Here is a 227,083-nt window from a genome sequence, read left to right on the forward strand (position 1 = left end):
CGAGCCCGCCGTCCGGCTGGTGGTCAGCGAGACCCGCCGGCTCTCCGACCTGGTCGAGAACCTGATGGAGGTGACCCGCTTCGACGCCGGCACCGCCAAGCTGGTCGCCGACGAGGTGGACATCGCCGACCTGCTGACGTCCTGCATCGACGGCCGCGCCTGGTACGACGCCGTGGAGGTGGACGCCCCGCGCGGCGTCCGGGCCATGGTGGACCCGCGCCGGCTCGACGTGGTGCTGGCCAACCTGATCGGCAACGCGCTCAAGCACGGCGGCTCGCCGGTGCGGGTGCGGGTGCGCGAGCGGGACGGCCAGGTCGTCGTCCAGGTCTCCGACAGCGGGCCCGGCATCCCCGAGGACGTGCTGCCGCACGTGTTCGACCGGTTCTACAAGGCCGACAAGGGCCGGGCCAGGTCGGAGGGGAGCGGGCTGGGGCTGTCCATCGCGATGGCCAACGCCCAGATACACGGCGGCACCATCAGTGCCGCCAACGGCGAGACGGGCGCGGTCTTCACGCTCAGCCTGCCCCTGACCCCGCCCGCCCCGGACGAGCAGGAGGACGCCCGGTGAACGCCCGCAAGACCCTGCCCGCCACGCTGTTCCTGCTGCTCGCCCTCGCCGGCTGCGGCATCCGGCCGACCGCCGTCCCGGTGTTCGCGGGTGCGCCCGCCAGCCGGACGGCCTGCCCCGCCGTCCCCCAGGTGCCGAGCGCGCCCACCTCGCCGACGCCCTCGGCCTCGCCCGTGCCGACCGCGCCCAGGACCGCCCGGCCCCCGGTGACGGCCTCCGCCTCGCCGTCCGCGCCACTGTCGGCACCGCCGTCCGCCGCCCCGTTCGTCTCGCCGTCCGTGTCGCCGTCCGCCGGGCTGTTCAGCGCGCCGCCGTCGCCGACCCCCTCGGCGAGCGGCTCGCCCTGCCCCTGAGCGCCGGTTCCCGGCCCTTCGCGGATCGCCGGGAACCGTGCGCGACCCACCCGGCGTCCTTGGGACCGTGCACCGACATGGCACCACCACCCGCGCCGAGGACAGCGGCGCAGCACCCGAGGACGAGGCCACCGGAGCGGCCGCCCGGCCGGGGGTGTCGCGTCCGCTCCGGACGGTGGTGCGGATCCTCCTCGCGGTCCACCTGGTCGTCCTCGGCTGGCTGACGCTGCGTCCGCTCCCGGTCAGCTGGACCTACCCGGCCAACCTGACCCCGTTCGCCACCGTGCAGCAGGCGCTCTCGCTCGGCGGCTGGGACGGCGCCCGGCAACTCGCCGGCGGCCTGCTGCCGCTGGCGCCGTTCGGCGCCCTGCTGCCGCTGGCCGGCGGGCGGGTGCGGACGGCCTGGCTGCCCTCGCTGTTCCGGACCGTCGGCGGCGCGGCGCTGCTGGCCACCGCCCTGGAGATCATGGAGGGGTGGGCCCCGGGGCACGTCCTGAACGTGGACGACATCCTGCTCGGGACGCTCGGTGCGGCCGTCTGCCACGTGGCGGTGGTGCCCGCCCTGCGGGCCCTGATGCTGCGCGAGCGTCCGGCCCCGGCGGTCGCCGGCCCGGGTCACGGCACCGGCGCCGTGGAAGTCCCTGCGGAAGTCCCTGCGGAGACGGACCAGGACCGCCCCCGGTACGCGCAGGCGTACGAGCGGACGGTCCCGGTCGCGGGGTTCGGCGGGCTCAGCCCTTCAGGTACTTCGACGCATCGATGACCTGCGCGGCCGGCGGGGCCGTCACGGTGACGGGCTTGCCGTAGTCGGCGAAGGTCATGGTGCCGGTGTCCGCGCCGGTGGTGGCCAGCTGCAGCAGGTACGGCTCGCCCTTGGCGGCCACCGCCATCTCGGCCTGGGTGGTCGCGTCCCCGTCCTTGATGACCACGGCGAGGTCCGAACCGATCTGCCTGGTACCGCCCTTGGTGGCGCTCGCGGTGTCGTCCGTGCCGTCCTCGGTCCGGCCGATGGACTTCAGCGCCTCAAGGCCCATGTCGCAGAAGCTCGCCAGCTCCTTCACGCCGGCCGCCTCGGCGCCGCCCTTCATGTACTTGCCGGCCAGCGTCTTCGAGGTGCCCGCCGCGACCGACTTCTCCCAGAACACCGCGTCCGGCTTCAGCCACACCGACCCCGAGGTCCGCAGCACCTCGAAGCTGCCCTTGTCACCCAGGCTGACCTGGCCGACGCAGTTGCCCGAGCTGTCCTCGGCCACCGAGCCGGCTATCTTCGTCCCCTCCGAGGCGATGTCGAAGGTCAGCTTGACCGAGGTCGCCTTGGTGCTGGCCTCCTGGGTCCTCTTCACGATCTCGGCCGCGGACAGGCTCTCCAGCCCGGCGGCGGACGGCGAGGCGGCGGACGGCGAGGCGGCGGCCGCCTTCGCGTCGGTGCTCGTCTTCTTCTCCTCCGCCGGCCCGCAGGCGGTCACGCCGGCGAGGCCGAGGGAGCAGAGCAGGGTGGCGGCAAGCAGCCGGGGTGCGCGCATGTGTGGTGTGTTCCTTGCGAAGAGTTGCCGAATTCCTCAAAAACAAGTCGGCCCGACCTGCCCCCCCGGACGGGCCGACTGTGAGACTACCGGCAACGCGGCCACCCGGAGTTACGGCCCCTGACCGGGCCGCCAGTCCAGGATTTCCACCCCGTCCCATTCCCCGCGCGCCAGCGAAGCACCGTCCGGGCCGTCTCCTCACTTGCAACATCGGCGATGTGGCGGGGCCCCACCTCACGCTCTTCGAGATTCCCGAACATCGGAATCCCGCTCCGGAAGGCCTCGATCGACCACGCGCTCTCGTCGTCACGCACCGACTCGTCCGGGTTCTCATCATCCAATGGCGCGTCGAGCTCTGCGAACAGAAAAGGGATCATCGACTCCTCTCCCCCCCCTTTTCTCCACCCTTGCGGGTCAATGCCGAACGACATCATCGCCTCGCTTCTCGCGCATGCCCCCGGAGTTGTGGACGCCCGGCCGTGGGGCACGGGCTCGACACAGGACACGACGTGTCCTACTGTCAACTCTGTGTCCTGACGGACCGTCGGGCGCCCGCCGCCGGGCCCCGGCCTGTCGCGAGGAGAGAGCACGCCATGGCACGGACATTCGACGCCACCAAGGCCGAGCTGGTGGCACAGGCCCACCGGACGATGCGCACGCACATCCCGGACACCACCTGGACGATCCGCCAGAAGGTCGCCCTCACCTGCCGGATCCTGTTCGACGCCGGCCACGACTCCGGCCTCGCCGGGCAGATCACCGCCCGCGCCGAGGAGCCCGGCACCTACTACACCCAGCGGCTGGGCCTCGGCTTCGACGAGGTGACCGAGTCCAACCTGCTGCTCGTCGACGAGGACCTCACCGTCCTGGAGGGCGACGGCATGGCCAACCCGGCCAACCGGTTCCACAGTTGGGTCTACCGGGCCAGGCCCGACGTCAACTGCATCGTCCACACCCATCCGCTGCACGTCTCCGCGCTCTCCATGCTGGAGAAGCCACTGGTGGTGTCGCACATGGACCTGTGCCCGCTGTACGACGACTGCGCGTTCCTGGAGACCTGGCCCGGCATCCCGGTCGGCAACGAGGAGGGCGAGATCATCACCGCCGCCCTCGGCGACAAGCGCGCCCTGCTGCTCGCCCACCACGGCCAGCTGGTGGCCTGCGGCACCGTCGAGGAGGCCACCACGCTGGCCGTGCTCTTCGAACGGGCCGGCCGGCTGCAGCTGTTGGCGATGGCGGCCGGCACGATCCGGGAGATCCCGGACCTGTTGGCCCGTGAGGCGCACGACTGGACGTCCACCCCCAAGCGCGGCCAGGCCAACTTCGCCTACTACGCACGCCGGGCGCTGCGGACACACACCGACTGCCTGGACCCGCAGCCGCCGGCAGCCGGCCCGCACGGCACCGAGGGCGGTGCCTGAGATGGCCGGCCCGACCCTGGAGGGGATCGTCGCGTACCCCGTCACCCCGTTCGCCGAGAGCGACGGGCGCCTCGACGCCGAGCGGCTCTCCGCCCTGGTGGACCGGCTGGTGCTGGCCGGCTGCCACGCCGTCGCACCGCTCGGCTCCACCGGGGAGAGCGCCTACCTGGACGAGGACGAGTGGCACGCCGCGGTGGAGGTCTCCGTCGCCGCGGTACGGCGCCGGGTACCGACGGTGGTGGGGATCGCCGAACTGACCACCCTCGGCGCCGTCCGGCGCGCCCGGTTCGCCGAACGGGCCGGCGCGGACGTGCTGATGGTGCTCCCGCTCTCGTACTGGAAGCTCGACGAGCGGGAGGTCGTCCGGCACTTCACCCAGGTCGCCGACGCCGTCAGCGTGCCGGTGATGATCTACAACAACCCGGCGACCAGCGGCGTCGACCTGTCCCCCGAGCTGATGGTCGGGCTGGTCGAGCGGGTGGAGAACATCACCATGGTCAAGGAGAGCAGCGGGGACGTACGGCGGATGCACCGGATCGCCCGGCTCTCGGACGGCGGCGTGCCGTTCTTCAACGGCAGCAACCCGCTGGCGCTGGAGGCCTTCGCCGCCGGCGCCGCCGGGTGGTGCACGGCGGCGCCCTGCCTGATCCCGGAACTGACCCTGGAGCTCCACCGCGCCGTCCGGGCCGGCGACCTCGACGCCGCCCGCGCGGCGTTCGACCGGCAGCTGCCGCTCCTGCGGTTCATCCTCGCCGGCGGCCTGCCGACCACCGTCAAGGCCGGGCTCGCCCTCCAGGGGCACCCGGTGGGCGGTCCCCGCCCCCCACTGCTGCCACTGGACGCGGAGCGGACCGGCCAACTGGCCGGCCTGCTCGCCTCGGTGGGCCGCGGGGCCGGCTGAGCGGGGCAGGGGTGCCGGTCGGGGCGGCGGCCTCAGGGCAGCGCGGGGACCGGCTCGGCCGCCTCCGCGGGCTCGTCGTGGATGATCACCAGTACGGCCGCCGGCACCTCGCCGATGCTCCTGGAGCGGTGCGGCAGCGCCGAGTTGAAGTACACGCTGTCCCCGGTCTCCAGGGTGACCGTGCGCTCCGGGAACTCCAGCTCGACCCGGCCCGCGTGGACGAAGAAGAACTCCTCGCCCGCGTGCGACCTGAACGGCGAGTCGGCCGGGTCCGCGGGCGGGTACATCATGAACGGCACCATCTTCTTGCCGCTCAGCCCGGTCGCGATGCCCTCGTAGTGCGGAGCCCCCGGGATCGGCGCACCGCTGACCGGGCTGCGCTCACCGGCCCGGACCACGGTGACCAGCTCCGGTTCGACCTGGTCGGAGAAGAGCCGGCCGACGTCGACCCGCAGCACCTGCGCGAGCCTGAGGGCGGTGGCGATCGACGGGACGCTCATCCCGCGCTCGACCTTGGAGAGATAGCTCTTGGTCACCCCGGCCTGCGCCGCGAGTGCCTCCAGGCTGAGCCGGTTCTGCTTCCTCAGCACCCTCAAACGGCTGGTCATGCGGTACCTCTCGCCCATGGATCCACGGGCCATTCTCCCACCGGCCACCTGCGGAACGGGCAGCGGGCGGCCGCCGGTTCCGGCCCGGGGTCGGGGACCGGCCCTGAGTCTCCCCTGAGACCGGCGCCCGCCGACCCGGGCAGAGTTGAGGGGTTGGGATCCGCACCGGGGCTGACGTCGGGCGGCCCGCCGGAACGGAGGATGGAGTCATGCCCGCCGGAGAGACCGGCACCGGGCCACATCACCTCGGAGACCTCGATGAGCCGCCGCCTTGCCCGCCCCCGCCACAACCGCGTCATCGCCGGCGTCTGCGCCGGGCTCGCCGAGCGGTTCGGCCTCGCCCCCTGGACCGTCCGGACGATCGCCCTGCTCTCCTGCCTGCTGCCCGGCCCGCAGTTCCTGCTCTACCTGGCGCTGTGGCTGGTGCTCCCGCAGGAGGCGTGAGCCGGGCCGGCGAACGGCCGCGCCCGATCACGGCCGCGAACGGCCGAGGGCCGCTCCCCCGTCCTGCGGGGGAGCGGCCCTCGGCCGTCGAGCGCGGGGACTAGCCCAGGCCGGGAACGGCACCGGGCGAACCGCCGAGGCTGCTGATGGTGCCGATGACACCGCCGACCGGGGTCTTCGACAGGCCCTGGCCGCCGGGGACGGACTCCAGGCCGCCGACCCGGTTCGCACCCGCGGTGCGCATGCCGTCGGCGACCGGAGCGTCCTCGGCGAGCGGGGCCGCGGCGGCCGGTGCGGGCGACAGCGGGCTCGCCACGCCCAGGGTGCCGACGGCCTCGGTCACCTCGCCGCCGCCGGGGACCTTGTTGACCGCGCCGGTCGCGGCGGTGGTCGCCGCACCCGCGACCTCGGGGTTGGCCAGCGTGGTCGGGAGTCCGAGGCCGCCGGCGCCGGCGGCGGAGGCGGTACCTGCGGCGACGGCGGCGATCGCGACGCCGAGCACGGCCGTACCGGCAGCCTTGAGAGTGGCCTGCTTCATGTGGTGGTCCTCGTCCTCGTCGGGCGGGCGCGTGCGCAGCGCGGCCTACGGGCCGCCGGCATCACGCCGTGTCAGAAGTGACTGACACACCGTAGTGACAAGGTCCTTCGCAGGCCAAAGACACGTCACCCTCCCGGGTTACCGCTCGAACGGGTGCCGGACGGCGAGGCGTCCGGCACCCGTTCGGGCGTGCGTCAGGCAGGGCCTGCGTCGGTCGCGACGCGCGTCAGGCGGGACGTACGCCGGACGCGACGTGCGTCAGGCGCGGGCCTGGAAGAGCCACTCCGCCTTCAGCTCGGCGTAGCCGGGCTTGATCACGTCGTTGATCATCGCCAGTCGCTCGTCGAAGGGCAGGAAGGCCGACTTCATCGCGTTGACGGTGAACCACTCCATGTCGCCCAGGGTGTAGTTGAAGGCCTCCACGAGGTGGCCGAACTCCTGGCTCATGCTGGTGCCGCTCATCAGCCGGTTGTCGGTGTTGACGGTGACCCGGAACTTCAGCCGGCTGAGCAGCCCGATCGGGTGCTCGGCGTACGAGGCCGCGGCCGCGGTCTGCAGGTTGGAGGTGGGGCACATCTCCAGCGGGACGCGCTTGTCGCGGACGTACGCGGCCAGCCGGCCGAGCTCGACCCGGCCGTCCTCGTGCACGGTGATGTCGTCGACGATCCGCACGCCGTGGCCGAGGCGGTCGGCGCCGCAGCACTGCAGGGCCTCCCAGATCGACGGCAGGCCGAACGCCTCGCCGGCGTGGATGGTGAAGTGGTTGTTCTCGCCCTTGAGGTAGTCGAAGGCGGCCTGGTGACGGGTGGGCGGGTGCCCGGCCTCGGCGCCGGCGATGTCGAAGCCGACGACGCCCTGGTCGCGGTGGCGGTTGGCGAGCTCGGCGATCTCCTGCGAGCGGGCGGCGTGCCGCATCGCGGTGATCAGGGTGCCGACCCGGATCCGGTGGCCGGCGGCGCGGGCGTTGGCCTCGCCGAGGCGGAAGCCCTCGTTCACGGCCTCGACGACCTGGTCGAGGGTGAGGCCGGCCTCCAGGTGCTGCTCGGGGGCGTAGCGGACCTCGGCGTACACGACGCCGTCGGCGGCCAGGTCCTCGGCGCAGTCGGCGGCGACCTTGATCAGGGCCTCGCGGGTCTGCATCACGGCGCAGGTGTGGGCGAAGGTCTCCAGGTAGCGGACCAGCGAGCCGGAGTCGGCGGCCTCGCGGAACCAGACGCCGAGCTTGACCGGGTCGGTGGTCGGCAGGCCCTGGTAGCCGCAGGCGGCGGCCAGCTCGACGATGGTCTCGGGGCGGAGCCCGCCGTCCAGGTGGTCGTGCAGGAGCACCTTCGGGGCGCGGGCGATCTGGTCGGGCGTGGGAATGCGGGGGCCGGTGGTGCCCGCGGCGGCAGGGGTGTGGGTCTCCATTGGAAGATGGTAGGTCCTACGCGCGTAGATTTCTACCTCGGCGCGCCGCACGCCCACCATCGGCCCCACCCCTTCATACGCCCACCACCGGCCCCACCCGTTCAGTCGTGCTCCAGCAACCGCCCCTTCCGGGACAACACGAAGTCGCGGAACGCCTCCACCGGCGGAGTGAGCGGCCGGCCGGCGACCCAGGCCAGTCCGATCGCCCGGCGGGTCCGCGGCGCGGTCACCTCCAGCTCCACCACCCCGGGCCTGGCCACCAGAGCGGGCGGCAGCAGCGCCACCCCGAGGCCGGCCGCCACCAGGCCGCGCAGCGTCTCCGCTTCCTCCCCCTCGAAGGCGATCCGCGGCGTGAAACCGGCCTCCGCGCAGAACCCGTCGGTGATCAGGCGCAGCCCGTACCCCTCCTCCACCGCCACGAACGGCTCCTGCGCCACCTCCGCCAGCCGGATCCGCCGCCGCCCGGCCAGCCGGTGGTCGGCGGGCACCGCCAGGTGCAGCCGCTGCTCGTCCAGCGGCCGGGCCACCAGGTCCGGCGAGTCCGGCAGCGGCGAGACCAGGCAGAGGTCCAGCTCACCGGCGCGCATCCGGTCCAGCATCGCCGCCACGTAGTCCTGCGCCAGCTGGAACCGCACCCGCGGGTGCCCGGCCCGGAAGTCCCGCAGCAGGGCGGGCACCGCGTCCGTCCCCATCGTGTGCAGGAAGCCGAAGGCCACCCGCCCGGCCGTCGGGTCGTCCTCCGCCCGGGCCGCCTCCGCGCCGCGCTCCAGCTCCGCCAGCGCCCGTTCCACCGAGCCGAGCAGCAGCCGTCCGGCCCTGGTCAGCCGTACCGCCCGACCCTGCCGGGCCAGCAGGTCCACCCCCAGCTCCGCCTCCAGCCGGGCCACCGCGCGGGACAGTGTCGGCTGCGGCATGTCCAGCAGCTGCGCGGCCTGGGTGACGTGTTCCAGCCGGGCCACCGCCGCGAACTGGGCCAGCTGCGGGGCCAGTCGGACCACCGCCGAATCCGGGTCGAGCTCGGCGGGGCGTACCGGCGGTGAGCTGTCCTCATGCGTCATGGCATGGATTCTGGCTTGTTCATGCATTGGACGCATCAGGCACGCCGGTCCTACCGTCGAGACATGTCGCCCGCCAGTACGGGGGCATCCGCAGTCACGCTGCCGGGTGCCCTTCCCTCGTCGTCCCCGACCACCGCCTCCGGCGCCCTCGCCCGCTCCGCCGCCGACACCCGGCTGCGCCCCGGCGACCGCGCCTTCCGCCGCGCCAACCTCGCCCTGTTCGCCGCCGGGATCGCCACCTTCGTCCTGCTGTACGCCACCCAGGGCCTGCTGCCGCTCCTCTCCGAGGACCTCGACCTGACGCCCGGCCAGGCCAGTTGGACCGCCTCCGCGGCCACCCTCGGCCTCGCCGTCGCCCTCCTGCCGGCCAGCGCGCTCTCCGACCGGTACGGGCGCACCGCCGTGATGACCGCCTCCGTGCTCGCCGCCACCGCCGTCGCCCTGCTGCTGCCGCTCGCCCCCGACCTCACCACCCTGACCGCGCTGCGGGCCGTCCAGGGCGCGGCCCTCGCCGGACTCCCGGCCACCGCGATGGCGTACCTCGCCGAGGAGATCCACCCGAGCGCCCTCGCCTCCGCGATGGGCCTGTACGTGGCCGGCAACTCGATCGGCGGCATGGGCGGGCGGCTGGTCTCCGGCTGGGCGGGCGCCGCCTGGGGCTGGCGCTGGGGCCTGGCCGCCTCGGCGGTGGTCGCGCTGCTGGCCGCCCTCGCCTTCCGGCTGCTGATCCCCGCCGCCCGCCAGTTCCGCCGCACCCCCGTCGACGCCCGGGCGCTCGGCCGCACGGTCAGCGCCCACCTGCGCGACCCACTGCTGCTGCGGCTGTACGCCCTCGGCGCGCTCTTCATGGCCGTCTTCGGCGCGGTCTACAACACCGTCGGCTACCGGCTCACCTCCGCGCCGTTCCACCTGCCGCAGTCGATCGCCGCCTCGATCTTCGTGGTCTACCTGGTCGGCACCGTCTCCTCCGCCAACGCCGGCCGCCTGACCGGCCGGCTCGGCCGCCGCGGCACCCTCTACGTCGCGATCGGCACCACCGCCACCGGCCTGCTGCTCTCGCTCGGCAACTCCCTGCCGTGCGCGCTGCTCGGCCTGGTCCTGATCACCGCCGGCTTCTTCATCGGCCACGCCACCGCGTCCTCCTCGGTCGGCCGCACCGCCACCCACGGCCGCGCCCAGGCCTCCGCGCTCTACCTGATCGCCTACTACCTGGGCAACAGCCTCGGCGGCACCATCGGCGCCGACGCCTACCACTCCGCCGGCTGGTCCGGCGCGGCCGCGGTCGGCCTCGCGGCGATGGCCCTGGCCGCGGGCGTCACCCTCTACGCCACCCACCGGGCGATCCAGGCCCGGCGCGGGCCCGCGCTGGATACACTCCGGGCATGAGTATCGATCCGGCCGTGTACGCCCGGTTGCGCGAGATCGCCGACCAGCTGCCGCAGGTGCCGGGCATCGGCAAGATCGAAATCGCCAACGGCGAGATCGTCATGATGATGTCACCGGTCCGGCGCCACGAACTGGCCGTCCTGCGGATCGCCCGTCAGCTCAACGCGCAGTTGCCGACGACCCACCCCGGCTTTGTCGCGCATCCGGGCGCCGACTTGGAGGACGCCGGGCTCGGCCGACTCCGGTGCCCGGATCTCATGGTGTTCGCAGAGAGTGCGCTGGAGGGCGAGGCTCCCGCGCTCCTGCCCCACGAGGTCCTGCTGGTCGTCGAGATCGTCTCGAAGTCGAACCCGGAGAACGACTACGAGAACAAGGTCCGCGACTACGCCGCCATGGGCATTCCGCTCTACCTGCTGGTCGACCCCCGCAAGGGGACGGGGATCGTGCACGACATGCCGGGCTACGCGGCGCGTACGCCCTTCGCCTTCGGTGACACCGTCACCGTGGGCCCGTGGACCGTCGACACCGGCGTGCTGCAGACCTACGCCTGACCCGACCCGGGGGCCGCCACCTCGCACCAGAGCGTCCCGCCCGACGAGTGCCCCAGCCGGTCCGCCCAGCCGATGACGGGGAGCAGCGACGCCTGCACCTCGGTGTCGCGAGGTGTGGGCATCGACACCCGGAAACAGCCGGGCAGTCGCAGCAGTTGGACGTCCGCATCGGCGAGCAGCGCCAGCGCCCCCGCGATGAGATACGCCCGAGCCAGCGGGTTCACTCCCCCGCCGCCTGCACGGCCGCCGCACCGGGCGCCACATCCCACTCGATCCCCCCGCCGGGCGGCCGGAGCCACCCTCTGCCGTGGTCGACGCCCCGGAACTCGCCGACCCGGCCGGACTCCTCCTCGACCACCAGCTCACCGAGCCGGGGAACAGGCTGCGCGCTCACCATGAACTACTCCTCCACAAAGGGTGATTACCTTCCGCACCCCCATCGTCACCCTGTGGCGCCACGCTGGGAAGGTACGGCACGTCCGCACCCACGCTGAGGGCACGGGGTCGCACAGATGGCAGCCCAGGAACGCGAGTTGACCCCCGAGCGGTCGGTACGTGACCTCTTCGGCTTCCAGCTCAGGGATCTCCGGAAACGCAACGGCCTCTCCCTGGCGGAGCTGTCGAAGCTGGTGGCGTACAGCAAGACCCACCTCGGCAACGTGGAGACCGCGATCCGCGCCATCCCACCCGACCTGCCGAGGAAGCTCGACGAACTCCTCACCACCGACGGCATCTTCAACCGCCTCTACCCGCTGGTCCTGCGCGAGGCCTTTCCGGACCGGTCCCGCCGCTTCATGGAGCTGGAGGCCCTGGCGGCGAGCATGCGGAAGTACGCGGCAGGGGCGTTCCCAGGCCTGTGGCAGACGCCGGACTACGGACACGCTGCAATCCGCCTCGGCAGGCCCCGGGCCGAGCAGGACGAGATCGAGCAGGTGTGGGCCGCGCGAGCCGCGCGCCAGCGGCGTCTGACCGACGAGTCCCCGCCACTCGTCCGGGTCGTGCTGGACGAGAGCGTCATCCGCAGGCCGGTCGGTAGCCCTGCGGTGATGCGTCGCCAGCTCGACCATGTCCTCACCCTGGCCGAGGGGCCGCACAACATCGTGCAGGTCCTACCGTTCTCGGCCGGGGGCCACGGAGCGATGGGCGGCTCGATCACCCTGCTCGACTTTCTCGACGCCCCGCGGGTCGCCTACGCCGAGGGCAGCGTCTCCGGCCACCTTCTCGAATCACCGGACGCCGTCCTGGAATCAGCCCTGACCTACGATCTCGTCCAGGCGGCGGCCCTGTCGCCTGACGAGTCGACAGCGTGGCTCCGGCGCGCACGGGAGGACTTTCGGCGATGAGCAGCATCCAGTGGTTCAAGAGCAGCTACAGCGACAACGCGGGCAACGGCGACTGCCTCCAGGTCTCCTACACCCACCTGCCCACCACCGGCACCGTCCTCGTCGGCGACACCAAGACCCCCGACACCCACCTCACCGTCCACCCCGCCGCTTGGGTCGCCTTCGTCAGCGCCGCAGCCACCGGCGAGTTCGGCGCCGTCTGACATCGGCCCGGGAGGGCCCGTCAGGCCGCCGGCGAGTGGAAGCGGACCTCGGCCTCGACTCCCGGGACGACGTGGATGTCGAGCTCCGACTCCAGGGCGCCCGCCGGCCGCTCAAGGAGTGGCAGCGTGGGCACCGTGTCCCCGCCCTCGATCCGGGAGATCTGCGGCTGCGTCATGTCCGCCCGGCGTGCCACCTCGGCCTGGGAGATGCCGAGAGTCGTCCGGCGGTCGTACACCGCCTGCCCGAGAGCCATCGCATAGCGGATCTCCCTGCGCGCAGCGGCCACCTCGGGGGCCTCCGAGACCGCCTCCCCCAGAAGGGCGCGCGTGCGGGCGGTCTTCCACCGGGCGTGGTTCATCGCAGCTCTCCTTCGACGGCCGTCCGGCTGCTCGACCCTCTCAGATCGTCGGCGCGTCCGGACGGCACGACCACTTCTGCAGTCTCCCGCATCCTCGTTCTCCCGAGAGCGGTCAGCAGGACGACCCACCACTCACGGGTGAACCGATTCCGACCCCGGACAGCAGCATGCCCGGGCCGCACGGCGAGGGCGGCCCGGGCACGGAGTGTGTCAGCCGCGTCAGGCGATGCGGTCCAGCACGATCGGCTTGGGCGTGAAGGCGGTACCCTCCGGGGAGATGGTGATGCCGCCGGCCAGCGCCTCCATGGCGTAGTCGTAGCGCTCGGGGGTGTCGGTGTGCAGGGTCAGCAGCGGCTGGCCGGCCTTGACGGCCTCGCCGGGCTTGGCGTGGATCTCCACGCCGGCGCCGGCCTGCACCGGGTCCTCCTTGCGGGCGCGGCCGGCGCCGAGGCGCCAGGCGCAGACGCCGACGGCGTACGCGTCGAGGCCGGTGAGCAGGCCGGAGGCGGACGCGGTGACGACGTGCTGCTCGCGGGCGACCGGGAGCGGGGCGTCGACGTCGCCGCCCTGGGCGCTGATCATGCGGCGCCAGTGGTCCATGGCGGAGCCGTCGCGCAGGGCGTCGGCGGGGTCCTTGCCGTGGACGCCGGCGGCGGCGAGCATCTCGCGGGCCAGGGCGAGGGTCAGCTCGACGACGTCGGCGGGGCCGCCGCCGGCCAGCACCTCGACCGACTCGCGGACCTCCAGCGCGTTGCCGGCGGTGAGGCCGAGCGGGGTGGACATGTCGGTGAGCAGGGCGACGGTGTTGACGCCGGCCGCCTTGCCGAGGCCGACCATGGTGCGGGCCAGTTCCTGGGCGTCGGGCAGGTTCTTCATGAAGGCGCCGGAGCCGACCTTGACGTCCAGGACCAGGGCGCCGGTGCCCTCGGCGATCTTCTTGGACATGATCGAGCTGGCGATCAGCGGGATCGCCTCGACGGTGCCGGTGACGTCGCGCAGCGCGTACAGCTTCTTGTCGGCGGGGGCCAGGCCGTCGCCGGCCGCGCAGATCACGGCGCCGGCGCCGCGCAGCACGTCCATCATCTCGTCGTTGGAGAGCAGGGCCCGCCAGCCGGGGATGGACTCCAGCTTGTCGAGGGTGCCGCCGGTGTGGCCGAGGCCGCGGCCGGAGAGCTGCGGGACGGCCGCGCCGCAGGCGGCGACCAGCGGGGCGAGCGGGAGGGTGATCTTGTCGCCGACGCCGCCGGTGGAGTGCTTGTCGGAGGTGGGCACGCCGAGGGCGGAGAAGTCCATCCGGACGCCCGAGCGGATCATCGCGTCGGTCCAGCGGCTGATCTCGCGGAGGTTCATGCCGTTCAGCAGGATCGCCATCGCCAGCGCGGACATCTGCTCGTCGGCGACCTCGCCGCGGGTGTAGGCGTCGATCACCCAGTCGATCTGGGCGTCGGTCAGCTCGCCGCGGTCGCGCTTGGTCCGGATGACGGAGGGGGCGTCCATTGGTTCTCCAAGGGGGTGGGGCACGTACTCAGGTGCGGGAGAAAAGCGAAGAGTGTCGCGGGAGGGCCCGGTCCGGGCCGCTCCCGCGACACTCTACGCGCGTAACAAAGGGGGGTGCTAGAGCCGCTCCGGGCCGAACGCGTCCGGCAGGACCTCGGCCATGGTCTTCACCCCGGAGGGCAGCTCGACCAGCAGCTCGGGCCCGCCGTGCTCGAACAGCAGCTGCCGGCAGCGGCCGCACGGCATCAGGAGCTCTCCCTCGCCGTCGACGCAGGTGAAGGCCACCAGCCGGCCGCCACCGCTGGCGTGCAGCGCGGAGACCAGGCCGCACTCGGCGCACAGGCCGAGTCCGTACGAGGCGTTCTCCACGTTGCAGCCGGTGACGGTCCGCCCGTCGTCCACCAGCGCCGCCGCGCCGACCGGGAACTTGCTGTACGGGGCGTAGGCACGCGACATCGCGTCGCGGGCCGCGTCGCGCAGCGCCTCCCAGTCGGGAGCGGTCGGCGCGGTCACTTGCCCTGGCCCTTGCGGTAGATCTGCCCGTCGGCCTTCGGGGGCCGCAGGCGCTGCGAGGCCGCCGCGAGCACCACCAGGGTGATCACGTACGGGGTGGCCACGATCAGCGGGCGCTGCACCGAGTCGGTCAGCGCGTACCAGACCGCCAGGCCGCCGGCCACCACGATGCTGATCAGCGCCGGGGTGTACTTGCGGCGGTAGGACTGCCACAGCGCCAGCACGGCCATCGCCACGGCGACGATCACCAGCAGGACGTGCACGTTGTCCGCGTCGCGCAGCTGGAGGCTGTCGGTGAAGCCGAACAGGCCGGCGCCCATGGCGAGACCGCCGGGCATCCAGTTGCCGAAGATCATCGCGGCGAGACCGATGAAGCCTCGGCCCTGGGTCTGGCCGTCCTTGTAGAAGTGCGAGGCGACCAGCGAGAGGTACGCACCGGCGAGGCCGGCGAACGCGCCCGAGGCGATGACCGCGATGTACTTGTACTTGTAGACGTTGACGCCCAGCGACTCGGCGGCGGTCGGGTTCTCACCGCAGGAGCGCAGCCGCAGGCCGAAGACCGTGCGCCAGAGCAGGAAGTAGCTCAGCACCAGCAGCGCGGCGGCGATCACGATGACCACCGACAGGTTGGTGACCAGACCGCCCGCGATGCCGGCGATGTCGGAGACCAGGAACCAGTGGTGCGCCTCGATCTTGTCCAGCCAGTCGGACAGCCCGGGGATGGTGATCGCGGGCAGCGACTCGGCCGGCGGGGACTGGTTCGCACCGGCGCCGAAGGCGACGTAGTCCTTGTAGTAGATCTTGTTGATGTAGGCGCAGAGACCCGGGATCAGCAGGTTGATGCCGACGCCGGAGACGATGTGGTCCACGCCGAAGGTGACCGTGACGATGGCGTGCAGCAGACCGCCGAGCGCACCGCCGGCCATGCCGGCCAGCAGGCCGACCCACGGGTTGACCAGGTAACCGGCCCAGGCTCCGCAGAAGGTGCCGGCGACCATCATGCCTTCGAGGCCGATGTTGACCACGCCGGCCCGCTCGGACCACAGACCGCCGAGACCGGCCATCGCGATCGGCACGGCGGCGCCCAGGGCGGCGGTGATCTGACCCGAGGCGGTCAGACCGTGGTTGCCGGTCAGGGTGGCGACCACCGAGACCAGCAGCAGCGCCGCGGCGATCAGCAGCAGCACCACCGGCCAAGTGATCTTGTGCTTCTTGGCGGGGGCACTGCCCGGCGACTTCGGCCGGGTCGAGGTTGCGGTGCTCATGCGGCCACCTCCTTGTTGGCGGCCGCAGCGGCCTGCGCGGCGAGCTCGGCGCCGACCTTCTGCTGCTGGCGCTTGAGGCCGTAACGGCGCACCAGCTCGTAGGCGACGACGACACAGATGACGATGGTGCCCTGCATGACGGCGACGATCTCCTGCGGGAAGTCACCCTGCAGCGGCAGCTGCACGGCGGTGACGTCCATGAACGCGAAGAGCAGTGCCGAGAAGACGATGCCGATCGGGCTGTTGCGCCCGAGCAGCGCGATCGCGATGCCGGTGAAGCCCAGGCCCTGCTGGAAGCTGGTGCCGTAGGTGTACGAGCTCTGCAGCAGGGTCGGCATGCCGATCAGACCCGCCAGCGCGCCGGAGACGGCCATGCTGGTCAGGACCATCCGCTTGACGTTGACGCCGGAGGCCTGGGCGGCGCTCTCGGAGCGGCCGGTGGCGCGCAGGTCGAAGCCGAAGCGGGTGCGGTTCAGGGTGAGCTGGAAGCCCACGCCGACCAGGATCGCGATGACGAAGAAGCCCCAGAGGGTGCCGCCGGCCGTCTCAATCGAGAAGAAGTGGCTGGAGGCGGAGACCGGGGAGGTCTGGATGGAGTTGCTGGAGCTGCCGGTCTTCGGGGCGAAGATGCCGGGCACCAGCAGCAGGCCGACCACCGCGAGCGAGATCGCGTTCAGCATGATGGTCGAGATGACCTCACTGACGCCGCGGTAGACCTTCAGCACACCGGCGATCGAGGCCCAGATGCCACCGGCCAGCATGGCGGTGACCAGCAGCAGCGGGATCTGGATGAACGCCGGCAGGTTGATCTGGCTGCCGATGTACGCCGTGAACAGCGCGGCGATCCGGTACTGGCCCTCGACACCGATGTTGAAGAGGTTCATCCGGAAGCCGAAGGCGGCGGCCACGGCGGCCAGGTAGTAGGTGACGCCCTTGTTGATGATCTGGACCTGGCCGTCCGAGGCCGTGCCGTACGTGAACATCACGTCGAAGGCCTTGAACGGGTCACGGCCCGAGGTCAGCAGCAGCAGCGAGCAGATCACCAGGGACAGCAGCACGGCAAGCACCGGCGCGGCGAGCCCGAGCACGATGCGCTCCAGGTCGAACCGCTGGCCGAGCGGGCGCTTGGCGGGGGTGGGACTGGTCATGTGGGTTACTCCCCCGCCTGCGGGTCGTCGGCGGTCTCGGTGGGCTCGGCCGGGGTGTCCTCGGCCGGGGCCGGGGCGTCCTCGGTCGGGGTCACGGCGTCGGTGCCTTCGGCGGCCACGGCCTGGGCCTCGGCGAGCGCCTCGGCGTCCGACTCGATGTGGCCCTTGGCCGCACCGGTCATCGCGGTGCCCAGGTCCTCGGCGGTGACGGTGGCCGGGTCGGCGTCGGCGACCAGGCGGCCGCGGTAGATCACCCGGATGTTGTCGGACAGGCCGATCAGCTCGTCCAGGTCGGCGGAGATCAGCAGCACCGCGAGGCCCGCGCGCTGGGCGACCCGGATCTGCTCCCAGATCTGCGCCTGCGCGCCGACGTCCACACCGCGGGTCGGGTGGGCTGCGATCAGCAGCTTGGGGTCGTGGCTCATCTCGCGGCCGATGATCAGCTTCTGCTGGTTGCCGCCGGAGAGCGAGGCGGCGGTGACCTCGATGCCGGGGGTGCGGACGTCGTACTCCTCGACGATCCGCAGGGTGTCCTTGCGGGCACCGGCCGGGTCCAGCAGGAAGCCCTTGGAGTTCGGGGTCTCGGTCACGTGGCCGAGCATCCGGTTCTCCCACAGCGGCGCTTCCAGGAGCAGGCCGTGCTTGTGGCGGTCCTCGGGGATGTAGCCGATGCCGGCCTCGCGGCGGGCGCGGGTGAGGGTGCCGGTGAGGTCGGTGCCGTCCAGGGTCACCGTGCCCGCGTCCAGCGGCAGCATGCCCATGATGGCCTCGACGAGCTCGGCCTGGCCGTTGCCCTCGACGCCGGCGATGCCGAGCACCTCGCCCTTGCGGATGCGCAGCGAGATGTCGTCCAGGACCACGCGCTCGATGCCCTCGGCGTCGGCCTTGGCGATCCGCAGGCCTTCGGTGCGGAGCATCTCGACGTCGGTGACGGTGGACTCGCGGCTCTCCGGGGAGGGCAGCTCGGCGCCGACCATCAGTTCGGCGAGCTGGCGGGCGGTGACGCTCTTCGGGTCGGCGTCGCCGACCGTGGTGCCGCGGCGGATGACGCTGATCGCGTCGGCGACCGCCAGCACCTCGTGCAGCTTGTGCGAGATGAAGATGACGGTGACGCCCTCGGCCTTGAGCTCGCGCAGGTTGCCGAAGAGCGCGTCGACCTCCTGGGGCACCAGGACGGCGGTGGGCTCGTCCAGGATCAGGATGCGGGCGCCGCGGTAGAGGACCTTGAGGATCTCGACGCGCTGGCGGTCCGCGACACCGAGGTCCTCGACCAGGACGTCCGGGCGCACCCCCAGCCCGTACTGGTCGGAGATCTCCTTGATCTTCGCCTTGGCCTTGGCTCCTATCCCGTGGAGCTTCTCGCCGCCCAGGACGACGTTCTCCCACACGGTCAGGTTGTCGGCCAGCATGAAGTGCTGGTGGACCATGCCGATGCCGCGGTCGATGGCGTCGCCGGGAGTGCTGAACTCGACCAGGTCGCCGTTGATCCGGATGGTGCCCTCGTCCGGCTTCTGCATGCCGTAGAGGATCTTCATCAGGGTGGACTTGCCGGCGCCGTTCTCACCCATCAGCGCGTGCACGGTGCCGCGCTGGACGGTGATGTCGATGTCGTGGTTGGCCACGACGCCGGGGAAGCGCTTGGTGATGCCGCGCAGTTCGACGGCAGGTGTCGCCGTTCCCGCGCTGGGGCTGCCGCCCGTGCTGGGGGTGGGGTCGGGAGCGCTGATGGCGATCTCCTGGGTGGTCGTCGGGCGCTTCGTTGCGCTGGAGAGATCTGGAGAGATCAGGGGGTGGGACGGGAGGGGCCCGGTGGGTACGCGATGCGTACCTGCCGGGCCCCTCCCCCTGCGATTCGGACGTCCGTCACCCCGCCGCCGGGCAGGCGGTGGCGGGGGACGGGAGCCGGATCAGCTCTGCGGGGCGGTCGGAACCTTGGTGGCGCCGCTGGTGATCGCCTTCTCGGCGTCCGCGAGCTTGGCCTTGATGTCGTCGATGTGGTTGCCGGTGGTGGCCAGCGAGACACCCTGGGCGGCCAGGTCGAAGTTCTTCACGCCGGTGATCGGGTTGCCGTCCTTGACGGACTTGATGTACGCGTACACGGCGGTGTCCACGTTCTTCACCATCGAGGTGAGGATGTGGTCCTTGTACTTCGCCAGCGCGGGCTGGGCGGCCTGGTCGGAGTCGACACCGATGGCCCACTTGCCGGCGGTGGAGACGGCCTCGATCGCACCGGCGCCGGAGGAGCCGGCCGCGGCGTAGATGACGTCCGCGCCCTTGTCCAGCTGGCCCTGGGCGGCTTCCTTGCCCTTGCCCGGGTCGTTGAAGCCGCTGAAGTCCGGCGGGGTGGTGAGGTAGGTGACGTCGACGACGATGTTCGGGTCGACGGACTTGGCGCCCGCGGTGTAACCGGCCTCGAACTTCTTGATCAGCTCGGACTGGACACCACCGATGAAGCCGATCTGGTGGGACTTGCTCTTCGACGCGGCGGCGACGCCGGCGAGGTACGAGCCCTCCTGCTCCGAGAAGGTCAGCGAGGTGACGTTCGACGGCTGGTCGGCCGAGGCGGAGTCGATGATCGCGAACTTGACGTTCGGGTTGTCCTTGGCGACCTTGTTGACCGCGTCCTGGTAGACGAAGCCGACCGCGATGACCGGGTTGTAACCCGCGGTCACCAGGCTCTTGAGGCGAGCCTCCTTGTCGGACTCGGCCTCACCGGTCTTGGCCTCGGCCTCGTTGACCTGGACGCCGAGGTCGGCCTTGGCCTTGTCGAGACCGCGGGCGGCGGAGTCGTTGAACGACTGGTCGCCACGGCCGCCGATGTCGTAGGCCATACCGACCTTGATGCCGGACGAGCCAGAGGCGCCGGCGGAAGCGGAAGTGCTGTCGGTGCTCTTTGCGCCGCAGGCGGCGAGCGAAGCGATGCCCAGGGAACCCGAGAGCATCACCGCGGCGAGCTTGAGTGAACGGCGCAAGGGAGTATCTCCTTCTCACACACCCGTTTGGCGTGGTCGAGCGCCACCGTAACGCGCGTAGAACACGGTTGGGTTACGGCCTGCCAGGGCATTCGGGTTGTTATCAAAATGTGGTCCGACTTCCGGATGAATCCGGACATAGCGCCACAGTTGTTCAACCGAATGTCACTACCGAGTGATACCGGACAACCACCCTACGCCCAAGCCACCCCACCCGTCACAAGCCGCGCCGCACAAGGGAGAGGGGCCCGCAACCGCGGGCCCCTCTCCCTCGAACGGCCGATGCCGCAGGTCAGATCCGGCCGTGCTCCAGCGCGAGCGAGGAGAACAGCTCCACACCGACCGCGATCGCCCGCTCGTCGACGTCGAAGTCACCCTGGTGCAGGTCCCGCACACCCTTCTCCTGCGGCCCGCGGACGCCGAGCCGGGCCAGCGCGCCCGGGGCGTGCTCCAGGTACCAGGAGAAGTCCTCGCCGCCGAGGCTCTGCTCGGTGTCCTCCACCACCGGGCCGCCGGCAGCGTCCGCGAAGCGGGCCGTCATGGCGGCCTCCAGCTGCGCGATCGACTCCTGCTCGTTGACCACCGGGGGCACACCGCGGTGGTAGTCCAGCGCCCACTTGGCCCGGTGCGTCTCGGCGATCCGGCCGACCAGCTCGTCCAGCACCTCGGGCGCCTCGCGCCAGCCGGCCAGGTCCAGGCAGCGGACGGTGCCCTCCAGCTCGGCGTGCTGCGGGATGACGTTGGGTGCGGAGCCGGCGGCGATCCGGCCGAACACCAGACTGACGCCCCAGCGCGGGTCCATCCGGCGGGCCAGCGCGGCGGGCAGCTCGGCGGCCATCCGGGCCACCGCGGTGACCAGGTCGGTGGTCAGGTGCGGCCGCGCCGTGTGCCCGCCCGGGCCGTCCAGCCCGAGCAGCAGCCGGTCGCAGGCCGAGGTGATCGCACCCACCCGCAGCCCGACCCGGCCGACCTGGACCTTCGGGTCGCAGTGCACCGCGAAGATCCGGCCCACCCCGGCCATCCCGGCCGCCTTGATCACGTCCAGCGCACCGCCGGGCATGACCTCCTCCGCCGGCTGGAAGATCAGCCGGACCGGCTGCCGGAGCGTCCCGGACCGGGCCGCGTCGGCCAGCACCAGCCCGGTGCCGAGGACGACGGAGGTGTGCACGTCGTGGCCGCAGGCGTGTGCCCGGCCCGGCAGCGTGGAGCGGTACGGGGTGTCGGTCTTGGCGTCGTCGATCGGCAGCGCGTCGATGTCGGCCCGGAAACCCAGGAACGGGGTGCCCGTCGGCGTCCCGGCCGGAACGATGTCCACGACCATCCCCGTGCCCCCGGGCAGCACCCGGGGCTCCAGCCCCGCCCGCACCAGCCGCTCGCGCAGGAGTCTGGTGGTCCGGAACTCCTGGCGGCCCAGCTCAGGATGGCGGTGCAGGTCCCGGCGAAAGGCGATCAGCTCGGCCTCGTAGGCCCGTACCCGCGCGCGTAGGTCCGGGCCCGGACCGGCCGGAGCGCGGTTGTCGGCGGTGGCGAGGGCGGCCCGACCGGCGGGCTGAGGATCGTTCACCTCAACAAGAGTAGGCCGGTGGAGGGTTTTTGGCCCGACTTCTTCCGAAGTCGTCCCCGGATGGGTGCATACCGAACGCACTACTGGGTATGACATCTCGTTTCAGCCGCCTTCCCCGGATGATCTCCGACCTGTGCAACGAACGCCCGGCCGGACGGACACGGCGGCCCGGCGGCGCGGACCGGCGACCCGCGCGGCGGCCGGCGGCGCGGCCCGGCGGCAGGGCCCGGCGGCAGGGCCCGGCGGCCCGGCGCAGCGGGCAAGGATTCCCCACGGGTTCCCCACCGGGCGGTCATAGCCCGGCAAAGCTTTCGGACGCGCTCTTGAGCTGTGTACATCAGTGCCAATAGACAGCTAGCGCACAGTCAACTTCCGCACCGGCGCCGGGTCGTCCGTCGTCGGGCCGGTCCGTCATGCCCTCACGAAGGGCGGGCGACGGGCCATCAATCCGAGAAGTGGGGACCGACGTGCCAGCAGCACGCAACCGGCTCTCCCGGACCCTCGCCGCGGCACCCGCCGCCGCGCTGATCCTGGGAACCCTCGCGGTGGCCACCCCGGCCACCGCCGCCACCCCGGCCGACACGCCGAACACCGCCCGCCGACTCGCCGGGACGCACCCCGACTGGGCCACCGCCCAGGCCGACCAGGGCGCGGTCGCCGACTCCGCCCCCGCGACGGCCAGGATCTACCTGGCCGGCCGGGACGCCAGCGGCCTCGCCGCACTGGCCCGCGAGGTCTCGGACCCGTCCGCCCGCGGGTACGGGCAGTTCCTGAGCGCCGACCAGGCCGCGCAGCGCTTCGGCGCCTCCCCCGAGCAGGTCCGGGCCGTCACCGACTGGCTCACCTCGGCCGGCCTGACCGTCGGCGAGAGCACCCCGCACTACCTCCAGGTGTCCGGCAGCACCGGCGCCCTGGCCAAGGCCCTGGGCACCCCCTTCCACAGCTACCGCGCCCCGGACGGCGGCACCCGGCAGGCCCCGGCGGCCGACGTCACGCTGCCCGCCGGGGTGGCCGGCTCGGTCCTCGCCGTCGGCGGGATCAGCGGCGCCACCCACAAGGACGTCTCGCACGCCGTCTCGGTCCGCGAGGCCGAGGCGAAGGCCGACGCGCAGGCCGACGCCCGTGCGGCCGCCCAGGGGCTCGCCGCCCCCTCGGCCAAGCCCGCGGCCACCCTGCCGACCGTGCCGACCTGCTCCGAGGACGGCTACGGCTCCAAGACCGCCAAGGGCGCGCCCGAGGGCTACGAGAAGAACGAGCCGTTCGCCCCCTGCTCGTACACCCCGAGCCAGCTGCGCAAGGCCTACGGGGTGAGCGACGCGAAGGTGACCGGCAAGGGCGCCCGGATCGCGATCATCGACGCGTACGGCCTGGCCACCATGGAGCAGGACGCCGACCACTTCTCCACCGCGCACGGCGACCGGCCGTTCGCCGCCGGCCAGTACCGCGAGTTCGTCACGCCGGACAAGTTCGTCCACCAGGCCGAGTGCGGTGACTGGTCCGGCGAGCAGGCCCTCGACGTCGAGATGGCGCACGGCCTCGCGCCCGGCGCCCAGGTCGTCTACGTCGGTGCCAACTCCTGCTACGACGAGGACCTCAACGCCGCCATGGCGAAGGTCGTCGACGAGCACCTGGCCGACGTGGTCTCCAACTCCTGGGGCGAGATCATGCACGGCAAGAGCGGGGACATCGACCCCGCCGTGGTCGCCGCCGACAACCAGATATTCCAGCTCGGCGCCGTCCAGGGGATCGGCTTCACCTTCTCCAGCGGCGACTGCGGCGACAGCTCCCCCGGCGCGGCCGCGACCGGCGTGAACTGCCAGTCCGACACCAGCCAGGCGCAGGCCGACTGGCCGTCCGCCTCGCCCTGGGTGACCTCGGTCGGCGGCACCGCCCTGGAGCTGGACGACAAGGCCGGGCACTACGGCCACGAGGTGTCGATGGGCGACCAGCGCTCGGTGCTCTCGGCCGACCAGAAGTCCTGGGACCCGTACCCGGGCTTCTTCTACTTCGGCGGTGGCGGCGGCGTCTCCAAGGACTTCCCGCAGCCCTGGTACCAGCACGGCGTGGTGCCGGACTCCATCGCGCGGACGGCCGCGGACGGCACCCACTCCGCCACCCCGCTGCGGGCCACCCCCGACGTCGCGATGAGCGGTGACCTGGTCGCCGCCACCCTGGTCGGCTACACCGCCGACGGCGCCTACAGCGAGGGCGGCTACGGCGGCACCTCGGTCTCCTCCCCCGAGTACGCGGCCATGATCGCGGACGCCATCGAGGTGCGCGGCGGCCGGGCGATCGGCTTCGCCAACCCGGCGATCTACGACCGGGCCGGCAGCGGCGCCTTCCGCGACGTGAACGACTCCGCCGTGCACACCAAGTTCGGCAACGTGGTCGACCTCGGCGTGGTCGGCGGCACCCTGCGGGTGCGCCTGTACAAGCTGGCCTCCGACTACGGCCTCAAGGCCACCTGCGGCTACGACACCGCGACCGGCGTCGGCACCCCCGGACGGGACTTCTTCTCGTCCTTCCGGCTGCCCCGCCACTGACCCGTCCCGCGGCACACGACGGCCCCGGGGGCGGTGGTCCGCCCCCGGGGCCGTCGTGTGCCCCGGCGGGCCGCCTTGAGATGATCGGGTCCGGGCATCCGGACATCCGAAGGAGTGGCAATGACCGAGCGCAAGGTGGCCGTGGTCACCGGTGCCAGCAGCGGGATCGGGGCGGCTACCGCCCGGCGGCTGGCCCGGGACGGGTTCGAGGTGGTCGTCACCGCACGCCGTACCGACCGGATCGAGGCGCTGGCCAAGGAGATCGCCGCGGACGGCGGCGCCGCACGGGCGTACCCGCTGGACGTCACCGACCGGGCTGCGGTGGACGCCTTCGCCGCCGCGGTCGGCCCGGTGCACGTGCTGGTGAACAACGCCGGCGGTGCTCTCGGTGCGGAGAGCGTCGAGGCCGGCGACCCGGCCGACTGGCGGACGATGTACGAGGTCAACGTGATCGGCGTGCTGAACGTGACCCAGGCGCTGCTGCCCGCGCTGCGCGCCACCGGGGACGGCACCGTGCTGGTGCTCAGCTCCACGGCCGCGCTGGCCGCGTACGAGGGCGGCGGCGGCTACGTCGCGGCCAAGCACGCCGCCCACACCATCGCCGCGACGCTGCGGCTGGAGCTGGTCGGCGAGCCGATCCGGGTGATCGAGATCGCCCCCGGCATGGTGAGGTCCGAGGGCTTCGCGGTGACCCGGTTCCGCGGCGACGAGGCCAAGGCGGCCGCGGTGTACGCGGGCGTGGCCGAGCCGCTGACCTCGGACGACGTCGCGGACACCGTCTCCTGGGCGGTGACCAGGCCGGCCCACGTCAACATCGACCTGCTGGTGGTCCGCCCGCGGGCCCAGGCGGCCAACCACAAGGTGCACCGCGAGCTGTGACCGCACGGGCCGGACGGCTCGGCGGCGGGCGCGTGGACACGCGTGCGCGCCGTCGAGTCATCCCGGTCGACTGACAGCTTGGTGTCAACGTCACAACTTGATAGCTCGTTCGGGTGAATTCTGCGCGCCCTCTGCCCAACTGATGAGCCCTCAACTACCGTGGTGCCGCTGTCCGGCCCGGCCTCGTTCCGGTCGGCCCGGCCCCTTCCGCCTCGGTAGTCCCATCGCCCTCAGCACCTATCTTTCGTCACTGCCATCACGGTTCACCGGCGCCCCGGGCGTGCCCTCCGCTCGTCCCCGGCCCCGCCACCCCCTTCCCGCCCTCACGAGGAGGACCCGCTGGCCAGCGACATCCCGCCGCAGCGTCTCGACGCGCGGACGGCACCGTCCCTGCTCGGGCTTCACCGCTTCAACGAGGCCGACGCCGGTGCCGCCGAGGAGGCCCTGCTGGCCTGCTGCGGCAGCCACCGCTGGGCGCTCCGGCTCACCGCCCACCGCCCGTACCCCGACATAGAGTCCCTGCTCGCCGCCGCCAGCGAGGCCTCCTACGACCTGCGCCCGGCCGACCTGGCCGAGGCGCTGGCGGACGAGAGCTGGATGCCGCAGCCGCTGCTCGGCATGCGCGCGCCCGGCAGCCAGGCGGCCCACACGGCGCTGCGGGCCGCGCACGCCGCGTACGAGGCGCGGTTCGGCCACGTCTTCGTGGTCTGCCTGGAGGGCGTGGTGCCGGAGGAGATGCTGGACACCGTGCTCACCTCGATCCGCACCCGGCTGGCCCACGACCCCGACGAGGAGCGCCTGACCGCCGCCGACGAACTGCGGCGGATCGCCCTGACCCGGCTGGAACACCTGGTCGCCACGCACTCCGCCCCGGCGGCCCGCTGATCCCGGCGGCCCGCCGGGCCCGGCACCATCGGCCCGGCACCGCCGGGGCTCATCCGCGCTGGGCGGCGCGGAGCTTGGCCAGCTGGGCCCGGACGACCTCGGGATCCGGCTCGGCGGCCGGCTGCCGGCCGGTGCCGACCGTGGAGAAGACCGCCAGCGCCGTACCGACCCGGGCCAGCAGGGCGCGCTGGGAGAGGGTGACGGCCCCCGATTCATTCGTCAGGGTGAACGCGGTGACCGCGTCCGCTCCCTCCGGGGTGGGCGTGTCGGCCCGGGTCAGCCGGTGCCGGGTGGTCACCGCCCGGCCGGGCGCGGCGCCGCCGCCCACCGCGGAGGTGAAGCCGGAGCAGTGCGCCAGCACCTGGTCCAGCTCGCCCTGCAGCCGCTCGGCCCGGCCCGGCCCGAAGGCCAGCAGCCCGGCGTAGACCGCGCCGTCCGGATCGCCCGCCCTGGTCACGCTCAGGTCCGCCTCCGCGGACGGTCCCGAGGCCGCCTTCCGGGGCGCCACGGCGTCCAGCACCGGCTGGCAGGCGGGCACGTCCGCGGTCTCCCGCTCCTGGTCGGGGGCGGTGTCCTGCCCCGGATTCATCAGGACGACGGTGTACCCCGCGCCCAGATCGGCCGCCGCGAGCGCGGCGGCCCGCAGCCCGGGCGCGTCCAGCTCCCGCCCGGCGGCCGGCCCGTCGGCGGCGGGACCGACCGTGGTGCAGCCGGCGGCGAGCACCAGCAGGGCGGAGCAGAGCGGGCGGGGCAGGCGGACGGGCACGGCTGGTCCTCCGGGAGGGCGGGCGGCGGCGAACCGGGGCACCGTAACGCAGTCGTCCGGGCACCCGGAGTGACAATTCGGCGATTCGTTAGCCCGTGCGTGCCTGTTTGATCACACCTGAGGCCCCCGGAGGCGGTTGCCGACACGGCGTCGATAGGATGCTGGCGGCCGGTGGACCGTACCCGGCCGGGCTGACCGACACCGAAGCCGGCCGAGCCCCCAATCCGCTTCCGGAGGGTTTTCCGTGCCGGCTGGAACGCTGTACCGCGGCCGGGAAGGCATGTGGAGTTGGGTGGCTCATCGAGTCACCGGCGTCCTCATCTTCTTCTTCCTGTTCGCCCACGTCCTCGACACCGCACTGGTGCGGGTGTCACCCCAGGCGTACGACACCGTCATCTCGACGTACAAGACGCCGCTCGTGAACCTGATGGAGTACGGCCTCACCGCCGCCATCCTGTTCCACGCGCTGAACGGCCTGCGGGTCGTCGCCGTCGACTTCTGGGCCAAGGGCCCGAAGTACCAGCGGCAGATGCTGTGGACCGTCGTGGGCATCTGGGTCGTCCTGATGGCGGGTGCCTTCTACCCGATCCTGCAGCACACCCTTCGTACCTGGTTCGGGGGCTGATCCGCGATGGCGAACGACATCACCGAGGACCTGGTGGTCCCCTCCGTCCACGCGCACACCGGACGGGGCCTGGGCACCGGCAACCCCGCCGACGCCTTCGTGGTCGAGCCCCCGCGGGCCCGCACGAAGAAGACCCCGCGTCGCACCCGCACCAACTTCGAGATGCTCGCCTGGCTGTTCATGCGCCTGTCGGGTGTCGTGCTGGTCGTGCTGGTGCTCGGTCACCTGCTGATCAACATCGTCCTCGACGGCGGCGTCTCGAAGATCAGCTTCGCGTTCGTGGCCGGTAAGTGGGCCTCGCCGTTCTGGCAGTTCTGGGACCTGCTGATGCTGTGGCTGGCCATGCTGCACGGCTCCAACGGCATGCGCACGGTCATCAACGACTACGCGGAGAAGGACTCCACTCGTCTGTGGCTGAAGACCCTGCTGGGCGTCACGACCGTCTTCACGGTCCTGCTCGGCACCCTGGTGATCTTCACCTTCGACCCCAACATCTAGAACGCGGCTCCTAGCGGCATCTAGTCGGTATCGAGACCGGACGAGGCTTAAGACCCCATGCAGATTCACCAGTACGACACCGTCATCGTCGGCGCGGGCGGCGCCGGCATGCGCGCGGCCATCGAGTCGACCCAGCGCAGCCGTACCGCCGTGCTGACCAAGCTCTACCCGACCCGCTCCCACACCGGCGCGGCCCAGGGCGGCATGTGCGCCGCCCTCGCCAACGTCGAGGAGGACAACTGGGAGTGGCACACCTTCGACACGGTCAAGGGCGGTGACTACCTGGTCGACCAGGACGCCGCCGAGATCATGTGCAAGGAGGCCATCGACGCCGTCCTCGACCTGGAGAAGATGGGCCTGCCCTTCTCCCGCACCGAGGCCGGCCGGATCGACCAGCGCCGCTTCGGCGGCCACTCCCGCAACCACGGTGAGGCGCCCGTCCGCCGCTCCTGCTACGCGGCCGACCGCACCGGTCACATGATCCTCCAGACGCTGTTCCAGAACTGCGTCAAGCACGGGGTCGAGTTCTTCAACGAGTTCTACGTCCTCGACCTGCTGATCAACGACGGCAAGACCGCCGGCGTCGTCGCCTACGAGCTCGCCACCGGCGAGATCCACGTCTTCCAGGCCAAGGCGGTCGTGTTCGCCTCCGGCGGCACCGGCAAGATGTTCAAGGTCACCTCCAACGCCCACACCCTGACCGGTGACGGCCAGGCGGTGGCGCTGCGCCGCGGCCTGCCGCTGGAGGACATGGAGTTCTTCCAGTTCCACCCGACGGGCATCTGGCGGATGGGCATCCTGCTCACCGAGGGCGCCCGCGGCGAGGGCGGCATCCTGCGCAACAAGGACGGCGAGCGCTTCATGGAGCGCTACGCCCCGGTCATGAAGGACCTCGCGTCCCGTGACGTGTGCTCCCGCGCGATCTACTCGGAGATCCGGGCCGGCCGCGGCTGCGGCCCCGACGGCGACCACGTCTACCTGGACCTGACGCACCTCCCGCCGGAGCAGCTGGACGCCAAGCTGCCGGACATCACCGAGTTCGCGCGGACCTACCTCGGCATCGAGCCCTACACGGACCCGATCCCGATCCAGCCCACCGCGCACTACGCCATGGGCGGCATCCCGACCAACGTCGAGGGTGAGGTGCTGGCCAACAACACCGACATCATCCCCGGCCTGTACGCGGCCGGCGAGGTCGCCTGCGTGTCGGTGCACGGCGCCAACCGCCTGGGCACCAACTCGCTGCTGGACATCAACGTGTTCGGCCGCCGCGCGGGCATCGCCGCCGCCGCGTACGCGGACAAGGCCGACTACGTCGACCTGCCGCTGAACCCGGGCGAGAAGGTCGAGGCCATGATCGAGGGCCTCCGCGAGTCGACCGGCACCGAGTCCGTCGCGCAGATCCGCAAGGAGCTGCAGGAGTCCATGGACGCCAACGCCTCGGTGTACCGGACCGGTGACACCCTGAAGCGGGCCGTCACGGACATCGCCGGCCTCAAGGAGCGCTACAAGAACGTCGCGATCCAGGACAAGGGCATGCGCTACAACACGGACCTCCTGGAGGCCGTGGAGCTGGGCAACCTGCTCGACCTGGCCGAGGTGCTGGCCGTCTCCGCGCTGGCCCGTGAGGAGTCCCGCGGCGGCCACTACCGCGAGGACTTCCCGACCCGTGACGACGTGAAGTTCATGCAGCACACCATGGCGTACCAGGAGGTTGCCGAGGACGGCACCACCTCGATCCGCCTCGACTACAAGCCGGTCGTCACGACCCGCTACCAGCCGATGGAGCGTAAGTACTGATGAGCACTCCGACTGTGGAGAAGCACTCGGCCGCTCTGGACGCGGCCGAGGCGGGCGGCACCCAGCTGATCACCGTGACCCTCCGGATCCGCCGGTTCAACCCGGAGGAGCACCCGGACCCGGTGTGGGTCGACTACCAGCTGGAGATGGACCCGAAGGAGCGCGTCCTGGACGCGCTCAACAAGGTCAAGTGGGAGCAGGACGGCACCCTGACGTACCGCCGTTCCTGCGCTCACGGCATCTGCGGCTCGGACGCCATGCGGATCAACGGCCGCAACCGGCTGGCGTGCAAGACCCTGATCAAGGACGTCAACCCGGAGAAGCCGATCACGGTCGAGGCCATCAAGGGCCTCGCGGTCCTCAAGGACCTGATCGTCGACATGGACCCGTTCTTCCAGGCGTACAAGGACGTCATGCCGTTCCTCATCACCAAGGGGAACGAGCCGACCCGCGAGCGCCTGCAGTCCGCCGAGGAGCGCGAGCGCTTCGACGACACCACCAAGTGCATCCTGTGCGCCGCGTGCACGTCGTCCTGCCCGGTCTTCTGGAACGACGGCCAGTACTTCGGCCCGGCCGCGATCGTCAACGCGCACCGCTTCATCTTCGACTCGCGCGACGAGGGCGGCGAGCAGCGCCTGGAGATCCTCAACGACCGCGAGGGCGTCTGGCGCTGCCGCACCACCTTCAACTGCTCGGAGGCCTGCCCGCGTGGCATCGAGGTCACCAAGGCGATCCAGGAGGTGAAGCGCGCGCTCGTCACGCGTCGCTTCTAGCAGCACCCGCACCACGCGCCGAGGGCCCGTCCGGACGTACCGGACGGGCCCTCGGCCGTTGCGTTGCCGCGGCCCGTGGGGCCCGCCCGGGTGTCAGTCGTCGCCCGGGCTGCGGGCGCCGAGCAGGGGCAGCAGCAGCGGCCCGACGAACAGGGCGACCGCCATGTAGCGGAAGTGCGGGGCGGCGTTGGCGACCATCAGGTTGAGCTGCAGCCCGATCAGCACCGCGCCGCCCACCGGGACCACCGCGAGCGTCGTGCGCCGCCGCCGGGCGTACACCGCGAGGGCCGCGTACCCGGCGTAGCACCAGACGGCGCCGCGCCAGAACAGCCAGTCCAACTGGGGGGCCCGGAAGGCGTCGTGCAGCCACACCGCCGCCTTCCGCAGCGACTGCGAGGCCGGGTGCGGGCGCAGGGTGTCGGCGTACCGGCTGTGCTCCAGGTCGCCGCCGGGGGCGGTGAAGCCGAAGAGGTCCGGCGAGGCCTGGAGGTTCTGCACGACGGTGTCCCCGGCCCTGGACGCCGGGCCCGCCCAGACCGCCCAGGCGATGTGGCTGCGGCACAGCCGGGCGCCGATCACGTAGTCGGGGTGGTGCTTGACGACCTTGACCCAGAGCGAGACCAGCTCGTCGCTGTGGACGGCGGACTGGCGGCGGTCCCACCCTTCGCCCCAGTTGGTCAGCGGGTCCGAGGAGAAGCACTGGTCGCCCGCGGTGTCCCAGGTGGTGAGCGGGGCGACGGAGGCCAGCAGGGCCTTGTCCCCGGCGTCGAAGGCGGCCGGGTCCCGGTGGTAGGCCACCGCGAGGTCCGCGTAGTTGAGGGAGTACAGCATGTACGCCGGCGGCCGGTGGATCCCCCAGACCGCCGAGTACGCCCACAGGTTGAGGAAGAGCGGGACGGCCAGCGCGACGGCCGTCAGGAGCGCGGTCCAGCGGCGGACCACGGGTATCAGGACCAGCAGGACGGCCCCGACCACCAGCATCAGGCCGTAGCTGTTGTTGCGGAACAGCCCGAGCCCGAGCATCGCGAGGAAGAGGACCGCGAGGTCGAACCGCAGGGCCCGGCCGCCCTGCCCGAGGGTGCCGTCCAGTCTGCGGGCCAGCAGCCGCAGCCCGGCGGCGAACAGGAACACCGCGCAGACGGTGAACGGGACGTCCTTCCAGAGGAAGACGACGAAGGTGCCGGTCGGGGGCAGCACCGCGAGCCCCACCGCCACGGGAGCGCTCCAGCGGGCGCGGGCGCCCAGCTTGGACAGCGCGGAGACGGCGTAGCCGAGGCCGAGCGACATCCCGACGGTCTGCAGCAGCACCACCGGGGCCACGCTGTCGGTCAGCTTGAGCGACCACAGGATGACGGCGTCGTAGAAGGCGGAGTGGTCGGCCGTCCAGTAGCCGGGGTCGGTGACCTGCCAGACGTACATCACGGAGTCGTAGCTCACGAACGCCGGGTACGCGGCCAGCCACCAGACCAGCCAGACGGCCTGGCAGACCGCGGCGACGGCGAGCGGCATCCGCCGGCTGGGGCGGACCCTGCGGTGGCCGGCCACCGCCCGTTCCCGCAGCCCCGGGCGGGCGGTCCCCGCCGGACGTCCGAGCATGGTGTCGCCGGTCATCGCGAAGCCCCCTTCCCGCTCCGGGCGGCGCCGCCCGGGTGTTCCGCGCAGGTTAGCAGCAGCCCCGGACCGGGCCTCAGGCGGTCGGTGCGCCGCCGCGGGAGGCGGCCCGCAGACCGCGCACGCCGATGGTGCCGACCGCGACGCCGAGCACCAGCGAGGTGACCGCGAGGGCCAGGTGGACCCAGAAGAAGGCGGTGGGCCGGGAGTGGTCGCCGTCGAGGAAGGCCTGGCCGCCCGAGTCCTTCCAGAGGTTCTTGACGAAGGTGGTCCAGATGATCAGGGACCAGACGCCGAAGGCGGCCAGGAACCAGGAGACGGGGCGGCTGAGCTTCATGACGGTCCTTCGGGTGGGGCAGTCGGTCCGGCTCCCCAGTATGCGCAGTCGTCCGGACGGATCATCCACCGGCACTCGATCGGAGGACCTGGGCGGCGCGGCGGGCCGCGGCGGCCGTCCGTGGGTACGGTCACGCAATGCAGAGCGCCCGTCACCTCGCGTACCGCTGCACAGCCGTGGCCCTCGGCCTGCTGTGCCTCGCTCCCGTCGCCGTGGCCGCCCAGCAGGACGCGCCGCCCCCGGACCGGTCTCCGGTCGGCGGTGAGCTCCTGGGCCGGGCCGGCGTGCAGGTCGCGCCGAACGCCGGCGCCCCCGCGCTGCCGGCCGACGTCACCGGCCAGTCCTGGATGGTCGCCGACGCGGCCACCGGCGACGTGCTGGCCGCGTACAACGCCCACCAGCAGCTGCCGCCGGCCAGCACGCTGAAGATGCTCTTCGCCGACACGGTGCTGCCCAAGCTGGACAAGACCGCCGTCCACCGGGTCGGCCCTGAGGAGCTCCAGGGGATGGGGGCGGGCAGCAGCCTGGTGGGCATCAAGGAGGACCTGGACTACCGGGTGGACGACCTGTGGCGGGGGGTCTTCCTGAGCTCGGGCGCCGACGCCGTCCGGGTGCTGGCCATGATGAACGGCGGCGTCGCGCAGACGGTGGCCCAGATGCAGCAGACGGCCGACCGGCTCGGCGCCCGGGACACCCGGGTGATCACCCCCGAGGGGTACGACATGGACGGTCAGCTCTCCTCGGCGTACGACCTGACGCTGTTCGCCCGGGAGGGCCTGCGCAACCCGGACTTCCGGTCGTACTGCGCCACCCGGGAGGCGCAGTTCCCCGGGGCCTTCGACAAGGTGAGCGGGCAGCGCGGCACCTTCGGGATCGCCAACACCGACCGGCTGCTGGGCCACTACGAGGGCCTGATCGGGGTCAAGAACGGCTACACCACCAACGCCGGCGCGACCTTCACCGGTGCCGCCGAGCGGGGCGGGAAGACGCTGCTGGTCACCGTGATGCGCCCGAACAACAGCTCGCGGGTGTACGACGAGACGGCGCTGCTGCTCGACTGGGGCTTCGCGGCGCTCGGCAAGGTCGCCCCGGTCGGCCGGCTGGTGGACCCGTCCTCCCCGGCGCCGTCCTCCCCGGATCCGGCCGCCCCGGACCAGGGTGCCCCGGCGCAGGCCCGGCCGGCCGACGGGACGGCCGGGCAGCCGCTCCGGGCCTCGCACCCGGACCAGGCGCCGAGGGCCACCCCGGCGGGCTCGGCGAACAGCGGGCCCGGTCTGCTCAGCATGCTGGCCGGCGCGCTGTGCGCGGCGGTCGGCGCGGCCGCCGCGCTCAGGTCCCGGGCCACCAGGCGACGTCGGGCCGCGGCGCTCGCCGCGCTGGCCGCGCTGCCGCTCGGCGACGGCATCCGGAACTGGCCGGCGGGCGCGACCGCGGTGAGCGGCCGCTGAGGGTCAGCGGGGCCCGGCCTTGCGCTCCCGGGCGGCGCGCAGCGCCCGCCGGGCCGCCCGGGTGGCGAACGGCGGCAGCACGTCGAGCGCCAGCCGGCGGGGGGCGGAGCGCCGGGGCGGGGCCGGGCGGGCGGGCGCGGGGGGCGCCTGCGGCCAGTCGTAGGCGAGCCGGAGGATGCGGGTGCCGGCGATGACGTCCTCGTCCATCCGGAAGCCCTCACCGCGCCAGTCCCGTTCGAGCAGGTCCCGCTCGATGTCCTGCGGGTCGCCCCAGGTCCCGTAGAACTTCTCCGGGGTGAGCAGGAGCGGTCGCAGGCCGAAGGCGAAGACCGCCTCCCAGACCGCGGCCGAGACACCGGGGGTGTGCTCCGCGCGGTAGTCGTCGAACACCACCACGCCGTCCTTGGCGAGCGCCGCCCGGGCCACCTGGACGTCCCCGGCGACGTGCTCGTACAGGTGGGAGGCGTCGATGTGGATGAAGCGGCAGCTCGCGTCCGGGATGCGGCCCTCGGCGAGGACGGAGGTCGGAGCCTGTATGACGGTGGGCAGGGTGTCGTGGAAGGCGAGGTAGTTGGCCTCGAAGGCCTGCCGGGTCAGGGTCTTGCGGTAGGACATGGCCATCTCGGCCGAGTTCTGCTCGTCGGGGGCGTCGGAGTCGAAGAGGTCGCAGACCGTGAAGGTCTCCCCCTCCTGCAGGTGGCCGCCGAGGGTGATGGCACTGCGGCCGAGGTACGTCCCGAGTTCCAGCAGGTCTCCGCTGATGCCGCGTTCGGCCTGCCGGGTGAGCAGCCAGCCGAAGACTTCCTGGTCTGTTTTGAAGAACCAGCCCGGGACGTCCTCCGGGGTGCGGGGAACCGGGGCGGCGGTGGTGTTCTCGGCACTGGTCACAGGTGTCTCCAGGCGTGCTCCGGGAGTGTGCTCCCACCGGCCGGGATGTGGCGGGGAGAGCCGCTCGACTGTGACCGGGATCATAACCACTGGGGCGGCGTGGCGCAGTGGGTACGGATCACCCGTTCCGGGTGCCGGCCGCCTCGGCACCGCCGTCGGGCCCGGTCCCGGGCCCGGTGCCCGTGCGGGCCGCCTCCAGGGCCGTGGTGGCCTGCTCCTCGGCCCGCCGGCGGGCGGCCTCCGGGTCGGCCAGCGCCGTCCAGGCCGCGCAGTACAGCAGCAGCCGGGTCACGAAGTTGATCCACAGCAGCAGGGCGACCGGGACGCCGAAGGCGCCGTACAGGCTCTTGCCGGCCACCGAGCCCAGGTAGGACGAGAGCAGCAGCTTGAGCAGCTCGAAGCCGACCGCACCGATCAGGGCGCCCTGCACCAGGGCCGTGCGGTGCAGGCCGGTGATGCGCGGGAACGGGGCGAGCAGGTAGGCGAAGAGCAGCAGGTCCGCCCCGACGGCGATCAGCAGGCCCACCACCGTGAGGACGGTGCGCCCGGCGCCACCCTCCAGGCCGATCGCGTCGGCCAGCCGGCGGGCCAGCGAGGTGGCGGCGGCCGAGGCGCCGAGCGACAGCAGGCAGACCACGCCGAGACCGAGCAGGACCAGGCAGTCCTTGGCCTTGAGGAGGACGGCGTTGCCCGGCTCGGCGGGCAGCCGCCAGACGTCCCGGATCGAGCCGCGCATGGTGTCGACCCAGCCGAGGCCCGAGTAGAGCAGCACCACGCCGCTGATCAGGCCGACGGTGGCGGCGTTGGCGACCAGACCGGGCAGGTCGAGCGAGTCGGACAGGCCCGGCACCTGCTTGGCGATGTCGTCCTGGAGGTCCTGGACCCGGGCGTCGGAGAGCACCGCCACGGCGATCGCCAGGGCGACCGTGAGCAGGGGGAAGAGGGCCAGGAAGCCGAAGTAGGTGACCGCACCGGCCAGCCGGTTGCCCTTGAGGTCGGTGACGTGCGCGAAGGTGCGGTAGGCGCGGGTGCGCAGCAGCCGGGCCGCGAGCGGGCCGATCACCGGCAGCTTGGTCAGGAATTCCACGGTGCGCTCCCCGCCCGGCCGGGACTGTGACGGACGGTCCTGTCTACCGGGGCCGGGGTCCGGGCGGCGCAGGACACCCCGGGCCGGGCCGGGGCGTCACCCGCTCAGCGGGGGCGCCGGGCCACCGCGCGGCGGGCTCTGGCCAGGCCGCGGAAGCCCTGGAAGGCCAGGTAGCGGCCGTGGCTGAGCAGCTCGGTCCGGACGCCTTCGGCGCCGGCGGGCGGCCGGTAGCCGGCCGGGCGCAGCGGGGCGCAGTGCTCGGCGGCGCGGCGGAAGAACTCGCGGCGGTCGCCCGGCCGGATCCGGCCGGGCTTGCTGACGATGGTGACCAGGTGGTCGAGCATCCGCCGGTAGATCACCGGCCGCCAGTGGGTGAGGTCGGGGCGGCGGTCGAGGAAGCCGAAGACCAGGCGGTACTGGTCGAAGATGTCGAAGTGCTTGCGGCTCGCGGTGGCGAGGATGTTGCCGCCCTCGCGGCGCTGGCGGTAGTGCAGGCCGACCTCGTCGAGCAGGGTGATGCGGTCGGCGGCGAGCAGCGCCGGGAAGGTCCAGGGGGTGTCCTCGTAGTACCCGGCCGGGAAGGTCAGGCCCTGCTTGGCGATGAAGTCGCGGCGGTAGGCCTTGTTCCAGACCACCATCAGCAGGTCGAGCAGGTCCGGCCGGTCGTCGAGGGCGAAGACGTCCGCGCCCGGGCACCCGAAGACGGCGGCGGAGGCGCTGCGCACGACGCGGCCGTCCCAGTAGGTGCGGGCGTAGTCGTAGACCAGGATGTCCGGGTCGGCGCCGGCCCGGAGCCGGTCGTCGGTGCGGGCCAGCAGGCCGGGGGTGAGGGTGTCGTCGCTGTCCAGGAAGATCACGTAGTCGCCGGTGGCGATCTCCAGGCCGGCGTTCCGGGCCCGGCCGAGCCCGACGTTCTCGGGCAGATGCAGGACGGTGATCCGGGGGTCGCGCTCGGCGGCGCGGTCCAGCATCGCGGGGCAGCCGTCCGGCGAGCGGTCGTCGACGGCGATCAGCTCGAAGTCCGCGCAGGACTGCTCCAGCACCGAGTCGAGGCACTCCTGGAGGTAGTCCTCCACCCGGAAGACCGGGACGATCACGCTGAAGCGGGGCATGGGATCACTCATTCCAGGACGGCGGCCGGGCCCGCGGGCGGGTGCCGGCGCCGGGGGCGGGCCAGCCGCACCCTAGCCCGGACGGCACCGGCGACGCACCTCACGGCCGGGCGCGACGATCCCCCGTAGCCTCCGGAAGGTAGGATCGCTGCCGGTAAGTGCCCGGTTCACCCGAAATCGGGCAGAGCGGTCGCACCACCTGATGAAAGGCTCTGCGCAGCCGATGGCCCCCCGCCTCTCCGTCGTCGTCCCGATCTACAACGTCGAGCGCTATCTGGAAGAGTGCCTGGACTCGATCGCCGCCCAGACCTTCGACGACTTCGAGTGCGTCATGGTCGACGACGGTTCCAAGGACTCCAGTGCCTCCATCGCCGCGGCCTACGCCGCCAAGGACTCCCGTTTCCGGCTGGTCCAGCAGGAGAACAAGGGTCTGGGCGCCGCCCGGAACACCGGGTACCGGCACATCGCCGACGGCACCGAGTTCCTGGCCTTCGTGGACAGTGACGACACCCTCCCGCCCAGCGCGTACGAGCTGATGATCGGCACGCTGGAGCAGACCGGTTCGGACTTCGCCACCGGGAACGTGCTGCGCTTCCGGGCGATCGGCTTCTACCCCTCGGGTGGTCACCGCAAGCCGTTCAAGGAGACCAGGCTCACCACCCACATCACCGACATCCCCACCCTGGTCACCGACCGCACGGCGTGGAACAAGGTGTACCGGCGGTCCTTCTTCGACGCGGCCGGCGTGCTGTACCCCGAGGGCATCCTGTACGAGGACGCCCCGGTCAGCGTGCCGCACCACTACCTCGCCAAGAGCGTGGACGTGCTCTCCGAGCCGATCTACCACTGGCGGGAGCGCGAGGTCGGCGAGATGTCGATCACACAGATGAAGTTCAACCCCAAGGGCGTCATCGACCGGGTCAAGTCGATGGAGCTGGTGCGGGCCTGGCTGCAGGAGCAGCAGGACCCGAAGTACCGCCGCTACCTGCGCTCCTACGACGAGAACAACCTCGTCGAGGAGATCCCGATGTTCTTCTGGTCCGTGCTGGAGGGCGACCAGGCGTACCGGGACGCCTACCAGGAGTCGGTGAGCCGGCTGCTGCGGGCGATCGGCCCGGAGCAGGTCCGCAAACTGCGTGCCCCGCTGCGGCTGAAGTACCACCTGACCGTGCAGAACCGGATGGCCGAGCTGGTCGAGCAGCTGCGGTTCGAGAAGGACAGCAACGGCGCGGCGCCCGCCCGCGGCCTGCTCCGCCCGTACGCCGACTACCCGTTCCTGCGGGGCGGGCGCAAGAGCGTGCCGCCGGAGGTGCTGCGGCTGGACAATGCGTTGGTCATGCGCAGCCGGCTGTACGACGCCCACTGGACGGACGGGCGGCTCCAGCTGACCGGCCACGCCTTCCCCGAGCACCTGGGCGCGGGCAACAGGCACGACATGGTCAAGGGCCTGGTGCTGCGGGAGAGCTCCGGCCGCCGGGTGGTGGCGGTGCCGACCAAGGCGATGTACAGCCCGGAGGCGACGGCCAGTTCGCCGCACTCGCTGTACAGCTGCGACTGGGCCGGTTTCTCCGCGTCCATCGACCCGTCCCGGATGAAGCACCGCGGGCAGTGGAAGGACGGCTCCTGGCGGCTGCTGGTGGCCGGTGTCGGCAAGGGCGGCGTGTACAAGGGCCGGGTCTCCGGCGGCTGGAGCGACACCGCCGAGTACCCGCCGGTGCACTGGGTCGAGCAGGACGTGCGGATCGTCCCGTGGCTCAAGGACGGGCACGTCAACCTGCGGGTCGAGCGGGTCCGGGCCCGGGTGGCCGAGGTGACCGGCGAGCGCGGCACGGTGACCCTGGCCGGTCTGGTCGGCTCCGGTGCCGACCTCGCGGGCGCGCGGCTGCGGCTGCAGCACGTCGAGTCGGACCGCTCGCTGGTCTTCCCGCTCGAACTGGGCGTGCCGACCGGCCGGCAGGTGCCGTTCACCTCCAGCTTCCCGGTGGAGGCGCTGACCGAGGTGCGCGAGGCCTGGGACCTGCTGGACCCGGCCGCCGACGAGCGCCTGCGGGACCGCTGGGACGTGGTGCTGCTGCTGACCGACGGCAGCTCGCTGCCGGTGGTCGTCGACGAGCGCGCCGACCCCAGGCACCTGGACATGCCGATCGGCGACGCCTCCCGGGCGCTCTACTCCAAGCCCTCGCCCAGCGGCTACCTGCAGTTCGCCGACCAGGTCCTGCAGCCGGTGGTGGAGGAGGTCTCCGCCGCCGACGACGGTGAGGGCTTCCTGCTCGCCGGCAGCTTCCCGCTGCCCGGCACGCACCGGTACGAGCTGGTGGTGCGGCACCGCTGGCGCGAGGAGGAGCACTGCTACCCGGTCGAGATCGCGGACGGCCGGTTCCGGACGGCCCTGCCGGCGGTGCCGACGGCGAGCTTCGCGGGCCCGGTGCCGCTGCGCAAGGGCACCTGGGAGGTCTTCTTCCGGCCGTTCGGCTCTCCCGCCGACCGGCTGTGGCCCACCGCGCTGCTCGCACCGTCCTGCCACGGGCAGCTGCCGCTGAGCGTCGACGCCCGCGGCAAGCAGATCACCCTGGAGCGCCGGCTGTACGACGGCCTGTCCCTGGAGTCGCACGACATACTGGCGCCCGAGGAGCGCAGCGGGTACCGGCAGCGGCAGCTGCGGTCCTCCTTCGCCTCCCTCCAGCAGCGCCCGCTGACCGACACGGTCGTGTACCACACGGGTCCGGGCGGCCGGTACGCCGGCTCGCCGCGCTCGGTGCACGAGGAGCTGGTCCGCCGCGGTGCGCCGCTGCGGCACCTGTGGACCTCGGACGACCTGCAGACCGACGCCCCGCAGAGCGCCGAGCCGCTGCGCCGGCTGTCCGCCGAGTGGTACGAGGCGCTGGCCACCGCCAAGTACGTGGTGACCAGCACCCACCTGCCGCCGTTCTTCACCCGGCGCCCCGGCCAGGTGGTCCTGCAGACCTGGCACGGGACGCCGCTCAAGCGGATCGGGCACGACTTCGAGAAGGTCTGGTTCACCGACTCCGAGTACCTGGAGCACCTGACGGCCGAGGTGCCGCAGTGGAGCATGCTGGTGTCGGCCAACCGGTGGTCCACGCCGGTGCTGAAGCGGGCCTTCCGGTACGAGGGCGAGATCCTGGAGACCGGTTACCCCCGCAACGACCTGCTGTTCGCCTCGGACCGGGAGAAGACCGCCGAGCGGGTCCGCGAGCGCCTCGGCCTGCCCGAGGGCAAGAAGGTGGTGCTGTACGCGCCGACCTTCCGCGAGGACCGCCGCCGCCCGCAGGACGGCTACCAGTTCGACCTGCGGCTCGACCTGGACGCGGCCCGCGCCGCGCTCGGCGACGACCAGGTGCTGCTGGTGCGCGGCCACGAGTCGACGTACGGCCAGGTGCCGGGCGCCGGCGACGGCTACGTCTGGGACGTCGGCAGCTACCCCGACACGGCGGAGCTGCTGCTGATCGCGGACGTCCTGGTCACCGACTACTCCTCGGCGATGTTCGACTTCGCGAACACCGGCCGGCCGATGCTGTTCTTCACGTACGACCTGGAGCACTACCGGGACAACCTGCGCGGCTTCAGCTTCGACTTCGAGTCCCAGGCGCCCGGCCCGCTGCTGTCGACGTCCGAGGAGCTGGTCGCGGCACTCGGCCGGGTGGACGAGGCGACGGCCGGCCACCAGGACAAGTACGCGGCGTTCCGCGAGGCCTACTGCGACCTCGACGACGGCCAGGCCTCGGTGCGGGTGGTGGACGCCCTCCTGGGGCACTGACGCGGCAACGACGATCCCCCCGCAGGCCGTCCGGCGGCCTGCGGGGGGATCGGTGTCTCCGGGGGTGCTGCGGGCGGCGTCCCCGGGCGGCTCAGGCCGGCCCGAAGCGGTAGCCGCGCCAGGGCCGCCAGACCTCGTCCGGCCCGAACCGGGAGAGGCTGAACCCGGTGACCTCGAAGGCCGCCCGGAAGCCGCGCGCCTGCTCGAAGGCCTCGTCCAGCACCGGCTCCGGCAGCCCGTGCGCCACCGTGACGTGCGGGTGGTACGGGAACGCGAGCTCCCGGGCCAGCGGGCCGGAGCGGACGTCCGCCTCCAGCGCCCGGCACTCCTGCGCGCCCTCCTCGACCCGGACGAACACCACCGGCGAGACCGGACGGAAGCTCCCGCTGCCCCGGAGCAGCATCCGGAACGGCCGGTGGCCGGCCGCGACCGCCCTCAGGTGGGCCTCGATGCCCGGCAGTGCGGCGGTCGGGACCTCGGTCGGCGGCAGCAGCGTGACGTGGGTCGGTATGGAGCGGGCCAGCGGATCGCCGTGCCCGGCCCTGGCGTCCTGGATCCGCGTGCCGAACGGCTCCGGGACGGATATGGACACCCCGATGGTGACGGCCTCGGGGAGGTCGCCACCGTCGGGAAGGGAGTCCACCGGCATCAGCGCTTCGGCGCGAGGAAGCCGATGCGGTCGTAGACCGTGGCCAGGGTCTCGGACGCCACCGTCCGGGCCTTCTCCGCACCGAGGCCCAGCACCCGGTCCAGCTCGGCCGGGTCGTCCAGGTAGCCCTGGGTGCGGGCCTGGAAGGGCGTCACCCACTCGGTGAACAGCTCCGCCAGCTCGGTCTTGAGGGCGCCGTACATCCGGCCCTCGAAGTGCGCGACCAGCTGCTCCACGGACTGCCCGCTGAGCGCGGAGTGGATCCGCAGCAGGTTGGAGACCCCGGCCTTGTTCTCCTCGTCGTAGGAGACCACCGTGCCGGTGTCGGTCACCGCGCTCTTGATCTTCTTGGCGCTGACCTTGGCCTCGTCCAGCAGGTTGACCAGGCCCTTGGCGGAGGACGCCGACTTGCTCATCTTCGCCGTCGGGTCCTGGAGGTCCAGGATCTTGGCCGTCTCCTTGAGGATGTACGGCTTCGGCAGCGTGAAGGTGGGCGCGTAGCGGCTGTTGAAGCGCTCCGCGAGGTCGCGGGTGAGCTCCAGGTGCTGGCGCTGGTCCTCGCCGACCGGGACGGCGTCCGCCTGGTAGAGCAGGATGTCCGCGATCTGCAGGATCGGGTAGGTGAACAGGCCGACCGAGGTGCGGTCGCTGCCCTGCTTGGCCGACTTGTCCTTGAACTGCGTCATCCGGGCGGCCTCGCCGAAGCCGGTCAGGCAGTTCATCACCCAGGCGAGCTGCGCGTGCTCGGGGACGTGCGACTGGACGAACAGGGTGCAGCGCTCCGGGTCCAGGCCCGCGCCGAGCAGCTGCGCCGCGGAGATCCGGGTGTTCTGCCGGAGGGTGTCCGGGTCCTGCTCGACGGTGATCGCGTGCAGGTCGACCACCATGTAGAAGGCGTCGTTCTCCTCCTGCAGGTCCACCCACTGGCGCACCGCGCCGAGGTAGTTGCCGAGGTGGAAGGAGCCGGAGGTGGGCTGGATACCGGACAGGACCCGTGGACGGTCCTTCACCGGACCGGTGACCGCTGCGTTGACCATGGGGGCCATTGTTCCAGCTTCACCGACCGCTCAGGAAACTTCCGCCCCTGGAGGAATCGACAGTGTGACGGCACTCACCCTGATGCGTTCGATCCGGCGGCCGTCCAGTTTGGCCACCGTCAGCAGCGCACCGCCCTCGATGGTCACCTGGTCCCCCGCCTCGGGCAGCCGGCCCAGCTCGCGCACGACGAATCCGGCCACCGTCTCGTACGGGCCCTCCGGCAGGGTGACGCCGGTCTCCTCGGTGAAGTCGGACAGGTTGAGCAGTCCGTCCAGCTCCACGCCGCCGCCGGCGAGCCGCCGGGTGGCGGTGGTGTCCTGGGCGTCGTACTCGTCGCGGATGTCGCCGATCAGCTCCTCGACCAGGTCCTCCAGGGTGACGATGCCGGCGGTGCCGCCGTACTCGTCCACCACGATCGCCAGGTGGTGGCCCTCCCTGCGCATCTCGCTCATCGCCTCCAGCACCCGTTTGGTGGCCGGCAGCAGCTTCACCGGGCGGGCCAGGTCGCGGACCCGGACGGCCCGTTCGCCGGGCGCGCCGTACAGGTCGCGGATGTGCACGAAGCCGGTCACGGCGTCGTACGAGCCCTCGACGACGGGGTAGCGGGAGTGCGGCGCGGAGTCGGTCTCCGGGCGGACCTCGGCGACCAGGCGCTCGGCGTCCAGGAAGGTGACCTCGGTGCGCGGCACCATCACCTCGCGCAGCTGGCGCTCGCCGGCCGCGAAGACGTCCGCGATCAGGGCCCGTTCGTCGCTGCCCAGCTCGGTGCTGGCGGCCACCAGGCCGCGCAGTTCCTCCGAGCTCATCGAACCGCGGCCGGCCGACGGGTCCCCGCCGAACAGCCGGACCATCAGGTTGGTGGAGTGCCCCAGCAGCCAGATCGCCGGCCTCAGCACCACCGACATCAGGTCGACCACCGGCGCGGCCAGCACCGCGATCGAGTCGGCCCGCTGCAGCCCGATCCGCTTGGGGGTCAGCTCCCCCAGCACCAGCGAGACGTACGAGATCACCAGGGTCAGGCCGACCAGCGCGATGGTGTCCGCCAGGCCCTCGGACAGGCCGAGGTCGACGAAGACCGGGGCGAGCTTGCCGGCCAGGGTGTCCGCCCCGAAGGCGGCGGACAGGAAGCCCATGCAGGTGACGCCGACCTGGACGGCCGCCAGGAAGCGGTTCGGGTCGGCGGCCAGGTGCGCGGCGCGGGCGGCCCGCCGGCTGCCGAGCGACTCCAGGGCCCGGATCTGGCCCTCGCGCAGCGAGATCAGCGAGATCTCGGCGACGTTGAAGAGGCCGCCCAGCATGATGAAGACCAGGACGAGTGCCGCGTCCTGCAGGGTTTCACTCACAGCAGGTCATCCTAGGACGGCCGGCACTTCGCCCGGAGCGCTTCGCTCCGCCAGAATGTCGCGAGACAGATCCGTGCAAAACCGCCCGAGGACATCGATGGACGCTGCGGTCCCCGTTCCTCCCACCGAAGCCGATCGCCCTGCCGGACCGGGACGCTTCCAAAACGCCGCCCAGCGCGCCCACCGGGCCGTCGCCGGACGGACGCCGACAGGTGGGACCTGGCTACTCCCCTTTCTCGCCACGCTGGCCGTGGGGCTCTACCGAGTCGACGGCCCGGTGCTCTGGCACGACGAGCTCGCGACGCTGAACGTCATCAGACGGCCGACCGGCGCGATCCTCGCCATGCTGCACCACGTCGACGCCGTGCACGGCGCCTACTACCTGCTGATGCACTTCTGGACCTCGCTCGCCGGGGACTCCCTCCTGGCGCTGCGGCTGCCGAGCGTCCTGGCGATGGCCGGCGCCGCCGCGTGCGTCGCACTCAGCGGGCAGCGGATGTTCGACCGCCGCGCCGGCCTGATATCGGGTCTCGTCTTCGCCCTGATACCCGCGGTGGCCCGGTACGCCCAGGAGGTCCGCTCGTACGGCCTCGTGGTACTGACCGCGTCACTGGCACTGCTGATGCTGCTGCGCGCGCTGGAGCGGCCGACGGCGGCGCGCTGGCTGGCCTACGCGCCCACGGTGGCGGTGGCCGGCTACCTGCACCTGATCTCGCTGGGGTTCCTGGCCGCGCACCTGCTGGCGGTCGCGATCGCCTGGTGGCGCGACCGGCGCAACCTGCGGATCCCGCTGGGCTTCGCGGCGGCCGTCGGCCTCGGTCTCGCCTCGCTCTACCCGCTGCTTCGGCTGGCTCCGGCCCAGGCGAAGCGCCAGATCAGCTGGGTCGCCGTCCCGACCGCCGACGATCTGGTCGCCATCTGGCCGCAGCTCTTCTGCAGCACCGCGCTGGCCGTCGTGATGTTCCTGCTGGCCCTCTTCGCGTGGCGGGACCGGCGGAAGGCGGCGCTGGCCGTCGCGACCGCGTCGGCCGTGCTGCCGGTGCTCGCGATCTGGGCGCTCTCGCAGCGCGGCGCCGTCTCGTACTTCATGCCGAAGTACCTGTTCTTCGTGCTGCCCGCGTGGGCGCTGCTGGCGGGCGTCGGGGTGGCCCTGCTGCGGGCCAGGTACGCCGTGGCGGCCCTGGTGGTGCTGGCCGCCACCGTCGCGCCCGACCAGGTCGCCGTCCACCGGGACCTCTCCCACGCGGCGTACACGTACCCCAAGCCGGTCACCTGGTTCGCGCCGCTGGACTACCGGGCCGCGGCCCGGATCGTCGCCCAGGGGTACCGGCCGGGTGACGCGGCCGCCTACGGCCAGGACTGGACCCAGGTGTGGTGGGGGGTGGACACCGGCGTGGAGTACTACCTCCCGGCCACCGTCGAGCCGCGCGACGTGCTGCTCGGCGAGACCGGCGAGCAGCGCAACGACCTGTGGTCCAAGCTCACCGACGACCCGGCTGGCGGGGTGGCGGACGCGCCGCGGATCTGGCTGGTCTCGCGGGCCGGCCACCCCGACCCGTTCGACTCGGTCTACCCGGCCGCCCAGCAGGTGCTGCGGGCGAACTACCGGATGGTGAGGGTCGACGAGGTCTCCGGGATCACCGTGGCCCTCCTCGTCCGGAACTGACGGGAACGGCCGGGCGGCCCAGGGCCGCCCGGCCGTTCACCGGGACGTCAGCGGGGAGTCGGCGGACTCAGATCAGACCGAGCTCGGCGACCGCGTCGCGCTCCTCGGCCAGCTCCTGGACCGAGGCGTCGATCCGGGCGCGGGAGAAGTCGGAGATCTCCAGGCCCTGGACGATCTCGAACTTGCCGTCCTTGGTGGTGACGGGGAACGAGGAGATCAGGCCCTCCGGCACGCCGTACGAGCCGTCCGAGACGATGCCCATCGAGGTCCAGTCGCCCGCCGGGGTGCCGTTGACCCAGGTGTACACGTGGTCGATGGCGGCGTTGGCGGCCGAGGCGGCCGAGGACGCGCCGCGGACCTCGATGATCGCCGCGCCGCGCTTGGCGACGGTCGGGATGAAGTCGTTCTCGATCCAGGCCAGGTCGGAGCCGGTGGCCTCGAAGCCGCTCTTGCCGGCGATCTCGGCCTGGAAGAGGTCCGGGTACTGGGTGGCGGAGTGGTTGCCCCAGATGGTGACCTTCTTGACGTCCTCGACGGTGACGCCGGCCTTCTTGGCGAGCTGGGCGACCGCGCGGTTGTGGTCCAGGCGGGTCATCGCGGTGAAGCGCTCGGCCGGCACGTCCGGGGCGTTGCGCTGGGCGATCAGGGCGTTGGTGTTGGCCGGGTTGCCGACCACCAGGACCTTGATGTCGTCCGCGGCGTTGTCGTTGATGGCCTTGCCCTGCGGGCCGAAGATACCGCCGTTGGCGGAGAGCAGGTCACCGCGCTCCATGCCGGCGGTGCGCGGGCGGGCGCCGACCAGCAGGCCCACGTTGGCGCCGTTGAAGGCCTCGGCGGCGCTGTCGGTGATGGTGATGTCGCGCAGCAGCGGGAAGGCGCAGTCGTCCAGCTCCATGGCGACGCCCTCGGCGGCCTTCAGACCCTGCGGGATCTCCAGCAGACGGAGGTTCACCGGCACGTCGGCGCCGAGCAGGTGGCCCGAGGCGATGCGGAAGAGCAGCGCGTAGCCGATCTGGCCGGCCGCTCCGGTGACGGTGACATTGACGGGGGTGCGAGTCATTTCTGCCTACTCCAGCAAATCGCCGACGTGCCCCAGGCACATCGGCGCGCTGGAGCCGAGGATGATCTCTCGACATCGAGAGAACCGGCTCAGGCTATCGCAACGGGCCCGCCGGGGGTGCGTACGGGCGTGGCTGATGCGTCACACGCCCACCCGGACGGTGCCGGGTGGCGCCGGGACCCGGGGGTGTCGGCCCCCGGTGCCCGGCGCCGCCCGGCCCGGTCAGCCGGTCGGTCCGGCCGGCGTGGCGGCGGCGCCGGTCCGCGGGACACCGGACGGCACCACGTGGATGCGGTGCTGGTCGGCGTCCACCCAGACCACGTCGGTGCCGGTACGGTCCACCGCCCAGGCCTTGCGCGGCTGGCGGGGCGTCTTCCAGTAGGCGCCGGAGGCGAGCCGGCGGACCTGGGCGGCGCTCTCCGCGCCGGAGGCCGCGATGCCGTCGTGGAAGTCCACCAGCAGCAGCCGGCCGCCGGCGAGGTCCTGCCGCACCAGGTAGCCGTCGCCCAGCAGGGCCTGGTCGGGGCCGCCGGTGTTCAGGCTCGACTGCACCGGGACGGTCAGCGTACTGCGGGTGACCGTGTCGAAGACGCCGCTGGCGTTGAGGGCACCGTCCCAGGAGTTCTGGCAGCCCCAGTACACCCAGCGGGAGACGGCCTGCAGCCGGGTCGGCGCGCAGGGCGTGGTGAAGGAGTCCCGGACGGTCGCCCCGGTCGGATCGGTGGCGGTGACGGTCGTGCTGTCCTGCTTCGCGCTCCACAGGGTCGTCCCCCGGACGGCCGCGGCGGCCAGCGGCGCGCTCAGCGTCGTCGTCCCGGTGTCGAGGTCGACCACGGCCGTCGGACGGGCGTAGGTCCAGCCGGGCCGGTAGCCGCCGAAGACCGCGTACCGGCCGTCGGCGTCCACCGTGTCGACGGAGCCCTGCGACTCCAGCCCGGTGGTGAAGGTGGCGCCCCACTCCTGGCTGCCGGCCCGCATCACCACCGTCCGGCCGTTGACCGACGGGTGGGCCGGGAGGTAGCGGCCGTCGCCGGTGGCCCACAGGGCCGTGCAGGCGGCCCGGCCGCCGTAGCAGTCGTCGGCCGGGTAGGCGGAGTCGAGGGTCTCGGAGAGCTTCACCGGAGGCGTGCCGTCGGAGATCCGGTAGCTGCGGAAGGAGCCGGTGGAGTCGGCGGGGCTGAAGGAGACGGTGTCGGAGGCGACGGAGAGCGTGCCGCCGCCGATGGCGAGGCCGAAGACGGTCGCCGGACCGGTCGGGACCCGGGTCAGCCTGTGGAGCGTCGGCTCGCCGGCCCGGTTCGGCGTGATCCGGTAGACGAAGGTGTCGCGGTCGCCGTACGCCGGGGGGTGCTCGCTGCCGACGGCGATGAGCGAGCCGTCCGGGGCGGGCAGCAGCTGGGTGTCGGCGCTGTCGAGCACGGAGTGCTGGCTGCCGGGGCCGGCCAGCGGGACCGCGGTGACCGGCCGGCCCCGGTTGTCGCCGGAGGTGTTGACGGCGGACAGGGTGGTGAGCACCCAGTCGCCCAGCCTGCGGTACTCCGCGTCGTACCCGCCGGGCGGCAGGGAGTTCACGTAGCCGCTGCTGCGGACCGTCCAGGGGGCCGTCCGGTCCAGCACGTCCACGGTGCCGTTGCCGTCGAGGCGCAGCAGGCCGTCCTTGGCGAGCCGGAAGCCTCCGCTGTAGCGCTCGGCCTCGTCGGGGAGCGCAGCGGTCGTGCCGGTGGCGAGGTCCAGCAGCAGCCAGTGGTTGCCGTCGTCCAGCCGGTAGCTGAGGAGCGCGGAGGTCCGGTCCCCGTCGACCCAGGCGGACGGCGCCCCGGCGGGGATCCCGGACACCTGGGTCCGGACCACGGCGGCGCCCTGCAGGGTGTTCAGGTACCAGCCGGTGGCCGATCCGTCGGTCCCGGTGTGGCTGACCACCGTGCGGCCGAAGGTGGCGTCGTAGGTCTGGCCGGCCGGGACGTCGACGGCGCCGAGGGAGACCGGCTTGCGGGACGCCAGGTCGTGGAGCTCGACCCGGACGGTACCGTCCGCGGCCGGCGGGCCGGGCACGGCGACGGTGTCGGAGGAGGAGCCGTACCGGTTGTCGGGCCGGCCCGCGTACCGCCGGGACGGCACGCCGTCCTCCAGGTTGGAGCCGAGCGGCGCGGGCAGGCGGAGCCCGGTGTCGGTGGTGGCGCCGGTGTCGTAGCGGGTCCACAGCAGGTGGTCGCTGCCTTCGCGGGCGTGCAGCAGGCCGGTGTCCCCGGCCACGTAGAGCTGGTCACGGCCGGGGATGCCGCGCGGGGCGGCCGGCAGGACGAGCTGGGTCGGCGCGGCGGCGGCCGGTGCGGCTTCGGCGGCCGCGCCGGCGGGCGCGACCGCCAGCGTGGCGGCCCCGGTGGCCAGGGTCACGGCCGCCACGGCGAGCGCGCGTCCGAGCCGACGGCGGTCTTCGGTCACAGGTGTCATTCGGTTCCCCCTCCGATGTCCACGGAACGAGGGCGGGCGTGAACCATCGGGAAGGCGCCCCCGCCGAGCCCTCACGAGCCCCGGCAGCATACTGACGGCCCCTCACCGTACGCACACTCTTTTCCCACCACGTGCACACGCAGGGGAGAGCCCCGCCCGGCGGGCGCCGGGCGGGGCTCGGGCCGCCGCGGATCAGTGCCGCTGGCGGCCGATCAGCTGCCCGATGTTGTCGAGCAGCGGCAGCTGGAGCCACGGGTCGGGCTGGGCCACCAGGGTGAGCAGCACGATCACCGCGCCGAGCACGCTCAGCACCGTGACGTCGGTGAAGCGGCTGCGGACCGCGAGCATCCCGACCTCGGGCAGCACCAGCCGCAGCACCGCGCCCAGCAGCAGCGAGCCGCCGACCGTCAGCAGCCCGACCTTGAAACCGCCCGCGAAGGTGATCGCGAGTCCCAGCACGGCGACGGCCAGGACCAGCGTTATCGGCCACTGCCGGACCGGCAGGGGGTGACCGCCGTCGAGCGCCGCCGCCGAGCCCTCCGGCGGCAGCGTCCCGGTGGTCCGCACCGGACGGCGCCGGGAGCGGCGCGTCGTGCCTTCACCCGCCACGGCGGATCAGCGGCCGGCGCGGCGCTCGGCCGCCTCGACGATGTTGTTGAGCAGCATCGCGCGGGTCATCGGGCCGACCCCGCCGGGGTTCGGCGAGATCCAGCCGGCCACCTCGGCGACGCCCGGCTCGACATCGCCGACGATCTTGCCCTCGCCGTCGCGGCTGACGCCGACGTCCAGCACGGCCGCGCCCGGCTTCACGTCCTGCGCCTTCACCAGGTGCCCGACGCCGGCGGCGGCCACGATGATGTCGGCGCGGCGCAGGTGCTCGGAGAGGTCCCGGGTGCCGGTGTGGCACAGGGTGACCGTCGCGTTCTCGCTCTTGCGGGTGAGCAGCAGGCCGATCGAGCGGCCGACCGTGACCCCGCGGCCGAGCACCACGACGTCGGCGCCGTTGATCTCGACCTTGTGCCGGCGCAGCAGCTCGACGATGCCGAACGGGGTGCACGGCAGCGGGCCCTCGATGCCGAGCGCGAGCCGGCCGAGCGAGGTGGGGTGCAGGCCGTCGGCGTCCTTGTCCGGGTCCATCAGCTCCAGGACCGGGTTCGGGTCCAGGCCCTTGGGCAGCGGGAGCTGGACGATGTAGCCGGTGCAGGACGGGTCGGCGTTGAGCTCGCGGACGACGTCCTCCACCTCCTGCTGGGTGGCGGTGGCGGGCAGTTCGCGCTGGATGGAGGCGATGCCGACCTCGGCGCAGTCCTTGTGCTTGCCGTTGACGTACCAGCGGCTGCCCGGGTCGTCGCCGACCAGGACGGTGCCGAGGCCGGGGACGATGCCCCGTTCCTTGAGGGCCGCCACGCGGACGGCGAGTTCGGACTTGATCGCGGCAGCGGTGGCCTTGCCGTCGAGAATCTGGGCAGTCATGCACCCATTCTCCTGGATCGGCGGCCGTGCCCGTACTGCGGGGAGGCCGCCGCCCACCGGATACGGAACGTGGGGTTCTGGTTGCGGTTGCGCCACAGTTGTGTCCGGTCGACGAACGCCGCTGGACAGCGCGGGGTGCTTCACCAGACGATAGGCCGGGCAATCTCTGCCGCCCGCGGCCTGGTGACAGGCCGTCCGGGCCCGAGCGGAGAACGATCTCGGGGGAAGACGACAGTGAGCAATCCGTACCAGGCGCCGGATCCGTACGGCGGTTACGGGCCGCCGCAGCAGCCGTACGGCACGCCGCCGCCCTCGCCGTACCAGCAGCCGGTCCCGCAACCGGGCTACGGCTACCCCCAGCAGCAGCCGTACCAGCCCCCGCAGCCCTACGCCCCGCAGCCGGTGGCCGAGCCCAACAGCATGGCGACGGCCTCGCTGGCGCTGGGCTTCATCGGCATCGTGATCTGCTTCTACGGCGCGATGCTCGGCCCGATCGGCCTCGGCCTCGGGATCGCCGGGCTCAACCGGGCGCAGCGCACCGGCGTCGGCCGGACGCCGGCGATCGGCGGCATCGCGCTCAGCACGCTGGCGATCCTGATCGGCATCGCCGGCCTGGTCTTCTACGACACCCTCACCAAAAGCCTGCCGTGACGCCCGCCGTCGCGACCGGCCTGGCCGCCCGCTGGGCGAGCACCGCCGGAACTCTCAGGGGAGCCTGGCTGCGCGTGGCCGCGCGCGGCGCCGGCGCGCTGGTCGCCGCCGTGACGGTGGCGCAGCTGCACGACGCCCACGACCCGGGCGTGCTCTGCCCGTTGCGCCGGTTCACCGGCATCCCGTGCCCCGGCTGCGGCAGCACCACCGTGTTCATCGAGGCGGGCCACGGTGACCTGGTCGCCTCACTGGCCGCGAACCCGGTGACGGTCCTCGTGGGCCTCGGCCTGCTGTTCGCGCCGCTCGGCGGCGGCCGTTGGTGGTGGGAGCTGCCGAACGGCCGCCGGAACGCGCTGATCGCCGCGGCGGCGACGCTCTCCTGGGCCTGGCAGTTGCACCGGCTGGGCATCTCCCGTCCCTGAGGACCCCGGCCCCGGCCCTCGTGACGTCCTGACGCCTATTGACCCGCACGCTGTCACTATCTTCCGCTAATGTCCCACCCGGTCGGCAACTCAACTGCCTGTCCGTCACAGGATCTTCCTGTCCCGTCCCGCTGTCCCCTTCCTGCCCGGAGGCAGAGATGAGCTACCCGCCCGACCCGAACAACCCGTACGGCCAGCAGCCCCCGCCGCCGCCCGGCTACGGCTACCCGCAGCAGGCGCCGCCGCCGGCCCCCGGCTACGGCTACCCGCAGCAGGCGCCGCCGCCGGCCCCCGGCTACGGCTACCCGCAGCAGGCGCCGCCGCCGGCCCCCGGCTACGGCATCCCGCAGCAGCAGGCCTACGGCTACCCGCAGCAGCCGGGTGGCGGCTACCCCAACGCCGGCATGGTGCAGAACTTCTACGCGGGCTGGGGCAGCCGCGTGGTGGCGGCCATCATCGACCACCTGCTGATCGGCCTGATCCCGTGGATCGTGGTCTTCGTGGCGCTGAAGCCGTCGGTCACCACGACCTACTCGGCGAGCGGCTACCCGCACACCGAGACCACCGGCGTGGGCGGCTACTACGCCGCCATGCTGCTGGTGAACGTGCTGATCTGGGCCGGTATCGCGGCCATGAAGGCGAGCGGCCAGTCGATCGGCCAGAAGGCCGTCAGCATCCGGATGGTGCGCGAGTCCGACGGCCAGAAGCTGAGCTTCGGCGCGGCCTTCGGCCGTGAGGCGCTGCACATCCTGGACGGCTTCTGCTGCGTCGGCTACCTGTGGCCGCTGTGGGACGCGAAGAAGCAGACCTTCGCCGACAAGATCATGGGCACCGTGGTCGTCAAGGCCAACTGAGCCCGTAACACCGAGGGCCCCGTATCTCCGCTCGCGGAGTACGGGGCCCTCGGTGTTACGCCGGTGATCAGTGGAAGAAGTGCCGGGTGCCGGTCAGGTACATCGTCACCCCGGCCGCCGCGGCGGCCGCCACGACCTCCTCGTCCCGGACCGAACCGCCCGGCTGCACCACGGCCCTGACGCCGCCGTCGAGCAGCACCTGGAGGCCGTCGGGGAACGGGAAGAAGGCGTCGGACGCGGCGAACGAGCCCTGGGCGCGCTCACCGGCCCGGGCGACCGCGAGCTTGGCCGAGTCGACCCGGTTGACCTGGCCCATGCCGACGCCGACCGAAGCGCCGTCCTTGGCCAGCAGGATCGCGTTGGACTTGACGGCGCGGCAGGCCCGCCAGGCGAAGGCCAGCTCGGCCAGCTCCGCCTCGGACAGGGCGTCACCGGTGGCCAGCGTCCAGGTCGACGGGTCGTCGCCGTCCGCGTGGATCCGGTCGGTCTCCTGGAGCAGCACCCCGCCGGAGACCGGGCGGACCTCCAGGCGGCCGGTCGGGGCCTCGGGGGCGCGCAGCACCCGGATGTTCTTCTTGCGGGCCAGCACCTCGACGGCACCGTCCTCGTACGCCGGGGCGACGACGACCTCGGTGAAGATCTCGGCGATCTGCTCGGCCAGCTCGACGGTGACCGCCCGGTTGACCGCGATCACGCCGCCGAAGGCGGACAGCGGGTCGCAGGCGTGCGCCTTGCGGTGCGCCTCGGCGACGTCCGCGCCGGTGGCGATGCCGCACGGGTTGGCGTGCTTGATGATCGCGACGGCCGGCTCGGCGTGGTCGTACGCGGCGCGCCGGGCGGCGTCGGTGTCCACGTAGTTGTTGTAGGACATCTCCTTGCCGTGCAGCTGCTCGGCGCCGGCCAGGCCGCCGGTGCCGTCGCTGTACAGCGCCGCGCCCTGGTGCGGGTTCTCGCCGTAGCGGAGCACGTTCTGGCGCTCCCAGGTGGCGCCGAGGAACTCGGGGAAGCGCTCGTCGCTCGGCGCGTAGCCGGCCTCGAACCAGGAGGCGACGGCCACGTCGTAGGCGGCGGTGTGCGCGAAGGCGGAACCGGCCAGGCGCTTGCGGGTGGCGAGGTCGAAGCCGCCGTCCTTGACCGCGTCCAGCACGTCGGCGTACCGGGCCGGGTCGACCACGACGGCGACCGACGGGTGGTTCTTGGCGGCCGCACGGACCATCGACGGACCGCCGATGTCGATCTGCTCGACGCACTCGTCCGGGGTGGCGCCGGAGGCGACGGTCGCCTTGAACGGGTAGAGGTTCACCACGACCAGGTCGAAGGGCTCGACACCGAGCTCGGCCAGCTGCGCGCGGTGCGACTCCAGGCGCAGGTCGGCGAGGACGCCGGCGTGCACGCGGGGGTGCAGCGTCTTCACGCGCCCGTCCAGGCACTCCGGGAACCCGGTCAGCTCGGAGACCTCGGTGACCGGCACGCCGGCGGCGGCGATCCGGCCGGCCGTCGAGCCGGTGGACACGATGGCGACCCCGGCGGCGTGCAGGCCCTGGGCCAGCTCCTCCAGCCCGGTCTTGTCGTACACGCTGATCAGGGCACGCCGGATCGGGCGTACGTTCTCGGAGACGGGAGTAGTGCTGGAGGCGGCGCTCATGCCGGAATCCATACCTTTCGGTCTTCGATGCGGTGACCTTCGCGGGCCAGTCGGCCCACGACGTCGACGAGCAGATGGCGCTCGACAGTCTTGATGCGCTCGTGCAGCGCTTCGCCGCCGTCCTGGTGGTCGGCGTCGAGGACCTCCACCACGCCCTGCGCGATGATCGGTCCGGTGTCCACCCCCGCATCGACCAGGTGGACGGTGCAGCCGGTGACCTTCACCCCGTACGCGAGGGCGTCGGGGACGCCGTGGGCGCCGGGGAAGGCGGGCAGCAGGGCGGGGTGGGTGTTGACGATCCGCCCGGCGAAGGCCGCGACGAACTCCGGGCCGAGGATCTTCATGAAGCCGGCGGTGACCACCAGGTCGGGGTCGTGGGCGGCGACGGCGTCGGTCAGCGCGCGGTCCCAGCCGGCCCGGTCGGCGTGGTCCTTGATCCGCTCGACGAAGACCGGGATGCCCGCGCGCCCGGCCCGCTCCAGGCCGGCGATGCCGTCCCGGTCGGCGCCCACGGCGAGGATCTCGGCCCCGTAGGCCGGGTCGGCCACCGCGTCGATCAGCGCCTGGAGGTTGGTGCCGGAGCCGGAGACCAGGACCACCAGCCGGGCCGGGCCCGGGGTGCGGGGCGGGAAGACTTGGGCGGAAGCAGCGGCCACTGCGCGATTCTCCGTACGTCGTTGGCGCCCGCTGGTACATCCACCGTCGGTGGGGCCACTACGGGCGGCGCCAGGTCGAGCCGAGTGCCGGGTTCGCGGGGGTGCCCGCGCTGCGCGCAGGCCTCGGGAACCGTTCTGAGCTGCTGACCGTCACCACGATAACGGCTGGTGAGAGGGCTCCCGTAACCACCCCGCAACGCTACGCGCGTAGTTGAGACGGGGATCTCGCCCGGCGTCCACCGGACGACACCGGCCGAAGCGGGTGGGGCGCCGCCCGGCCGCCGCCGGCCTGCGGGATCATTGAACGGCGGGCCCCCGGACGGCGGGCCGCCGGCGGCAGCCGCCGCACCGACGAGAAGGAATGGCTGACACCATGAGCGGAGACAGCACCGGCGAGCGCAACCCGTTCGCGCCGCCGCCTGCGGACGCCCCCGATCAGCCCTGGCAGCCACGCATCCCCCCGGCCGGTCCCGGTCCGCAGGACGGCGAGGACGGCGACGGGCGCCCGCAGGTTCCGCCGCCGCACCCGTGGAGCCCCGGCCACCGCGGCGGCGGCTGGAACCCGCCCCAGCCCGCACCCAAGTTCGACCCCAACGACCCCGCGCAGCGCCGGGCCCGGCACGCGCTCATCGCGGGCATGGGCGGCCTGTTCTGCACGATCGTCGGCATCTACTACGTCGCCCTGCTGCTCGGCGCGCTCGCCGTCTACTGGGCGATCAGCGCCCTGCGCAGCGGCCGCGCGCAGGGCCGTGCCGAGGGTCGCACCGAGGCCCGCACCGAGCCGACCGGCGCCCCGGCGGCGCAGCCGCAGGCACCGGCCGCGATCGGCGGGCTGTTCACCGGCGCCGTGGTGGTGCTCTTCACCCTCGGCTGGCTCGGCGCCCAGCTCTACTACAACGACTACGTGGTCTGCGTGAAGGACGCCCCGACCGCCGCGGCCCGGCACAGCTGCACGGTCACCAACCCGGTGCCCAGGCTGCTGGTCGCGATGGTCGACCCGGAGTCCCTGTGACCCGGGGCTGATCACCCGGGGGCCGCCGGGCTCCCGGCTGCCGGGCGGCCGCCGGACCCGCACCCGGACACCGCCGGCCCGGCCCACCGGGCGGTCGGCGGGAGTGCGGAGACGAACCTCCGGGGCCGGTCGCGCGACTCCGGACGGAGCTGGGCCGGCCGCGCCGCACGGACTCCCCCTCCGCTGTGCCCGGGCCCTCCGGGCCGACGGCGGGAGCCCGACGGCGAACCGCGGGCCCCCTCCGGCGATCTTGGCGGGCCCGCGACTTTGCAAACGCGCCTCAGTCCTTCCCGGAGAACGGCAGCCGCAGGTCGGAGACCCGGGTGAGCGCCCGGTGCAGGGCGGCCCGGAGGCGGGCCGTGCGGCGGACGGCGAGGCGGTCGACGGCCGTCCACCAGCCGGCCCTGCCGGTGCGGATGCGGATGTGGCGGCGGCGGACCAGCAGGGTGCCGGGCAGCGCGGTGGCGGCGAGCCAGGCCGCGGACGCCAGGCCCGCCTGCCAGGCCACCGGGCCGAGCTCGGACATCCGACCCGGCGCGAGCGCGCCGCCCGCCGCCCAGGCCGCGACCGCCGCCGATCCGCCGCCCAGTCCCGCCGCGGCGAGGGTCGCCAGCACGGTGTCCCGTACGGACCACGGCCCACCACCTTCCACCGGCTCCGCACCGTCCGCCGCACCGCCCGCCGGGCCGTCCGCCGGGCCGTCCGCCGGAGCCCCGGCGCCAGCCGCCCGGCCGAGCAGGAGCGCCGGCCAGGCAGCGGCCAGCACCGGCAGCGCGAGCGACGCCAGCCCCCAGCCCGCCCCGCCGGAGGCCGGGACCAGTGCCAGCAGCGGGAACTCCGGCAGTGGCCCGACCACGGTCCCGGCGGGCGCGACGACCGTCCCGGCCCCGACCGCGAAGCCCGTACCCAGCGCGTAGGAGGCGGCCCAGGCAACGGCGTTGGGCATCAGCGCGGCGCAGGTGAGCAGCAGGCCCAGGAAGCCCGCCGCACCGCCGCCCAGGACCTGCGCCGACCGGCCTGCTCCGCCCGGGACGACGGCCGCGGTCAGCAACAGCCCGCCCGCGGCGATCAGGGCGAGCAGCCAGGCGGCGACCGCCCGCCGTACCGCGGCCGCCGCACCGGGCGGCCCGGCGGGCAGCGCCCGTCCGAGGACGGCCAGGCGGCGGGCGGCCGCAGCCGGGAGCGGGGGAAGGCTGCGGCCGGCGCCGGTCCACAGGCCGTGGCCGAGTCCGCCGGCCAGGAGCACGGCGACGGCCGCCAGGTCCGCCGCCGGGCGGGAGCGCAGCACCGCGTCCGGGGCCGCGCACTGGGCGACCACCGCGGCGGCCACCGCCAGGTAACCGGCGGCCAGGGCGATCGGGGCGCGCCAGGTGGCGCGTCCGCGCCGCCCGATCCGGGCTCCGGCGCGGTGGAGCACCACCAGGGTGAGGGCGGTGAGCAGCAGCGGGGTGACGGTCACCGGGCCCGCGTCCTCCCCGCGGACCAGCGGGGCGGTGTGGCCGAGCAGCCAGAGCGAGCCGGCGAGGCGGACGGCGCCGGCCGCGGTGTCGTCCGGGTACGGGGCGATCACCCACAGCCCCAGCACCGGGACGGCGACCAGGGCCAGCGTGAGCAGCGCCGTCCGTACGCCCGTGAGCACGTCGGCGAGGGCCGAGCGGGTGCCCAGGTCGCTCGGCAGGCCCAGGATCGGACGGCCCATCAGCTGCATCATGGGCCTCATGCTCCCAAGATCACCCGTTGTGCCCCGTCAACGCGCGAACCTTCGCCGTGTCCCGGATTATCGGTACATGTGCCTAATTTCGCTCAGCAGTCGGGGCGAGGGACCACGGTGACCGCCCCCTCCACCGCCGGGAAACGGGCCGGCAGGCCCGCCGCCGCGACCGCCGCCGTCCCGAAGGCCCCGAAGGCCCCGGCGCCCGCCCGCCCGGACCCGGCCCGGCTGCTGCGGCTGCTGACCGCCCGTGAGGTCCGGCTGCTCACCCGGTTGGCGGCCGGCGAGGATCCGGCCGCCGTCGCCGCGGACCTGGGTCTGTCCCCCGCCGCCGTGCGCACCCGGCTGCACCGGGCGGTCCGGAAGCTGGGCGTGCGGACGGCGGCCGAGGCCGTCGCGCTCCTCGGCGGACCGGCGGCGGTGCCGGCCCGCGCCCGGCCGGTCGAGACCCCGCTGCCGACCGGCCCGGGCGAATCCGCCGGAGCCGAGGCCCCCGAGCGGGCCGGGGACGCCCCGGGGCCCGCGACGGCTCCCGAGCCCGTGGAACCGCCCGGCTTCCCGGAGTTCTACCGGGCCGTGCACACCCGGCTGGTGCAGCAGACCTTTCTGCTGACGGCCTGTCGCCACCGTGCCGTGCACAGCGCGCACCTGGCCCTGGGCGCGGCCTCCCGGCAGTGGGAGGAGGTCGGCGCCCTGCCGGACCCGGAGGGCTGGGTCCGGACCGTGGCCTTCGAGGCCGCGCTCTCCCCCTGGCACCGGGGCGGGCCCCGGCGGGCGCACCTGTTCACCCTGCCGCACCGCCGGATCCGGGTCGGCGCCCCCGGTGACGAGCGCGACGACCGGCTGTCCCCGCGGGACAAGGCGCTGCTGAAGGCGCTCCGGCGACTCTCCCGCCCGCGCCGGCGGGCGCTGGTGCTGCACGACGCCCTGGGCCTGCCGGCCCGGGCCGTGGCCACCGAGGTCGAGTCGAGCAGTGCGGCCGCGGCCGGAAGGGTACGGGCCGCACGGGCGGCGCTGGCCCGGGAGGTACCGGACCTGGTGGGCCCCGACCCGTCCGCGCCGGAGTTCGGCGACCGGGTCGGCGAGCTGCTCCACCAGGCCGCCGTGCGCGGCTGCCCGGCGCCGCGGATGCCCTCACCCGCGCTGCTGACCGCGGAGAGCCGGCTCCGCTCGGGCTCGCTGACGGCCGGGGCGGCGCTGCTCAGCCTGGCGGCCCTCGCGACGATGACCGCCACCCTGCTGGGGGGCGGACCGTCCGAGGTCTTCCGCCCGGCTCCGCCGGATCCGCTGCCGCGGATGTGCTCCGCGACGGACAGCGGCAGCGCCGGCCCGGTACTGCCGGGCGCGCAGGCGGGGATCCGCACCCAGTGGTGCGAGGTGCCGGGGACGCGCCCGGTGCGGGCGGCCATCCTGCCGCCGCCGGCGGTCGCCGCGGCCTCGGCCGCCGCCCTCGGGGCGATGCCGGTCGGTGTGGGCTGCCCGCCGCTGCGGCCGTGCCCGACCGCGACGCCGGCCGGCGTGCCGCGGCTGGCCGACCGGCTGCACTGAGCGGATCCGGGCGCGCGCCGGGGCCCGGAAACGCCGAGGGCGCCGCGGACGGGAAGTCCCGTCCGCGGCGCCCTCGGGTGGTTACCGGGCTGGTCAGCCGATCAGCTGACGGGCCAGGCGAGCGGTCTCGGACGGCGTCTTGCCGACCTTGACACCGGCGGCCTCCAGGGCCTCCTTCTTCGCCTGCGCGGTGCCCGAGGAGCCGGAGACGATGGCGCCGGCGTGGCCCATGGTCTTGCCCTCGGGGGCGGTGAAGCCCGCGACGTAGCCGACGACCGGCTTGGTGACGTGCTTGGCGATGTAGTCCGCCGCACGCTCCTCGGCGTCGCCGCCGATCTCGCCGATCATGACGATGATCTTGGTCTCCGGGTCCGCCTCGAACGCCGCGAGGGCGTCGATGTGGGTGGTGCCGATGACCGGGTCGCCGCCGATGCCCACGGCCGAGGAGAAGCCGAGGTCGCGCAGCTCGTACATGAGCTGGTAGGTCAGCGTGCCGGACTTGGAGACCAGGCCGATCGGGCCGGACTTGGTGATGTCGGCCGGGATGATGCCGGCGTTCGACTGCTCCGGCGAGATCAGGCCGGGGCAGTTCGGGCCGATGATCCGGGTCTTGCTGCCCTTCGAGCCGGCGTACGCCCAGAAGGCGGCCGAGTCGTGGACCGGGACGCCCTCGGTGATGACGACCGCGAGGCCGATCTCCGCGTCGATCGCCTCGACGACGGCGTCCTTGGTGAACTTCGGCGGCACGAAGATGACGGTGACGTCGGCACCGGTCTTCTCCATGGCCTCGGCGACGGTGCCGAAGACGGGCACCTCGGTGCCGTCGACGTCAACGGTGGTGCCGGCCTTGCGCGGGTTCACACCGCCGACGATCTGGGTGCCGGAGGCGAGCATGCGGCGGGTGTGCTTCATGCCCTCGGAGCCGGTCATGCCCTGGACGATGACCTTGCTGTCCTTGGTAAGGAAGATAGCCATGATTCAGTCCTCTCCCTTACTTGTTGGCCAGCTCGGCGGCGCGGTCGGCCGCACCGTCCATGGTGTCCACCTGCTGCACCAGCGGGTGGTTGGCGTCGGTCAGGATCTGACGACCCAGCTCGGCGTTGTTGCCGTCCAGGCGGACGACGAGGGGCTTGGTGACGGCCTCGCCCTTCTCCTCCAGGAGGGCCAGCGCCTGCACGATGCCGTTGGCGACCGCGTCGCACGCGGTGATGCCACCGAAGACGTTGACGAAGACCGACTTGACGTCGGTGTCGCCCAGGATGATCTCCAGGCCGTTCGCCATCACCTCGGCGGACGCGCCGCCGCCGATGTCGAGGAAGTTGGCGGGCTTGACGCCGCCGTGGTTCTCACCGGCGTAGGCGACCACGTCGAGGGTGCTCATGACGAGACCCGCGCCGTTGCCGATGATGCCGACCTCGCCGTCGAGCTTGACGTAGTTGAGGCCCTTGGCCTTGGCCGCGGCCTCCAGCGGGTTCGCGGCGGCCTTGTCCTCGAGCGCCTCGTGGCCGGGCTGGCGGAACTCGGCGTTCTCGTCCAGGGAGACCTTGCCGTCGAGCGCGATGATCTTGCCGTCGCCGGACTTGATCAGCGGGTTGACCTCGACGAGGAGCGCGTCCTCGGCGATGAAGACCTTCCACAGCTGCTGCAGGACGTCGGCGACCTGGTCGGCCACCTCGGCCGGGAACTTCGCCGCGGCGACGATCTCGGCGGCCTTCTCCGGGGTGCAACCCTCGTTGGCGTCGACCGGGATCTTGGCCAGGGCGTCCGGGTTCTCCTCGGCGACGACCTCGATCTCCACGCCGCCCTCGACGCTGGCCATCGCCAGGAAGGTGCGGTTGGTGCGGTCCAGCAGGAACGAGACGTAGTACTCGTCCTTGATGTCCGCGGTCTGGGCCAGCATCACCTTGTGAACGGTGTGGCCCTTGATGTCCATCCCGAGGATCGCCTCGGCCTTGGCGACGGCGTCGGCCGGGTCGGCGGCGAGCTTGACGCCACCTGCCTTGCCTCGGCCACCGACCTTCACCTGAGCCTTGACGACGGCGCGGCCGCCGAAGCGCTCCGCGATGGCGGCAGCGTCTGCGGCGGTCTCGATGACATCGCCGTCAAGCACGGGTACACCGTGCTTGGCGAAGAGGTCCCTCGCCTGGTACTCGAACAGGTCCACGTGTTTGTCCTTGTTCGTGGTCGCGGATTGTGTCTCTACGAGCGTGCCACGGCAGGATCTTCGCTGCGGGTCGTCGGGGCTGCGCAGGTACGCAGATTTGCGGCCTTGCGGCCCACACAGCGCCGGGCGCACCGTCAATCAACACGCGCGTCACGTCCGTGTGGCAGGTTATCCCCGTACGACGGGCGTGTTTCGCCCGGGACCGGCTCGGCTTTGGTGAGAACCGTCACAACCGGCCGGATCGCGCCTGTTCCGTACCGCTTTCACGGTCGCCCCGCCACTGGTGTGAGCACCGGCGGCGGCCCACACCTTCGGGTGAATCGACTCAGTGCCCGGCCGGCACCGGGAGCGGCCGCTTCTCGATCGCGGCGGCCATGACCTCCGGGAAGGCGTCCGGGGTGCAGGCGAAGGCGGGGGCGCCGAGGGCCGCCAGCGCGGCGGCGTGCGCGTGGTCGTACGCCGGGGCCCCCTCGTCGGAGAGCGCGAGCAGGGCGATGAACTGGACCCCCGAGGCCTTCATCGCCGCGACCCGCTTGAGCATCTCGTTGCGGATGCCGCCCTCGTAGAGGTCGCTGATCAGCACCACGATCGTCTCGGACGGCCGGGTGATCTTCGACTGGCAGTAGGCCAGGGCCCGGTTGATGTCGGTGCCGCCGCCGAGCTGGGTCGCGAACAGCACGTCGACCGGGTCGGTCAGCTGTTCGGTCAGGTCGACCACCGAGGTGTCGAAGACCACCAGCCGGGTGTCCAGGCTGTGCATCGAGGCGAGCACCGCGCCGAACACCGCCGAGTGCACCACCGAGGCGGCCATCGAGCCGGACTGGTCGATGCAGAGGATGACGTCCTTGCGGACCGCCCGCTGGGCGCGCGCGTAGCCGACCAACCGCTCGGGGACGACCGTGCGGTGCTCGGGCAGGTAGTTCTTCAGGTTGGCCCGGATCGTGCGGCCCCAGTCGATGTCGCTGTGCCGGGGGCGGTTGACCTTGGCGCTGCGGTCCAGGGCGCCGCCCAGCGTGGAGCGGGTACGGTCCGCCAGCCGGCGCTCCAGCTCGGCGACCACCTTGCCGACCACCGCGCGGGCGGTCTCCCGGGTGGTCTCGGGCAGGGCGTGCTTGAGCGAGAGGAGGGTGCCGACCAGGTGCACGTCCGGCTCGACCGCCTCCAGCATCTCGGGCTCCAGCAGCAGCCGGTCGAGGCCCAGGCGGGTGATGGCGTCCTGCTGCATCAGCTGGACCACCGAGGTCGGGAAGTACTCGCGGATGTCGCCGAGCCAGCGCGCCACCTGCGGGGCCGAACCGCCCAGGCCCGCGCTGCGGCTCCCCGAACGGCTCTGGCCCCCGCCCGGCTCGGCGCCCCGGTAGAGCGCGGCCAGGGCGCCGTCCATCGCCGCGTCCCGCCCGCTCAGGGCGCAGCCCGTCCCGTCGGCCTCGCCGCCGAGGACGAGCCGCCACCGGCGCAGCCGCTCGGCGGCGGGGTCGGCCGGGGCCTGGACGAGGTTCGGCTGGGTGCTGGTCATCTGACACTCCTTCGGTGCTGACGGGGTCGGCGGTCGGTGCGGCGCCGGGCCGGGCGGTCCCCTCCGCCACCCGGCCCGGCGGCGCGGTTCAGCCGGCCCGGCGGTCGGCCTGCTTCGGGATCCGGACCGTCGCGGGCGGCAGGCCCAGCAGCAGGGCGAGGGCGGGCAGCGCGGCGTCGGCCCGGGCCTGGTCGAGGTCGGCGGCCGCTTCGGCGGCCGGTGCGGCGGGACGGCCCAGCGGGCCGGCCGCGACCCGTTCGCCGACGGTCCGCCGGACGCCCGCCTCCAGGGCGGAGAACGTCCGGCGCAGCACCGGCAGCAGGTCGGTGAAGGTCTCCGGGCGCACCCCGGTCAGCCAGTCGTCGAGCAGCGCCAGCAACCGGGTGTCGTGCAGCAGCAGGGCGCCGCCGCCGGCGAGGAAGCCCTCGATCCAGCCGGCCGCGTCGGCCGGTGTGCCGCCCGGCGAGAGCACCAGGCCGAGCCGGCGGCCGGCCTCCTCGCCGTCCAGCCGGCCGTCGTCCAGCAGCAGCCGGACCGAGCGTCCGCGCAGCAGGCCCGGGGCGCCGGTGGCCGGGCCGGCGGAGGGCTCCCGGATGGCCAGCGAGTGCAGGGCGCCGGCCCAGCGCTCGGCGATCGGGTCGTCGTCCCGGTCGTCCTGGTCGTTCCGACCGTTCTGGGCGGCCAGCAGACCGACGGCCGCGTGCACGGCGTCCAGGTGCGAGCGCATCGCGTTGGCGCCGTCGTCGTCCAGGCCGGTGCAGGCGGCCGGCAGGCCGGTGCAGATCCGCTCGGCGAGACCGCGGGCGACCCCGGCCAGGGCCGCGCCGTCGGTGCCGCGCACGTCGCCGTAGCGCAGCGCCCGCACCAGCGCCGGCAGCGCGGCGGCGAGGTGGGCCACGTCGGTGTCCAGCGCGGCGCGGTCCGCGAGCAGCCGCATCACGGCGGGCAGCGCGGCGGGGAGGGCGGCGAGCAGGCAGCGCTCGGCCAGTGCCGTCAGGGCGGCCAGTTCGGTGGCGGCCGCCGCCTCGCCGACGGCCCTGCCGGTGGCGGCGTCCTCGACCGTGGTGCCCCAGTGCGCGGCCTCCACCACCCGGACGGCGAACTCGGGCTCCCAGCGCAGCCGCCAGGTCTCCCGGAAGGTGCCGGTGGAGTTGACGGCCGACCGGCTCGGGGTGCCCCAGTCGATGCCGAGCAGGCGCAGCCGGTGCAGCAGCGTCGAGCGGTCGGCGTCGAGCTGCCGGCGCAGGTCCAGGACGAGTTCGCGCTCGGTCGGCTCGGGCTTGAGCCGCAGGCTGCGCTGGATCCGGGCCAGGTCCCGCTGGAGCGGGACGGCGGGCGCGGAGTCGGGCACCTCGCCGAGGGCGTCGCCGACCACCAGCCGGTCGTGCACCAGGGCGAGGGCCACGTCGGAGCCGTCGCACATCACGGACCGGACGGCGTCCAGCGTCTCGGTGAGCCCGGCGAGCGGGCGCCCGCGCATCGCGGCGAGCGTGTCCGCCAGCCGGACGGCCTCGATGACGTGCGCGGAGGAGACCGGGTGGTCCTCGGCCCGCAGCAGCTCGGCGACCCGGGTCATCCAGCGGGCGACGGTGTCGCGCTCGGCGGCGAACAGGTGGTGGTACCAGCCGGGCGAGTCGATGCCGGCGCCGTACCCGGTGTGCTGGGAGAGCCTGCGGTGCGTCCAGGGCACCCAGGTGATCTCGGTGCGCACCTTCTTCGGCAGGCCGGCCAGCAGCGCCTTGTCGTGCGCCGCCGTCGGCATGTCCCGCAGCGCGGGGACGTGCCAGGCGCCGCAGACCACCGCGGCCCGGGTGTGCCCGGCGCGGCGGGCGGCCCGCAGCTGCTGGCGCATGTACGCCTCACGCAGCTCGTCCCGGCGGCCGGTCGGGACGCCCTCGCGCAGCGCGGCCATCGCCTCCGCCACCGCCTCGAAGGGGGCGAGCGCGTCGGTGCCCGGGGCGCGGTGCTCCACCACGTCCTCCCACCAGCGCTCGGGGTCGTCGTGGCCGGCGGCCTCGGCGAGGGCGGCGATCGGGTCGGTGGCGGGGCCGTGCACCTCCCCCGGCCCGGCCCCCGGTGCTCCCGGCGCGGGCGCGTCGGCGGCGAGGGTGTGGGCGGCCGGCAGGTCGATGAAACGGACCGGGATGTGGTGCTCGACCGCGTACCGCAGCGCCACCCACTCCGGGGAGAAGACCGCGAACGGCCAGAACGCGGCCCGGCCCGGGTCGTCGACCACGTGCGCGAGCAGGGCGACCGGCGGCACGAGGTCCTTCTCGCCGGCCAGCGCGGCGAGGGCGTCGGCCTCCGGCGGGCCCTCGATCAGCACCGCGTCCGGGCGCAGCTGCGCCAGCGCGGCGGCCACGGCGCGGGCCGAACCGGGCCCGTGGTGCCGGATGCCGAGCAGCGTCGGTCCGTTGGTCATGTCGGTCCACCTCCTCCGGAGTGCTGGGGTCAGTTGGCGTGCTCGCGGGCGGCCCGGTAGAAGTCCTTCCAGCCGTCCCGCTCGCGGACCACGCCCTCGACGTACTCGCGCCACACGGCCCGGTCGGCGACCGGGTCGCGGACGACCGCGCCGAGGATGCCGCCGGCCACGTCGCCGGCGCGCAGCACGCCGTCGCCGAAGTGGGTGGCCAGGGCGAGGCCGTTGGTGACCACCGAGATCGCCTCGGCGGTGGACAGGGTGCCGCTCGGGGTCTTGACCTTGGTGCGGCCGTCGGCGGTGACGCCGGCGCGCAGCTCGCGGAAGACCGTGACGACCCGGCGGATCTCCTCGGCGCCGCCGGGCAGCTCGGGCAGGTCGAGCGAGCGGCCGAGCTGGCCGACCCGGCGGGTGACGATGTCGACCTCCTCGTCCAGGGTGGCGGGCAGCGGCAGGACGACGGTGTTGAAGCGCCGGCGCAGCGCGCTGGACAGCTCGTTGACGCCGCGGTCGCGGTCGTTGGCGGTGGCGATCAGGTTGAAGCCGCGGACGGCCTGGGTCTCGGCGCCCAGCTCGGGGATCGGCAGGGTCTTCTCGGACAGGATGGTGATCAGGCTGTCCTGGACGTCGGCCGGGATGCGGGTGAGCTCCTCGACCCGGGCGATCTTGCCGTCCGCCATCGCCCGCATCAGCGGGGACGGCACCAGGGCGTCACGGCTCGGCCCGTGGGCGAGCAACTGCGCGTAGTTCCAGCCGTAGCGGACGGCCTCCTCCGGGGTCCCGGCGGTGCCCTGGACCAGCAGCGTGGAGTCGCCGCTGATCGCGGCCGCCAGGTGTTCGGAGACCCAGGTCTTGGCGGTGCCGGGCACTCCGAGCAGCAGCAGGGCGCGGTCGGTGGCCAGGGTGGTGACGGCGACCTCCACGATCCGGCGCGGGCCGATGTACTTGGGGGTGATCACGGTGCCGTCGGGCAGCTCGCCGCCGAGCAGGTAGGTGGCGACCGCCCAGGGCGACAGCCGCCAGCGCTCGGGGCGCGGACGGTCGTCCTGGGCGGCGAGCGCGGCCAGTTCGGCGCCGAAGGCGTCCTCGGCGTGCAGCCTGAGGACCTCGCCCGGCGCTGCGGAGGCCGGCTCGGCGGTGGACGGCTCGGCGGTGGACGGCTCGGCGGTCAGGGCCCGTTCGGCGGCGGGGGTCTCGGTGGCGGGGGTCTCGGTGGTCATCATCGGCTCCTGGGTGCGGGCCGCCGGGCACTGCTGTGGCAGGGCACGGGCGGCTCAGGGGGTAGGTGGGACCATCGGCGCGGAGGTCGTACAGGCGTTCGCGGCCCGTGGAACCACCATGCACCGGGCCACTGACAACACCGACCGCACCACCGCGACGGTCCCCTGACGGCCCGTCGGCGGCCACCGGGGCACTGTCAGTGGTGCCGCCTAGCGTCGTGGGCATGGAGGAACGCTGGAGCACCGAACACGTCCTTTCCCTCGCCCCCGACCAGGCCTCGCTGAAGGCCGCCGGCAAGCTGTCCGGGCCGGCCCCCTGGTCCGGTACCGGCTGGGAGCAGGGCGTGCTGTGGGGGCTGTGCAAGGGCAGCGGGAGCACGCCGTACCGGGCCGCCGTGGAGCTGGCCACGCCCGCGTACACGTGCAGCTGCCCGAGCCGGAAGTTCCCGTGCAAGCACGTCCTGGGCCTGCTCGTGCTCTGGAGCGCCGGCACGGTGGAGGCCACCGAGGACGCCGGGCAACCCGACTGGGTGGCCGAGTGGATGACGGGCCGGCAGGCTGCGACCGAGCAGCGGACGGCCCGGCAGCAGGCCCGGGCGGAGGCCGATCCGGCGGCCGCCCGGCGCCGGGCCGAGCGGCGCTCCGCCCGGGTCGCGGCGGGCGCCGGGGAGCTGCGGCTGCGGCTCGCCGACGGCGTCCGCCGCGGCCTGGCCGACCACGGCGCCGCGGCCGACTGGGAGCAGGTGGCGGCCCGGATGGTGGACGCCCAGGCCCCCGGTCTGGCCACCCGGGTACGGGAGTTGGCCCACACCCCGCAGCACGGTCTGCTGGCCGGCTACGCCCTGCTGCACCTGCTGGCCGGCGCGTACGCCCGGGTCGGCGAGCTGCCCGAGGAGCTGGCCGCGACGGTCCGCACCCGGGTCGGTTTCACGGCCGACACCGCCGACCTGCTGGCCGGCCCGACCGTCCGGGACCGGTGGCAGGTGCTCGGCAGCCGGGACACCGCGGACGACCGGCTGACCACCCGCCGGCTGTGGCTGCGCGGCGCCAAGACCGGCCGTCCCGCCCTGCTGCTGGCCTTCGGCCGGCCGGGCCAGGCCCCCGAACTCGCCCTCCCCACCGGGCAGGTGCTGGAGGCCGAGCTGGCGTTCCACCCCGGTGCCCAGCCGCTGCGCGCGGTGCTCGGTCCGCGCTACGGCGCGCCCGAGGCCGGGCCCGTGGAGCCGCCCGCCGGCCTCTCCCCCGCCGAGGCGGTGGCCGCCTACGGCACGGCGGTGGCGGCGGACCCGTGGCTGGAGTCGTGGCCGGTGGTGCTGAGCGGGGTGGTGCCCGTCCTCGGGCCCGAGGGCTGGCAGCTGACCGACGGGCACAGCGCCGTTGCGGTGCGCCGCGGCTCGGTGCCCGAGCAGGCGCTGTGGCGGCTGGCCGCGGTCTCGGCCGGGCATCCGGTCACGCTGTTCGGCGAGTGCGGGCACGCCGGGTTCGCCCCGGTGACGGCCTGGGCGGAGCACGGCCGGCCGGTCGGGGTGGCGCAGTGAACCGCCCACCGGCGTACCGGCCGTGGGAACGCCGCCCCGCCACCCCGTCCCTGTCCTCGGATCCGATCGGAGGCCGGCCCTGATGCGTCCGACCACCCCCACCCCGCCCCACGCCGTCGCGGACGGCTGGGCCGAACTGGAGACCGCCGCCCTGCTGGGCACCGACCGCCGGCCGCTGCCCGGTCCGGCCGGACCGTCCGCCCTGCTGGCGGCGGCCGGCGCCGTCGACCGCACCGACCCGGCGGCCGCCCTGCTGGACCTGGCCGCGCTCACCACCGTCCGCCGCCGGGCGGGTGCCCGGGCCCTGCCGGCCCCCGAACTGCCGGAGGCCGCGCCCCCGGACGGCCGGCGCGAGCTGCCCGCGGCGGCGGCCCGCCGACTGGAGGTGCTGGTCGGCGGGCGGGCGGCCGCCGGGTCGGCCAACCTGGCGGAGCTGCTGCCGCAGTGGCTCGGCGCGGCGCTGGAACGCGGCTACCGGCTGCCGTCCGCGCTCGTCCCGGCGCTGCTGGACGCGGCCCGGGCCCGCAGCGAGCTGCGCTCCGAGGTGGTGGCGCTGGCCGGTCCCCTGGGCCGCTGGCTGGCGGAGCGCAACCCGGACTGGCGGTTCGTCCACCGGACGGCCGCCGAGTCGGTGGCGGGCCCGGCCGGCCCGCAGATCTGGCAGGAGGGCCTGTTCGCGGAGCGGGTGACGCACCTGGCCCGGCTCCGCCGCGAACGCCCCGCGGAGGCGCTGGAGCTGCTGGGCTCGACCTGGGGGACCGAACGCGCCGAGGACCGGGTGCTGTTCCTGGACGTCCTGCAGGACGGCCTCGGCCCGGCCGACGAACCGTTCCTGGAGGCGGCGCTGACGGACCGCAGCAAGAACGTCCGGGCCACCGCCGCCGAACTGCTCTCCACCCTGCCCGGCTCCGCACTTGCCACCCGGATGGCGGAGCGCGCCCGCACCGCCGTACGCCTTGAGGGGCGCCGGCTGGCGGTCAGTCCGCCCGTCGAGTGCGACGCCGGGATGCAGCGCGACGGCATACCGCCCAAGTCACCGACCGGCCGCGGGGAGCGGGCCTGGTGGTTCGGCGAGATCGTCGCGGCCGCCCCGCTCTCCCTCTGGCCCGCCGACACCGGGCTCGGCCCCGAGCAACTGCTGCGGCTGCCGGTCGGCGACGGGGAGAGCGACTGGACGGACGACCTGCGGGAGGCGTGGGCGAGGGCGGCCGTGCGCCAGCAGGACGCCGACTGGGCCCGGGCCCTGCTCGGCCCGGTGCCGCGCCCCGGACACCCCGGCCGGACGGCGGGCTCGCCCGCCCGGCTGCTGTCCGTCCTGCCCGCCCCCGAGCGGGCCGCCTGGGCGGCCGCGTTCGTCCGCGCCCACGGCCTCGGGGACGCGTTCCAGCTGCTCGGCGCCTGCGCCACGCCGTGGACGCCGCCGCTGTCCACCGCCGTGGTGGCCGCGCTGGAACGGGCCGCCGCGTCCGGCGCCTACCCGTGGAGCCACAGCGGGGTGCTGGGCATGACCGAGCGCGCACTGGCGCCCGAGGCCGCCCCGGCGGTGGAGGCACTGGCCGCGGACGCCGCACCCGACACCGCCTGGGCGGAGACCTTCACCCGGCTGGCCGGGACGCTGCGCTTCCGCGCCGCGATGCTGGCCGAGCTGGACGGGTGACGGGAGGTCAGCCGGCGCTGCGGAGGTTGGCCTCGACCCAGGACACCACGTCCTGGGTCGGGGTGCCCGGGGTGAAGATGTCGGCGACGCCGAGCGCCTTGAGCTCGACGATGTCCTCGGGCGGCACGATGCCGCCGCAGAACACCTTGATGTCCTCGGCGTCGCGTTCGCGCAGCAGCTCCAGGACCTTGGCGCAGAGGGTCATGTGCGCACCGGAGAGGATCGACAGGCCGATGCCGTCGGCGTCCTCCTGGATCGCGGTGTCGACGATCTGCTCCGGAGTCTGGTGCAGGCCGGTGTAGATGACCTCCATGCCGGCGTCCCGCAGGGCCCGGGCGATCACCTTGGCGCCGCGGTCGTGACCGTCCAGCCCCGGCTTGGCGACCACCACACGGATCGGGCCTGACACGCCCATGACTGCCTCCTGGACCTCATCGTCCACCACCCGGCCGGCCTGGTCGGGCACGGGCTTGGTGTTAACCACTCTTAACAGATCTGAGGGGAGGGTAGCGCCAACCGCGCCCGGCGTCCGTTTCGCCCGTCGAGAGGAGGGGAAAATCACAGCACCGCACACCCGTCACCCCCGCGCCGTCCGCCGCGGGGGCCCCCGCGCCACCCTGCCCGGGGAGAGCCGCATGCCGTGTTCCCCGCTGCCCGAAGGCCCCCTCACCGACCTCGACACCACCTCGACGACCCCCTCCGCGACCGCCGCCGCGGGCCTGCCGCTGCGCCGGGCCGCCGCCACCGTCCGGGGCGCCGGCGCCGAGGCCGCCGCACTCGCCCACCACCTGGTCCGCTACCCGGCCGGCATCCCGTCCGAGCCCCGGCCGCGGCCCTGCCCGCCCGGCCCCGACGGCGACCGGCCACCGCGCGGACCGGTCCTGCTGCTGCACGGCCTGGCGGACAACCGCGCGGTGTTCCGCCCGCTCCGGCGCGAGCTGCACCGGCACGGCTGGACCCACCTGCACGCCCTCAACTACTCGCCGCTGATCCGGGACGTCCGGGCCGCCGCCGCCCTGCTGGCCCGGCACGTCGCCTGGGCCACCGAGGCCCACCCCGGCGGGCCGGTGACCCTGATCGGCCACAGCCTGGGCGGCCTGATCTGCCGCTACTACGTGCAGCGCCTCGGCGGTGACGACGGCCCGGTCCGCACGGTCGTCACCCTCGGCACGCCGCACGCGGGAACGTCGGCCGCCCTGCTGCCCACCCCGTTCCCGATGACCCGTCAACTCCGTCCGGGCAGCGAACTGCTGACCGAGCTGCGGCTGCCCGCGCCGCGCTGCCCGGTCCGGTTCACCGCGCTGCGCGGCGAGCTGGACGAGGTGGTCCGGCCGGGCCGCAGCGCCTGGCTGGACCACCCGGACCTGCCGTCCGACAACCTGCTGATCCCCGGTGCGGGCCACATCGGCCTGCCCGCCCACCCGCTGGCCGTCGCGGCCGTCCGGCGGGCACTGGAGGCCCAGGACGGCGCGGGCCTGACGGAGCGACAGGCCTCCTGAGATGCACGCTTTGTCCGGAATCGAGATAAGGGGCTACAGTCTCGCCTGGTTTCTCCCCCTTCCAGCGAGGCGGCAGCGTGACCATCAACTCCCGTCGGTCCACCCGCGCCCGGCACCGTGAGGCCACCCGGCGCGGCACCCGCACCGCCGTCCTCACGGTGGCCCTGCCCTCGGTCGCCACGCTGGGGGTGTTCGCCGCCGCCGGGGCGGCCGTCCAGTACGACTGCACCCGCCCGCCCGCGCCGAGCTCCGCCGAGGCCGCGCCGGCCTCCCCGGCAACCGCCGTGCCCGGCACCGCGCCGGCCCCGGCGGATCCCGGGCGGGCCGACCGCACCGGCCCCCGGGACGCGCTGCCGGCCCCGGCCGGGGAACCGGCGCGGCCGCAGTACGTGCTGCCGGTCGCCGCGCCGGGTCTGAGCGCCGGCTTCGGGCGGGCCGGCGCCCACTGGGCCGGCCGGCACACCGGCATCGACTTCCCGGTGCCCGCCGGCACCCCCGTCCGGGCCGCCACCGACGGCACCGTCACCACCCGGTGGAGCCGCGCGTACGGCTACCTGGTCACCGTCACCGACCGGGACGGCACCAGCACCTGGTACGGGCACCTGCACTCGTACCGCATCCGCAGGGGCCCGGTCCGGGCCGGCGACGTGATCGGGTTCTCCGGCAGCACCGGCAACAGCACCGGCCCGCACCTGCACTTCGAGGTCCGCCCCGAGGGCGGGGCGCCGGTCGACCCGCTGCCCTGGCTGCTCGCCCACGGCCTCGACCCGCGCTGACCGGCCCGCCGCGTACAGGCCCGGGCCGCCCTCACGACGGGCGGCCCGGCCCCGCCGTCAGAGCTTCTCGACCGGCGCGTACCGCAGCAGCAGCTGCTTGCGACCGGCGCTCGCCCCGAAGTCGACCGTGGCCTGCGCCTTGTCGCCGACCCCCACGGTGGCCACCACCGTGCCCAGGCCGAAGGTGTCGTGGGTGACCCGGTCGCCGACGGCGAGCGTGGGCACCTCGCGGTCCGCCACCTGGCGGGCCGACTTGCCCCAGCCGGCCTTCGGCGAGGCCGCCCCGCCGCCGCCGGAGGACAGCCGGGAGGATCCGTACGAGCCCGAGGACCCCGCCGAGCGGGACGCCGGGACGGCGGCCGCGCCGGTGCGCTTCCACTCCACCAGCGGCTCCGGGATCTCCTCCAGGAAGCGCGAGGCCGGGTTGTACGAGGGCTGTCCCCAGGCGCTGCGCAGCACCGAGCGGGTCAGGTAGAGCCGCCGGCGGGCCCGGGTGAGGCCGACGTAGGCGAGCCGGCGCTCCTCCTCCAGTTCCTTGACCTGGTTGAGGGCCCGCATGTGCGGGAAGATCCCGTCCTCCATGCCGGTCAGGAAGACCACCGGGAACTCCAGGCCCTTGGCGGTGTGCAGGGTCATCATGGTGATGACGCCGCCGCCCTCCTCGTCGTCCGGGATCTGGTCGGAGTCGGCGACCAGCGCGACCCGCTCCAGGAAGTCGGCAAGCGAGCCGACCGGCGGGGTGCCGTCGTCCTCCTGGGCCTCCGGGCGCTCGCCCGGGTCCTTCTCGTACTCCAACGCGACGGCGGCGAGCTCCTGGAGGTTCTCCACCCGGGTCTCGTCCTGCGGGTCGGTGGAGGCCTGCAGCTCGGCGAGGTAGCCGGTCTCCTCCAGCACCGCCTCCAGCACGGCGGCCGGGCCCGCGCCCGACTCGACGACCTGGCGCAGGCCGGCCAGCAGCTCGTTGAACCTGCGCACCGCGTTGGCGGAGCGCGCGGCCATGCCGTACGCCTCGTCGACCCGCACCAGCGCCTGGGCGAAGCTGATCCGCTCGCGGGCGGCCAGCGCGTCGATCATCGCCTCGGCGCGGTCGCCGATGCCGCGCTTGGGCACGTTGAGGATCCGGCGCAGCGGCACGGTGTCCTCGGGGTTGGAGAGCACCCGCAGGTAGGCCAGGACGTCCCGGACCTCCTTGCGCTCGTAGAAGCGCACCCCGCCGACCACCTTGTACGGCAGGCCGACCCGGATGAACACCTCCTCGAACACCCGGGACTGCGCGTTCGTCCGGTAGAAGATCGCCACCTCGCCGGGGCGGGCCTCGCCCTTGTCGGTGAGCCGGTCGATCTCGTCGGCGATGAACTGGGCCTCGCCGTGCTCGTCGTCGGCGACGTAGCCGACCACCTTCTCGCCCTGGTCGCCGGCCGTCCACAGGTTCTTCTTGCGGCGGTTGGTGTTGCGCTCGATGACCGAGTTGGCGGCGGTGAGGATGGTCTGGGTGGAGCGGTAGTTCTGCTCCAGCAGGATCGTCGTCGCGTTCGGGTAGTCCTCCTCGAACTGGAGGATGTTGCGGATGGTCGCGCCGCGGAAGGCGTAGATCGACTGGTCCGCGTCACCCACCACGCACAGCTCGGCCGGGGCGATCTGGGCGAGCCGCGCGTCGGCCGGGTTGACGAAGTCGCCGTCGACGGTGAGCTTCGGCGCGTGCGCGGCCGCGCCGCCGCTGAGCTCGCGGACCAGCGTGTACTGGGCGTGGTTGGTGTCCTGGTACTCGTCGACCAGGATGTGCCGGAAGCGGCGGCGGTAGTGCTCGGCCACGTCCGGGAAGGCCTGCAGCAGGTTGACCGTGGTCATGATGATGTCGTCGAAGTCCAGCGCGTTGGCCTCGCGCAGGCGCCGCTGGTAGAGGAAGTACGCCTCGGCGAGCTTCTTCTCCGTCGGGTTGGCGGCCTGGTCGGCGTAGGTCTCCTCGTCGATCAGCTCGTTCTTGAGGTTGCTGATCTTCGCGGTGAAGGACTTCGGGGGGAACTGCTTCGGGTCCAGGTCGAGGTCGCGGCAGACCAGGCCCATCAGGCGCTGCGAGTCGGCCGAGTCGTAGATCGAGAAGCTGGAGGTGAAGCCCAGCAGCTTGGACTCGCGGCGCAGGATCCGCACGCACGCGCTGTGGAAGGTGGACACCCACATCGCCCGGGCCCGCGGCCCGACCAGCTGCTCGACCCGCTCGCGCATCTCGCCGGCGGCCTTGTTGGTGAAGGTGATCGCCAGGATCTCGCCGGGCTGCACGCCGCGGGCGCCCAGCAGGTGGGCGATCCGGTGGGTCAGCACCCGGGTCTTGCCGGAGCCCGCGCCGGCCACGATCAGCAGCGGCGAGCCGTGGTGCAGGACCGCCTCGCGCTGCGGGTCGTTCATCCCCTCCAGCAGCTGCGCGGGGTCGATCACGGTACGGGCGGCGCCGTTGCGGTAGTACGCGTCGCGCTCCGCGTCGGCGGCGTGGTCGGTCTGGAACAGCCCGTCCGGGATCGCCTCCTCGTACGGGGCGTCGTCATGGGGAGCCTCCTCGTACGGGGGCTCCTCGTACGGCGGGGGCTCGTCGGCGGCGGGGCGGCTCGACCCGACGGCTGGGTCCTCGAAGCCGGGGAGCGGGAGGTCGTCAAAGAGGCTACTCATGGCCCTCCGAGTCTATGACCCGGCACCGACAGCGCGTGCCGTCCCGCCGGAGCCCGCGGCCCCTCGGGACCGCGGGCCCGGTACGGCGGGCCGTGCCGTGCGCCGGGCGCTCAGACCAGCCGGCGTGCCGTCGCCCACCGGGTGAGCTCGTGCCGGTTGCTCAGCTGGAGCTTGCGCAGCACCGCCGAGACGTGGCTCTCCACGGTCTTCACCGAGATGAAGAGCTGCTTGGCGATCTCCTTGTACGCGTAGCCGCGGGCGATCAGCCGCAGCACCTCGCGCTCGCGCTGGGTGAGCCGGTCCAGGTCCTCGTCGACCGGCGGGGTGTCGGTGGCGGCGAAGGCGTCGAGGACGAAGCCGGCCAGCCGGGGCGAGAAGACCGCGTCGCCGTCGGAGATCCGGAAGATCGCGTTGACCAGGTCGGTCCCGGTGATCGTCTTGGTGACGTAGCCGCGGGCACCGCCGCGGATCACGCCGATCACGTCCTCGGCGGCGTCGGAGACCGACAGCGCCAGGAAGCGCACCCCGGCCGGGTCGGACATCAGCGGGGCGGAACGGCGGAGCACCTCGACCCCGCCGCCGCCCGGCAGGTGCACGTCGAGCAGCACCACGTCGGGGCGGGTCTCGGCGACGACCTGGACGGCGGACTCCACGTCGTCGGCCTCGCCGACCACGTCGATCCCGGTGATCTCGGTCCGGCCGATCTCGGCCCGGACCCCGGTGCGGAACATCCGGTGGTCGTCGACCAGGACCACCCGCGCGGTGCGCTCCGGTCCTTCTGGCACGGCCTCAGACATCTGCTCTCTCCATCTCCAGCTCGACCTCGGTACCGCCGTCCGGCGCCGGTCGCACCCTGGCGGTGCCCCCGTTGCGCCGCATCCGGCCGATGATCGACTCCCGTACGCCCATCCGGTCCTCGGGCACCGCGTCGGGGTCGAAGCCGGGGCCGTGGTCGCGGACGAACACGGACACCGTCCGCCCCTCCACCTCTGCGTACACCTGGACCGGTCCCCCGCCACCGTACTTGGCCGCGTTGACCATCGCCTCCCTCGCGGCCTGGATCTGCGCGGAGATCCTCTCGTCCATCGGGCAGTCGCCGACGCAGACCAGCTCGACCGGCACCCCGTGCCGGTCCTCGACCTCGGCGACCACCTGGCGGACCCGCTCGGCCAGGGTGTCCGGGGCGGCCTCGGCGGCGGCCTCCGGACGGTAGAGCCACAGCCGCAGCTCGCGTTCCTGGGCCCGGGCCAGCCGGAGCACCTCCTTGGCGTCGTCCGCGTTGCGCTGGATCAGCGTCAGGGTGTGCAGCACCGAGTCGTGCACGTGGGCGGCGATCTCGGCGCGTTCCTGGGCCCGGATCCGGGCGGTGCGCTCGGCGCCGAGGTCCTGCCACAGGCGCAGCGCGTACGGCCCGACCAGCACCAGTACCCCGGCGAGCACGGCGATCGAGGCCTCGATCACCGAGCCGAGGGTGGAGCCGCTGCCCTGGAGCACCAGGAACGCGATGATGCCGGCGACCACCAGCAGCACACCGCCGACGACCCTGGTGTAGGCGCCGCGCCGCCGGGTGGCCTCCTCCAGGCCGAACCAGCGCTGCCAGCGGGAGTCGTCGGCCTGCCGCCAGACCAGGGCGACGCCCACGCCGACGATCAGCAGCGGCCAGACGTACGGCTTGGCGGTCTGGATGTGCAGGGCGCTGAGCAGCGCCATGATGCCGACCACCAGCAGCAGCAGCGCGAAGAGCTGTCCGACGCCGCCGCGGCCGGCCGGCTTCTCGGCCTGCGCGCCGGGGACGGCCGCCTCGCCGGGGCCGGCCGGCGAGGGTTCGCCGTGGAAGGTGCGCTGGAGCAGGTCGCGCAGACGTCCGAGGCCGGCCCGGCGGCCCTTGCTCAGCTCGCCGACGCCGGCCTGGCCCGCGGGGACCCGGACGAAGCCGCCGTCCCGGTAGATCCAGCGGGTCGCGCTGCCGGGGGCCGGTTCGCCGATGCCGATCGGCACCACGAACCAGAAGGCGGCGTAGAGCAGCACCCCGATGCCCTGGGCGAAGAACAGCAGGATGAAGGCGACCCGGACCCAGGTGACCGGCAGCCCGAGGTGGACGGCGAGGCCGTGGGCGACGCCGCCGAGCATCCGGCCGTGCGGGCTGCGGTAGAGCCGCCGGTAGGGCGGCCGGGCCTCGCCGGCGGGGGTCGGTTCGGTGCCCGCGGCCGACGGGACGTCAGGGGCGGGGGGCTGGGATTCGGTGCCGGGTGCTGCCACGCCACGAATGGTCACACGCACGCGGGCCCGGGCGCATCAGGGTAGGGCCCTGAGGACCGTCTCAGGGACGGTTCAGGGTCGGCCCGGGGCCGGAACGGGTTGGGCGCGACCCACCGCAGCCCTCAGGATGGTGGCATGACGGACGAGCAGAGCACCGGGGCGGCCGACGCCCCGCCGGAGGGGGCGCAGCGCCCGCCGTTGACCCGCAGCGAGCGGCACCGCGTGGTCGCCGGGGTGTGCGGCGGGCTCGGCCGCCACCTGGACATCGATCCGGTGGTGTTCCGGGTGGTGATCGCGGTGCTCTGCCTGACCGGTGGCCTCGGGCTGTTCCTGTACGGGCTGGCCTGGCTGATCGTGCCGCGCGAGCCGGTGGGCGACCGGCCCGGGCGCACGGAGCTCCAGCGGGTGCTGACCGGCCGGGTCGACGGGCAGTCGATCGGCGCGGTGCTGCTGACGGTGATCGGCACCGGGGTGTTCTTCTCCTCCATGGGCGACGGCGGGCAGCTGTTCCCGCTGATGCTGCTCGGCGGTCTGGTGTTCCTCGCGGTGCGTTACGACCCGGAGCGCCGCCGGCGGGCCAGGGGGCTGGGCGGGCCGCGGCCGGGCGGCCCGTACGACCGGCTCGAGGAGCCGTGCGAGCAGTTGGACTGGCGTGCCTGGCAGCAGCAGTTCGGCGAGGACCTGAAGGCCGGCTGGGAGCAGCGCAAGGAGGCCGTCCAGGAGCAGCTCCGGGCGGTGCACGAGGAGCACGCCCGGGCGCGGGAGGCGGGCACGGTGCCGGCCGACGTCCCGCCGCCGGGGCCGAGCGGCTACCTGTGGGACCCGCGGCACCCGGACCGCAATCCGTACGTGCACACCCCGCCCCCCGGTGCCGCCGCGCGGCCCTGGTGGCAGCGGGCGGACCTGCCGGAGGGGGATCCGCTGCGCAAGGCGCCGCCGGCCGCCCCCGCGCCGGTGCGCACCGCGGTGCCGCAGCGGCGTCCGCGGTCCTTCCTCGGCGCGATCGCCCTGGTGGCGGCGGTCGGGGCGGGCGCCGCGGCGTGGGCGACCGGGACGAACGAGGGCGGCGGGGCGCGGATCACCGCCGTGCTGGCCTCTGCGCTGCTGGCGATCGGGCTGGCCATGGTCGTCGGCGCGAAGTTCGGCCGGGGCAAGGGCCTGGTGGTGCCGGCGCTGCTGTTGACGGTGGCGCTGGCCGGGGTCGGCTCGGCGGACGCCCGGGTGCACACCGCCGTCGGGGACCGCGACTGGGCGCCGGCCGGGGTGTCCGAGCTGCAGGAGCAGTACGACCTGGCGGCCGGTGACGCCTCGCTGGACCTGCGCGGGATCGATCCGGCGGGTGCCACCGTGGCGACCTCGGTCCGGCTCGGCGCGGGCGACCTGCGGGTGACGGTGCCGGCCGACGTCGACGTCCGGTTGCAGGTGCACAGCCTGCTCGGCGACGTCCGGCTGCCGGACGGCGAGCGGATGTCGGGGGCGAACAACCGGCGGGTGGTCGAGCTGCACCCCGTCGGGGGTCAGCCGTCCAAGGGCACGCTGGAACTGAAACTGACGGTCGGTCTGGGTGACATGAAGGTGGTTCGGGGATGAGGAAGCACCGGCTCGATCTGTTCTCGCTGATCTCGGGCGGGTTGTTCACCGTGATCGCGGTGGTCTACCTGACGGCGTCGCTCGACAGCGACTCCGTCGACGGGCGGATCGTCATCCCGGTGACCTTCGTCGTGCTGGGGGTGGCCGGTCTGGTGGGTGCGGTGACGGCGGTGTCCCGCCGGGCCCGGCCGGCGCCGGTCGAGGCGCCCGCCGAGCCCGTGGACGAACCGTAGGGGGCCCGCCCGGCCCGCTCAGCTCTGCGGCGGGCCGAGCTCCAGCTGGTCGCCGTTCCTGGTGACGGCGTACCGGGGCAGCGGCTTGGTGGCGGGCCCGTTGACCACCGCGCCGGTGGCGGCGTTGAAGCGGGAGCCGTGGCAGGGGCAGTACAGCTGCCCGTTCTTGGGGGCGTCCACGGCGCAGCCGGAGTGGGTGCAGACCGAGGACAGCCCGCAGTACTGGCCGGCGGTGGGCTGCACGATGTAGACGGCGTCGCCGCTGGCCGGGTCCTTGACCTGGGCCGAGCCGCCGACCGGGACGGCCGAGGCGGCGACGGTGACGGCGGCCCCGGTCCCGGCGCCCTCGCTCGGCCCGGGGACGGGCGTGGCGGAGGGGACGGACTTGCGGTCGCGGCCGAAGGTGGCGGTGAGCGAGCCGGAGAGCAGGCCGGCGCCGCCGATGGCGACGGCCGCGATGCCGCCGTCGATCAGCGCCCGGCGGCGGACGGCGTCCTCGGCGAGGCCCCGGGCCCGGTCGCGCCGGGCGCGCGAGGCCAGGTAGCCGTCGACGGACAGCAGCGGGGTGCCGGCCAGCAGCAGCGGGGTCCAGGCCATCAGGTAGGCGAGGTCGTTGCCGAGGTAGTACGGCGAGACGTTCCAGCTGACGGTCAGCCAGAGCGTCAGGCTGATCGCCGCGCCGCCGGCGGCGGCGAGCCGCCCCCACAGCCCGAACAGCGTGCCGAGGCCGACGGCCAGCTCACCGAAGGCGATCAGCAGCGCGAAGAGCGTGGGCGAGTGCAGGGCCGGGCCGAGCGCCCAGCCGATCGGGCTGCCGTCCTGGACGGCCTCGGTCTGTGCCACGAAGGAGGCCGGGTCGCCGGCGCCCGCCAGGTAGTGCGAGTCGGAGAGCTTGTCGAAGGCCGCGTAGACGAAGGTCACCCCGAGGAAGAGCCGCAGCGGCAGCGTCGAGCAGCGTGTCGCGGTCTCCTTCCACCGGGCCACGCGGTCCGATCTGCCCGGTCGCTCCTGTCCGCCATGCCCCGCCGTCATGCCGTGCCTCCCGCTCGTCCCCTGTCAACTGCTGACAGGTCCGGTCCGATTCTGCCCGTTGTTGTACGCGTTCCGTCGTAGGCCCCACAACAGACGGCCGCGCCGCCACTCCCATAGGTACGGAAGTGACGGCGCGGCCGTTCAGTTCGGGAGGGACTTCACTCCCACTCGATGGTGCCCGGCGGCTTGCTGGTGCAGTCCAGGACCACCCGGTTGACGTCCTTGACCTCGTTGGTGATCCGGGTCGAGATCTTCGCCAGCACCTCGTACGGCAGGCGCGACCAGTCCGCGGTCATGGCGTCCTCGGAGGAGACCGGGCGCAGCACGATCGGGTGGCCGTAGGTGCGGCCGTCACCCTGGACGCCGACGCTGCGGACGTCCGCGAGCAGGACCACCGGGCACTGCCAGATCTCACGGTCCAGACCGGCCGCGGTCAGCTCCTCGCGGGCGATGGCGTCGGCCTCGCGGAGCAGGTCGAGCCGCTCCTTGGTGACCTCGCCGACGATCCGGATGCCCAGGCCGGGGCCGGGGAACGGCTGGCGCTGGACGATCTCCTCCGGCAGGCCGAGCTCCTGGCCGACCATCCGGACCTCGTCCTTGAACAGCTTGCGCAGCGGCTCGACCAGCTGGAACTGGAGGTCCTCGGGCAGGCCGCCGACGTTGTGGTGGGACTTGATGTTCGCGGTGCCGGTACCGCCGCCGGACTCCACCACGTCCGGGTACAGGGTGCCCTGGACCAGGAAGTCGACCGACTCGCCGCTCGCGCCGGCCTCGGCCACGATCTCGGCCTGGGCCTGCTCGAAGACCCGGATGAACTCCCGGCCGATGATCTTGCGCTTCTCCTCCGGGTCGCTGACACCCTTCAGCGCGTCCAGGAAGCGCTCCTCGGCGTCCACGACCTTGAGCTTGACGCCGGTCGCGGCCACGAAGTCCTTCTCGACCTGCTCGGTCTCGCCCTTGCGCATCAGGCCGTGGTCGACGTACACGCAGGTCAGCCGGTCGCCGATGGCGCGCTGCACCAGGGCCGCGGCGACCGCGGAGTCCACGCCGCCGGACAGGCCGCAGATCGCGCGCTTGTCGCCGACCTGCTCGCGGATGAGCGCGACCTGCTCGTCCACCACGTTCACGGTGGTCCAGCTCGGCGCGATGCCGGCGCCGCGGTAGAGGAAGTGCTCCAGGATCTGCTGGCCGTGCGTGGAGTGCAGCACCTCGGGGTGGTACTGCACGCCGTACAGCCGGCGCTCGTCGTTCTCGAAGGCGGCGACCGGGACCACGTCGGTGGAGGCGGTCACGGTGAAGCCCTCGGGCGCGGCCGAGCAGGCGTCGCCGTGCGACATCCACACCGACTGCTCGGCGGGAGTGCCCTCGAAGAGCGTCGAGCCCGTCCGGCTGACGTGCAGCGGGGTGCGGCCGTACTCGCGGGCGCCGCTGTTGTCGACGGTGCCGCCGAGCGTGATCGCCATCAGCTGGAAGCCGTAGCACATGCCGAAGACCGGGACCCCGGCCTCGAAGATCGCGCGGTCGAGCCGCGGGGCACCCTCCTCGTAGACCGACGAGGGGCCACCGGAGAGGATGATCGCCTTCGGGTTCTTGGCGAGCATCTCGGCGACCGGCATGGTGCTCGGCACGATCTCGCTGTAGACCCGGGCCTCACGCACCCGACGGGCGATGAGCTGGGCGTACTGGGCGCCGAAGTCGACCACCAGGACGGTGTCGTTCTCGGCTACGGACTGGTCGGGAAGAGCAGAGGACACGGACGGCCTTCCGGCATGGGTATCAGAAGGTGTCGCGCGCCACACGCCCTTGACAGGGGGCGACGGGCGACGGGCGGGGGTATGGCTCCGAGTCTACCGGGCACGCGGCAGGCCCCCGGTTCACCCGCTTGCCACCCGCCCGGGCCGTGACCGCGCCCGGCGCCGGATCGTTGCTCCACACGACCGTCCGGCCCCGGCGCACCCCCCAGGTGCGGCGGTGACCGCGCGGTCGGCAGGACCACGCGTGGAAGTCATCCCAGTCCACCGGCGCGCGTGGCGGGCCAGGCCCGCCGTGGGACCGCGCCCCGGTGCCGTGGCCGGACAGCAGGGGACAGCGATCCGGCCACGACTGACCGGCAAGGGGGCGGCGGAACGGTACCCGGGGACGCCCGGCGCCGCCCGCCGCTCTCTCGGCGGACCGGTCCGCTCCGGTGCACTCCCCCGTGCGCCCCTGCTTGCAACTACTACGCAGAGTAGTCGATCGCGGGGCCGACGAACCGTCCCGCCGAGCGTCCCGAACCGTCCCCCGGCAGCCACCGTGCTCGGAGCTGCTCGAAATTGGACTGTGCCGAACTGTGTCGAATCGGTTGCACAGTAAGGCCTCCGTCCAGCACGATGCTGGTTGTGGGGGTTGGCCTGAGCACCGTTGACGACGGTCCCGGGCCGGCGGTCCGCAGCCGTCGTCCGGCGTGCGACGACACCGGCCGCGGATCACGCTCCGTGAGGACGGGCCGTACCCCGCATCCGCGCGGCGCACACCTGCCCACCCGAGCAGGTGCCGTCGCCCTCCCCGAACCGCCCGACCCGACGGCGCTCCTCCCCCGGCGCCGTCACCCCAGCACCGGTGCCGCCCTGACGCCGCGTGCTGAACGACAAAGGGCCCCGTTCCCCCGCGGGGCCCTTTGCCTCGTCCGGACTCGGACCCGGGGCCGGTGCGGCGCCCGTGCCGTGCCGGTGCCGGTCAGGAGCCGGCGGGCCGCCGGAACTCCTCGTGCGAGTCGATCACCTCGGGGGCGTACTGCGGCGGGATCGCCGGCGGCGCGGCCGGGGTCTCGGGCACGGCCGGGGTCTCGGGCACCGGCTCCACCGCCGCCGCGACCGGTGCGACCGACGGCGGCGGCGGGAACGGCGGCCGCACCGGCGCACCCGCGCCCGCACCCGCGCGCCGGCCGCGGACCGCCGACAGCAGCGGCGGCAGCGCCAGCGCCCCCAGCGCCGTCCACAGCAGGTTGGCCACCAGCACGCTGACCAGCGCCAGGCCGATCGTGGTGTGTGCCTCGGAGTGCAGCTCCGGACGGTCGGCGGACAGCTTCGGGCCGCCACCCACCGGCCGCGTCCGGAAGCCCAGCCCCATCCCGGCCACCAGCATCGGCACGGTGAGCACCACGGTGTGCACCACGGCCAGCCGGATCCGGTCCACGGCGTCGAGCCGGCGCCGGTACGCGGACCAGCCGAGCAGGCAGGCCGAGCCGACCGCGAGCAGCACCGCCCAGCGCCAGTGCCCGCTGTAGTCCTGGAGGTCGAACAGCGAGGCCTTGAACTGGCTCAGCCCGTCGGAGGGGAGCGAGGAGGTCGCCGTGCCCTCCAGGCTCGCCCCCGAGCCGAAGCCGAGCAGCAGCAGCCCGCCGTTGGGGATCAGCAGCAGCCACAGCGGGTCCGCCGGCAGGCCGTCCTGGGCGAGCACCACCACCGTCGCAGCCAGCGAGGCCGCGCCGACCGAGGCCGCCGCCACCCGGCCCGAGACCAGGGCGCCGACCAGCCAGCCGCGCGCTCCGGGCCGCTGCCAGGCCGCCCGGCGCAGCACGTCCGTGCCGAACACCAGGAAGGCGGTCAGCGCCGCCAGGAGCACCGTCCAGCCCGCCGACTGGGCCCAGCCCGCCTCCAGCGTCTCCCGCGGGCTGAGCGACAGGCCGAACCGGCCGGGGGCCGCCCCGGGGTCGTCCAGGTAGCGGGCGGACGGCTCGCCGGTCCTGGTGCCGGCCGCCGCCCCGACCAGCACGGCCACCAGCCCGGCCAGGCCCGCCACCCGGGCGGTCTCCAGCAGCGCCCGCCGCGTGGTCACCTCACCGCCGGAGCGGACCCGCCAGCTCCGCAGCGCGGGCCGCAGCCCGAGCCACAGGGCCCCCAGCCACAGCACCAGCACGGTCAGCGGCAGCAGCCGCATGTCGGTCTCGTAGCCGACCACCGAGAACCCGCGCGCCGCACTGTGCAGCGGCGCCCCGAACGCGGCCGTGGTCAGCACCGCCGCGGCCCCGAACCGGTTGCTGAACGGGTACCCGCCGCCGATCACGTCCTCGGGCATCGCCAGCAGCAGCGGCACCAGCAGCAGGACGGCGGTCGGCGGCACCAGCGCCCGCAGGGCGGGCACCCAGTCGGGGCTGAGCAGCCTGCGCAGCAGTTCCGGCCGGCCCGCCGAGGGGTCGTACGGGACGCCGCGGCCCCACCGGCCCAGCGGCGGCGGGCCGCTCGGCGCCGGTCCGGCGGTGAACCCGGGCGCGGCGGCCAGCCCGGCGTACGCGCCGGAACCGCCGACCTCGATCACCTCGCTGATCGCGGACCCGGCCGCCGGTTCGCCGAACGGCCGGCCGCAGGCGGCGCAGCGCCGCGCCCCGTCCGCGGACCCCGCTCCACAGGACGTGCAGATCGCCGCCACGCCATTCCCCCTGGTGTCTCGCCCGAAGCCCGTTTATCCCATCGGCCTTCGAACGGTGTCAACCGGCTTCCCGGGGCCCTCAGTCCTGCCCCTGCGCTTGGTCCCGGGCCTCCTCCGGTGCCTGGTCCTGCGCCTGGTCCCGGGCCTCCTCCGGCGCGGTCGCGCCGGCCGGTGCGGGGCGCCGGGCGGGCACCTCGGGGACCGGCAGCAGCAGCGCGCCGAAGGCCCCGGAGGGGACGGCCGGCCGGTGCGGGGCGACCGCCGGGACCCGCCGGTAGGGCTCCTGCTGGCCGGGGCGCCGGTCCGGCTCGCCCTTGTTGGGCCACATCGACAGGGCCCGCTCCGCCTGCGCGGTGATGGTCAGCGAGGGGTTGACGCCCAGGTTGGCGGAGATGGTCGAGCCGTCCACCACGCTGATCCCCGGGTGGCCGAAGAGCCGGTGGTAGGGGTCGACCACGCCGGTGTCCGGGCTGTCGGCGATCGCGCAGCCGCCGATGAAGTGGGCGGTCAGCGGGATGTCGAAGATCTCGCCGGCGGAGCTGCCGGCATAGCCGTTGATCGAGGCGGCGAGCGCCTTGGCGGCTTCCTCGGCGGCCGGGATCCAGGTCGGGTTGGGCGCGCCGTGGCCCTGCCGCGAGGTCAGCTTCCCCTTGCCGATGCCGGACTTCTTCAGCGAGACGGTCAGCGAGTTGTCCAGCGACTGCATCACCAGGCCGATGATGGTCTTCTCCGACCAGCGGTGCTGGTTCATCGACTGGGCGAAGATCACCGGGTGCCGCGCCGCCGTGACCAGGTACCGCAGCCAGCGCGGGCCGCGGCCGGCGCCGGGCACCTGCTGGATGCTCAGCGCGCCCATCGCGTTGGAGCCCTTGCCGTAGCGGACGGGCTCGATGTGGGTGTTCTCGTCCGGGTGGATCGAGGAGGTGATGGCGACGCCCCGGGTGAAGTCGACCCGCTCGCCGTAGCGCCGGTCCGTGGTCGAAGCACCCACCAGCGCCTCGGAGTTGGTCCGGGTGAGCTCGCCGAGCCGCGGCGAGATGCCGGGCAGGTGCCCGCCGTCCCGCATCCGGTGCAGCAGCGTCTGGGTGCCGTAGGTCCCGGCCGCGACGACCACCCGGGCGGCGGTGATCGTCCGGGCGCCGGCCCGGACCGGGTCCTTGGAACGGGAGTCGGTGCGGCGCACGTCCACGGCGAAGCCGTCGCCCAGCGGTCGGATCCGGGCGACGGTGGTCAGCGGGTGGATCTCGGCGCCGTTGCGCTCGGCGAGGTGGAGGTAGTTCTCCACCAGGGTGTTCTTGGCGCCGTGCCGGCAGCCGGTCATGCACTCGCCGCACTCGGTGCAGGCCCGGCGGCTCGGCCCGGCCCCGCCGAAGTACGGGTCGGGCACCTCGCCGCCCGGTGCGGTCTTGGCGGAGCCGTCGCCGTCCTCGCCGTCGCCGAAGAAGACCCCGACCGGGGCGAGGTGGAAGGTGTCACCGACCCCCATCGTCTCGGCGGCGGCCTTCAGGTGGACGTCGGACGGCGTCACGGTCGGGTTGGTGCGCACCCCGAGCATCCGCTGCGCCTGGTCGTAGTGGGGTGCGAGCTCCTGCTGCCAGTCGGTGATGTGCTTCCACTGCCGGTCCTCGAAGAACGCCTTCGGCGGCACGTACAGGGTGTTGGCGTAGTTCAGCGAACCGCCGCCGACGCCCGCACCGCCGAGCACCAGGACGTTGGCCAGCAGGTGGATCCGCTGGATCCCGTACAGGCCGAGGGCGGGCGCCCAGAGGTAGTTCCGGGTGTCCCAGGAGTTCTTCGGCAGCTCGTCGCGGCCGAACCGGCGGCCGGCCTCCAGGACGGCGACCCGGTAGCCCTTCTCGGTCAGCCGGAGTGCGGCGACCGAGCCGCCGAAGCCCGAGCCCACCACGACCACGTCGTAGTCGAGACCGTCGCTGTCCGCCATCTGCCGTTGCTCCTTCGAGGATCGTGGGGGGTGCGTGGAGCGGGCCGCCTACTTCAGGCCCAGGGCCTTCATCGTCTTCAGGCCGGCGGTGAACAGCGCGGCGAACCTCTCGTCGTCCATGCCCAGCGACGGCCCGATCGGCAGCACCGTCTGGGTGGCGATGGTCTGCGCCTCGGTGTAGCGCAGGATGCCCTCCGCACCGTGCCGGCGGCCGAGGCCGGACTCGCCCATGCCGCCCATCGGGGAGGACACCGAGCCGTACGCCGCGGCGTAGGCCTCGTTGACGTTGACCGTGCCGGTGTGCAGGCGGGCGGCGACCGCCCGGCCGCGCCGCAGGTCCTTGGTCCAGACGCTGGAGTTGAGGCCGTACGGGGTGGCGTTGGCGGCCTCGACGGCCTCGTCCTCGCTGTCGAAGCGGTAGATCGAGACGACCGGGCCGAAGGTCTCCTCGGCGCAGACGGCCATCGCGTCGGTGACGCCGTCCAGGATGGTCGGCTCGTGGAAGAGCGGGCCGAGGTCCGGGCGGGCCCGGCCGCCGGCGACCACCGTGGCGCCGGCCTTGACCGCCTCCTCGATGTGCCGGGTGACGGTCTCCAGCTGGCGGTCGGACACCAGCGAGCCCATGTCCGCCCCGTACGCCAGCGCCCCGCCGAGCCGCAGCGCGGAGGTGCGCTCGGCGAACCGGGCCAGGAAGCGGTCCGCGATCGAGCGGTGCACGAAGAGCCGCTCGATCGAGATGCAGAGCTGCCCGGCGGAGGAGAAGCAGGCCCGGACAGCGCCCTCGGCGGCCTTCTCGACGTCCGCGTCGGCCAGCACCAGCATGGCGTTCTTGCCGCCGAGCTCCAGCGAGGCGCCGACCAGGCGGCCGGCGGCCTGCTGGGCGACCTGCCGTCCGGTGCGGGTGGAGCCGGTGAAGGAGACGTAGTCGGCGTGCTCCACGACGGCGGGGCCGATCACCGGGCCGTCGCCGATCACGATCTGCCAGCAGTCGGCCGGCAGCCCGGCCTCGACCAGCAGTTCGCGGGCCCACAGCGCGGTCAGCGCGGTCTGGGTGTCGGGCTTGTTGACGACCGCGTTGCCGGCCACGAAGGCGGGCAGGGCGTCCCCGACGGAGAGCTCCAGCGGGTAGTTCCACGGCGAGATCTGGCCGATCACGCCCTTGGGCCGGCGCGCCTCCACCGTCCGGGTGAGCACCGGCAGGGCGCCGCCGCGGCGGCGGTCGCGCAGGTACGAGGACGCCTTGCGGCCGTAGTGGCGGGCGGCCATCGCGGCGGCCATCACCTCTTCGAAGGCGTGCAGCCGGGCCTTGCCGGTCTCCGCCTGGATCAGGTCGAGGACCTCGTCCTGGCGGCGCAGCAGCAGGTCGTGGAAGCGCAGCAGGACGGCGGCGCGGCGGCGGACCGGCAGCGCGGCCCAGGCCTTCTGCGCCCGCCGGGCGAGCCGGTACGCCGCCTCGACGTCGGCCGGGGTGGACTGCGGGAGGCTCGCCAGCCGGTCCCCGGTGAGCGGGGCGGTGGTGTGCACCCGCTCCGGTTCCCCGGCCGCGGTGATGCCCCTGGCGAGCCGGGCGACCACGGCCGGCGTGACCGCCGAGGCGACCGTGCGGGCGCCGCCCGGGGCGGCGGGGTTGCGCCCGGTCCCGGTGCGGGAGCCGGCCTGTCCGTCTGCCGTGATGTCCGTCATGAGCGCAGCCTAGGCCCTGGCGGGCCAGTTCGGTACCCGCCAGTAACAGGAAACTGTCTGCGACAGAGGCTTGACGTCCCGAGGGGCCGCGCGACCCTCAGCGGAGCACCGTGAAGTGGTTCAGCACGGTGGTGAAGCGCTTCTGGGAGTCGGTGCGGTCCTTGTCCGGCCCGGCCGACAGGATGTCGTACGACGTGCCGTTCTCGTCCCGGAACTCGGCCTCCTTCAGGTGCCGCCGGGTGCCCGAGTTGTCCGCCGTGGTGTAGCTGAACTCCCAGACCGCGCCCTGGTACCCGTTCACCTTGATGTCCGCGAGCTGTTCCCGCTTGTAGCCCTGCCGGTTCTTGGTGACGCTCTGCTCCATCTCCTGCAGGTGCTCGTTCGGGCTCAGGGCCTGGCCGACGGTCACCGCGAACTGGAGGTAGTGCACCTTGTTGTCGGGGCTGTAGTAGATCTCGCTGTTCTCGGTGGTGCGCACCCACGTCCCGGTCGTGGGCAGCAGGAACCGGAAGCCCGCCGGGTCGTCCACCCACTGGTAACCGTCCGGTGCCGGGTCCGGCACGGCCAGACCGGTCGGTCTGACCACGGGCGCGGACGGCGACGTCCCGCCCAGCCGCTCCCGCGCCACGTACGCGCCACCACCCACCAGGGCGGCCACCACCAGCCCGATCAGGGTCAGCCGCAGGGCCCGGCGCCGCGGCCGCGGCACGGCCGGGACGGGCGCGGTCGCGACCTCCGGCGTCGACACCGGCGTCGGCGTCGGCCCGGCCTCGGACCGGACGGGGGTCGGCTCCTGCTCGGCGGCCTCGACCCGGTCCACCACCGGGACGTGGCTGGTGGGCATCTGCTCGGGCACCCGCGGCTTCATGCCCACGGTGTGCCCGGCGACCACCTCCCGCAGCATCCGCATCGCCTCGTCCGCGCCCGGCCGCCCGGCCGGGTCCTTGGCCATCAGCGCGGCCAGCACCGGACCGAGCGCACCGGCCCTGGCCGTCTCCGGCAGCGGCTCCTCGACCACCGCGGTCAGCGTGCTCAGCGGGCTGTCCCGGCGGAACGGCGAGGTGCCCTCGACCGCCGCCCAGAGCGTCGCGCCCAGCGCCCACAGGTCCGAGGCCGGGCCCGGGCGCTCGCCCTGCGCCCGCTCGGGCGCCAGGTAGTCGGGGGAACCCACCAGGTCGCCGGGGCGGGTGAGCTCCACGGCCCCGGCGCCCTCGAACTTGGCGATGCCGAAGTCCAGCAGCACGACCCGCCCGCTGGTGTGCTCCAGCAGCACGTTGGCCGGCTTGACGTCCCGGTGCAGCACCCCGAGCTGATGGCCGCGGTGCAGCGCCGCCAGCACCTGAAGGCCCACCTCGGCGGCCTCCTGCGGCCGCAGGAGACCGTCCTGCGAGATCACGTCGGCCAGCGAGCGGCCGTCGACCAGCTCCATCACGATCCACGGCCGGCCGTCCTGCTCCAGCACGTCGTGGATGGTGATCACGCCGGGGTGCTTGATCCGCGCGGCGGCCCGCGCCTCCCGCTTCATCCGGGTCTGCAGGATCTCCAGATCCTCCTCGGACAGGTGGCTGACGGTCAGCTCCTTGACCGCGACGTCACGGTCGAGCATCTCGTCCCGGGCCCGCCAGACGGTGCCCATCCCGCCCCGGCCCAGGCGCTCCCCCAGCGCGTACCGACCGGCCAGCAGTCGGCCCGTCCCCACCCCTGCCGCCTGATCCTGTCCACCCATGGCGACCGTTCCCCCTCATCAGTCCACCGTCACCCTGACGGAGGTTTCGGTGCACCTCAGACTCACCGTCCGGACATCTTCCGGCCCAAGCCTAGGCGTACCGGGCCGGGGCCGGAATCCCAGGCCCGGCCGACCGCCGGATCCGGGTCCGCCGACCGCTCAGCCGGACACCAGCACCACCGCGGCCAGCGCCGCCAGCAGCGCCACCAGCACCCCGCCCACCAGCAGCGGGCCGAGCAGCGCCGGCGGCACCAGGGGGGCGCGGTGACGGTGGGTCAGCTCCGCGGACGGCCGCGCGCCGGCCGTCCGCCCCTCCCCCCGGCCCACGGCCCGGCCCGCCCGGCCCCGGTACGGGACCACCGGGCCGTCCGGGCGGCGGACCGGCAGCAGCGGCGGCACGGCCGGCTCCGGGCCGAACGGCTCCGGCGCCCCGACCAGCAGCTCGCGCAGCTCCCGCTGGACCTGCACGGCGTCCGGCCGGCCCGCCGGGTCGACCGCCAGCAGCCGCTCCACCAGGGAACGCAGTGGGCCGCAGCCGTCCGCCGGGTGCGTCCGGCCGTCCCGCACCGCCGCCAGCAGGGTCGGCAGGTCGTCCTCCGGGTACGGCCCGTACCCGGTCAGCAGCCGGTACAGCAGCACCCCGAGCGCCCAACAGTCCGCCTCGGGGCCCGCGTCGGGCGGCCAGCGCTCGGCCCGCGGTCCGAGCAGCACCGCGCGGGCCTCGTACACCCGGCGCGGCACCGGGCCGCCGAGCGCCGAGCACAGCGTCTCCTCGGCCACCCCGAGCAGCAGGCCGCCGAGCAGCGCGGCACCGTCCTCGCAGACCAGGACGGAGTCGGCGGTGACGTTGCCGTGCGGCAGACCCGCCTCGTGCAGCGCCCGCAGGGCGCCCGCCAGGTCCGCGCCGAGCTCCGCCACCCGGTACGGGGGTACCGGCCCCTGTCCCGCGAGTTCGGACAGCCGGGCACCCGGCAGCCGCTCCTCGGCCACCCAGAGGGTGTCCCCTTCGGCCACCACGTCGACGCCGACCAGCAGGCGGGGGTGGCGCGGCGCCGCGGCCACCTCCTCGGCCACCCGCAGTGCTATGCGCGGCCCGTACTCCGGGTCCGGCTCGGCCATCGGCTGACCGGGGATCAGCAGCTCCGGCAGCTCCAGCGCGTGCAGCAGCACCTGGCCCCCGGTCCGCAGGTCCTGCGCGGCCACACCGATCTCCGGACGGTCCGTCACCCGGTACCGCCCGGCCACCATCTGCCCCGGTGCCGCTCGCATGCATGTTCCTCTGACAGGGGTTCGGGCTGCTCGTACCGGCCAGAGTACGTGGCCCGCCGCGGGTAGGGTCGGCCCATGGACTGGACGGATCTGATCGAGGCGGGCTTCGACCTCCTGGGCAACGGCAGCAACGACGCCAGGGCGGCGGCGGTGCGCAGCGTGGAGGCCGCCGTGGAGGCCGGCGAGCAACCGGTCGCGGCGACGGCGGGGCGCCACCCCGACCACTTCCGCAAGGGCGTCCTGGTCCTCACGACGCACCGGCTGCTCTTCCTGAAGGACGGCAAGCCGCCACTGCCGGTTGCGCTGACCGCGGTCACCGACGTGACGGTGACCAGGTCCCGGCTCAACGGCGAGATCCTGCGGGTGGTGGCGCTCACCGGCGCACACCGCTTCGAGGAGGTCGCCAAGGCGGAGGTGTTCGCGGAGCAGGTCCGCCGGGCCTCGGCCGACGCCCGCAGCGCCGCGGCCGCCCCCGCCCTCCCCGCGGTCGCGGCCGCCTCCGGGGCCGAACTGCTCGACCAACTGGAGCGCCTGGCCGCCCTGCACGCCGGTGGCGCGCTGACCGCGGAGGAGTTCAGCCGCGCCAAGCAGCGCCTGATCGGCTGAGCCGCCGCCCGCGGTCAGGGCGCCACCGGAGCGGCGGCGTCGGGACGGCGCCGGAGCGCAGTGTCAGGGCGCCGGCTGGAAGGTGTCGTACGAGACCTGACGGGCGGTGGTGGCCTGCTGCCCGCTCCAGTCCGACTCCGGCATCGTCCAGTAGATCGCGTAGCCGTACTTGCCGGTGACGAAACCGCGGTTGACCGCGTGCATGGCCGTGCCGGAGCGGGTGAACGTCCACTCCCAGTCGGCGGAGTTGGTCCAGCCGCGGAACGGTGCGGCGGTGATCCCGACCCGCTGGTAGTTGTCGAACCGGGCCGAGTGCTCCTGCTCCTGCCAGTCCTTCAGCGCGTTGGCCCCGGGGGTGGTGGTCCACTCCACGACCAGGGTGGAGCCGTTGCCCTTGAAGGTCCGGCGGGTGGACGAGGAGGAGTCGAGCTTCAGCCAATCCGGCAGCGCGATCGAGAAGCCGTCCTGGTAGAGGGTGTAGCCCGCCGGCACCGCGGCTCCCTGGGAGACGGGCGGCACGGCCGGGGCCGCCGAGCTCGGCGAGGTGCCGCCGCCGCTCGTCGCTCCGGCCGGCGCGGTGCCACCCGCGCCTCCGGCGCCTCCGGTGCCTCCGGAGGGCGACGGGGCGGGGGTCGCCGGGGTCGCGGCCGGCGAGACCGCCTGGCCGCCCGCCGCGCCCGTCCCGGCCGTGCCGCCCGAGCCGGCCGTCTGGTCGGGTGCGGTGGAGCCGGGGGCCGGGCCGACCTGCGCGGGCGCGTCGGCCGTGCTCCGCCCGCCGCCGCCGTGCAGCGCCAGAGCGATCACGGCTATCAGCGCCAGTACGAACACGACCGCGCCGACTGCCAGTCCCAGCCGGCGGCGGTCCCGGGCGGGGGCGACGGCCGGCAGCACCTCGGTGGCCGGGGCCGGGGCGACGGGCACGGTCAGCGGCGGCGCCGGGATCGGCGCGGGCTCACCGGCGCGGCTGCCGACCCGGACCGTCCCGATCAGGCCCATCGCCGCTGCGGGCTCGGCCTTCGCCGCGGGCGCCGGCGCGGGCCGCTTCACCGCCGACCCGGCGGCGGCGCCGGCGGCGCCCTTCGCGGCCGCCCCGGACGCCGGCTTCGACCCGGTGCCCGGCTCGGGCTTCGGGTCCGCCGCGGCCACCGGCACCGGCTTCGGCTTCGCGGCGCCCGCCCCGGACTTCGCACCCGACTTCGCGTCGGCCTTCGCGTCGGCGGCCTTCGCGCCGGGCTTCGCGTCGGCCTTCGCGTCGGCGGCCTTCGCGCCGGGCTTCGCGTCGGCCTTCGCCCCGGCCTTGTCCTCGGTCTTCCCCGCCGGTACCTCGTCGGCGGCCTTCACCGGCACGGCCTGCTGGGTGGTGGCCTCGGCCCGGGTCACGCCCGCCGCGACGATCCGCCTGAGCATCGACCGGGTCTCCGAGGCGTCCAGCCGCAGCGCCGGGTCCTTCTCCAGCAGCCCCTCGATCACCGGCCAGAGCGGCCCGGCCTTCTCGGAGGCGGGCAGGTCCTCGGTCATCACGGCGGTGAGGGTGGCCAGCGCCGACCCCCGGTCGTACGGCGGCTTGCCCTCGACCATCGCGTACAGCGTGCCGCCCAACGACCACAGGTCGGCCGGCGGGCCGGGCTTGTGACCCTTGGCGCGCTCGGGCGAGATGTACGAGGGAGCGCCGACCAGCATGCCGGTGGAGGTGATCGAGGTGTCGCCCTCGACGCTGGCGATGCCGAAGTCGGTGAGCACCACCCGGCCGTCCTCGCCGATCAGCACGTTGGACGGCTTGACGTCCCGGTGCAGGATGCCGTGGCTGTGCGCGGCGCCGAGCACCCCGAGCAGTTCGAGCGCGATCTCGGCGGCGCGGACCGGGGTGACCGGCCCGTCGTCCTTGATCACCTCGGCCAGCGAGCGGGACTCGACCAGCTCCATGACGATCCAGGGCCGCTCGTCCTCCTCGACCACGTCGAAGACGGTGACGGCGGCGGTGTGCCGGATCCGGGCGGTCGCCTTGGCCTCGCGCAGGGTACGGACGATCAGGCGGTGCTTCTCGTCCTCGTCCACCCCGCCGTGCATGCGCAGTTCCTTGACCGCGACGATCCGGCCGAGCATCTCGTCCTCGGCCCGCCAGACGGTACCCATGCCGCCGCTGCCGAGCACGGCCTTGAGCCGGTAGCGCCCGGCCAGCAGTCGGCCCGTGGACTCCTGCGCCTGAGTCATCGGTGCGCTCCCCCAAGTGTTGCTGGCCCGCGTGCTGCTGGCGGTCGAAGTGACGGCGCATCGGCCGGCGCGGGTACTACCCGGGGACATCACCCGCGCACCCGGCGCCCGGCTCCGAGACGCCAAGTCTCCATCATCTCCTGTTCCTTCGGTCCCCGACCACCCGCCCCGGGGTTGAGGACGAAGATCCGTACCGGAACCGGGCATTCCGTACCCGACCCGTGACCGGAAACAGCCGTCGCGGCCCGGAGCCGCGCACAGACTCTCCCCGAGGAGCGCACCATGACCACACCTGACGGCCCGTGGAACGCGGCCGGGCCCCCGCCGCACGGCGGGGGCCCGGCCCGGAACGACGACCCGTCAGCGGTGGTGCACACCCGGGTTGACGGTGACCTCGACGCGCTGGAACTCCTTGAGCTCCGAGTAGCCCGTGGTGGCCATGGCCCGGCGCAGCGCGCCGAACAGGTTCATGGTGCCGTCCGGGGTGTGCGACGGACCGGTGAGGATCTCCTCGGTGGTGCCCACCGTGCCGAGGTCGACCACCTTGCCGCGCGGCAGCTCCTCGTGCACGGCCTCCATGCCCCAGTGGTAGCCCTTGCCGGGCGCGTCGGTGGCCCGGGCCAGCGCGGCACCGATCATCACCGCGTCCGCGCCGCAGGCGACGGCCTTGGCCAGGTCGCCGCTGTAGCCGACACCGCCGTCCGCGATCACGTGCACGTACCGGCCGCCCGACTCGTCCATGTAGTCGCGGCGGGCCGCGGCCACGTCGGCGACGGCGGTCGCCATCGGCACCTGGATGCCGAGCACGTTGCGGGTGGTGTGGGCGGCGCCGCCGCCGAAGCCGACCAGCACGCCGGCCGCGCCGCTGCGCATCAGGTGCAGGGCGGCGGTGTACGTGGCGCAGCCGCCGACGATCACCGGGACGTCCAGCTCGTAGATGAACTGCTTGAGGTTGAGCGGCTCGGCCGCGCCGGAGACGTGCTCGGCGGAGACCGTGGTGCCGCGGATCACGAAGACGTCCACGCCCGCGTCGACGACGGCCTTGGAGAACTCGGCGGTGCGCTGCGGGGAGAGCGCGGCGGCGGTCACGACGCCGGAGTCGCGGACCTCCTTGATCCGCTGCCCGATCAGCTCGGCCCTGATCGGCGCGGCGTAGATCTCCTGGAGGCGCCGGGTGGCGGCGGCCTCGTCGGTGATGGTGGCGATCTCGTCCAGCAGCGGCTGCGGGTCCTCGTACCGGGTCCACAGGCCTTCGAGGTTCAGCACCCCGAGGCCGCCGAGCTGGCCGATGGCGATCGCCTGCGCGGGCGAGACCACGCTGTCCATCGGGGCCGCCAGGAAGGGCAGCTCGAAGCGGTAGGCGTCGATCTGCCAGGCGATCGAGACCTCCTTCGGGTCACGAGTACGGCGGCTGGGGACGACGGCGATGTCGTCGAAGGCGTACGCCCGGCGGCCGCGCTTGCCACGCCCGATCTCGATCTCAGTCACTTCGAGCCCTTCTGCTGCTTGCATCTGCCTGCCGGGTCACCCCGGCCGCCCCCCAGTATCCCGTACCGGCCCGCCCCCGCGCGGCACCCGGCCGAGGGACGGACGGGCGGCCCGCCCATCCCACCGGGACGAGCCGTGTCCCGGACCGGGTCCCGCCGGTGACGACCCGGACCGCGGGAGCGGTGGTGGAGATCAACGGCCGGGCGTACGGCGAAGGGCCCGCCACCGCGCGCGAGCGGTGACGGGCCCTGGAGCCGCGGGTCAGCGGCTGGTGTAGTTCGGGGCCTCGACGGTCATCTGGATGTCGTGCGGGTGGCTCTCCTTGAGGCCCGCCGAGGTGATCCGGACGAACCGGCCCTTGCTCTCCATCTCGGCGACGGACGCGGCGCCGACGTAGCCCATGGTCTGGCGCAGACCGCCGACCAGCTGGTGCAGCACGGCGGACAGCGGGCCCCGGTAGGGCACCTGGCCCTCGATGCCCTCGGGGACGAGCTTGTCGTCCGAGGCGACCTCGGCCTGGAAGTAGCGGTCCTTGGAGTACGAGCGGCCCTGGCCGCGCGACTGCATGGCGCCCAGCGAGCCCATGCCGCGGTAGGACTTGAACTGCTTGCCGTTGATGAACATCAGCTCGCCCGGGGACTCCTCGCAGCCCGCCAGCAGCGAACCGAGCATCACGGTGTCGGCACCGGCGGCGAGCGCCTTGCCGATGTCACCGGAGTACTGCAGGCCGCCGTCGCCGATCACCGGCACGCCGGCCGCCCGGCAGGCGACCGCGGCCTCGTAGATCGCGGTGACCTGCGGGACGCCGATCCCGGCGACCACGCGGGTGGTGCAGATCGAGCCGGGGCCGACGCCGACCTTGACGCCGTCCACGCCGGCGTCGATCAGCGCCTGCGCGCCGTCACGGGTGGCCACGTTGCCGCCGACCACGTCGACCGCGACGGCGGACTTGATCTTCTCGATCCAGGCCAGCGCGTTGTGGCTGTGGCCGTGCGAGGTGTCCACGACCAGGAAGTCGACGCCCGCGCCGACCAGCGCCTGGGCGCGGTCGAAGGCCTCGGCGCTGGCGCCGACGGCCGCACCGACCAGCAGCCGGCCCTCGGCGTCCTTGGCCGCGTTCGGGTACTTCTCCGCCTTGACGAAGTCCTTGACCGTGATCAGGCCCTTGATCCGGCCCTCGTCGTCGACCAGCGGCAGCTTCTCGATCTTGTGGCGGCGGAGCAGCGCCATGGCGTCCTCGCCGGAGATGCCCACCTTGCCGGTGATCAGCGGCATCGGCGTCATGATCTCGCGGACCTTGCGGTGCCGGTCCGACTCGAAGGCCATGTCCCGGTTGGTGACGATGCCCAGGAGCTTGCCGTCCGGGTCGGCGATCGGCACGCCGCTGATCCGGAACTTCGCGCACAGCGCGTCGGCCTCGGCCAGCGTGGTCTCCGGGCCGACCGTGATCGGGTCGGTCACCATGCCGGACTCGGAGCGCTTGACCAGGTCGACCTGGTTGACCTGGTCCTCGACCGAGAGGTTGCGGTGCAGCACGCCGACGCCGCCCTGGCGGGCCATCGCGATGGCCATCCGCGACTCGGTGACCTTGTCCATCGCGGCCGACAGCAGCGGGATGTTCACCCGGACGTTGCGGGACACCCGAGAGGAGGTGTCGACCTGGTTGGGCAGCACCTCGGAGGCCCCGGGCAGCAGCAGGACGTCGTCGTACGTGAGCCCGAGCATCGCGAACTTCTCGGGTACGCCTGCGGCGTTGTAAGACATCTGAAGGGACCTTCCGTGGCTTGGCCGTCGATCTCTGGCACGGCCGGCATGGGGTTCACCGGGCCGCGTAGCTCTCTCAGCCGGGAGGACGGCCGCGGTACAGCCTCGTCCCACCCGCGCGCACCGGCACAGGGCTTGGCCACCAAGACGCCGGGCGACTGGAGGAACCTCCGACGGAACCCCGCACGCGCCCACGGAACTTTGGCAACCTGACCAGGTGCCGATACCCCATGGTACTGGTGTCGCGGAGTATCGACTCGCGCCCCCTTGACAACACCGATCTCAGGAGGACTCTTCCGCGAGCGCCCGGAGCCGGCTGAGCGCCCGGTGCTGGGCGACCCGGACGGCGCCCGGCGACATCCCCAGCACCTCGCCGGTCTCCTCCGCGGAGAGTCCGGCGGCCACCCGGAGCAGCACCAGCTCGCGCTGGCGGGCCGGCAGGTTGGAGAGCAGCTCGCGGATCCAGGCCGCGTCGCTGCTGAGCAGCGCCCGCTCCTCCGGGCCGAGCGACTCGTCCGGCGTCTCGGGCAGGTCGTCCTGCGGGATGACGGTGGAGCCGGGACCGCGCATCGCCGCCCGCTGCAGATCGGCGATCTTGTGCGCGGCGATGCCGTACACGAACGCCTCGAACGGGCGGCCGGTGTCGCGGTAGCGCGGCAGTGCGCAGAGCACCGCCACGCAGACCTCCTGCACCACGTCGTCCACGTGGTGCCGCGCCCCGCCTGGGAGCCGGACCAGCCGTCCCCGGCAGTAGCGCAGGGCGAGCGGGTGGACGTAGGCGAGCAGGGCGTCGATCGCCGGGCCCTCGCCGCGGACGGCCGCCGCGACCAGCGAGGCGACCAGCGGGGAGGTGCCGCCGCCCAGCACGGGCGGCCTGACCTCGGGCGTTTCCGCGTACGACTGGTCCACGCCCTGGCCGTCGGGGACGGCCTCGTCGGCCTGGGCCGGCTCGGGCTGAGCCTCGCCCGAAGCGCTGGCCTCGTCGTCACGCATCGGTCCATGGTGCCTGGTCGACGCGGAAAACGCGGCACCGCGTCCGGACTTGTGCATCGGAACGTTATGCGTCGCCACTGTGCGCACGTGCCGCCTCCCGCCCCACGGGCTGCCGCCTGCTGCGGCAACTCCTGTCTCCGCAGCACCCGTCCGCTGGTCCCCGAGGTGCTCCACATCTCCATGGTGCAGCCTCGGGACGACAACGTCACACGCCCGTGCGGTCACCGTGTCGGATACCCAGCCGGAGCGGGGCTCAGCGGACCAGACCCCAACGGAAGCCGAGCGCCACCGCGTGGGCGCGGTCCGAGGCACCGAGCTTCTTGAAGAGCCGGCGCGCGTGGGTCTTCACGGTGTCCTCGGAGAGGAACAGCTCCCGGCCGATCTCGGCGTTGCTGCGGCCGTGGCTCATCCCCTCCAGCACCTGGATCTCACGCGCCGTCAGGGTCGGGGCCGCCCCCATGTCGGGGCTGCGCAGCCGCCTGGGGGCGAGCCGCCAGGTCGGGTCGGCGAGCGCCTGGGTGACGGTGGCCCGCAGCTCGGCGCGCGAGGCGTCCTTGTGCAGGTAGCCGCGGGCCCCGGCGGCCACCGCGAGGGCGACGCCGTCCAGGTCCTCCGCGACGGTGAGCATGATGATGCGGGCGCCCGGATCGGCGGACAGCAGCCGCCGCACCGTCTCCACCCCGCCGAGGCCGGGCATCCGGACGTCCATCAGGACGAGGTCGGAACGGTCGGCCACCCAGCGGCGGAGGACCTCCTCACCGTTCGTCGCAGTGGTCACCCGGTCGACACCGGGCACGGTCGCGACCGCCCGGCGAAGCGCCTCCCGGGCGAGCGGGGAATCGTCGCAGACGAGTACGGATGTCATGACCGTCCTCCGCAGCAGATCCGCGTCACGTTGAGCCTCCTGGCTGGTACGAACACTCTCCGACACGGCCGATTGGCGACGGACCTCGTACGGATCGCCGGTGTCCCCGCGATCGTTCCCGACGTCCAGCGCCCGCTAACCGCCTCCGCACATCCAACGACCGTCACTCGAATGAGTTACGGCCTTCAGAGCCATCTCCACCACTGTACGTGGCCGGACCGTTACCGATCACCCACCTCGCGGTGCACACGCCGCACTTTTGTGCTGGCCGTGCGCGGTGCGCGCGCCACGCGCGCCACGGAGCGGACTGCGGCGCACCCGGGGCCACCCGGTTGCCAGACCGCGACCACTCAAACGTCCTGCCCCTTTTGCCCGTTTTTATAGCTTATCTACGGTCATTGACTGTTGTGCCGGACTGTGGATGACTTGTTCCAGAAGGAGCCGTAAGTCATATTTCCAGGTGTCCGTACCGGTCCATCGCCGCCTCGCCGAACCGACGGGTCCGAGTCCTTGAAGGGAATGAGCCATGGCAGATTTCTCCCGCCTCCCCGGCCCCAACGCAGACCTCTGGGACTGGCAGCTCTCCGCCGCCTGCCGCGGCGTCGACAGCTCGCTCTTCTTCCACCCCGAGGGCGAGCGCGGGGCGGCCCGCAGCTCGCGCGAGGCCAGTGCCAAGGAGGTCTGCATGCGCTGCCCGGTACGGGCGCAGTGCGCGGCCCACGCCCTCGCCGTGCGCGAGCCCTACGGGGTCTGGGGCGGCCTCACCGAGGACGAACGCGAGGAGCTGCTCGGGCGCGCCCGGCACCGCCTGGCGGAGGTTCAGCTGACCAGGCCGGCCGGACTGCGGCACTGACGCCGCACCGATAGCAGGGGAAACGTTTCTTCAGAAGCTTCCGAACGAAGCCCGTTGGACCCGCCGGAGTGCCACGACACCCGCGGGGTCGCCCGCCCTCAGCGTGCGGCGGCCACGGCCGTGAGCCGGTCCAGCATCAGCGCCACCGCCGGCACCTCGGCCAGGTCCGGCAGGGTCAGCGCAACCACCTGGCGCACCGCCGGACCGCCGGAGGCGGCCCGTACCGGCACCGTCGCCACGCCCGCGTGGCGCACCGGGTCCAGTGCCAGCCCCGGCAGGACCGCCACCCCGAGACCGGCCGCGACCAGGCCGACCACCGCGGGGTAGTCGTCGGTGGCGAAGTCGATCCGCGGCTCGAAGCCGGCCGCCTCGCACAGCTCCACCAGGTGCCCCCGGCACTGCGGGCAGCCGGCGATCCACTGCTCCCCGGACAGCTCCGCCAGGTCCACCGGGCGCCCGGCGGCGGCGAGCGGGTGCGCGGCGGGCACCACGCCCACCAGCGGGTCGTCCAGCAGTGGGCGGACCACCAGGTCGGACCAGTCGGTGGCCGCCGCGGAGGCCGCGGCCTCCAGGGTCGCCTCGGCACGCGCCTCACGGGCGGTGGCGTGCGGGGAGGCCTGCGGCGCGCCGCCCTGCGAGTGCGGGTAGCGGAAGGCCAGCGCCACCTCGCACTCCCCGGCGCGCAGCATCGCCAGCGACTCCGGCGGCTCCGCCTCCACCAGCGACACGCGGACCCCCGGATGGGCCGCACGCAACCGGGCGACCGAGGGCGGCACCAGGGTGGAACTCGCGGTCGGGAACGACACCAACCGCACCCGTCCGGCCCTCAGCCCGGCGATCGCCGCGACCTCGTCCTCGGCGGCAGACAGCCCGGCGAGGATCCCGGTGGCGTGCTTCACCAGCACCCGGCCGGCCTCGCTCAGCTGCATCCCGCGGCCCGATCGCACCACCAGCGGGGTGGCCACCGCCTTCTCCAGGGCCTTCATCTGCTGGCTCACGGCGGGCTGGGTGCAGCCCAGCTCGCGCGCGGCGGCGGAGAACGAACCGGTCCGGGCGACGGCGCGCAGGACACGGAGGTGGCGGGCCTCGATCATGCCTCAGTTATAAGGCAGGCTTTGCGCTTCACAAAATTCTACTGATGGCAATGCCGTACCGGCCCGATCGGGAACCCCACCGGCCCCGGACACGCCGGAGGCCCGGCCGCGCCACAGGGCGCCGCCGGGCCTCCGAGACTACCGACCGGGGTCAGTGGGCGTGGCCGTGGCCACCGTGGGAGTGACCGTGACCGGCCTCCTCCTCTTCCTTCTTCTCCACCACGAGGGTCTCGGTGGTGAGCAGCAGGGAGGCGATGGAGGCGGCGTTCTCCAGGGCGGAGCGGGTGACCTTGACCGGGTCGATGACGCCGGCCTTCACCAGGTCGCCGTACTCGCCGGTGGCGGCGTTGTAGCCGTGGCCGGCCTCCAGGTCGGCGACCTTGGAGGTGATGACGTAGCCCTCCAGGCCGGCGTTCTGGGCGATCCAGCGCAGCGGCTCGGCCAGCGCCTTGCGGACGACGGCGACACCGGTGGCCTCGTCGCCGGACAGGCCGAGGCCGCCCTCCAGGACCTTGGCGGCGTGCACCAGGGAGGCGCCACCGCCGGCGACGATGCCCTCCTCGACGGCCGCGCGGGTCGCCGAGATGGCGTCCTCCAGACGGTGCTTGCGCTCCTTGAGCTCCACCTCGGTGGCGGCGCCGACCTTGATGACGCAGACGCCGCCGGCCAGCTTGGCCAGGCGCTCCTGCAGCTTCTCGCGGTCCCAGTCGGAGTCGCTGGCGGCGATCTCGGCCTTGATCTGGCCGACCCGGCCGGTCACGGCGTCGTGGTCGCCGGCGCCGTCGACCAGGATCGTCTCGTCCTTGGTGACGGTCACACGGCGGGCGGTGCCCAGCACGTCCAGGCCGACCTGGTCGAGCTTGAGGCCGACCTCCTCGGAGATGACGGTGCCGCCGGTGAGGACGGCGATGTCGCCGAGGATCGCCTTGCGGCGGTCACCGAAGCCGGGGGCCTTCACGGCGACGGCGTTGAAGGTGCCACGGATCTTGTTGACCACCAGGGTGGACAGCGCCTCGCCGTCGACGTCCTCGGCGATGATCAGCAGCGGCTTGGAGGTGCCACCCTGAAGGATCTTCTCCAGCAGCGGGAGGAGCTCCTGGATGGAGGAGATCTTGCCCTGGTTGATCAGGATGTACGGGTCCTCGAGGATCGCCTCCTGACGCTCGGCGTCGGTGACGAAGTACGGGGACAGGTAGCCCTTGTCGAACTGCATGCCCTCGGTGAACTCGAGCTCGACACCGAAGGTGTTGGACTCCTCGACGGTGATGACACCGTCCTTGCCGACCTTGTCGATCGCCTCGGCGATGAGCTCGCCGACCTGGGTGTCCTGGGCCGAGAGGCCGGCGACGGCGGCGATGTCGTCCTTGCCCTCGACCTCGCGGGCGACGGACAGCAGGTGCTCGGAGACGGCGGCGACGGCCTTGTCGATGCCCTTCTTCAGGGCGGCCGGGCCGGCGCCCGCGGCGACGTTGCGCAGACCCTCGTTGACCAGGGCCTGGGCCAGCACGGTGGCGGTGGTGGTGCCGTCACCCGCGACGTCGTTGGTCTTGGTGGCGACCTCCTTGACCAGCTGCGCGCCGAGGTTCTCGTACGGGTCGTCGAGCTCGACCTCACGCGCGATGGTCACACCGTCGTTGGTGATGGTGGGGGCGCCGAACTTCTTGTCGATGACGACGTTGCGGCCCTTGGGGCCGATGGTCACCTTGACCGTGTCGGCCAGCTTGTTCACACCGCGCTCCAGCGAGCGGCGGGCGTCCTCGTCGAACTGCAGGGTCTTCGCCATGATCCCGATTCCTCAGAAAGTGCCTGGTTTACGTGAGCCAACAACCACGCCCCGGGCCCCTGTCACTGGAGGACACGGATCCGGGGCGGGCTGGAACGTCTTACTTCTCGATGATGGCGAGAACGTCGCGAGCCGAGAGGACCAGGTACTCCTCGCCCTGGTACTTCACCTCGGTGCCGCCGTACTTCGAGTAGAGAACGATGTCGCCGACGGCAACGTCGAGCGGAAGGCGCTGACCGTCCTCGAAGCGGCCCGGGCCGACGGCCAGGACGACGCCCTCCTGGGGCTTCTCCTTGGCGGTGTCCGGGATAACCAGGCCGGAGGCCGTGGTGGTCTCGGCGTCGAGCGGCTGGACCACGATGCGGTCCTCGAGCGGCTTGATGGCAACCTTGCTGCTGGTGGTCACGTCCGAGCTCCCCTTCGGAGATTACGGGGTTGTCTAACAGGTAGGTGGCGATGTCCGCAGGTCTGCCGTCGCGGGGGTCAGACATGCTCCATCGCGTTAGCACTCACCCTGGGGAGAGTGCCAGGAATGACCATAGGCGGCGGTTAGCACTCAGTCAACCAGAGTGCCAACGGCACGGCCTGTCGTTCGAAACCGACTGAGTAGCGGTACTCATGTACGACCGGCCCGGGAGCGGGCAGACTGCGGAGATGTCCGCCTCGCCCCCGACGCCACCGCACCCCCGCGGCACCGGACCTGACGCCGGGTCGGCCCCCGCGGGCCGGATCTGCGCCGGCCCGGACGGCGGGCTCGCCCTCGGCCTGCTGGTGCTCGCCCTGGACGTCTGGCTGGCCGGGCTCGCGGTGCTCCTCCTGCTGCTCTCCGGCGTCGGCCACCCGTTCCCCTGGATCGCCTACCCGGCCTCCGGCGGGCCGGCGGCGGCCCGGCCGCACCCCGGCCACACGCCCGCCCTGGTCGCCGCGGGCACCGGCGCGCTGCTGGCCCTCAGCGCCCTGCTGCTCGCCCTGCGGCGGCACCGCGCCGCGGCCGCCGTGCAGCTCACCCTGCTGGCCGGGGTGCTGGCGGTGGTCCTGGTGGCCGGCTGATCGCCGACAATGGGGCCGTGGAGACCGAATCGTTCCGAGCCCTGCTGACCGACCGGGGCCGGGCCCTGCTCACCGAACTGCGCGGGTTCACCCCCGACCAGGAGCTGGCGCTGGCCACCCGGCTGCGCCGGGAGTACCCCGCCGAGCTGGTCCGGGCGGCCTTCGAGCAGGCCGCCCTGCGCCAGCGGGCCAGGGCGAAGTTCGGCCCGGACGCCGACGCGATGTTCTTCACCCCGGACGGCGTCGAGCAGGCCACCCGGCGCAGCGTGGCCGAGTGGCGGGCCGCCCGGTTCGCCGCCCTCGGGGTGAAGCGGCTGGCCGACCTGTGCTGCGGGATCGGCGGCGACGCCATCGCGCTGGCCAGGGCCGGGGTCGCGGTGCTGGCCGTCGACCGCTCCCCGCTGACCTGCGCCGTGGCCGAGGCGAACGCGGCGGCGCTGGGCCTGGCCGAGCTGATCGAGGTGCGCTGCGCGGACGTCGCGGAGATCGACGTGACCGGCTTCGACGCGGTCTTCACCGACCCGGCCCGGCGTACCGCGCGCGGGCGGGTCTTCGACCCCGAGGCGTACTCGCCGCCGCTGTCCTGGGCGGTCGCGGCGGCGAGGCGCACCCCGTACGGGGCGCTCAAGGTGGCCCCGGGGATCCCCCACGAGCTGGTGCCGGAGGGCGCCGAGGCCGAGTGGGTCTCGGACCACGGGGAGGTGAAGGAGGCGGTGCTGTGGTTCGGCACCGGCGCCGCCGAGCCGCACCGGGCCACCCTGCTGCCGGGCGGCCACACCCTGACCGGCGGCCGGCCGGCCCCCGCCGGGGACGGCGACGGCGGGGACGGCGGACACGGCGACGGCGGACACGGCGACCGGGCGGCCGCGGTCGGCACCGGGCGGGTGGGCCGCTACCTGTACGAGCCGGACGGTGCGGTGATCCGGGCGCACCTGATCGCCGAGGTGGCCGGGCGGATCGGCGCCCGGCCGGTCGACCCGATGATCGCCTACCTGACCTCCGACCGGCTGGTCGCGACCCCGTACGCGCAGGCCTACGAGCTGACCGACGTGCTCCCGTACAAGGTGAAGACGCTGAAGTCGCTGCTGCGCGAGCGCCGGGTCGGCACGGTGGTGATCAAGAAGCGCGGGGTGTCGGTGCTCCCGGAGGAGCTGCGGCGGCAGCTGAAGCCCTCCGGGCCGAACGCGGTGACGGTGATCCTCTGCCGCACGGACGACGGCCCGCTGATGATGCTCGGTCAGCCGGTCGGCGGCTGAACGTAGTCCTCCAGCCGGGCGACCGAGAAACCCTGCTCGTGGATCCGGCTCAGCAGCTCGCCGAACATCGCGGTCATCGACTCGCCCTTGAGGTCCTTGGGGCCGCGGAAGTGCGCCAGGATGATGTCGCCGGGCTTCAGCTTCTGGTCACTCGCCTGGTACTGCATGTCGTGGATCTGCATGGACTCGCGCCACAGCACGATCGCGCGCGGGCCGCACTGCTGCACGGCGGTGTTGAGCGCGGGCGTGTTGGCGCCGTCGCCGTAGGGCGGGCGGAACAGCAGCGGGGCGGTGCCGTACTGCTGGGTGAGGGCGGTCTGGGCGTCGCAGACCTCGCTCTTCTGCCGCTCGGGGGAGAGCTTGCTCATCACCGGGTGGTCGGTGGTGTGGTTGTGGATGTGGTTGCCGAGGGCCTGGAGCGGCTTGAAGTACCCGTAGTCGTCCTTGACGATGTCGCGGGTCAGGAACATCGACACCGGCACCTTCAGGTCGGTCAGCATCTCGACGAACTTCGGGTCCTTCTCCGCGCCGTCGTCGATGGTGACGAAGACGACCTTGTCGTGCGTCGGCACCTCGCTGAACACCGGCACCGGGCCGGTGGCCTTCAGCTTGATCGGCTTGTCGGCCGGCGCGGCGGGCGCGGCCGGCAGCGGGGAGAGACCCCACTTGGTCCACCGCGCGACGTCCGGGGCGGCCGCGGGGCCGGATCCGGCGGGCGCCGGCGTCCCGGACGGTGCGGAGGAGGGTGCCGCGGAGGACGGTGCCGGTGCCCCCCGTCCGCCCCCACCGCCGCACCCCGTCACGGCCACCAGTATGGCCAGGGCCACCAGGCCGTACGTCTTCCTCACCACGCCCCCCGTCGTTCAGCGAACTCTCAGGAATGCACGCTACTCGACGTGTTGACGCAGGAACGACCACCGGTGGACGGGTCGGGCGAGCAGTGCGGCCGGCGGCTCACCCACCTCCCGCGGCGCACCGGTCCACCAGGTGATCAGCAACACCCGGTCCCCGGGCGCGGTGAACAGCTCGGCGCGCTCCGGCCCGGCCGGACCGCGCAGCGCCGGCAGCGCCACCGTCCGGACCCACTCCTCCAGCTCGCCGGCCCGGCCCTCGACGGCCCGGGCCTCCCACATCCGGGCCGTCACCGGGGCGGTGGTCACGGCTGGAGCGCCCGGTGGGCGTGCGCGTGCAGGTCGGTGTGCGGGACGGAGACCTCGGTGACCGGGAGCGAGGAGTCCGCCGACAGGTCGAAGGAGGACGGCGCACGGTCGCGCCAGACCATCTCGGAGCCGAGCGCGGCCACCATCGCGCCGTTGTCGGTGCACAGGCCCGGCCGCGGCACCCGGAGCACGATGCCCGCCTTGTCGCAGCGCTGCTGGGCCATCTCGCGCAGCCGGGAGTTGGCGGCCACCCCGCCGCCGATCATCAGGTGGTCGACGCCGTTGTCCCGGCAGGCCCGGACGGCCTTGCGGGTGAGCACGTCGGTGACGGCCTCCTGGAAGGACGCGGCGACGTCGGCGATCGGCACGTCCTCGCCGGCCCGCCGCTTCGCCTCGACCCACCGGGCGACGGCGGTCTTCAGGCCCGAGAACGAGAAGTCGTAGGCGGGGTCGTTGGCGTTGCTCAGGCCGCGGGGGAAGGCGATCGCCTTCGGGTCGCCCTCCCGGGCCGTCCGGTCGACCACCGGGCCGCCGGGGAAGCCCAGGCCGAGCACCCGGGCGACCTTGTCGAAGGCCTCGCCGGCCGCGTCGTCGATGGTCGCGCCGAGCGGCCGCACGTCGGTGGTGATGTCCGAGCTGAGCAGCAGCGAGGAGTGGCCGCCGGAGACCAGCAGCGCCATCGTCGGCTCGGGCAGCCTGCCGTGCTCCAGCTGGTCCACGCAGATGTGCGAGGCGAGGTGGTTGACCCCGTACAGCGGCTTGTCCAGCGCCCAGGCGTACGCCTTGGCGGCGCTCACCCCGACCAGCAGCGCGCCGGCCAGGCCGGGGCCGGCGGTGACGGCGATGCCGTCCAGGTCGGTGGCCTTCACCCCGGCGGTGTCCAGGGCCCGCTGGATGGTCGGGACCATCGCCTCCAGGTGCGCCCGGCTGGCGATCTCGGGGACGACGCCGCCGAAGCGGGCGTGGTCGTTGACGCTGGAGGCCACCGCGTCGGCGAGCAGGGTGGTGCCGCGGACGATGCCGACGCCGGTCTCGTCGCAGGAGGTCTCGATGCCGAGGACGAGCGGTTCGTCAGCCATGGTCAGGGTCCTTCGAGTCGTGCGTCGGTTGGTGCGGGGGGTGGTCGAGGCGCATCACCAGCGCGTCGACGCCGGCGGGCTGGTAGTAGCCGCGGCGGACGCCGACCGGCTGGAAGCCGAACCGCTCGTACAGCCGCTGGGCACGCAGGTTGTCCACCCGCACCTCCAGCAGCAGTTCGGCGCAGCCGCGCCGGACGGACTCCTCGACCAGGTCGGTGAGCAGCGTGGCGCCGAGGCCCGTGCCCTGGTGCCCGGGGGCGACCGCGATGGTCTGGACGTCGCCCTCCGTGCCGATCGCCATCAGCCCGGCGTAACCGACGATCCCGCCGTCGCCGGTGGTGGCGACGGTGTAGTGCCGGCTGCCGCCGGGGTGCGCCTCGGCGAGCTCGGACCAGTACATGGCGTGCGACCAGGCGTCCTCGGGGAACAGCCGCAGTTCCAGTGCCATCACCGGCTCGATGTCCCACCAGCGCATCGGCCGCAGGGTGGCAACGGGGCTCACGCCGGGAGCACCGCCTTGTAGCCGGCCGGCACCTGGGCGTCCGGGCGGCGCAGGTAGAGCGGCAGGTTGGGCAGCAGCTCGCGGCCCGCGGCGAGCTCGGTGACGGCGAAGTCCGCCAGCGCGCCGGCCGAGACGTGCTCGGGCCCGCGGGCACCGGGGAAGGCGTCGGGGTAGAGCAGCGCGCCGGCGCCGACGGCCTGCGGCTCGGGGGTGAGCTCGGCCGGGCGGTCCACGGACGGGCCACTGACCCGGGCGCCGTCGGCGTCGTAGGAGGCCCAGTAGACCTCCTTGCGCCGGGCGTCGGTCGCCACGGTGAACGCTCCGGTCAGGCCCTCGGTGCGGGCCTGGTGGGCGATGGCGTCCAGGGTGCAGACGCCGTGCACCGGCAGGCCGAGCGCGTGGCCGAGGGCGGCGGCGGTGACCAGGCCGACCCGCAGGCCGGTGTACGGGCCCGGGCCGACCCCGACCGCGAGGTCGGTCAGCCGGCTCTTGTCCACGCCGGCCCGGCGCAGCACCTCCTCGACGGTCGGGAGGAGCAGCTCGCCGTGGCGCCGGGCGTCCACCTGGTACGACTCGGCGAGGACGGTGTCGCCGTCGTGGACGGCGGCCGTGACGGCGGGGGTGGCGGTGTCGAACGCAAGCAGCAGCACGGGTCCAAGGTTAGAGGGTCGGCCGGGCCCGCCGTCCGGCCGAGCTCCGCCGGAGCCGGTGAACACGCGATCGGATCGATCCGAAAAGCCTGTCGGGACCTGGCACGATGGCCCCAGGAACGGGTCCCGGGCGAGCGGTTGGGAGCAGACGTGGCGAAGCTGGGTGCGGGATTGGCGGTCACCGGTCTCACCCTGGGGGCGATGGCGGCCATCGGCCTGCTGGCCTTCCAGGCGAGCGGCGCCCAGGAGCGCGCGGTGGCCGCCGGGTACGTGGCCCCGGTCGCGCCGCTGACCTCGGCCCACCCGACCGTGGCCCCGGCTCCCCCGCTGCCCGGCAACTCCGGCACCGGGCTGCGGGTGGTGTACTCGCTCGGCGCCCGCCAGGTCTGGCTGGTCGACCCGCGCAAGACCCCGCAGGTGCTGTCCTCGTTCGCGGTGGTGCCCGGCTCGGTGTCGCCGGCGGTCGGCAGCTATCCGGTGTACAGCCGCACGGCGGCGGGCACCGGCACCGACGGCCGGAGGATCGAGCACGTGGTGCGGTTCTCGCAGGAGGGTGCGGTCTTCGGCTTCAGCGCCGTGGTGGACGGGGCCTCCACGGCCCCGGCGACCCCCTCGGCCTCGCCCGACCCCTCGCCCGACCCGGCGCCGGACGCCACGCCGTCCCCGTCGGCCGCACCGAACGGGAAGACGAAGACCGGCGGCATCCGCTCCGGCCGCGAGGAGGGCCAGCTGCTCTGGGACTTCGCGCCGCTCGGCACCACGGTGGTCGTGGTGCCCTGACGCCGGGCACCCGGCCGCCGGCGCCGGGTGGGGCCGTCAGGCCGCGCGGGGGTGCTGCCGCCGGGCGGCCGGCGCCTCGGCGCGGTCGTCCCGCTCGGCGGCGGGCCGCCGCTCGGGCGGGGTCGAGCGCTCGGGCGGGGTGGAGACGGCGGCGGCGGCCGCGCAGGCGGCCAGCAGGGTGCTCATGGACACGGCCGACGGCGCGGTCCGCGCGACGGGGGTGGTGCTCGTCATGGAGGATGCTCCCTAGTTAGGCACACCTAACCACAGCACATCCATCCCATCACGCCCGGACGCCCGCCCGCAACACCTTCCCGACAGCCTGTCGGGAAACCGCCCTCACTCCTCACCCAGCCGGGTGAGGTCGACACCGTCCCAGCGGGTGCCCAGCCCGGTCAGGGTGACCGTGCGCGGGTCGCCGTCCTCGGTGGCGCTGCCCCCGATCGCCCGCTCGATCCGCAGCTCCAGCCGGTCGTCCGAGAGGTCCTCGACCTTCCCCTCGCCCCACTCGACGACCACCACCGACTCCGGCAGCGAGACGTCCAGGTCGAGGTCCTCCATCTCGTCCAGACCGCCGCCCAGCCGGTACGCGTCCACGTGCACCAGCGCCGGGCCGCCGACCAGCGACGGGTGGACCCGCGCGATCACGAACGTCGGCGAGGTCACCGCGCCCCGCACGCCCAGGCCCACGCCGAGACCGCGGGTCAGGGTCGTCTTGCCGGCGCCCAGCTCACCGGAGAGCAGGACCAGGTCGCCGGGCCGGAGCAGGCCCGCCAGCTCCCGTCCGAGCCGGTTCATCCGCTCGGGGGAGGCGACGGTGACGGTGGTCTGGGTGCCCATGGCGCGTGCGATGCCCTTCGTCCGGGTGCGCGCCGTCCCTCGACGGCGGCTCCCGCTACGGTGCCACACCGCGGGCCGGTGCCGCGCACACCGCTCAGTCCAGCAGCTCCCGGACGGCCGGCGGCAGCGGCGCCGCGTGCGCGAAGTCCACGGCCCGGCGCAGCAGCCCGGCCAACTGCCGGTCGACGACGTCCGGGCGCTCCAGCATCACCAGGTGACCGGCGTCCGGGACGAGCACCAGATCGGCCCCGGGCAGCGCGGCGGCGATCGCCTCGCTGTGCTCGGGCGGGGTCAGCAGGTCCTTGGTCCCGGCCAGGACGAGGGTGGGGACACCGTCCAGCGCGGCGAGCGCGGCCCGCTTGTCGTGCGCGGAGAACGCCGGGTAGAACTCGGCGACCACGTCGATCGGGGTGGCGTCCAGCAACTGCTCGGCGAACCGCGCCACCGACGGGTCGACCTCCTTGCCGCCGAAGGAGAACCGGCGGTAGAACACACCGGTCACGTCGGCACCGAAGCGCCGGGTCGCCTCCACCAGCTCCACCTGCCGGCCCAGCGCCCGCACCACCCCGGGCGCCACCCGGCGCAGCAGCCTGGCGCCGACGGCGGGCAGCCCCAGCGTCACCGAGTCCCAGTCGTCGGCCAGCGTGCCGACCAGGGCCACCCCGGCGACCCGCTCGCGGAACAGCTCCGGGCGCTGCTCGGCGAGGGCCATCACGGTCATCCCGCCCATCGAGTGGCCGACCAGCACGATCGGGCCCTGCGGCACGACCGCGTCCAGCACCGCACCGAGGTCCGCGCCCAGCTGGTCGATCGAGGCGGGCTCACCGGCCAGGTACGCACGGGAGCGCTCGGAGCGGCCGTGGCTGCGCTGGTCCCAGAAGACCAGCCGGATGTCCTCGCGGAGCAGCGCCCGCTGGAAATGCCAGCTGTCCTGGTTGAGGCAGTAGCCGTGGCAGAAGACCACGGTGAGCGGCGGGGCGGCCGCGGCCGGGACCGTCCCGAAGCTCTTGCGGCTGCCGGCCCTGGTCAGCGCGCCGGAACCGGCCAGCAGGCCCGGCAGGCCCGTCCGGTCCACCGGGGCCTCACCGCGCCGGCGGGCGAACCAGCCCTTGCGCGGCGAGGGGCCCTCCTCCGGGTGCACCTGCACCGGCTCGGGCCAGCCGGTGCCGTCCAGCTCCACGTACAGCTCGGTGCCGTCCGGCGCGGCGACGGTGCGGGGCCGTCCGCGCAGCGAGCCGAACGGCGCCGCGGCGTCCAGCTCCTCGCGGGCCCGGCGGCGCATCGACCGGCCCACGGTCAGCCGTTCTATCGCCACACCGGCGGCGGCGCCGGCCGCCACCACGCCCAGCGAGATCCCGATCAGTCCGGCCCGGCTCACCCCGGCCGAGGCCGAACCGGCGGCCTGCGCCACCGCGGCCACCGGGTTGCTGCTGACGCCGGGTTCGGTCATGTCGTGGTGCTACCCACGTAGCGGCGCGGTACCCGGGCGCCGATCCGGGTGATGATCTCGTACGAGATGGTGCCGCAGGCCCGGCCCCAGTCCTCGGCGGTCGGCTCGCCGTGCTCCCCGGTGCCGAACAGCAGGACCTCCTCGCCGACCGGCGGGGTGTCACCGCCGAGGTCGACGACGAACTGGTCCATCGCGACCCGGCCCGCGACCGTCCGCCACTTGCCGCCGATCAGCACCGGCCCGGTGCTGCTGGCGTGCCGCGGGATCCCGTCCGCGTACCCGACCGGCACCAGGCCCAGGGTGGTCGGGCCGGGCGTCGTGTAGTGGTGGCCGTAGCTGACCCCGTGGCCGCCGGGCACGGTCTTCACCAGCGCCAGCCGGGCGGTCAGCGACATCACCGGGCGCAGCCCGAAGTCGGCGGGGGTGCCCACCTCCGGCACCGGCGACAGCCCGTACATCGCCAGGCCGGTGCGGACCAGGTCGTAGTGCGACTGCGGCAGCAGCAGGGTCGCCGGCGAGTTGGCGAGGTGCCGCACCTCCGGGCGCACGCCCGCCCGCTCGGCATGGGCCAGCGCGGCCTCGAAGGAGTCCAGCTGGGCCTGGATCGACGGGTGGCCGGGCTCGTCGGCGGCCGCCAGGTGCGACCACAGGCCGACCACCTCGACCAGGCCCTCGGCCTGCGCCCGCAGCGCGGCGTCGACCAGGTCGGGCCAGTCGTGCGGCTGGCAGCCGTTGCGGCCCAGACCCGTGTCGGCCTTCAGGTGCACCCGGCCGGGCACACCGCACTCGCGGACGGCGGCCAGCAGTTCGTCCAGCGCCCACCGCGCGCTGACCGAGACGTCGATCCGCGCCCGCAGCGCCTCCTGCCAGGGCCCGCCCGGCGTCCACAGCCAGCACAGGACGCGGGCCTCGTCCGGGCCGATCCCGGCCGCACGCAGGGCCAGCGCCTCCTCCGGCATCGCCGTACCCAGCCAGCCGACACCCGCCGCGACGGCCTCCCGGGCACACCGCACCGCACCGTGGCCGTAGGCGTCCGCCTTGACCACCGCCATCAGCGCAGGGCCGTTCGTCCGGGCGCGCAGCGCGTCCAGGTTGCCCCGCAGGGCGCCCAGATCGATGGTCGCCTCGGCTCGCGCCCCCTGCGCGAGGACGGCCGTACCGGTGGTGTTCGCAGTTGTCATCGCGTATCAGTCTCCCAGACGACCACCGCTGCCCCGTGAACGGCCCGCGGGGCACGGCGGTGGACCTGCGAGGACGCGCCGCGCCGACGCCCGGGTTCCCCGGCCGGGGGGATCAGCCGGGGGACCGGCCGGGGGACCGGACGGGGGCCGGGATCAGCCGGCCTGCCCCTCGACCGTCCGCCAGGCCCACCGGAGGGCGGCCGCCACCTCCATCGCTGTCACCGGCACGTCGCCCCGCGCCGCCCGCCGGCCCGCCAGCCCGTGCAGGTACGCCGCCGCCGAGGCCGCGTCGACCACCCCCAGGCCCGCCGCCAGCAGCGACCCGGTCAGCCCGGAGAGCACGTCCCCGCTGCCGGCCGTACCCAGCCAGGGCGTGCCCGTGCCGTTGACCCGGGCCGTCCCCGACCGGTCGGCCACCACCGTGGTCGAGCCCTTGAGCAGCACCGTCGCGCCGTAGGCCGCCGCCAGCCGCCGGGCGGTCGCCAGCCGGGCCGCCGCGAGTTCCTCCGCCGGGGGCGGCGCCCCGCCGTCCACCCCGGCGAGCAGCCGCGCCGCCTCGCCGGTGTGCGGGGTGAGCAGCACCGGCGCCGACCGGCCGGCCAGCACGCCGGGCCCGAGCCGGGCCAGCTCGGTCAGGCCGTCCGCGTCCACCAGCACCGGGACGTCGGTGGCCAGCGCCTGCGCCAGCGCGTCACCCGCGCCGTCCCCGCCGCCCGGCCCGACCACCCAGGCCTGCACCCGCCCGGCGTCGGCCGGCCCGCCGGTGCTGACCAGCGTCTCGGGAAAGCGCCGCACCACCTCCTCGGCCGCCGTCCCCGCGTACCGCACCGCGCCCGCGCCCCCGCGCAGCGCCCCCGCCACCGCCAGCACCGCCGCGCCCGGGTAGCGGGCCGAGCCGGCCGCGACACCGACCACCCCGCGCCGGTACTTGTCGCTCTCCGCCGACGGCCGGGGCAACAGCGCGGCCAGGTCCGGGTGCTGGAGGGCGGTCACCGCCGCCTGTGGCAGCGCCAGCCCGATGTCCACCAGGTGCACCACCCCCGCGTACGAGGCACCCGGGTCGATCAGCAGGCCGGGCTTGTGGGTGCCGAAGCAGACCGTCACGTCCGCCCGCAGCGCGACGCCGTCGACCTCCCCGGTGCCGGCGTCCACGCCGCTCGGCACGTCCACCGCCACCACCGGGCCGCGCCGGTCCATCGAGGCGTACGGCCGCGCCCCGGGCCGCAACCCGCCCCGGCCGCCGATCCCCACGATGCCGTCCAGCACCAGATCGGCCCGCCCGAACTCGGTCCGGTCCTCCGTCACCCGCCCGCCGGCGGCCCGCAGCGCGGCCAACCCACCCGGGTGCACCCGCTCCGGCGACAGCAGGACGGCCCGCACCCGCGCCCCCCGCCGGGCCAGCCGGGCCCCCGCGTACAGCGCGTCGCCGCCGTTGTCGCCGCTGCCGGCCAGCACCAGCACCCGGCTGCCGTACACCCGCGGCAGCAACTGCGCGCAGGTGGCGGCGAGTCCGGCGGCGGCCCGCTGCATCAGCGCCCCCTCCGGCAGCCCGGCCATCAGCTCGGCCTCCGCCGCCCGGACCTGCTCGACGGTGTGTGCGTAACGCATCCGCTGCCTCCCACGGCTCAGCCCTCGGCGATCACCACCGCCGACGCTACGCCCGCGTCGTGACTGAGCGACACGTGCCACGACCGGACGCCCAGTTCGGCCGCCCGCGCCGCCACCGTCCCGCTCACCCTCAGCACCGGCCGGCCCGAGGGCTCGACGGCCACCTCGGCGTCCGTCCAGTGCAGACCCGGCGGCGCGCCGAGCGCCTTGGCCAGCGCCTCCTTCGCGGCGAACCGCGCCGCCAGCGAGGCGGCCCCGCGGCGCTGCCCCGAGGGCAGCAGCAACTCCGCCTCGGTGAACAGCCGGTCCGCCAGCTGGGGCGTGCGCTCCAACGAGGCCTCGAACCGGTCGATGGCCGCCACGTCGATCCCGACGCCGATGATCACCCTGAACTCCTCCGTCACAGCCGCCCGTCGCCCGGACCCTATGGCACCCGCGCTCCGAAAACGGGCCGGGCCCCGCTCGGCAGTCCGAACGGGGCCCGGTCCCCGGCCGATCGGCCGGTCATCCGTCTCACGTCGAGAAGTGGAACTCCTGGGGCAGCGTCCCCTTCCGCCAGAGCTGGTCCAGGCGGTCGAAGAAGCCGTCGGAGTCCGCGGACAGCACCCTCCGCTCGTCCTGGGTCATCTGGGCGAAGGGGTCACTGAACGTCAGCCACTTCGGCTTCACGCCGACCGAGCTGCACATCCGGCGGCAGTGGAAGCACCAGGTGCGCCAGAACAACACCGGTCGGCCGGCCCTGCTTGCCTCGTAGACGTAGGCGCGCACCGAGACCTTCCGGCAGACGGGGCAGGTCTTCTCCGACTGATCGTCGACGAAGCTCGGATATGCGGCCAACTGCCGGATCTCGCTGTCGATGTAGGACTTCATGCTGCTGCCACCTACTTCCTCCTCCTTCTGAGGTATTCGGCGTACATCCGCTCCGAGTACGCCTCCGCCTGGGCCTCCATGTCCGGAAGGTGTCCGTTCTTGTGATGGTAGAGCTCGTGGAGGATGGTCCTCACCGCGGTCTCCATATCCCTGAGACCTTCCGAGCTGACTTCGATGAGCGGCAGCTCGTTGGGGCCCAGAACCGCGACCCGCAGCGCGTTTCCATTGCCCTTCCCCTTGAACGGGCTGCTGCCGAGTGCGACGGAGTTCGGGTGTTCGATGGTCGGGACGTGGACGATGTCGTATCCCTTGACGCTCATCCCCGCCTTGCCCAGCGCGATGCGAACGGACTTGATGCTGACCCCGGTGCGGGCCGCAGCGGGCGCCGCGGCGGCCGACGACGCTGCGGCGGTCCCACCGCCCGCGCTGGGCGCGGCGCCGCCGGGAGTCTCGGCGCCTCCGCCGGGAGTGGTGCCGCCGCCGTCTGTGGGAGTGCCGCTTCCCGTCTCGGGCGTGTTCTCGGTCTTCCCGCCGCCCCCGGGACCGCCGGGCTCCTTGTCGGTACCCGTCTTCGGGTTGCTCGGAGCCTCGGTCTTGGGGGTGGTGGGCGCAGGCTCTGCCGGCGGGCTGGTCGTGGTCGGGAGATCCCCGTCCAGGTACTTCCTGACCGCGTTGACGAAGCCGTCGCCGTCCTCCATCGCGATCTTGACAGCCTTGGCGCCCTTGACCCCCCAGACGGCCCCCTTGACCAGCCCCACGCCGTCGATGGCGAAGGAGCCGACGATGCCCGTCCACTGCCCCGCCACGTAGGACGTGTTGCTGGTGTCGTAGTCGAAGGCGTCGGCTATCGGGTTGTCATCGACGTAACCGGTGTGACCGAGCTTGTAGGGGCTGTCGTTCTCGTAGTCGAAGATGTCGTTGAAGACCTCGTTTTCGCCGTTGTAGCAGTCGGCGAAGGCGTTCCATCCGTCGGAGGCGAAGTTGACGGTCCACTGGTACGGATCGCCGACGACCGAGTCACCGACGCCGCTGAAGAAGCTGCCAATGTCGTCGAGGCTCCACCACAGGCCCATCGGATCGCTGCCCGAGGTCGGGTTGTTCCCGGCGTAGGTGTATCCCCCCATCTGGTTGGCGTCCCCGGCCTCGAAGACCGGGTCGAGCGACATGAAACGCCCGAGGGCCGGGTCGTAGTTGCGGGCGCCGAGCAGGTCGAGGCCCGTGGTGGGGTCGGCCGGCTGGCCGAGGTAGCCGTGGTTGTCCGCCCATGAAGTCGGCGCAGCACCACGGGCGTTGCCGTAGGGGTCGAAGGCCCGGCGGGTGATCGCCAGCGTCTTCGAGTCGACCTGGAGCTGAGCGGTTCCCTGCGGCGTCGTGGGCTGGTAGCTGACGGCCCCGCCGCTCGCCCGGACCACGGTCGTCCCGTCGGGGCAGCTGTAGTAGCGGAGGCCGCTGACGGTGTCGGCCGCCTTGTCGAGACTGAGCTGTTCTGCGCCGCCGAACAGGTACAACGTGGTGTTGGCGGGCCCGCGCTGCAGAAGGAGGGCGCCGTTGGCGTCGTAGAGGTAGCGGGTCTCCTTGCCGTTCGTGGTGGCGGTGGAGGTGGCTCCCTCGACGTCGTAGCCGATGGTCTGGTCGAGCGGATTCGCCCCGGTGGCAGCACGCTTGACGGTGTTGCCTGCGGCGTCGTAGGTCGGGGTGAGTGTCGTCGTGCCCGTGGTCGGGTTGGCGGTGACCACCGAGCTGGCGGTGTTCGGCTTGGTGGCGACCGCGGCTCCGCCGCCGGGGTAACTGCTGGTCTGCGTGGTGTTCTTCGCCGCGTTGCCGGTGATGTCGTGGCTGACCTGCAGCGTCCGGTCACCGAGCTGGTTGTACTGCCAGTCCAGCCAGTAGGGGGCGGGCCCGCCGATGGTGCTCGGGCTGGGTGTGCCGGTCGAGCAGTGGGCGAGCTGGCCTGCGGTCGGGCTGGTGATCCCCTTCGTGTCGGTCCAGGCCGTGGTCAGGCGCCGCAGGGCGTCGTAGGCGAAGCACTGGGTGTCGGTCACCCGGTCCGCGCCACCCGACGACTGGGTCTCGGTGACGGAGGTGATGTTGCCGATCTGGTCGTAGCCGTAGGTGGTGTCCGAGATCGGGTTCGCCGTGTTGCTCTGCAGCGTCACCCTGTTGGTGGTCAGCCGGCCGGTGACCTGGTCGTAGGTCTGCGCGGTGCGCAGCTGCTTGGCCGCAGGCCCGACAGTCGTCTGCAGGACCTGGCCCAGTGGGCTGTAGTTCGTGCTGGTGACGTACGGCGTGGTCGGCGAACCCATGGAGTACAGGCCGCCCTGCAGGTTGTAGCCGAACCCGACGGTCTCCGCCGTCAAGCCGCCCGCGGGCCCGAAGGTCGTGGAGGCGAGCAGACCGGTGTTCGCGGTGTACGCGGCGGACGTGGTGTAGGTGCCTGCCAGCTTCCCCTCACTGGTGGGAATGATCGTCGTGGTACCGGTCGGCTGGTAGGCCGTGGTGTAGCCGTCGATCCTGCTGACGTAGGCGTCACCCGATCGCCCGCCCACGTAGCGGGTCGACGAGTCCGGGTACCCCTTGGCCTGACCGTCGTACGCCCACTCGGCGAGCAGCTTCGTCTGGTCCGTGGTGGTCGTTCCGGCGTACTTGGCCCGGGTGCGGCCGAGCGCGTCGTAGACGTAGGACAGCGACTGGCCCCGGGAGTCGGTGGCGAGGTCCATCCGCCCCAGGGGGTCGTAGTGCTTGGTCGACGTGCCGCTGTCCGGGTCCGTCTGGGACAGCAGCTGGCCACGCAGGTCGTAGGTGTAGGACCAGCGGTTGCCGACCGTGTCGGCGACCGAGGCGACGTCGCCCCTGGGGGTGAAGGTGTAGCTGGTGGTCACGTCTGCCGAGACGGCCTTGTTGGCGGTCCCGGTGGACCAGGCGACCGTGTTCGAGGACCGGTAGACGGCCACCGTGCCATCGCCCTGGACCTTGAGGTAGGCACCGGTGTTGCCGGCGGTACCGCTCGACCAGAGCTTCACCGTCCTGGCCGCGTTCATGACGACGAAGTCGCCGTCGGCCTGGAGGGTCGCATAGGCCCCCGGGTTGCCCGACGTTCCCGACGACCACAGGGTCCGGCCGTCGGTGAGGGCGGTCAGCACCAGGTTTCCGTCGGCCTGCATGGCCAGCCGGACACTCTTGGAAACCGCCGACGTCCCGGAGGCGAGCACCGTACCGCTGCCGAGCTTCCGGTCCGGAGTCTCGTCGTGCACGACGGTGGACGTCGTGCGCCCGAGCCCGTCGGTGTACGTCGAGCTTCGCGCCCCGGCCACCTGGGTGTCGACCCGGTCGACGCCCGGGTACGACGTGGACGACTGCCACAACGTGCTCGCGAAGGAAACCTGCTGGGCGCTGACGGTCCGGCCCAGGCCGTCGTACGCCGTCCTGGTCACCGACGGGCCGGTGTTGTTGGCCTCGGCCCACATGCCGGCACCCGGGCCGTTCGCGGCGTCGGCGTAGGGGGCGATGGTGGAGACCGCCCAGCCGTGCGAATCGTAGAAGGTGGACGAGACCAGCCGGCCGGCCGAGTTGTCCGCCGTCGTGGTCTGGCTCTGCCGTGCCCGCAGAAGTCCGTCGTAGTAGGTGACGGACTTGCTGTACGAGCCGTCCTCCCTTAGGGCCTCCGAGGTGACGGTCGACGGGTCCGGGTTGTCCCCGGAACCGTGAACCGCGTAGCCGAACTTGCGGTCCGGAGTCTGGTTCGCCTTGTTCCGTCCGGGAGTCCACACCTTGGTGCGGCGGCCGAGCACGTCGAACTCGACGTCGGTGACCCGGCCATTGGCGTCGACCGCGTGCGTGACGGCCCCGCGGGCCACCGCGATCGTGCTGCTGGCCTCCCAGCCCAGCGGGTTCCTGGTCGAAAGGGAGTTCGGCAGGATCCCGTCAGCGGGGAGGTAACTGGTGGTGGTCGCCGCTCCGGTGGCGTCGAGGGTCTTGGTGAGCCGGCCGTACTTGTCGTACTCCAGCGCGCCGAGGGTCTGGAAGACCGGCTTGCCCGAGCCGTCGTAGGACGCGATCGACTGGGTGGCGGTGACCAGGCCCAGGGACGAGCCCTTCTGCCCGAGCACGCCGTAGCTGCCGGGTGTGGAGACGCTGGTGTCGCCGTCGTAGAAGATCCGCTTGCCGTACAGGGTCGCCGTGCCGCTCGGGGTGGTGCTGCACGGCCCGGCGACGCTGGTCGTCTCGCTCGGGTAGATCAGCATCATCGGGTTGGCGGCGGGCGCCGGGGCGTACGTGGTGGTGGTGCAGGTCTCCTGGGAGGGGACCGCCAGGTCACCCTTCTCGTCGATCTGCGTGACGCGGCCCAGACCGTCCATGACGGTCTTGGTCTGCGTGGTCCGCCAGGTGGTGTTGTCCGACATCAGGCCGAGCGAACGGGCCGAGGTCGACTGCGTCCGGCGCGACTTCATGTCGGGCAGCGTGGACAGGTGCGCCGGGGCCGGGTCCTCCGAGGTCCAGGCCGTCCGCGAGCTGCTGGCGGTCTCGGTGACGGTGGGCTCGTCGGTCAACTGCCTGGCGGTGACCGATCCCCCCGCCTGGGTGTAGGACGCCGACTCCTGGGCGCTGCCGGCCAGCCACGGGCTGTCGGTGGTCTGCTCGCCCAGCGAGTTCTTCAGCTTGACGCTGCGCTGGGTGCCGTCGGCCCGGTAGTCGCCGTCCATGCCCTGGAGGTAGGAGACGACGGACTGGGTGATCGGGTCCGGGGCGGCGCCGGTGGTGGTGGTGACGGTCCGGAAGCCGTGGAACTGGTTCCAGGTCCGGTGCTTGTCGTCGGTGAGCTCGGAGTCGTCGCGGTGCCAGGCGGCACCGTCGCCGTAGGTGTAGTTGGTGACCTTGGCCGGCGAGCCGGCCTTGGTGCGGTCGCTGTCGGTGACCTGGGAGACCAGGGTCTTGTGGAACCAGTCCTCGATCGGGTCCTTGCCGCCCGGGGTGTTCCAGAAGACCGGGTAGCAGGCCATCGTGTTGGAGTCGGCCGAGGCCGGCATGTGGTTGCCGGTCCGCGTGCACTCGGGCGCCCGGTAGGTGACGGCGACCGACTCACCGGTGTCCGTCTGGATGCTGGAGATCCGCGGGTGGTAGAGCGGCGGCGCGGCCGGGGAGAGCCCGTCGACGCGGTTGTCCATCTCGATGCCGGTGAAGGTGACCGGGTCGAGGGTGATGGTGCCGGTGCCGCCGGCGGAGGTGTCCTTGCCGGTGTGCCTGATCTCGGAGAGCCACATCACCGACTGCAGGGCGCCCGCGTTCTTCGGGTCCTGGGTCTTGCCGGTGACGGGGTCGTAGGTGCCACCGGCGTCCGAGAACACCTGGTTCAGGTCGTAGGTGTCGACGTCCTGCCAGCCGGAGGCGGTACGGACCCTGGTGTCGATCGACTTCAGGCGGGTGGTCTGCCAGAAGGTCGGCCCGCCGGTGAGGCAGACGCCGTCGGTGTCGTCGCCCTCGACCTTGTTCTTGTCCGTGGAGCGGCAGGTCAGGTCGTAGGGGGTGTCCGGCCAGTTGGTGGCGGTGTCCTTGGAGAGGTTCGACTCCTGGCAGACGCTGTCCGAGGTGGTGCAGCGCTGCGCGACGTTGAAGACCACCTTCGCCGCCGGCTCACGGCCCGCCAGCACGTCGGGCAGCTGGTACCCGTACGAGATCTGGGTCAGACGCCCGCCGCGGGTGTACGCCGTGAGCGTGCCGCCCTTGTCGTCCTTGGCGACCTGGCCGTAGCCCATGTTGTAGTAGTTGGACTCGGTGGCGTAGTCGTAGCGCTGCACGTTGCCGTGCGGGTCCACCGCGAAGTCCAGGTTGAACCGGTACCCGGGCTGCTGGTCGCACTGCGAGTCGTTGCCCTTGGCCGAGTCGTAGCACGGGTCGCCCGACTTGGGGTGGTAGACCGGCGCGCCCCAGGCGCTGTTGGTGGCGCCGTCCGAGGTGGTGCCGGGTGCGTGGTTGAGGCCGAGGTAGTAGGCGGTGCCGTCGGTCGTGGTGACCTTGAAGTACTCGCCCTGCCACATGCCGTTGGTGGCGCCGGTCAGCCGTTCGACCTTGGTGCCGTCGTCGTTCTGCAGGTGGTAGACGCCCGCGGAGTCGCGGACCAGCTCGCCGGTGTGCGAGCCGAGCGAGATGGTGGCGTTCCAGCCGCCCCAGCACTGGTCGCCGGAGTCCTCGATGCCCTGGTCCTTGCAGGCCTTGTAGGAGCGCTCGACGAAGCCGGGGCTGTAGCCCCAGCCGTCGCCGATCCACGAGGACTGCGAGTTGCGGGCCGAGGTCTCGCCGTCGACGGACTGGGAGTCGTACGAGAGCCCGACCGACGGTGCGGCTCCGCCCAGCGACGGCGGCACGGTGATCGGGTAGGAGTAGGTGAACGCGCCGGAGGCCGAGGCGGTCCAGGAGCCAGAGGCGGACAGCGAGGTCGCCCCGTAGTCGCCCTGCGAGCCGCCCGATCCGGCGACGGCCGCGACCGCCATCGAGGCGGAGCCGGCGGAGGCCGCCCGCGCCGACGGCGAGGCGAACGCGCTCAGCGCCTTGGGCTTGGCGGCGTTCGGCAGCGGGACGGTGCCCGAGAGCCGGCGTCCCTGCGGGTCGTTGGTGAACTCGATCGGCGTCTGCCGTCGGCAGGAGGCCAGTTGAGGCGTGGTCAGTGCGCAGCCGGGCAGCGCGACGAGCTTGAGCCGGGAGGCCCAGCCGCCGCCGTAGGCCTGCTCGACGGCGCTGTAGTCGAGCGAGACGGAGGCGCTGCCCGCGCCGGTGCCGCCGTCGGTGCGGGCGAGGCCGACCAGCAGGCCGTCGACGCCTGCGGCCTTGGCCTTCGGCCGGTCGGCGAGGCGGACCTCGACCGCGGATGCCGGGGTCACCGGGGCGAGCGGGGCGACCAGGCCGCCGGCCCGGGCGCCGAGCGCGGAGACCGGGACGGACGCCACCGAGACCGGTGACGCCCCCGCCTTCAGGCTCCTGGTCGCCGAGCTGCCGGACAGGTCGACGGTGTCCGTCGAGGCGCCGGGCCACTTCGCCACCGCCGGGGTGTGCGCGGTGAGTTCACGCGCTCCCCTCGGTATGCCCGGCTTCGGCGTGGCGCCGGGACTGTCGGCCGGATGGCCCGGCACCCTGGGCTGCTGCTGGAGCGGGTCGGCCGCCCACACCTTGCCGGTGTAGCGGTACGGGCCGACGAGGACGTCCGCGGCGATCGCCATCGGCGTCGCCATCGAGAACGCGGCGACCGTCGCCACCGCGACCGTCCCCCGTCGAGCCCATCCCCTCCCCCGGGCACCCTGAAGACTTCGCGCTCTGGCGCGCATGCGAATCATCCCCCAATGAACGATTTCAACCGGTCACGACCTGAATGTGCGTCACCTGACGCACTGTCTGACCAGCGGGAACGGTATTGCCACGTACGTTCGGGCCGCAATACCCTTCCTCGGCAGTCACATCGTTCACAGCTCTCCCTCCGGTCTCGCACAACCGGGTGAGAGTGCTATGAACACGTCCAAATCCGACGCCGCCCGTGCAGGGGCTCCGGGGGAACTCCGGCTGTTGCAGGGCACGTCCACAGAACAGAAGGACAATTCGTGGGGGAAATCACCCGCGTCCCTCTCAGAGGGACGCGAGCATTCGCACGCCGTCTGGCGTCGACGGCGGCCCTGGCCGGCCTGGTGCTGGGCACCGCCGGCCCGGCGCTGGCCGACAGCCCGTCACCCGCCGCGGCGCCCGGTGTGCCGGGCACTGCGCTGGAGTCCGCCTCGGAGCAGGCGAAGAAGGACCACCGCCCCGTCCCGGTCGAGTCGCTGACCACCGAGACCTCGCAGACGATCGCCAACGCCGACGGCACGTTCACCCTGACCACCCACGTCCAGCCGGCCCGGGTGCGTAAGAACGGCTCCTGGACCGGGGTGGACGCCTCGCTCGCCAGGAACGGCGACGGCACGTTCTCGCCGAAGGCCACGCCCTCCGGCCTGGCCCTGTCCGGCGGCGGCACCGGCCCGCTCGCGACGCTGACCGACGCCAGGGGCCGCCGGCTCGCCCTGACCTTCCCGGTCGCGCTCCCGGCGCCGCAGCTGTCCGGTGACACCGCGGTGTACGCGGGCGTGCTGCCCGGGGTCGACCTCAAGGTGATCGCCTCGGACCAGGGCGGTCTGCGCGAGGTCCTGGTCGTCCACGACGCCAAGGCCGCCGCCAACCCGGCGCTGGCGTCCCTGAAGCTGGCCACCGCCACCAGCGACGGCCTCGCCGTCGCCGCCGACCCGAGCGGCGCGCTCACCGCGAAGGCCGGCGACGGCACCACCGCGTTCGCCGCCCCCACCCCCGTCATGTGGGACTCCGCCACCGCGCCGGCGGCCTCCGCCCCGGCGCCGAAGGCGAAGTCGGCCGCCCGCGGCGCGGCCGGCGCCGACCAGGGAGCCCCCGCGCAGCCGACCCGCTCCACCGAGCGCGAGCCCGGCACCGGTTCGAAGGTCAGGCCGATCGCCCTGAAGGCGGAGCCGGGCGCGCTGACCCTGACCCCCGACACGGGCCTGCTGACCGGCCCGGACACCGTCTGGCCGCTGTACATCGACCCGTCGGTCAGCCCGGTCACCAACGGCACCAGCCACTACGCGACCGTCCGGGAGGGCTGCCCCGGGCAGACCGCGTACGACGTCGCCCAGGACAACGGGGAGGGCGCCGGTTACCAGCACTGGAACGACTGCCAGGGCCTGTACCGGTCCTTCTACCAGATCGACACCAGCAACCTGACCGGCGACATGGTGGTCTCCCGCTCGGAGTTCCACATCACCGAGACCTACGGCGCCAGCTTCGACTGCCAGCACCAGGCCGCGGTCTCGTTGGCGACCGTCAGCGAGCTCCACTCGGACGTCTCCTGGAACCACAACCAGCCCTGGGTCGCCGGTGACGGCTGGCTCGGCGGGACGCAGTACCCGAAGAGCTCCAACATCTCCAACAAGTGCGGCAACCACGAAGTCGTCTTCGACGTGACCGGCCAGATGCAGAAGCTCCCGGGGCACAACAGCAACTGGACCGTCGGCATCTTCGGCAACGAGACCAAGTCGAGCAGCAACAACGACTTCATGCGGTTCAACACCAACCCGTACGTGGTCACGGTGTTCGACATCGCCCCGAACGCCCCGGACACCATCAGCGTCAGCCCCGCCCCGCGCAACCCGGCCGGCAACGGCTGTGACGGCAACGCGGGCTGGATCGGCAACTCCGGCACCACCGGCAGCGCCTCCAACATCACCCTCAACGCCCGCCTGTCGACCAAGATGAGCGGCGTCAACCTCCAGGCGATGGCGCACGTCTGGGACAACATGTCCAACGACGGCAACGGCAACGCGCTCACCAAGTCCTGGCCCTGGTCGGCGACGGTCAGCAACGGCGGCACCGTCTACGACAACCTCGGCTTCACCGCCGAGGACGGCCACCAGTACGGCTGGAACATGGTCGCCACCGACGGCACCCTCACCGGCCCGTCCTCGCCGTACTGCTACTTCAAGGTCGACCTGAGCGCCCCGAGCGTCCCCGTCGTCACCGCGAACGCGGCCTTCCCGCCGCTCGGCGGCGACAAGGCCCCCACCGGCCACGCCGGCGACACCGGTGCCACGGTCAAGGTCACCGCCAACGACCCCGCGCCGGGCGGCTGCACCCGCGACGCCTGCATCAGCAGCGGCATCGACCGCTTCGAGTACTCGCTCGACACCGCGATCCCGAGCGGCGGCGCCTCCGTGGCCGCCACCCCGGGCGCCGGCGGCAACGCGAGCGCCGACGTCCCGATCAGCGTCAGCAGCTCGCAGTGGGGCACCCACACCCTGTTCGTCCGGGCCGTCGACAAGGCCGGCAACACCCAGGGCACCGTGGGCCAGTACTCCTTCTTCGCCCCCTGGAACGCGAACGCCAAGGTCAGCCCCGGCGACCTCGACGGTGACGGCGTGCCGGACCTCGCCGCCACCACCACCGACGGAAACCTCGCGCTGATCCGCGGCGGCGGCCCGGCCGACACCACCGAGACCATCTCCACCCCGGCCAAGAGCCCCGACGGCACCGGCTGGAACAACTACCTGATCGCCCACCGCGGCACGCTGACCGCGTCCATGGTCGACGACCTGTTCGCGTTCAACCGGACCAGCCACAACCTGTACATCTACGCCAACGACGCCAACACCGCCGGCGGCACCTCGGGCCACTTCACGCTGACCCAGAACATCGTCAACGTCCGGAACTCCGACTCCTGCCCCGCCAAGGGCTCGGACGGCACCTGGAACAAGGTCACCCAGATCCTGGCGCCCGGCAAGCTTTCGCAGATGGCCGACGTGCCGGACCTCGTCACGGTCGACAACAAGGAGCTCTGGTACTACCCGGGCACCTACCTGGCCGGCTGCAACCTCGCCGCGGGCGTGAAGATCGGCACCGGCGACTGGTCCAACACCACCCTGATCGCCCCCGGCACCGTCGACGGCGTGCCCGCCCTGTGGGCCCGCGAGAACACCACCGGCGCGATCACCAGCTACCCGCTCACCTTCGACGTCAACGGCGTGCCCACCACCAGCGTCACCGCCCCCACCGGGTCGTTCCTGACCTCGGGCGTCAAGGACGCCGCGGGCAAGAACATGTGCGCGGACATCAGCAACGGGAAGACCGACAACGGCACGCCCGTCCAGCTCTGGAACTGCAACACGACCAACCCGCAGAAGTTCCTGCTGGGCTCCGACAACTCGATCCACGTCCTCGGCAAGTGCGTCGACGTCGCCTCGGGCGGCAAGGACAACAACACCCCGGTCCAGCTGTACGACTGCAACGGCACCGCCGCCCAGCAGTGGGTCTCCGGCCCGGGCGGCTCACTGAAGAACCCCAACTCCGGGCGCTGCCTGGCCGATCCCGCCGCGTTCAACACGCCCGGCACCCAGCTCATCCTGTGGGACTGCCTCGACGGCCACGCCGAGCAGAACTGGGCGGCCACCTCCGGCGACGTGCTGCCCGCCACCCAGTCGGCGCTCGCGCCGGGCGCCTCCGCCGCCGCCTTCCCCGGCATCGGATCGCCCGGTGACGTCAACGGCGACGGCTACCCGGACCTCTACACCATCACGGGCGACGGCAAGATCATGGTCCGTGCGGGCGTGAAGCCGCCGGCCGGTCCGACCGACCGCTGGAAGCTCACCGACACCACCGACGCGGTCAACCCCGACAACGGGCTGACCCTGAACGGCTCGGCGGCGTTCATCAAGGACCGCACGCACGGCAAGGTGCTCAGCCTCACCTCGCCGAGCGACTCGGCCACCACCGCGGGCCCGGTGGTCGACACCGCCAAGAGCTACACCGTCTCGGCCTGGGCCTACCTGACCGGCACCGCCGACTACGCCAACGTCGTCGGCCAGTCCGGCACCAACATGAGCGCCTTCTACCTGCAGTACTCGAAGGCCTTCAACGCCTGGGCCTTCGTCAGCCCGGCGACCGACTCCACCAACCCCGGCAGCTACCCGGCCGTGTTCGCGAGCACCCCGCCGGTCCTCAACCGGTGGACCCACCTGGTCGGCAGCTACGACGCCGCCACCAGGACCATGAGCCTGTACGTGGACGGCAACCTGGTCGCCACCGCCACCAACCCGTCGGCCTGGGCCGCGGGCGGGCCGCTGATGATCGGCAACGCCAGGAACGGCAACCCGTTCCCCGGCCGGATCAGCGACGTCCAGGCCTGGAAGAGCGCGCTGACCCCGAACGCGGTCCGGGCCGTCTACTCGGGCGCCGCCCAGTTCGCGCCGGTGCAGTCCCTGGGCCACCTCAACCAGCCCACCGACCGCTGGAGGCTCACCGACGCGACCGACTCGGTCCGGCCCGCCAACGGGCTGACGCTGCAGGGCGGCACGTCCTTCGTGACCGACCCGGCCCGAGGCACGGTGCTCTCCGTCCCGGGCACCAACGGCGCGACCGCGACCACGGCGGGCCCGGTGGTCGACACCACCAGGAGCTACACCGTCTCGGCCTGGGCGTACCTGACCAACACCAACGGTTACGCCAACGTGGTCGGCCAGTCCGGCACCAGCGTGAGCGCCTTCTACCTGCAGTACTCGAAGGCCTTCAACGCCTGGGCCTTCGTCAGCCCGGCCACCGACTCCGCCAACCCCGGCAGCTACCCGGCGGCGTTCGCGAGCACCCCGCCGGCCCTGAACAGGTGGACCCACCTGGTCGCCGTCTACAACGCGGCCGACAAGTCCATGAGTCTCTACGTCGACGGCACGCTCGTGAGCTCCGCGGTCAACCCGACCGCCTGGGCCTCCGCGGGCCAGCTCACCATCGGCAACGCCAACCGGAACGACAACCCCTTCCCGGGGCGGATCAGCGACGTCCAGACCTGGAACAGCGCCCTGACCCCGGCCGCGGTCGCCCTGCTCGACAGCAGCGACCAGGCCGTCCCGGTGCAGGTCAGCTGACCCGGACGGTTCGGACACCAGTGGGGCCCGCCGCGAACGCTCGCGGCGGGCCCCACTGCCGTTCCCGCTACTCGACCGTGACGGACTTCGCCAGGTTGCGCGGCTGGTCCACCTCGTGGCCCTTGGCGGTGGCCAGCTCGCAGGCGAACACCTGCAGCGGCACCGTCGAGACCAGCGGCTGGAGCAGCACCGGGGTGACCGGGATGCGGATCAGGTGGTCGGCGTACGGGACGACCGCCTCGTCGCCCTCCTCCGCGATCACGATGGTGCGGGCGCCGCGGGCCCGGATCTCCTGGATGTTGGAGACGATCTTGTCGTGCAGGATCGACCGCCCGCGCGGCGAGGGCACGACCACCACGACCGGCAGCCCCTCCTCGATCAGCGCGATCGGCCCGTGCTTGAGCTCGCCCGCCGCGAAGCCCTCGGCGTGCATGTACGCGAGCTCCTTGAGCTTCAGCGCGCCCTCCAGGGCGACCGGGAAGCCCACGTGGCGGCCGAGGAACAGCACCGACTTGGCGTCGGCCAGCGAGCGGGCCAGCTCGCGCACCGGCTCCATGGTCTCCAGGACCTGCTCGACCTGCTTCGGCGCGTCGCCGAGCTCCTTGATGACGGCCTGGATCTCGTCGCCCCACTTGGTGCCGCGCACCTGGCCCAGGTACAGCGCCACCAGGTAGCAGGCCACCAGCTGGGTCAGGAACGCCTTGGTCGAGGCGACCGCGACCTCCGGACCGGCGTGGGTGTACAGCACCGCGTCCGACTCGCGCGGGATGGTCGAGCCGTTGGTGTTGCAGATCGCCAGCACCTTGGCGCCCTGCTCGCGGGCGTGCCGCAGGGCCATCAGGGTGTCCATGGTCTCGCCGGACTGGGAGATGGCGATGACCAGCGTGCGGTCGTCCAGGATCGGGTCCCGGTAGCGGAACTCCGACGCGACCTCGACCTCGCAGGGGACCCGGGTCCAGTGCTCGATCGCGTACTTCGCGATCATGCCCGCGTGGAAGGCGGTGCCGCAGGCCACGATGACGACCTTGTCGACCTCGCGCAGCACCTGGTCGGGGATGCGCAGCTCGTCCAGGGTCAGCCGCCCGTCGGTGCCGATCCGGCCGAGCAGGGTGTCCGCGACGGCCTTCGGCTGCTCGGCGATCTCCTTGAGCATGAAGTAGTCGTAGCCGCCCTTCTCGGCGGCGGAGGCGTCCCAGTCGACGTGGTACTCGCGCACCTCGGCGGGGGTGCCGTCGAAGTTGGTGACGGTCACCGCACCGTGCCGCAGCTCCACGACCTGGTCCTGGCCCAGCTCGATCGCCTCACGGGTGTGCGCGATGAACGCGGCCACGTCCGAGGCGAGGAAGTTCTCGCCCACGCCGCGCCCGACCACCAGCGGGGAGTTGCGGCGGGCACCGACCACCACGTCCGGGGCGTCGGCGTGCACCGCGACCAGGGTGAAGGCGCCGTCCAGCTGGCGGCAGACCGCCCGCATGGCCTCCGCCAGGTCGCCGTCGTAAGCCTCGGCGAGCAGGTGGGCGACGACCTCGGTGTCGGTCTCCGAGCGCAGGGTGTGGCCGCGCTCGGCGATCGCGGCACGCAGCTGCGCGAAGTTCTCGATGATGCCGTTGTGGACGACGGCCACCCGCTCGGCGTCGTCCAGGTGGGGGTGGGCATTGGCGTCCGTCGGGCCGCCGTGGGTGGCCCAGCGGGTGTGGCCGATGCCCGTGGTGCCGGCCGCGAGAGGGGTCTCGGCCAGCGACTTCTGAAGGTTCACGAGCTTGCCGGCCCGCTTGTCCGTGGCGAGGCTCCACTGCCCGTCGGAGCCCTGCGTCTGCACGGCCACACCGGCCGAGTCGTACCCGCGGTACTCCAGCCGCTGCAGACCTGCGATCACTACGTCCAGGGCCTGCTGGGGGCCCACATATCCAACAATTCCGCACATGTGCGCCAGCATATGCGGGCGCGCGTTCGGCTTCTCCCGCGGCCGGTGCCCCGACGGGTGACCGACACCACAGCACCGGCCCGGCTCCGCACGGCCCACAATGGAGCTCGTGCTGACCGAACTCTGTAGCCGGGGCGCTCCCGCCACCCCCACGCCCTCCCCGTACGTGGACCTGGACCGGGCGGAGTGGAGCGCCCTGCGCGAACGGACCCCGCTGCCACTGACCGCCGAGGAGGTCGAGCGGCTCCGCGGCCTCGGCACCGCCCTGGACCTCGACGAGGTCCGGGACGTCTACCTGCCGCTGTCCCGGCTGCTCAACCTCTACATCCACGCCACCCACGAGCTGCGCGGCGCCGTCGGCACCTTCCTGGACGTCGCCGACACCGAACGGGTCCGGACCCCGTTCGTGATCGGCGTGGCCGGCTCGGTGGCGGTCGGCAAGTCCACCACCGCCCGCCTGCTCAAGGCCCTGCTGGCCCGTTGGCCCGAGCACCCCCGGGTCGAACTGGTCACCACCGACGGCTTCCTGCTGCCCAACGCCGAGCTGCGCCGCCGCGGCCTGATGGCGCGCAAGGGCTTCCCCGAGTCGTACGACCGCCGGGCGCTGATGCGCTTCGTCGCGGACGTGAAGGCCGGCAAGGAGCAGGTCTCCGCCCCCGTCTACTCGCACCTGGTGTACGACATCGTGCCGGACCGGCGCCTCACCGTGGAGCGCCCGGACATCCTCATCGTCGAGGGCCTGAACGTGCTCCAGCCGGCCCTGCCCGGCACCGACGGCCGCACCCGGCTCGCGGTCGCCGACTACTTCGACTTCTCGATCTACGTCGACGCCCGGACCGACGACATCGAGAGCTGGTACCTGTCGCGCTTCAAGAAGCTGCGCGACACCGCCTTCCAGAACCCGAACTCCTACTTCCGCCGCTTCACCGAGGTCCCGGAGGAGGAGGCGATGGAGTACGGCCGCCAGGTCTGGCGCACCATCAACAAGCCCAACCTGCTGGAGAACGTGCTGCCCACCCGCGGCCGCGCCACCCTGGTGCTACAGAAGGGCGCCGACCACAAGGTCCGCCGCGCGCTGCTGCGCAAGCTCTGACCCCCGCTCACCCCGAAACGCCGTCAGCGCGCCCCCGTGGGAGGCGCGCTGACGTGCGTTCAGGGCGGGAGCGGTCAGCCCAGGTGGGTGCGGACCGCCTCGGCCAGACGCTCGGCGACGGCCTTGGCCTGCACCTCGTCGGCGGCCTCGACCATCACCCGCACCAGCGGCTCGGTGCCCGACGGGCGCAGCAGCACCCGGCCGGTGGCGCCCAGCTCGGCCTCGGCCTCGGAGACGGCGGCGGTCAGCTCCAGCGAGGTCGCCACCCGGGTCCGGTCGACGCCCTTGACGTTGATCAGGACCTGCGGCAGCCGGGTCATCACGTCGGCCAGCTCGGCCAGGGACTGCTTGGTCGCGGCCAGGCGGGCGCCCAGCATCAGGCCGGTGAGGGTGCCGTCGCCGGTGGTGGCGTGGTCCAGCAGGATGACGTGGCCGGACTGCTCGCCGCCGAGGGCGAAGCCGTGCTGCTTCATCTCCTCCAGCACGTAGCGGTCGCCGACCGCGGTCTGGACGAGGTCGATGCCCTCGCGCTCCATGGCCAGCTTGAAGCCCAGGTTGGACATCACGGTGGCGACGGCGGTGTTGCCGCGCAGGGTGCCGGCCTCGCGCATGGCGACCGCGAGGATCGCGATGATCTGGTCGCCGTCGACCTCGTTGCCGTCGGCGTCGGCGGCCAGGCAGCGGTCGGCGTCGCCGTCCAGGGCGATGCCGAGGTCGGCCTTGTGCTCGCGCATGGCGACGCGCAGCTTGTCGAGGTGGGTGGAGCCGACCCCGTCGTTGATGTTGAGGCCGTTGGGCTCGGCGCCCAGCGTGTAGACGACCTCGGCGCCGGCCCGGGCGAAGGCCTCGGGGGCGACCCGGGCGGCCGCGCCGTGCGCGCCGTCGATGACGACCTTGACGCCGTCCAGGCGGTTCGGCAGGACGGCGACCAGGTGGGCGACGTAGCGGTCGAAGCCCTCGGTGTACTGGCGGACCCGGCCGACGGCGGCGCCGGTCGGGCGCTTCCAGTCCTCGTCGGAGGTGACGCCGTAGCGGTGGTAGTGCTCCTCGATGGCGTCCTCGATGGCGTCGTCCAGCTTGTGGCCGCCGCGGGCGAGGAACTTGATGCCGTTGTCGGGCATCGCGTTGTGGCTGGCGGAGAGCATCACGCCGAAGTCCGCGCCGAGCGACCCGGTGAGGTACGCCACGGCGGGGGTGGGCAGGACGCCGACCCGGAGCACGTCCACGCCGGCGCTGGCGAGGCCGGCGATCACCGCGGCCTCCAGGAACTCCCCGGAGGCCCGCGGGTCGCGGCCGACCACGGCGACCGGACGGTGGCCGTCGAAGGCCCCGGCGTCACCGAGCACATGGGCCGCCGCGACCGACAGGCCCAGGGCCAGTTCGGCGGTCAGGCCCTCGTTGGCCACACCGCGTACCCCGTCCGTACCGAAGAGTCGTCCCATGCTTCCGTCCTTTGTCGCCCCTGCTGGCAAAATCATCCGACCGCTCCCGCCTCCGCACCAGGCCTGGGGAGCACGACGCCCCGGAGTACCTGAGGTACTCCGGGGCGTACGAGGTGCACCCGGGGGTGCGCACCACCTGGGCGGCACGCACCCCCCGGGGCGCAATTAGCGCTTGCTGTACTGCGGCGCCTTGCGGGCCTTCTTGAGACCGGCCTTCTTGCGCTCGACGGCACGCGCGTCACGCATCAGGAAGCCGGCCTTCTTGAGGGCGGCGCGGTTGTTGTCCACGTCGGCCTCGTTCAGGGCGCGGGCCACGCCGAGGCGCAGCGCGTAGGCCTGACCGGAGACGCCGCCACCCGCGATGCGGGCCACGACGTCGTAGCGGCCGTCGAGCTCAAGGAGCTTGAACGGCTCGTTGACGGTCTGCTGGTGCACCTTGTTGGGGAAGTAGTTCTCCAGGGTGCGGCCGTTGATCTTCCACTTGCCGGTGCCGGGGACGATGCGCACGCGGGCGATCGCCTCCTTGCGGCGGCCGAGGCCGGCGCCCGGGGTGGCCTCGCCGAAGCGGCCGGCCAGCGACTCAGTGCTGTACTCGGTCTCGGAGGTGTACTCGTCGACGTTCTCGTCGAACTCGACCTCGAGGGTGTTCTCGATGGCAGTCTCGGCCACGGTGTTCCTCAGCTCCTGCTTTTCAGTGATGGGGTTTGGTGGCCGGAATTACTGCGCGACCTGGGTGATCTCGAACGGCACCGGCTGCTGCGCAGCGTGCGGGTGCTGGTCGCCCGAGTAGACCTTCAGCTTGGAGAGCATCTGGCGGCCCAGGCTGTTCTTGGGGAGCATGCCCTTGATGGCCTTCTCGACGGCCTTCTCGGGGTTCTTGTCGAGCAGCTCGTCGTAGCGGACCGAGCGGAGACCGCCCGGGAAGCCGCTGTGACGGTACGCCAGCTTCTGGGTCTTCTTGTTGCCCGACAGGTGCACCTTGTCAGCGTTGATGATGATGACGAAGTCACCGGTGTCAACGTGCGGCGCGTAGATCGCCTTGTGCTTGCCCCGCAGGATGGAGGCGGCCTGGGAGGCCAGGCGGCCGAGCACGACGTCGTTCGCGTCGATGACGTGCCACTGACGCTGGACGTCGCCGGGCTTGGGGCTGTACGTACGCACGGTCGTAGCCTTCGCTTTTCAGTGAGTGTGTCCTTGACAGGAGCACGCTGGACGAGTTGATCAGCCTTGCCCGCTCTGGACGCAATTCAGAGGAGGGCCGCTGAACATCGGCCTGGTGTCTCCGGCGTACCGACCTCTCACGTGAGATGGAGCGAGCCAATACGCACAACAAGGGCCCAGACTACCGGCCCGCACCGCACCGGTCAAAAACGCTCAGCGGCCGGGCTCAACGATCACGCACCACCCGGGTCTCGTCCCAGACCGGTTCCGGCGCCTCGTACACCCGCCCGTCCGACCCGAACACCAGGAACCGGTCGAAGCTCCGGGTGAACCAGCGGTCGTGGGTGACGCACAGCACGGTGCCGTCGAACGCCTCCAGGCCCTCCTGCAGCGCCTCGGCGCTCTCCAGGTCCAGGTTGTCGGTCGGCTCGTCCAGCAGCAGTGCGGTGACGCCGGAGAGCTCCAGCTTGAGGATCATCAACCGGGCCTGCTGGCCGCCGGAGAGCGACTCGAACCGCTGCTCCTCCTGCCGGTCCAGCTCGTACCGGCGCAGCGCGCCCATCGCGGCGCCGCGGCTGAGCGCGTGCTCCTCCTCGACGATCGAGCGCACCGTGCGGCCGAACAGCTCCGGGTGGGCGTGGGTCTGCCGGAAGTGGCCCGGGACCACCCGGGCGCCGAGCCGCCAGGTGCCGCCGTGCCGGACCGACTCGTCGCCGGCGAGCAGCCGCAGGAAGTGCGACTTGCCGGAGCCGTTGGAGCCGAGCACCGCGACCCGCTCGCCGTAGAAGACCTCCAGGTCGAACGGCTTCATCAGGCCGGTGAGCTCCAGGCCCTCCAGGGTGAGCGCCCGGACGCCCGTGCGGCCGCCCTTGAGCCGCATGGTGATGTTCTGCTCGCGCGGCGGCTCCTCGGGGCGGCCGGCCTCCTCGAACTTCTTCAGCCGGGTCTGCGCGGCCGCGTAGCGGGTGGCGAGCGCGTGGCTGACCGAGGCCGCCTGGCGCAGGTTGACCACCAGCTTCTTGAGCTTGGCGTGCTCCTCGTCCCAGCGCCGGCCGAGCTCCTCGAAGCGGGCGAACCGCTCCTTGCGGGCCTCGTGGAAGGACTCGAAGCCGCCGCCGTGCACCCAGACGCTGCTGCCGCCCCCGCCGAAGCCCGACTCGACGCTGATGATCTTGTCGGCGGTACGGGAGAGCAGCTCGCGGTCGTGCGAGATGAACAGCACGGTCTTGGAGCTGGCCTTGATCGCCTCCTCCAGCCAGCGCTTGCCGGGCACGTCCAGGTAGTTGTCCGGCTCGTCGAGCAGCAGCACCTCGTCCGGGCCACGCAGCAGGCACTCCAGCACCAGGCGCTTCTGCTCGCCGCCGGACAGCGTGTTCAGGCCGCGGAACTGTGCCCGGTCGAACGGCATCCCGAGCGCCGCGGTGGTGCAGACGTCCCAGTCGGTCTCGTAGTCGTAGCCGCCGGCGTCCGCCCAGTCCGAGAGCGCCTGCGCGTACGCCATCTGCGTCTTCTCGTCGTCCTGGGCCATCATCGCCAGCTCGGCGGCGTCCACCGCCCTGGCGGCGACGGCGATCCGGGGCGGCGCGACGGAGACCAGCAGGTCCCGGACGGAGGCGTCCGGGGGCAGCGCGCCGGGGGTCTCCCGCAGGTCCTCCCGGCCGGTGGTGCCGACGAACTGGCGCATCACGCCGAGCCCGCCGCTGACGGTGACGGTGCCGCCGTGCGGCTGCACGTCGCCGGCGATCATCCGGAGCAGGGTGGTCTTGCCGGCGCCGTTGGCACCGACCAGGGCGACCGCGGCGCCCTCGCCGACCCGGAAGGACGCGTCGTCGAACAGCACCCGACCGTCCGGCAGGTAGTACTCCAGGTGTGAAATCTCGACGTGTCCCATGGGCGCGATTGTGCCTGGGGCGGCGATGGACGCCAAACCGCTTTTTGTGTGCCGGTCCGGTGACCCCCGGCGTGCGGGAGCGGGCTGTGCTCTAGGATCCGCGATCATGAACACACCAGCCCAGGGCGGGTACGGCGGACCGCCGGGCCCTCCGGAGGAGCCCGACTGGTACGCCCTCGCCGACCGCAACGAGGCCGAGTCCCGCCGCCGCAAGCGGCTGTTCGTGATCGGCGGCGGGGTGCTCGCCACCGCGCTGGTCGCCGGCGGGGTGACCGCGGCCCTCGCCCTCACCCGCCCGGAGACCCGGTCCCGGGCGGCCGGGCCGGCCGCCGCGTCCGCCCCGGCCTCCGCGCCCGTCTCCGCCTCGGCCTCCGCCTCCGCCTCCGCCTCGCCGAGCGGCGCCCCGCCGACCACCCCGCTCGGGGTGATCAGCTCCAGCACGTGGGACCGGGCGAGCGTCAGCGTCGGCACCCTGTTCCCCGCCGCGACGCTGACCGTCCAGGGCCGCACCTACACCCGGCTCGCCACCGACCTCGACAGGGACTGCACCGCCTCCGGCGTGGGCGGCCTGACCGAGGCCCTGACCCACAACGGCTGCTACAACGTCTACCGCGCCACCTACGGCAACGGCGCCGGACTCCAGGTCACCGTCGCCGTCGCCACCTTCGCGAGCGACTCCCGGGCGGCCAGGGCCAAGAACGACGGCAAGGGCGGCGCCCTCCCCCTGGTGAAGGACCGGGCCACGCCGTTCTGCGCGACCGTGACGTGCGCCACCGCCCGCAACTCCCTGGGCCGGTACGGGTACTTCACCGTCGCGGGCCCGACCGACGGCAAGGCCGTGGCCGACGGGGACAAGACCGCGCCGCAGGCCGTCAAGGACATCGCGGGCTCGGTCTACGACACCCTGCTGGAGCGCGGCCGCGCCGGCCTGGCCGACCTGCCGGGCTGAGCCGCGCGGCGGGTCGGCCCGGCCGGCCCGGTCAGCCCTCGGTGCCGGGCAGGGTCCGCATCCGGCGGGCCGCCCGGTTCCGTTCGGCGAGCTGGTCGTCGGCCGGGTAGCCGACCTCCTCCAGCGTCAGCCCGTACGGCCGGATCACGTTGACCGCGGAGTTGCGGACCCGGCCGGCCAGCACCTGGCCGGGGAACTCCACCGGCCGGTGCCCGTCGCCGACCAGCAGCATCGCGCCGACCAGCGCCCGCACCATGTTGTGGCAGAACGCGTCGGCCCGGACGGTGGCCACCGCCAGGCTGCCCTCCTGGGTCGCGTACCCGTCCACCGGGACCCGCTCCCAGTGCAGCTCCAGCAGGGTGCGGATGGTGGTGGCGCCCTCGCGCTTCTTGCAGTACGCGGCGAAGTCGTGCTCGCCGACCAGCAGCCGGGCGGCCTCGTTCATCAGGTCGACGTCCACCGGCCGGTCGTGCCAGAGCACGTGCCCGCGCAGCAGCGGGTCGACCCCGCCGGGGTGGTCGGCGACCCGGTAGGCGTACCGGCGCCAGATCGCGGCGAAGCGGGCGTCGAAGCCGCTCGGCGCCTCGCCCACCCGGAAGATCCGGATGTCCGCGGGCAGCCGCCCCGCCAGGCGTCGCAGCAGCTTCTCGCCGTGCACGGCCCACAGCTCCTGCGGCAGGTCGACGTGCGCGACCTGGCCGCGGGCGTGCACCCCGGCGTCGGTGCGGCCGGCCACCGTGAGGTCGTAGGTCTCCGAGCTGCGGGTGACCACCCGCAGGGCGTCCTCGATCTCGCCCTGCACGGTGCGCCGCCCGGGCTGCCGTGCCCAGCCGGAGAACTCGGCGCCGTGGTAGGCCAGGTCCAGCCGGATCCGGACGTGCCCGTCGGCCGGCCCGTCCTGCTGCGGCGGCGTCTGCTCGCAATCCTTGAGCACTGCTGAAAACTCCCCAGGGATAAAGGAACGGGCCCGCTCCCCCATCACTGGGAGAGCGGGCCCGAGCTGCACCTAACGGTGTCAGGCGGACTCGACCTCGGTGGTCTCGTCGGCCTTGGTCTCGGCGGCCTGCTCGGCCTCCTTGACGGCACGCTTGGTGGCGCCCTCGGCCTCGCCGACGGCGGTCTGCGCGACGGTCAGGCCCTCGACCAGCTCGATCACGGCCATCGGGGCGTTGTCGCCACGACGGGGACCGATCTTGGTGATACGGGTGTAACCACCCGGGCGGTTCTCGTAGCGCGGCGCGATCTCGGTGAAGAGAGTGTGCAGCACCGAGACGTCGGTGATCGTCTTGCGCACCAGGCGACGGTTGTGGATGTCGCCCTTCTTCGCCTTGGTGATCAGCTTCTCCGCCAGCGGGCGCATCCGACGGGCCTTGGCCTCGGTCGTGGTGATGCGGCCGTACTGGAACAGCTCCCGGCACAGACCGGCGAGCAGCAGCGGCTCGTGGTGCGGGCCGCCGCCGAGGCGGGCACCCTTGGTGGGACGCGGCATGGATGACTCCTTGAATCTCCGACTGCGGCCGTACCAGGTACCGCAGCGGGCGGCCGGGCACTGTTGCCCGGACGACTTTCTTGCATCGATGCGGGGGCGACCCGCAGGGGTCGCCCCCGGACCAAACTCTTAGTACTGCTCGGTCTCCGCGTAACCCGCGTCGTCCAGGTCGTCGGCGCCGAAGGCGTCGGCGGCGGCGGTCGGGTCGAATCCGGGCGGGCTGTCCTTGAGGGCCAGGCCCATGCCGGCCAGCTTCGCCTTGACCTCGTCGATCGACTTCGCACCGAAGTTGCGGATGTCGAGCAGGTCGGCCTCGGAGCGGGCCACGAGCTCACCCACGGTGTGGATGCCCTCGCGCTTGAGGCAGTTGTACGACCGAACGGTGAGCTCCAGCTCCTCGATCGGCAGCGCCAGGTCGGCGGCCAGGGCGGCGTCCGTCGGGGACGGGCCCATGTCGATGCCCTCGGCGTCGACGTTCAGCTCGCGGGCGAGGCCGAACAGCTCGACGAGGGTCTTACCGGCCGACGCCATGGCGTCACGCGGGCGCATGGCGGGCTTGGTCTCGACGTCGACGATCAGCTTGTCGAAGTCGGTCCGCTGCTCGACACGGGTGGCCTCGACCTTGTAGGTGACCTTCAGCACGGGGCTGTAGATCGAGTCGACCGGGATGCGGCCGATCTCCTGGCCGGAAGCCTTGTTCTGCACGGCGGAGACGTAGCCGCGACCGCGCTCGACGGTCAGCTCCATCTCCAGCTTGCCCTTGCCGTTCAGCGTGGCGAGGACCAGCTCGGGGTTGTGCACCTCGACACCGGCCGGGGGCGCGATGTCGGCGGCGGTGACCACACCCGGGCCCTGCTTGCGCAGGTACATCACGACCGGCTCGTCGTGCTCCGAGGAGACGACCAGCTGCTTGATGTTGAGGATGAGGTCGGTGACGTCCTCCTTGACGCCCGGCACGGTGGTGAACTCGTGCAGGACACCGTCGATCCGGATGCTGGTGACAGCAGCGCCGGGGATCGAGGAGAGGAGCGTGCGGCGGAGCGAGTTGCCGAGGGTGTAGCCGAAGCCCGGCTCCAGCGGCTCGATCACGAACCGCGAGCGGAATTCGTCGACGACCTCTTCGGTCAGCGAGGGACGCTGAGCGATCAGCATGTTTTCAGATCCTCCAGTTGTCTTCGGCACCCACTATTTGATGCCGAACAGAACCAGCGTACGGGGTCCTGAACGAAACAGGACCCCGTACGCGGTTTAAAGCGACCTACGTGCCCGAAGGCGCTGCGTCAGACGCGGCGGCGCTTCGGCGGGCGGCAGCCGTTGTGCGGGGTGGGGGTGACGTCCTGGATCGAGCCGACCTCCAGGCCGGTGGCCTGGAGCGAACGGATCGCGGTCTCGCGGCCGGAGCCCGGACCCTTCACGAAGACGTCGACCTTGCGCATGCCGTGCTCCTGCGCGCGACGGGCAGCGGCCTCGGCGGCCATCTGCGCGGCGAACGGGGTGGACTTGCGCGAGCCCTTGAAGCCGACGTGGCCGGCAGAGGCCCAGGAGATCACGTTGCCCGAGGGGTCGGTGATCGAAACGATGGTGTTGTTGAACGTGCTCTTGATGTGGGCGTGCCCGTGAGCGACGTTCTTCTTCTCCTTGCGGCGGATCTTCTTCGCGCCGGCAGCCTGACGACCCTTGGGGGGCATAAGTCTGTATCTCCTACTGAGGTGGTCGGTCCGCTATCCCGCGGGCCGGAGGGATGTCCGGTTACGGGACGGACTACTTCTTGCCCGGCTTCTTCTTACCGGCAATCGCGCGACGCGGGCCCTTGCGGGTACGCGCGTTGGTGTGGGTGCGCTGACCGCGGACCGGCAGGCCGCGACGGTGACGCAGGCCCTCGTAGCAGCCGATCTCGACCTTGCGGCGGATGTCGGCGGCGACCGAGCGGCGGAGGTCACCCTCGACCGTGTAGTTGGCGTCGATCCACTGCGCCAGCTTCACGAGGTCTTCCTCGGAGATGTCGCGGACCCGGACGTCGGGGTTCACGCCCGTCTCGGCCAGCGACTGCTGGGCGCGGGTACGGCCGATGCCGTAGACGTACGTGAGGGCGATCTCGATCCGCTTCTCACGGGGGAGATCAACGCCGGCGAGGCGTGCCATTCATGGCTCCTGTGGTTCTTCAGAGGTCTTACGGGGTACCTACTCCAACACCTCTCGGCGAGGGAGCCCCGGCCTCTGACCGGGGGTGGCAGTCCGTCCCGCGGGGGACGGATCGGGCAGCCCGCGTTATGACGTTGTGCGCGTCGCGCGAAGTACTACGAGAAATGCGGGAGGGAGATCAGCCCTGGCGCTGCTTGTGGCGCAGGTTGTCGCAGATCACCATGACCCGGCCGTGACGGCGGATCACCTTGCACTTGTCGCAGATCTTCTTGACGCTCGGCTTGACCTTCATGGTTCAGGTTCTCCGGGTCTAGATCTGACAGGTTCTTACTTGTACCGGTAGACGATCCGGCCGCGAGTCAGGTCGTAAGGGCTGAGCTCCACGACAACCCGGTCGTCCGGGAGGATACGGATGTAGTGCATCCGCATCTTGCCGCTGATGTGCGCGAGGACCTTGTGACCGTTCTGCAGCTCGACCTTGAACATGGCGTTCGGAAGAGACTCGATCACGGTGCCCTCGATCTCAATGGCGCCTTGCTTCTTTGCCATGAACTGCGAGATCCACCTTCCGGGGCCGGCTACCGCATGCGGCACGCTCGTGTGCGAGCCTGGGTCCACCCCAACCCTCACGGGAAGAGGGCGTGCCGAAGCACGCTACGAGTGAGCCGACGCATCAGTCTACGTCAGGCAGCAACCCGACGCCAAAACGATGCCGACCGGTCACGCTCAGTACGTGGCACCGACCGACAGCGGCTCGACGACCGCGGTGCACGCGGAGCACCGGCGGGCCGCCTGCGGGATCTCGGTCAGGCACTCCGGGCAGGGGCGCTTCGGGGTCTTGGGCTTCTTCGGCAGGTACCGGGCGCTGGCCTTGGTGACCGGCAGCACCACGCAGAAGTACAGCACCGCGGCGGTCATCAGGAACGCGATCAGCACGTTGAGGAACTGGCCGTACGGGAAGGTGACCCCCGCCACGGAGAACCGGTAGCTGCTGAAGTCGCCGGCCGCACCGACCACCACGCCGACCAGCGGGGTGAGGAAGGCCGACACGAAACCGGTCACCACGCCGGTGAACGCGGCACCGATGACGACACCGACCGCCATGTCGATGACGTTGCCGCGCATCATGAAGTCCCGGAAGCCCTTGAGCACTGCACGCCCCTATGTCTCGTGGTGGCCGTCGAAGGCGGCCGTCAAAGGCGGGAGCCTAGCGAAAACTTTCCCCGGTATCAAAATAGGACAAAGGGCCTGGGGGTGGAAACCCCCAGGCCCTTCGTCCCGCCAGATCAGGCCAACGGGTCCGGAGCTGCGGTGATGCCCAGCTTGGCGAGCTCGGCCCGGCCGCCGTCGAAGGCGGTCAGCACCAGCGGGCCCTGCTCGGTGACGGCCACCGAGTGCTCCCAGTGCGAGGCCCAGGTGCCGTCGTCGGTGACGACCGTCCAGTCGTCCTCCAGCACGGTGGTGTGCGGGGTGCCGAGCCCGACCATCGGCTCGATCGCCAGCACGGTGCCGGGGATCAGCTTCGGGCCCTTGCCCCGGCCCGCCACGTAGTTGAGCACGTGCGGCTCCATGTGCATCGCGGTGCCGATGCCGTGGCCGCCGTACCCCTCGGTGATGCCCCACTTGCCCTTGGGCGGCAGCGGCTGGCGGCGGATGTAGCCCTCGATCGCCCGGGAGACGTCGACCAGGCGGTTGCCCTTCTTCATCTGGGCGATGCCGGCCCACATCGAGCCCTCGGTCACCCGGCTCAGCAGCGCGTGCTCGGGGGCGACCTCGCCGACCGGGACGGTGATGGCCGCGTCGCCGTGCCAGCCGTCCACGATCGCACCGCAGTCGATCGAGATCAGGTCGCCCTCGCGGAGCACCCGCTCGCCGGGGATGCCGTGCACCACCTCGTTGTTGACCGAGGCGCAGATCACCCCGGGGAACCACAGTCCGCCGTGGTGGGCGCGGAAGTTCGAGGTGGCGCCGTGGTCGGCGATCACCTTCGCCGCGATGTCGTTGAGCTCCTGGGTGGTCACACCCGGGGCGACCGCCTCCCGGCAGGCCTTGAGCGCTTCGGCGACGACCAGCCCGGCCACTCGCATCTTCGCGATCTGCTCGGGGGTCTTGATCTCCACCATCCGGTCACGCCTTCCACTGTTCGTCGCGCACCCGGTCCTTGCCGGGCGGCCGTGCTGCCTACCACCGTACGACGCCGGAAACGGCCGGGGCGCCCCGTGCGGGGCACCCCGGCCGTTTCACTGGCACTGCGAGGACGCTCAGGCGTCCTTGTTCTTCTCCAGCGCGGCGATCGCCCGCGCGGTGACCTCGTCCACCTTGCCGAGGGCCGGGATGGTCACCAGCAGGCCCTGCTGCGCGTAGTAGTCGATGATCGGCTCGGTCTCCGTGTGGTAGACCTCCAGCCGGGTCCGCACCTTGTCCTCGGTGTCGTCCGGACGCTGGTACAGCTCGCCGCCGCACTCGTCGCAGACGCCGTCCTCCTTCGACGGGTTGTAGACCACGTGGTACACGTGGCCCCCGTCGTTGCGGCAGAGCCGCCGGCCGGCGATCCGGTTGACGACCTCCTCCTCCGGGACCTCCAGGTCGAGGACGCCGTCCAGGGAGATGGCCTGCTCGGCCAGGAACTCGTCCAGGGCCTTGGCCTGGCCGAGGTTCCGCGGGAAGCCGTCGAGCAGGAAGCCGTTGGCCGCGTCCGGCTGGAGCATGCGGTCCTTGGCCATCCCGATGGTGACCTCGTCCGGCACCAGACGACCCTCGTTCATGTACGCCTTGGCCTCGAGCCCCAGCGGGGTGCCCTGGCTGATGTTGGCGCGGAACAGGTCTCCGGTGGAGATGTGCGGGATGGACAGGGTCTTGGCCAGGACGTGCGCCTGAGTACCCTTCCCGGCCCCGGGAGGCCCGACGAGGACGATTCGCATCAGCGGAGGAACCCTTCGTAGTTACGCTGCTGGAGTTGGCTCTCGATCTGCTTGACAGTTTCGAGGCCCACGCCGACGACGATGAGGACGCTGGTGCCGCCGAACGGGAAGTTGGTCTGCTGTCCGAAGGCGACCAGGGCGATCATCGGGATCAACGCGATCAGACCCAGGTAGAGCGAACCCGGCCACGTGATACGGGTGAGCACGTAGTTCAGGTACTCGGCCGTCGGTCGGCCGGCCCGGATACCCGGGATGAACCCACCATACTTCTTCATATTGTCGGCAACTTCTTCGGGGTTGAAGGAGATGGCGACGTAGAAGAAGGCGAAGAACACGATCAGTACGAAGTACGTGATCATGTAGACCGGGTGGTCACCCTTGACGAAGTTCGTCCGGATCCAGGTCGCCCAGCCGGCCTGGCTGTTGGTGAGCTGCACCACCAGGGCCGGGATGTAGAGGAGCGAGGAGGCGAAGATGACCGGGATCACACCGGCCTGGTTCACCTTGAGCGGGATGTAGGTCGAGGTACCGCCGAACGCCTTCCGCCCGATCATGCGCTTCGCGTACTGCACCGGAATCCGGCGCTGTGCCTGCTCCACGAAGATGACCAGGCCGACCACGACGATGCCGACCGCGATGACGCTGAAGAACTCGACCCAGCCGCCGCCGATGGTGCCGGACTGCTTGATCTGCCACATCGAACCCGGGAAGCCGGCCGCGATGGAGGTGAAGATCAGGATGGACATGCCGTTGCCGATGCCGCGGTCGGTGATCAGCTCACCCAGCCACATGATCACCGTGGTGCCCGCGGTCATCGTGATGACCATGGTGGCGATCCGGAAGACGGACTGGTCCGGCACGACCTGGTCGGCGTAGGCGCAACCGCTGAACAGGGCGCCGCTGGAGGCCGTCGCGACGATGCCGGTGCCCTGGAGCACGGCGAGCGCGATGGTCAGGTAGCGGGTGTACTGGGTGATCTTCGCGGTACCGGCCTGACCCTCCTTCTTCAGCGCCTCCAGCCGCGGGATGACCACGGTGAGGAGCTGGAGGATGATGCTGGCGGTGATGTACGGCATGATGCCGAGCGCGAAGATCGTCAGCTGCAGCAGCGCATTTCCGCTGAAGAGGTTCACCAGGGCGAACAGGCCACCGGGCTTGTCCGACAGACACTGGTTGACGGCAACAAAGTTGACGCCCGGTACGGGAATGTGCGCGCCCGCCCTGAACAGCACCATGATGCCCAGCGTGAACAGCAGCTTCTTGCGCAGGTCGGGCGTCTGGAACGCCCGCGCGAACGCACTGAGCACGGTGCCTCCTGCGCCTCCCGCACATCGTCGGCGGGAGGGTCGGTCCTGAATGGGGAGTGGATTGCGCGCCCCCGTACGAGCTGGGCACAGGCAAGCCTGGCGCCAGCGTACAAGGGAACTCCACGGACTCTAACAGTGCACGGCCACCACGCAGAAGCTTGAGGCCTTCCTCCCCCACTGACGGGGTACGGCTTGCCCGGTTTTGACACACAATTCGCCCACAAATGCAGCGGGCCCCGCACCTCCCTTTCGGGAGGTGCGGGGCCCTGGGGTCAACAGGCTCAGAGGAGCTCGGTGACGGTGCCGCCGGCGGCGGTGATCTTCTCGGCCGCGGAGCCGGAGACGGCGTCGACCGTCACCTGCAGCGCCACCGCGATGTCGCCCTGGCCGAGGACCTTGACGAGCTCGTTCTTGCGAACGGCGCCCTTCGCGATCAGGTCGGCCACGGTGACCTCGCCACCCTGCGGGTAGAGCTCGGCCAGCTTGTCCAGGTTCACGACCTGGAACTGCTTGTGGGCCGGGTTCTTGAAGCCCTTCAGCTTCGGCAGGCGCATGTGGAGGGGCATCTGGCCACCCTCGAAGCGCTGCGGAACCTGGTAGCGGGCCTTGGTGCCCTTGGTACCACGACCTGCGGTCTTACCCTTGGAACCCTCACCACGACCCACACGGATCTTGGCGGTCTTGGCACCCGGGGCAGGCTTCAGGTTGTGGACCTTCAGCGGAGAGTCCGCCATGTCAGTCAACCTCCTCGACCGTGACGAGGTGACGGACAGTCTGGGCCATCCCGCGGATCTCGGGACGGTCCTCCTTCACGACCACGTCGTTCATCCGCTTGAGACCAAGCGAACGAAGGGTGTCACGGTGGTTCTGCTTGCTACCGATGTAGGACTTGGTCTGCGTGATCTTGAGGCGAGCCATCAGGCGCTCACCCCGGCAGCACGCGCCCGCAGCAGAGCGGCGGGAGCCACGTCCTCCAGCGGCAGGCCACGGCGGGCGGCGATCTCCTCGGGGCGCACGAGGCCCTTCAGAGCAGCCACGGTGGCGTGCACGATGTTGATCGCGTTGTCCGAGCCGAGCGACTTCGACAGGATGTCGTGAACGCCGGCGCACTCCAGGACGGCACGCACCGGGCCACCGGCGATAACGCCGGTACCGGGGGACGCCGGCTTCAGGAGCACGACGCCGGCGGCCTTCTCACCCTGGATCGGGTGCGGGATGGTGCCCTGGATACGGGGGACCTTGAAGAAGTTCTTCTTGGCCTCCTCAACGCCCTTGGCGATGGCGGCCGGAACCTCCTTCGCCTTGCCGTATCCGACACCCACGGTGCCGTCACCGTCGCCCACCACGACCAGCGCGGTGAAGCTGAAACGACGACCACCCTTGACAACCTTGGCGACTCGGTTGATCGCTACGACGCGCTCAACGTAAGCAGTCTTCTCGACGGCGGGAGCGTTGCCCCGGTCGTCACGCTTACGGTCACGCCGCTCGCCACCGCCGGTGCCGCCGCCGGCGCCGCTACCGCGGCGCTGGGGTCCAGCCATTGGAATTACCTCTCTCGATTACGTCCGTCGACTGAGCCGACGAGCGGCTTAGAAGTCGAGCCCGGCCTCACGAGCCGCGTCCGCCAGGGCGGCGATGCGGCCGGCGTACCGGTTGCCCGCGCGGTCGAAGACGACCGACTCGATGCCGGCGGCCTTGGCGCGCTCGGCGACCAGGGCTCCGACCTTCTTGGCCAGCTCGGTCTTGTCGCCCTCGTTGCCACGGATGGAAACATCGAGGGTGGACGCCGAAGCCAGGGTGTGACCCTTGGCGTCGTCGATGACCTGGGCGACCATGTGGCGGTTCGAGCGGGTCACCACGAGGCGCGGACGAAGCTCCGTGCCGGTGACGCGCTTGCGAACGCGGATGGCGCGGCGCTTGCGGGCGGCGTTCTTGTAGGCGTTGCCCTTGCCGATCTTGACAGAGACGCTCATCGCTTACTTACCACTCTTTCCGACCTTGCGGCGGATGACCTCGCCCGCGTACTTGACGCCCTTGGCCTTGTACGGGTCAGGCTTGCGCAGCTTGCGGATCTTGGCCGAAACCTCACCCACGAGCTGCTTGTCGATCCCGTCCACGTGGAACTTGGTGGGCGACTCGACCACGAAGGAGATGCCCTCCGGGGCCTCGATCAGGATCGGGTGGCTGTAGCCGAGCTGGAACTCCATGTCGGAGCCCTTCGCCGCGACTCGGTAACCAACACCGCTGATCTCCAGCGACTTGCGGTAGCCCGCGGTCACGCCGGTGATCATGTTCGCCACCAGCGTCCGCGACAGGCCGTGGAGGGCCTTCGACTGACGCTCGTCGTTCGGGCGGGTGACGAGCAGGGTGCCGTCCTCGCCCTTGCCGATCTCGATCGGCGCGGCGACGACGTGGGTGAGGGAGCCCTTGGGGCCCTTCACCGACACCTCGCGGCCATCGATGGTGACGTCCACGCCGGCGGGAACCGGGATGGGCAGCCGTCCAATGCGAGACATTGCTGTACCTCCGTTTCCCGAATTACCAGACGTAGGCGAGAACTTCTCCGCCTACGCCCTTCTTGGCGGCCTGCTTGTCGGTGAGGAGACCCGAGGACGTGGAGATGATCGCCACGCCCAGGCCGCCGAGCACCTTCGGCAGGTTGGTGGACTTTGCGTAAACGCGCAGACCCGGCTTGCTGATGCGCTTGATGCCGGCAATGGAGCGCTCACGGTTGGGGCCGAACTTGAGCTCGATGGTCAGCTTCTTGCCGACCTCGCCCTCGGTCGGCTCCTCAACCTTGTAGGAGGAGATGTACCCCTCCTGCTGCAGGATCTCGGCGACATGCGCCTTGATCTTGCTGGCCGGCATCGCCACGGTGTCGTGGTACGCCGAGTTCGCGTTACGCAGACGCGTGAGCATGTCTGCGATGGGGTCGGTCATGGTCATGATGGCCTCAGGCCTCTCTCGCCGTGGTTTCTCCGCGCCAGGTCCCCCTCCGCGCACTCGCAAAAGAGTGCGAAAGGGGCACAAGCGCAGGGGACCTGCGGCGTAGTAAGACTTGGTACGAGCCCTCCGAAGAGAGCCGCGAACACCTATAGGAGATGCTGCGGCAGGGGGCCCGACCCCACTACCTTACGGGATTCCGTACGGAGACCCAAAAGACGGGGGTCGGGCACCACTGCATCGTGTTGGTGTGCCTCGCGCTCCGGGGTTACCAGGAGCTCTTGGTCACGCCCGGCAGCTCGCCGCGGTGTGCCATCTCACGGAGGCAGACACGGCACAGGCCGAACTTGCGGTACACCGAGTGCGGGCGACCGCAGCGCTGGCAACGGGTGTAAGCCCGAACGCCGAACTTCGGCTTGCGCTCGGCCTTTGCGATCAGGGCCTTCTTCGCCATGCTCACGCCTCCTTGAACGGGAAGCCCAGAGCGCGAAGCAGCGCCCGGCCTTCATCGTCGGTCTGAGCGGTGGTCACGACGGTGATGTCCATACCGCGCTGACGGTCGACCTTGTCCTGGTCGATCTCGTGGAACATAACCTGCTCGGTCAGACCGAACGTGTAGTTGCCACGGCCGTCGAACTGCTTGGGCGAGAGGCCGCGGAAGTCACGGATACGCGGCAGAGCCAGCGACACCAGACGGTCCACGAACTCCCACATGCGGTCACCACGGAGGGTGACGTGGGCGCCGATCGGCTGCCCCTCGCGGAGCTTGAACTGCGCGATGGACTTGCGGGCCTTGGTCACGGCCGGCTTCTGGCCGGTGATCGCGGTCAGGTCCTTGATCGCGCCCTCGATCAGCTTGCTGTCACGGGCTGCCTCGCCGACACCCATGTTGACCACGACCTTGACCAGGCCGGGGATCAGCATGACGTTCTCGTACGAGAACTCCTCGCGCAGCTGGCCCTTGATCTCGGAGTTGTAACGCTCCTTGAGGCGGGGGGCCACCTTCTCAACAGTCGTCTCAGACATCAGATGTCCTCACCGGTCCGCTTGGCAACGCGGATCTTGTTGCCCTCGTCGTCGAAGCGGTAACCAACGCGGGTGACGACCTTCTTGCCGTCCTTCTCAACGACCAGCTGGACGTTGGAGACGTGCACCGGGGCCTCGACGGTGACGATGCCACCCTGAGTGCCCGGGCCCGGCTTGGTGTGCTTCTTGACCCGGTTCACACCCTCGACCAGGACCTTGTTCTCGGCGGGGAGGGCCTGGATGACCTTGCCCTGCTTGCCGCGGTCCTTGCCGGTGATGACCTGAACCAGGTCACCCTTCTTGATCTTCATGCTGTTCGCCATGGGTTAGAGCACCTCCGGCGCCAGCGAGATGATCTTCATGAACTTCTTGTCACGCAGCTCGCGGCCCACCGGGCCGAAGATGCGGGTGCCACGGGGGTCACCATCGGTGTTCTTGAGAACGACCGCAGCGTTCTCGTCGAAGCGGATGTACGAGCCATCCGGACGACGACGCTCCTTGACGGTGCGAACGATGACGCACTTGACGACGTCACCCTTCTTCACCGAACCACCGGGGATCGCGTCCTTGACGGTGGCGACGATGACGTCCCCGATACCGGCGTAGCGGCGACCGGAGCCACCGAGAACACGGATGCAAAGGATCTCCTTGGCACCAGTGTTGTCGGCGACGCGCAGTCGCGACTCCTGCTGGATCACAGCTTTCTCCTGATCGTCAACGAGAGTCGACGGGCCGGCCGCTGCTCACTCGATCGCATCGCTGCATCGAGCACATACGGCCGTACCACATCGGCTTCGTTACTTGGCCTTCTCGAGGATCTCGACGACGCGCCAGCGCTTCGTCGCGGACAGCGGGCGGGTCTCCATCAGGAGGACCCGGTCGCCGATGCCGCAAGCGTTCTGCTCGTCGTGCGCCTTCAGCTTGTTCGTACGGCGGATGACCTTGCCGTACAGAGCGTGCTTGACGCGGTCCTCGACGGCGACGACGACGGTCTTGTCCATCTTGTCGCTGACGACGAGACCCTCACGGGTCTTGCGGAAACCGCGCGTCTCGTTGGTGTTCTCAGTCATCAGGCGTTCTCCACCGTCTCGATGCCCAGCTCGCGCTCGCGCATCAGGGTGTAGATCCGCGCGATGTCCTTCCGGACGAGCTTGAGCCGTCCGTGGTTGTCGAGCTGCCCGGTCGCCGCCTGGAAGCGGAGGTTGAACAGCTCCTCCTTGGCCTCGCGGAGCTTGGCAACGAGACCCTCGTTGTCCAGCTCGCGCAGCTCAGCAGCCTTGGTGCCGGCCGACATCAGCTCTCACCTGCCTCGCGCCGGACAATCCGGCACTTCATCGGGAGCTTGTGAGCTGCGCGGGTCAGCGCCTCACGAGCCACCTTCTCGTTGGGGTACGACAGCTCGAACATGACCCGACCCGGGTGCACGTTCGCGATCCACCACTCGGGCGAACCCTTACCGGAACCCATGCGGGTCTCGGCCGGCTTCTTGGTGAGCGGGCGGTCCGGGTAGATGTTGATCCAGACCTTGCCACCACGGCGAATGTGACGGGTGATCGCGATACGAGCGGACTCGATCTGACGGTTCGTCACGTAGGCCGGGGTAACGGCCTGGATGCCGTACTCGCCGAATGCGAGCTCGGTGCCACCCTTGGCAGCGCCGCGGCGCTTCGGGTGGTGCTGCTTGCGGTGCTTGACCCTACGAGGGATCAGCATGGGGTCAGGCCTCCGTTCCGGTGTTCTCTGCAGCCGGAGCCTCGGTCACCTGGGCCGGAGCCTCGGTGCCCTGGGGGCGACGGCCGCGGCCACCACGCTCGCCACCACGGGCGCCGCCACGCTCGCCGCGCGCGGGGCGGGCGTCGTTGCGGGCCGGGCGGTTGCCCGAGCGGGCAGCAGCGTTCTCAGCGCGGACCTCGGCGATGTTCTTGACGTCGCCCTTGTAGATCCAGACCTTCACGCCGATGCGGCCGAAGGTCGTCTTGGCCTCGAAGAAGCCGTAGTCGACGTTCGCACGAAGGGTGTGCAGCGGCACACGGCCCTCGCGGTAGAACTCCGAACGGCTCATCTCGGCGCCGCCGAGACGACCGGAGCACTGGACCTTGATGCCCTTGGCGCCGGCCTTCATGGTGCTCTGCATCGACTTGCGCATCGCACGACGGAAGGAGACGCGGGAGGACAGCTGCTCCGCGACGCCCTGAGCCACGAGCTGGGCGTCCAGCTCGGGGTTCTTGACCTCGAGGATGTTCAGCTGGACCTGCTTGCCGGTCAGCTTCTCCAGGTTGCCCCGGATCTTGTCGGCCTCCGCGCCGCGGCGACCGATGACGATGCCCGGACGAGCGGTGTGGATGTCGACGCGGACGCGGTCGCGGGTGCGCTCGATCTCAACCTTCGAGATGCCGGCGCGCTCCATGCCCTTCGTCATCATGCGACGAATGGCAACGTCTTCCTTGACGTAGTCCTTGTACAGCTTGTCGGCGTACCAGCGGGACTTGAAGTCCGTGCTGATGCCGAGGCGGAACCCGTGCGGGTTAACCTTCTGGCCCATTACCGGGTCCCTTCCTTGCTGCTGACGACCACGGTGATGTGGCTGGTCCGCTTGCGGATCCGGTAGGCACGGCCCTGGGCGCGCGGACGGAACCGCTTCAGGGTCGGGCCCTCGTCAACGTACGCCTCGGAGATCACGAGGTCGTCCACGTTGTTGTGGTTGTAGTTGTGCACGGCGTTGGCGATGGCGCTGTCGAGCACCTTGCCGACCGGCACGGTCGCGGCCTGCGGAGCGAAACGCAGGACCGCCTGGGCCTCCGTGGCGTTCAGGCCACGGATGAGGTCCACCACGCGGCGGGCCTTCATGGGCGTGACGCGGATGTACCGCGCCTGGGCCCTGGCTTCCATGGTTGTCCCCTTGCTGGTGTAAGTCATGTGAGTCTTGCTGGCGCTCAAGCTCGCGAGCACCCGCTGCGAAGCTGCGAGGTGGTGCTTAGCGGCGCTTCGACTTGCGGTCTTCCTTCACGTGCCCCTTGAAGGTGCGCGTGGGGGCGAACTCGCCGAGCTTGTGGCCGACCATCGACTCGGTGACGAACACCGGGACGTGCTTGCGGCCATCGTGAACCGCGATCGTGTGGCCGAGCATGGCCGGGAAGATCACGGAACGACGGGACCAGGTCTTGATGACGTTCTGGGTGCCCGCCTCGTTCTGCGCGTCCACCTTCTTGAGAAGGTGGCCGTCGATGAAGGGGCCCTTCTTGAGACTGCGCGGCATCTGACCTGCTCCTAGCGCTTCTTGTTGGTCTTGCGGCGGCGCACGATGAGCTTGTCCGACGCCTTGTTCGGGCGACGGGTGCGGCCCTCGGGCTTGCCCCACGGCGAGACCGGGTGACGACCACCGGAGGTCTTACCCTCACCACCACCGTGCGGGTGGTCGATCGGGTTCATGGCGACACCACGCACGGTCGGGCGGACGCCCTTCCAGCGCATACGGCCGGCCTTGCCCCAGTTGATGTTCGACTGCTCGGCGTTGCCGACCTCGCCGATGGTGGCGCGGCAGCGGGCGTCGACCAGACGGATCTCACCGGAGGGCATGCGCAGGTGCGCCATGCGACCCTCACGGGCCAGCAGCTGGATGCCGGCACCGGCGGAGCGGGCCATCTTGGCACCGCCACCGGGACGCAGCTCCACCGCGTGGATGGTGGTACCAACCGGGATGTTGCGCAGCGGCAGGTTGTTGCCCGGCTTGATGTCGGCGCCAGCGCCGTTCTCGATCCGGTCACCCTGGGCAACGCCACGGGGGGCGATGATGTAGCGCTTCTCGCCGTCCGCGTAGTGCAGGAGCGCGATGCGCGCAGTGCGGTTGGGGTCGTACTCGATGTGAGCGACCTTGGCCGGCACGCCGTCCTTGTCGTGACGACGGAAGTCGATCACGCGGTAGGCGCGCTTGTGTCCGCCACCCTGGTGGCGAGCGGTGATACGACCGGCGTTGTTACGGCCGCCCTTGCTGTGCAGCGGGCGAACCAGCGACTTCTCCGGCGTGGACCGCGTGATTTCGACGAAGTCGGCCACGCTGGAGCCACGACGGCCCGGCGTAGTCGGCTTGTACTTGCGGATACCCATTTTCGTCCTCGTCCTTATCGACGATCACGACCCCGTCAGGCGGAGGCCGGACCACCGAAGATGTCGATGCGGTTGCCCTCGGCCAGCGTCACGATGGCGCGCTTGGTGTCCTTGCGCTTGCCAAAGCCCGTCTTGGAGCGCTTGCGCTTGCCCTGACGGTTGAGCGTGTTGACGGCCTCGACCTTGACCGAGAAGACCGCCTCGACGGCCTGCTTGATCTGGGTCTTGTTGGCACCCGGCGACACGATGAACGTGTACTTGTTCTCGTCGAGGAGCGAGTAGCTCTTCTCGGAGATGACCGGCTTCACCAGGACGTCACGCGGGTCCGTGTACGTCTTGCTCGTGATCTCTGCAGCCATCAGGCGGCGCTCCCTTCGAGCTCGCCCTCAGCGGCAACAGCCTTGGCGGACGCGGCCGGACCGGCCACGAAACGCTCGAAGGCAGCCTGGGTGAAGACCACATCGTCGGAGACGAGCACGTCGTAGGTGTTCAGCTGGCCGGCGTCCAGGATGTGCACGTTCGGCAGGTTACGAGCGGACTTGAGGCCCAGCTCGTCCGCACGCTCGACGACCAGGAGGACGTTCTTGCGGTCGGTGATCTTGCCGAACAGACCCTTGGCGGCCTTGGTCGACGGCGCCTCGGTCGCGACCACGTCGGTGATGACGTGGATGCGGTTGTGGCGGGCCCGGTCGGTGAGCGCACCGCGGAGAGCGGCGGCGATCATCTTCTTCGGGGTCCGCTGCGAGTAGTCACGCGGCACGGGACCGTGCACGACGCCACCGCCGGCGAACTGCGGCGCACGGGTCGAGCCCTGACGGGCGCGGCCGGTGCCCTTCTGGCGGTACGGCTTCTTGCCGCCGCCGCGGACCTCGCCACGGGTCTTGGTCTTGTGGGTGCCCTGACGGGCCGCAGCGAGCTGCGCCACGACGACCTGGTGCATCAGCGGAACGCTGACCTTGGCGTCGAAGATCTCGGCGGGCAGCTCGACGCTGCCGGCCTTGTCGCCGGCCGGCGACAGGATGTCAATGGTGCTCATATCCTCACAGCCCCTTCGCCGCGGTGCGGACGAGGACGAGGCCGCCGTTCGGGCCCGGGATTGCGCCCTTGATCAGGAGCAGGCCCTTCTCCGCGTCAACGGCGTGCACGGTCAGGTTCTGGGTGGTCACGCGCTCGTGGCCCATCCGACCCGCCATGCGCATGCCCTTGAACACGCGGCCCGGGGTGGCGCAGCCACCGATGGAGCCGGGCGAACGGTGCTTGCGCTGGGTGCCGTGACCGGCGCCGAGGCCCTTGAAGTTGTGACGCTTCATGACACCGGCGAAGCCCTTGCCCTTGGAGGTGCCGGTCACGTCGACCTTGACACCCGCCTCGAACAGCTCAGCGGTGATCTCCTGGCCGAGGGTGTACTCGGACGCGTCCGAGGTACGCAGCTCGACCAGGTGGCGGCGCGGGGTGACACCGGCCTTGGCGAAGTGGCCCGCGAGGGGCTTGTTCACCTTGCGGGGGTCGATCTCGCCGAAGCCGATCTGCACGGCGTCGTAGCCGCTCGCGCTGTCGGCGGTGTGGACCTGGGTAACGACATTGGGCCCGGCCTTGACGACGGTCACCGGAACGATCCGGTTGTTCTCGTCCCAGACCTGGGTCATGCCGAGCTTCTCGCCCAGGATGCCCTTAATCTGCTTTGCCATCTTCGTCGCGCCTCTCAGAGCTTGATCTCGATGTCGACGCCGGCCGGAAGGTCGAGGCGCATCAGCGAGTCAACGGTCTTCGGGGTCGGGTCGAGGATGTCGATCAGACGCTTGTGAGTGCGCATCTCGAAGTGCTCGCGCGAGTCCTTGTACTTGTGCGGCGAGCGGATGACGCAGTACACGTTCTTCTCAGTGGGCAGCGGCACCGGGCCCGCGACCTGCGCACCAGTGCGAATGACGGTCTCGACGATCTTCTTCGCCGAGGAGTCAATCACCTCGTGGTCGTAGGCCTTGAGCCGGATGCGGATCTTCTGTCCCGCCATGGCTACTCAGTAGTCCTTTGTCTCGTCTGCTGCTTCTGCTGCCGGGTTCGTCCGGGTGGACTGGTCCGGTGGCGCCTCCGGGTGGTTGCCGTCCGACCCACGCGGTCGGGCGTGTCGCACTCCCGCTTGCAAAAAATCCGACCCGGAGTCACTCCGGTATCAGATTCCTGCTGGATCGGCAGGTCTTGCACCCGCCAGGCGCCGGATCGAGGCCCCGCTCACGCTTCCCGGAAGATTCCCGTACGTCCGCCCCGCAGCTGCCGCGGTGTCGACTACACACCACTGCATTCACACAAAGCACGTGAACACATGAACGGCCATCACGGGAACGACGAGTACATGGGACTCGCTTCCGGTCCTCCCGACGGGAGGCGCGCAGCATCGGCACTCAACCGAGCAACTTGGACATACTGCCACAGGAGTCACCCGGAAAGCCAATCGGGCCCGACGCGGAGCGCACCGCGTCGGGCCCGACGGGCCGGGACCGTCCTACCAGGGACGCTGCCGGCCGCAGAGCACCGGCCACTCGGGCTGCTCCGCGTTGCCGCAGAACAGCTTGAGGTCGTCCGGGCCGAAGGTGTACTCGGCCAGCTCCATGTTGATCGGCGAACAGCCCTTGCTGCCGGCGTACTTGGGGCACTTCCCGTCCTGCTGCTGGATGAAGTGCGCGCGGTAGGCGTCCAGGCCCATGTCCTCGACGCCGATGTCGGTGGTCGGCATGTAGCGGTTGGCGGACCAGGAGGCGCCGACGGTGGCGAACAGCGCCAGAGCGCACAGCACACCGGCCGCGAGCCGCCCGACCACGATCGGCTTGATCCGGGTGGCCGGCGCGTCGCCGCCCACCGCCCGCAGCCAGCCCACCACGCGCTGGGTGGTGAACATCAGGCCCAGCACGGCCAGGATCATCAGGCTGTACATGATGATCCAGGTGGTCCGCGGGTACAGCTGGACGGCCTGGTCGTGCTGCATGTGCGAGGCGAACCAGAACCGCAGCAGCCAGGCGCTGATCAGGCCCGCGGCCGCGGTCCGCACCACGACGTTGCGCAGGCCGAAGCCGATCCCGAGGGCCACCGCGCCGAGCAGCAGCATGGTGAAGGCGTTCTGCCCGGCCAGCTCGCCCGCGTCCGGGAAGGTGTGGTAGTTCGCGCGGCCCTCGCGGTCGGAGATCCACCCCATCACGTAGGCGGGGTCGACGTACGTCATCACGTAGGCGTAGCGGTCCTTGGTGGCGGCACCCAGCCGGACCATCTGGACGAGCAGCGGCGCGCCCACGACGGCGGCGCTGAGCAGGGTCACCCCGAGGAAGAGCAGGGCCCGCCGCAGCCGCGCGGCGCCCTGGCGCCACGGCACCAGGAAGAGCGCGAGCACCAGCACGCCGGGCGCGGTCCAGACGAACCAGCCCGAGTACCAGAGGAAGAGCAGACCGAACGCGGCGCCGAAGCCGGCCGCCCGGAGCACCGTGGTGCGCCGGGACAGCTCGTGCGCCCGGCGCAGCTCACGCAGGCAGCCGGCCAGCATCGGCACCATCACGATCATGGTGGCGTGGCTGTAGGGGCGGATCGGGTCCATGAAGACGATCGCGGAGGGGATCGCGATCAGGACGGCCCAGACCGGCCGCAGCAGCAGCCGCCACGCGAGGTAGGCCATCGGCCCGGCCAGCGCGGTGCAGACCAGCTGGAGGTCCTTCATGGCGTAGCCGACGCCGGCGACGCCGTTGTGGAAGGTGTCGGCCACCAGGGCCAGGACCGCCGGGAAGAGCGGCGGGTAGACGCCCGGCAGGCCGTCGCCGCGGATCATGTCGTTGGCCATGCCCATGACGTTGCCGGGGTCGCCCTCCTGACCGCCCAGGCCGAACGGCGTGCCGTGCAGGGCGACCGCTATCCCGCCGGCCACCGCACCGGTCGCGAGGCCCGCCAGGGCCGCGCAGACCAGCCGCTGGGCGACCTGGTAGCGCTGCAGGCTGCCGCGGTAGGCGGCGTAGAGCAGCACGGCGAGCAGCGGCAGGCCGATGAGGGCGCCGTACTGCTGCACCTTGGCCAGCCCGCTGACCTGGCCCACCCGCTGCAGCGGGTTGACGCTGATGTGCATGCACAGCCGCAGGAAGAGCAGCGAGACGAGGACGCTGACCGCGCCCTCGGCGAGCCGGAGCTGCCACGGCTTGAACCGGGACACCCGGCTGCCGTCCCGCTCCGCCGCGGAGGACGTCGTGGTCCGGTCCGCTCTGGCACCGCTCACCGGGTCGTCGACCAGGTCCGTCATATCGATCGCTTTCATGAGGCGGCGTCCTGCCGCGGGTCGGGCGACTCCCCCGTGGATGCCGCCTGGTCCAGCCCGGGGAGGGTCACCACCCCGGGCTGCGGAGCCCGCTCAGCTCCTGGCGACGAGCTCCCGCTGGACCACCGACGAGCGGTCGGCCGCGGCGATGCCCTTCAGGTGCTTGGGCATCCGGCGGATCATCGCGAGCAGCAGCACGAGGCCCGCGCGGGCGAGGTAGACGGTCGCCTTGAAGGGCGAGGCGCTGGGCGTACCGGTGGTGCGCTCGCGCATGGCCACCGGGACCTGCCGGACCACGAAGCCGCAGCGGGCCGCGCCGACCATGCTCTCGATGGTGTCGCCGAGGTACTCCACCGGGTACCACTGGGCGAAGAACTCGATCAGCTGGCGGTTGCAGGCGCGGAAGCCGGAGGTGGTGTCCGTGAGCCTGGTCCGGGTTATCCGCGAGAGGACGAAGGAGAGCAGGCCCATGGCCCACTTCCGGGGCCCGCGGACCTTGTAGTCGCCCTCGCCGTCGAAGCGGGCGCCGATCGCGAGGTCGGCCTCCTTGAGCTTCTCCAGCAGCAGCGGCACGTACACCGGGTCGTGCTGGCCGTCGGAGTCCACCTGGATGGCGACGTCGTAGCCGTGCAGGTACGCGTAGCGGTAGCCGAGGCGCATCGCGCCGCCCACACCGAGGTTGTACGGCAGCTGGACGACCGGGGAGCCGCAGGCGGTCGCCACGGCGGCGGTGCCGTCGGTCGAGCCGTCGTCCACCACCAGGGTGTCGACGCCGGGCAGCTGGGTCTTGATCTCCTTCAGCACGCCCGGCAGGCCCTCGGCCTCGTTCAGGGCGGGCAGGATGATGAGGACCCGCAGGCCGTCGATCATGAGTGCACCTCGGAGTCGTCGGCGAGCGCCGGGATCGTGTCCTGCTTCCGGACCGGGTAGCCGTGGTGCTCGACGAGGTGGGACCTGAGCAGTGCCACCTCCTCGGACAGCTTCCGGGTCTCGGCCTCCAGCTGGCTCGCTTCCCAGCTGAGGTGGAGGCAGACCAGGAGGACCAGGACGAAGCCCGCGAACAGCACCAGGCTCACGCCGGAGGCGATGCCGAGCCGGCGGGCGGTGGAGTCCAGGACGGTGGGGAAGAAGCCCAGCGGGGCGACAGCCAGGCCGATCAGGAGCCAGATGGCCGCGTACTTCTCGCGCAGCTGCTGCCGCCGCAGCAGTTCGAGGATGTAGGCGACCACCAGCACGCCGGTGATCGAGGTGATGATCGTTAGTCGCACGACGGATTTCGCCTTTCAGCGGCAGTGGGCGTGGCGATCACTGACACATCATAGAGGTGTCGAACGCACATTCCTCACACGCACTGCGCATGACTGTCTCAGGGGCCGGGTATCAGGGAGGCGGGGTTCTGCCCATCGGCGATGGCGTGGTCGGCGACGACCGCCTGCCGCACTCGGGGCAACGAGCGGAACAGCGACCACAGCATGCCAGCCGCGCTCACCGCAGCACCAGCCAGGTAGCCCAGTTCCGCACGGGTTCCGACGGCGCCCGGCATCAGGGTCACGACGACCAGGACAACCGTGCCCGCCACCCAGGACAACAGCTGGTGACGGTGGCGGCCGAGGGACATCAGCGCCTGGCCGAAGACCGTCGCGAGCATGAAGAAGAGCGTGCCCAGCACCAGCCAGAGGAAGTCCGCCGACCCCAGGACCGGCTGGGCGTTGAACAGCAGCTGGATCAGCCAGGGGCCGAGCACCACGGTGGGCAGGCCCGCCGCGGTGCACATCCCCGCCACGATGGCCGCCGTCCGGGACAGCACCTTGCGGAACTCCTGGGTGTCCCCGGCCGCGGCCGCCCCGGAGAGCGCCGAGACCAGCGAGGCCTGGATCGCCGCGTAGGCGAACAGCGGCACCCGGGCCAGGACCACCGCGTTGAGCAGCGCACCGACCAGGACGACCTCGTCCGGCGAGAGCAGCTTCACGCTGACCACGGCCGCGTTCACCATCAGCTGGGCGAGCAGGGTCGAGGCGGTCAGCAGGCCGATCCCACGGACCAGCCCGGGCCAGGCCGGGGCCGGGCCGCCGCGCCGGTCGGCCAGCACCGAACGGAGCCCGATCACCGAGGCGGCCAGCGGCGCCACGACCAGGATCAGGCTGAACGCCAGCGCCGAGTGCAGGCCGAACACCGGCAGCAGCGCGGCCAGGCCGATCCGCAGACCGCCGTCCACCGCCAGCTGCGCGCCGTACGACCGGAAGTTTCCGAGGCCCGCGAGGGCGCCGCGGACCACCGAGCTGACGGCCAGCCCGACCATCGCGCCGCCGAGGCCGGCCACCAGGGCGACGTCACCGCCGAACAGCCGGTCGGCCAGCGGCCGCGCGGCGAACGCGACCGCCGACAGGACGAGGGCCAGCACGCCGCCGGCGAGCACCAGCACCCGGCGGACCGCCGGGAGCGGGCCGCTGCCCGCGACGTCCCGGGCGGACACCAGCCGGGTCAGCTCCAGCTCCACCGGGGAGAACAACCCGTACCCGACGGACATCACCACGGTCCACAGCACGGAGACACCGGCCACCTGGGCCGTGGTCAGGCTGTAGCCCGCCAGGGCGAGGTAGATGTAGGAGGACGCTCCCAGCACCACGGTGCCACCGGCCACCAGCCGGACTCCGGGCGGGAGCGCGCCGAACACCTTTGCAATCGGGCTGCCCACGGTCGTGTCCCCGGGATCAGCCGTGCAGGGCGGTGCGGGCCTTGAGCGGCTCCCACCAGTCGCGGTTGTCGCGGTACCAGGCGATGGTCGCCGCGAGCCCGTCCTCGAAGCGGACCTGCGGCGCGTAGCCGAGCTCCTCGCCGATCTTGGTGATGTCCAGCGAGTAGCGCAGGTCGTGGCCCTTGCGGTCGGCGACCGGCTCGACCATGTCCCAGCCGGCCCCGGCCGCGTCCAGCAGCAGGCCGGTGAGCTCCTTGTTGGTGATCTCCGTGCCGCCGCCGATGTTGTAGACCTCGCCGGCCCGGCCCTTGCGCATCGCGAGCTCGATGCCGCGGCAGTGGTCCGAGACGTGCAGCCAGTCGCGGATGTTGCCGCCGTTGCCGTACAGCGGCACCTTCCTGCCGTCCAGCAGGTTGGTGGTGAACAGCGGGATGACCTTCTCCGGGAACTGGTAGTGCCCGTAGTTGTTGGAGCAGCGGGTGACCACGACGTCCATGCCGTGGGTGCGGTGGTAGGCCAGCGCCAGCAGGTCCGAACCGGCCTTGGAGGCCGAGTAGGGCGAGTTGGGCGCGAGCGGCCAGGTCTCGGTCCACGAGCCCTCGGAGATCGAGCCGTACACCTCGTCGGTGGAGACGTGGACGAAGCGGCCGACGCCGTGCTTGCGGGCGGCGTCCAGCAGCACCTGGGTGCCGACCACGTTGGTCAGGACGAACGGGCCCGCGCCCTCGATCGAGCGGTCGACGTGGGACTCCGCGGCGAAGTGCACGACCACGTCGTGGCCGGCCATCGCCTGGTCGACCGCGTCGACGTCGCAGATGTCACCGCGGACGAAGGCGTAGCCCGGGTGGTCGGCGACCGGTGCGAGGTTCGCCTCGACGCCCGAGTAGGTCAGCTTGTCGAAGACGGTGATCTGGGCGGACTCGTCCGCGCCCAGCAGCTGACGGACAAATTCTGAACCGATGAATCCGGCGCCGCCGGTCACGAGGATGCGCATAGTAGGGCGCAGTCTACCCGGCGGCCGTTCGCGGCCGACCCCGGGTCAGCGGGCGGCCCGCGGCCTCACATAAGCTGCCGACATGCGTGGAATCCTCCTGGCGGGCGGCACCGGCTCGCGACTGTGGCCGCTGACCCGAGCCGTTTCGAAGCAGCTGCTCCCGGTCTTCGACAAGCCCATGATCTACTACCCGCTCTCGACCCTGGTGATGGCGGGGATCCGCGAGATCCTGATCATCACGACCCCGCAGGACCAGGAGCAGTTCACGCGCCTGCTCGGCGACGGCTCGCAGTTCGGCCTCGAGCTGGAGTACGCCGTCCAGGAACGTCCCGAGGGCATCGCCCAGGCCTTCGTGCTGGGCGCCGACTTCATCGGCGACGAGCCGGTCGCGCTGATCCTCGGCGACAACATCTTCCACGGCAGCGGCCTGGGCACGCGGCTCGCGCAGCACACCGAGCCGGTCGGCGGCCGGGTCTTCGCCTACCCGGTGGCGGACCCGACGGCGTACGGCGTGGTGGAGTTCGCGGAGGACGGCCGGGTGCTCTCCATCGAGGAGAAGCCGACCGCCCCGAAGTCCCGCTACGCGGTGCCCGGGCTGTACTTCTACGACAACCAGGTGGTGAAGATCGCCGCCGGCCTGAAGCCCAGCGCCCGCGGCGAGCTGGAGATCACCGCCGTCAACGAGGCCTACCTCGACGCCGGCCAGCTGCACGTCACCATCCTCGACCGCGGCACCGCGTGGCTGGACACCGGCACGTTCGTGTCGATGGTGCAGGCCTCGGAGTTCGTCCGGGTCATCGAGGAGCGCCAGGGCTTCAAGATCGGCTGCCTGGAGGAGACCGCCTGGCGGGCCGGCCTCATCAGCTCCGACCAGCTGCGCGAGCTCGCCGAGCCGCTCCGCAAGAGCGGGTACGGCGAGTACCTGCTGGCCCTGCTCGACGAGGAGAACGCCCGATGAAGTTCCGCGAGCTCTCCATCGGCGGCGCCTTCGAGGTCACCCCGCAGCAGCACGGCGACCCGCGCGGCCTGTTCATGGAGTGGTACCGCTTCGACCGCCTCGCCGAGGTGGTCGGCCACCCGCTGCGGATGGCCCAGGGCAACCTGTCGGTCTCCGCGCAGGGCGTCGTGCGCGGCATCCACTTCGCCGACGTGCCGCCCGGCCAGGCCAAGTACGTCAGCTGCGTGCGCGGCGCGGTCCTGGACGTGGTGGTCGACCTGCGGGTCGGCTCCCCCACGTTCGGCACCTGGGAGTTCGTCCGGCTGGACGACCAGGACCGCCGCTCGGTGTACATCCCCGAGGGCGTCGGCCACGGCTTCTGCGCGCTGACCGACGACGCGACGCTCTCCTACGTCTGCTCGGAGACCTACAACCCGACCGGTGAGCACGCCGTGCACCCGCTCGACCCGGACCTGGGCATCAGCTGGCCGGTCGACGCCCCGCAGCTCTCCGCCCGGGACGACGCGGCGCCCTCGCTGGCCGAGGCGCTGGCCACCGGCCTGCTCCCCGACTACCAGGCCTGCCAGGACTTCTACCGGACGCTGAAGACCGGCTGAGCCGGCGCCCCGCCCGGTGCACACCCCGCGACCGCACCGGTCGCGGGGTGTCGCGTTCGGGGGCGCGGGGGCGGCCTTCGGGCGGGGGCCGCTCGCGCACCGGTCAGTATGATGACCCCGCCGGAGGACCTCCTGCGGCTGCCCCTCTACCAGCGGATGTGCCTGAGACCATGACCACACTGGATGTGCTGCTCCCGTACTACGGCGACGTCGCGCTGATGAAGGCGGCGGTCCGCAGCGTGCTCGCGCAGACCGACGAGGACTGGCGCCTGACCGTCGTGGACGACGGCAAGGAACCCGGTGTCCCGGAGTGGTTCGCGGAGCTGGGCGACCCCCGGGTCCGGTACTTCCGCAACGAGCAGAACCTCGGTGTCACCGGCAACTACCGCAAGTGCCTGGGCCTGGCCGAGTACGAGCACATGGTCTTCATGGGCACCGACGACATCATGCTGCCCAACTACGTCGCCACGGTCCGGTCCTGCCTGGCCGAGCACCCGGGCGCCGCGATCGTCCAGCCCGGCGTCGAGGTGATCGACAGCGCCGGCAGGCCGAGCACCAGCCTGGCGGACGAGGCCAAGCGGCGGCTGTACGCGCCCCGGCTGCGCGGCCGCACCGTGATGGGCGGCGAGGAGCTGGCGACCAGCCTGCTCAAGGGCAACTGGCTGTACTTCCCCTCGCTGTGCTGGCGCACCGAGGCCGTCCGCACGACGGGCTTCCGCGACGACGTGGAGATCATCCAGGACCTGGCCCTGGTGATCGACCTGCTGCAGGCCGGCGAGCAGGTCGTGATCGACGACACCCGCTGCTTCCAGTACCGCCGGCACAACGTCAGCGTCTCCGCCACCTCGGCGTTCTCCGGCGCCCGGTTCGCCGAGGCCCGCCGCTACTTCCTGGACGTCGCGGACCGGCTGGACCGGCAGGGCTGGCACCGGGCGGCGAGGGCCTCCCGGCTGCACATCGCGGCCCGGATCCACGCCCTGACCCTGGTGCCCGGCGCGATCCGCGCGAAGCAGTGGGACGGGGCCAAGGCCCTGGTCCGCAACGCCACCTCCACCGCCGCCCAGCCCCGCTGAGCCCTTCCGTCCTAGGAGCAATCCCGCAATGTCCGCACCTCACGCGGCACCGGCCCGCGTCGCCGTCCTGGGTGGTACCGGCTTCATCGGACGGGTGCTCGCCGGCCGCCTGGTGGAGCAGGGCCACGAGGTCCTCTCGCTGGCCCGCACCGAGCCCGCCGTCCCCGTCCCGGGCCGGTTCGCCCGGGTGGACCTCAGCTCCACGGCCCCGGCCGAGCTCGCCGCGCTGCTCGACCGCGAGCGGATCGACGCCGTGGTCAACGCCGCCGGCGGCATGTGGGGCCTGAACGACGAGCAGATGTACGAGGCCAACGTCGTGCTGGTCGACCGGCTGGTCGAGGCCGTCGCCGCGATGGCCACCCCGGCCCGGCTGGTCCACCTCGGCACCGTGCACGAGTACGGCATGGCGCCGATCGGCGTGAGCCAGCAGGAGGACGACGCGCCGGCCCCGGTCATGGAGTACGGCAAGCTCAAGCTCGCCGCCACCGAGTCCGTGGTCCGCGCCATCGCGGCGGGCCAGGTCGACGGCGTGGTGCTGCGCCTCGGCAACGTGGTCGGCGCCGGTCAGCCCGGGCACAGCCTGCTCGGGGTGATGGCCGCCAAGCTGGACGCGGCCCGGCTCGCCGGCGAGACCGCCCAGCTCTCGCTGGCCCCGCTCACCGCCCAGCGCGACTTCGTCGACCTCACCGACACCGTGGACGCCGTGCTGGCCGCGATCGCCACGCCGACCGCCAACGCCGTGATCAACGTCGGCACCGGCTCGGCCAGCGCGGCCAGGCTGCTGGTCGAGCTGCTGATCGAGGAGAGCGGCGTCCCCACCGAGATCACCGAGGTGCCGGCGCCCGAGGGCACCGGCCCGGAGACCGACTGGCAGCAGCTCGACGTCGAGCTGGCCGCCGAACAGCTCGGCTGGGCCCCCCGCCGTACGCTGCGGGAGGCCGTTGCGGCACTCTGGCAGGCACAGGTCGGGTCGGCGGCCGCGCAGTAGCACCACGCGGCGGGCGGCCCCACCCGGGGCCGGCCCGCCCGCCCCGGCCCCATCGAAGCGTCATCCGGCCGTCGGCCCGTCCCGACCGAGACTTGAGGAATCCATGAGACCGACCGGTCTGCTCCACTCCCGAGGCACGCTGGCAGAGCTCTTCTCGGGCCGTGCGAACAGCTTCGGGCTGCTGCGACTGCTGCTGGCCACCTCCGTGGTGGTCTCCCACGTGTACCCCCTGGGGTACGGCCACCTGGACCCGCTGTGGCTGCGCAGCGGCCAGCAGACCGACCTCGGCAAGATGGCGGTCGTGGGCTTCTTCGTACTGTCCGGGTTCATGATCACCGGCAGTGGCCGCCGGACCACCATCGGCCGCTACGGCTGGCACCGCGCGCTGCGCATCATGCCCGGGCTGTGGGGCTCGCTGCTGATCTCGGTGCTCGTGATCATGCCGCTGCTCTACCACTGGCAGCACGGCACCACGGCCGGCTTCTGGGACCACCCGCACGGTCCGCGCGCCTACCTGCTCGGCACCTGGAACACCTCGCTGAGCGGCGGCTGGGACGTCTCCGGCACGATCGCCGAGGGCATCCGGCGCGGGACCAACTTCGACCAGAGCGTCAACGGCGCCCTGTGGTCCCTCAAGTACGAGCTGCTCTGCTACGTCATGGTCGGCCTGCTCGCGGCCGGCGGCGTGCTGATGCGCGCCCGCCGGTTCGTCCCGCTGGCCGCGGCCGCGCTGTGGATCCTGATCCTCAACGACTGGATCAAGGCGACCGGGTGGCGCGGCATCCCCGGCGACATGAACACCTACGTGGACTTCCCGTTCCTCGGCGGCATGTCCACCCACTTCCTGATCCACCTGGGCTTCGCGTTCCTGCTCGGCGCCACCGTGCAGCTGTACCGGGAGCGCATCCCGATCCACGACGGCCTCGCCCTCGCCGCGCTGCTCACCCTCGCGGTGACCATGCGCTGGGGCGGCCTGTTCGTGATCGGCTACCCGGCCTTCGCGTACCTGCTGTTCTGGCTGGCCATCCGGCTGCCCAAGCCGTTCCAGCGGATCGGCCGCAAGCGCGACTTCTCGTACGGCATCTACATCTACGGCTTCACCGTGGAGCAGGCGCTGGCGATGCTCGGCTTCGTGAAGTACGGCAAGCTCGGCTTCCTCGCCTGCGCGCTGGCGTGCACCGTGGTCCTGGCCGCCTTCTCCTGGTACGCCGTCGAGGCTCCGGCGATGCGTCTGAAGGACTGGACGCCGCGCCCGATCGCCCGGTTCAAGGCCCGCGGTGGCGGGTCCGCGGGCGGTGGTGGCGGTTCGGCGGCCGGCGAGAGCGCCACGGCCGGCGCCGATCCCCGGCAGTCCGGCTCGGCGGCCGCCAGGGTCGGGGCCTGACGACCGGGAGTCCACCGGACAGCAGAGAAGGGCCGTGGGCCCGGGCGGATGCCCGGGCCCACGGCCCTTCTCTCGTGCTCTCAGCCCGCGAGCGGCGCGTCCAGCACGGTGATCTGCTTCCCGGTGGCCGGGGGGAGCTCACGCCGAAGGCGCTCGGCGATGGTCGGGTCGCCGACCAGCAGGGTCACCTTGGGGCCGGGAATCCGGCCGATCACCCGGGTCAGCGGGGCGAACGAGCTCCGGTACTGCTCCTCGCCGACCTGGTCGCCGCCGAGCCAGACGACCAGCAGCTCGTCGTAGGCCGCGGCGACGCCGCTGTCGCCCATCAGCGTGGTGGCGAAGAAGCTCACCCGCCAGTTCATGTAGCCGTTGCTGGAGTACAGCGCGATGACCGGCACGTCCGGGTCCACCCGCTTGAGGTCGCGGCGGATGATCGTCCGGGCCGGCGGGCCCAGGTCACCGGGCTTGATCTTGCTCCACAGCACCAGCTCGCTCTTCTGGAAGCTGGTCGGCGCACGGTCGACGGACGGCACGCCCCACTGGAAGCCGCCGAAGAGGCTGAGCGCCGTGGCCGACACGGCCACCGCGGCCGCGCCCTCGGTCCACCACCGCCGGCTGAGGGCCCGCGCCCACGGGCCGAACGGCCGCAGCAGGGCGCCGGCCGCACCGAGGCCGATCAGGCCGATCACCAGGACGCCGATCGCGAGCTTCTCGAAGTAGTACGACAGCGCGTCGATGGTGATCAGCTGCCACACCCCGAACGCGGTGGTGACCAGCGTCGCGCCGCCGAGGGTGAGGAGCAGGCTCCGGGAGACCCCCGACCGCCGGTTGCCGGGGAGCAGGCACAGCACGAGCACCAGCAGCACCAGGCCGACCAGCAGCGAGCGGTCGAACGAGAGGTACATCCCCGGCGCCTGGGTCTGCGCCGCGACGTCGAACTTGGCGGTCAGCGACAGCACGCTCGGGACCAGCGCGATCGCGGCGCCCGCCAGCTGCACCGCGTACAGCCGCAGCCGGTGGCGCCGCTGGCGCCGGCGGTAGACGACCGCCGCGGCCACCATCGCGATCGCCGGGAACGCGGCGAGGATGTTGTACGCGTAGCCGACCGTGATCAGCGCGGCCGCCGACACCAGGGCGTAACTGCCCCAGCCCATCGCGGGGCGGACGATCAGCGCGATCGACACGGTCATGAAGACCAGGCCGATGATCTGCGAGTCGAAGCCGACCCGGACCATGCCGGCCAGCGGGCTGGCGACGACGACGGCCGCGACGACGGTGCAGACCGCGGCCGTGCGCCAGCCGGTCAGCCGGGGCCCGCCGACCCAACGGGCGGCCCAGACGATGAGCGCGCACAGCGCCGCGAAGGCGACCAGCACGTACGTGTAGTAACGGGTGTAGGCGCCCACCGGGTCGCCCAGGTCGGCCGTGGACCGCACGAAGGTGTCGAACCAGGCCAGCAGGAAGTGCGACCCCTGCGGGTAGACCGCCTCGGTCGGCGTCTTCACCAGGAGCTTGCCCGCCTCCTGGTCCATGAACGGGAAGCCGCCGAGCTTGTGCACCGCGTCGAAGATCGAGAAGTGGATGAAGCGGTCCTCGACCGAGAGGATGTAGGGCAGTTGCTCGGTGGTGGAGCGTCCGGCCACCGGCCGGTGGATGTAGTGCCAGACCACCGCGCCGGTGCCGAGGATCACCAGGTCCGAGGAGCGCAGCCGCAGCGGCAGCCGGGGTCTGCGGCCGGTCAGCCAGGCCGAGACGGAGACCGCCGACAGGATCAGGCCGGCCGTGGGGACCGGTATCAGGGCCCACGACCCGGCCGAGAGCACCAGGCCCAGTGCGAGCACCGCGCCGCAGAGCACCAGCGTGGCGACGACGAGGCGGTCCAGGAGACCCCCGCCCACCCGCAGGACCGAGGCGATGGCCAGGACGAACACCGGGATCAGGACGATGTCCAGCTTCAGGGCGTCGAGCGCGGCCGGAAGGATCCAGGACGCCGCCAGGGCACCTGCCAGGAACCCCCACCGGCGCCCGCTCTTCGGCGCTTCCTCCGCCGGCCTGGTCAGCGGGGGGGCACTTGGACGTGCCGCCGTCCCCGGTAGCTGGGCCGTCATATTCCCACCGTCTCCTCAAGGTACCGACACTCGGAGGAGAGAACCCCCCGCGCAATGATCACATCTGGCGCTACCGCCCCGCCCCCGACAAAGAGGGGACCAAGAAACACCCTCGCTGTCGCCGGTCATGGTAGTCCAGCATCCCCGGCCGTCGTGTCGGCAGGGGTACCCGGTGGGCCGGTTGCGAACGGCCCGTGAAAGGCCGAGAGCCCCGCAGCGCCATACGGCACTGCGAGGCCCTCGGATCACCTGTTCGTCACAGGCAGGTCAGACCGTCAATTACTTGATGATCTTGGTGACCTGGCCGGCGCCGACGGTCCGGCCACCCTCACGGATGGCGAACTTCAGGCCCTCCTCCATGGCGATCGGCTGGATCAGCGCGACCGTCATACCGGTGTTGTCGCCCGGCATGACCATCTCGGTGCCCTCGGGGAGGGTCACGACGCCGGTCACGTCCGTGGTACGGAAGTAGAACTGCGGGCGGTAGTTGTTGAAGAACGGGGTGTGACGGCCACCCTCGTCCTTCGACAGGATGTAGGCCTGGGCCTCGAAGTCGGTGTGCGGCGTGACCGAACCCGGCTTGATGATGACCTGGCCGCGCTCGACGTCCTCGCGCTTGATGCCACGGAGGAGCAGACCGACGTTCTCGCCCGCCTGGCCCTCGTCGAGCAGCTTGCGGAACATCTCGATGCCGGTGACCGTGGTGGTGGTCTTGGTCTCCTTGATGCCGATGATGTCGACAGTCTCGTTGACCTTGAGGACACCACGCTCGATGCGGCCGGTGACGACGGTGCCACGACCGGTGATCGTGAAGACGTCCTCGATCGGCATCAGGAACGGGAGGTCGACCTCGCGCGCCGGGGTCGGGATGGCCTCGTCCACGGCCTCCATCAGGCCGAGGAGCTTCTGGCCCCACTCGGCGTCGCCCTCGAGCGCCTTCAGCGCCGAGACGCGCACGACCGGCAGGTCGTCGCCCGGGAACTCGTACTCGGAGAGGAGCTCACGGACCTCGAGCTCGACGAGCTCCAGGATCTCCTCGTCGTCCACCATGTCGGACTTGTTCAGCGCGACGACGATGTAGGGGACGCCGACCTGGCGGGCCAGGAGGACGTGCTCCTTGGTCTGCGGCATCGGGCCGTCGGTGGCGGCGACCACCAGGATGGCGCCGTCCATCTGGGCGGCACCGGTGATCATGTTCTTGATGTAGTCAGCGTGACCCGGGCAGTCGACGTGGGCGTAGTGACGCGCCTCAGTCTGGTACTCGACGTGCGCGATCGAGATGGTGATACCGCGCTGACGCTCCTCCGGGGCCTTGTCGATCTGGTCGAACGGCGTGAAGGGGTTGATCTCCGGGTACGCGTCGTGCAGCACCTTGGTGATGGCCGCGGTAAGGGTCGTCTTACCGTGGTCGATGTGACCGATGGTGCCGATGTTGACGTGGGGCTTCGTCCGCTCGAACTTCGCCTTCGCCACTGCAGTCCTCCTGAGGACAGTTCTGTACGCCGTACGACGTCAGTTGGTCTTTGATCGGGTTGGGTACGGGGCGCTGGGTTGCGCTCCATGCCGTCCCGCGGGTGGGGGCGGAGGGCCCCGGGGGGATCTGGGCAGATCCCCCCGGTTCACCTCCTAATAGCCTAAGGGGTTCCGAAACGTCCCGATTGCGGGAGGCTCCGGCCCGGGCAGGGAACCGGCGTGAGCCGGTCCTTACTCGCCCTTGGCCTTGGCGATGATGTCGTCCGCCACGTTCCGCGGAACCTCGGCGTACGAGTCGAACTGCATCGAGTAGCTTGCGCGACCAGAGGTCTTGCTGCGCAGGTCACCGACGTAGCCGAACATCTCGGAGAGCGGCACAAGCGCCTTGACGACGCGAGCACCGTGACGCTCCTCCATGGCCCGGATCTGGCCACGGCGGGAGTTGATGTCGCCGATCACATCGCCCATGTAGTCCTCGGGCGTGGTGACCTCGACGGCCATCATCGGCTCGAGCAGGGCGGGGGACGCCTTGCGGGCGCCCTCCTTGAAGGCCATCGAGCCGGCGATCTTGAACGCGAGCTCGGAGGAGTCGACGTCGTGCGAGGCACCGTCGAGCAGCGTCACGCGGACACCCTGGAGGGCGTAACCCGCGAGGACACCGAACTCCATGGCCTCCTGGCAGCCGGCGTCGACCGAAGGGATGTACTCCTTCGGCACGCGGCCACCGGTGACCTTGTTCACGAACTCGTAGCCCTCGCCGGACTCGAGCGGCTCGATCGCGATCTGGATCTTCGCGAACTGGCCGGAACCACCGGTCTGCTTCTTGTGCGTGTAGTCGATGCGCTCGACGGCCTTGCGGATCGTCTCGCGGTACGCGACCTGCGGCTTGCCGACGTTGGCCTCGACCTTGAACTCACGCTTCATACGGTCGACCAGCACCTCGAGGTGCAGCTCGCCCATACCCGCGATGATGGTCTGGCCGGTCTCCTCGTCGGTGTTGACCTGGAAGGACGGGTCCTCCTCGGCCAGCCGCTGGATCGCGGTGCCCAGGCGCTCCTGGTCACCCTTCGACTTCGGCTCGATCGCGACGCGGATGACCGGGGCCGGGAAGTCCATGGACTCCAGGATGACCGGCTGCTTCTCGTCGCTCAGGGTCTCGCCGGTGGTGGTCTGCTTGAGACCCATGACGGCGACGATGTCGCCGGCGCCCACCGAGTCGATCTCCTCACGCTTGTTCGCGTGCATGCGGTAGATCTTGCCGATGCGCTCCTTGCGGCCCTTCACCGAGTTGAGGACGGCGGTGCCGGCCTCAAGACGTCCCGAGTAGACGCGGACGAAGGTGAGCTTGCCCAGGTGCGGGTCGGACATGATCTTGAACGCCAGAGCGGCGAGGGGCTCGTCGTCCGAAGCCTGACGGACGATCTTCTCCTCGTCGTTGCCCGGCTTCGTACCCTCGATGCCCTCGATGTCGAGCGGCGACGGCAGGTACTTCACGACCGCGTCGAGCAGGGGCTGAACGCCCTTGTTCTTGAACGCGGAGCCGCAGAAGATCGGCGTGAAGGAGGAGTCCAGGGTGCCCTTGCGGATCGCGGCGATCAGCAGCTCCTCGGGGATGTCCTCGCCCTCCAGGGCGAGCTCCATCACCTCGTCGCTGACGTTCGACACGGTGTCCAGCAGCGCCTCGCGGTACTCGGCGGCCTTGTCGGCGAGGTCGGCCGGGATGTCGACGGTGTCGTACATCTCGCCCTTGGTCGCCTCGGGGGACCAGACCAGCGCCTTCATCTTGACCAGGTCGACGACGCCGACGAAGTCGGCCTCGGCACCGATCGGGAGCTGCATGACCAGCGGGGTGGCGCCGAGGCGGTCCACGATGGTCTGGACGCAGAAGTAGAAATCCGCGCCCGTGCGGTCCAGCTTGTTGATGAAGCAGATGCGCGGGACGCCGTAGCGGTCGGCCTGACGCCACACGGTCTCGGACTGGGGCTCGACACCGGCGACGCCGTCGAACACGGTCACGCCACCGTCGAGCACGCGCAGCGAACGCTCCACCTCGACGGTGAAGTCGACGTGGCCCGGGGTGTCGATGATGTTGATCGTGTTGTCAACACCCTCGAGGGTCCAGTGACAGGTCGTCGCGGCCGACGTGATCGTGATGCCGCGCTCCTGCTCCTGCTCCATCCAGTCCATGGTGGCAGCGCCATCGTGGACCTCACCGATCTTGTACGAGACGCCGGTGTAGAACAGGATCCGCTCGGTGGTGGTGGTCTTGCCCGCGTCGATGTGCGCCATGATCCCGATGTTGCGGACCTTGGCGAGGTCAAGGGAGGTTGCAGCCATGGTGGCTCGTTCTCTCTCTGTCTAGTGACGGGGTTGGGACTACCAGCGGTAGTGCGCGAAGGCCTTGTTGGACTCGGCCATCTTGTGGGTGTCCTCGCGACGCTTCACGGAAGCGCCCAGGCCGTTGCTGGCGTCGAGGATCTCGTTGAGCAGACGCTCGGTCATGGTCTTCTCGCGACGGGCGCGGGAGTAACCGACCAGCCAGCGCAGCGCCAGGGTGTTGGCGCGGCCCGGACGGACCTCGACCGGCACCTGGTAGGTGGCGCCACCGACACGGCGGGACTTGACCTCGAGGGTCGGCTTGACGTTCTCCAGCGCGCGCTTGAGCGCGATCACCGGGTCGGCGCCGGTCTTCTCACGGACACCCTCGAGGGCGCCGTAGACGATCCGCTCGGCGGTGGAGCGCTTGCCGTGCAGCAGGATCTTGTTGACCAGCGAGGTCACCAGCGGGGAGCCGTAAACCGGGTCGATGATGACCGGGCGCTTCGGGGCGGGGCCCTTACGAGGCATTCTTACTTCTCCTTCTTGGCGCCGTAGCGGCTGCGAGCCTGCTTGCGGTTCTTGACACCCTGGGTGTCGAGGGAACCGCGGATGATCTTGTAGCGGACACCAGGAAGGTCCTTCACACGACCACCGCGCACCAGCACGATGGAGTGCTCCTGCAGATTGTGGCCCTCGCCCGGAATGTAAGCGGTGACCTCGATCCCGCTGGTGAGGCGCACACGGGCGACCTTGCGAAGTGCCGAGTTCGGCTTCTTCGGGGTGGTCGTGTACACACGCGTGCAGACCCCACGGCGCTGCGGGGAACCCTTCAGCGCGGGAGTCTTGTTCTTCTCGACCTTGTCCTGCCGGCCCTTTCGGACCAGCTGCTGGATCGTAGGCACCGTTTCTCCGTTTTCTGTGTGCCAAGGCTGGGTGTAACTAACCTGCGGTGTTCCCTCCACTCACCGACCCACGCGGTCGGGTGTGTTGGGCCTCTTCGGGGGAAGAATCGCGGAATCCCATGAGCTGATGTGCAGCGACGGCGCGGGCGAAGCGGGATGAACCACTCCGCTGCAGCAGCCGTTGTGCTGGCACGCACAAGGACCCGGGGACACCCCAGGCACAAGGTCAGAGCCTACCTAGCGCATCGGCGAGGGTCAAAACAAATGCGTCGTCGCAGGTGGGAGCCTTCAGCGGGGCGACCGAGGACGCCTTTGCCAGGCCTACCACAGAACACCGCGGCCCGCACGCCGAGCCACGCCGACGGGGCCGCCCGGAGACGCTCGTCACGGCACCGCCGGCACCGCCGCCCCCCGCCGCGGCGGCTCAGGCCGCCAGCAGCGCGAGCAGGAAGATGAGCGCCCAGCCGCCCGTGCACAGCCAGCCGATCACCAGACCGGCCGTCGCCATCCCGTCGCCCTCCTCGCCGGAGGTCCGCAGCTGGTTCTTGGCGATGTGACCGGTGACCACCGCCGGGACGCCGCTCAGACCGGCCGTGACCAGGCAGGCCAGCCCCAGCACCAACGAGGCGACGGCCAGCCCGTTGGTGCGCCGCGGCATCATCACGGGCGGCGGCAGGAAGGTCTGCGGCACCAGCTGGACGGCCGGCGCGGCCACGAACGGCCCCGGCATCGGCCCGGCCGGCAGGTCCGCCACCAGGTGGCTGAGCTGCCCGTACGTCTGCGCCTGGTGCACGGCGTCGAAGCGCTGCGAGTACTCCTCGGCGGAGAGCCGGCCCTCCGCATAGGCGGCCTTGAGGACGTCGACGGTGCGCTCGCGGTCCGCGTGCGAGGCGCGCATCGCGGCCTGCATCGAGGCCTGCACCGCCGCCTGCGTCGGCGCGGGGGCCGGGGCGGGCTGGTACGCCGCCGGGTACTGCGGCGGCCCGTACCCGGGTGCGGGCAGCGGCTGCCCGTAGGACTGGGGGCGGCCCTGCTTCGGCTGCTGCCCCCACGGCTGTCCGGCCATACCGGCCACCTCCCGAAGCCCGGGCGCGTCGTGACGCCCCTTCCGTCGCGCGGCAATCGCGCTCCCTCAGGATGCAGGACGAACGGGTGGCCCAACTAGTTCGCCGCACAATCCGCCATTCGGGTCCGGCGGGGTCCGGTCGGGTCCGAACGCCCGGGGACTGCCGCCCGCTGACGCCCGGTGAGAGGCTGGGGCCACCGGATCCGCCCGTCCGCACGGGCCCAGCGCAGCAGGAGACCCCACCATGCAGGAGTCCGCACCGCCACCCGCCGTCGTCCTCCACGACCTGTGGAAGCGGTTCGGTCCGCAGACGGCGGTGGCCGGCCTCAGCCTCGACCTGCCGGCCGGCTCCTTCGTCGGCCTGGTCGGACCGAACGGGGCCGGCAAGACGACCACCCTGTCGATGGCCACCGGGCTGCTGCGGCCCGACGCCGGCAGCGTGCTGATCCACGGCGTGGACGTCTGGCGGGACCCGGTCGAGGCGAGGGCGCGGATCGGGATCCTGCCCGAGGGCCTGCGGATGTTCGAACGGCTGAGCGGCCGTGAACTCCTCCAGTACAACGGCCGGCTGCGCGGCCTGCCCGGCCCCGAGGTGGACCGCCGGGCCGGCGAACTGCTCGCCGTCCTCGACCTGGAGGCGGCCGGCGACAAGCTGGTCGCCGACTACTCCACCGGCATGCGCAAGAAGATCGGCCTGGCCGCCGCCCTGCTGCACAACCCGGACGTGCTCTTCCTCGACGAGCCCTTCGAGGGCGTCGACCCGGTCTCCGCACAGACCATCCGCGGTGTGCTCGGCCGGTACGCGGCCTCCGGCTCCACCGTGGTCTTCTCCAGCCACGTGATGGAGCTGGTCGAGCAGCTCTGCGACTGGGTGGCGGTGATCAGCGCCGGGCAGGTGATCGCCCGGGGCCCGCTGGAGACCGTTCGCGGCGGACGATCCCTGCACGCCGCCTTCCTGGAACTGATCGGGGTCCGCGAGGACGACGGTCGGTCCCTCGACTGGCTGGGCGGTGCCCGGTGACGACGGCGCTCCCCGCGGACCGGGCGGTGGTCCGCACCCTGGTGTCGCTGAAACTGCGTCTGCTCGCCAACGGCCTGCGGCGCAGCCCCGGCCGGCGGGCGGTGTACCTGCTCGGTTCCGCCCTGGGTCTGCTGTTCACCGCGGCGGTCGCCACCGCCGTGGCCTTCCTGCACGGGCACGCCGGCGCGGGGGACGCCGCCGTCCTGCTGGCCGCCGGGCTGACCCTGGGCTGGGCGGCCCTGCCGCTCCTCCTGTTCAGCGGGGACGAGAGCGCCGACCCGACCCGGCTGACCATGCTGCCGCTGCGGCCCGGCCCGCTGCTGCGCGGATCGGTGCTGGCGGCCCTGGTCGGGCCCGGCCCGGTGCTGTCGCTGCTGCTGCTCGCCGGCGGGGCGGTCGCCGCGGCCGGCGGCGCGGGCAGCGCGCCGTTCGCGGTGGTGGGCGTGCCGCTGGCGGTGGTCACGCTGGTGGTGCTCTCCCGGTCGGTCGCCGCCGGGAACGCCCGGCTGCTGTCCAGCCGGCGCGGCAAGGACTTCGCGATCTTCGGCGGGCTGCTGTTCGCGGTGCTGATCCAGGTCGGCAACCTGGCCTTCCAGAGCGCCTTCGGCCGGCCCGGCGCCACCCTCGACCTCTCCCCGATCGAGCCGTGGGCCGCGGCGCTGCGCTGGGTCCCGCCGGTCGCCGCCGTCGACGCGGTGCGCAGCGCCGGTGACGGCGCGTACGGCGTGGCGGTGGCGCAGCTGGCGCTGACGGCCGGTCTGCTGGCGCTGCTGCTGCGTTGGTGGCACGTCAGCCTGCGGCACCTGATGGTGACGGCGGACTCCTCCACGCTGGTGCGCACCCGCGGGGTGCGCGGGTCGCGGGCGTGGCGGCTGCTGCCGGACGGCCGGGCGGGCGCGGTGATGCAGCGCCACCTGCGGTACGCCTGGCGGGAGCCTCGGGCGAAGGCCGCGATCTTCACCAGCATCGGGATGGCGCTGGTGTTCTGCGTGCTGTCGGTGGTCCAGGGCTGGGCGTCGGTGTACGTGGTGGCGGCCGGCGGGCTGATGCTGGGCCTGCAGATGCTGAACCTGTTCGGGATGGACGGCTCGGCGTTCTGGATGGTCGCGGCCAGCCTGGGCACCCGGGCGCAGGCCCGGGACGAGCTGCGCGGCCGGGCGTACGCGGTGCTCGCGTACGCGGTGCCGGTGCTGCTGGTGCTGGGGTTCGGGCTGGCCGCCGCCACCGGGCAGTGGGGGTCGCTGGCGCCGGCGCTGGGGCTGACCCTGGCCGCGCTGGGGTCGGGGATCGCCCTGGGCGGGCTGCTGAGCGTGCTGGCCCCGTACGCGATGCCGGCGGACGGGAGCCCGATGCGCACGGCGGCGCCGGGGCAGACGGGGCTGGTGCTGGTGAACAGCTTCGGCTCGATGGTCGGGGGCGCGGTGGTGGCGCTGCCGGTCGGCGGGCTGCTGCTGTGGCTGCTGTCCGTCGACGGACCGGCGTGGACGGTGCTGGTGGCCGGGCCGCTGTACGGGGCGCTGGTGGCGGCGCTCACGCTGCGGTTCGCGGCCGGCCGGCTGCTGGAGCGGCTGCCGGAGATCCTGGCGGCCACCGTCGAGCGCTGAACCCGTGCGGGGGCCCGTCGCGGGCCGCCGACGGTTCGGACGGCTGAGGGTTCGGCGGCGGGCTGCGGCATCATGGCTGGGGTGCCCGGGTCCGGGCGCCGTGGCGAGCAGAGGCGAATGACCGTGGGCAAGCGCAGCAGGGACGACCAGGGAACGGCCGTCGACGGGCTGCTGGCGCAGGCGGTGCAGCAGGTGGTGGCGGCGCCGGCCGACCGGCTGGACCACGCGTTGGACGGCGGGGCCTCGCTGCTGGCGGCCTCCACCGAGCAGTGGCCGCACGTCAGCCGGGCCCTGCTGGGCCACGCCGAGCAGGCCGTCGGGCGGTGCTGGCGGGGCGGCTGGCGGCCGGCCGACCTGGTGCGGGTGGTGCGGCGGGCGCTCGGGCCGGTGCACCTGGCGCTGGCGGTGGACCTGATCGCCGCCGAGGGGCGGCGGCATCCGTCGGCGACCCTGGACCGGCGCTGGCAGGAGCAGCTGCGCGAGCTGGCCGCCGAGGTGTGGTGGTCCGGCGACGAGGCGTACCTGGGGGCGTTCGCCGAGCGGCACCGGCAGGACCGGTTCGCGCTGGCGACGGTGGCGCTGGAACTGCTGCGGGCCTGGACGCTGCTGCCGCCGATCGCGCCGGTGGGGCCGGTGCCGGGGCAGTCCCCGGTGCGGGCGGTCGGGCCGGTGGCTGGCGAGCCGCGGATGCTCGGACGGATCCGGGCGCTGCTGGCGAAGGCCGAGTCGACCGAGTTCCCGGAGGAGGCCGAGGCGCTGACCGCCAAGGCCCAGCAGCTGATGGCGCAGCACTCGATCGACGAGGCGCTGCTGGCGGCGGGCGCGTCGCACAAGGACGCCCCGGCGGCGCTGCGGATCGGGGTGGACAACCCGTACGAGAGCCCGAAGGCGATGCTGCTGGACGCGGTGGCCGCGGCGAACCGGGCGCGGGTGGTGTGGGCCAAGGAGTTCGGCTTCTGCACGATCATCGGCTTCGACGCCGACCTGGACGCGGTGGAGCTGCTCTACACCTCGCTGCTGGTGCAGGCCACCGCCGCGATGCACCGGGCCGGCAGCCGCCGGCACCAGGACGGCGCGCCGCGCACCAAGGCGTTCCGGCAGTCGTTCCTGGTGGCGTACGCGACGCGGATCCGGGAGCGGCTGGCGACCGCCACCGAGCAGACCGTCGAGCAGGCCGCCGCCGGACGGCACCTGCGCGAGGACGGCAGCTCGGAGCAGCTGGTGCCGGACGAGCGGCTGCTGCCCGCGCTGGCGGCGCGCGAGGAGGCGGTCGACGACGCGGTGGGGAAGATGTTCCCGAAACTCACCTCGCAGCGGGTGCGGGTGAGCGACGGTGAGGGCTGGGCGGCCGGCCGGGCCGCCGCGGACCGGGCGGCGCTGCACGGGCGCGCCGGGTCGATCACGCGTTAGGACGACGGACGACAGGGGTGGGGCATGACGACGGGTCACGCGGAGCGGGTGCGCGGGTCACTGCTGGGCGGCGCGGTCGGTGACGCGCTCGGCTGGCCGGTGGAGTTCCAGCGGCTGGACCTGATCAGGGAACGGTTCGGTCCCGCCGGGGTGACCGGCCTGAACGGGTCCGAGGTCACCGACGACACCCAGATGACGCTGTTCACCGCCGAGGGCCTGCTGCGCGGCGGCACCCCGGCCGCGGTGAAACTGGCGTACCAGCGCTGGCTGCTGACCCAGCGGCTGTCCGGCCCGGAGCGGGCACCGGACGGCTGGCTGCTGGGCCTGCCGTTCCTGTACGCCTCGCGGGCACCGGGCAACGCCTGCCTGAGCGGCCTGACCGAGTGGCCACGGTACGAACCGGCGGCGCCGCTCGGCCAGGAGGGACCTATCAACCCGCACTCCAAGGGCTGCGGCACGGTGATGCGTTCGGCACCGTTCGGGCTGCTGCGGCTCGGGCCGCAGCGCGCCTTCGACCTGGCCGCCGAGTGTGCCCAGCTGACCCACGGCCACCCGACCGGCTACCTCGCGGCAGGCGCCTTCGCCGCGCTGCTGGACCGGGTCGCGGACGGCGCGGAGCTGCGGGCGGCCGTCGAGCGGACGGTCGAGCAGACCGCCGGGTACCCGCGCGGCGGGGAGACGGTCGTGGCGTTGGAGCGGGCGATGCGGATCGCGGACGAGGGCGCGCCCGGCGCCGAGGCGGTGGAGCGGGTCGGGCTGGGCTGGATCGCCGAGGAGTGCCTGGCGATCGCGGTGTACGCGGCGCTGGCCGGCGCCGACGCCCGCGAGGCGCTGCTGCTGTCGGTGAACCACTCCGGCGACAGCGACTCCACCGGTGCGGTCTGCGGCAACCTGGTCGGTGCGGTGCACGGCGCGGCCGCGCTGCCCGCCGAGTGGACCGCCGCGGTGGAGGGCCGGGAGACGGTGCTCCAGGTCGCGGACGACCTGGCGGCGGTGGCCGCGGGCGCCGACCCGGCCGGCCTCGGCGGGAGGTACCCGGCGTGGGTCTGAGCCTGGAGAAGGTGTCGGCGGCCGCGCCCGGCCTGGTCAGCCTGTACAAGTCCGCGCAGGTCAGCCTGGACAAGGCCGGGCTGGGCGGCATCCGGGCCGCCGTCTACCTGGTGCTGGACCGCTCCGGCTCGATGCGGCCGTTCTACCGCGACGGCACCGTTCAGCACTTCGCCGAACAGGTGCTGGCGCTCTCCGCCCGGCTGGACGACGACGGCGTGGTGCCGGTGGTGTTCTTCTCCACCGGTGTGGACGGCGTCGCGGAGCTCTCGCTGACCGACTACCGCGGGCGGATCGCCGAGCTGCACGAGGCGTACGGCCACCTCGGCCGGACCAACTACCACCTGGCGATGAAGGCGGTGGTCGCGCACTACCAGCGGTCCGGCGCGGTCGACCCCGCTCTGGTGGTCTTCCAGACGGACGGCGGGCCGACCTCGCGGAGGGCGGCGCAGGAGATGCTCTGCCTGGCCGCCGAGCTGCCGCTGTACTGGCAGTTCGTCGGTTTCGGCGACCCGGAGGACCGGGAGTTCGCCTTCCTGCGCCGGATGGACGAGCTCCCGGTGCCGGCCCGGCGGCCGGTCGACAACGCCGGCTTCTTCCCGGCCGGCCGGGATCCGCGCCGGGTCGCCGACGGCGCCCTGTACGACCGGATGCTGGCGGGCTTCCCCACGTGGATCGACGCGGCCGGCGCGGCGGGGATCCTGCCGGGCCGGACCGGGACGCCCTAGCCTGGGCGGATGGCCGAGCCGAAGACCAGACCGACCGGCGCGAGCGTCGAGGAGTTCCTCGCCGCCGTGGCGGACGACCGCCGCCGGGCCGACGCCCGGGCGCTCTGCGCGCTGGTCGCGGAGGCGACCGGGGCGCCGCCGGTGATGTGGGGACCCTCGATCGTCGGCTTCGGCACCTACCACTACCGGTCGGTGAGCGGCCGGGAGGGCGACTGGCCGCCGGTCGGCCTCTCGCCGCGCAAGCAGGCGCTGACGCTGTACATCGCCGAGGGCTTCGACCGGCACGGTGAGCTGCTGGCCCGGCTCGGCCCGGTCACCACCGGCAAGGGCTGCCTGTACGTCAGACGGCTGGCGGCGGTGGACCAGGACGCGCTGCGCGAGCTGGTCACCGGCGCCTTCGAACGCCTGAACGGCACGACGGTCAGCCCTTAGGTCCTGCCTTCGGCACGGACCCGGGGGAAGCCTTGAACATCAGCACGTCCTACCGCGTCTCCTTCGAGGAGCTGCTCCGCGGCTCACGGCTCGGCCTGCGCCGCGGCGCCGAAGCGCGGCACGGACGCCGGGCGGCGGGACGCGCTCGCCGCCTTCGTCGCGGCCCTCACCGGCGTCACGCCGCCCGCGCGGCGGGAGCCCCTCCCCCGGGCGTCAGTCCCAGTGCGCACCGAGCTCCAGCAGCTCGTCGCGGTACTCGATCCGCGCCACCCAGTCGGCCGGCCAGGCCGCCTCGCCGTGCCGGGCGCCCGCGAAGGCGCCGGTCAGGCAGGCCAGCGAGTCGGAGTCGCCGGAGGAGTACGCCGCGCGGCGGACCGCCGCCACCGGGTCGTCCGGCAGCAGCAGGAAGCACAGCAGGGCCGTGCCGAGGGCCTCCTCGGCGACCCAGCCCGCGCCGGTGATCTCGCACGGGTCGGTGTCGAGCGAGGGCCTGGCGAGCGCGGCGTCCAGCCGGTCGAGCTCGAACAGGCACTCGTCCCAGCCGCGGGCCGTGAACTCCTCGGGCGCGTGGTCGTGCGCGTGCGCGGCCAGGTCGCCCAGCCAGAACGCGTCGTAGTGGGTGCGGTTGGCCCGGGCGTGCGCCCGCAGCAGGCCGGGCAGGTCCGCCGGCTCCGTGCCGGCGGCCAGCAGCCGCACGGTGAGCGCGGTGAGCTCGCTGGCGGCGAGTGCGGTCGGGTGGCCGTGCGTCAGCGCGGACTGGAGCCGGGCCGCACCGGAGAACTGACGGTCGGTGAGGCCGGGCAGCAGGCCGACCGGGGCGACCCGCATGTTGGCGCCGCAGCCCTTGGAGCCGAGGTCGCTCGCCTCCTGCCAGCGGCGCCCGGGACGGCTGAGCCGCTGGCAGGCCCGCAGGCAGGTCATCCCGGGGGCGCGGTTGTTCTCCGGGGAGCGCCACCAGTCGACGAACTCCTCGCGCACCGGCCGCTCGACCCGCAGCGGGGTCAGCGGGCCGCGCTCCGCGGCGGTGCGCAGCCCGCGCGCGAGGGCCAGCGTCATCTGGGTGTCGTCGGTGACCCGGGCCTGCTCCGGCAGCGGGAGTTGCCGCCAGTCAGGGCAGGAGGCGGCGATCTCGTCCATGGTCCGGAACTCGGTCGGATGCCCCAGCGCGTCCCCGATCGCCAGGCCCAGCAGGGTGCCCGTCGCCCGCCCCATCACGTCTCCTCAGATCTCGACCAGCAGCTCCGACAGCCCCCGGATCACGTATCCCGGCCGCCACGCGGGCTCGCGGACCAGCCGCAGGCCCGGCGCCCGGCGCAGCAGCGCACCGTACGACTCGGCGAGCTCCAGTCTGGCAAGCGGAGCGCCGAGACAGAAGTGGATTCCGGCGCCGAACGTGACGTGCGGGTTGTCGGTGCGGCCGAGGTCCAGGCGGTCGGGGTCGGTGAAACGGGCCGGGTCGCGGTTGGCGGAGCCGAAGAGCAGCGCCACCTCCGAGCCGCGCGGGATCGTCGTGCCGGCGACCTGGATGTCCTCCAGGACCCAGCGTTCGAACATCTGCAGCGGGGTGTCCCAGCGCATCAGCTCCTCGACGGCGGTGGGCAGCAGCTCGTCCACCGACCCGCGCAGCCTGGCGAGTTCGCCGGGGTTGCGGAACAGCGCCCACCAGCCGTTGCCGGTGGTGTTGACGGTCGCCTCGTGCCCGGCGTTGAGCAGCAGGACGCAGGTGGAGACCATCTCCTGCTCGCTGAGCGCGTCCGAGCCCTCCTGGGCCTGGATGAGCGCGCTGATCAGGTCGGTGCCGGGGGCGGTGCGGCGTTCGCGGATCAGGGCGCGCAGGTAGTCGGAGAACTCGATGCTGGCGCGGACGGCCCGCGCGGCGGTCTCGGGTGCGGGGTTGAGCTCGAACATCCCGGTGATGTCGGCGGACCACGGGCGCAGCAGGTGCCGGTCGGACTCGGGGACGCCCAGCATCTCGGCGATCACCGCGACCGGCAGCGGCTCGGCGGCGGCGGCGATCAGGTCGCCGCCGCCGTCCGCGAGCAGGCCGGAGACCAGCTCGTCGGCGAGCCGGGCCACGGTGGGGCGCAGCGACTCGACCATCCGCGGGGTGAAGGCCTTGGAGACCAGCCGCCGGATCCGGGTGTGGTCGGGGGCTTCGAGGTCGAGCAGGCCGTGGTCGTTGAGGGTGTGGAACGGCTCGTGGGCCGGGTCGGGGGCCGGGCGGCCGAACTCCTCGTGGGTGTAGCGGTGGGTGTAGGTGCGGCCGAGCCGCCGGTCCCGCAGCAGCGCGCTGACGTCGGCGTGGCGGGAGACCAGCCACTGGTCGGTGGGTTCGTAGTGGCTGACGGGGGCGTGCTCGCGCAGCTGCGCGTACGCGTCGTAGGGGTGTGCCACGAACGCGGCCGACCACGGGTCGAAGGTGCCGATCGCCATTGATCACTCCTGCTCGTCGGGGCTGTCATCGTAATGACCCGCGACTTCCGAAGTGATCATCGGACTGCTAACTTCTCGGTGCCGATCGTCAAGAACCTCGGGGGAGTTCGCCATGCGCAGGACAGCTGGAGCCCGTCTCTTCCTGGCCGCGGCCGTGCTCACGGTCTCGGCCTGCACGGGCGGCGGGTCGAAACCCGCCGACAGCGGCGCCGCCGCGCCCGGCCCGCCGCTCACCGGCAAGGACAGCATCGTGGTCGCCTGGTGCGACCGGTTCGCGGCGCAGTCCGCCACCGCACCGGACACCAAGGTCCACGTGGTCACCCTGGCCGCCCACTCCGCGGCGGACGGCACCCGGACCGCCGAGCGGTCGGCCGCGCTCCCGGACGGCGCCGTCGTCGAGCCGCTGTGCGGACAGCCGCGGCGGACGACGGCCGCCGCCGACCGGCAGCTGTTCGACCCCGGCTTCGGACTGATCGCCGGGACGGTGCCGGGCCCGAACGGCTCCGCGCCGGTGGCCACCGCGTTCACCCTGCCCGGCGGCCGGGCCGCCGTGGCCGCGCCGGCCGAGGGCCGCGGACCGGCCTTCCAGGCGGGCACCTCCGTCCTGTGGTACGAGGGCGCCGACCACCGGGTGGTCAGCCGCGACCTGGCCGCCGGCGCCGGGCCGCAGGACCACGGCGTCGCCCCCGGCCCCGACTTCGCCCTCGTCGACGGCCGTCCCTGGCTGACCCGGCCGGTGGACACCAAGGCCGACCAGGTGGCGGCCGCCCCCGGCGGCGAGGTCGCGGCCGGCAGCGGACTCTGGCACCGCACCGACCCCGCCGCGAGCTACGACCCGCAGTACGTCGAGCCCGCGTCCCTCGGCCCGTCCGGCAACGGCCGCAGCACGCTGCCCGGCAGCGAGCGACTGCCCGGCTGCGCGCCCCGGCTGTGGACCGACCAGCGGACCCTGCTGTGCGTGGACAACGAGCAACTGCTGCTGCTGACCTTCGCGCCCGACCACGGCCGGCTGGAGGGCTTCGTCCCGCTGCTGCCGGCGGCGCCGCGGTTCGTCGAGAGCGCGGTGCTCTCCCCGGACGGCCGGTCACTGGCCTACCTGGACGCCTACGGCGGCACGACCACCCTCTACCGGCTCGACCTGACCCCGGGCGCGCAGCCGGTGCGGCTGGGCCCGGTCGCCACCTCGACGGCCGACGAGCAGACCGCGGGCAGCCCGCACCTGGTCGCCTGGCAGTAGCCCGACCGCCGCCGCCCCACCGCCGCTCCCCCGGCCGTCACTCCCCCGCGACCAGCCGGCGCACCAACTCCGGCAGCGCGGTGGAGATCGGCTCCCGGATCACCTCCTCGGCCACCGGGTCGTACGGGGTGGGCTCGGCGTTCACGACGACCAGCCGGGCACCGTGCTCCAGCGCGATCTGCGGCAGCGCGGCCACCGGGTGGACCTGCAGCGTGGTGCCGACCGCGACGAACAGGTCGCAGGCCTTGGCGATGGCCTCCGCCTGTTCGAGCACCACCGGGTCGAGCAGCTCGCCGAACATCACCGTGCAGGGCTTGAGCACGCCCCCGCAGGCCGTACAGGCCGGGTCCGGCTCGCCCGCCGCGACCCGTGCGAGCGCGTCCGCCATCGCGCTGCGCACCCGGCAGCGCACGCACTGCACCCGGTGCGCGGTGCCGTGCAGTTCGAGCACCTTGCGGGCGGGCAGGCCGGAGCGCTGGTGCAGGCCGTCGACGTTCTGGGTGAGCACCCGCACCGGCAGCCCGCTGCGCTCCAGCTCGACCAGCGCCCGGTGGCCCGGGTTGGGCTCGGCCGCCAGCGCGCCCGCCTCGGCGCGCATCAGCCAGGAGCGGCGCCGCACGTCCGGGTCGGCCAGGTACGGGCCGATGGTGACCAGTTCCTGGGCCTTCGGGTCGCGCTGCCAGAGGCCGTTCGGGCCACGGTAGTCGGGGATGCCGGAGTCGGTGGAGATGCCCGCGCCGGTCAGGACGGCGATCAGGGGGCGCTTCGCGTTCACACCCCGCGACGCTACGGGCCGCGGGCCGGTCACGCGAACGGTTTGCGTGCCCCTCGAACGCCTCCGCCGGCCGCGGGCGTTCCGTTACCGTGGCCGGGTGACCAGCGCCGAAGCCCTCCAGACCTGGCTGACCACCCGCACCCCCGCCCAGCTGACCGAACTGCTGGAGCAGCGGCTGCTGCCGTACTCGGGCGGTCCCGGCCTGGACGACCCGGCGCGGCTCGCGGAGCACCTGATGGGCGCGTCCTCCACCCTGACCGCGATGGGGACGCTCGACCTGGCCGAACTCCAGGTCCTCACCGCGGTCTCGGCACTCGCCGAGCGACTGCACGGACCGCTGCCGGTCACGGCGGACGGCACCGGCCCGGCGGGCTTCAGCGGCGGACGCCCGTCCTTCCGGCCCGGCGGGTACACCGTCCGGCCGCCCGACCCCGCCGAACGCACCGTCCCCCGCGCCCTGGTGCTCGCCGAACTGGGCGAGGCCGCCGGCCCCGTCCTGGACGCGCTGGCCGAACGCGCCCTGATCCTCCCGCCGCACGGCCCGCAGCTCACCCTGCCGGCCTTCCTGCACCAGCGCTCCGCCGAACTGCGCGGGCTGGGCCGCCCGGCCGCCGTCCTGCTCTCCGACGCCTACCGGGCCGCCGAGATCCGCCTGATCGAGGACACCCTCGGCCTGGACCCGGCGCCGAACCGGGACGCGGCGCAGCGCCGGATCGTCGCACGGCTGGAGGACGGTGCGGCGGTCCGCCGGCTGGCCGAGGGCGCTCCCCTCGACGCGGTACGGCTGCTCGCCGCCCTGGTCACCGACGGCCCGGTGACGCACACCCGCTGCTTCGAGGCGGACGCCGTCGGCTACTACGGTTCGGCACTCAAGTACCGCCTGCGGCCGGACGGTTCGGGCGACCCGGGGGCGGACTGGCTGGCCGCGCGCGGCCTGCTGGTCCCGGTCGGGGCCGACCTCGCCGAGCTGCCGTACGAGGTCGGCACGGCCCTGCGCGACCCGGACGCGGCCCACGACTTCACCCCCGAGCCGCCCGCCGTCCACGGCGCCCGGCCACTGCCGGCCCGGTCCGCGGGTGAGGCGCAGGCCGCCGCCACCGCGGCCGTCTCCCAGGTGGAACTGCTGCTCAGGGCGACCGCCGCGGCGCCGCTCGCGGTCCGCCGGACCGGCGGCATCGCCGTCCGGGACACCCGCCGGCTCGCCAAGGCGGTCGGCTCCGGCGAGCAGCTCACCCGGTTCTGGCTCGACCTCGCGGCCAACGCGGGCCTGATCTCACCGCACCGCGACACCCCGCCGGCGACCCGCAGCCGCAAGCCCGTCCCGCCGCCGCCCGCCCGGGTGCTGCCCACCGACCGCTACGACCGCTGGCTGGCCGCCCCGCCCGCCGACCGTCTGGTGCCGCTGATCGCCACCTGGGCGGTCACCCCCGAGGTCTTCACCCACTGGCCCGACGGGGGCGACCCGCCGGTCGCCCTGGCCACGCCGCAGGATCCGGACGCCGTACCGCTGCGGCGCGCCCTGCTGGAGGCGCTGGCGCTGCTGCCCGAGGGGTCGGGCGTGGGCGCCGCGGCCGGGCTGGACGACGACGTCCTCACCGGGCTGACCGACGCCGCCCGCTGGCACCTGCCGATGGCCATGGCCACCGCGGCCGCACGGCCCGCCCTGACCCCGGCCACGCTGACCGAGGCCGAGCTGCTCGGGGTGGTCGCCCACGGCGCGCTCACCCCGGTCGGGCACGCCGTACTGGCGATGCTGCGCGCCGGCGCGGACCGCTGGTTCCCCGCCGTCCCGGGCGCGGGGCCGTCCCTGACCGGTCACCCGGACCTGGCGCGCGCCGTCGGACAGCTGCGCACCGCCCTCGCCGACCTGGTGCCCGTCCCACTCACCACGGCCCGGTTCCAGGCCGACCTCACCGTCGTGGTGCCCGGCGTCCCGGCACCCGAACTGGCCGACCTGCTCGGCTCGGTGGCCGACCGCGAGTCCGACGGCCACGCCGTGGTCTGGCGGATCGGCCCGGCCGCCGTCCGCCGCGCCCTGGACGCGGGCGCGGCCGCCGACGGCCTGCTGGCCCGCCTCACCGAGGTCTCCGAGGGCGCTCTCCCGCTGCCGCAGACCCTGGAGTACCTGGTCAGGGACACCGCCCGCACCCACGGCCGGGTCCGGGTGGTGCGCTCCTCCTGCTGCCTGCGCTCCGACGACGAGGCCCTGGTCCTGGAGCTCTCCAAGGCCCGCGCCCTCACCCGGCTCGGCCTGCGCCGGATCGCCCCCACCGTCCTGATCAGCACCGCCTCCCCCGCCGACACCCTCGCCGCCCTGCGCCTGGCGGGCTACGCGCCGGTCCTGGAGGCCGAGACCGGCACCACCGTGGTCGAACGCGCCCCCGAGGAACGCGCGGCCACCGAGATGCCCGAACTCGACGCCGCCCGCCCCCACCACGGCCGCGGCCCCGCCTCACCCGCCGCCCTCACGGCAGCCCTGCTGGGCTGAGCGAAAACCGGGTGCGGCCCCGGCCCGGCGGGCCCAGACTGCACGGGAATCCACGTACCGAAGGAGTCCCGTGCAGGGTGCCGTCACCGTCTCGCCGTCCGAGGTCCCCGAGCTGCTGCTCGGCCTGGCCACCGTCCGGCCGGTGTTCCTGTGGGGCGCGCCCGGGATCGGGAAGTCCTCGCTGGTACGGGAGTTCGCGGACTCGCTGGGGCTGGAGTGCGTGAGCCTGATCGGAACCCAGCTCGCGCCGGAGGACCTGGTCGGTGTCCCGCAGATCACCGCCGACGGCCGCTCGCGGTTCTGCCCGCCGGAGTCGATCGCCCGCGAGGAGCCGTACTGCCTGTTCCTGGACGAGCTCAACGCCGCCACCCCCGACGTCCAGAAGGCGTTCTACTCGCTCATCCTGGACCGCCGGATCGGCTCCTACGAGCTGCCGCCCGGCTCGATCGTGATCGGTGCCGGCAACCGGGCCACCGACGGCGCGCTCGCCCGTCCGATGGCATCCGCCCTGGTCAACCGGCTGGTCCACGTGCACCTGCGGGCCAGCGCCACCGACTGGCTGGGCTGGGCGGCGGGCCACGGCATCCACCCCTGGGTGACGGACTACCTGACCGACCGCCCCGACCACCTGTGGTCCGCACCGCCGAAGACCGAGGAGCCGTTCTCCACCCCGCGTGCCTGGCACATGCTCTCCGACGCGCTGCACTCCTTCGGGCCCGCCCTGGAGGAGCCGACTCTCAAGGTGCTCGCGCACGGACTGCTCACGCCGCAGCACGCGGTGGGCTTCTGCGGCTACGCCAAGATCGTCCGCAACTCCTACGGCCTGGACGCGATCCTCAAGGGCGACGCCCGCTGGCCGCACCGGCCCGAGGACCGCGACCTGCTCTACTACCTGGCCGACTCCTTCCGCACCCGGCTGGTCAAGGAACTGCCCGCGCGCAAGGAGCACGTGTCCAACGCGCTGCGGCAGACCGCCTACCGGGCCAAGTCCCTGCTGGTCCAGCTGGCCGAGATCTCCGTCGAGGTCGCCCAGACCGTGATCGCGGACGGACCGGACGGCAACCCCGTCCTGCCCGCCTGGTTCCTGATCGAGGCCGCCCGGGACATGCCCCGCCTGGTCGAGGCCCGCCGGTGAGGCACCGGAGGGCCGGCAAGGCCGACGAGCCCACCCCCGACCCGAACGCCGAGGCCTTCGCCGCAGGCGTCCGCCTCCTGCACGCCAACCACGCGCTCGCCGCGGTGGCCACCCGGATCTGCCGGTCACCGGAGTGCGAGCTGTGCCCGACCAACGGCTGGGCCGTCGCCGACTCCAACGGCACCGTCCACGCCGCCCCCCGCCGCCGCGCCGAACCCGCCGAGTGGGCCTGGGTGCTGGCGCACTGCCTGCTCCACCTGGGCTTCGGCCACGTACCTGCCGCCGAGGGCCGCCGCACCCCGCCCGACGAGCACGAGCTGGCCGCCCGCTGCGCGGTGGCCATCCGCTTCCAGGCCACCTTCACCACCGGCCGCCCCCCGTTCGACCTGCCCGTCCTCCCCGCGGGGGACGAGGAGGAACTCGCCGCCCGCTGGCGCCGCGACGGCCTCCCACCGCTTCCGGACGTCGGCGGCCCCGGGCCCGACCAACTGCTGCTGCCCTGGCCCGAACAGCGCGGCCGGCCCGAGGACTGGACCGTGGCGTTCGCCGCCGCGCTCACCCGCACCATGTCCGCCGCGATGGACGTGGCCGGCGGCCGCCGCGACGAACTGACCGGCGAGCGCACCCCCGAACGCCCCTGGACCAGGGCGCTCAACTGGTTCATCTCCTCGTACCCGCTGCTCGGCGGCCTGGCCGCCGGCATCACCCTGGTCGCCGACGCCGAACTCGCCCGCGCCCGCGGGATCACGATCGCCGCCGTCAGCGCCGAGGCCGGCGAGATCTACCTCAACCCGCTGCGCCACCACAGCGACCAGGAGTGGCGGTTCATCCTGGCCCACGAGATGCTGCACGCCGCGCTGCGGCACGGCGACCGCTGCGGCGCGCGCGACCCGTACCTGTTCAACGTGGCGGCCGACTACGTGATCAACGGCTGGCTGCTGGAGATGGGCGTCGGCGAGATGCCCGAAGGCCTGCTGCACGACCCCGGGTTGAAGGGGATCTCGGCCGAGGAGGTCTACGACCGGATCGTCCGCGACCAGCGCCGCATCCGCCGCCTGGCCACCCTCGCCGGCAAGGGGCGGCCCGACGTGCTCGGCGAACCGCTCGGCCCCGCACGCGACTACGTCGACCTGGACGACTTCTACCGCCGCGGCCTGCAACAGGGCTTCGAACTGCACGGACGCGAACGCGGCCACCTCCCGGCCGGACTGGTCGAGGAGATCCGCGCCCTCGCCCACCCGCCGCTGCCCTGGGACGCGCAACTGGCCCGCTGGTTCGACGAGTTCGTCCCGTCCCCGGTCCCACGGCGCAGCTACGCCCGCCCCTCGCGCCGCCAGGCCTCCACCCCGGACATCCCACGCGCCGGACGGTACTTCCCGCCCGAGGAGGTGGCCCGCTGCACCTTCGGCGTCGTCCTGGACACCTCCGGTTCGATGGACCGGCGGCTGCTCGGCAAGGCCCTCGGCGCGATCGCCTCCTACGCCGCCGCCCGCGACGTCCCCGCTGCCCGGGTGGTGTTCTGCGACGCCGCACCGCACGACGCCGGCTACCTGCCCGCCGAGGACATCGCCGGCCGGGTCCGGGTCCGCGGCCGGGGCGGCACCGTCCTGCAACCCGGCATCGACCTGCTGGAGCGCGCCGCGGACTTCCCACCCGGCGCACCGGTCCTGGTGATCACCGACGGCGCGTGCGACGTCCTGCGGGTCCGACGCGAGCACGCCTACCTCGTCCCCCGGGGCGCCGGCCTCCCCTTCACCCCCCGCGGCCCGGTCTTCCGGTTCCACTGACGCCCCGGCACCCGGGCACCCCGGCACCCCGAGCTCACCCCCGCCCACCGCGGTCCGACCGTCAGAGCAGGCGCTTGATCTCGCCGCGCGCCCGGTAGAAGCCGCCGCGCTCGGAGGTGTGGACCTCGGAGACCAGGTAGCGGGCGCCCGGGACCCGGATGTCCTTGGGGAACTGCACCCGCCAGGTCGGGTCGAAGCCCGGCGAGGTGACCCGCACCCGGGTGCGGCCGCCCTCCTGGACGCACTCCACCTGGATCCCGCCGAGCGCGCTCACCTCGGCGACGGTCACCGTCTCCGGGTCGACGCCGGGCGCGACCCGCTCCCAGCCCGAGGACCGGACGTCCGTGGTGGTCGGCAGCTGCCCGCCCTCCGCCGCCCGGACGGCCGCCTCGCTCGCGTCGATGCAGGCCAGCGAGCCGTCCGTGGTGACGATGTAGAGCCGCTCGTCGCGGTACTGCATGCTGTACGCCGAGCCGCAGCCGGTGCCGAGCTTCCACAACCGGGTGCCGTCCGCCGCGAAGCAGTACACCGACGAGGAGTTGTCACCCGCGAAGACGTACCGGCCGTCCGGCGAGGCGGCGCAGGAGAAGACCGAGGCGTCGCAGCGGTAACGGGCGACCTGCGAGCCGTCCGACTTGGCGAGCCGGTAGACCCAGCCGCGGCTGGTGCCGGCGAACACCTCGGTCCGCTCCTGCCAGCCGAACAGCACCGAACCCTCCGTCCTGACGTGCCACACCTCCTCGCCGCCGCGCGCGGAGTAGCGTGCCACGCCGGCCGAGTGCCCGTGGTAGACGCCGTCGGCGTCGCAGCGCACCATCCAGCCGGAGGTGCCGCTCGCGGAACGCCGCCACTGGAACTCGTCCTCGTGGTCGACCGTGGTGATGCCGCCGCGCGCGTCGGCGACGCCGAGCACGCCGTCGTGGATGTCCAGCCAGTAGATGTCGACGTCGGCGGCGATCTCGTACGCCACCCGCGGCACCTTGCCGCCGAGGTCGTAGACCCGGCCGTCGTCGCAACCCGCGTAGATCCAGTAGTCGTCCGCGACGATGCACTTGACGCCGTCCGGCAGGCCGAACCGGCCGGTGACCTCGCCGTCGTGGGTGAGGGTGTAGACGTCGCCGGCCTCGTTGCCCACCCAGGCGTGCTCCTCGCCGACGAAGATGCCGAACGCGTCCGCACCGGACCTGAACCTCCAGAGCACCGGGGCCTGACGGGCCGTCGAGCGGGTGGACACGATCTGCCGCCGCGTCACCGCCCGCCGCTGCCGCACCCCGCGGACGGCCGGCGCGTACCCCTTGCGGACCTTCTCGCCGACCTTCCTCGCGGCGGCCGCGGCGGCCTTCTCGGCCGTCGGGTAGCCGGTCGTCCTGGCCTGCCCGGGCTCGCCGATCCGCCCGTAGGTGATGGTGAGTTCGGCGCCCGCCTGCCGCACCTCGTAGAACTTGTGCGCACCGCCGCCGTCCTCGGACAGCTCCAGGTAGGTGACCTGCTGATCGGTGGCGACGGACATGGCGGAGCCCCTTTCGGGCGGACGGGGAGGGTGTCGGCGGGCCCGCTCGGCCTCGCCCGACACCCCTCAACCTAGGCCGCGGCACTGACAGCGCCACGGCCCTCCGGCGCCGGCGACCGGACGGCCAGCGGCGCCAGCGCCGCCAGGTAAAGCGCCGCGCCCAGCACCATCAGGTCGAGGTCGGCGGCCATCACGGCGGTCCCCGCCAGCATCAGCACCGGCCCCCGCGGCCGGACCAGGCGGACGGCGCCGACCAGCAGCGCCAGCAGCCCGACGTAGAACAGCAGCGGGCCCACCGAGTAGAGCGCCGGCACCACACCGGGGTGGTCCTGGATCCGCTCGAAGAGCTCCCGCTGAGCCGCCTTGTCGGCGGCCACCGCCCCGACGTAGAGATCGACGCCGACCTGCCCGAGCGAGGCGGCCAGCCCCAGCGCCGCCGTGCCCAGCGACAGCCCGGCGAGCACCCTGCGCCGCCCGGCCGCCCGGTGCAGCGCCACCAGGACCACCCCGAACAGCAGCATGCCCGCCAGCAGCGCGGCGTGCCCGGCCAGCCAGCCGGCCCCCGGTTCCTTCGAGCCCGGCAGCAGGCGGACGGCGCCGTACACCGCGAGCAGCACCGGGCCTCCCACGGCGGCGACGGGGATCGGACGGGTGAGGTGAGCGACCATCTCGGACTCCTTCGGATCGGATTCTCCGGTCCGCATCCTGCTCGTCACGGCCCCTGCGGGGATCGCCCGCACCGGTGAACCGACGGCTCCCCCGCAGGAGGGAGCCCGGCCTCAGCCCTCCCCCGCCACCACCGCACCGGACTCGTACGCGAAGACCACCGCGTGCACCCGGTCGCGCAGCCGCAGCTTGCTCAGCACGTTGCTGACGTGCGTCTTGACGGTGTGTTCGCTGACCACCAGCTCGGCGGCGATCTCGGCGTTGGACAGCCCCCGCGCCAGCAGCCGGAGCGTCTCCCGCTCGCGTGCGGTCAGCTGCTCCAGCAGTCTGGACGGCGGTCGCGGCGGTCCGCCGCCCGGGCCGCCCGGCCGGCGCGCGGCGAACTCGCCGATCAGCCGCCGGGTCACCGACGGCGCCAGCAGGGCCTCGCCGGAGGCGACCATCCGCACGCCGTGCGCCAGGTCGTCCCGGCGGACGTCCTTGAGCAGGAAGCCGCTCGCCCCGGCGTACAGCGCGTCGTAGACGTAGTCGTCGACGTCGAAGGTGGTCAGCATGATCACCTTGCAGTCCGGGAACTCGGCGCAGACCCGTCGGGCCGCCTCCAACCCGTCCATCACCGGCATCCGCACGTCCAGCAGCAGGACGTCGGGCCGGTGCGCGCGGACGGCCTCGACCGCCTGCGCGCCGTCCGCCGCCTCACCGACCACCTCGATGTCCGGCTGCGCGTCCAGGATCATGCCGAACCCGGCGCGCACCAGCTCCTGGTCGTCCGCGACGACCACCCGGATCGGATCCACGCTCCCCCTCACCGTCCCTCCCCGTCCAGCGGGAACCGGGCCCGCACCACGAACCCCCGGCCGTCCGGCCCCGGCCCGGCCTCGGCCCGACCGCCGCAGGCCGCGGCGCGCTCCCGGATCCCGACCAGGCCGCGTCCGCCGGACCAGCCGCTGGCCACCGCACCGGCCGCCACCGGCACCCCGCGGCCGTCGTCCGACACCACCACCTCCAGCACCCGGCCCACCCGGCCGACCCGGACCACGGCCGCACCGGCCGCCGCGTGCTTCACCACGTTGGTCAGCGCCTCCTGGACGATCCGGTAGGCCGCCGCCTGGACGTCCGGCGCCACCGCCGGGGCCGCCTCCCCCCACGTCAGTTCGACCCGCAGTCCGGACCCCCGGACCCGCTCGGCCAGCGCCGCCAGCTCGGCCAGGGTCGGCTGCGGGGCCAGCTCCCGGCCCGCGCCCTCCTCCCTGAGGACGCCGAGCACCCGGCGCAGCTGCACCATGGCGTCCCGTCCGGAGTCGGCGATGGTGTCGAAGGTGCGGATCGCCCGATCCGGGTCGCTGCGCACCACCAGCGGACCGGCCTCGGCCTGGATCACCATCAGGGAGACGGCGTGCGCCAGGATGTCGTGCATCTCGCGGGCGATCCGGGAGCGTTCCTCGGCGACCGCGCGGGCCGCGTCGGCGGCCGCCCGCAGGCCGGTCTGGTGGGCCCGTTCGGCGGCCTCCCGGGCCCGGTCGGCGGACGCCGCGGCCCGCCCGCGCAGCTCGCGCACCAGCGAGCCGACGATGAACGACCCGACCGAGGTCAGCAGGCTGAAGAGCATGCCGTTCGGTGAGCGGGTGCCCAGGATGTTGGCCGGCACCAGGATCACCAGGATCAGCCAGCGCTGCCAGTCCCGGCCCCGGTCCGCGACGGTGTAGGTGACCAGGACTCCGTGCAACGGGATCTGCGGGGCCACCGAGTGCGCCACGATCGACTGCACCAGCGACAGCAGGCCGACCACCAGCCAGACCGTGAACGGCGCCCGCCGCCGCCACGGCAGCGGCGCCGCGGCCGCCAGCACCAGCAGGTAGACCCACGGCGGCCAGTCCCGGTCGTCGTGGACCACGGCCCAGACCGCGATCGCCGCTGCCACCACCGCCAGGCAGCCGTCCAGCGGGTACGGGCTCGCCGCACCGGGCCCCGCGCCGCACCGGGCGGCCGCGGCGGCGAGCCGCCCGCGCAGCCGCGGAGCCCGTTCCCGGACGTCCCCGTTCATCTCAGCCCCTCCCCCGTGGCCGACCAGGGACGATCATGCCCTACCCGGGCGGGCTCAGGCATTCCCGACCGTCACGTCACCGGTCCCGGTCCGCGCCGTGATGGTCCGCGGGGCGTCGTCGCGCCGCGGCACCGAGACGCTCACCCTGCCGGTGTCGGTGCCGGCGGTGACGGCGTACTCCTCGCGCCCGGGCACCCTGACGCTGACGCTGCCGGTGTCGGACCTCACCTGCACGCCGGTCGGACCGGCGGCGAAGTCCACCGCGACGTCCCCGGTGCCGGTGGTCAGCCGCACGGCCGCGCCGGCCAGGCCGTCGGCCTCGATCGAGCCGGTCGAGGTCGCCGCGTCGACGGCCGCGGTGAGCCCGCTCAGCCGTACCCCTCCGGTGGAGGTGGCCACCCGGACCTCGGTCCCGGCCGGCACCCGCACCTCGTAGCCCACCCCGCAGCCGTCCTGCGGGCAGCGGTAGCCGAGCGTCAGGGTGCCGTCGGCCACCGTGTGGGTCGCCTCGGGCTCCTGGTCCCGGTACGACAGGTGCTCGGTGACCCGCACCCCGTCGCCACCGCCGACCACCCGGATGTCCCCGGTCCGCCCCTCGATCACCAGGACCCGGACCGGTTCGGTGACGGAGTACGCCACGTCCCGGTGCTCGTCCTGGTCCAGGAAGCACCCGGACATCCCCAGCACCACCACGGCGGTGATGGCGGCGTACGGCAGCGGTCGCTTCACGGCAGGCTCCCCCGTTCCGGGCCGGACCCCCACGGCCCGGCGCCTCTCCGAGCCTTCCCGGTTCCGCGCCCGTGCGGATCACCCGCACGAGCGGTCTGCCGCCCTCCCCCGCGCGGGGGAAACGCCGCAGGGCGGCCACCCCGAGTGGGGTGACCGCCCTGCGATCGGGAACCTCGACCTCAGCCGGTGTACGGGCCGTAGTCGTAGTCGTCCAGCGGAACGGCCTGGCCGGAGCCGGCGCCGAAGGGCGACAGGTCGTAGTCGTCGTAGCCGACGGCCGAGTACATCGCGGCCTTGGCCTCCTCGGTCGGCTCGACCCGGATGTTGCGGTAGCGGGGCAGACCCGTACCGGCCGGGATGAGCTTACCGAGGATGACGTTCTCCTTGAGGCCCAGCAGCGGGTCCGACTTGGCGTGGATCGCCGCGTCGGTGAGCACCCGGGTCGTCTCCTGGAAGGAGGCGGCCGACAGCCAGGACTCGGTGGCCAGCGAGGCCTTGGTGATACCCATCAGCTGCGGACGGCCGGAGGCGGGGTGACCGCCCTCGGAGACCACGCGACGGTTCTCGGTCTCGAAGCGGCCGCGCTCGACGAGCTCGCCCGGGAGCAGCTCGGCGTCGCCCGACTCGATGATCGTCACACGGCGGAGCATCTGCCGGATGATGATCTCGATGTGCTTGTCGTGGATCGACACACCCTGCGAGTTGTAGACCTTCTGGACCTCGGCCACCAGGTGGATCTGGACGGCACGCTGGCCCATGATGCGCAGGACGTCGTGCGGGTTCATCGTGCCGGCCGTCAGCTTCTGGCCGACGGAGACCGCCTCGCCCTCGCTGACCAGCAGCTTGATGCGCTTCGAGATCGGGTAGGCGATCTCGTCGGTGCCGTCGTCGGGGGTGACGACGATCTTGCGGGTCTTCTCGGTGTCCTCGATGCGGACCCGGCCGTCGGCCTCGGAGACCGGGGCGACACCCTTCGGGGTACGCGCCTCGAAGAGCTCGACGACACGCGGCAGACCCTGGGTGATGTCGTCACCGGCCACACCACCGGTGTGGAAGGTACGCATGGTCAGCTGGGTACCGGGCTCACCGATGGACTGGGCGGCGATGATGCCGACCGCCTCACCGATGTCGACCAGCTTGCCGGTGGCCAGCGAGCGGCCGTAGCACATGGCACAGGTGCCGACCGCCGACTCACAGGTGAGGATCGAGCGGGTCTTGACCTCGGCGATGTTGTGGCGGATCAGCTCGTCGATCAGCACGTCACCGAGGTCGGTGTTGGCGGTGGCGAGGAGCTTGCCGTCCACCGTGATGTCCTCGGCCAGCATGCGGGCGTAGACGCTGGTCTCGACGTCGTCGGCCTTGCGCAGGATGCCGTCCGAGCCCACGGAACCGATCGGCAGCTTGAGGCCGCGCTCGGTGCCGCAGTCCTCCTCGCGAATGATGACGTCCTGGGAGACGTCGACCAGACGACGGGTGAGGTAACCGGAGTCGGCGGTACGCAGGGCGGTGTCGGCCAGACCCTTACGGGCACCGTGGGTGGAGATGAAGTACTCCAGCACGGACAGGCCCTCACGGAACGAGGCCTTGATGGGACGCGGGATGGTCTCGTTCTTGGCGTTCGACACCAGACCACGCATACCGGCGATCTGCCGCATCTGCATCATGTTTCCACGGGCACCCGAGTCCACCATCATGAAGATGGGGTTGGTCTTCGGGAAGTTCGCGGACATGGCCTCGGCGACCTCGTTGGTCGCGCGGGTCCAGATGCCGATGAGCTCGCTCTTGCGCTCGTCGTTGGTGATCAGACCGCGCTCGTACTGCTTCTGGACCTTCTCGGCCTGCGCCTCGTAGCCCTCGAGGATCTGGGGCTTGCTCGGCGGGACGATGACGTCCGAGATCGAGACGGTGACGCCCGAACGGGTCGACCAGTGGAAGCCGGCCGCCTTCAGGTTGTCCAGCGTCGCGGCGACGACGACCTTGGGGTAGCGCTCGGCCAGGTCGTTGACGATCGCGGAGAGCTGCTTCTTGCCCACCTCGTAGTCGACGAACGGGTAGTTCTCCGGCAGCAGCTCGTTGAAGAGCGCCCGGCCGAGGGTGGTGCTGAGCCGGAACGACTCGCCCTCGAACCAGGTCGGCTGGCCGTCCTCGTCGACCGGCACGGTCCAGCCGCGCGGCGGCACGGTGCCCGCGGGCAGGCGCAGCTCGATCGGGGCCTGGACGTCCAGGTCGCGGGCGTCGAAGGCCATGATCGCCTCGGCGGTGGAGGAGAAGGAGCGGTTGGCGCCCTTCACCTGCTCCCGGTCCGAGGTGAGGAAGAACAGACCGAGCACCATGTCCTGGGTCGGCATGGTGACGGGGCGACCGTCGGCCGGCTTCAGGATGTTGTTCGAGGACAGCATCAGGATGCGGGCCTCGGCCTGCGCCTCTGCGGACAGGGGCAGGTGGACGGCCATCTGGTCACCGTCGAAGTCCGCGTTGAACGCGGTGCAGACGAGCGGGTGGATCTGGATGGCCTTGCCCTCGACCAGCTGCGGCTCGAAGGCCTGGATGCCGAGGCGGTGCAGGGTGGGCGCACGGTTCAGCAGCACCGGGTGCTCGGCGATGACCTCTTCGAGGACGTCCCACACGACCGGGCGGGCGCGCTCGACCATGCGCTTGGCCGACTTGATGTTCTGCGCGTGGTTCAGGTCGACCAGGCGCTTCATCACGAACGGCTTGAAGAGCTCCAGCGCCATGGCCTTCGGCAGACCGCACTGGTGCAGCTTGAGCTGCGGGCCGACGACGATGACCGAACGGGCCGAGTAGTCGACGCGCTTGCCGAGCAGGTTCTGACGGAAACGACCCTGCTTGCCCTTGAGCATGTCGGACAGCGACTTCAGCGGACGGTTGCCGGGGCCCGTGACCGGGCGACCACGACGGCCGTTGTCGAAGAGCGCGTCGACGGCCTCCTGGAGCATGCGCTTCTCGTTGTTCACGATGATCTCGGGCGCGCCGAGGTCGAGAAGCCGCTTCAGGCGGTTGTTGCGGTTGATCACGCGGCGGTACAGGTCGTTCAGGTCGGAGGTCGCGAAGCGGCCACCGTCCAGCTGCACCATCGGACGCAGGTCCGGCGGGATGACCGGGACGCAGTCGAGCACCATGCCCTTGGGCTTGTTGCTGGTCTGCAGGAACGCGGAGACGACCTTGAGGCGCTTGAGCGCACGGGTCTTCTTCTGGCCCTTGCCGGTGCGGATGATCTCGCGGAGGCGCTCGGCCTCCTCGGCGAGGTCGAAGCTCTCCAGGCGGTCCTTGAGCGCCGCGGCGCCCATCGAGCCGGAGAAGTAGGTGCCGAAGCGGTCGCGCAGCTCGCGGTAGAGCAGCTCGTCGCCCTCCAGGTCCTGGACCTTGAGGTTCTTGAAGCGGGCCCACACCTCGTCGAGGCGGTCCAGCTCGCGCTGGGCGCGGTCGCGCAGCTGCTTCATCTCGCGCTCGGCGCCCTCGCGCACCTTGCGGCGCACGTCGGCCTTGGCGCCCTCGGCCTCCAGCTCGGCCAGGTCGGTCTCGGCCTTCTTGGCCCGGCCTTCCAGGTCGGCGTCGCGGCGGTTCTCGATCTGCTGGCGCTCGACCGAGATGTGCGCCTCGAGGGACGGCAGGTCACGCTGGCGGCGCTCGTCGTCCACCCAGGTGATCATGTAGGCGGCGAAGTAGATGACCTTCTCGAGGTCCTTCGGCGCCAGGTCCAGCAGGTAGCCCAGACGGGACGGGACACCCTTGAAGTACCAGATGTGGGTGACCGGGGCGGCCAGCTCGATGTGGCCCATCCGCTCACGGCGCACCTTGGCGCGGGTCACCTCGACGCCGCAGCGCTCACAGATGATGCCCTTGAAGCGGACGCGCTTGTACTTGCCGCAGTAGCACTCCCAGTCCCGGGTGGGACCGAAGATCTTCTCGCAGAAAAGGCCATCCTTTTCCGGCTTCAGCGTGCGGTAGTTGATGGTCTCCGGCTTCTTGACCTCGCCGTGGGACCACTGGCGGATGTCGTCGGCGGTGGCCAGGCCGATGCGGAGCTCGTCGAAGAAGTTGACGTCAAGCACTGGTCGTCAAGCCCTCTTTCGTAATTCGAGAGTCTTATCTGTGGTCTGAGGGGGGCCTGGGGGCGGGCCGGCTGCCTAGGAGGGGCAGCCGGCCCGGCCTCCGTCAGACCTCTTCGACGCTGCTCGGCTCGCGCCGGGACAGGTCAATGCCGAGCTCCTCGGCCGCGCGGAACACGTCCTCGTCGGAGTCCCGCATCTCGATGGACTGGCCGTCCGAGGACAGCACCTCCACGTTGAGGCAGAGCGACTGCATTTCCTTGATGAGGACCTTGAAGGACTCGGGAATGCCGGGCTCGGGGATGTTCTCGCCCTTGACGATGGCCTCGTAGACCTTCACGCGGCCGAGGACGTCGTCGGACTTGATGGTGAGCAGCTCCTGGAGGGCGTAGGCAGCGCCGTACGCCTCGAGGGCCCACACCTCCATCTCGCCGAATCGCTGACCACCGAACTGCGCCTTACCACCGAGCGGCTGCTGGGTGATCATCGAGTACGGACCGGTCGAACGGGCGTGCAGCTTGTCGTCGACCAGGTGGTGCAGCTTCAGGATGTACATGTAGCCGACCGAGACCGGCATCGGGAACGGCTCGCCGGAGCGGCCGTCGAAGAGCCGGGCCTTGCCGGTGGAGTTCACCAGGCGGTCACCGTCGCGGGTGAGCGTGGTGTGGTCCAGCATGCCGGTGATCTCGTCCTCGCGGGCACCGTCGAAGACCGGGGTGGCGAGGTTGGTGCCGCCCTGGACCTGGTCGGCGCCGATCGCCTGCAGGCGCTGGGCCCACTCCTCCGCGAGGCCGGAGACGTCCCAACCCTGCTTGGCGAGCCAGCCGAGGTGGATCTCCAGGACCTGTCCCGGGTTCATTCGGGACGGGACACCCAGCGGGTTCAGGATGATGTCGACCGGGGTGCCGTCCTCCAGGAACGGCATGTCCTCGACCGGCAGGATCTTGGAGATGACGCCCTTGTTGCCGTGACGGCCGGCGAGCTTGTCACCGTTGGTGATCTTGCGCTTCTGGGCCACGTAGACGCGGACCAGCTGGTTGACGCCCGGGGGCAGCTCGTCGCCCTCTTCGCGGTCGAAGACGCGGACGCCGATGACCTTGCCGGACTCACCGTGCGGCACCTTCAGCGAGGTGTCGCGGACCTCACGGGCCTTCTCACCGAAGATGGCGCGCAGCAGGCGCTCCTCCGGGGTCAGCTCGGTCTCGCCCTTGGGCGTGACCTTGCCGACCAGGATGTCGCCGGTGACGACGTCGGCGCCGATGCGGATGATGCCGCGCTCGTCGAGGTCGGCGAGGACCTCCTCGGAGACGTTCGGGATGTCCCGGGTGATCTCCTCGGGGCCCAGCTTGGTGTCACGGGCGTCGACCTCGTGCTCCTCGATGTGGATCGAGGAGAGGACGTCGTCCTGCACGAGGCGCTGCGACAGGATGATCGCGTCCTCGTAGTTGTGACCCTCCCAGGACATGAACGCCACGAGCAGGTTCTTGCCGAGGGCCATCTCGCCCTCGTCGGTGCAGGGGCCGTCGGCCAGCACCTGGTTGACCTCGACCCGGGAGCCCTCGTCCACGAGCACCTTCTGGTTGAAGGCGGTGCCCTGGTTGGAGCGGGTGAACTTGGCGGCCCGGTACGTGGTGTAGGTGCCGTCGTCGTTGGCCACGGTGACGTAGTCGGCCGAGACCTCCTGGACCACGCCCGACTTCTCGGCGGTGATCACGTCGGCGGCGTCGACCGCGCAGCGGTACTCCATGCCGGTGCCGACCAGCGGGGCCTCGCTCTTCAGCAGCGGCACCGCCTGGCGCATCATGTTCGAGCCCATGAGCGCGCGGTTGGCGTCGTCGTGCTCGAGGAACGGGATCATGGCGGTCGCGACCGACACCATCTGGCGCGGCGAGACGTCCATGTAGTCGATCTCGGTGCCCGGGATGTAGTCGATCTCGCCGCCACGGCGGCGGACGAGCACGCGGGGCTCGGCGAAGTGGAGGTCGTCCGTCAGCGGGGCGTTGGCCTGCGCGATGACGAAGCGGTCCTCCTCGTCGGCGGTGAGGTAGTCGACCTGCTCGGTCACGACACCGTCGATGACCTTGCGGTACGGGGTCTCGATGAAGCCGAACGCGTTGACCCGGCCGTAGGAGGCGAGCGAGCCGATCAGACCGATGTTCGGGCCTTCGGGGGTCTCGATCGGACACATGCGGCCGTAGTGCGACGGGTGCACGTCTCGGACCTCGAAGCCGGCCCGCTCACGGGACAGACCACCGGGGCCGAGGGCGGACAGACGGCGCTTGTGGGTCAGGCCCGACAGCGGGTTCGTCTGGTCCATGAACTGGGACAGCTGGCTGGTGCCGAAGAACTCCTTGATGGAGGCGACGACCGGCCGGATGTTGATCAGGGTCTGCGGCGTGATCGCCTCGACGTCCTGGGTGGTCATGCGCTCGCGCACGACGCGCTCCATGCGGGCGAGACCCGTACGGACCTGGTTCTGGATCAGCTCGCCGACGTTGCGCAGGCGACGGTTGCCGAAGTGGTCGATGTCATCGACCTCGATGACGATGTCGCGACCGTCCTCGTCACGCCACTCGACCTCACCCGCGTGCAGCTTCACCAGGTACTTGATCGCACCGATGATGTCGGGCTCGGTGAGCACGCCGGAGTCGAGCGACTCCGCGTTGCCGAGCTTGCGGTTGACCTTGTAGCGGCCGACCTTCGCGAGGTCGTAGCGCTTCGGGTTGAAGTAGAGGTTCTCCAGAAGGGTCTGGGCGGCCTCACGCGTCGGCGGCTCGCCCGGACGCAGCTTGCGGTAGATGTCCAGCAGCGCGTCGTCCTGGCCCTGGGTGTGGTCCTTCTCCAGGGTGGCGCGCATCGACTCGTACTCGCCGAACTCCTCGAGAATCATCTCGTTGGTCCAGCCGAGGGCCTTGAGCAGGACGGTGACCGACTGCTTGCGCTTGCGGTCGATGCGGACACCGACCATGTCGCGCTTGTCGATCTCCATCTCCAGCCAGGCACCGCGCGAGGGGATGACCTTGCAGGAGAAGATGTCCTTGTCGGACACCTTGTCCAGGCTGGAGTCGAAGTAGACGCCGGGAGAGCGCACCAGCTGGGACACGACGACACGCTCGGTGCCGTTGATGATGAACGTGCCCTTGTTGGTCATGAGCGGGAAGTCGCCCATGAAGACCGTCTGGGACTTGATCTCACCGGTCTCGTTGTTGGTGAACTCGGCGGTGACGAAGAGCGGGGCCGCGAAGGTGAAGTCGCGGTCCTTGCACTCGTCGATGGAGTTCTTCGGCGGCTCGAAACGGTGGTCGCGGAAGGTCAGCGACATCGAACCGGAGAAGTCCTCGATCGGGGAGATCTCCTCGAAGATCTCCTCCAGACCGGACTTGGTCGGGACGTCCTGACCACTGTCCAGAGCCGCCTCGACCCGGGACTTCCAGGCCGCATTACCGAGCAGCCAGTCAAAGCTCTCGGTCTGCAGGGCCAGGAGGTTCGGAACCTCAAGAGGCTCCTTGATCTTCGCGAACGAGACGCGGAGCGGGGCGGTGGATGCGGCGGAATTGTTCGAGGCGTTGCGCGGCGCGGCCAAGAGGGGGGTCCTTCCGAGGGCTCGGAGCTCACTACGCGCATACCGGCCGGACCTTAGACGAGCCAGGATCCACCTCCGGCCGCCGACTCCGCCGGGGGTGAATCCCCAGGTCAGAACCGCTGTACGGAGGCGGTGCCAGGCCCCTTCAGGGCAACGCCGACTCCGGGCGACGAGTCACGGAGCAGCTAACAGGCAGCGCAAAGGGACAGTGTAGCCAAAAGGCACACTGCTGACAAGCCCTGATTCGGAGACCGAATCGGACGCTCCCTCCGGTCGCGACCCGAGCGCCGGCCGCCCCCGTCAAGGGGCTCCGCCGCAGGGGTTGCCCTGCCCTCGTACAACCGGACGACCCGGGACTCCCGGGCCGTCGCACCTCACATGTAGTCAGTTCCCAGCGGGGCCCTCGTGTAACCACCCGGGGCTCTCCGGACTGTCCGGGGACCGACTTCCACGCTCGGCGCGCGCCTCGAGAATCGCGCGCCGGGTGCCGTTCGTCAAGGCCCCCACCACAGTGCGGACCTCGCACGGACCATCGTTCGGGGCCTCCTGCGCGTTACACAACGCCCGAGGCCGGGACCGGTGGCCACGACAGCGATCACCATACCGGGGCGCACCGACAGTGGCCCAGCCCGCGCTGGGCCGGACCGGCGACACAAGATCACCGGGCCTGTGCACCGCATACGGAAAGAGGCCGGGCCGACCACCCGCAGGGGTGATCGGCCCGGCCTCCCGCGCCCTCTCAGAGAGGGCGAGAAGTCACTTGACGGTGACCTTGGCGCCAGCGGCCTCGAGCTGGGCCTTGGCCTTCTCGGCGGCGTCCTTGGCAACCTTCTCCAGGACCGGCTTCGGGGTGCCGTCAACGAGGTCCTTGGCCTCCTTCAGGCCGAGGGAGGTCAGGGCGCGCACCTCCTTGATGACCTGGATCTTCTTGTCGCCGGCCGACTCGAGGATGACGTCGAACTCGTCCTGCTCCTCGACGGCCTCGGGGGCGGCAGCGGCGCCACCGACGGCGGCAACGGCGACCGGGGCGGCAGCCTTGACGTCGAACTTCTCCTCGAACGCCTTGACGAACTCGGAGAGCTCGATCAGGGTCAGGGTCTCGAACTGCGCGAGCAGCTCGTCCTGGGACAGCTTCGCCATGGTGGCGTCCTTCCACTTAATCGGCAGGTTGGTGCCGGATGTACGGGATGGCGGGCGTACGGGCCCGCAGCGAGGCGTGAGCCTGCGGAACTACTCCGCGGCCTCGTCCTCGGCGGCGGGAGCCGGCGTACCGGCACCGCCCTGCTCGACCTTCGCGCGCAGCGCCTCGGCGGTGCGAGCGAACTCGACCAGCGGAGCCTGGAAGGTCGCCGCGGCCTTGGCCATGGACGCCTTCAGGCCGCCGGCCAGCTTGGCGAGCAGCACCTCGCGGGACTCGAGGTCCGCGAGCTTCTTGATCTCATCGGCGGACAGCGCCTTACCGTCAAGGACACCGCCCTTGATGATGAGAGCGGGGTTCTCCTTGGCGAAGTCACGCAGAGCCTTCGCCGACTCCACCGGGTCACCGGTGACGAAGGCGACAGCCGTCGGACCGGCGAACAGGTCGTCCAGCGCAGAGATCCCGGCCTCGTTCGCCGCGATCTTGGTCAGCGTGTTCTTCACCACGGCGTACTGGGCGTTGTCACCCAGCGAGCGACGCAGATTCTTCATCTGCTTCACCGTCAGACCGCGGTACTCGGTCAGCACGGCCGCGTTCGAGGCACGGAACTTGTCCGTGATCTCGGCGACGTCAGCAGCCTTGTCAGGCCTTGCCATAGGCTTACGCCTCCTTCCGTGATGTCGAAGTCGGGCCGACCTTTGAGGAGTCGACCATCGAACACCTGGGACACACCGGCCGGAAGGAAGAGGCCCTGCGGAATGCTCCGCAAAAACAAATCGAGCCCCAGTGCGCAGTCGCACGGGGCTCATGACGACCTCGACAGTCGCACGGCGAACCGTACGGACCGGAAGTCAAAGCTCCAAACACTCCTGCGCGGGCCGTCTGCGCGTAAGCGCAGATCCTTCGGTCGCCCGCACCCGTGAAGGCGCAGGAGAACAACCAGCGGTCTTTGGCAAGCCCCACCGTACTGGACACCTGCCGAACCGGGCAAATCCGGTCCGTCGGCCTTCGACCCGCAGGCCCGGCGGACGGCTACAGGCCCGGCAGCGGCGGCAGGGCGGCGGTGCCCCGGTCCACCACGTCGGCCTCGGCGGGGGCCTGGAGCGAGAGCGGGCCGGCGATCTCGGCGTACCCGACGGTCGCCGCCGGGCCCGGGGCCTGGCCGGTCCGGCGGAGCTGGACCAGCTGGTCCTTGTCGTTAAGCCAGAGGTCCAGGGTGAGCACCCGCCCGGCGTCGGACCCGAGCGCCTCGCGCAGGGCCCGCCGGCGCTCCGGGGCCAGCTGGGTCTGCGCCGCCGTGTAGGCCTCCACCGTGGTGCTCACCCGGTAGTGGGTGACGGTGGAGTCCTGGAGCTGTTCCTCGCCGACCAGCTCCGGCCGCTCCGCGGCGCACGCGGCGGTCAGCGCCACCATCGGGTTGAGCTGGTCGATCAGCCCGGAGTACGGGATCTCCTTGGCCCCGGCGGACGCGCCGGGCGTGGCACCGCCGTACTTCTCCCAGTGCCGGCCGCCCAGCCGGGCCGCGGTGTCCGGGTCGCCGCCCAGGTAGGCGGTGGTGTCCAGGACGATCAGCTGCTCGGCGCTGCCCGGGCGGTCCAGCCGAAGACCGGTCTTGGGCGCCCAGAAGATCATTCCGCCGGCGCCCTCCTGCGGCAGCCGGAACTTCGCCCGCCGGGCGTCGCGCATGGCCAGCTGGGCGGTCAGGAGCATCCCGTGCGGCGAGTGGTCGGTGGGGGTGGCGAGCGCCGAGCTGGCGGCCGGACTGCCGGTGGCCGGGCCGGCCTCCGCGGCGCCACTGCATCCGGCCGCCCCGGCCAGCAGGGCGGCCAGCACCGCGGCGGCGGCCTTGTGCCGGACCGGCATGCGGACCCTCCCTGCTTCGATTGCTCGCTCCCCCACCTTGTCACGCCTCGCTTCAGGAGGTCGGAGCGGATCCGCCGGCGCCCTGCGCACCCTTCATCAGCTGGGCGAAGTCCACCGTGTCGGACTGGCCCGGGGCCCGGACGGCCGCCGGGGTGCCGTAGTCGGTGTACAGGGCGGTGGAGGTCACCGGACCGGCCGCGGTCTGGACCTTCTCGACCTTCTTCACCAGGAGGTCGTCCTGGCTGACCCAGACCTCGATGTGCTCGGTGGTGATGCCGGCGGCCTTGAACTGCTTCTGCAGGCCGTCGATCTGCTCCGGGGTCAGGCCGGTGGCGGCGGCCTGCGCGATCGCGGCGGCCGACAGGTCACCGGTGTAGCGGGTGGCCTTGGTGCCGTTCACGTCCTCGGTGCCGGCCTTGGTGACCTGGCCGGAGGCGATCAGCGCGCGGACCGAGTTGACCGGGTCGGCGCTCTGCAGCTGCTGCTTGAGGCTGTCGCCGGCCGGGCCCATCAGCTTGGCGAGGTCCGCGTAGCCGTACCGGATCCAGTGCGCGCCGCCCAGCTGGGAGGCCATCCCGTCGCCCATGTTGATGAACATCGCGTCGCTGAGGTAGCGGGCGGTGAAGGTGCCGTCGCCGCCCGCCTTGGAGATCGCGTCGGCCATCGGGCCGCCGGCGTTGCCGGTCAACTCACCCTGGAGGCCGTCCGCCCAGGAGATCGAGCCGTGCATGGCGGTCTTGCCGGTGGGGAGCTCGGTGACGCCCTCCACCTTCGCCGACTTGGCCGCGCTGGTCTTCTCCCCCACCAGCTTGAGCAGTGCGGCGGGCGCCACCTCGACGGCCTGCGCGCTGGGCGCGGCGCTCGCGGCGCCGGTGGGCGCGGCCGTCGGGTCACCCGTTCCGGTGGCGTTCTTGGTGCCGCAGCCGGTGGCGGCGAGCGCCAGCACGACGGCGGTGGCGGCGAGGTACGTACGTCCGGTCTTCATCATGATCCATCTCCCCCTGGGACGGACCCGGGCGCGGCGGTGCCGCGCCCGGGGATCTCTACGGAACTCAGCTGGTGCCGAGGCTCTTCAGCAGCTCGGACATGTCCGCGACGTCGGCCGCCGGCGGGGCGGTCGGCGCGGTGGCCTTGCCCAGCTCGGTGTACTTCAGGATGGTCGCCCCGGCGGTGGAGGCGGCCGCGGCCGCGCCCTTGCCCGGGTTCAGGTCGGTGCCGCCCATCTGGACGAGCTCGGCCTTCTCGTTGATCCAGAAGTCCATGCTGGAGTCGGCGCCCTCCTTGGCGATCTCCTTCAGGAGCGTCGCCTTGACCTCGGGGGTCAGCCCGGTCATCGCGGCGACCAGGTCCTTGCCCGCGACGGTGCTCTTGTAGTGCACCGTGTCGACGCCGTCGATCTTCTCCGGGCCGACCTTGGTGAGCTTGCCGGCCTGGGCGTTGGCGGCGAGCTCGACAGCCGGGTTGAGCAGCTGGAGCATGCTGCCGAACGCGTTCAGGTCCTCGGCACCGGGGATGGCGCCGGCCTTCGGGTCCAGCTTCATCCACTTCTTGCCGCCGAACGCCGCGGCCATCTCCGCGTCGGCACCGACGTACATCACGTCGCCGACGAAGAGCATCTTCATGTCCTTGCCCTCGTCCTTGACCGAGAGCTCGAGCGCCTGCGGCGCCTTCCAGGAGAAGACGCCGGTGCCGCCGTCGTCGCCGGTGATGGTCAGCTTGGCGTTGCCCGCCTTCTCCATCACCGCGGCGGAGGCCGCCAGGGCCTCCTTCGGGTCCAGGTCCTTCTTGGCCGCCGGCGCGGAGGCCGCGGTCGAGGCGGCGCCCGAGGCCGCACCGGCGGAGTCGCCACCGGACTTGCTGTTGCAGGCCGACAGGGCGCCGACGAGCACGGTGGAGACGACCACCGCAGATGCGATGCGCAGGGTACGCACAGATCCCCCTCTTATGTTTCTCTCATACTTGCCTGCGGGACTCTAGTCGATCCGTGCGACAGACCCGCAACGGGTTATGGACCGTTCAGCACCAGGGTGTCGGCCGTCTCCGGAGCGGTCACCGCGACCTGGGTCCCCGGGTCCGTGACCACCTCCACGATGGTGTCCGAACCACCCTTGCCCTTGGTGCTCTCCTGTGCCTTCAGCAGCCGGCCGTTCTGGTCCAGCCAGTAGTCGTGCTCGACCGACTCCACGCCCTGGCGCTGGTAGTAGGCCAGGGTGGCCGCCCGCTCCTGCTCCGAGAGCCCCTGGTCGGCGGCGTGGTACGCGGCCACCGGCGCCGTGCCGCGGTAGTGCGTCACCGGCACGCCGCCCAGGTCCTCCCGGCCGACCTCGGTGAGCTGCCCCGACGCCGCCATCAGCCGCAGCGGCGCGGCCGGCCCTGCGGTGATCCCGGTCAGCCAGATGCCGGTGAAGTTCTGCGAGACCCCGGCCGGGGCGCTGCCGGAGTCCAGCTGCTCGGCCACCTCGCGCGCGGCCTGCGCCCAGTGCCGGCCCCTGAGCTCGGTCGTCAGCCACGGGTACGAGGCGTAGTGCACCCCGCCGACCAGCCGGAGCCGGCCCTTGCCGCGGCTCTCGGTGATCGTCAGATCGGCGTCCCCGGACTTCCAGGAGACCAGGCCCTCCACCGTGCTGCGGCCGTACTGGTGGTTGTCCTCCTCGACCCGCAGCCGGGCGCTGCCGGCCTCGTCCAGCGCGTCGGCGGCGGCCTCCACCACGCCCTTCGGCGTGCTGGGCCGGGCGCTCGCGGTCGCGGACCGCTCCGGGGCGGACGCCGTGGGGTCGGAGCCCGCGCCGGCGCCGGCGCCGCTGCAGCCGGCCGAGCAGCCGAGCAGCAGGGCTGCTCCGGCCAGGGCGGCGATCCTGTCGATACGCACGAGTGCACTCCACTGGGGGTGGGCTGGCTGGGGGACGGGGTCCGCAGAGCCTAACCGCCCGGGTACGCCGACGGGCCCGCACCCCCTGTGCAGGGGATGCGGGCCCGTCGAAGCGGAATCAGTCGCGCCCAGGACGCGGCCGGTCAGAGCACGGGGGCTCAGACGGCGGCCGGGTCCTCCTCGACGAGGAGGTTGCGGGTGCGGTTCGGGTCCACCAGGATGCCGGGGCCGATCGTGGTCGAGACCGCGGTCTTCTTGATGTAACGGCCCTTGGCGGCGGCCGGCTTGGCCCGGAGGACCTCCTCGAGCGCAGCGCCGTAGTTCTCGACCAGCTGCTCGTCGGTGAAGGAGACCTTACCGATGATGAAGTGCAGGTTCGAGTGCTTGTCGACGCGGAACTCGATCTTGCCGCCCTTGATGTCGTTGACAGCCTTGGTGACATCGGGGGTGACGGTGCCGGTCTTCGGGTTCGGCATCAGACCACGGGGACCGAGCACGCGGCCGAGGCGGCCGACCTTGCCCATGAGGTCCGGGGTGGCGACGACGGCGTCGAAGTCCAGACGACCCTTGGCGACCTCGTCGATGAGCTCGTCGGAGCCCACGATGTCGGCGCCCGCAGCACGCGCGGCCTCGGCACGGTCGCCGGTCGCGAAGACCAGGACCCGAGCGGTCTTACCGGTGCCGTGCGGGAGGATCACGGTGCTGCGGACCATCTGGTCGGCCTTGCGCGGGTCGACGCCCAGACGCATGGCAACCTCGACGGTGCCGTCGAACTTGGAGGTGGAGGTCTCCTTCGCGAGGCGGATGGCCTCGAGGGGAGCGTAGATCCGGCTGCGGTCGACCTTGGCGTCCGCGGCCTTGAGAGCCTTGCTGCGCTTCACTGCTTCTCCTGAAGATTGGGCCCCTCCAGGCCGTTGACGGGCGAGGAGGGCGGAGGAGTCGTGGTGTGTACGGGCCGCGCGGGCCCTACCACGGTGGACTGACGGGCTGATCAGCCCTCGACGGTGATGCCCATCGACCGGGCGGTGCCGGCGATGATCTTCGCCGCGGCGTCCAGGTCGTTGGCGTTCAGGTCGGGGAGCTTGACCGTGGCGATCTCGCGGACCTGGGCGCTGGTGAGCTTGGCGACCTTGGTCTTGTGCGGCTCGGCCGAGCCCTTGTCCACGCCCGCGGCCTTCAGGATGAGGCGCGCGGCCGGCGGCGTCTTCGTGATGAAGGTGAAGGAACGGTCGTCGTAGACCGTGATCTCCACCGGCACGATCATGCCGCGCTGCGACTCGGTCGCGGCGTTGTAGGCCTTGCAGAACTCCATGATGTTGACGCCGTGCTGGCCCAGGGCGGGGCCGACCGGCGGGGCCGGGTTCGCGGCACCGGCGTTGATCTGGAGCTTGATGAGCCCCGTGATCTTCTTCTTCTTGGGAGGCATTTCTCTCCGGGTCCTTCCGAGAGGTGATTGCTGGTGCGTCCGCGGCAGGCGCGACACCCGGCCGGGCGGACACACATCGGACCAGGCTAACGCGGATGCGCCGCTGGACCAAAACGGATTGAGGGCGGAGCAACCGCTCCGCCCTCAACCCGAAGGTCTGTACTAGTTCTTCTGGATCTGGTCGAAGGACAGCTCGACCGGGGTCTCGCGGCCGAAGATCTCGACCAGGCCCTTGACCTTCTTCGAGTCCGGGTTGATCTCGTTGATGGTCGCCTGCAGGGTGGCGAACGGACCGTCGGTGACGGTGACCGAGTCGCCGACCTCGAAGTCGAGCACCTGGACCTCGACCGGACGGACCGGGGAGGCCTTGCCGGCGTCCTTGGCCGCCTGGCGCTCGACGTCCGGGGCGAGCATCTTGACGACCTCGTCCAGGGTCAGCGGGTACGGGTCGTAGGCGTTGCCGACGAAGCCGGTGACGCCCGGGGTGTTGCGGACCACGTTCCAGGACTCGGCGTCCAGCTCCATCCGGACCAGGACGTAGCCGGGGAGCTTGTTCTGGCGGATGGTCTTGCGGTCGCCGTTCTTGATCTGGACGACCTCTTCCTGCGGCACGGCCGACTCGAAGATGCGGTCCTCGACGTTCAGCGAGACCGAGCGCTGCTCGAGGTTCTGCTTCACCCGGTTCTCGTAGCCGGCGTAGGTGTGGATGACGTACCACTCACCCGGCGCGAGGCGGAGCTGCTCGCGGAACTCGGCGACCGGGTCGCTCTCGGCCCCGGCCTCCTCGGCGGCGTCCTCGGCCTCTTCGGCCTCGTCGTCGGAGCTCGCCTCGGCGGCGTCCTCGTCGTCGGCGGTCGCCTCGGCGCCGTCCTCGTCGGCCGGCACGCCCGCCTCGGCCTCGTCGGCAGCCTCGACCTCGTCCTCGTCGGCGTCGGCGGCGTCCAGGATGTCCTCGGCCGCCTCGGCGTCAGCAGCCTCGGCCGCGTCGAGCTCGGCCGCGACATCCGCCTCGCGGACGGTCTCGTCGGCGTCGTACAGGGGGGACTCAGACACGGTCGCTGCTTCTTTCCTGGTTGTGGAGATGGAACGGCTCCGGGCCGCCCGGCTGCCCTCAGGCGTACGGGCGGGAAAGTCTCGGATACCTCAACAGTACCGAGTCAACGGTAGCGGGCTCGTCCGGTCGGCGCAGACGGCTCGACCCGGGCCGCCCCCGTCCGTGCGGAAGGGTGCCGACCCGGGTCGGGTGTCACTGGCTGCCGAGCTGGTCAGCCGAAGATCCACAAGCTGAGCTTGGAGAAGCCGTAGTCGATGCCGTAGACCAGCATCATCATCACGACGACGAAGGTCACCACGACGGTGGTGTACTGGATCAGCTCGTTGCGCGTCGGCCAGACGACCTTGCGCAGTTCCGCGATGATCTGGCGGTAGAAGACCGCCGCCCGGGCGAAGAGGCCCTTCTTGGCCCGCTTCCCGGGCTTCTTGGCACCGTCACCGCCCGCGGCCCTGTTGGCCCGCCGACGCTCGCGCCGGGAGAGCCCGTCCGTGGACGTGGTCTCGGCCGCGCCGTCGGCACCCTCGGGGTTGCCGCTCTCAGGCGTTGCGGTGGAGCCCGTGGTCTCCGTCACTCGTCCTCACCTGAATCCGGGTCCTGCCGAGCGCGACTGCGTGCGTGTGCCGCACGAGCGATCCGGCGAAAGCAGTGCTTGGTGGGGCCCTCTCCGCATCAAGCCCGCTCGCTCTGTGGAGCGAACGGGCTCGGTACGGATCAAGCTGCAGGGCACGAGGGACTCGAACCCCCAACCGCCGGTTTTGGAGACCGGTGCTCTACCAATTGAGCTAGTGCCCTTCGGCGCCTCGCGGCACCGGACTGCGCCCAAACCTACCGCATCCGAGCCGCTGCGTGGTGTACGCGGCGGAGGATCCGCACCTCGGGAGCCATCGAGCAGTGAGTGTACGTGTTCTTGAGCGTTTGGTCGAACCTCATTCACCGCAGCCCCACCCCCCGTACCGGCGGGACACATCGTGGACGGTCCGGTACGCATGCTGAAACCGTCGTGCCCACGGGGCGCCGACTCTGGGACGATGCAGACATGAGCGCTTCCACCCCCGCCAACCGTCCTGCCGACCGCCGGGTCTCCGCCCGGGTCGGCGCCATCGCCGAGTCCGCCACCCTCGCCGTGGACGCCAAGGCCAAGGCCCTCAAGGCGGCCGGCCGTCCCGTGATCGGCTTCGGTGCCGGCGAACCGGACTTCCCGACCCCGGGCTACATCGTCGACGCCGCCGTCGAGGCCTGCCGCGACCCGAAGAACCACCGCTACACCCCGGCCGGCGGGCTGCCGGAGCTGAAGGCCGCCATCGTCGCCAAGACGCTGCGCGACTCCGGCTACCGGGTGGACGCCTCCCAGGTGCTCGTCACCAACGGCGGCAAGCAGGCGATCTACGAGGCCTTCGCCGCGATCCTCGACCCGGGCGACGAGGTCATCATCCCCGCGCCGTACTGGACCACCTACCCGGAGGCCGTGAAGCTGGGCGGCGGCGTCCCGGTGGAGGTCGTGGCCGACGAGACCACCGGCTACAAGGTCTCGGTCGAGCAGTTGGAGGCGGCCCGCACCGAGCGGACCAAGGTCGTCCTGTTCGTCTCGCCGTCCAACCCGACCGGCGCGGTCTACACCGAGGCCGAGGCCGAGGCGATCGGCCGCTGGGCGCTGGAGCACGGCCTGTGGGTGCTCACCGACGAGATCTACGAGCACCTGGTCTACGGCGACGCCACCTTCACCTCGCTGCCGGCGCTGCTGCCCGAGCTGGCCGACAAGTGCATCGTGGTCAACGGCGTGGCCAAGACCTACGCGATGACCGGCTGGCGGGTGGGCTGGCTGATCGGCCCGAAGGACGTGGTGAGCGCCGCCACCAACCTGCAGTCGCACGCCACCTCCAACGTCTCCAACGTGGCGCAGGTCGCCGCGCTGGCCGCCGTCTCGGGCGACCTGTCGGCCGTCGACGAGATGAAGACCGCGTTCGACCGCCGCCGCCGCACCATCGTGCGGATGCTGAACGAGATCGAGGGCGTGCTCTGCCCCGAGCCCGAGGGCGCGTTCTACGTGTACCCGTCGGTGAAGCCGCTGCTGGGCAAGGAGATCCGCGGCCGCCGCCCGGCCACCTCCGCCGAGCTGGCCGCGCTGATCCTGGACGAGGCCGAGGTCGCGGTCGTCCCCGGCGAGGCCTTCGGCACCCCGGGCTACCTGCGGCTCTCGTACGCGCTGGGCGACGCCGACCTGGTCGAGGGCATCGGCCGGGTGCAGAAGCTGCTGGCCGAGGCGCGCGACTGACCTCCGCACTCCCGGTCCGCCCCCTGTCACCCCTTCGGGGGATGTGCAGGGGGCGGTTCCCGTTCCGGGCCGGGATGCGGCAGTATCGGCAAATGGATCGCCAGCGTGATGTCCGAGGCCTCCCGAAGGCCCACCTGCACCTGCATTTCACCGGTTCGATGCGGCCCGCCACCCTGTTGGAGCTGGCCGACAAGCACGGAGTCCGGCTGCCCGAGGCGCTCAGTTCCGCCGAGCCGCCGCAGCTGCGGGCCACCGACGAGCGGGGCTGGTTCCGGTTCCAGCGGCTCTACGACACCGCGCGCTCGGTGCTGCGGGACGAGCAGGACATCCGGCGGCTGGTGCGGGAGACCGCCGAGGACGAGCGGCGGGACGGCTCGCGCTGGCTGGAGATCCAGGTCGACCCGACCTCGTACGCGCCCCGGCTGGGCGGGCTCACCCCCGCGCTGGAACTGATCCTGGACGCCGTCCGGGACGCCTCCGAGAGCACCGGGGTGGGGATCCGGGTGCTGGTCGCGGCCAACCGGATGAAGTCCCCGATGGACGCCCGGACGCTGGCCCGGCTCGCCGTCCGGTACGCCGACCACGGGGTGGTGGGCTTCGGCCTGTCCAACGACGAACGGCGCGGCCTGGCACGGGACTTCGACCGCGCCTTCCGGATCGCCCGGGACGGCGGGCTGCTCGCCGCGCCGCACGGCGGCGAGCTGGCGGGGGCGGAGTCCGTCCGGGACTGCCTGGACGACCTCGGGGCCGGCCGGATCGGCCACGGCGTCCGGGCCGCCGAGGACCCGCGGCTGATGCAGCGGCTGGCGGACCGGCAGGTCACCTGCGAGGTCTGCCCGTCCTCCAACGTCTCGCTCGGGGTCTACGAGCGGGCCGAGCTGGTGCCGATGCGGACGCTGTTCGACGCCGGGGTGCCGATGGCGCTCGGCGCGGACGACCCGCTGCTGTTCGGCTCCCGGCTGGCCGAGCAGTACCGGCTGGTCCGCGAGGTGCACGGGTTCTCCGACGCCGAACTGGCCGAGCTGGCCCGGCAGTCGGTCCGGGGCTCCCGGGCGCCGGAGGCCGTCCGGAAGGAACTGCTCGCGGACATCGACCTCTGGCTGACCGAGTAGCCGGCCGCGCCTACAGCCGGACGCCGACCATCACCGGCTCGTTGACCAGCTCGACGCCGAACGCGGCCCGGACGCCGTCCCGGACCTCACGGGCCAGTGCGAGCAGGTCCTCGGTGGTCGCGCTCCCCCGGTTGGTCAGGGCCAGGGTGTGCTTGGTGGAGAGGGTGGCCGGGCCGGCGCCGTGGCCCCTGCGGAAGCCGGCGTGGTCGATCAGCCAGGCGGCGGACGTCTTGGTGCAGCCGTCGGCGGCCGGGAAGGCGGGGGCGGTGCGGTCGCCGAGCCGGGCCGTGAAGGCGGCGTACTGGTCGGCGGTCAGGACCGGGTTGGTGAAGAAGGAGCCCGCCGACCAGGTGTCGTGGTCGTCCGCGTCCAGCACCATGCCCTTGCCCGCGCGCAGCTTCAGCACGGTGTCGTGGGCGGTCCGCAGGTCGACCCGCTCGCCGGCCCCGACGCCCAGCGTCCTGGCCACCTCGGCGTACCGGACCGGGGCGGACAGGCCCGCGGCGTCCTCCAGGGCGAAGACCACCCGGAGCACGACGTACCGCGCGGGGTCGGCCTTGAAACGGCTGTGCCGGTAGGAGAACGCGCACTCGGCGGCGGAGAGGGTGACCCGCTCGCCGGCCGCGCGGTCCCAGGCGTGGACCTCGGTGACGGTGCCGGACACCTCCTGGCCGTACGCGCCGACGTTCTGCACCGGGGTGGCGCCCGCGGAGCCGGGGATGCCGGCCAGGAACTCGATGCCGGCCAGGCCGTGCTCGACCGTCCGGGCGACCGCGTCGGCCCAGACCTCGCCGGCCGCCAGCTCCAGCCGGGTGCCGTCCAGTTCGAAGCCCTCGGTGGCGATCCGCAGCACGGTGCCGTCGAAGCCGGCGTCGCCGATCACCAGGTTGGAGCCGCCGCCGAGCAGCAGCAGCGGCTCGCCCGCGGCGTCGGCGGCACGGACGGCGGCGATCACCTCGTCGTCGGTCCGGGCGGTGACCAGCCGGCGGGCGGGGCCGCCGAGCCGGAGCGTGGTCAGCGGGGCGAGCGGGGCGTTTTCGAGTACCTGCACGCCCACCACGGTATACGGGCCGGACGGCGGGTCCGTTCCGGCGCCCGGAGCAATGTGGAGAGATAAGCTATCCATATTGGTCCGGCCGGGCTCGCCGCCCTCCCCGGGCCCGACGGCTTCGGGAGCGGGGACGCGATGCGCATCGGGGAGTTGAGCAGGCGGGCCGGCGTACCGGTGCCGACCATCAAGTACTACGTGCGGGAGGGCCTGATCCCCGGCGGGCGGCGCACCGGGCCGAACCAGGCCCAGTACGGCGAGCCGCACGTCCACCGGCTGAAGCTGGTCCGCGCGATGGTCGAGGTCGGCAAGCTCTCGGTGGCCGCCACCCGGGAGGTGCTCGGCGCGATCGACGCGCCCGACAGCAGCCTGCACGAGGTGCTCGGCATCGCCCAGGCCGCCGTCACCCCGCAGGTCACCGTCACCGACCCGGCCGCCTGGGCCCCCGCCGAGCAGGCCGTGGCGGACCTGGTGGCGCGGCGCGGCTGGGTGGTCAAGGAGACCAACCCGGCCCGGCAGGCGCTCGCCCAGCTGGTGATGACCTTCCGCGACCTCGGGCAGGACGACCTGCTGGACATCCTGGACGACTACGCGGGCGTCGCCGAGCGGCTGGCGGCGGCCGAGCTGGCCGCGATCGGGCACCGCGAGGGCGTCGACAGCAAGGTCGAGGGGGCGGTGCTGGGCACCGTGCTCGGCGACGCCCTGATCGGCGCGATGCGCCGGCTCGCCCAGGCCGACGCCTCGCACCGGGCCTTCGAGACCGCCCCCGTCCGCCGCTGAAACGGCCCGCGGCCCTCCCGGTGGAGGGCCGCGGGCCGCTCGGGGCCGCCGGGGCGGCGTCAGACGCCGGCCGGCGCCGGCTCGTCGGCCGGGCGGCTCGGCTCGGACTGCTCGACCGGCCGGGGCGGGCGCGGGATGAACAGCGCGCACACGCCGCCGAACAGGACGACGGCGACACCCACCCAGACCGCCGGGTGCAGCCCGTCCACGAACTCCGCCGGGCTCCGCTCACTGCCGTGCGCCAGGAAGACGCTGCTCAGCACCGCGATGCCGAAGGCGCCGCCGATCTCCCGGACGGTGGTGTTGGCGCCGGAGGCCTTGCCCCGGTGCTCCGGGCCGACCGCGCCGAGCACCACCGCCGCGGTGGGCGCGATGGCGAAGCCCATGCCCGCACCGGCCACCAGCATCGCGCCGACCAGGTGCGAGTACGGGGTGTCGGCGGTGGCCGCCAGGTTGATCCAGGCCAGACCGCCGGCCTGGAGGAAGAGCCCGAGCGCCATCAGCCGCCCGCCGCCCACCCGGTCGGTGAGCGCCCCCGCGACCGGGGCGATGAACATCGGCATCAGCGTCCAGGCCAGGGTCAGCACACCGGCGTGCAGCGGCGTCCGGTACGGGGCGATCTGGAGGTACTGGGAGAGGAAGAAGATCGAGCCGAAGACCCCGAAGTACATCGTCGCCGAGACGATGTTGGTCAGCGTGAAGGCCCGGATCCGGTAGAAGGAGAGCGGGAGCAGCGGGTGGGTCTGGCGGCGCTCCCAGAGCACGAAGGCGATCAGCAGGACGCCGCCGGCCACGAAGGCGGAGACGATCCTGGTCGAGGTCCAGCCGTCGGTGCTGCCGTTGACGATGCCCCAGACCACGGCGAGCAGGCCGGCCGCGGCCAGCAGCATGCCGACCAGGTCGAGACCGGCCCGCTCACCCTTGCTCTCCCGCAGCACCTTGAAGACCAGCGGGATCGCGACGATGCCGACCGGGACGTTGATCCAGAAGATCCACTCCCAGGCCAGGCCGTCGACCACCGCGCCGCCGACCACCGGGCCGAGCGCGATCGCCAGGCCGCTGACCGCGCCCCACAGGCCGAGCGCCAGGCTGCGCATCTTCTCGGGGACGGCCTGCGAGAGCAGCGTCAGCGAGAGCGGCATGACGGCGGCGGCGCCGAAGCCCTGGACCGTGCGGGCGGTGATCAGCTCACCGCTGGTGCCGGCCAGGCCGCAGGCGATCGAGGACAGGGTGAAGATCGCGATGCCGATGGCGAAGACCTTCCGGCGGCCGAACCGGTCGCCGAGGGCGGCGCCGATCAGCAGCAGGCAGGAGAAGCTCAGCACATAGGCGTTGACGAACCACTGAAGGTCCTTGGTGTCGGCCTTGAGGTCGACGGCCAGGGTGCGCAGGGCGGTGGAGACGACCAGGTTGTCCAGCGCCACCATGAACATCGGCACGCTGCACGCGACGATCGACAGCCAGAGCGGGACCTTCGGCCCCTGGGCGGCGGGGCTCGGCGAGCCGGCCGCCGTGAGATCGGGCGAAGCCATGACTCTTCTCCTTCGGGAGTGCGAGGTGTGCGGACGCGGGGGTGCCGGGGTGCTCGTGGCGCCGGGTGGCGCTGGTTGGTGCTCGTGGCGCCGGTGGTGTTCGCGGCGCCGGGGACGCTCAGGCGCCGGGACGCCGGGACGCCTCGTCGGCGGCGGCCTCGTCCGCGCGCCGCTGGTCGGCCACCCGCTGCTTGGCGTCGGCCCAGGTGATCGGGAGCTGCTCGGTCGGCACCTCCCAGAAGACGAAGGTGGAGCCGTTCATGGTCGACCGGAGCGAGGTCATCGTGGAGTAGTGCGGCTCGGTCCGGACGTAGGTGTTCAGGCCCTCGCGGGACTCCCAGGCGGAGAGCGTCCAGAAGGTCCGGCGCAGCGGCTGGGCAATGAGCGAGGCGCCGAGGGCGCCGGGGGCCTTGCGGACCTGCTGCCAGACCGCGAGGGACTTGAGGAAGAAGCGCGGCACGTCCTTGAACGAGGCGACCTGTAGGCGCGAGGCCATCACCAGGGCCCGGGTCTGCGGGCGGGCCGGGTTCGGGGTGGTCCAGGGGAGCGTGGGCATCGAGATCGGCCTTCCTCGTCGGTCGCCGGCCCGGCGCGCAGCGGAGGATGCGCTCGCCCGAGTCGATAGTGGAACCTAGCGCTATCCATTATAGGGAGTGGCACTGCCCGATGGCCAGTGCGGAAACGCCGGGGCGGGCCCGGCCCGCTCGGCCGACCCCGCCCCCGTCCGCGACCGCCGCGGACCGCCCCGCCGGAGCGCCTCAGGCCCCGAGCTCCCGCAGCAGTTGCTCCGCCGCCTCCAGCCCGGAGGAGAACGCCGCCTCGTGCGACCCGATCTGGTCGTGGTGCAGCTGCTTGGAGTGGAAGTAGGAGCCCGCCAGCTTCACCCGGGTGCCGTCGTTGACCCGGTAGATGGTGCTCTGCAGGGTGCGCAGGTCCATGTCGATGACCGGGTGCTCGTAGTGCAGCTCCCTGATCACCAGGTCCTCGCGGATCGGCCGCGGGTAGTCCAGGGTCACGAAGTAGTCGTGCTCGGACTCGAAGCCGTGCAGCCGGTTCATGTAGTAGACGACGTAGGGGCGGACCGCGCCGTCCACCACGACCTTGCCGTAGTTCCAGTTCTCCCAGCGCGAGCGGTCCTCGGGCATCACCGAGGCGTCGGTGTGCAGGACGACCCGGGAGGGGTTGTAGCGGATCTTCGCCAGGGTCCGCCGCTGCAGCTCGGTCGGGTCGGTGAGCAGCGCCCGGGCCTGGTCGCCGTGGACGGCGAGCACGGCGTGGTCGAAGCGCTCGGTGCCGGCGGCGGTGGTCACCTCGACGCCGTCCGCGGCCTCCCGGACGCCGGTGACCCGCTCGCCGAGCCGCAGTTTGGGGTCGACGGCCGCCAGCGCCCGCCGGACGTAGCTGATCGAACCGCCGCCGACGGTCCGCCAGTCCACCCGCGCGCCGCCGAGGCCGCCCTCGTCGTGGGCCATGAAGAAGGCGATCACCGTGGTGGCCGGCATCTCCCAGATCAGCTCGGCCGGCACCGACCACACGGCGGTGCAGAGCAGGATCACGTACCCGTGCCGGAACTCCTGGCTGTAGCCGCCGCGGTCGAGGTACTCGCCGAGCGGCAGGTCGGTGCGCTTGCGCAGGAAGTCCCTGCGGCCCTCCTCGTGGAAGCGCCGAGCCTCGCGCCGGATGGTGCGGAACTCCTCCGGGTAGCGGCCGGCCACCTCCTCCTCCGGCAGGACCATCTCCTCGGTGCCGAACTGGAGGCCGGTGTCGAGATCGAAGAAGTTGAAGCCGCCCCGGTGCTCCCGGAACGGCACCTCCAGCTCGTCGAAGAACCGGGTGAGGTTGGGGTAGCTGGGCCGGTTGAAGATGACGAACGCGGTGTCGATGCCCAGGGTCCGGCCGGCGTCCTGGACCTCGATGGTGTGGGCGTGGCCGCCCGCGCGGTCGTCCTGTTCGAAGACGGTGAGCTCGGCGTGGTGGCGCAGCCGGTACGCGGCGGAGAGGCCGGAGACTCCGGCGCCGATGATCGCGACCCGGGGCTTGGCCGGTGCTGACAGCGGTGCAGACATGGGACGTCCTTAGCTGGCTGGGGCGTTGGGGGTGTCGGTGCGGGCGCCGGTCTCCAGGACCGGGCCGAGGACGGCGAGGCCGGCCAGCCGCTGGAGCCAGGCGCAGGTCTCCCGGCGGAGCTCCTGCCGGCAGGCGGGGCAGAGCTTGAGGTCGCGGTCGAGCCGGTCCTCGGGCGTCGCGGCCCGGCAGCCCGGGCAGGGCAGCAGGCGGGTGGCGGACGGGTCGGCGGTGGTGCGTCTCGGCACGTCGCGGGTCCTTCCCGGTCCGGATCAGATCTCGGCGAGGCTGAGGTCCCCGCGCTCGGCGAGCCGGAACTGCCAGTGCGAGAAGAGGCGGTTCTCCTGGTGCAGGCGGCGCAGCACCGCCATCACCTCGTCCACCGCCCGGCTGTCGGTGACCGCCTCGTGCGGGTGCAACTGCTTGCGCAGACGTTCCAGTTGGAGCAGCAGCAGGGCGGCGCTGGGCAGCGGGTCGGCGGGCGTGGCGGCGGCGGCCCGCAGGTAGGTGTGCAGGCAGGCGGCGACCGCGTGCAGCAGGCAGTACTGCTTGGCCAGGTCGAAGAGTTCGGCGGACTGGCCGTACTCGCGGCCGAGTTCGGCCCGCAGGGCGGCCGAGCGGTCGCGCAGGGCGGCGGCCGAGCCGAGCAGTTCCGCGGCGACGTCCGCGGCCCGGGTCAGCCACTCCCGGTCGTCGCCCTTGGCGGCCGCGGCGTGCTCGCCGAGCGCGCGCAGGGCGGCGGGGGCGGCGAGCAGGGCGTCGTCCCGGCCGCGGCTGAACAGCTCCTGGTCCCAGGGCCGGTAGAGCGGCAGGTCGCGGTCGAGGCCGTAGAGCGTGGCGACCCGCTGCTCGGCGGCGGCCCGCGCCTCGCCGGCCGGGCCGGTGGCGGCGGCCAGCAGGCCGTCCAGCTGGAGGGCGAGGTTCTTGAGGTTGACCACGGTGTTGCCGTCGGCGAAGTTGGCGACCAGCATGTCGCGGAGCATCTTCTGGTGGATCCCGTAGTGCGGCTCGGCGCGCAGGTAGAAGCGGGCGCCGAGCACCACGTTGAGCCGGGACATGGTGGTCTCCAGCAGCGTCGGCACGAAGTACTTCACCACCGACGACCAGACGCTGGCCTGTTCGGGCACCAGCTGGAGGCTGCGGACGGCACCCAGGCTGACCGCGTCGGCGATCATCAGGTCGGCGAAGCACTCGGCCAGCTGCCGCCGGGAGTACGGGATGTCGCTGACCGCCCGGCCGAAGATCACCCGGCGCTCGGTGAAGTCCAGGGTGATCCGCAGGGCCGTGTCGACGGCGGAGAGGGCGATCGAGCCGATCAGGGTGCGGGCCACCTGGGAGGTCTGCAGGGCGATCTCCAGGCCGGCGCCCTCGGCGCCGAGCCGGGCCGAGTCGGGGACGAAGACCCCGTCCAGCCGGATCCCGCTCATGTCCAGGGCCCGCAGGCCGTGCAGCCGTTCGTTCGGGAGCTCCTCGACCGCGCCGGCCGGGGTGCGGCGCTTCTCCAGCAGGAAGATGGAGTAGCCCGCCGGGCCTCCGCTCGCCCTGGTCCGGGCGAACACGGCCAGCCCGTCGGCGACCCTGGCGTTGCCGATCAGCCACTTCTCACCGGTCAGCAGGTAGCCGCCGGGGACCTTCTCGGCGGCGAGCTCGTTGCTGAGCACGTCGCTGCCGTGGCTGCGTTCGGACAGTCCCCAGGCGTACCGGCTGCCCCGCTTCATGGCGTCGCTCAGGTACTGCTTCTGCTCGTCCGTGCCGGCGATCCAGGCGGGCAGGAAGGCCAGGCTGGTGATGATCAGCGCGGTGGCGGTGGTCGGGTCGCGGCGGGCGATCAGCCGCAGCAGGTTGAAGCCGGTCTCCACGTTGCCGGCCAGCCCGCCCTGGGCCTCGGGGATGTTGTACTCGTGCACGCCCCAGCGCTGGAGCAGGTTGACGAAGGCGTACGGGTACTCCTCGCGCTCGTCGTGGTCGAGGATCCGTTCGTACGGCATCCGGCTGGCCGGGTCGTGCGGGTCCCCCAGGTACTCCTCCAGCTCGGCGGCGAGTCTGGGCAGGTCTGAGCTGTTCACCGGTCCTCCTGTCGCGGGACGCCCCACCGGTCACACCACCGGCCGGGCGAGGGGTACGGGGGCTGCGGAGAACAGCCGGTGTTCGGTCCGCAGGTCGAGCAGGACGTCGAGGGCGGGCAGCAGGTGCGCGGCGTCGGCCCGGGCGGGCCGCTGGTCGGCGCGGGCCAGCAGGTAGCCGAGGCAGGCGCCGAGCCAGCCGGCGGAGCCGGGCTTCTGCCCGTACAGCGGCAGGTGCCGGCCGGCCCACCACAGGTGGAGGCAGCAGGCGGCGGCGTGCAGCCAGGCGAAGCGTTCCGCCAGGTCGACCGGGCCGGTGCCGGTGCCGGCCGCCGCGCTCTCGCCGGGCAGCGCCAGGACGGCGGCGAGGAGGCGGTCCGCCAGCTCCGCGACGGCCGGCGCGCCGGCCTCGGCGAGGGCCCGGGCGGCCGGCCGCGCCACCGCGGCCAGGGTGCCGGTGGGCAGGTCGCGCCCGCGGGCGTTGAGGTCGAGCCGGGCGGGGTCGTACGGCGGCAGCGGCTCGTCCAGGGCGAAGACGGTCCTGGTGGCCGTCCCGTCCCCGGCGCCGCGCGCGGCGGCCGCGGCGAGTGCGGGCAGCTGTCCGGAGAAGGAGCGCAGGTTGGCCAGGGCGCTGGTGTCGACCACCCGGACCAGGGCGGCGTCCCGCTGGAGCTTCTGGAACACCCCGCCGCCCGGGCCCTCGGTGCGCAGCACGGACCGGGTGGCGAGGGTCGCGCCGCAGCGGGCGATCGCGTCCTCGACCGCCTCGGCGACCACGTGCTTGGCCGCGCAGCCCCAGACGCTGAACTGTTCCGGTGCCACGTGGATGCCCCGGGCGGCGGCCAGCGCGACCGCGTCGGCGGCCAGCAGGGCGGCCGACGCGATCGCCAGCTCCCGCCGCTGGTAAGGGGTTTCCAGCAGGGTCGTCCGGCCTACGCGGCGCTCGGCGGCGAAGTCCAGGGTGAGCCGCAGGGCGGTGTCGGCGCAGCCCAGGCTGCCGGCGGTGCTCATCAGCCGCACCACCTGCTGGGCCTTGACCGCGACCTCCAGGGCCTCACCCGGGCGGCCGACCAGCTGGTCGCGGCCGACCGGCAGCCGGTCGAACCGCGGGTGCGCGAAGTCGATGCCCCGCATGCCGGAGGCGGGTACCGGCCCGCCGCGGTCCAGCCGCCCGGCCGCCCGGGTGAGGTCGAGCAGGACGGCGGTGAACGCCCCCGGCCCGCGCTCGCCGGTGCGGGCGACCAGGTAGAGCGCCTCGCAGCGCTGTCCGAGGCCGACCATCCACTTCTCGCCGCTGAGCCGCCAGCCCTCGCCCTCCGGCTCCAGCCGGGCGGTGTTGGCGAGCAGGTCGCTGCCGTGCTCCTGCTCGGACAGGGCGAAGCCCACCGAGCCGCCGCGGCGCAGCAGTTCGGCGACCCGGTGCTGCTGCTCGGGCGAGCCGTGCAGCCGTACGCAGGTGGCGGCGGTGATCGAGAACATGGTGGCGGGCATGACGTTGAGGTCCCGGCGGGCCGCCGCGCGGACCAGCAGCAGGCTGCGGTCGAAGGACTCGAAGCCGCCGCCCCACTCGGCCGGCAGGTGGTCCAGGTGGAACCCCGCCTCGCGCAGCACCCCGGCGAGCTCGTCGGGGAACTCGTCCCGCTCGTCCCGGCGGACCGCGGCGGCGAAGCCGTACGGGCCGTACGGGTCGCCGGGGTCGCCCAGCAGGAGTTCCAGCTCCGCCGCCTTCGCGCCGAGCCGCCCGATCACAGCGCACCGCCGAGGGCGGCCACCGGCGACTCCAGCGGCACCGGGCGGTAGTCGGCGACGGCGGCCGGCAGCTGCACGCCGGCCGTGCGCAGGGCGGCCACCCGGGTGTGGAAGGCGGCGCCGCGCATCAGGTGGTGGGCGACGTCGGCGACCCGGCGGTTGCCCGGGGCCTTGAGGTAGCTGGCGGTGACCCAGTCGTTGAAGCTGCCCATCGCCGGGCCGCACCAGATCTGGTAGTCCAGGGTCCGGTCGGGGTCGCCGACCGTGGCCCACCGCGAGGACATCCCCAGGTACCAGCGGAAGACCAGTGCCATCCGCCGTTTCGGGCTGTCCTGCGCGCGGGCCAGCTGCTCGGGGTCGCGGCGGCGGAAGTAGCCGACGCACTCCTGCCAGACGTCCTCCAGCGGCCGGCGGAAGACCTGGGCCTCCAGCCGGGCCCGTTCGCCCTCGGGCAGCGCCTCCAGTCCGTCGTGGGCCTGGTAGAGCTCGTAGAGCTTCTTGGCCCGCATCGGGAACAGCGTGCCCTTCTTGAGCACCTGGAGCTCCACGCCCAGTTCGAACATGTCGGCCGCCGGGGCCATCTCGCAGTCGGCGATGCCCGCCTCCGCCAGCAGGGCCTTGGTCGCCTTGGAGGCGCCCGACTCGACGCAGGACTGGTTGACCGAGCCGGTCACCACGTAGGCGGCGCCCATCGCGAAGGCCGCGGCCACCGCGACCGGGGTGCCCAGGCCGCCGGCCGCGCCGACCCGGATCGGCGCGGGGTAGCGGTGCTCGCGCTGCACGCTGTCGCGCAGCCGCAGGATGCTGGGCAGCAGCGCGGGCAGCGGCCGGCGGTCGGTGTGACCGCCGGAGTCGGCCTCCACGGTGATGTCGTCGGCCATCGGCACGTACCTGGCCAGCTCGGCCTGGAGCGGGCTGATCAGGCCCTGGGCCAGCAGCGCGCTGACGGTCGCGGCGGGCGCCGGGCGCATGAAGCGTTCGGCGGTCTCGGTCCGGGAGATCTTGGCGATCACCCGGTGCTCGGCGACCACCTGCCCGTCCGGGCCCTGCCGCAGGCCGGCCAGCCGGTAGCGGACGATGTGCGGGCTGAGCGCCATGAAGGCGGACGCCTCCACGCAGCGCACGCCGTGCCGTAGGAACAGCTCGACGGCCTCGCGTTCCAGCCGCTCCTCGCTGGGGCTGTGGATCAGGTTCACCGCGTACGGCAGGCCGGGGATCTCGGCGGCGAACCGGGCCAGTGCCTTCTCGATGCTCTCCGGCAGCAGGCCGGCCGCGCCGAAGGAGGCCAGGAAGCCCTCCCGGGCGAGGGCGACGACCAGGTCGGCGGAGGCGATCCCGCCGGCCATCGCCCCGGCCAGGTACGGCTGGCGGACCCCGTGCGCGGCCAGGAACGCCGCCGAGCCGAGCCGGTGCGGCGGCAGCGGGGCGACCGCGGCCAGCAGCGGCAGGCCGCCGGGTGCCCCGGCGGGCACGGCCCGCCCGGTGGCGGCGGCGCCGATGCCGCGCGGGGTGCGGACCACGAAACAGGGCCGTTCGAGGTCGGCCAGGGCGTGGTAGACCCCGGCCGGGTCGGTGCTCGGGTACTGCTCCCCCTGCCAGAGCAGCGGTGTCTGCGGGCGGTTCATGTCGGTTCGGTCTCCTCAGGCGGGGGTGGTCAGTCGGTGGCCGGAAGGACCTCGATCGCGACGCCGGTGAGCTCGTAGATGCGCAGGCCGGGCTTCCACAGGTCGGCGTCCGCGATCACCACCACCCGGCCGCCCTCGCGGCGGATCTCCCGGACGTGCACGTCGAAGCGCAGCTCGCGGTCGTGGCGCAGGATCTGGCCGCGGTACTTCCAGCCCGTCTCGACGCCGGTGGCGAGCCCGAAGCGCGGCCGTTCGACGCCCTCCGCCAGGCCCTGCTCCAGCACGAACAACCGCAGCGCCTGGAGCACCGCCTCGACGCCGAGCGAGCCGGGCATCACCGGGTCGCGGTGGAAGTGGCAGTCGAAGTACCACTCGTCGGGGCGGACCTCCCGGTGGCCGTGCAGGTAGCCGAGCCCGTGCCGGCCGCCGTCGGCGACCAGGTCCACCCGGTCGACCAGGTGGAAGTGTCCGCCGGGCAGGTGCAGCCGGCCGCCGGACGGGTCGGTGAAGGCGGGTGCGTCCCCGGTGAGCTCGATCCGGCGGACCCGCGCCGGGTCCGGCCGCTCCTGCTCGATCCACGGCGCGACGTACGTCCCGGCGTCCAGGCCGGCCTGGTTGGCCAGCGCGGCCTCGCTGAAGTACCCGAAGAGCGACTCGCCGGTGTAGAACACCTCGCCGTCGGCGGAGAGTTCGTAGCTGAAGTTCTGCAGCACGGCGCCCTGCACGGCGCTGGTCATCAGCAGTCTGGAGTGGTGGCGGACGGTCTTGCCGCGCAGGTCGACGTCCCTGACCAGGGTGGCCCGGCCGTCCAGGTTGCGGATCGCGTACTCGGTCCGCGGCTGCTTCAGGGTGGCGCCGAGGTAGTAGCCGAGCAGGATGGCGGCCTGCAGCGAGGTCTCCATGAGGACGGCGTTGGGCAGGTGCGGGTGGGAGTTCTGGGTGTAGTACCAGGCGTCGTCCGGGGAGTCGTACTCGGTGACCATCTCCGAGCCCGGGCCGAGCTCGCCGCGGGTGCCGGTGAGGGACATGATCCGGTCGACGAACTGGAAGTCGCCGTTGGGGATGTACGGCGCGCGGCTGTCCCGGTAGACGTCGAACTCCGGGCCCATGGCGGTGCCGAGATCGCCCTTGGCGGCGTGCGCCAGGTGCAGTTCGTTGATCATCGCGGGCTCGCCGGAGCGGTTGCGGCGCCCCAGGAAGGCCGGGACGCCGCCGCGTTCGGGCCGGTAGGGGGTGCCCTCCTTCTCGCGGATCTGGATCCCGAAGTTGCGCATCCGGATCACAGGCTTGTCGCCCAGGTACACCAGGATGTCGGCCACCACCGACGGGCGCGGGAGCAGGGTCAGCTCCATCACCTCGATCTCGTACCGGATCTCCCGGTGCTCCGGGGTGATCTGGCCGCGCACCTGGACCTCGGTCTGCAGGCCGACGATGGTCTGGAAGCGGGCGTCCGGCAGCACCAGGTGCATGCCCTGGTGCAGCAGGTACGCCTGCAGCGCCTGGACCGCGCCCTCGGCGACCATCGAGCCGGCCAGCACCGGGTCGTCCGGGAAGTGGCACTCGAAGTACCAGGCGTCGGGCTGGAGTTGCTTGTACGCGGTGAGGGCGCCGAGGCCGCGCGGGCCACCGGTGCGGTCGATCCGCAGGTCGTCGATCATCCGCAGCCGGGCGTCGGGCAGCCGCAGGGCGGGGTTGAGGCCCTCGTCCTGGGCGTGCTCGGGGCCGAACACCTCGCCGGGCCGGCCCTGGGCGAGCAGCTCCAGGTCGGCGGCGGTGAGGTGGTCGTGGTCCGTCCGGGCGAGCGGCTTGAACCATCCCCGGGGCAGCGCGGCCCGGGCGGCCCGCTCCTTCTCGGTGATCACCACGCCGAGCGGGGTGTCCAGCTCGGCCTGGGTGAAGAAGCCGGCCGAGGCGTCCTTCAGCTCCAGGATCAACTCCCCGTCGGCGTAGCAGAGGTAGCTGAAGAAGAAGAGCGTGGTGTCGCCCTGGGTGACGAACCGGTTGATCGAGATGTCGTACCGCAGGGTCTGCCCGGCCCTCGGCAGGTCGCCGTGGAAAACCAGGGTGGAGTCCAGCAGCCGGTAGACCCGTTCGCCCTTGTTGCGGAAGTCGATGCCGAGGTAGCTGATCAGCAGCAGGTCGCACTGCCCGGCCTCGATCGCGACCGCCGGCGGCACCCCGCCGTCGACGGTGTACCAGGCGTCCGCCGGCACGTCGTACTCGGTGCGGATGAAGGAGGGCCGGTAGACGCCGGTCTCCGCCTTCAGGTCCGTCACCCGGGTGACGAAGTGGTACGGCGGCGCGGGCAGCCGCACCCGCTTGCCGTAGCCGTCGATCTCGGCGAAGGCCGGGCCGAAGACGGCCGCCAGCGAGCCGGTGGCGAACTCCAGCAGGTCGGCCTCGTCCCAGATCACGCCGGGGGTCCCGGCCGCCTCCGGTTCGGGCTCCTGAGCCGGCACGGGGGTCGGGGCGGCGGGCAGCTCGGCCCGCGGGGTGAAGGCGATCGGCTCGGGCGCCGGGGCCGGCGGCAGGGTCGTGGGCACGGCGGGGGCGGCGAGCAGAGCCTCCGTCCTGGCCAGGGTGTTCTCCTGGAGCACCCGCTGGGTCTCCATCACCACCGAGTGGGTGGCGACCATCTGACGGCGCAGCTCCCGCACCAGGTCCCGGGCGGGATCGGCGTGCACGTCGGCATCGGTGCCCGTGCCGGGGCCGGTGCCGGTGTCGGCGGGGGACGGGCCCGAACGGGCGGGCCGGGCGGCCGGGCGGGAGGTGCGCGCCGCGGACGACCCGGCGGGCGGGCCCGCGGGGGGCTGCCCGGACGGCCCGGCGAACGGCCCGGGCACCGGGTCGTCGGCCCAGGGCAGGAAGGCGATCGGCTCGCCGTCGAAGGTGATGACCTCGGGGTCGGCGAGGCTCGGGTCGGCAGGCATCTGGTCCTCCGGCGGGACGGGACCGGCTGGTCCGGAAGGGCCGGCCGCGACGGGGCCGGCCGGGAGCGGGCGGGGGGTGCCGGGGCCCGCGGGCCCGGCACCCAGGGCGGCCAGGACCGGCGCCGCGAACGCTGGCGGCACGCCCGCGGGCAGCACGGTGGCGGGCAGCGCGGTGGCGGGCTGCCCGGCGGCGGCCCGGGCGGCCGGCGCCTCGGCGGGCTCGGCCAGCAGGGCGGCCGTCCCGGCGGCGATCCGGGCCGGGACGGACGGACCGCCACCGACCGGGAACGCGGCCCGGCCGGGCCGGGCGCCACCGGCCGGCACCGGACCGAGCAGACCGGCCAGGTCCAGCGGCACCCCGTGCGCGATCAGCCGGGCGGCCAGCTGGGCGACCGACCGCGCGGCAGGCACCCCCCGCCGGTCGACCGAGGCGGCGACGTGCGGCGCCGCACCGAGCGTCTCGCGCACCCAGCGGGTGCAGGTGGCGCCCGGGCCGACCTCGACGAAGTAGCGGAACCCGCGGTCGTACGCGGTGCGGACCAGGCGGGGGAAGTCGATGGTGGAGCGCAGCGTGTGGGCGATCCGGTCGGCGATCCGCTGCTGGTCGAAGTCCTCGACCGGGCCGTAGTCGTAGGCGGTGAGCAGGTCGAGGCCACCGGTGGAACCGGTGGGGTGACTGTTCAGCTCGGCCAG

The 227,083-nt window shown here is 72.5% G+C and carries 202 protein-coding genes and 1 tRNA gene (2 of these 203 running past the window's edge); 57 read left to right on the forward strand and 146 right to left on the reverse strand.

Annotation, left to right across the window (positions count from 1 at the left end):
- The 3 genes from ACIOFR_RS06190 to ACIOFR_RS06200 form a co-directional block, all read left to right on the forward strand.
- Window positions 1-568: the final stretch of an ATP-binding protein gene (locus ACIOFR_RS06190; protein ID WP_400993257.1), read on the forward strand. The gene continues 881 nt to the left of window position 1, outside the view; 568 of the gene's 1,449 nt are visible here — the last part of the coding sequence; its start codon lies off the left edge, out of view; it ends in the stop codon at window positions 566-568.
- Window positions 565-921, forward strand: a complete 357-nt coding sequence (locus ACIOFR_RS06195; protein ID WP_400992878.1) for a hypothetical protein — start codon at window positions 565-567, stop codon at window positions 919-921. Before ACIOFR_RS06190 ends, ACIOFR_RS06195 begins: the two co-directional genes overlap by 4 nt.
- A gap of 67 nt (window positions 922-988) precedes the next feature.
- Window positions 989-1,684 (forward strand): VanZ family protein, encoded by a 696-nt coding sequence (locus tag ACIOFR_RS06200; RefSeq protein WP_400992879.1) that lies wholly within the window; start codon window positions 989-991, stop codon window positions 1,682-1,684.
- On the opposite strand, the gene ACIOFR_RS06205 is transcribed toward ACIOFR_RS06200, so the two are convergent.
- The gene (locus ACIOFR_RS06205; RefSeq protein WP_400992880.1) at window positions 1,653-2,444 is read right to left on the reverse strand and encodes a hypothetical protein; all 792 of its coding nucleotides are present in this window, start codon (window positions 2,442-2,444) and stop codon (window positions 1,653-1,655) included. The two genes, ACIOFR_RS06200 and ACIOFR_RS06205, sit on opposite strands and share 32 nt — an antisense overlap.
- 593 nt (window positions 2,445-3,037) lie before the next feature.
- On the opposite strand from ACIOFR_RS06205, the gene ACIOFR_RS06210 reads away from it, so the two are divergent.
- A complete protein-coding gene (locus ACIOFR_RS06210) occupies window positions 3,038-3,865 on the forward strand; it encodes an aldolase (protein ID WP_400992881.1) in 828 nt (275 codons plus the stop codon).
- A 1-nt stretch (window position 3,866) separates the two neighbouring features.
- Entirely contained in the window at window positions 3,867-4,766 is a 900-nt protein-coding gene (locus ACIOFR_RS06215; protein ID WP_400992882.1) for a dihydrodipicolinate synthase family protein, read from the forward strand.
- A gap of 32 nt (window positions 4,767-4,798) precedes the next feature.
- Here the strand turns inward: ACIOFR_RS06215 and ACIOFR_RS06220 are convergent, their stop codons facing one another.
- On the reverse strand, window positions 4,799-5,374 hold the full coding sequence (locus ACIOFR_RS06220) for a helix-turn-helix domain-containing protein (protein WP_400992883.1): 576 nt from the start codon (window positions 5,372-5,374) through the stop codon (window positions 4,799-4,801).
- A 258-nt stretch (window positions 5,375-5,632) separates the two neighbouring features.
- Here ACIOFR_RS06220 and ACIOFR_RS06225 point away from each other — a divergent pair, with 258 nt between their 5' ends.
- Window positions 5,633-5,818: a PspC domain-containing protein gene (locus ACIOFR_RS06225; protein WP_400992884.1), complete on the forward strand. Its 186-nt coding sequence runs from the start codon at window positions 5,633-5,635 to the stop codon at window positions 5,816-5,818.
- A gap of 100 nt (window positions 5,819-5,918) precedes the next feature.
- On the opposite strand, the gene ACIOFR_RS06230 is transcribed toward ACIOFR_RS06225, so the two are convergent.
- The 3 genes from ACIOFR_RS06230 to ACIOFR_RS06240 form a co-directional block, all read right to left on the reverse strand.
- Entirely contained in the window at window positions 5,919-6,356 is a 438-nt protein-coding gene (locus tag ACIOFR_RS06230; RefSeq protein ID WP_400992886.1) for a hypothetical protein, read from the reverse strand.
- A 258-nt stretch (window positions 6,357-6,614) separates the two neighbouring features.
- Complete coding sequence (locus ACIOFR_RS06235) at window positions 6,615-7,763, reverse strand: adenosine deaminase (RefSeq protein WP_400992887.1); 1,149 nt, start codon at window positions 7,761-7,763, stop codon at window positions 6,615-6,617.
- A gap of 101 nt (window positions 7,764-7,864) precedes the next feature.
- Complete coding sequence (locus ACIOFR_RS06240; RefSeq protein ID WP_400992888.1) at window positions 7,865-8,821, reverse strand: LysR family transcriptional regulator; 957 nt, start codon at window positions 8,819-8,821, stop codon at window positions 7,865-7,867.
- Window positions 8,822-8,884: 63 nt separating this feature from the next.
- Between ACIOFR_RS06240 and ACIOFR_RS06245 the strand changes: the two genes are divergently transcribed.
- Together ACIOFR_RS06245 and ACIOFR_RS06250 are read left to right on the forward strand one after the other, a co-directional pair.
- Window positions 8,885-10,207 carry an MFS transporter gene (locus ACIOFR_RS06245; protein WP_400992890.1) on the forward strand — a complete coding sequence of 441 codons (1,323 nt, stop codon included), beginning with the start codon at window positions 8,885-8,887 and terminating at the stop codon, window positions 10,205-10,207.
- Window positions 10,204-10,758 carry a Uma2 family endonuclease gene (locus ACIOFR_RS06250; protein WP_400992892.1) on the forward strand — a complete coding sequence of 185 codons (555 nt, stop codon included), beginning with the start codon at window positions 10,204-10,206 and terminating at the stop codon, window positions 10,756-10,758. The genes ACIOFR_RS06245 and ACIOFR_RS06250 overlap by 4 nt, the downstream gene beginning before the upstream one ends.
- Here the strand turns inward: ACIOFR_RS06250 and ACIOFR_RS06255 are convergent.
- Window positions 10,749-10,982: a hypothetical protein gene (locus tag ACIOFR_RS06255; protein ID WP_400992893.1), complete on the reverse strand. Its 234-nt coding sequence runs from the start codon at window positions 10,980-10,982 to the stop codon at window positions 10,749-10,751. The genes ACIOFR_RS06250 and ACIOFR_RS06255 overlap by 10 nt on opposite strands.
- A complete protein-coding gene (locus tag ACIOFR_RS06260; RefSeq protein WP_400992895.1) occupies window positions 10,979-11,155 on the reverse strand; it encodes a hypothetical protein in 177 nt (58 codons plus the stop codon). Before ACIOFR_RS06260 ends, ACIOFR_RS06255 begins: the two co-directional genes overlap by 4 nt.
- Before the next feature lie 115 nt (window positions 11,156-11,270).
- Here ACIOFR_RS06260 and ACIOFR_RS06265 point away from each other — a divergent pair, with 115 nt between their 5' ends.
- Together ACIOFR_RS06265 and ACIOFR_RS06270 are read left to right on the forward strand one after the other, a co-directional pair.
- Complete coding sequence (locus tag ACIOFR_RS06265; RefSeq protein WP_400992896.1) at window positions 11,271-12,101, forward strand: helix-turn-helix transcriptional regulator; 831 nt, start codon at window positions 11,271-11,273, stop codon at window positions 12,099-12,101.
- Window positions 12,098-12,304: a DUF397 domain-containing protein gene (locus ACIOFR_RS06270; protein WP_400992897.1), complete on the forward strand. Its 207-nt coding sequence runs from the start codon at window positions 12,098-12,100 to the stop codon at window positions 12,302-12,304. Before ACIOFR_RS06265 ends, ACIOFR_RS06270 begins: the two co-directional genes overlap by 4 nt.
- A 20-nt stretch (window positions 12,305-12,324) precedes the next feature.
- Here ACIOFR_RS06270 and ACIOFR_RS06275 read toward each other — a convergent pair whose 3' ends face one another.
- The 8 genes from ACIOFR_RS06275 to ACIOFR_RS06310 all read right to left on the reverse strand — a co-directional run bounded on the left by ACIOFR_RS06275 (window position 12,325) and on the right by ACIOFR_RS06310 (window position 21,622).
- A complete protein-coding gene (locus ACIOFR_RS06275) occupies window positions 12,325-12,663 on the reverse strand; it encodes a helix-turn-helix domain-containing protein (RefSeq protein WP_400992898.1) in 339 nt (112 codons plus the stop codon).
- 219 nt (window positions 12,664-12,882) lie between these two features.
- Window positions 12,883-14,160 carry a thymidine phosphorylase gene (locus ACIOFR_RS06280; protein WP_400992899.1) on the reverse strand — a complete coding sequence of 426 codons (1,278 nt, stop codon included), beginning with the start codon at window positions 14,158-14,160 and terminating at the stop codon, window positions 12,883-12,885.
- A 117-nt stretch (window positions 14,161-14,277) separates the two neighbouring features.
- On the reverse strand, window positions 14,278-14,673 hold the full coding sequence (locus tag ACIOFR_RS06285) for a cytidine deaminase (RefSeq protein ID WP_400992901.1): 396 nt from the start codon (window positions 14,671-14,673) through the stop codon (window positions 14,278-14,280).
- Entirely contained in the window at window positions 14,670-15,938 is a 1,269-nt protein-coding gene (locus tag ACIOFR_RS06290; protein ID WP_400992903.1) for an ABC transporter permease, read from the reverse strand. Before ACIOFR_RS06290 ends, ACIOFR_RS06285 begins: the two co-directional genes overlap by 4 nt.
- Window positions 15,935-17,086: an ABC transporter permease gene (locus ACIOFR_RS06295; protein WP_400992904.1), complete on the reverse strand. Its 1,152-nt coding sequence runs from the start codon at window positions 17,084-17,086 to the stop codon at window positions 15,935-15,937. The genes ACIOFR_RS06290 and ACIOFR_RS06295 overlap by 4 nt, the downstream gene beginning before the upstream one ends.
- A 5-nt stretch (window positions 17,087-17,091) precedes the next feature.
- Window positions 17,092-18,708 (reverse strand): ABC transporter ATP-binding protein, encoded by a 1,617-nt coding sequence (locus ACIOFR_RS06300; protein ID WP_400992906.1) that lies wholly within the window; start codon window positions 18,706-18,708, stop codon window positions 17,092-17,094.
- A gap of 285 nt (window positions 18,709-18,993) precedes the next feature.
- Entirely contained in the window at window positions 18,994-20,058 is a 1,065-nt protein-coding gene (locus ACIOFR_RS06305) for a BMP family protein (RefSeq protein WP_400992907.1), read from the reverse strand.
- 292 nt (window positions 20,059-20,350) lie between these two features.
- Window positions 20,351-21,622 (reverse strand): amidohydrolase, encoded by a 1,272-nt coding sequence (locus ACIOFR_RS06310; protein WP_400992908.1) that lies wholly within the window; start codon window positions 21,620-21,622, stop codon window positions 20,351-20,353.
- Window positions 21,623-22,089: 467 nt separating this feature from the next.
- On the opposite strand from ACIOFR_RS06310, the gene ACIOFR_RS06315 reads away from it, so the two are divergent.
- The 3 genes from ACIOFR_RS06315 to ACIOFR_RS06325 all read left to right on the forward strand — a co-directional run bounded on the left by ACIOFR_RS06315 (window position 22,090) and on the right by ACIOFR_RS06325 (window position 25,929).
- Window positions 22,090-24,165 (forward strand): protease pro-enzyme activation domain-containing protein, encoded by a 2,076-nt coding sequence (locus ACIOFR_RS06315; protein ID WP_400992909.1) that lies wholly within the window; start codon window positions 22,090-22,092, stop codon window positions 24,163-24,165.
- A 120-nt stretch (window positions 24,166-24,285) separates the two neighbouring features.
- Complete coding sequence (locus tag ACIOFR_RS06320) at window positions 24,286-25,044, forward strand: SDR family NAD(P)-dependent oxidoreductase (RefSeq protein WP_400992910.1); 759 nt, start codon at window positions 24,286-24,288, stop codon at window positions 25,042-25,044.
- Between the two features lie 351 nt (window positions 25,045-25,395).
- Window positions 25,396-25,929, forward strand: a complete 534-nt coding sequence (locus ACIOFR_RS06325; RefSeq protein WP_400993260.1) for a 2-oxo-4-hydroxy-4-carboxy-5-ureidoimidazoline decarboxylase — start codon at window positions 25,396-25,398, stop codon at window positions 25,927-25,929.
- A 49-nt stretch (window positions 25,930-25,978) separates the two neighbouring features.
- Here the strand turns inward: ACIOFR_RS06325 and ACIOFR_RS06330 are convergent, their stop codons facing one another.
- A complete protein-coding gene (locus ACIOFR_RS06330) occupies window positions 25,979-26,695 on the reverse strand; it encodes a hypothetical protein (RefSeq protein WP_400992912.1) in 717 nt (238 codons plus the stop codon).
- 244 nt (window positions 26,696-26,939) lie between these two features.
- On the opposite strand from ACIOFR_RS06330, the gene sdhC reads away from it, so the two are divergent.
- The 4 genes from sdhC to ACIOFR_RS06350 are packed head-to-tail and all read left to right on the forward strand — an operon-like array spanning window position 26,940 to window position 30,391.
- Window positions 26,940-27,320: a succinate dehydrogenase, cytochrome b556 subunit gene (gene sdhC / locus ACIOFR_RS06335; RefSeq protein ID WP_400992913.1), complete on the forward strand. Its 381-nt coding sequence runs from the start codon at window positions 26,940-26,942 to the stop codon at window positions 27,318-27,320.
- A gap of 6 nt (window positions 27,321-27,326) precedes the next feature.
- Window positions 27,327-27,818 (forward strand): succinate dehydrogenase, hydrophobic membrane anchor protein, encoded by a 492-nt coding sequence (sdhD, locus tag ACIOFR_RS06340; protein WP_400992914.1) that lies wholly within the window; start codon window positions 27,327-27,329, stop codon window positions 27,816-27,818.
- Window positions 27,819-27,875: 57 nt separating this feature from the next.
- Complete coding sequence (gene sdhA, locus ACIOFR_RS06345) at window positions 27,876-29,618, forward strand: succinate dehydrogenase flavoprotein subunit (protein WP_400992916.1); 1,743 nt, start codon at window positions 27,876-27,878, stop codon at window positions 29,616-29,618.
- Window positions 29,618-30,391 (forward strand): succinate dehydrogenase iron-sulfur subunit, encoded by a 774-nt coding sequence (locus ACIOFR_RS06350; protein ID WP_400992917.1) that lies wholly within the window; start codon window positions 29,618-29,620, stop codon window positions 30,389-30,391. The genes sdhA and ACIOFR_RS06350 overlap by 1 nt, the downstream gene beginning before the upstream one ends.
- Before the next feature lie 93 nt (window positions 30,392-30,484).
- Here ACIOFR_RS06350 and ACIOFR_RS06355 read toward each other — a convergent pair whose 3' ends face one another.
- On the reverse strand, window positions 30,485-32,002 hold the full coding sequence (locus ACIOFR_RS06355) for a DUF6020 family protein (RefSeq protein ID WP_400992919.1): 1,518 nt from the start codon (window positions 32,000-32,002) through the stop codon (window positions 30,485-30,487).
- 76 nt (window positions 32,003-32,078) lie between these two features.
- Window positions 32,079-32,339, reverse strand: a complete 261-nt coding sequence (locus ACIOFR_RS06360) for an SCO4848 family membrane protein (RefSeq protein WP_400992921.1) — start codon at window positions 32,337-32,339, stop codon at window positions 32,079-32,081.
- Window positions 32,340-32,476: 137 nt separating this feature from the next.
- Between ACIOFR_RS06360 and ACIOFR_RS06365 the strand changes: the two genes are divergently transcribed.
- Window positions 32,477-33,787, forward strand: coding sequence for a D-alanyl-D-alanine carboxypeptidase family protein (locus ACIOFR_RS06365; protein ID WP_400992922.1), 1,311 nt, complete (start codon window positions 32,477-32,479; stop codon window positions 33,785-33,787).
- Between the two features lie 3 nt (window positions 33,788-33,790).
- On the opposite strand, the gene ACIOFR_RS06370 is transcribed toward ACIOFR_RS06365, so the two are convergent.
- From ACIOFR_RS06370 to ACIOFR_RS06380, 3 genes are all read right to left on the reverse strand, one after another.
- Window positions 33,791-34,675 carry a class I SAM-dependent methyltransferase gene (locus ACIOFR_RS06370; protein WP_400992924.1) on the reverse strand — a complete coding sequence of 295 codons (885 nt, stop codon included), beginning with the start codon at window positions 34,673-34,675 and terminating at the stop codon, window positions 33,791-33,793.
- 118 nt (window positions 34,676-34,793) lie between these two features.
- The gene (locus tag ACIOFR_RS06375) at window positions 34,794-35,762 is read right to left on the reverse strand and encodes a YihY/virulence factor BrkB family protein (protein ID WP_400992926.1); all 969 of its coding nucleotides are present in this window, start codon (window positions 35,760-35,762) and stop codon (window positions 34,794-34,796) included.
- 104 nt (window positions 35,763-35,866) lie between these two features.
- Window positions 35,867-36,874 carry a glycosyltransferase family 2 protein gene (locus ACIOFR_RS06380; RefSeq protein ID WP_400992928.1) on the reverse strand — a complete coding sequence of 336 codons (1,008 nt, stop codon included), beginning with the start codon at window positions 36,872-36,874 and terminating at the stop codon, window positions 35,867-35,869.
- Window positions 36,875-37,076: 202 nt separating this feature from the next.
- On the opposite strand from ACIOFR_RS06380, the gene ACIOFR_RS06385 reads away from it, so the two are divergent.
- Window positions 37,077-40,649, forward strand: coding sequence for a CDP-glycerol glycerophosphotransferase family protein (locus ACIOFR_RS06385; RefSeq protein WP_400992930.1), 3,573 nt, complete (start codon window positions 37,077-37,079; stop codon window positions 40,647-40,649).
- A gap of 91 nt (window positions 40,650-40,740) precedes the next feature.
- Here the strand turns inward: ACIOFR_RS06385 and ACIOFR_RS06390 are convergent, their stop codons facing one another.
- Genes ACIOFR_RS06390 through ACIOFR_RS06400 form a run of 3 tightly spaced genes read right to left on the reverse strand, consistent with a single transcriptional unit; the run spans window position 40,741 to window position 43,679 of the window.
- Window positions 40,741-41,292: a 2'-5' RNA ligase family protein gene (locus ACIOFR_RS06390; protein WP_400992931.1), complete on the reverse strand. Its 552-nt coding sequence runs from the start codon at window positions 41,290-41,292 to the stop codon at window positions 40,741-40,743.
- Between the two features lie 5 nt (window positions 41,293-41,297).
- Window positions 41,298-42,335, reverse strand: coding sequence for a tryptophan--tRNA ligase (gene trpS, locus ACIOFR_RS06395; protein ID WP_400992932.1), 1,038 nt, complete (start codon window positions 42,333-42,335; stop codon window positions 41,298-41,300).
- Between the two features lie 30 nt (window positions 42,336-42,365).
- Window positions 42,366-43,679, reverse strand: coding sequence for a hemolysin family protein (locus tag ACIOFR_RS06400; protein WP_400992934.1), 1,314 nt, complete (start codon window positions 43,677-43,679; stop codon window positions 42,366-42,368).
- 250 nt (window positions 43,680-43,929) lie between these two features.
- Between ACIOFR_RS06400 and ACIOFR_RS06405 the strand changes: the two genes are divergently transcribed.
- A complete protein-coding gene (locus ACIOFR_RS06405) occupies window positions 43,930-45,345 on the forward strand; it encodes a glycosyltransferase family 39 protein (RefSeq protein ID WP_400992935.1) in 1,416 nt (471 codons plus the stop codon).
- Between the two features lie 67 nt (window positions 45,346-45,412).
- On the opposite strand, the gene ACIOFR_RS06410 is transcribed toward ACIOFR_RS06405, so the two are convergent.
- The 4 genes from ACIOFR_RS06410 to ACIOFR_RS06425 all read right to left on the reverse strand — a co-directional run bounded on the left by ACIOFR_RS06410 (window position 45,413) and on the right by ACIOFR_RS06425 (window position 50,329).
- Window positions 45,413-46,405, reverse strand: coding sequence for a malate dehydrogenase (locus ACIOFR_RS06410; RefSeq protein WP_400992937.1), 993 nt, complete (start codon window positions 46,403-46,405; stop codon window positions 45,413-45,415).
- A 222-nt stretch (window positions 46,406-46,627) separates the two neighbouring features.
- Window positions 46,628-48,847, reverse strand: a complete 2,220-nt coding sequence (locus tag ACIOFR_RS06415; RefSeq protein ID WP_400992938.1) for a hypothetical protein — start codon at window positions 48,845-48,847, stop codon at window positions 46,628-46,630.
- A 201-nt stretch (window positions 48,848-49,048) separates the two neighbouring features.
- Window positions 49,049-49,423, reverse strand: coding sequence for a DUF3017 domain-containing protein (locus ACIOFR_RS06420; RefSeq protein ID WP_400992939.1), 375 nt, complete (start codon window positions 49,421-49,423; stop codon window positions 49,049-49,051).
- 48 nt (window positions 49,424-49,471) lie between these two features.
- On the reverse strand, window positions 49,472-50,329 hold the full coding sequence (locus ACIOFR_RS06425) for a bifunctional methylenetetrahydrofolate dehydrogenase/methenyltetrahydrofolate cyclohydrolase (RefSeq protein ID WP_400992941.1): 858 nt from the start codon (window positions 50,327-50,329) through the stop codon (window positions 49,472-49,474).
- A gap of 234 nt (window positions 50,330-50,563) precedes the next feature.
- Between ACIOFR_RS06425 and ACIOFR_RS06430 the strand changes: the two genes are divergently transcribed.
- The 3 genes from ACIOFR_RS06430 (at window position 50,564) to ACIOFR_RS06440 (ending at window position 52,256) form a co-directional block, all read left to right on the forward strand.
- Complete coding sequence (locus tag ACIOFR_RS06430) at window positions 50,564-50,980, forward strand: DUF4190 domain-containing protein (RefSeq protein ID WP_400992943.1); 417 nt, start codon at window positions 50,564-50,566, stop codon at window positions 50,978-50,980.
- Window positions 50,977-51,402 (forward strand): DUF2752 domain-containing protein, encoded by a 426-nt coding sequence (locus ACIOFR_RS06435; protein WP_400992944.1) that lies wholly within the window; start codon window positions 50,977-50,979, stop codon window positions 51,400-51,402. The genes ACIOFR_RS06430 and ACIOFR_RS06435 overlap by 4 nt, the downstream gene beginning before the upstream one ends.
- 158 nt (window positions 51,403-51,560) lie before the next feature.
- Window positions 51,561-52,256 (forward strand): RDD family protein, encoded by a 696-nt coding sequence (locus ACIOFR_RS06440; protein ID WP_400992945.1) that lies wholly within the window; start codon window positions 51,561-51,563, stop codon window positions 52,254-52,256.
- A 67-nt stretch (window positions 52,257-52,323) separates the two neighbouring features.
- Here ACIOFR_RS06440 and purH read toward each other — a convergent pair whose 3' ends face one another.
- Window positions 52,324-53,901, reverse strand: a complete 1,578-nt coding sequence (purH, locus tag ACIOFR_RS06445; RefSeq protein ID WP_400992946.1) for a bifunctional phosphoribosylaminoimidazolecarboxamide formyltransferase/IMP cyclohydrolase — start codon at window positions 53,899-53,901, stop codon at window positions 52,324-52,326.
- Window positions 53,898-54,557, reverse strand: a complete 660-nt coding sequence (gene purN, locus ACIOFR_RS06450; protein ID WP_400992947.1) for a phosphoribosylglycinamide formyltransferase — start codon at window positions 54,555-54,557, stop codon at window positions 53,898-53,900. The genes purH and purN overlap by 4 nt, the downstream gene beginning before the upstream one ends.
- Before the next feature lie 373 nt (window positions 54,558-54,930).
- On the opposite strand from purN, the gene ACIOFR_RS06455 reads away from it, so the two are divergent.
- On the forward strand, window positions 54,931-55,569 hold the full coding sequence (locus tag ACIOFR_RS06455) for a hypothetical protein (RefSeq protein WP_400992948.1): 639 nt from the start codon (window positions 54,931-54,933) through the stop codon (window positions 55,567-55,569).
- 280 nt (window positions 55,570-55,849) lie between these two features.
- On the opposite strand, the gene ACIOFR_RS06460 is transcribed toward ACIOFR_RS06455, so the two are convergent.
- Window positions 55,850-57,289 (reverse strand): DUF6350 family protein, encoded by a 1,440-nt coding sequence (locus ACIOFR_RS06460; RefSeq protein ID WP_400992950.1) that lies wholly within the window; start codon window positions 57,287-57,289, stop codon window positions 55,850-55,852.
- Window positions 57,290-57,397: 108 nt separating this feature from the next.
- Here ACIOFR_RS06460 and ACIOFR_RS06465 point away from each other — a divergent pair, with 108 nt between their 5' ends.
- A complete protein-coding gene (locus tag ACIOFR_RS06465) occupies window positions 57,398-58,828 on the forward strand; it encodes a LuxR C-terminal-related transcriptional regulator (RefSeq protein WP_400992952.1) in 1,431 nt (476 codons plus the stop codon).
- Between the two features lie 93 nt (window positions 58,829-58,921).
- Here ACIOFR_RS06465 and sucD read toward each other — a convergent pair whose 3' ends face one another.
- The 5 genes from sucD to ACIOFR_RS06490 form a co-directional block, all read right to left on the reverse strand.
- Entirely contained in the window at window positions 58,922-59,803 is an 882-nt protein-coding gene (gene sucD / locus ACIOFR_RS06470; RefSeq protein WP_400992953.1) for a succinate--CoA ligase subunit alpha, read from the reverse strand.
- A gap of 16 nt (window positions 59,804-59,819) precedes the next feature.
- The gene (sucC, locus tag ACIOFR_RS06475) at window positions 59,820-60,992 is read right to left on the reverse strand and encodes an ADP-forming succinate--CoA ligase subunit beta (protein ID WP_400992955.1); all 1,173 of its coding nucleotides are present in this window, start codon (window positions 60,990-60,992) and stop codon (window positions 59,820-59,822) included.
- A gap of 325 nt (window positions 60,993-61,317) precedes the next feature.
- Window positions 61,318-62,508, reverse strand: a complete 1,191-nt coding sequence (locus ACIOFR_RS06480; RefSeq protein WP_400992956.1) for a VWA domain-containing protein — start codon at window positions 62,506-62,508, stop codon at window positions 61,318-61,320.
- 88 nt (window positions 62,509-62,596) lie between these two features.
- Window positions 62,597-64,930, reverse strand: a complete 2,334-nt coding sequence (locus tag ACIOFR_RS06485) for a DUF5682 family protein (RefSeq protein WP_400992957.1) — start codon at window positions 64,928-64,930, stop codon at window positions 62,597-62,599.
- 29 nt (window positions 64,931-64,959) lie between these two features.
- Window positions 64,960-66,147 (reverse strand): AAA family ATPase, encoded by a 1,188-nt coding sequence (locus ACIOFR_RS06490; RefSeq protein ID WP_400992958.1) that lies wholly within the window; start codon window positions 66,145-66,147, stop codon window positions 64,960-64,962.
- A gap of 224 nt (window positions 66,148-66,371) precedes the next feature.
- Here ACIOFR_RS06490 and ACIOFR_RS06495 point away from each other — a divergent pair, with 224 nt between their 5' ends.
- Both ACIOFR_RS06495 and ACIOFR_RS06500 read left to right on the forward strand, forming a co-directional pair.
- The gene (locus ACIOFR_RS06495) at window positions 66,372-67,685 is read left to right on the forward strand and encodes an SWIM zinc finger family protein (RefSeq protein WP_400992959.1); all 1,314 of its coding nucleotides are present in this window, start codon (window positions 66,372-66,374) and stop codon (window positions 67,683-67,685) included.
- An 82-nt stretch (window positions 67,686-67,767) separates the two neighbouring features.
- The gene (locus ACIOFR_RS06500) at window positions 67,768-69,342 is read left to right on the forward strand and encodes a DUF5691 domain-containing protein (RefSeq protein WP_400992960.1); all 1,575 of its coding nucleotides are present in this window, start codon (window positions 67,768-67,770) and stop codon (window positions 69,340-69,342) included.
- A 7-nt stretch (window positions 69,343-69,349) separates the two neighbouring features.
- Here ACIOFR_RS06500 and ACIOFR_RS06505 read toward each other — a convergent pair whose 3' ends face one another.
- A complete protein-coding gene (locus tag ACIOFR_RS06505) occupies window positions 69,350-69,757 on the reverse strand; it encodes a cobalamin B12-binding domain-containing protein (RefSeq protein ID WP_371503330.1) in 408 nt (135 codons plus the stop codon).
- A 220-nt stretch (window positions 69,758-69,977) separates the two neighbouring features.
- Between ACIOFR_RS06505 and ACIOFR_RS06510 the strand changes: the two genes are divergently transcribed.
- Window positions 69,978-70,841: an esterase/lipase family protein gene (locus ACIOFR_RS06510; protein ID WP_400992961.1), complete on the forward strand. Its 864-nt coding sequence runs from the start codon at window positions 69,978-69,980 to the stop codon at window positions 70,839-70,841.
- 77 nt (window positions 70,842-70,918) lie between these two features.
- Window positions 70,919-71,617: a M23 family metallopeptidase gene (locus tag ACIOFR_RS06515; RefSeq protein ID WP_400992962.1), complete on the forward strand. Its 699-nt coding sequence runs from the start codon at window positions 70,919-70,921 to the stop codon at window positions 71,615-71,617.
- Window positions 71,618-71,674: 57 nt separating this feature from the next.
- Here ACIOFR_RS06515 and pcrA read toward each other — a convergent pair whose 3' ends face one another.
- From pcrA to ACIOFR_RS06530, 3 genes are all read right to left on the reverse strand, one after another.
- Window positions 71,675-74,278: a DNA helicase PcrA gene (pcrA, locus tag ACIOFR_RS06520; protein WP_400992964.1), complete on the reverse strand. Its 2,604-nt coding sequence runs from the start codon at window positions 74,276-74,278 to the stop codon at window positions 71,675-71,677.
- 110 nt (window positions 74,279-74,388) lie between these two features.
- Complete coding sequence (locus ACIOFR_RS06525) at window positions 74,389-75,075, reverse strand: LuxR C-terminal-related transcriptional regulator (RefSeq protein ID WP_400992965.1); 687 nt, start codon at window positions 75,073-75,075, stop codon at window positions 74,389-74,391.
- On the reverse strand, window positions 75,068-76,537 hold the full coding sequence (locus tag ACIOFR_RS06530; RefSeq protein WP_400992966.1) for a PspC domain-containing protein: 1,470 nt from the start codon (window positions 76,535-76,537) through the stop codon (window positions 75,068-75,070). Before ACIOFR_RS06530 ends, ACIOFR_RS06525 begins: the two co-directional genes overlap by 8 nt.
- A 135-nt stretch (window positions 76,538-76,672) precedes the next feature.
- Here ACIOFR_RS06530 and ACIOFR_RS06535 point away from each other — a divergent pair, with 135 nt between their 5' ends.
- On the forward strand, window positions 76,673-78,127 hold the full coding sequence (locus tag ACIOFR_RS06535) for a PspC domain-containing protein (RefSeq protein WP_400992967.1): 1,455 nt from the start codon (window positions 76,673-76,675) through the stop codon (window positions 78,125-78,127).
- The gene (locus ACIOFR_RS06540; RefSeq protein WP_400992968.1) at window positions 78,124-78,360 is read left to right on the forward strand and encodes a hypothetical protein; all 237 of its coding nucleotides are present in this window, start codon (window positions 78,124-78,126) and stop codon (window positions 78,358-78,360) included. The genes ACIOFR_RS06535 and ACIOFR_RS06540 overlap by 4 nt, the downstream gene beginning before the upstream one ends.
- An 18-nt stretch (window positions 78,361-78,378) precedes the next feature.
- Here the strand turns inward: ACIOFR_RS06540 and ACIOFR_RS06545 are convergent, their stop codons facing one another.
- The 7 genes from ACIOFR_RS06545 to ACIOFR_RS06575 form a co-directional block, all read right to left on the reverse strand.
- Entirely contained in the window at window positions 78,379-79,344 is a 966-nt protein-coding gene (locus tag ACIOFR_RS06545; RefSeq protein WP_400992969.1) for a Rieske 2Fe-2S domain-containing protein, read from the reverse strand.
- Window positions 79,345-79,550: 206 nt separating this feature from the next.
- Window positions 79,551-81,146, reverse strand: coding sequence for a glutamine-hydrolyzing GMP synthase (guaA, locus tag ACIOFR_RS06550; protein WP_400992971.1), 1,596 nt, complete (start codon window positions 81,144-81,146; stop codon window positions 79,551-79,553).
- Between the two features lie 961 nt (window positions 81,147-82,107).
- Window positions 82,108-83,799 (reverse strand): hypothetical protein, encoded by a 1,692-nt coding sequence (locus tag ACIOFR_RS06555; protein WP_400992973.1) that lies wholly within the window; start codon window positions 83,797-83,799, stop codon window positions 82,108-82,110.
- Window positions 83,800-83,878: 79 nt separating this feature from the next.
- Window positions 83,879-85,741: a GMC oxidoreductase gene (locus tag ACIOFR_RS06560; RefSeq protein ID WP_400992974.1), complete on the reverse strand. Its 1,863-nt coding sequence runs from the start codon at window positions 85,739-85,741 to the stop codon at window positions 83,879-83,881.
- Window positions 85,742-85,789: 48 nt separating this feature from the next.
- Window positions 85,790-87,424 carry a succinic semialdehyde dehydrogenase gene (locus ACIOFR_RS06565; RefSeq protein ID WP_400992975.1) on the reverse strand — a complete coding sequence of 545 codons (1,635 nt, stop codon included), beginning with the start codon at window positions 87,422-87,424 and terminating at the stop codon, window positions 85,790-85,792.
- A 97-nt stretch (window positions 87,425-87,521) separates the two neighbouring features.
- On the reverse strand, window positions 87,522-89,150 hold the full coding sequence (locus tag ACIOFR_RS06570; RefSeq protein WP_400992977.1) for a protein kinase: 1,629 nt from the start codon (window positions 89,148-89,150) through the stop codon (window positions 87,522-87,524).
- Window positions 89,151-89,309: 159 nt separating this feature from the next.
- Window positions 89,310-90,419: a protein kinase gene (locus tag ACIOFR_RS06575; RefSeq protein ID WP_400992979.1), complete on the reverse strand. Its 1,110-nt coding sequence runs from the start codon at window positions 90,417-90,419 to the stop codon at window positions 89,310-89,312.
- A 75-nt stretch (window positions 90,420-90,494) separates the two neighbouring features.
- Between ACIOFR_RS06575 and ACIOFR_RS06580 the strand changes: the two genes are divergently transcribed.
- The gene (locus ACIOFR_RS06580) at window positions 90,495-91,025 is read left to right on the forward strand and encodes an SHOCT domain-containing protein (RefSeq protein ID WP_400992980.1); all 531 of its coding nucleotides are present in this window, start codon (window positions 90,495-90,497) and stop codon (window positions 91,023-91,025) included.
- A 63-nt stretch (window positions 91,026-91,088) separates the two neighbouring features.
- Here the strand turns inward: ACIOFR_RS06580 and ACIOFR_RS06585 are convergent, their stop codons facing one another.
- The 5 genes from ACIOFR_RS06585 to ACIOFR_RS06605 all read right to left on the reverse strand — a co-directional run bounded on the left by ACIOFR_RS06585 (window position 91,089) and on the right by ACIOFR_RS06605 (window position 98,346).
- On the reverse strand, window positions 91,089-93,236 hold the full coding sequence (locus tag ACIOFR_RS06585) for a serine/threonine-protein kinase (protein ID WP_400992981.1): 2,148 nt from the start codon (window positions 93,234-93,236) through the stop codon (window positions 91,089-91,091).
- 360 nt (window positions 93,237-93,596) lie between these two features.
- Window positions 93,597-94,724: a GuaB3 family IMP dehydrogenase-related protein gene (locus tag ACIOFR_RS06590; protein ID WP_400992982.1), complete on the reverse strand. Its 1,128-nt coding sequence runs from the start codon at window positions 94,722-94,724 to the stop codon at window positions 93,597-93,599.
- A 261-nt stretch (window positions 94,725-94,985) separates the two neighbouring features.
- The gene (gene guaB / locus ACIOFR_RS06595; protein ID WP_400992984.1) at window positions 94,986-96,488 is read right to left on the reverse strand and encodes an IMP dehydrogenase; all 1,503 of its coding nucleotides are present in this window, start codon (window positions 96,486-96,488) and stop codon (window positions 94,986-94,988) included.
- A 282-nt stretch (window positions 96,489-96,770) separates the two neighbouring features.
- Complete coding sequence (gene shbA, locus ACIOFR_RS06600; RefSeq protein ID WP_400992985.1) at window positions 96,771-97,481, reverse strand: RNA polymerase sigma factor ShbA; 711 nt, start codon at window positions 97,479-97,481, stop codon at window positions 96,771-96,773.
- Window positions 97,482-97,734: 253 nt separating this feature from the next.
- The gene (locus ACIOFR_RS06605; protein WP_014136228.1) at window positions 97,735-98,346 is read right to left on the reverse strand and encodes a response regulator transcription factor; all 612 of its coding nucleotides are present in this window, start codon (window positions 98,344-98,346) and stop codon (window positions 97,735-97,737) included.
- A 526-nt stretch (window positions 98,347-98,872) separates the two neighbouring features.
- On the opposite strand from ACIOFR_RS06605, the gene ACIOFR_RS06610 reads away from it, so the two are divergent.
- Window positions 98,873-99,199 carry a WhiB family transcriptional regulator gene (locus tag ACIOFR_RS06610; RefSeq protein ID WP_033817678.1) on the forward strand — a complete coding sequence of 109 codons (327 nt, stop codon included), beginning with the start codon at window positions 98,873-98,875 and terminating at the stop codon, window positions 99,197-99,199.
- A gap of 98 nt (window positions 99,200-99,297) precedes the next feature.
- Here ACIOFR_RS06610 and ACIOFR_RS06615 read toward each other — a convergent pair whose 3' ends face one another.
- The 3 genes from ACIOFR_RS06615 to groES form a co-directional block, all read right to left on the reverse strand.
- Window positions 99,298-100,293, reverse strand: coding sequence for a LysR family transcriptional regulator (locus ACIOFR_RS06615; protein ID WP_400992987.1), 996 nt, complete (start codon window positions 100,291-100,293; stop codon window positions 99,298-99,300).
- A gap of 151 nt (window positions 100,294-100,444) precedes the next feature.
- The gene (gene groL, locus ACIOFR_RS06620) at window positions 100,445-102,076 is read right to left on the reverse strand and encodes a chaperonin GroEL (protein ID WP_400992988.1); all 1,632 of its coding nucleotides are present in this window, start codon (window positions 102,074-102,076) and stop codon (window positions 100,445-100,447) included.
- Between the two features lie 100 nt (window positions 102,077-102,176).
- On the reverse strand, window positions 102,177-102,482 hold the full coding sequence (groES, locus tag ACIOFR_RS06625; protein ID WP_014136232.1) for a co-chaperone GroES: 306 nt from the start codon (window positions 102,480-102,482) through the stop codon (window positions 102,177-102,179).
- 248 nt (window positions 102,483-102,730) lie between these two features.
- Here groES and ACIOFR_RS06630 point away from each other — a divergent pair, with 248 nt between their 5' ends.
- Window positions 102,731-103,126 (forward strand): hypothetical protein, encoded by a 396-nt coding sequence (locus ACIOFR_RS06630; RefSeq protein WP_400992990.1) that lies wholly within the window; start codon window positions 102,731-102,733, stop codon window positions 103,124-103,126.
- A 17-nt stretch (window positions 103,127-103,143) separates the two neighbouring features.
- Window positions 103,144-104,382, forward strand: coding sequence for a methyltransferase domain-containing protein (locus ACIOFR_RS06635; protein WP_400992991.1), 1,239 nt, complete (start codon window positions 103,144-103,146; stop codon window positions 104,380-104,382).
- Here the strand turns inward: ACIOFR_RS06635 and ACIOFR_RS06640 are convergent.
- From ACIOFR_RS06640 to tsaB, 5 genes are read right to left on the reverse strand one after another with little or no spacing between them, the layout of a single operon-like run.
- Window positions 104,364-105,233: a polysaccharide deacetylase family protein gene (locus ACIOFR_RS06640; protein ID WP_400992992.1), complete on the reverse strand. Its 870-nt coding sequence runs from the start codon at window positions 105,231-105,233 to the stop codon at window positions 104,364-104,366. The two genes, ACIOFR_RS06635 and ACIOFR_RS06640, sit on opposite strands and share 19 nt — an antisense overlap.
- 36 nt (window positions 105,234-105,269) lie before the next feature.
- The gene (locus tag ACIOFR_RS06645; protein ID WP_400992994.1) at window positions 105,270-105,542 is read right to left on the reverse strand and encodes a hypothetical protein; all 273 of its coding nucleotides are present in this window, start codon (window positions 105,540-105,542) and stop codon (window positions 105,270-105,272) included.
- Window positions 105,539-106,621, reverse strand: coding sequence for a tRNA (adenosine(37)-N6)-threonylcarbamoyltransferase complex transferase subunit TsaD (tsaD, locus tag ACIOFR_RS06650; protein ID WP_400992996.1), 1,083 nt, complete (start codon window positions 106,619-106,621; stop codon window positions 105,539-105,541). The genes ACIOFR_RS06645 and tsaD overlap by 4 nt, the downstream gene beginning before the upstream one ends.
- Window positions 106,614-107,096: a ribosomal protein S18-alanine N-acetyltransferase gene (rimI, locus tag ACIOFR_RS06655; protein ID WP_400993262.1), complete on the reverse strand. Its 483-nt coding sequence runs from the start codon at window positions 107,094-107,096 to the stop codon at window positions 106,614-106,616. The genes tsaD and rimI overlap by 8 nt, the downstream gene beginning before the upstream one ends.
- 23 nt (window positions 107,097-107,119) lie before the next feature.
- A complete protein-coding gene (gene tsaB / locus ACIOFR_RS06660) occupies window positions 107,120-107,773 on the reverse strand; it encodes a tRNA (adenosine(37)-N6)-threonylcarbamoyltransferase complex dimerization subunit type 1 TsaB (RefSeq protein WP_400992997.1) in 654 nt (217 codons plus the stop codon).
- Window positions 107,774-107,923: 150 nt separating this feature from the next.
- On the opposite strand from tsaB, the gene ACIOFR_RS06665 reads away from it, so the two are divergent.
- The gene (locus ACIOFR_RS06665; RefSeq protein ID WP_400992998.1) at window positions 107,924-108,553 is read left to right on the forward strand and encodes a hypothetical protein; all 630 of its coding nucleotides are present in this window, start codon (window positions 107,924-107,926) and stop codon (window positions 108,551-108,553) included.
- Window positions 108,554-108,589: 36 nt separating this feature from the next.
- Here the strand turns inward: ACIOFR_RS06665 and ACIOFR_RS06670 are convergent, their stop codons facing one another.
- The 8 genes from ACIOFR_RS06670 to ACIOFR_RS06705 all read right to left on the reverse strand — a co-directional run bounded on the left by ACIOFR_RS06670 (window position 108,590) and on the right by ACIOFR_RS06705 (window position 121,746).
- Window positions 108,590-108,787 (reverse strand): hypothetical protein, encoded by a 198-nt coding sequence (locus tag ACIOFR_RS06670; protein ID WP_400993000.1) that lies wholly within the window; start codon window positions 108,785-108,787, stop codon window positions 108,590-108,592.
- Window positions 108,788-108,892: 105 nt separating this feature from the next.
- Window positions 108,893-109,393, reverse strand: coding sequence for a tRNA (adenosine(37)-N6)-threonylcarbamoyltransferase complex ATPase subunit type 1 TsaE (tsaE, locus tag ACIOFR_RS06675; RefSeq protein ID WP_400993002.1), 501 nt, complete (start codon window positions 109,391-109,393; stop codon window positions 108,893-108,895).
- Between the two features lie 94 nt (window positions 109,394-109,487).
- Window positions 109,488-110,843, reverse strand: a complete 1,356-nt coding sequence (locus tag ACIOFR_RS06680; protein ID WP_400993003.1) for an alpha/beta fold hydrolase — start codon at window positions 110,841-110,843, stop codon at window positions 109,488-109,490.
- Window positions 110,840-112,024, reverse strand: coding sequence for an alanine racemase (alr, locus tag ACIOFR_RS06685; RefSeq protein ID WP_400993004.1), 1,185 nt, complete (start codon window positions 112,022-112,024; stop codon window positions 110,840-110,842). The genes ACIOFR_RS06680 and alr overlap by 4 nt, the downstream gene beginning before the upstream one ends.
- A gap of 153 nt (window positions 112,025-112,177) precedes the next feature.
- The gene (locus ACIOFR_RS06690; protein WP_400993005.1) at window positions 112,178-113,632 is read right to left on the reverse strand and encodes an NAD(P)H-hydrate dehydratase; all 1,455 of its coding nucleotides are present in this window, start codon (window positions 113,630-113,632) and stop codon (window positions 112,178-112,180) included.
- A gap of 17 nt (window positions 113,633-113,649) precedes the next feature.
- Window positions 113,650-114,018 (reverse strand): holo-ACP synthase, encoded by a 369-nt coding sequence (locus tag ACIOFR_RS06695; RefSeq protein WP_400993006.1) that lies wholly within the window; start codon window positions 114,016-114,018, stop codon window positions 113,650-113,652.
- Between the two features lie 127 nt (window positions 114,019-114,145).
- On the reverse strand, window positions 114,146-114,502 hold the full coding sequence (locus tag ACIOFR_RS06700) for a hypothetical protein (RefSeq protein ID WP_400993008.1): 357 nt from the start codon (window positions 114,500-114,502) through the stop codon (window positions 114,146-114,148).
- 11 nt (window positions 114,503-114,513) lie between these two features.
- Window positions 114,514-121,746: an RHS repeat-associated core domain-containing protein gene (locus ACIOFR_RS06705; protein WP_400993009.1), complete on the reverse strand. Its 7,233-nt coding sequence runs from the start codon at window positions 121,744-121,746 to the stop codon at window positions 114,514-114,516.
- Window positions 121,747-122,085: 339 nt separating this feature from the next.
- Between ACIOFR_RS06705 and ACIOFR_RS06710 the strand changes: the two genes are divergently transcribed.
- A complete protein-coding gene (locus tag ACIOFR_RS06710) occupies window positions 122,086-126,933 on the forward strand; it encodes a LamG-like jellyroll fold domain-containing protein (RefSeq protein WP_400993011.1) in 4,848 nt (1,615 codons plus the stop codon).
- Window positions 126,934-127,000: 67 nt separating this feature from the next.
- Here the strand turns inward: ACIOFR_RS06710 and glmS are convergent, their stop codons facing one another.
- Window positions 127,001-128,857, reverse strand: a complete 1,857-nt coding sequence (gene glmS / locus ACIOFR_RS06715; protein WP_400993012.1) for a glutamine--fructose-6-phosphate transaminase (isomerizing) — start codon at window positions 128,855-128,857, stop codon at window positions 127,001-127,003.
- Window positions 128,858-128,957: 100 nt separating this feature from the next.
- Here glmS and coaA point away from each other — a divergent pair, with 100 nt between their 5' ends.
- Window positions 128,958-129,950, forward strand: coding sequence for a type I pantothenate kinase (coaA, locus tag ACIOFR_RS06720; protein WP_371497548.1), 993 nt, complete (start codon window positions 128,958-128,960; stop codon window positions 129,948-129,950).
- A gap of 74 nt (window positions 129,951-130,024) precedes the next feature.
- Here coaA and glmM read toward each other — a convergent pair whose 3' ends face one another.
- The 4 genes from glmM to ACIOFR_RS06740 all read right to left on the reverse strand — a co-directional run bounded on the left by glmM (window position 130,025) and on the right by ACIOFR_RS06740 (window position 134,444).
- A complete protein-coding gene (glmM, locus tag ACIOFR_RS06725; protein WP_400993013.1) occupies window positions 130,025-131,392 on the reverse strand; it encodes a phosphoglucosamine mutase in 1,368 nt (455 codons plus the stop codon).
- 165 nt (window positions 131,393-131,557) lie between these two features.
- On the reverse strand, window positions 131,558-132,061 hold the full coding sequence (gene rpsI / locus ACIOFR_RS06730; RefSeq protein ID WP_035981606.1) for a 30S ribosomal protein S9: 504 nt from the start codon (window positions 132,059-132,061) through the stop codon (window positions 131,558-131,560).
- A 48-nt stretch (window positions 132,062-132,109) separates the two neighbouring features.
- The gene (gene rplM / locus ACIOFR_RS06735) at window positions 132,110-132,553 is read right to left on the reverse strand and encodes a 50S ribosomal protein L13 (protein WP_033824211.1); all 444 of its coding nucleotides are present in this window, start codon (window positions 132,551-132,553) and stop codon (window positions 132,110-132,112) included.
- A 226-nt stretch (window positions 132,554-132,779) separates the two neighbouring features.
- Window positions 132,780-134,444, reverse strand: a complete 1,665-nt coding sequence (locus tag ACIOFR_RS06740) for an ABC-F family ATP-binding cassette domain-containing protein (RefSeq protein ID WP_400993014.1) — start codon at window positions 134,442-134,444, stop codon at window positions 132,780-132,782.
- A gap of 106 nt (window positions 134,445-134,550) precedes the next feature.
- Between ACIOFR_RS06740 and ACIOFR_RS06745 the strand changes: the two genes are divergently transcribed.
- Window positions 134,551-135,393, forward strand: a complete 843-nt coding sequence (locus ACIOFR_RS06745) for a hypothetical protein (RefSeq protein ID WP_400993016.1) — start codon at window positions 134,551-134,553, stop codon at window positions 135,391-135,393.
- Window positions 135,394-135,424: 31 nt separating this feature from the next.
- Here ACIOFR_RS06745 and truA read toward each other — a convergent pair whose 3' ends face one another.
- The 37 genes from truA to rfbB all read right to left on the reverse strand — a co-directional run bounded on the left by truA (window position 135,425) and on the right by rfbB (window position 159,299).
- Window positions 135,425-136,327, reverse strand: a complete 903-nt coding sequence (gene truA, locus ACIOFR_RS06750) for a tRNA pseudouridine(38-40) synthase TruA (protein WP_400993017.1) — start codon at window positions 136,325-136,327, stop codon at window positions 135,425-135,427.
- Window positions 136,328-136,408: 81 nt separating this feature from the next.
- Window positions 136,409-136,882 carry a 50S ribosomal protein L17 gene (gene rplQ / locus ACIOFR_RS06755; RefSeq protein WP_400993018.1) on the reverse strand — a complete coding sequence of 158 codons (474 nt, stop codon included), beginning with the start codon at window positions 136,880-136,882 and terminating at the stop codon, window positions 136,409-136,411.
- Window positions 136,883-137,011: 129 nt separating this feature from the next.
- Entirely contained in the window at window positions 137,012-138,034 is a 1,023-nt protein-coding gene (locus tag ACIOFR_RS06760; protein WP_033824215.1) for a DNA-directed RNA polymerase subunit alpha, read from the reverse strand.
- A 128-nt stretch (window positions 138,035-138,162) separates the two neighbouring features.
- Window positions 138,163-138,570 (reverse strand): 30S ribosomal protein S11, encoded by a 408-nt coding sequence (gene rpsK / locus ACIOFR_RS06765; protein ID WP_014136257.1) that lies wholly within the window; start codon window positions 138,568-138,570, stop codon window positions 138,163-138,165.
- A gap of 73 nt (window positions 138,571-138,643) precedes the next feature.
- Complete coding sequence (rpsM, locus tag ACIOFR_RS06770; RefSeq protein ID WP_400993020.1) at window positions 138,644-139,024, reverse strand: 30S ribosomal protein S13; 381 nt, start codon at window positions 139,022-139,024, stop codon at window positions 138,644-138,646.
- 178 nt (window positions 139,025-139,202) lie between these two features.
- Window positions 139,203-139,316 carry a 50S ribosomal protein L36 gene (gene rpmJ / locus ACIOFR_RS06775; RefSeq protein WP_003956441.1) on the reverse strand — a complete coding sequence of 38 codons (114 nt, stop codon included), beginning with the start codon at window positions 139,314-139,316 and terminating at the stop codon, window positions 139,203-139,205.
- A gap of 35 nt (window positions 139,317-139,351) precedes the next feature.
- Window positions 139,352-139,573 carry a translation initiation factor IF-1 gene (gene infA / locus ACIOFR_RS06780; RefSeq protein ID WP_003956442.1) on the reverse strand — a complete coding sequence of 74 codons (222 nt, stop codon included), beginning with the start codon at window positions 139,571-139,573 and terminating at the stop codon, window positions 139,352-139,354.
- 177 nt (window positions 139,574-139,750) lie between these two features.
- On the reverse strand, window positions 139,751-140,176 hold the full coding sequence (gene mscL / locus ACIOFR_RS06785; protein ID WP_400993021.1) for a large conductance mechanosensitive channel protein MscL: 426 nt from the start codon (window positions 140,174-140,176) through the stop codon (window positions 139,751-139,753).
- Window positions 140,177-140,310: 134 nt separating this feature from the next.
- Window positions 140,311-141,147 (reverse strand): type I methionyl aminopeptidase, encoded by an 837-nt coding sequence (gene map / locus ACIOFR_RS06790; RefSeq protein WP_400993023.1) that lies wholly within the window; start codon window positions 141,145-141,147, stop codon window positions 140,311-140,313.
- Window positions 141,148-141,285: 138 nt separating this feature from the next.
- Window positions 141,286-141,945 (reverse strand): adenylate kinase, encoded by a 660-nt coding sequence (locus tag ACIOFR_RS06795; protein WP_400993025.1) that lies wholly within the window; start codon window positions 141,943-141,945, stop codon window positions 141,286-141,288.
- Complete coding sequence (secY, locus tag ACIOFR_RS06800; RefSeq protein ID WP_371497557.1) at window positions 141,945-143,252, reverse strand: preprotein translocase subunit SecY; 1,308 nt, start codon at window positions 143,250-143,252, stop codon at window positions 141,945-141,947. Before secY ends, ACIOFR_RS06795 begins: the two co-directional genes overlap by 1 nt.
- 281 nt (window positions 143,253-143,533) lie before the next feature.
- Window positions 143,534-143,986: a 50S ribosomal protein L15 gene (rplO, locus tag ACIOFR_RS06805; protein WP_400993027.1), complete on the reverse strand. Its 453-nt coding sequence runs from the start codon at window positions 143,984-143,986 to the stop codon at window positions 143,534-143,536.
- 1 nt (window position 143,987) lies between these two features.
- Window positions 143,988-144,170 (reverse strand): 50S ribosomal protein L30, encoded by a 183-nt coding sequence (gene rpmD, locus ACIOFR_RS06810; protein ID WP_073924296.1) that lies wholly within the window; start codon window positions 144,168-144,170, stop codon window positions 143,988-143,990.
- Window positions 144,170-144,793: a 30S ribosomal protein S5 gene (gene rpsE / locus ACIOFR_RS06815; RefSeq protein ID WP_033824222.1), complete on the reverse strand. Its 624-nt coding sequence runs from the start codon at window positions 144,791-144,793 to the stop codon at window positions 144,170-144,172. Before rpsE ends, rpmD begins: the two co-directional genes overlap by 1 nt.
- A 48-nt stretch (window positions 144,794-144,841) precedes the next feature.
- Window positions 144,842-145,225, reverse strand: coding sequence for a 50S ribosomal protein L18 (gene rplR / locus ACIOFR_RS06820; protein ID WP_350638229.1), 384 nt, complete (start codon window positions 145,223-145,225; stop codon window positions 144,842-144,844).
- 3 nt (window positions 145,226-145,228) lie between these two features.
- Window positions 145,229-145,768, reverse strand: coding sequence for a 50S ribosomal protein L6 (gene rplF, locus ACIOFR_RS06825; RefSeq protein WP_371497559.1), 540 nt, complete (start codon window positions 145,766-145,768; stop codon window positions 145,229-145,231).
- Between the two features lie 22 nt (window positions 145,769-145,790).
- Window positions 145,791-146,198: a 30S ribosomal protein S8 gene (gene rpsH, locus ACIOFR_RS06830; RefSeq protein WP_354641027.1), complete on the reverse strand. Its 408-nt coding sequence runs from the start codon at window positions 146,196-146,198 to the stop codon at window positions 145,791-145,793.
- 265 nt (window positions 146,199-146,463) lie between these two features.
- Window positions 146,464-146,649: a type Z 30S ribosomal protein S14 gene (locus ACIOFR_RS06835; RefSeq protein WP_030263476.1), complete on the reverse strand. Its 186-nt coding sequence runs from the start codon at window positions 146,647-146,649 to the stop codon at window positions 146,464-146,466.
- 2 nt (window positions 146,650-146,651) lie between these two features.
- Entirely contained in the window at window positions 146,652-147,221 is a 570-nt protein-coding gene (gene rplE, locus ACIOFR_RS06840; RefSeq protein ID WP_371497561.1) for a 50S ribosomal protein L5, read from the reverse strand.
- A complete protein-coding gene (gene rplX / locus ACIOFR_RS06845; RefSeq protein WP_148644962.1) occupies window positions 147,221-147,532 on the reverse strand; it encodes a 50S ribosomal protein L24 in 312 nt (103 codons plus the stop codon). Before rplX ends, rplE begins: the two co-directional genes overlap by 1 nt.
- A 15-nt stretch (window positions 147,533-147,547) precedes the next feature.
- Entirely contained in the window at window positions 147,548-147,919 is a 372-nt protein-coding gene (gene rplN / locus ACIOFR_RS06850; protein ID WP_030263487.1) for a 50S ribosomal protein L14, read from the reverse strand.
- Between the two features lie 99 nt (window positions 147,920-148,018).
- Window positions 148,019-148,291 (reverse strand): 30S ribosomal protein S17, encoded by a 273-nt coding sequence (gene rpsQ, locus ACIOFR_RS06855; protein WP_033824226.1) that lies wholly within the window; start codon window positions 148,289-148,291, stop codon window positions 148,019-148,021.
- Window positions 148,291-148,515, reverse strand: coding sequence for a 50S ribosomal protein L29 (gene rpmC, locus ACIOFR_RS06860; protein ID WP_030055825.1), 225 nt, complete (start codon window positions 148,513-148,515; stop codon window positions 148,291-148,293). Before rpmC ends, rpsQ begins: the two co-directional genes overlap by 1 nt.
- Window positions 148,515-148,934, reverse strand: a complete 420-nt coding sequence (rplP, locus tag ACIOFR_RS06865; RefSeq protein ID WP_033824227.1) for a 50S ribosomal protein L16 — start codon at window positions 148,932-148,934, stop codon at window positions 148,515-148,517. Before rplP ends, rpmC begins: the two co-directional genes overlap by 1 nt.
- Window positions 148,935-148,938: 4 nt before the next feature.
- Window positions 148,939-149,763: a 30S ribosomal protein S3 gene (gene rpsC / locus ACIOFR_RS06870; protein WP_400993033.1), complete on the reverse strand. Its 825-nt coding sequence runs from the start codon at window positions 149,761-149,763 to the stop codon at window positions 148,939-148,941.
- The gene (rplV, locus tag ACIOFR_RS06875; protein ID WP_033824229.1) at window positions 149,763-150,110 is read right to left on the reverse strand and encodes a 50S ribosomal protein L22; all 348 of its coding nucleotides are present in this window, start codon (window positions 150,108-150,110) and stop codon (window positions 149,763-149,765) included. The genes rpsC and rplV overlap by 1 nt, the downstream gene beginning before the upstream one ends.
- Window positions 150,111-150,195: 85 nt before the next feature.
- Window positions 150,196-150,477 carry a 30S ribosomal protein S19 gene (gene rpsS / locus ACIOFR_RS06880; protein WP_033824230.1) on the reverse strand — a complete coding sequence of 94 codons (282 nt, stop codon included), beginning with the start codon at window positions 150,475-150,477 and terminating at the stop codon, window positions 150,196-150,198.
- Between the two features lie 11 nt (window positions 150,478-150,488).
- On the reverse strand, window positions 150,489-151,325 hold the full coding sequence (gene rplB / locus ACIOFR_RS06885) for a 50S ribosomal protein L2 (protein WP_350638220.1): 837 nt from the start codon (window positions 151,323-151,325) through the stop codon (window positions 150,489-150,491).
- 35 nt (window positions 151,326-151,360) lie between these two features.
- Window positions 151,361-151,684 (reverse strand): 50S ribosomal protein L23, encoded by a 324-nt coding sequence (rplW, locus tag ACIOFR_RS06890; protein WP_033824232.1) that lies wholly within the window; start codon window positions 151,682-151,684, stop codon window positions 151,361-151,363.
- Window positions 151,684-152,361 (reverse strand): 50S ribosomal protein L4, encoded by a 678-nt coding sequence (gene rplD, locus ACIOFR_RS06895; protein ID WP_400993035.1) that lies wholly within the window; start codon window positions 152,359-152,361, stop codon window positions 151,684-151,686. Before rplD ends, rplW begins: the two co-directional genes overlap by 1 nt.
- Before the next feature lie 4 nt (window positions 152,362-152,365).
- Entirely contained in the window at window positions 152,366-153,013 is a 648-nt protein-coding gene (gene rplC / locus ACIOFR_RS06900) for a 50S ribosomal protein L3 (protein WP_033824234.1), read from the reverse strand.
- A 14-nt stretch (window positions 153,014-153,027) separates the two neighbouring features.
- Window positions 153,028-153,336: a 30S ribosomal protein S10 gene (gene rpsJ / locus ACIOFR_RS06905; RefSeq protein ID WP_012785157.1), complete on the reverse strand. Its 309-nt coding sequence runs from the start codon at window positions 153,334-153,336 to the stop codon at window positions 153,028-153,030.
- A gap of 489 nt (window positions 153,337-153,825) precedes the next feature.
- On the reverse strand, window positions 153,826-155,610 hold the full coding sequence (locus tag ACIOFR_RS06910) for a hypothetical protein (RefSeq protein WP_400993036.1): 1,785 nt from the start codon (window positions 155,608-155,610) through the stop codon (window positions 153,826-153,828).
- A gap of 93 nt (window positions 155,611-155,703) precedes the next feature.
- Window positions 155,704-156,480 carry a glycosyltransferase family 2 protein gene (locus ACIOFR_RS06915; RefSeq protein WP_371497566.1) on the reverse strand — a complete coding sequence of 259 codons (777 nt, stop codon included), beginning with the start codon at window positions 156,478-156,480 and terminating at the stop codon, window positions 155,704-155,706.
- The gene (locus tag ACIOFR_RS06920; RefSeq protein ID WP_400993037.1) at window positions 156,477-156,878 is read right to left on the reverse strand and encodes a DUF2304 family protein; all 402 of its coding nucleotides are present in this window, start codon (window positions 156,876-156,878) and stop codon (window positions 156,477-156,479) included. The genes ACIOFR_RS06915 and ACIOFR_RS06920 overlap by 4 nt, the downstream gene beginning before the upstream one ends.
- Window positions 156,879-156,976: 98 nt before the next feature.
- A complete protein-coding gene (locus tag ACIOFR_RS06925; RefSeq protein WP_400993038.1) occupies window positions 156,977-158,305 on the reverse strand; it encodes a hypothetical protein in 1,329 nt (442 codons plus the stop codon).
- Between the two features lie 16 nt (window positions 158,306-158,321).
- Entirely contained in the window at window positions 158,322-159,299 is a 978-nt protein-coding gene (rfbB, locus tag ACIOFR_RS06930; RefSeq protein WP_400993039.1) for a dTDP-glucose 4,6-dehydratase, read from the reverse strand.
- Between the two features lie 82 nt (window positions 159,300-159,381).
- On the opposite strand from rfbB, the gene rfbA reads away from it, so the two are divergent.
- From rfbA to ACIOFR_RS06955, 5 genes are all read left to right on the forward strand, one after another.
- The gene (gene rfbA / locus ACIOFR_RS06935; protein ID WP_400993040.1) at window positions 159,382-160,257 is read left to right on the forward strand and encodes a glucose-1-phosphate thymidylyltransferase RfbA; all 876 of its coding nucleotides are present in this window, start codon (window positions 159,382-159,384) and stop codon (window positions 160,255-160,257) included.
- Entirely contained in the window at window positions 160,254-160,853 is a 600-nt protein-coding gene (rfbC, locus tag ACIOFR_RS06940; RefSeq protein ID WP_400993041.1) for a dTDP-4-dehydrorhamnose 3,5-epimerase, read from the forward strand. Before rfbA ends, rfbC begins: the two co-directional genes overlap by 4 nt.
- Window positions 160,854-161,023: 170 nt before the next feature.
- Window positions 161,024-161,926, forward strand: a complete 903-nt coding sequence (locus ACIOFR_RS06945; RefSeq protein ID WP_400993042.1) for a glycosyltransferase family 2 protein — start codon at window positions 161,024-161,026, stop codon at window positions 161,924-161,926.
- A 28-nt stretch (window positions 161,927-161,954) separates the two neighbouring features.
- On the forward strand, window positions 161,955-162,914 hold the full coding sequence (locus tag ACIOFR_RS06950) for an NAD-dependent epimerase/dehydratase family protein (RefSeq protein ID WP_400993043.1): 960 nt from the start codon (window positions 161,955-161,957) through the stop codon (window positions 162,912-162,914).
- Between the two features lie 103 nt (window positions 162,915-163,017).
- Window positions 163,018-164,298: an acyltransferase family protein gene (locus tag ACIOFR_RS06955; protein ID WP_400993044.1), complete on the forward strand. Its 1,281-nt coding sequence runs from the start codon at window positions 163,018-163,020 to the stop codon at window positions 164,296-164,298.
- An 80-nt stretch (window positions 164,299-164,378) separates the two neighbouring features.
- Here ACIOFR_RS06955 and ACIOFR_RS06960 read toward each other — a convergent pair whose 3' ends face one another.
- The 6 genes from ACIOFR_RS06960 to ACIOFR_RS06985 form a co-directional block, all read right to left on the reverse strand.
- On the reverse strand, window positions 164,379-166,406 hold the full coding sequence (locus tag ACIOFR_RS06960; RefSeq protein WP_400993046.1) for a hypothetical protein: 2,028 nt from the start codon (window positions 166,404-166,406) through the stop codon (window positions 164,379-164,381).
- A 279-nt stretch (window positions 166,407-166,685) separates the two neighbouring features.
- On the reverse strand, window positions 166,686-167,879 hold the full coding sequence (gene tuf / locus ACIOFR_RS06965; protein ID WP_371497576.1) for an elongation factor Tu: 1,194 nt from the start codon (window positions 167,877-167,879) through the stop codon (window positions 166,686-166,688).
- Window positions 167,880-168,110: 231 nt separating this feature from the next.
- Complete coding sequence (fusA, locus tag ACIOFR_RS06970; protein WP_400993047.1) at window positions 168,111-170,216, reverse strand: elongation factor G; 2,106 nt, start codon at window positions 170,214-170,216, stop codon at window positions 168,111-168,113.
- Between the two features lie 39 nt (window positions 170,217-170,255).
- Window positions 170,256-170,726, reverse strand: coding sequence for a 30S ribosomal protein S7 (rpsG, locus tag ACIOFR_RS06975; RefSeq protein ID WP_033822197.1), 471 nt, complete (start codon window positions 170,724-170,726; stop codon window positions 170,256-170,258).
- A 2-nt stretch (window positions 170,727-170,728) separates the two neighbouring features.
- Window positions 170,729-171,100, reverse strand: a complete 372-nt coding sequence (rpsL, locus tag ACIOFR_RS06980; protein WP_014144289.1) for a 30S ribosomal protein S12 — start codon at window positions 171,098-171,100, stop codon at window positions 170,729-170,731.
- Between the two features lie 424 nt (window positions 171,101-171,524).
- Entirely contained in the window at window positions 171,525-172,166 is a 642-nt protein-coding gene (locus ACIOFR_RS06985; protein ID WP_400993048.1) for a DUF1707 and DUF4190 domain-containing protein, read from the reverse strand.
- A gap of 244 nt (window positions 172,167-172,410) precedes the next feature.
- Here ACIOFR_RS06985 and ACIOFR_RS06990 point away from each other — a divergent pair, with 244 nt between their 5' ends.
- The 6 genes from ACIOFR_RS06990 (at window position 172,411) to ACIOFR_RS07015 (ending at window position 178,408) form a co-directional block, all read left to right on the forward strand.
- Window positions 172,411-173,187 carry an ABC transporter ATP-binding protein gene (locus ACIOFR_RS06990; RefSeq protein WP_400993049.1) on the forward strand — a complete coding sequence of 259 codons (777 nt, stop codon included), beginning with the start codon at window positions 172,411-172,413 and terminating at the stop codon, window positions 173,185-173,187.
- The gene (locus ACIOFR_RS06995) at window positions 173,184-174,791 is read left to right on the forward strand and encodes a transporter (RefSeq protein ID WP_400993050.1); all 1,608 of its coding nucleotides are present in this window, start codon (window positions 173,184-173,186) and stop codon (window positions 174,789-174,791) included. Before ACIOFR_RS06990 ends, ACIOFR_RS06995 begins: the two co-directional genes overlap by 4 nt.
- A 117-nt stretch (window positions 174,792-174,908) precedes the next feature.
- Entirely contained in the window at window positions 174,909-176,201 is a 1,293-nt protein-coding gene (locus tag ACIOFR_RS07000; protein ID WP_400993051.1) for a DUF2786 domain-containing protein, read from the forward strand.
- A 24-nt stretch (window positions 176,202-176,225) separates the two neighbouring features.
- Complete coding sequence (locus tag ACIOFR_RS07005; protein WP_400993052.1) at window positions 176,226-177,251, forward strand: ADP-ribosylglycohydrolase family protein; 1,026 nt, start codon at window positions 176,226-176,228, stop codon at window positions 177,249-177,251.
- A complete protein-coding gene (locus tag ACIOFR_RS07010) occupies window positions 177,242-177,976 on the forward strand; it encodes a VWA domain-containing protein (RefSeq protein WP_400993053.1) in 735 nt (244 codons plus the stop codon). Before ACIOFR_RS07005 ends, ACIOFR_RS07010 begins: the two co-directional genes overlap by 10 nt.
- 9 nt (window positions 177,977-177,985) lie before the next feature.
- Entirely contained in the window at window positions 177,986-178,408 is a 423-nt protein-coding gene (locus ACIOFR_RS07015) for a DUF1801 domain-containing protein (protein WP_400993054.1), read from the forward strand.
- A 213-nt stretch (window positions 178,409-178,621) separates the two neighbouring features.
- Here the strand turns inward: ACIOFR_RS07015 and ACIOFR_RS07020 are convergent, their stop codons facing one another.
- Both ACIOFR_RS07020 and ACIOFR_RS07025 read right to left on the reverse strand, forming a co-directional pair.
- Window positions 178,622-179,620 (reverse strand): ADP-ribosylglycohydrolase family protein, encoded by a 999-nt coding sequence (locus ACIOFR_RS07020; protein ID WP_400993055.1) that lies wholly within the window; start codon window positions 179,618-179,620, stop codon window positions 178,622-178,624.
- Between the two features lie 9 nt (window positions 179,621-179,629).
- Window positions 179,630-180,841: a cytochrome P450 gene (locus ACIOFR_RS07025; protein WP_400993056.1), complete on the reverse strand. Its 1,212-nt coding sequence runs from the start codon at window positions 180,839-180,841 to the stop codon at window positions 179,630-179,632.
- 112 nt (window positions 180,842-180,953) lie between these two features.
- Here ACIOFR_RS07025 and ACIOFR_RS07030 point away from each other — a divergent pair, with 112 nt between their 5' ends.
- Window positions 180,954-182,078 (forward strand): hypothetical protein, encoded by a 1,125-nt coding sequence (locus ACIOFR_RS07030; RefSeq protein WP_400993058.1) that lies wholly within the window; start codon window positions 180,954-180,956, stop codon window positions 182,076-182,078.
- A gap of 37 nt (window positions 182,079-182,115) precedes the next feature.
- Here the strand turns inward: ACIOFR_RS07030 and ACIOFR_RS07035 are convergent, their stop codons facing one another.
- Window positions 182,116-182,853, reverse strand: coding sequence for an SIR2 family NAD-dependent protein deacylase (locus ACIOFR_RS07035; protein WP_400993059.1), 738 nt, complete (start codon window positions 182,851-182,853; stop codon window positions 182,116-182,118).
- Between the two features lie 97 nt (window positions 182,854-182,950).
- Between ACIOFR_RS07035 and ACIOFR_RS07040 the strand changes: the two genes are divergently transcribed.
- The 3 genes from ACIOFR_RS07040 to ACIOFR_RS07050 all read left to right on the forward strand — a co-directional run bounded on the left by ACIOFR_RS07040 (window position 182,951) and on the right by ACIOFR_RS07050 (window position 188,263).
- The gene (locus tag ACIOFR_RS07040; protein WP_400993061.1) at window positions 182,951-185,341 is read left to right on the forward strand and encodes a helicase-associated domain-containing protein; all 2,391 of its coding nucleotides are present in this window, start codon (window positions 182,951-182,953) and stop codon (window positions 185,339-185,341) included.
- A 70-nt stretch (window positions 185,342-185,411) separates the two neighbouring features.
- Window positions 185,412-186,476: an ATP-binding protein gene (locus ACIOFR_RS07045; RefSeq protein ID WP_400993062.1), complete on the forward strand. Its 1,065-nt coding sequence runs from the start codon at window positions 185,412-185,414 to the stop codon at window positions 186,474-186,476.
- A complete protein-coding gene (locus tag ACIOFR_RS07050; RefSeq protein WP_400993063.1) occupies window positions 186,473-188,263 on the forward strand; it encodes a hypothetical protein in 1,791 nt (596 codons plus the stop codon). The genes ACIOFR_RS07045 and ACIOFR_RS07050 overlap by 4 nt, the downstream gene beginning before the upstream one ends.
- A gap of 61 nt (window positions 188,264-188,324) precedes the next feature.
- Here ACIOFR_RS07050 and ACIOFR_RS07055 read toward each other — a convergent pair whose 3' ends face one another.
- From ACIOFR_RS07055 to ACIOFR_RS07140, 18 genes are all read right to left on the reverse strand, one after another.
- Window positions 188,325-189,773, reverse strand: coding sequence for a WGR domain-containing protein (locus tag ACIOFR_RS07055; RefSeq protein ID WP_400993065.1), 1,449 nt, complete (start codon window positions 189,771-189,773; stop codon window positions 188,325-188,327).
- 71 nt (window positions 189,774-189,844) lie between these two features.
- On the reverse strand, window positions 189,845-190,441 hold the full coding sequence (locus tag ACIOFR_RS07060) for a hypothetical protein (RefSeq protein WP_400993067.1): 597 nt from the start codon (window positions 190,439-190,441) through the stop codon (window positions 189,845-189,847).
- 111 nt (window positions 190,442-190,552) lie between these two features.
- On the reverse strand, window positions 190,553-191,248 hold the full coding sequence (locus tag ACIOFR_RS07065) for a response regulator (protein WP_400993068.1): 696 nt from the start codon (window positions 191,246-191,248) through the stop codon (window positions 190,553-190,555).
- Window positions 191,245-192,483: a sensor histidine kinase gene (locus ACIOFR_RS07070; protein WP_400993070.1), complete on the reverse strand. Its 1,239-nt coding sequence runs from the start codon at window positions 192,481-192,483 to the stop codon at window positions 191,245-191,247. Before ACIOFR_RS07070 ends, ACIOFR_RS07065 begins: the two co-directional genes overlap by 4 nt.
- A 54-nt stretch (window positions 192,484-192,537) precedes the next feature.
- Entirely contained in the window at window positions 192,538-193,212 is a 675-nt protein-coding gene (locus ACIOFR_RS07075; RefSeq protein ID WP_400993072.1) for a DUF4097 family beta strand repeat-containing protein, read from the reverse strand.
- 179 nt (window positions 193,213-193,391) lie between these two features.
- Window positions 193,392-197,285 carry a DNA-directed RNA polymerase subunit beta' gene (locus tag ACIOFR_RS07080; protein WP_400993073.1) on the reverse strand — a complete coding sequence of 1,298 codons (3,894 nt, stop codon included), beginning with the start codon at window positions 197,283-197,285 and terminating at the stop codon, window positions 193,392-193,394.
- A 103-nt stretch (window positions 197,286-197,388) separates the two neighbouring features.
- Window positions 197,389-200,865 carry a DNA-directed RNA polymerase subunit beta gene (gene rpoB / locus ACIOFR_RS07085; RefSeq protein WP_371497599.1) on the reverse strand — a complete coding sequence of 1,159 codons (3,477 nt, stop codon included), beginning with the start codon at window positions 200,863-200,865 and terminating at the stop codon, window positions 197,389-197,391.
- Window positions 200,866-201,621: 756 nt separating this feature from the next.
- On the reverse strand, window positions 201,622-202,005 hold the full coding sequence (rplL, locus tag ACIOFR_RS07090) for a 50S ribosomal protein L7/L12 (protein WP_400993074.1): 384 nt from the start codon (window positions 202,003-202,005) through the stop codon (window positions 201,622-201,624).
- A 90-nt stretch (window positions 202,006-202,095) separates the two neighbouring features.
- A complete protein-coding gene (gene rplJ / locus ACIOFR_RS07095; RefSeq protein WP_363635427.1) occupies window positions 202,096-202,659 on the reverse strand; it encodes a 50S ribosomal protein L10 in 564 nt (187 codons plus the stop codon).
- A 376-nt stretch (window positions 202,660-203,035) separates the two neighbouring features.
- The gene (locus ACIOFR_RS07100) at window positions 203,036-203,866 is read right to left on the reverse strand and encodes a hypothetical protein (protein WP_400993076.1); all 831 of its coding nucleotides are present in this window, start codon (window positions 203,864-203,866) and stop codon (window positions 203,036-203,038) included.
- A 52-nt stretch (window positions 203,867-203,918) separates the two neighbouring features.
- Entirely contained in the window at window positions 203,919-204,854 is a 936-nt protein-coding gene (locus ACIOFR_RS07105; protein WP_400993077.1) for a hypothetical protein, read from the reverse strand.
- Window positions 204,855-204,918: 64 nt separating this feature from the next.
- A complete protein-coding gene (locus ACIOFR_RS07110) occupies window positions 204,919-205,797 on the reverse strand; it encodes a hypothetical protein (RefSeq protein WP_400993078.1) in 879 nt (292 codons plus the stop codon).
- A 74-nt stretch (window positions 205,798-205,871) separates the two neighbouring features.
- On the reverse strand, window positions 205,872-206,735 hold the full coding sequence (locus ACIOFR_RS07115) for a hypothetical protein (RefSeq protein ID WP_400993079.1): 864 nt from the start codon (window positions 206,733-206,735) through the stop codon (window positions 205,872-205,874).
- A 158-nt stretch (window positions 206,736-206,893) separates the two neighbouring features.
- Entirely contained in the window at window positions 206,894-207,616 is a 723-nt protein-coding gene (rplA, locus tag ACIOFR_RS07120; RefSeq protein WP_400993080.1) for a 50S ribosomal protein L1, read from the reverse strand.
- Between the two features lie 110 nt (window positions 207,617-207,726).
- Complete coding sequence (gene rplK / locus ACIOFR_RS07125; RefSeq protein ID WP_350638176.1) at window positions 207,727-208,161, reverse strand: 50S ribosomal protein L11; 435 nt, start codon at window positions 208,159-208,161, stop codon at window positions 207,727-207,729.
- 162 nt (window positions 208,162-208,323) lie between these two features.
- The gene (gene nusG / locus ACIOFR_RS07130) at window positions 208,324-209,214 is read right to left on the reverse strand and encodes a transcription termination/antitermination protein NusG (protein WP_400993082.1); all 891 of its coding nucleotides are present in this window, start codon (window positions 209,212-209,214) and stop codon (window positions 208,324-208,326) included.
- Window positions 209,215-209,426: 212 nt separating this feature from the next.
- Entirely contained in the window at window positions 209,427-209,786 is a 360-nt protein-coding gene (gene secE, locus ACIOFR_RS07135) for a preprotein translocase subunit SecE (protein WP_400993084.1), read from the reverse strand.
- A gap of 148 nt (window positions 209,787-209,934) precedes the next feature.
- Window positions 209,935-210,007, reverse strand: a tRNA-Trp gene (locus ACIOFR_RS07140).
- 244 nt (window positions 210,008-210,251) lie between these two features.
- Here ACIOFR_RS07140 and ACIOFR_RS07145 point away from each other — a divergent pair.
- The gene (locus ACIOFR_RS07145; protein ID WP_400993085.1) at window positions 210,252-211,487 is read left to right on the forward strand and encodes a pyridoxal phosphate-dependent aminotransferase; all 1,236 of its coding nucleotides are present in this window, start codon (window positions 210,252-210,254) and stop codon (window positions 211,485-211,487) included.
- A 92-nt stretch (window positions 211,488-211,579) separates the two neighbouring features.
- The gene (locus ACIOFR_RS07150) at window positions 211,580-212,599 is read left to right on the forward strand and encodes an adenosine deaminase (protein WP_400993087.1); all 1,020 of its coding nucleotides are present in this window, start codon (window positions 211,580-211,582) and stop codon (window positions 212,597-212,599) included.
- Between the two features lie 10 nt (window positions 212,600-212,609).
- On the opposite strand, the gene ACIOFR_RS07155 is transcribed toward ACIOFR_RS07150, so the two are convergent.
- Window positions 212,610-213,650, reverse strand: a complete 1,041-nt coding sequence (locus ACIOFR_RS07155) for a UDP-N-acetylmuramate dehydrogenase (RefSeq protein ID WP_400993088.1) — start codon at window positions 213,648-213,650, stop codon at window positions 212,610-212,612.
- A 135-nt stretch (window positions 213,651-213,785) separates the two neighbouring features.
- Between ACIOFR_RS07155 and ACIOFR_RS07160 the strand changes: the two genes are divergently transcribed.
- Window positions 213,786-214,427, forward strand: coding sequence for a MerR family transcriptional regulator (locus ACIOFR_RS07160; RefSeq protein ID WP_400993089.1), 642 nt, complete (start codon window positions 213,786-213,788; stop codon window positions 214,425-214,427).
- A 59-nt stretch (window positions 214,428-214,486) separates the two neighbouring features.
- Here ACIOFR_RS07160 and ACIOFR_RS07165 read toward each other — a convergent pair whose 3' ends face one another.
- The 8 genes from ACIOFR_RS07165 to ACIOFR_RS07200 all read right to left on the reverse strand — a co-directional run.
- Window positions 214,487-215,959 (reverse strand): MFS transporter, encoded by a 1,473-nt coding sequence (locus ACIOFR_RS07165; protein ID WP_400993090.1) that lies wholly within the window; start codon window positions 215,957-215,959, stop codon window positions 214,487-214,489.
- Window positions 215,960-216,077: 118 nt separating this feature from the next.
- Window positions 216,078-216,515 (reverse strand): DUF3291 domain-containing protein, encoded by a 438-nt coding sequence (locus ACIOFR_RS07170; protein ID WP_400993091.1) that lies wholly within the window; start codon window positions 216,513-216,515, stop codon window positions 216,078-216,080.
- A 202-nt stretch (window positions 216,516-216,717) separates the two neighbouring features.
- A complete protein-coding gene (locus ACIOFR_RS07175; protein ID WP_400993092.1) occupies window positions 216,718-218,025 on the reverse strand; it encodes an NAD(P)/FAD-dependent oxidoreductase in 1,308 nt (435 codons plus the stop codon).
- Window positions 218,026-218,034: 9 nt separating this feature from the next.
- Window positions 218,035-218,271 carry a hypothetical protein gene (locus ACIOFR_RS07180; RefSeq protein WP_400993094.1) on the reverse strand — a complete coding sequence of 79 codons (237 nt, stop codon included), beginning with the start codon at window positions 218,269-218,271 and terminating at the stop codon, window positions 218,035-218,037.
- A gap of 24 nt (window positions 218,272-218,295) precedes the next feature.
- The gene (locus ACIOFR_RS07185; RefSeq protein WP_400993095.1) at window positions 218,296-220,089 is read right to left on the reverse strand and encodes an acyl-CoA dehydrogenase family protein; all 1,794 of its coding nucleotides are present in this window, start codon (window positions 220,087-220,089) and stop codon (window positions 218,296-218,298) included.
- A 30-nt stretch (window positions 220,090-220,119) separates the two neighbouring features.
- Window positions 220,120-221,835 (reverse strand): acyl-CoA dehydrogenase family protein, encoded by a 1,716-nt coding sequence (locus tag ACIOFR_RS07190; RefSeq protein ID WP_400993097.1) that lies wholly within the window; start codon window positions 221,833-221,835, stop codon window positions 220,120-220,122.
- Window positions 221,832-223,460, reverse strand: coding sequence for a PfaD family polyunsaturated fatty acid/polyketide biosynthesis protein (locus ACIOFR_RS07195; protein ID WP_400993098.1), 1,629 nt, complete (start codon window positions 223,458-223,460; stop codon window positions 221,832-221,834). Before ACIOFR_RS07195 ends, ACIOFR_RS07190 begins: the two co-directional genes overlap by 4 nt.
- Window positions 223,461-223,489: 29 nt before the next feature.
- Window positions 223,490-227,083: the end of a beta-ketoacyl synthase N-terminal-like domain-containing protein gene (locus ACIOFR_RS07200; protein WP_400993099.1), read on the reverse strand. 3,852 nt of this gene lie beyond the right edge of the window; the window shows 3,594 of its 7,446 coding nt (coding positions 3,853-7,446); its start codon lies beyond the right edge, outside the window — the gene reads right to left on this strand; its stop codon occupies window positions 223,490-223,492.

The sequence above is a fragment of the Kitasatospora sp. NPDC088346 genome (genome assembly GCF_044740765.1).
Classification (GTDB): Bacteria; Actinomycetota; Actinomycetes; order Streptomycetales; family Streptomycetaceae; genus Kitasatospora.

Excerpts from the sequence above, each read along its gene's own strand:
- ACIOFR_RS06205 (WP_400992880.1), bottom strand. The coding sequence starts at position 2,444 with ATGCGCGCACCCCGGCTGCTTGCCGCCACCCTGCTCTGCTCCCTCGGC.
- ACIOFR_RS06210 (WP_400992881.1), top strand. The coding sequence starts at position 3,038 with ATGGCACGGACATTCGACGCCACCAAGGCCGAGCTGGTGGCACAGGCC.
- ACIOFR_RS06215 (WP_400992882.1), top strand. The coding sequence starts at position 3,867 with ATGGCCGGCCCGACCCTGGAGGGGATCGTCGCGTACCCCGTCACCCCG.
- ACIOFR_RS06220 (WP_400992883.1), bottom strand. The coding sequence starts at position 5,374 with ATGACCAGCCGTTTGAGGGTGCTGAGGAAGCAGAACCGGCTCAGCCTG.
- ACIOFR_RS06225 (WP_400992884.1), top strand. The coding sequence starts at position 5,633 with ATGAGCCGCCGCCTTGCCCGCCCCCGCCACAACCGCGTCATCGCCGGC.
- ACIOFR_RS06230 (WP_400992886.1), bottom strand. The coding sequence starts at position 6,356 with ATGAAGCAGGCCACTCTCAAGGCTGCCGGTACGGCCGTGCTCGGCGTC.
- ACIOFR_RS06235 (WP_400992887.1), bottom strand. The coding sequence starts at position 7,763 with ATGGAGACCCACACCCCTGCCGCCGCGGGCACCACCGGCCCCCGCATT.
- ACIOFR_RS06240 (WP_400992888.1), bottom strand. The coding sequence starts at position 8,821 with ATGACGCATGAGGACAGCTCACCGCCGGTACGCCCCGCCGAGCTCGAC.
- ACIOFR_RS06245 (WP_400992890.1), top strand. The coding sequence starts at position 8,885 with ATGTCGCCCGCCAGTACGGGGGCATCCGCAGTCACGCTGCCGGGTGCC.
- ACIOFR_RS06250 (WP_400992892.1), top strand. The coding sequence starts at position 10,204 with ATGAGTATCGATCCGGCCGTGTACGCCCGGTTGCGCGAGATCGCCGAC.
- ACIOFR_RS06260 (WP_400992895.1), bottom strand. The coding sequence starts at position 11,155 with ATGGTGAGCGCGCAGCCTGTTCCCCGGCTCGGTGAGCTGGTGGTCGAG.
- ACIOFR_RS06265 (WP_400992896.1), top strand. The coding sequence starts at position 11,271 with ATGGCAGCCCAGGAACGCGAGTTGACCCCCGAGCGGTCGGTACGTGAC.
- ACIOFR_RS06270 (WP_400992897.1), top strand. The coding sequence starts at position 12,098 with ATGAGCAGCATCCAGTGGTTCAAGAGCAGCTACAGCGACAACGCGGGC.
- ACIOFR_RS06275 (WP_400992898.1), bottom strand. The coding sequence starts at position 12,663 with ATGAACCACGCCCGGTGGAAGACCGCCCGCACGCGCGCCCTTCTGGGG.
- ACIOFR_RS06280 (WP_400992899.1), bottom strand. The coding sequence starts at position 14,160 with ATGGACGCCCCCTCCGTCATCCGGACCAAGCGCGACCGCGGCGAGCTG.
- ACIOFR_RS06290 (WP_400992903.1), bottom strand. The coding sequence starts at position 15,938 with ATGAGCACCGCAACCTCGACCCGGCCGAAGTCGCCGGGCAGTGCCCCC.
- ACIOFR_RS06295 (WP_400992904.1), bottom strand. The coding sequence starts at position 17,086 with ATGACCAGTCCCACCCCCGCCAAGCGCCCGCTCGGCCAGCGGTTCGAC.
- ACIOFR_RS06320 (WP_400992910.1), top strand. The coding sequence starts at position 24,286 with ATGACCGAGCGCAAGGTGGCCGTGGTCACCGGTGCCAGCAGCGGGATC.
- sdhD (WP_400992914.1), top strand. The coding sequence starts at position 27,327 with ATGGCGAACGACATCACCGAGGACCTGGTGGTCCCCTCCGTCCACGCG.
- sdhA (WP_400992916.1), top strand. The coding sequence starts at position 27,876 with ATGCAGATTCACCAGTACGACACCGTCATCGTCGGCGCGGGCGGCGCC.
- ACIOFR_RS06350 (WP_400992917.1), top strand. The coding sequence starts at position 29,618 with ATGAGCACTCCGACTGTGGAGAAGCACTCGGCCGCTCTGGACGCGGCC.
- ACIOFR_RS06355 (WP_400992919.1), bottom strand. The coding sequence starts at position 32,002 with ATGACCGGCGACACCATGCTCGGACGTCCGGCGGGGACCGCCCGCCCG.
- ACIOFR_RS06360 (WP_400992921.1), bottom strand. The coding sequence starts at position 32,339 with ATGAAGCTCAGCCGCCCCGTCTCCTGGTTCCTGGCCGCCTTCGGCGTC.
- ACIOFR_RS06365 (WP_400992922.1), top strand. The coding sequence starts at position 32,477 with ATGCAGAGCGCCCGTCACCTCGCGTACCGCTGCACAGCCGTGGCCCTC.
- ACIOFR_RS06380 (WP_400992928.1), bottom strand. The coding sequence starts at position 36,874 with ATGCCCCGCTTCAGCGTGATCGTCCCGGTCTTCCGGGTGGAGGACTAC.
- ACIOFR_RS06385 (WP_400992930.1), top strand. The coding sequence starts at position 37,077 with ATGAAAGGCTCTGCGCAGCCGATGGCCCCCCGCCTCTCCGTCGTCGTC.
- trpS (WP_400992932.1), bottom strand. The coding sequence starts at position 42,335 with ATGGTCAACGCAGCGGTCACCGGTCCGGTGAAGGACCGTCCACGGGTC.
- ACIOFR_RS06410 (WP_400992937.1), bottom strand. The coding sequence starts at position 46,405 with ATGACTCGCACCCCCGTCAATGTCACCGTCACCGGAGCGGCCGGCCAG.
- ACIOFR_RS06425 (WP_400992941.1), bottom strand. The coding sequence starts at position 50,329 with ATGACTGCCCAGATTCTCGACGGCAAGGCCACCGCTGCCGCGATCAAG.
- ACIOFR_RS06440 (WP_400992945.1), top strand. The coding sequence starts at position 51,561 with ATGAGCTACCCGCCCGACCCGAACAACCCGTACGGCCAGCAGCCCCCG.
- purH (WP_400992946.1), bottom strand. The coding sequence starts at position 53,901 with ATGAGCGCCGCCTCCAGCACTACTCCCGTCTCCGAGAACGTACGCCCG.
- ACIOFR_RS06455 (WP_400992948.1), top strand. The coding sequence starts at position 54,931 with ATGAGCGGAGACAGCACCGGCGAGCGCAACCCGTTCGCGCCGCCGCCT.
- ACIOFR_RS06460 (WP_400992950.1), bottom strand. The coding sequence starts at position 57,289 with ATGAGGCCCATGATGCAGCTGATGGGCCGTCCGATCCTGGGCCTGCCG.
- sucD (WP_400992953.1), bottom strand. The coding sequence starts at position 59,803 with ATGGCTATCTTCCTTACCAAGGACAGCAAGGTCATCGTCCAGGGCATG.
- ACIOFR_RS06480 (WP_400992956.1), bottom strand. The coding sequence starts at position 62,508 with ATGACCAGCACCCAGCCGAACCTCGTCCAGGCCCCGGCCGACCCCGCC.
- ACIOFR_RS06485 (WP_400992957.1), bottom strand. The coding sequence starts at position 64,930 with ATGACCAACGGACCGACGCTGCTCGGCATCCGGCACCACGGGCCCGGT.
- ACIOFR_RS06490 (WP_400992958.1), bottom strand. The coding sequence starts at position 66,147 with ATGACCACCGAGACCCCCGCCACCGAGACCCCCGCCGCCGAACGGGCC.
- ACIOFR_RS06495 (WP_400992959.1), top strand. The coding sequence starts at position 66,372 with ATGGAGGAACGCTGGAGCACCGAACACGTCCTTTCCCTCGCCCCCGAC.
- ACIOFR_RS06500 (WP_400992960.1), top strand. The coding sequence starts at position 67,768 with ATGCGTCCGACCACCCCCACCCCGCCCCACGCCGTCGCGGACGGCTGG.
- ACIOFR_RS06505 (WP_371503330.1), bottom strand. The coding sequence starts at position 69,757 with ATGGGCGTGTCAGGCCCGATCCGTGTGGTGGTCGCCAAGCCGGGGCTG.
- ACIOFR_RS06510 (WP_400992961.1), top strand. The coding sequence starts at position 69,978 with ATGCCGTGTTCCCCGCTGCCCGAAGGCCCCCTCACCGACCTCGACACC.
- pcrA (WP_400992964.1), bottom strand. The coding sequence starts at position 74,278 with ATGAGTAGCCTCTTTGACGACCTCCCGCTCCCCGGCTTCGAGGACCCA.
- ACIOFR_RS06525 (WP_400992965.1), bottom strand. The coding sequence starts at position 75,075 with ATGTCTGAGGCCGTGCCAGAAGGACCGGAGCGCACCGCGCGGGTGGTC.
- ACIOFR_RS06535 (WP_400992967.1), top strand. The coding sequence starts at position 76,673 with ATGACGGACGAGCAGAGCACCGGGGCGGCCGACGCCCCGCCGGAGGGG.
- ACIOFR_RS06540 (WP_400992968.1), top strand. The coding sequence starts at position 78,124 with ATGAGGAAGCACCGGCTCGATCTGTTCTCGCTGATCTCGGGCGGGTTG.
- ACIOFR_RS06560 (WP_400992974.1), bottom strand. The coding sequence starts at position 85,741 with ATGGCGGACAGCGACGGTCTCGACTACGACGTGGTCGTGGTGGGCTCG.
- ACIOFR_RS06565 (WP_400992975.1), bottom strand. The coding sequence starts at position 87,424 with ATGACGGACATCACGGCAGACGGACAGGCCGGCTCCCGCACCGGGACC.
- ACIOFR_RS06570 (WP_400992977.1), bottom strand. The coding sequence starts at position 89,150 with ATGGGTGGACAGGATCAGGCGGCAGGGGTGGGGACGGGCCGACTGCTG.
- ACIOFR_RS06575 (WP_400992979.1), bottom strand. The coding sequence starts at position 90,419 with ATGCGAGCGGCACCGGGGCAGATGGTGGCCGGGCGGTACCGGGTGACG.
- ACIOFR_RS06580 (WP_400992980.1), top strand. The coding sequence starts at position 90,495 with ATGGACTGGACGGATCTGATCGAGGCGGGCTTCGACCTCCTGGGCAAC.
- ACIOFR_RS06585 (WP_400992981.1), bottom strand. The coding sequence starts at position 93,236 with ATGACTCAGGCGCAGGAGTCCACGGGCCGACTGCTGGCCGGGCGCTAC.
- guaB (WP_400992984.1), bottom strand. The coding sequence starts at position 96,488 with ATGTCTTACAACGCCGCAGGCGTACCCGAGAAGTTCGCGATGCTCGGG.
- shbA (WP_400992985.1), bottom strand. The coding sequence starts at position 97,481 with ATGCGTGACGACGAGGCCAGCGCTTCGGGCGAGGCTCAGCCCGAGCCG.
- ACIOFR_RS06605 (WP_014136228.1), bottom strand. The coding sequence starts at position 98,346 with ATGACATCCGTACTCGTCTGCGACGATTCCCCGCTCGCCCGGGAGGCG.
- ACIOFR_RS06610 (WP_033817678.1), top strand. The coding sequence starts at position 98,873 with ATGGCAGATTTCTCCCGCCTCCCCGGCCCCAACGCAGACCTCTGGGAC.
- ACIOFR_RS06615 (WP_400992987.1), bottom strand. The coding sequence starts at position 100,293 with ATGATCGAGGCCCGCCACCTCCGTGTCCTGCGCGCCGTCGCCCGGACC.
- groL (WP_400992988.1), bottom strand. The coding sequence starts at position 102,076 with ATGGCGAAGACCCTGCAGTTCGACGAGGACGCCCGCCGCTCGCTGGAG.
- ACIOFR_RS06630 (WP_400992990.1), top strand. The coding sequence starts at position 102,731 with ATGTCCGCCTCGCCCCCGACGCCACCGCACCCCCGCGGCACCGGACCT.
- tsaD (WP_400992996.1), bottom strand. The coding sequence starts at position 106,621 with ATGGCTGACGAACCGCTCGTCCTCGGCATCGAGACCTCCTGCGACGAG.
- rimI (WP_400993262.1), bottom strand. The coding sequence starts at position 107,096 with ATGCGCTGGTGGGACATCGAGCCGGTGATGGCACTGGAACTGCGGCTG.
- ACIOFR_RS06670 (WP_400993000.1), bottom strand. The coding sequence starts at position 108,787 with ATGACGAGCACCACCCCCGTCGCGCGGACCGCGCCGTCGGCCGTGTCC.
- tsaE (WP_400993002.1), bottom strand. The coding sequence starts at position 109,393 with ATGGGCACCCAGACCACCGTCACCGTCGCCTCCCCCGAGCGGATGAAC.
- ACIOFR_RS06680 (WP_400993003.1), bottom strand. The coding sequence starts at position 110,843 with ATGACCGAACCCGGCGTCAGCAGCAACCCGGTGGCCGCGGTGGCGCAG.
- alr (WP_400993004.1), bottom strand. The coding sequence starts at position 112,024 with ATGACAACTGCGAACACCACCGGTACGGCCGTCCTCGCGCAGGGGGCG.
- ACIOFR_RS06690 (WP_400993005.1), bottom strand. The coding sequence starts at position 113,632 with ATGCGTTACGCACACACCGTCGAGCAGGTCCGGGCGGCGGAGGCCGAG.
- ACIOFR_RS06700 (WP_400993008.1), bottom strand. The coding sequence starts at position 114,502 with ATGAAGTCCTACATCGACAGCGAGATCCGGCAGTTGGCCGCATATCCG.
- glmS (WP_400993012.1), bottom strand. The coding sequence starts at position 128,857 with ATGTGCGGAATTGTTGGATATGTGGGCCCCCAGCAGGCCCTGGACGTA.
- coaA (WP_371497548.1), top strand. The coding sequence starts at position 128,958 with ATGGAGCTCGTGCTGACCGAACTCTGTAGCCGGGGCGCTCCCGCCACC.
- glmM (WP_400993013.1), bottom strand. The coding sequence starts at position 131,392 with ATGGGACGACTCTTCGGTACGGACGGGGTACGCGGTGTGGCCAACGAG.
- ACIOFR_RS06740 (WP_400993014.1), bottom strand. The coding sequence starts at position 134,444 with ATGGGACACGTCGAGATTTCACACCTGGAGTACTACCTGCCGGACGGT.
- ACIOFR_RS06745 (WP_400993016.1), top strand. The coding sequence starts at position 134,551 with ATGAACACACCAGCCCAGGGCGGGTACGGCGGACCGCCGGGCCCTCCG.
- rplQ (WP_400993018.1), bottom strand. The coding sequence starts at position 136,882 with ATGCCGCGTCCCACCAAGGGTGCCCGCCTCGGCGGCGGCCCGCACCAC.
- ACIOFR_RS06760 (WP_033824215.1), bottom strand. The coding sequence starts at position 138,034 with ATGCTGATCGCTCAGCGTCCCTCGCTGACCGAAGAGGTCGTCGACGAA.
- rpsK (WP_014136257.1), bottom strand. The coding sequence starts at position 138,570 with ATGCCCCCCAAGGGTCGTCAGGCTGCCGGCGCGAAGAAGATCCGCCGC.
- rpsM (WP_400993020.1), bottom strand. The coding sequence starts at position 139,024 with ATGGCACGCCTCGCCGGCGTTGATCTCCCCCGTGAGAAGCGGATCGAG.
- rpmJ (WP_003956441.1), bottom strand. The coding sequence starts at position 139,316 with ATGAAGGTCAAGCCGAGCGTCAAGAAGATCTGCGACAAGTGCAAGGTG.
- infA (WP_003956442.1), bottom strand. The coding sequence starts at position 139,573 with ATGGCAAAGAAGCAAGGCGCCATTGAGATCGAGGGCACCGTGATCGAG.
- map (WP_400993023.1), bottom strand. The coding sequence starts at position 141,147 with ATGGTGGAGATCAAGACCCCCGAGCAGATCGCGAAGATGCGAGTGGCC.
- ACIOFR_RS06795 (WP_400993025.1), bottom strand. The coding sequence starts at position 141,945 with ATGCGAATCGTCCTCGTCGGGCCTCCCGGGGCCGGGAAGGGTACTCAG.
- rplO (WP_400993027.1), bottom strand. The coding sequence starts at position 143,986 with ATGGCGGACTCTCCGCTGAAGGTCCACAACCTGAAGCCTGCCCCGGGT.
- rpmD (WP_073924296.1), bottom strand. The coding sequence starts at position 144,170 with ATGGCTCGCCTCAAGATCACGCAGACCAAGTCCTACATCGGTAGCAAG.
- rpsE (WP_033824222.1), bottom strand. The coding sequence starts at position 144,793 with ATGGCTGGACCCCAGCGCCGCGGTAGCGGCGCCGGCGGCGGCACCGGC.
- rplR (WP_350638229.1), bottom strand. The coding sequence starts at position 145,225 with ATGAGCGTCTCTGTCAAGATCGGCAAGGGCAACGCCTACAAGAACGCC.
- rplF (WP_371497559.1), bottom strand. The coding sequence starts at position 145,768 with ATGTCTCGCATTGGACGGCTGCCCATCCCGGTTCCCGCCGGCGTGGAC.
- rpsH (WP_354641027.1), bottom strand. The coding sequence starts at position 146,198 with ATGACCATGACCGACCCCATCGCAGACATGCTCACGCGTCTGCGTAAC.
- ACIOFR_RS06835 (WP_030263476.1), bottom strand. The coding sequence starts at position 146,649 with ATGGCGAAGAAGGCCCTGATCGCAAAGGCCGAGCGCAAGCCGAAGTTC.
- rplE (WP_371497561.1), bottom strand. The coding sequence starts at position 147,221 with ATGTCTGAGACGACTGTTGAGAAGGTGGCCCCCCGCCTCAAGGAGCGT.
- rplX (WP_148644962.1), bottom strand. The coding sequence starts at position 147,532 with ATGAAGATCAAGAAGGGTGACCTGGTTCAGGTCATCACCGGCAAGGAC.
- rpsQ (WP_033824226.1), bottom strand. The coding sequence starts at position 148,291 with ATGACTGAGAACACCAACGAGACGCGCGGTTTCCGCAAGACCCGTGAG.
- rpmC (WP_030055825.1), bottom strand. The coding sequence starts at position 148,515 with ATGTCGGCCGGCACCAAGGCTGCTGAGCTGCGCGAGCTGGACAACGAG.
- rplP (WP_033824227.1), bottom strand. The coding sequence starts at position 148,934 with ATGCTGATCCCTCGTAGGGTCAAGCACCGCAAGCAGCACCACCCGAAG.
- rpsC (WP_400993033.1), bottom strand. The coding sequence starts at position 149,763 with ATGGGCCAGAAGGTTAACCCGCACGGGTTCCGCCTCGGCATCAGCACG.
- rplV (WP_033824229.1), bottom strand. The coding sequence starts at position 150,110 with ATGGAAGCCAGGGCCCAGGCGCGGTACATCCGCGTCACGCCCATGAAG.
- rpsS (WP_033824230.1), bottom strand. The coding sequence starts at position 150,477 with ATGCCGCGCAGTCTCAAGAAGGGCCCCTTCATCGACGGCCACCTTCTC.
- rplB (WP_350638220.1), bottom strand. The coding sequence starts at position 151,325 with ATGGGTATCCGCAAGTACAAGCCGACTACGCCGGGCCGTCGTGGCTCC.
- rplW (WP_033824232.1), bottom strand. The coding sequence starts at position 151,684 with ATGGCTGCAGAGATCACGAGCAAGACGTACACGGACCCGCGTGACGTC.
- rplD (WP_400993035.1), bottom strand. The coding sequence starts at position 152,361 with ATGAGCACCATTGACATCCTGTCGCCGGCCGGCGACAAGGCCGGCAGC.
- rplC (WP_033824234.1), bottom strand. The coding sequence starts at position 153,013 with ATGGCAAAGCAGATTAAGGGCATCCTGGGCGAGAAGCTCGGCATGACC.
- rpsJ (WP_012785157.1), bottom strand. The coding sequence starts at position 153,336 with ATGGCGGGACAGAAGATCCGCATCCGGCTCAAGGCCTACGACCACGAG.
- ACIOFR_RS06910 (WP_400993036.1), bottom strand. The coding sequence starts at position 155,610 with ATGAAAGCGATCGATATGACGGACCTGGTCGACGACCCGGTGAGCGGT.
- ACIOFR_RS06915 (WP_371497566.1), bottom strand. The coding sequence starts at position 156,480 with ATGATCGACGGCCTGCGGGTCCTCATCATCCTGCCCGCCCTGAACGAG.
- rfbB (WP_400993039.1), bottom strand. The coding sequence starts at position 159,299 with ATGCGCATCCTCGTGACCGGCGGCGCCGGATTCATCGGTTCAGAATTT.
- rfbA (WP_400993040.1), top strand. The coding sequence starts at position 159,382 with ATGCGTGGAATCCTCCTGGCGGGCGGCACCGGCTCGCGACTGTGGCCG.
- rfbC (WP_400993041.1), top strand. The coding sequence starts at position 160,254 with ATGAAGTTCCGCGAGCTCTCCATCGGCGGCGCCTTCGAGGTCACCCCG.
- ACIOFR_RS06945 (WP_400993042.1), top strand. The coding sequence starts at position 161,024 with ATGACCACACTGGATGTGCTGCTCCCGTACTACGGCGACGTCGCGCTG.
- ACIOFR_RS06950 (WP_400993043.1), top strand. The coding sequence starts at position 161,955 with ATGTCCGCACCTCACGCGGCACCGGCCCGCGTCGCCGTCCTGGGTGGT.
- ACIOFR_RS06955 (WP_400993044.1), top strand. The coding sequence starts at position 163,018 with ATGAGACCGACCGGTCTGCTCCACTCCCGAGGCACGCTGGCAGAGCTC.
- ACIOFR_RS06960 (WP_400993046.1), bottom strand. The coding sequence starts at position 166,406 with ATGACGGCCCAGCTACCGGGGACGGCGGCACGTCCAAGTGCCCCCCCG.
- fusA (WP_400993047.1), bottom strand. The coding sequence starts at position 170,216 with ATGGCTGCAACCTCCCTTGACCTCGCCAAGGTCCGCAACATCGGGATC.
- rpsG (WP_033822197.1), bottom strand. The coding sequence starts at position 170,726 with ATGCCTCGTAAGGGCCCCGCCCCGAAGCGCCCGGTCATCATCGACCCG.
- ACIOFR_RS06985 (WP_400993048.1), bottom strand. The coding sequence starts at position 172,166 with ATGGCCGGACAGCCGTGGGGGCAGCAGCCGAAGCAGGGCCGCCCCCAG.
- ACIOFR_RS06990 (WP_400993049.1), top strand. The coding sequence starts at position 172,411 with ATGCAGGAGTCCGCACCGCCACCCGCCGTCGTCCTCCACGACCTGTGG.
- ACIOFR_RS07000 (WP_400993051.1), top strand. The coding sequence starts at position 174,909 with ATGACCGTGGGCAAGCGCAGCAGGGACGACCAGGGAACGGCCGTCGAC.
- ACIOFR_RS07005 (WP_400993052.1), top strand. The coding sequence starts at position 176,226 with ATGACGACGGGTCACGCGGAGCGGGTGCGCGGGTCACTGCTGGGCGGC.
- ACIOFR_RS07015 (WP_400993054.1), top strand. The coding sequence starts at position 177,986 with ATGGCCGAGCCGAAGACCAGACCGACCGGCGCGAGCGTCGAGGAGTTC.
- ACIOFR_RS07020 (WP_400993055.1), bottom strand. The coding sequence starts at position 179,620 with ATGGGGCGGGCGACGGGCACCCTGCTGGGCCTGGCGATCGGGGACGCG.
- ACIOFR_RS07025 (WP_400993056.1), bottom strand. The coding sequence starts at position 180,841 with ATGGCGATCGGCACCTTCGACCCGTGGTCGGCCGCGTTCGTGGCACAC.
- ACIOFR_RS07030 (WP_400993058.1), top strand. The coding sequence starts at position 180,954 with ATGCGCAGGACAGCTGGAGCCCGTCTCTTCCTGGCCGCGGCCGTGCTC.
- ACIOFR_RS07055 (WP_400993065.1), bottom strand. The coding sequence starts at position 189,773 with ATGTCCGTCGCCACCGATCAGCAGGTCACCTACCTGGAGCTGTCCGAG.
- ACIOFR_RS07060 (WP_400993067.1), bottom strand. The coding sequence starts at position 190,441 with ATGGTCGCTCACCTCACCCGTCCGATCCCCGTCGCCGCCGTGGGAGGC.
- ACIOFR_RS07070 (WP_400993070.1), bottom strand. The coding sequence starts at position 192,483 with ATGAACGGGGACGTCCGGGAACGGGCTCCGCGGCTGCGCGGGCGGCTC.
- rplL (WP_400993074.1), bottom strand. The coding sequence starts at position 202,005 with ATGGCGAAGCTGTCCCAGGACGAGCTGCTCGCGCAGTTCGAGACCCTG.
- rplJ (WP_363635427.1), bottom strand. The coding sequence starts at position 202,659 with ATGGCAAGGCCTGACAAGGCTGCTGACGTCGCCGAGATCACGGACAAG.
- ACIOFR_RS07100 (WP_400993076.1), bottom strand. The coding sequence starts at position 203,866 with ATGCCGGTCCGGCACAAGGCCGCCGCCGCGGTGCTGGCCGCCCTGCTG.
- ACIOFR_RS07105 (WP_400993077.1), bottom strand. The coding sequence starts at position 204,854 with ATGATGAAGACCGGACGTACGTACCTCGCCGCCACCGCCGTCGTGCTG.
- rplK (WP_350638176.1), bottom strand. The coding sequence starts at position 208,161 with ATGCCTCCCAAGAAGAAGAAGATCACGGGGCTCATCAAGCTCCAGATC.
- ACIOFR_RS07145 (WP_400993085.1), top strand. The coding sequence starts at position 210,252 with ATGAGCGCTTCCACCCCCGCCAACCGTCCTGCCGACCGCCGGGTCTCC.
- ACIOFR_RS07150 (WP_400993087.1), top strand. The coding sequence starts at position 211,580 with ATGGATCGCCAGCGTGATGTCCGAGGCCTCCCGAAGGCCCACCTGCAC.
- ACIOFR_RS07160 (WP_400993089.1), top strand. The coding sequence starts at position 213,786 with ATGCGCATCGGGGAGTTGAGCAGGCGGGCCGGCGTACCGGTGCCGACC.
- ACIOFR_RS07165 (WP_400993090.1), bottom strand. The coding sequence starts at position 215,959 with ATGGCTTCGCCCGATCTCACGGCGGCCGGCTCGCCGAGCCCCGCCGCC.
- ACIOFR_RS07170 (WP_400993091.1), bottom strand. The coding sequence starts at position 216,515 with ATGCCCACGCTCCCCTGGACCACCCCGAACCCGGCCCGCCCGCAGACC.
- ACIOFR_RS07175 (WP_400993092.1), bottom strand. The coding sequence starts at position 218,025 with ATGTCTGCACCGCTGTCAGCACCGGCCAAGCCCCGGGTCGCGATCATC.
- ACIOFR_RS07195 (WP_400993098.1), bottom strand. The coding sequence starts at position 223,460 with ATGAACCGCCCGCAGACACCGCTGCTCTGGCAGGGGGAGCAGTACCCG.